Below are 225870 nucleotides of genomic sequence, written 5' to 3'. Positions count from 1 at the left end.
CGGAGCAGGGGCGCCTGATACTGGATTGGGTGGCTGACGATGTATAGCAGTCGGAGAGTCACCGTGCGCCTTCAGTGTTCTCATTCAGGTTTATCCCGATGGCCATGCGCCGTTCCTTTGGTGCGGCCTCCTTGAGAACTCTCGCGGTTTTCCGGGCTGTGAGTTCCCAGGAAAAATCTTGCGACCGTCGAATCGCCTTCTGCCTCATTGTCTGTCTCAGTTCGTCATCATTCAGAAGAGCAGAGACTTTCAGGGCGAGGTCATTCACATCCAGCGGATTAAAAAACAGGGCGGCATCATCAACGATTTCCGGCATCGCAGCCGTATTCGAACTGGCTATTGCAGCACCGCTTGCCATGGCTTCAACCAGCGGATTGCCGAAGGTTTCGACAGTGGAAGGAAAGACAAAAACCTTGCAGCGCTGATACAGGTCAACCAGTTGCTCTGTGGTCTGCGGACCGAGAAATTCAACAGAATCCTGCAGGTTGTTCTCGTTGATGACGGTCTGAATTTCGGCGAGATATCCTTTGTCGATGGCCCGGCCGGCAATTTTCAGACTGATATCAGGCGAGCGGCGTTTGATCTCCGGCAGAGCCGAAATCAGTGTATGCAGGTTTTTCTGAACATAGATATCGCTCACGGCGAGCAGGAAGTTTTCAGACCGTGAAGGGTTTGAGGGCTGGAACACATCGCGGACACCGTGATGCACGACAGCAACCTTGTTGATCAGACGACTGCCAAGGCCAAAAGTCAGCGCATTCCGGGCATATTGTGAGACGGCGATGGCTTTCCGGCAACGGCTGAGCGAGAGGGCGGTCATCAGGGTAAGAGCGGCCCAGTAGAGGCGTTTGATCAATCTTGTCTCACGCCCGGCAACCGCCAGGCTGTTGCGCAGAACGATAACCTGTGCCGGGGCGAATAGGGGGCCGTAATTCGCCGGTGACAAGGTTACATCTGCCGACATCGACCGTGCGAGGATGGGCAGGGATGCCTGCTCCCAGTACAACGCGCTGAAGAAACCGCTATTGTAATCCATAAGATGGATATGAATCCGCTCATCAACCAGCCCGAACAGGACATACTGATCCGGGTGCAGAAACAGATGAAGTTCCAGTTCCGGGTCTTCCGCCAGCAACGGCAGGATGTTCTGAAGATAGGTAACACCACCGCCACTTTTGGCGTGAATGCCGTTAATCAGGACGCGGAGTTGTTTGCTTTTTAGAAACTGTTTCTCCATTGCGTCGTACCTGTCCTCCGGTGAGCCGGGATAATCGACCAACGGGGCTTTTCGATCAAACTGTTTGTCCTCTGCCTTGGCGGGAATAGGATCAGCGGCGATATGGGAATCGTGGGTCATTCAAAGCGTATAGTTGTCTTCCGCCGGGGCAGCATCGGTGATGGTGTGGTCAGTTTGCCATTGCTCGCCGCAATACGGGACCGGTGGCCGGACCATGATATTCTGTTGCTGACCAATGAACCGGTTGCCAGAAATGCCGCGCCGATGATGCAGTTGCTGGACGGAGAGCCGGGGATTGCAGGTTCTCTGGCGTTTCCTGCAGGACTCGGACTTGCCTCCGGTTTCGGTCTTCTGGGCCGGTTACGAAGGGCCGGTGCTGACAGGCTTGTCTATCTCAGCGAACCGAATGGCTTCCTGTCTGTTTGCCGGGACTGGTTGTTTTTTCGCATTTGTGCCGGATTGGCCGTTACCGGCCTGCCGGTCTGTTCCTCTGACCGTCTGTATCTGGAACAGGCTGAAGGACGCTGGGAGCGCGAAACCGACAGACTGATGCGGGTTTGTGGATTTTCTGGTCACGAAGAGCAGGGTCTGCATCATCTGAATCTTCACGATGATGAAAAGGAAACTGCTCAGCAGATGCGGAGGGCAGAAATCGGAGCGGAGCGCTTCATCGCCTTTTCTCCCATCGGAAAAACAGCCGATAAAGACTGGGGTAATGACAGATGGCAGGAAGTTCTGTCGGCGCTGACTTCCGCTTCCCCGGATCTCGCGCTTGTTCTCATCGGGGCGGCCTCTGACAGGGAAAAGCTGGCGGAATATGGCCGCCACTGGACGGGCCCGGTTGCCAATCTCTGCGGGAAGTTAAGTCCGCGTCTTTCTGCTGCAGCAATGATGGGGGCGGATTTGTTTCTGGGTGTCGACAGCGGGCCGATGCATCTCGCTGCATCGGTTGATGTGCCTTGTGTTGCTGTCTTTTCTGCCCGTGCCAAACCCGGTGTCTGGTATCCTGCGGGGGCGGGTCACAGAGTTCATTATCCGCAGTCATATGCCGCAGATGTTCCGGCTGTTCCGGGTGCACATGATGGCGGAAAGAGTATCCGCGAGATTGCAGCAGAAGATGTTATCGCCTCAGCGCGCGACCTGTTGGGACATCGGTAGATGCGGGCGGTTTTTGTAAATCACTGCCATCCTGAAAAGCCGCATGTCTGCGCAGTCAGAATGCGTGAATTCGCCCGTGCGATGGCGGGCCGCGGACATCAGGTGGTTTTATTGACGGAAACCCTTTCTGAAGAAGAACGGGGTCAATGCCCGGAGGTGCTTGCGGACAGGCTGGCCGAACATGACTGGTCAGCGCCTTTCTGTCTGAATATAGCCCCTGCCGGATATGAACGGTTGTCTCAAGCGCGACGCGGTGAGTTGCCGGGACTGGCGGGGAAGGCCCTGCTGTCGATGCATTATCTGTTTTATGGCGGGGTGCATCGCGACTGGCAGGAGGGCGTTCGACGCTGTCTTCCCATACTGGCGGAGAGCTTTCAGCCGGATGTTGTCTGGGCGACGTTCGGTAATGCAACAAGCTGGCAGATAGCCCGTGATATTGCCGGGGAATCGGCCTGTCCCTGGGTGGCAGACCTGAAAGATCACTGGCAAAGCTTCATCCCGGCTGTCTTGCGGCGTCCACTGGCGTCACGTTATGGGGATGCCGCCGCTTTCACGGCTTTCTCCGACGACCATGTCGCGACAATTCGTGAATGGTTCCGCCGTCCGGGACAGGTGGTCTACAGCGGTATCGACCCTGCTCTTTATCCGGAACAGGCACTTCCCGCACAGACAATCACGCTGACCGGCGCAGTTTACGATGAGGCAGACCTGGCAGTGCTGATTGGCGGTATCGAAGCCGCCGTCAGGGAGATGGAGGCGCCGGCCCGACAGGAAGTCCGGTTCTGCTATGCCGGTTATGATGCGGATATGGTACGGGCGCAGACGACCGGGCTTGAAAAGCTGATTACCGTGGATATCCGCGAGCAGCAACCACTCGGGGCGTGGCTTGAGGTACTGTCAGGGGCGGCGGTCAATTGCTATGTGAAAAGTAGCCGGACGTTTCATCACAAGATTTTCGATCTGGCTGGCGCGGGGAAGCCTGTGCTCACCGTACCGCCGGAAACAGATGAGGCCCGTAATATTGCCGCGCTGGCGGGGGTAACCTTGTCCGGAGCCGTAACGGCAGGGGAGGTCGCTGAACTGGTGCAGGCTACCCTGTCGAAGAGTGGCGCTGACAGTCCGGTTGACCGGAGGGCGCTGTCATGGGAACAGCGTGCCGGGATACTGGAAGATATCCTGCAATCCGTCATCAGGGGCAGGGAATGAAAGTCGCTGTTGCTGTTCACGGGCGTTTTCACGGATTTGATCTGGCGGATCAGTTGCGGCGCAAAGGCTGTCTGGCCGGAGTCTTTACCACCTATCCGGAGTTCGCTGTGCGCCGGTTTCTGCCTCCGGAGGCAACAGTTCGGGCCTGTCCGTGGCTGGAGCTGATCAGGCGTGGCCATCAGCGGCTTGGACTGCCGGGACGAACGGACAGTTTCATTTCGCGACAGTTCGGACGCTGGCTGGCCGCAAATCTGCCGCCTGATATTGATATTCTGACCGGCTGGAGCTCGGCAATGCTGGAAGCTATCCCGGTCGCTCAGGGGCGTGGTGCCAAAGTCGTCATCGAACGCGGGTCGACCCATATCCTCACCCAGCAGAGAATTCTCAGTGAAGCCTTTGCGGAATGGGGGCTGTCGTTTCGGATGACGCAGGGCGAGATCATCGAACGGGAATGTCGGGAATATGATCTGGCAGACCGGATCGCGGTCCCGACCCGGATTGCCGCAGACAGTTTCATTCGGGAAGGAGTATCTGCGGACAAACTGATCATTAATCCCTACGGTGTTTCGCTGGAGGCGTTCCGGCCGCCATCAGAACCGAGGCCGGTCCGCGACCGTCCGGTTATTCTGTGCGTTGGCCGGGTGGGCGTTCGCAAGGGCCTTCCCGCCTTGTTGCAGGCTTTCGCCCCGTTTGCGGACCGGGCGGCCCTGCATCTGGTTGGCCCGAAAGACCCGGAGGCGGACATATTGCTGAAGCGGCTGCCGGTAAAGTCGGTTCACCTGTCCGGAGCATTACCCAGAGAAGGTGTTGTCAGGGCGTTGCAGGAGGCGGATATTTTCTGTCTGCCAAGTCTTGAGGAAGGATTACCGCTGAGCCTGTTGCAGGCTATGGCAACGGGCCTGCCGGTGATCGCATCGCGGGAGACGGGAATTGAGACGGTTGATCCGTCAGGGGCAGCAGGAATCGCTGTTCCGGCGAGCCAGACTGAACGATTGTCGGAGGCGATAGGCGCATTGCTGGAAAGCCATGAGAGCCGCCTGAAAAAGGGGGCTGCGGCAATGGCGGCGGTTGGAAAAGGTTTTGACTGGTCGGATTATGGGGACAGAACCGATGATGCCTATCAGCAACTGATGACAGCCTGAGCATGCGGAGAACCGATCAGATACTGACACAGTTGCTGATGATACTGGCCTTTGTTCAGCCGGTTCTGGGTGTGTTTTCGTCCAAGGCCATGACGGTCATGATGATACTCGCGGCTGTTCTGGGATGCTGGATCGTCTGGCACCGAAAGCATGAACCCGGCAGCTGGCGTCGTCTGATACTGCCGGTCTTACCCTTTGCCGTCTGGGCGGGGTTGTCCCTGATCTGGACAGTTGATCCGGATCGCAGTCAGTCGACCCTGGCAGGGTTTGCAGTGCTGGCCGGGGTTACAGCCCTGTTGTTCCGGTTTTCCCGTTGCTGTCATCAGGATGAGGCGGACCGAATGCTGTACGGACTTGCAGCAGGGCTGCTGGTCGCCTTGCTGGTCATGCTGTTTGAAGTTCTGTCTGCCTATCAGCTGACCCGTCTGGCGCGTGGATTGTCCTGGAGCGATGTCATCAATATCGGGTTTGGTGGGGTCAATATCGCTTCTTTTGTGAAGAACGGGGTGGTGATTGCCGTTCTTGTGGTCTGGCCCGCCTCAGCCTGGCTCTGGCTACGCGGACAACGCTTTGCGGCACTGCTTGCTGTCGTCCTGCTGACGGCTCTCGTGATCCGGACAGGTCACAGCACGGCGTTCCTTGCCCTGACTGGCGGGATGATCTGTGCTGCGGCAGGCATGTTGCTGCCCAACCTTCTGCCGAGGCTGCTGGTTGCGTTGGCGGCCGTCTGGCTGGTACTGGCCCCGCCGGTTCTGCAGGAGGTTGTGGATCGTATCGACCTGTCGGCGGAATCCGGGAATACCCAGAGGATTCCGGCATCAATGATCGGGCGTCTTGTTATCTGGAACTTTGTTCTGGAGAAAATCGCGGAGCGACCGGTTGCCGGATGGGGTTTGGGAGCGTCGAGGTCTGTTCCCGGAGGCAACGAAAAGGTGGATGTCACCTATCTGACGCCCGAGAAGGATGAACTGGTGCTGTTCACGGATTTCCGGCTGCCGCTGCATCCGCATAACCAGGTGCTGCAACTCTGGCTGGAACTGGGTGGTGTCGGCGTGGCCTGTCTCGTTCTGGCCTGTCTGATACTGTTCCGGCGCATGGCAGGCCGTGCGACATCCCGGATCGTCAGCGGAACAGACTGTGCAGGGCTGGCGGCGGCGATGGTGTTTGCGAATTCAAGTTTCGGCCTCTGGCAGAACTGGTGGATCGGACTGCTGGGTCTGATGATCCTGTGGCATGGATTGTTGGGGTATCTGCCGGGAACAGTGAGCGGCGAACATAAAAAAAGACCGCGGCAGTGATGCCGCGGTCAGGATTTATCGAACTGAAATTGATCGTTTAGAAATTAGCAGCCCGCTGGGCCCGCTGACGTTCACGGTCGCGATCACGCTTCGAGGACGGAGCCTGATAGGCCATCGACATGTGACCTTCACAATAGGACTGGCCGGTTTCTGACGGTTTGCCGCAGAACCGGAAGCCCGGTGTTGCCGGATCACCGATAGGCCATTTGCACATCCGTTCAGTCAGATCGATCAGTTTGACCCCGATGGGCTCCACCGGCGCGGCCTTCGGCTGGCGTTTGATCGGAGACGGACGCGACGCCAGACCGAGACGATGCGCCTTGCCGATAACGGCATTCCGCGTGACATCACCAAGGATGGCCGAAATTTCGCTGGCGCTTTTACCGCTCTGCCAAAGTTGCGTCAGTGTTTCGACTTTCTCGTCGGTCCAGGCCATAGAGTTCCCCCGTGTCGGCAATTTCACAATATCTAGTCTGACTATATCTGCGGACCACTATATAGGCTAGGGTCTGAGAGGCAGAAAGTTGTGGATAATCAGACGGAAAGTTCATTTTTGTGATGGCGCGAAGGGGCTTTATCGCGTCGTAAACGGTACTGTTTCGGAAAGAAACCCGGCTATAACCGGGCAGTTTTCAGATGCCGGAGGAGGCAGGTCATGGCGCAGTTGGTGATTACCTACTGGCGGGATATTCCGTCGATGGTCGAGGTCAAACAGGGGCGGCGGGAGAAGGCCAAACGTATGTTGCCGGAGCGGTTCCAGGAAGCCATTGACCGTGCGGCAATGCGCGCCGGGGCATCGGACACCGACAGCTATCTTGCACAGTGGAGAAAAGCCCCGCCGGTCAGCTGCGGAGATGATCTGGAAAGCGAGGCTGACCGCATCTGTGCAGAAATTGATGCGGCCTATGATGATGAAAAACTGCGCCAGCTGGTTGCGGCCAGCGGTGAGGCCGACCCGGCCGGGTAAGTGTTAATACCAAGTAAATTTTTCTGAATGCCTGTGATAGATAACACATCATGAAGTTCGGGGAGCAGGTACTGTTCACCATGGCAATCAAGGAGGCAGTCATGTTCCCGTCCCGCGAAGAAATCGCGATCACACTGGATAACGTGCTCACAGGCGCCATGAATTTTTCGATTGTTGCTACTGGCGGGTACGTCTTTCTATCACTGCTCGGGGCTATCTAGCCCCGTTTAACGGGAGACGATTATGGACGCCCAGGCAATCAGCGCTTTACAGTCAACAGGCGCAACCAAGGCAAATATTCGCGGCCTCAAGGCACTGAAGATGCAGAAAGAACAGGAAGCGGCCATCGCGAATGCCGTACAGGAAGCTGCCGACCGTGGTGCCGCAGTTTCTGAAGCACGTGTTTCCCGGGCATCGTCAGACGGGTTGCGCGGTACCGTACTGGATATCAGTGCCTGACGGACCCCGATCAGGCATCTTGTAAGAAGGCCTTTTGCGGGCCAATCTAGGGCCATGAAGAAAGAACTTTCAGGCCCGGTTGTGAACAAGATTCCGGATGGCGACAACCGCCACCGGCTTGTGTGCGAAGATTGCGGTTTCATCAATTACGATAACCCGAAGATCGTTGCCGGCGCTGTCTGCGTTGCGTCGGACGACCGGATATTGCTCTGCCGCCGGGCAATCGAGCCGCGTGTCGGCTACTGGACCCTGCCGGCGGGATTCATGGAAAATGAAGAGACCGTGCAGCAGGGCGCGGCGCGGGAAGCCTGGGAAGAAGCCTTCGCAGAAATCGAGATCGATCAGATGCTCGGTATGTACAATATTCCCCGCATCAGCCAGATCCAGATCATGTTCCGGGCGCGGCTGCTGAACGAAAAGACCATCAAGGCCGGGCCGGAATCGCAGGAAGTGGGGCTGTTCCACTGGGATGAAATCCCCTGGGATGAACTGGCTTTCCCGACGGTGAGCTGGACCCTGAATTATTTCCGCGAGACACGAACTCTCGATCACTTCCCCCCGGCGACCAATCCGGAGGGTGAGGGGACAAGGCGCTGATTATGCGTGGTCAGGGCCAGCGGACTTCCGGCGGCATTGACATCAGAATGGCATCGACATTGCCGCCTGTCTTGAGGCCGAACACGGTGCCGCGGTCATGCAGCAGGTTGAATTCGACATAGCGGCCCCGGCGGACAAGCTGATGTTCGCGCTCTGCCTCCGTCCAGCTCCGGCCGCAATGGCGTCGGACCAGCGGTGAATAAGCCAGCAGAAAACCGCGCCCGACATCCTGTGTGAAGGCAAAGTCGGCGTCCCAGTCACCGGTGTTATGGCGATCATAGAAGATGCCGCCGACGCCCCGGGGCTCGTTCCGGTGGGGAAGGAAGAAATATTCATCACACCAGTCTTTGAAGCGCGGGTAATAGGCGGGGTCGTGAGCGTCACAGGCGGCTTTCAGCGCCTGATGGAAGTGGGCTGTGTCGTTAGCGTCCGGAAACATCGGAGTCAGGTCTGCGCCCCCGCCGAACCAGCCTTTTGTGGTTACGATCATTCGCGTGTTCATATGCACCGCAGGCACCAGCGGGGATTGCATATGGGCGACCAGCGAGATGCCGCTGGCCCAGAATCTGGGGTCTTCTTCGGCGCCGGGTATCTGCTTGCGGAATTCTTCTGAGAATTCACCGTAAACGGTCGAGATATTGACGCCGACTTTTTCGAAAATCCGGCCACGCATGATCGACATTTCGCCGCCACCCTGCAGACTTTCCCCGGCGGGTTTTGTCCAGGGGCTGCGCTCAAAGGATCCGGCCGGCCGGTCATCCATCGGTCCCCGATGTTCTGATTCTATGGATTCGAAGTCATTACAGATGGTGTCCCGCAGGTTCCGGAACCAGTTGCTGGCCTGTTGTTTGTGATCGTCATTATAGTCGGTCATTCCGGAAACCCTCCCGTCTGTCGAAGGGCCTCTCCCAACACCATGGCGGCGGCATTTGCAACATTGATGCTGCGCCGGCCTTCAGCCATCGGAATCCGCAGGCGGATGTCCGCACTGTCGTGAACGTCCTGCGGTACACCGGCACTTTCGCGTCCCAGCAACAGGCAGTCACCATCCTGATAGGTGATTGTCTGGTAGGCTGTTGAGCCTTTCGTGGTCATCAGCAACAGGCGCTGACAGACACCGGCTTCCCGGAAAGCCTGCCATGACTGGTGGCGGATCATCCGGGCAAGGTCGGTGTAATCCATGCCGGCCCGGCGAAGACGGCGGTCTTCAAGTACGAAACCGCAGGGCTCAATGATATGCAGATCTGCATTCATGCAGGCACAAAGGCGCAGAATTGCGCCGGTATTCTGAGGAATATCGGGTTGATAGAGCGCCAGTGAGATGGGCATCAGCTTCCGGGAAGTGTGATTGCAGGAGCCGGTCCGCTGACCGGGACAGAAGTGTTTGTATCCGCCATGACCACAAGTCGGGAAGGAAAAATCATGCGGACGGCGGTGCCGGCACCGACCTTGCTCGTGATTTCGAGACGGCCCGCGTTGGCTTCGACGAAGGATCTTGAGATGGCAAGCCCCAGTCCGACACCGCCTTCCCGGCGGGTCATGACGCCATTTACCTGAAAGAAGGCATCGGTGACTTTATCCACATTCTCGGCTGAGATGCCTTTGCCTGAATCCGAGACTGAGACAGTCAGCTTGTCCTGATCCGCCTGCAGGCCGACGTCAACCCAGCCGCCCTCAGTTGTGAACTTGATGGCATTGGTAATGAGATTAAGCAGCGCCTGACGGATCAGCCGGTTATCGGCGTTCAGATGACAGGTTGTCGTTTCGGGTTCCCAGTTACAGTTCAGGCTGACCCGGAGTCGTTTTTCCCAAGCTGTGCGTCTTACCAGATGTATGGTCCGGGCCGCTTCGGCATGGATATCAAAGGGGGCCGGACTGGCCTCGATGACACCGGCTTCGATCCGCGAGAAATCGAGAATGTCATTGACCATTTCGAGCAGCAGATGGCCGCTTCCGTGGATATCTGCTGCATAATCCCTGTACGCAGGGACGCCCAGCTTGCCGAGCATCTCATCCTTCATCACTTCGGAGAATCCGAGTATGGCATTCAGGGGCGTCCGCAGTTCATGACTCATGTTGGCCAGAAAGGTCACCTTGGCCGCATCAGCTTTCTCAATGGTTTTTCTGGCCTGCCGTTCCTGCCGGGTGCGTTTGTGGCTGATCCTGAGTTCAATCAGCAGCAGTGTCAGCGCGACCAGAAAGAAACCGAACATCAGAAAGTTGTTACGCTCGATGTCCTTCAGATTCTGAACCACACGATGGATAAACTGATTCCCAAACAAAGGTACATTCTGGGCCAGGACCGCGTTGTGAACGTAGTCTTCCTGACTGCTGACGATCCGGAGAAGCGCCCTTGCTTCATCCCGGTCGGCATCCGTCAGTTTCTGAATCCGGCCGTCGATCGTTTCAAGTACTCCGACAATCTGGCTGATGAAGGGTCTTTGCCACTGGGAAGTGGGGTCGCCGACCGTGAAGAACTCGCCGTCAAGACTGATGACGCGGCTCCAGAATATGTCAAACCGCAGCCGGACGTTGTCGGCTTGCCCCGTCCCGCCTTCGGCAATCATCCTTAACAGTGAATGCATCAGCCGCTGATGTTCGTATTCAACCTGAGAGATATTCCAGAAGCCGCCCCGTCCCCTGACAATGTCGAGATGAGGTTGTGACCGGAGGGCCTGATGCTGGACATAGAAAATGCCCCCGAATGACAAGGTCAGGGCAACATAGATAATTATTCTCTGAAGCGTTCCACGTCTGGCGAAAGCCGGGAGCATTAATTGACGACCTCAAGTTTTCTCAGCTGCCATACAAGGAAGGCATTCAGCCTGTAGGTCCCGTTAACCGGCTGATTTTTTTCTTCCGGAACGACAATCCACAGCGGTCCATATTTCCGGACGCGCATATAGTCCCCATCCTGGCGATAGGCGATGATGGCATCGGCGTTGACCATGGTATCAACGGGGATCACGACCCTGTAGTCATTCAGCGCCACAGCATTCAGTGTCTTGCCCCGGGCACCGAGATAGCTGAGGAATCTGTCCAGCCTGACCCCGCGATAAACCGAGGCACCTTTGGTCCAGTGGGTTTTCGTGTTGATTTCTGTTGCTTCCAGCGCTTCCAGCATCGCCATGTCAAAATCAGCAGCGCCGTCGCGGTTGGTATGTGCGATCTGACCGGTAACGGTGAGAATGATTTCTCCGGCGGGTTCCGGCAATTGCCCGCTGATTGCCGGGCTGGCAGGAAGAAGCAGCATCAGACCCAGAATACAGGCCGTAACGACCCGGCACTGGCGAAGATGCCGGGATTTATGAAAGTGAAGGTCTGACATGAAGGTTAAAGATACCTTGCCCGGTTTCTGACGAAAACCAGCTTAAAACCTGCGGAATTGTCCGCAATTCGTAGAATCCACATTTGACCCCGAAAGCGGGTCTGGTAAGGCCGTTAACCCTGTGACGGGGATATAATGGGCAGAAATTGCGGATGACGTCTGATCACCGCAGCTATGTGGCAGAATTTTGCTGCAGATGAGGATATCACCTTGAAAGACCGCCAAAATCCTTGGCTTGGCCGAAAAGCTGCGATATACGCTGGCGAGGGAAGGATAGCTGTCGCCGATCCGTCCTGCGTGCCTGTTCTGATTGATTATTTTGACGATGGTCATCTGAACGCAGGTCGCGGAAAATCCGGGCGACATGAGATGCAACCAAGCTAGAGGCACACGACATGGCCGAAATGGCACACGGCGCACATTCTGAAGAGAGCGGGACGCGCCGCGATTTCCTGACACTCGCAACTGCTGCAACCGGCGCTGTTGGCGCAGCTTGCGCTATCTGGCCGTTCGTCGATTCGATGAACCCTGCGGCCGATACGCTGGCGCTGTCGACAACCGAAGCCGCACTGGACAACATCGCTGAAGGTATGGCGGTGAAGGTCATGTGGCGCGGCAAACCGGTGTTTATTCGTCACCGGACGGCTGATGAAATCAACGAGGCACAGTCGGTTGACGTTGCGACGCTGCCAGATCCGGAGCCGGATTCGGCGCGGGTCGAAAAGCCGGAATGGCTGGTTCTGGTCGGTGTCTGCACCCACCTCGGCTGTATTCCGCTCGGCACCTCTTCTGGTGAGAACAAGGGCGACTTTGATGGCTGGTTCTGCCCCTGCCACGGTTCGCATTATGATACGTCCGGACGTATTCGGAAGGGCCCGGCACCGCGGAACCTGGCCGTGCCGACCTATACGTTCCTTGACGACACCCATATTCGCATTGGTTGAGGCAAGTAAAAATGGCTGAAAAGAAGCAATTCGACAGCAAGATCATCCGGTGGGTAGAGTATCGCCTGCCGATCTTCAGCTTCCTCGATCATTCGGTCGGAAGCGGCTATCCGGCACCGAAGAACCTGAACTATTTCTGGAACTTCGGGTCGCTGGCCGGCATCACGCTGGGAATCATGATCCTGTCGGGGATCTTCCTGGTGATGAACTACACCGCTCATACAACAATGGCCTTTGATTCCGTCGAGCGCATCATGCGTGACGTGAATTTCGGCTGGTTGATTCGCTATATTCATATGAACGGTGCGTCGATGTTCTTCATCGTCGTCTTCATTCATATCTTCCGCGGTCTTTATTTCGGTTCCTACAAGGCGCCACGCGAAATTCTCTGGTGGATCGGCATTCTGATCCTGCTGGCGATGATGGCGACAGCCTTCATGGGTTACGTGCTGCCGTGGGGCCAGATGAGCTTCTGGGGTGCGACCGTTATCACCAACCTGTTCTCGGCTTTCCCGATCATCGGTGATCCGATTGTCACCTGGCTCTGGGGCGGTTTCTCGGTTGATAACCCGACCCTGAACCGGTTCTTCAGCCTGCATTATCTTCTGCCCTTCGTGATTGCCGGACTTGTCGTCCTGCATATCTGGGCATTGCATGAGCATGGCTCGAACAACCCGACCGGTATTTCGGTCAAGGGTAAGCAGGACACCATTCCGTTCCATCCGTACTACACCATCAAGGATGTGTTTGGTCTCGGCGTGTTCCTGATCTTCTTCGCCGCCTTTGTGTTCTATGCGCCGAATTATCTCGGTCATCCGGACAACTACATTCCGGCGAACCCGCTTTCGACACCGGCGCATATCGTGCCTGAATGGTACTTCCTGCCGTTCTACGCGATCCTGCGTGCCGTGCCGTCGAAACTCGGCGGCGTGCTGCTGATGTTCGGTTCGATCCTGATCCTGTTTGTTCTGCCCTGGCTGGACACATCACGGGTCCGCTCCGGTCGTTTCCGCCCGGTCTTCAAGCTGGGCTTCTGGGTTTTCGTCGTCGTCTGCATCATTCTCGGAATTTGCGGTGGCAAGTCACCGGATGCACCGGTGCTGGGCCTCAGCTGGTTCCAGTATGTCGACCTGTCCCGTCTCATGACCCTGATGTATTTCGGCTACTTCATTCCGTTCCTGCCGCTGGTTGGCTGGTTCGAACGACCGAAGCCCCTGCCGGAATCAATTTCAGCATCCGTGTTGAAAGGAGGCGGCGCCGGAGCCTCTGCCGCCGCCGCTGCCAAGCCGATGGAGAAAGCATAATGCGTAAATTTGTCACGACACTTGCTTTCGTCGCCGGCGTCAGCCTTGGTGGGAATGCTTATGCAGCCGGTGATGCCGCGCATCCGCCGGCCATGGACTGGTCGTTCAACGGCCTGTTCGGCACCTATGACAAGGCCGCCCTGCAGCGTGGATATCAGGTCTATAAGGAAGTCTGTGCAGCCTGTCATTCGATGCGGCTGGTCAGCTTCCGTCATCTCACGGCTCTCGGATATACGGAAGAAGAAGCCAAGGCTTTCGCTTCCGAATATGAGGTGACCGATGGTCCGAATGACGATGGGGAAATGTTTGACCGGCCGGGCCGTGTCTCGGACCGTTTCCCGTCACCTTATCCCAATCCGCAGACCGCACGGGCCTCCAATGGTGGTGCCCTGCCGCCTGATCTGTCGCTGATCACCAAGGCGCGTGTTGGCGGACCGGATTATATCCATGCTCTGCTGACCGGCTACAAGGACCCGCCGGCAGGTGTCGAGCTGGGTTCCGGTATGCACTACAACAGCTACTTCCCGGGGCAGCAGATTGCCATGGCGCCGCCGCTTTCGGATGAAATCGTCACCTATGCTGACGGTCAGCCGAAGCCGACGCTGGATCAGCTGGCAATGGATGTCAGCCATTTCCTGAACTGGGCCGCGGAACCGGAACTGGAAGTGCGCAAGCAGACCGGCTGGAAGGTGATTCTGTTCCTGATCGTCTTCACGATCCTGGCCTATGTAACGAAGCGCCGTATCTGGGCCGACGTTCACTAATCTGAACCTTTAGAGGTTCCTGCAGAAAACCCCGCTGATACTTCAGCGGGGTTTTTTGTTTGGTCGTCAGGAAAACGCACTATCAGCGGTTATCAGCTAGCGCTGCGCGGCTGATATGCTGCTTAGGGAATCGTTTCACGCTGCTGCCGGTCCGGGCTATGCTGTTTTTCAATAGGGCTATACGACAGGAAGGCAATGTCGCTATCATCTGAGGCCCGCCAGCAGGAGGGATAAGCCCGGAATGAGATGAATGGAATTGACCGGATTGCCTTAATTGCATGCATAGGTGCGAACTTCTGTGCAAAAAACCAACAATTATGGTTTCACGCTATAATAACTGCATGCATAATGTTCAAAATACGTTTGGGAGGACGTCATGACTATCACGCAGACTTTTCGTAAACTGATTACCGCTGGCGCTGCTCTGGTCACCGCTGCCGGGTTGGGAGCGACTGGTGCGAGTGCTGACATGTTGTCAGACCTCGCCAAGGAAGCTGCCGCAAACGAACATCCGGTTGTCTGGTATGAAAGTTCCCAGGAAGACCAGATCGAGAAAGTCATCGCCAAATTCAACGAGCGTTATCCGGATGTGAAGGTTCAGCATCTGCGGGTAGCCGGCGGCAACAAGATGACGGGCCGCATCATTCAGGAAGTTCAGGGGCAGGGTTATACTGGCGACCTGGTGACGACAGGCGCGGCACAGGCCTGGGAGATGAATGACCGTTCATTGCTGCAATCTGCCGACTGGCAGGCGCTTGGTGTGCCGAAGAAACTGACGCCGGTTGATTTCACGGTTGCGATTGCGGCCTCTGTTTATGTGATCATCATCAATACGGACCGGGTAAAACCGGCTGACGAGCCGAAGGGCTGGGACGATATCAATGATCCGAAATGGAAGGGGCGCATGGGCAGCTGGGTTCGCGCCGGGGCACATACCCAGATGGCAAAAGTCTGGGGTGTCGAGAAGGCCCAGGCGGAACTGGAAGAATATGTGAAGCTTCAGCCGCTGCTGTTCAAATCCACTTTCCCTCTGGCTCAGCAGGTCGGTGCCGGTGAAGTCGATATTGCCATCGGCTTTTTCCATACTGCACAGCCGCCGATGGACGCGGGTGCACCGGTAAAGCGCATCGCGCTCGACCCCGCTCCGATGCATACCATCTACACATCAATGACGAAGGGTGCGCGTAATACACCGGGGGCGAAGCTGTTCCTGTCATGGCTGGCGACACCGGAAGGTGCGGCGGCCTATGAAGGGGCAACCAGTCGCGGCAACCACCTGATGGAAGGCACTAAGACCTATGATCTGGTGAAAAATGCCGAGGTTGCGGAATGGCCGGCAGAAGAAACCGACAAATATCAGGAGACTTTTGCTGTGTTCAACAAGATCCTCGGCTCTGCCGGGGCGGCACGGTAAGGGAACCCCTGATCTGCGGCGTCCGGATGTGAAGTGACCAGAAAATGACGGACGCCGTTCTTGTGCCAGACGACCGGGCAGGCCTTTCACTTCGGTGGCGGCTTGCCCGATGGCTCCCCTCGCTCTCGCTGGGGATTCTGCTGGCCTGGCTGGTACTGGTGCCGCTGGCGCTGGTGCTGATTTCCAGTTTCAAGCCGACCGGTTTCCCGTCCGACAAGGGCTGGACGACCGCCAATTACAGCGACGTCTATTTCAGTGCCGAATTCTGGGAACTGGTCGGGAATACGGTTCAGTTTGCCTTCGGTGCCGCCATCATGGCGCTGTCACTTGGGGCGCTGATTGCCTGGCTGGTAGAGCGATCCGATCTGCCCATGAAGGGGCTGGTGCGGGCACTGGTCATTCTGCCGATGGCAACGCCACCGGTGCTGATGGCAATCGGCTGGGTGATGCTGCTCAGTCCGCGTACCGGGGCGATCAATGATCTGCTGATCTATCTGTTCAATCTCGATTCAGCACCGATCAATATCTATTCCATGGGCGGGATGATTTTTGTTGAGGGTCTGGCTCTGGTTCCCTCGACCTTCCTGATTTTGTCACCCGCCTTCCGGAACATGGACCCCAGTCTGGAGGAAGCGGCCTTCACCAGTGGTGCCGGGCTGTTTACCACCATCCGGAAGATTTTCCTGCCTCTGCTGGCCCCGACCATCATGGCGGCGGCGGTATTTCTGCTGATCGTTGGCTTTCTGGTTTTTGATATTCCGGGAACCATCGGTATGCCCGTCGGGATTTTCGTCCTGTCCAGTCAGGTGGTCTATCTTGCCAATGATGCGCCCGGGGGGCTGCCTGAATATGGCCTGATCAGCGCGATGGCGATCTTCTTTCTGGTGATTGTCCTGACACTGGCCTGGAGCTATCAGCGCTATACCCGCCTGCAGGGCCAGTTTGTCACCGTGACCGGCAAGGGCTGGCGGCCCCGGTCCGTGGCGCTGGGCAAATGGCGCTGGCCCGCCTTCACAATGATCGCCATCTATTTCCTGCTGGCGGTGGCCGCCCCTGTCGCAATCCTGATCTGGACCAGCCTGATGCCCTATCAGGCGGGGGTCTCGCTGGATATGCTGGAGAAGGCGACGCTGGCCAATCATATCGACTTTTTCTCTAACCGGCGGGCGGTACAATCCTCGATCAACAGTGTACTGATTGCGCTGGCCGCCTCCACGGCGGTGGCGCTGCTGTCGGTTCTGGTTTCCTGGGTTGTGATCCGGTCGAAGGCACCGGGCCGGAAGATCATCGACGCGCTTTCCTTCCTGCCGATCGCCATTCCCGGCACGCTGATCGGCGTCGGGCTGATCTATGTCTATCTGACGATCAATTTCATTCCGATCTACGGCACGATCTGGATCATCATGATCGCTTACACCACCAACTATCTGTCGTTCGGCAGTCGCGCCACACACGGGGTCATGATTCAGCTTCATGCCGATCTGGAAGATGCCGGAAAGACCAGTGGTGCCGGCTGGTGGCGCCGGATGCGCCGGATCATCATTCCGCTGGCTTTCCCGGCTATTGCCGCCGTCTGGATCTGGGTGCTGGCCCATTGCATGCGGGAGCTGACATCGGCCCTGCTGCTGAAGGGCGCGAACAATACCACGCTGCCAGTTCTGTTATGGGGCTACTGGTCAGGGGGAGAGCCGAACAAGGCTGCTGCCATCGGAGTCTGGCTGGTGTTTGCCATGCTGATCTGTGTGGCGGGGTGGCAAATTATGGCAAGTCGCAGCAAATCCTCGGGCAGAGAGGCCGTCTAGATGTTATCGATCCGAAACCTACAGGTTGCCTACCCTATCGAGGGCGGCTTTCACCTTGCTGTCCGCGACACCTCGCTGGAAGTGGCTGCCGGTGAGTTTTTCACCCTGCTGGGACCGTCCGGCTGCGGGAAAACCACGACGCTCCGCAGTGTGGCTGGCCTTGAGACACCGACCAGCGGCCAGATCGACATCGGGGGCGTTGGCGTTTTCAACGGGGAGACCGGCCTCATCACGCCACCGCAGAAACGCAATATCTCTATGGTCTTCCAGTCCTATGCGGTCTGGCCACATATGACCGTCGCACAGAATGTCGGCTTTCCACTGGAAAGTATGAAGATGCCGAAAGCCGAGATCCGGCCGAAGGTGCTGGAGACGCTGCGGATGGTGGGGCTCGACGGCTATGAAGACCGGCCCGCGACACAGCTTTCCGGTGGTCAGCAACAACGTGTGGCCCTTGGCCGGGCGCTGGTGAAGGGAGCAGACCTGCTGCTTCTGGATGAACCGCTCTCCAACCTCGATGCAAAGCTTCGCGAACAGATGCGCAGTGAATTGCGCAGCCTGCAGACAACACTTGGCCAGACGACAATCTATGTCACCCATGATCAGGAGGAGGCGCTCAGCCTCTCCGACCGTATTGCACTGATGGATGGTGGTGATCTGATTGAGACGGGTACACCGCTGGAGCTTTATCTTCGTCCCCGGCATATTTTCACCGCACGGTTCATCGGCCAGGCAGAGTTTATTCCCTGTAGCGGGCTGACCCGTAATGGCGACAGCCAGCAGGCCGAAACACCCTTTGGTCCGATGCTGGTCAGCGGCAATGACCGTGATGAAGGTAACGTGCTGCTGGTTCGTCCGGAACATATTCAGTTTGCCGACGTTTCCAGAGGGGACGCACCGAACTGTTTTGATGGTCAGGTCGTCTCCGCCTCGTTCTCGGGCAAGCATGTCGAGTATGTGGTGGCTGTTGCCGACCGGCAGGTCGCTGTGCAGGCAGCATCTCATACCATCAACAAGGCAGGCGACAAGGTCCGTCTGCATATACCGCCAGAGCTTCTGGTGCCCCTGAAGGACAGTTGAGCATGTTTTCCGCCGGCCCCTATGATTTACCGCTGAAAGTCGTCTACCGCTGGGCGAAGGGCGAACATACCAGCCGCGCAGGTGCCATTCTGCGCTGCATGATCGACCAGTATGAAGGCTGGGGTGAAGTCGCTTTTGGCCCGCATGTCGAGATTAACGGCGCTGAACTGGCGCTGGAATTGCTGGCCCTGACAAAAGGACTGAACCCGGAGGATGACGACTTTCTGGTTCAGCTTGATCAGCGGGAAATGCATAACCGGATGCGCTGTGCCATCGCCACGGCCTGGTTGTCGGCACGTGCCGCCGCCGCAGGTAAGCCGTTAAACCAGTATATGGCAGATGACGATGTGAAGCCGCCGATGCAGGTGCCGATTAACGGACTGGTCGGAGAGCAGGATATCGGTGCCGCCGTGACGCAGGCAAAGGGTTATGCAAAACAGGGCATGACCACCCTGAAGATCAAATGCTTTGCCGATGTCGATCACGATTTCGCCCGGGTTTCTGCCCTTCGGGAAGCGTTTCCCGATTTTGCCTTCCGGCTGGACCCGAATGACGCCTGGAAAAGGGTGCCGGATGCACTTGCCAATATGGAACGGTTTGCCCCGCTGGGGATTGATTATATCGAAGACCCGCTGGATACCGGAATTGCGACAATTGAAGATATGGCGGCTGTCCGGAAATCAGGGGCTATCCGCTCCGCATGGGATAATCCGGTGGAGACGCTGGAGGACATGCACCGTCTTGTCGATGCGGAGGCTGTGGATGTGTTTATCTACAAGATGCCCCGTGCCGGTGGCCCGGACCGGCTGAAGGAAATGGTCGATTTTGCGACATCCGCGGGAATCCAGAGCGTCAATACAGGCCCGCTTGAAACCGCCATTGGTACGGTCGCCGGTTTGCATATGACCACGCTTTTCCCCGCCCCGCTTGCGCATAGCGGATTTTCCCTGAGCGGGCATTACGCCCGTGACCTTGCCGATGTACCCCCGGTGGTCGATGGCGTCCGAACCCTGCCGGACCTTCCGGGCCTAGGCATCGCGCCGGATGCGGCCTATCAGCAGAACATGATCAGCTGATCTCGCGGGGCCCTGATGCTGGCCGGGACCATCAAAATAAGGAGATTGGCAGGGGCACCAGGATTCGAACCTGGGATGGCGAGACCAAAACCCGCTGCCTTAACCGCTTGGCCATGCCCCTGTGCGGGGTGTGTTTTAGGGCTTTGAAAGCGCTGTTGCAATAGTCTGCTGAGCAATTGCGTCAGACAGCAGGGGAGCCGCAGCAGACCACCATTTGGAATTCTCTGAGGACAGGCTGCCTGCCGCCTGTTCTGCGGTCTGCCGGTCTTCAAACAACCCGAAACAGGTTGCCCCGCTTCCGGACATGGCGGCATGCTGGCATCCGCTGAGACCGCGCAGGCGTTCCAGCACCTCGCCAATCACCGGTGCCAGCCGGATGGCCGGAGGTTGCAGGTCGTTATGGCGCTCGCGCAGGGCGGCGGTCAGGTCTGCCAGCGTGGCCAGCTTTCCGGCGGCCGGTGTCGTGATATCCGTAAAGCTGTTCTCGCGTAGCCGGAATATTTCCGGTGTGGAAATCGCAACCCGGGGATTGACCAGCACCAGCCAGGCCGGGGCCATCTGGCCGACCGGATGCAGCACTTCACCGATACCACTGGCCAGTGCGGCCTGTCCGGCCAGACACATTGGCACGTCAGCGCCCAGACGAAGGGCAATCCGGGCGGTGACTTCTGTCGGGAGGCTGAGATTCCAGAGTTTCGACAAACCACGAATTGCAGCCGCAGCATCTGCAGAACCACCACCGATACCAGAGGCAACGGGCAGATTTTTTTCCAGCGTAATGGCCGCCGCCGGACGGATGCCGGCTTCCGATGCCAGCAGCGTGGCAGCCCGGATCACCAGATTGTCGCTGGTCGTGGTCAGCCCTTCTGAAAAGGGTCCGGTAAGGCTCAGGGACAGATCGTCAGAACGGGTCAGGGTAAGCCGGTCACCAACCCCGGCAAAGGCGATCAGGCTGTCGAGCAGGTGATAGCCATCCTCCCGGCGACCGGTTACATGGAGCCAGAGATTGATCTTTGCTGCGGCGAATTCCGTAACCAAGGCTGAATCAACCATCCTTGGCGGGCGTGTTTTCAACCGGTTTCAGACCGTTCTTCAGCTTTTCACCGATGACGTCGAGAAGGTCTTCCGTCGGTTCCAGAGACAGGGCGCGCTGCCACTGGAAGCGTGCCTCATGCTGGCGGCCAACCCGCCAGTATGCATCGCCCAGATGGTCATTGATCGTCGGATCGTGCGGCATCAGTTCGACGGCCCGTTCCAGTTGCCTGACGGCGCCGGGGAAATCGCCGACCCGATAGAGTGCCCAGCCGAGGGAATCGACAATCGCGCCGTCATTCGGCCGCAGCTTCACGGCACGCTGGATCATGTCGGTTGCCCGCTTGATGTTCATGCCCTGATCGACCCAGCTATAGCCGAGATAGTTCAGCACATAGGGCTGTTCCGGTTGCAGTTCCAGCGCCTTCAGGAAGTCCGCTTCGGCGCGGGCCCATTGCTTTGATCGTTCCAGCGCAATGCCACGGGAATAGAAGACCCGCCAGTGTTCTTCCCGGATTTCGGTGATCCGTTCGATGGCGCGATCCATGGCCTTGGCCGAGGCTTCGAACTGTTCATCCTGCCGCAGTACATTGGCCAGGGTGACCAGCGCGTCATACCGTTCCGGACGGGTGGCTGCGAGCTGTTCCAGTTCTTCGACAGATGCTTCAACCTCGCCCAGGTCGGCCATATTCTGGGCGCGGTTGAGATCGGCGGACCAGCGGAAGGGAGAGTCTTCCGGAATTCCCTGATAGACCTGATTGGCTTCGGCCAGCCGGTCCTGTCGCTCCAGAATATCGGCAACCAGCAGTCGGGCCATGACGAAGTCGGGGCGAAGTTCCAGCGCCATCCGGCCAAAGATCAGGCCGAAATCCTGTGAACCCTGCTGGCGAAGTGAACTTCCGACGGAAAACAGGCCCTCTGCCAGTCCATCGGTTGCAGATTGCAGCAATGGTGCCGGCACATCGGTTGCCGCCAGTCGCAGCGAGAGCGGAACCAGCATGCTGTTGTCGGCATTCGGTTCCAGCAACTTGTTATAGACGACTTCTGCCTCGTTACGCCGTCCCTGACGTTCGAGGAAATTACCGTACATCTGTACAACACGCAGGGTGAGGCCCCCGGATGATGCCGCGGCTTCCGCATAGAAGGTGGCAGCCGCGTCATTGAGGCCCAGCAGGTCATTCACCATGGCCGCATGGAAGGCATAGGTGGCCTTGAAGTTGTCGTCTTTTGACAGCGGTTCCAGCGCCGCCATGGCTGCATCGGCATTGCCCTGCGCAGCCGCCGCCCAGGCTTCCATGAAGGGGCCGACCAGCAGATGCAGCGAACGGTCCGGAATATCTGTAAGCTCTGCGCTGGCCTCAGCCCATTTTCCCTGTTTCATCTCTCTCAGGAACAGGACATAGCGGCTGATGGCGGATCGGTCGCCCTCTTCGATCAGGCGTGCCGCGATATCTGCGGCCTCATCAAACTCGCCCTCCAGCGTCAGTAACATGAAAGTCTGGCGGGCGAGGTCGGCATTGTCCGGCTCGACCGCAATAACCTTCTTCAGAAAAGTCGCAGCCTCCTCGTACCGGCGGGCTTTCTGGGCGGCCTGTCCGGCAAGATAGGCCCCGGACGGGGTGTCGCGTACATCCACCGGTTTGGCCATTGTGTCGTCCGGCCAGGTGGCCTGTACCCGCAATTCCCCGACATCCGCGCCGGTGGCTGCACAGCCGAGCAGGCTGCCCATGGTGGCGACAGCAACTGCCCGCAGCGTATTGCGGGGCATCAGCGAAAGCAGCGGGCGTAGGATCACGGTAAACCTCGGACCTGTTATCAGGAAAAGCGTAGTACAGTGTTACAGAATTGGCGTTTCGATCCGCTGACACAAGTCACATACCGGTCAATTCATCTGCAAACCCGGGAATTTGCTGAAATGACCGCTGGTGATGATGTTCGTTTGGGTCAGCCTTTCCGGCTTGCAGGGGGCTCACGCTCCAGTAAGCGGGGCGGTTTGTCGGATTCAATCAGGGGGAGTCCGCGGGTGAGCAACCATCGAAACCACATGCCGGAAAACAATGAAGTGACCAGCGCGGCAAGTACCAGCGTGACATAGAAAGTTTCATTAATGATCCCGGCTCCCAGCGCTATGCTGGCCAATACGATGCCGGGGCCGCCACGGGTGTTCATTGCAAATCCGAAATTCAGGCTGGTCAGCATGTTACGCCCTGTCAGCCGGGTCGCGATCACGACGCAGCCAATCTCAATCAGCGATGAAATTGTGATGAAGCCTGCCGTGAAGCCGATGTCGAGATGATTAGGCAGGTCTATCCTCAAACCAACGAGCGCAAAATAGATGGGCACGAATAACCCGGTTGAGATGTTGCTGATCTGCTCTTTGACCGCTGTAAATTCTTCATTAGGAACAGCTCCGACCACCATGCCTGCGACAAGGGCTCCGAAAACAAGGTTGATGGAGAGCAGATTGGCTATGGCAACCAGCAGAAAACAGATAACGAAGAGATATCCGGTCAGTGATGCCTTTCGTATCAGGTTGAATCGCATTCGTGTTGCCCGATCCAGCAGACGCGGGCCGAAAACCAGTGCCAGTCCGATAAACATGAGCGTCTTGAGGATCGTTGTTGCCAGTGTGACCGGATCGGCCGCATTTCCATGTGCGATGCCGGTTGCGACTGAAAGCCCGATCCAGAGGATCAGGTCCTGTGTTGTTGCGGCAGCAAGGACGATGCGGGCGAAACGCGTTTCAATGATTTGCAGATCCAGAAATATCTTGGATATGACGGGGATCGATGTGACGGAAAAAGCAATGGCGATTATCAGGGTTAGCGGCAGGCCATCACCGTTTGGTCCGGCATAGGGGGCAAACTCAAACAAATGCGGAGCAACCCATCCGGCAAGGAATGGCAGACCGGTGGCTGCCAGAATGATGATGCCGGCCAGGCTGGCATCCTTGCGATCAAGCCGGCGCTGTATCCGGAAACCGGAAATGAACATCAACGCGATAAGCCCGATCCAGTAGAATGCGGAGAGCACCTGTTTTTCAGCTGGGAAGGCGTGGAAGATCGAGTTCTGAAAATCCGGAAGAAAGAAGCCGAGCAGCGAAGGGCCGAGAAGAAGGCCGCCCATGATTTCACCGATGACCCGGGGCATTCGTAACTGCACGCAGGCATAACCAAAGGCATGTGCGGCTCCGAGCAGACAAAGCAGCGCAATGAACATACGTGAAAGTTCAAACTCAGACACGATGCGTAACTCCTTGATCTTCGCCGGCCGGATTTTCCGCCGATGCCTTTAAGCGCCGCAAAGCAGGATCAATCTGCTGGCTGGTGCTCTGCAGCCGTCCCGGGAAGTGGTCGAAGCAGGATAACGCCGAATTATGAAGCTTTCCGGGCGTTATGTCGTGTCCGCGATGGCGACAGCTTCTAGCGGAACAGCGTGTACGGAATATAGAGCGCCAGGTCTTTCCAGAACCACAACAGCACCGCCGTGCCGAGCATCATCACGGCGAAAGGCCAGGCCCCCCGGACGACATCTTCCAGCCGCGCCTTGCCGACCGCCTGAATGACAAACAGGTTGAGGCCGACCGGCGGGGTGATCAGCGCGGTTTCAATCAGCACCACGAAGAAAATGCCGAACCAGATCGGGTCAATATTCATGGCCTCCAGAGCCGGGAACAGCACCGGCACCATGATCAGCAGCATGGACAGGGCTTCCAGAAAGAAGCCGATGAGCAGCAGCACGGCACCGACCGCCAGAATGAACAGGGTCGGGTCAGAGATATGGGTGGTCAGGAAGGCGCTGATGGTCTGCGGGATCAGATAAAGGGTGATCGCATAGGAAAATACTTTCGCCCCGGCAACGATGATGAAGATCATCGCCGTGGTTTTCAGCGAATCATCAACCGCTTCCCGCAGCTTCGCCCAGCTCATGCGGCGCATGACGAAGGTGATGACCAGGGCCAGCACGAAGCCGACGCCGGCACTTTCTGACGGGGTTGCGATACCCGCATAGATCGACCCGATGATGGCGACGGCCAGAATTACGGTGGGCAGTGCCAGCAGGGTTGAGCGCCAGCGGGTTGGCCAGTCCGATTTCGGCAGGGACGGGGCGGCACCAAGGCGGCTGTAGAGCATGGCATAGAGAATGAAGAAAAAGGCCAGCAGCAGGCCCGGCCCAATTCCCGCAAGAAACAGGGTGGGAATCGAGCTTTCGGTAATCACGCCATAGATGATCAGCGGAATGGAAGGGGGAATCAGGATGCCCAGCGTACCACCGGCGGCTAGCTGGCCCAGAATGAAGGGCTGGTCATAGCCGCGTTTGGTCATTTCCGGAATGGCGACGGTACCGATTGTGGCGGCGGTCGCCACAGACGACCCGGAGATGGCAGAGAACAGGGTGCAGCTTTTGATGGTGGCGACGCCAAGCCCTCCCGGCCAGTGCCCGACCCAGGCCTGTACGCTGGCAAACAGATCACGGCCGACGCCGCCTTTCAGCAGCACATTCGACATCAGCAGGAACAGGGGCACAGCCAGCAGTTCAAAACTGTCCATCGTGCCGAACAGCCGCTGTGGAATGGCAATCATCGGCAGGCCCTTGGCCCAGAGCAGCACGATACCAAGTGCGCCGAGGGCAAAGGCAACCGGTACCCGCAGCAACAGCAGGCCAATCAGGGCGCCCAGAATCAGAATGACTTCCATGGTCTCAGTGCACCTGTGGCGGTAGTGGGGTGGCTGGTCCGCGTCCGGTCCAGATCTTGACCATTTCAGCCAGGGCCTGCAGCCCCAGCAGGCCAAATCCGATCCAGATCGATGACTGGATGAAAACCAGCGGAACCGCGAGATAGCTGTCTGTCGTATGACCGGCCAGCGTCGATTTCAGCCAGATCTGCCAGCTGTACCAGACGGTCATCACGCAGAAGAAAATGATGACGATGAGGGCAAAGGTCTCGACCAGACTGCGCAGCAGGTTCCCGGCTTTGCGGAAGGCGATATCGATGACGATATGGCTGCGTTCCTTCATGACATAGGCAATCGCCAGATAGGTTGCCCAGACCTGTATGATGCGGCTGACCTCATCCACCCAGATGGTTGGCATGTTGAACAGATAACGCATCATCACCTCGAAGGTGACAAACAGGCCGACAGCAAAAAACGCCCAGCCGGCGATTTTGCCGGTGACGTCAGACAGACTGTCGATAATGTCGGTGAATTTTTGCAGCACGTTTGTTCCCTGACGGGCCGGAGAAAGCGCCGGCACCCCGCAGGGTACCGGCGCATCCGGTCATCTTACTTCTTGGAGACGGCTTCAACCACGTCAGCGGCGGTCTGGCCACCTTCCTTGACGAAGCGGTCAATGACGCCGGTTGTGGCATCAACCCACTGCTGGCGCTCTGCCGGTGTCAGGTTGATGACGGTCATCTTCGGGGTCACTTCGGCGATGGCGTCTTCTTCTTCCTTGTAGATCGCGTCGCGAAGCTGCTGTTCAACTTCGGAAGCGGCATCCAGCACGATCTTCTGATGTGCCGGGGACAGGCTGTTGAAGAAGTCGTTGTTCATGACGGCAACGAATTCGATGGCGCTGTCGAAGGTCAGCGTCATGTGGTTCATCACTTCAAACAGCTTGCGGGATTTCACGGCGGACACGCCGGTCATGCCGACATCAACGGCGCCCTGCTGATAGGCGAGGAACTGCTTCGAACCGGACATCAGGGTCGGTGCGCCACCAAGCGCCTCAACCGTCCAGCCCAGCACCTTGCCGTAAGTCCGGACCTTCTTGTTCTGCATGTCGGCCGGTGTGCGGATTGCCACATCGTTCGACAGATAGACGTTACGTCCGAAAGCCTGCCACCACAGGATCTTGGCATTGGTTTCCTTCAGCACGGCAGCGTCCAGCACGTCGCGCATCTTCGAGCCGGTCGCGACCGACTGGCGCAGATGGGCTTCATCGCGGAAGAAGAACGGCAGGCTGATCACGTCGACCGCCGGGACTGAGCCGGCAAAACGGCCAAGGAACACGGAACCGGCTTCAATGGCACCGGAGCCAACAGCTTCAGGAACTTCGTTATCCTTGAACAGCTGTGCAGAGTGGAACAGCTGCAGCTTCAGTTCACCATTCGATTTCTCTTCGATGATTTTCTGGAAAGCGAGCCAGTTCTGACCCAATGAATGGCTCTGCGGCAGTTGCAGCGTCACCCGGATGGTGGTTTCCGCTTGGGCGGTTGAAGCAACGCTCATCGCCATGGCAATGCCGGCAGCAGCGGCCAGTAATTTCTTCATCATCTTCTCCCTCAATATTTTGTTGGTTGCACTCAAGGATTGGATGCAGAAAGTCAGACAGGCATTTTTCTGTCAAGTTACATATACAGGGAACCGGCACCTGATGAGGGATTGCGACCGCCCGGCAGGAGGATCCACCAATGAATCCCGCCCGACCCCCGCCAACCCTCTGGACCTTGCCGTCTCCCTGACTAATATGGCGCCGTCGCTACGGGGGGCCTGTAGCTCAACTGGTTAGAGCCGGCCGCTCATAACGGTCTGGTTGCAGGTTCGAGTCCTGCCGGGCCCACCACCCCGCTTCGCTCAGCGAAGCGGGTTAAACAGCCACAGATCCAACAAAGCGACAGCCGTTTCGCAGAAACGGCGAAAGCGGTCTGTGAATCCAATGGCTATTCGACCATGTAGCTAGAAATTGTGGCGGAGTACTGGTTCTCTACCAGTCTATGAATGTAAAGACGTCCTCAAGTAGCTCGAGATGAACATCGCCGCCTAATTGGTCGTCCCAAAACGGTTGCCTTACCGCTCTGCTACCAGAACCCAGCCAATCTACAACTATCGTGTCTTTCGTCCCACGTGCCTGTGAAATGAGCCTGTTCAGGTGAGTGTCATTGCCGGAGTATCCGAAAATGACAATCCGTTCGCTTTCGTCGAGCGCCATTTGCAAAAACTCCCAGTAGATACTGAGAATGTCTGATGCTGCAATAATTCTAGGCTTGTTCGTGAAGTGTGTCAGAACCAGATGCCTGCCAGCGTGTATAGGAAAGCGTTTTCGGCTTATTGCTGCTTCTGAAATTTTACGCCACTTACTGCCAGCTTTTCCCGAAAATAGGGGACTGCCGTGCAGATGCAAATACCAACCTCCGTATCCCTTCTTCCTGAACAAGTTTTTCCTGTCGAAGATGGATTCAACAAAGCCGTCAAAGAGCACAGGGTTATCACCACCAAGAATGTCGGCCTCTAGAAGTGCATTTGAAAGCAGACCGTCATAATTAAGTGTCGCGACGTGTGAACCTGTGTCTCTAATTTTTTGTATTAGTGGGGCGATGAACTCCTCAGGTGCTCTACAGGTGGCGCCGAGATCTTCTCCTGCCATGTGTTTGGCAAGATACATTTTTCTCGCAACGGCATACGTGAGTTTGTAGACAGCCTCCGGGAACTTGCCGCCCTCTTCTGAAAGCCAGTGGGCAGCACCTGTGTCACGGATCGACAAAAGAATTTCACAAGCATCGACGGTATTCTGTAGCTTAGCTAGCTGTTCTTCGGATGTTGGCTTTTGCACATCTGCTGGCAAGCACGCGGAGATCAGCGCTTTCTGTTCGTCTTCAAGCGTACCATCGTCCCACACATCAATCAGTGCGTTTGTCAGATTGAAGGCTTCGGGCGAGATCGCCATACCCAACCCATTGCCAAATATGTAAAGCGACCTCATTAGTAAACCTAGGCTTCCTTCGCGGTAGACACGATGCTCAGGGCAATTTCATCAATAGCTTTAGGTATAGTGTTATTGACCGTTGAGTATACTTTGCCTTCAAAAGCGTCGAACATCTTGTAATTATATTTTGGCGCCGTTTTGCTGAATGCAACATTCATCAAATGCACGCCTACGCCAGCTCTGGCTCGATCTAGGTTCAGACTTTGAGACGCCCAAATATTATAGACATCGAAGCCGCTGGCAGACTCAACTGAAAAAAGAGGGTTTACATAAATAATAAGTTGCCCACCGCACAAACTAACACGACTCTTGCGCTCAAATAAGGCAAGTCCACGCTTTCGGCCAAACTTCTTGTCAAACTTCTCATATGCTGCACGATTATGAGATGCTTCACTAGGATTGCTCGTATTATTTAAAATATATTCTATTTCATCCGCTGTCGCACCGCTGGCTCTTGCTTCTACAGCTTTAGCTAAAATATGATAGTAGTCATAACCGCTTCGACTCTGCATTCGTCTGCTAACTTCCGCCATGCGTTTGGACGGATCTAACGAATAGTATCTAATGAATGTGTTTAGATTCAGGGAAAGAATCGCAGTTGTTCCGATCATACTGAAGTGGTCCTAGTTATTCGGACAGGTTGGCGGCAGATTTAAGGTATATTCAGTTTAAGTTTCATGCCGCTAGTTTCTGGTTTTCGTTGGTCCAGTATGCTTCCACTGGGGTTCAGTGTTCAAGGGCCGAATGGGGCCTTTCGGTATTGTAAAAGCCGATCCATTCCTCAATGACGTGCTGCGCTTGGAAGCCGCCCTGCAGTCCAGTCAGGTAAATCGCCTCTTGCTTCAATGAGCGCAACGGGCGTGCGATGTAAATATCATTCAGATATCGCGCTCGCCCATCCATGAAGACCCGAACGCTGGCGTCGATCAGCATCGTGATCCAGACCGCTCCGGTGATCTGGCTAGCTTGGTCGTTGTTCATAATCTCGGGCGGCCCAAATTGGTCCATAATAAATATTGTCCTACACCTTATTTATATTCCTGATGGTTTATGAAGATTGACCACTGCCCACCTTCGTCCTCACCAGCCCACCACTTTCCTGTCTCAGGTTTGTTTGCTGCGCTCAGGCGTTGTGATGAAGCGGTGAGTGTGTGCGTCGGGTTAACAGTTGTCTGGTTTCAGACTGTCTTTGTTGAATTCGGTCTGCCAGTTCAAGCCCCTGATCGTCTCGTGCTCCGGTTTGTACTCGCAGCCGACGACGCCCGGATAGGAGAGGATGTCCAGTCGGGAGAAAATTTCCTTGTAGGGAATTGTACCGGTGCCCGGTTCATGGCGCCCCGGATAATCCGCGATCTGAATATGGGCAATTGTTCCGATATGCCGGTCGATGAAGGCAATCGGGTCGAGGCCTTTAACGGCGGCATGATAGACATCGAATAGCAGGGCCACGCGCTCGTGCGAGATTTCCGAGATGAGATCCAGCGCGAAAGTCGGGTGGTTGACGTAGAATCCTGGAACAGACTCGTCGCTGATTGCTTCGATCAAGACAGTGATATTTGCATCGGCACACCGGTCAGCCGCCCATTTAAGATTGGATATGTAGGTCGCGCGGCAGTCTTGCCGGGTGGCTCCGTCGGGCAGGATGCCGGGCATGATGTGCAACAGGGGCACGCCGATTTCGATTGCCGCTGCTATTCCGGTGCTGACGCTTTCCCGAAATTCCGCGCTGCGGTCCTGCAGACATGCCAGGCCCTTTTCTCCCTTGCCGGCGTCTCCGGCGGGGGCTGCGATCTGGGCGCAGGTCAGGTTGTTTTCGGTGAGTAAATCGCGAAACCGGGTAATGCCAAAATCATACGGGGAGGGATGCTCGACAGCCATGAACCCGGCTGACGATGCAGCGGAAAACCGTGCTTCGAGAGGAAATTCGGTGAAGAGGTATCCGAGATGTGCGCAGAACTGGGGCATCAGATATCGTGCTGTGAGCCGGCGGTGTAGCGGAAGGCGAAGGGGGCGCAGTAGAAGGCTTCGCCGAACAGGATGACATCGCCTGTGGTCGCGAACATGGTATGGCGGCGGAGCAGCAGCGGGCTTCCGGGTTTGATGTCGAGTTTCGCTGCTGCTTCATCGTCGGCGGCGACGGCGCGGATGGCGGCCTCCATGCGTCCGATGCTCTGTTTCAGATAGCCCTGGATCAGGGAGTGGGTCGATTCCGTATCAAGCGCATCGACCGGGAAATCGAGGGAAATGCCGGGCATGAAGAAACGGCGCTCCATGCCGATGATTTCCTCACCGACGACACGCAGCCGTTCGAACGCAAAGATCGTGGTTTCGGGGTCGATCCCCAGCCGGCCTGCGACGTCTTCTGTTGCGGCCTGCCGTCCGACTGAAATCAGCCGATAGCTGACGCGGTCACCGTGAGAGACGGCGTCCTGCTCGAACGAGCGGACATCATCGAGATCAATGGTTGCCGAGCGGCCCGCATCTGCAACGAAGGTTCCCCGGCCGGCCTGTTTCTCGATCCACCCTTCATAGACCAGACGGGACATGGCGGTCTGGACGGTGGCCCGGCTGGTTTCAAAATCTTTTGCTATTTCATTCTCGGTCGGCAGCCGGTCGCCGGTTTTCAGATCTCCTTCTGCAATCAGATTCAGGAAATGCCGCTGAATTTTCTGGTAGATCGGCACCGTTTCAAACGCTTGTGGAGGCATAGATTAATCCGTGTTGACAGGAAAATGACAGTCCTTTAATAAAATGACTAGTCATTAAACAAACAATGACAGACAAATAAGACCACGCAGGATAAATCGTGGCAAGTATGGAAACGGGGGACATCGGGATGCCGGCAAAATCGCCAGCTGACATATTACAGGCGCGGACGCCGGGCGGCCTGCGCGCTCGCCTGGAAGGACTGGCGGGTCGTCCCCGGGTGCTCTATCCGTTGTCTTTCCTGTTTGGCCTCTGTGTCTGGGAGCTGATCGCGACGCAGATTCCGGATGTTATCTTCGCGTCACCCAGTGCTGTCGTTCTGCATCTTGTTGATGCGACGCTGACGGGTGAGCTGCCGCGGCTCTTTGCCAGTTCGCTCCAGCATATGCTGCTGGGCCTTTCGCTCGCCCTGCTTGTCGCGGTCCCGCTGGGGTTCCTCATGGGGCGAAACGATACTGTCTTCCAGATGTTCGACCCGGTGGTCAATGCGATCTTCTCAATCCCGTCAATTGCCTTCGTTCCTTTCCTGATCATCTGGTTCGGTGTGTTTTTTGAGGCGCGGGTCTCGCTGGTTTTCGTCATGTGCGTGTTCGATATTCTGGTCACGGTGGCGGCCGGTGCCCGGAATATCGAGCCCCGCATTATTCAGGTCGCCCGTTCTTTTGGTGCTGACCGCCGGTCAATGTTCTTCAAGGTTCTGATGCCGGCGAGCTATCCGTTCCTGCTGACCGGGTTCCGGATTGGAACCGTCCGTGCCGTCAATGCAATGATCACCGCAGAACTGTTCTTCGCCACGGTCAATCTGGGCGAATATATGGAAGATGCCGCGTCGGAGTTTAATGCGCCGGCAATGCTGGCCGTTGTCTTTGGTCTCGCGGTGTTCGGTCTCGGATGTCAGGAAGCCATCAAGTGGCTGGAGACCCGGTTATTGCCCTGGCATGTGAGGGACTGAAAATGGACAAATCCCGGAAAATGTTCCTGCAGTTCAGCGGCGTTGCCATTGTTCTGGTGATCTGGGAACTCAGCGGCCGCGTCCTCGGCGAGCTGTTGCTGGCACCACCCTCCATCGTCGCCGTGAGTTATATCGAGCTGCTCCTTGATGGCGAGATGCTGACTGAACTCGGCGCTTCGATGCGGCAGATGTTCGTCGGATTCGGCTTCTCATGCCTGATCGGCATGCCGCTGGGTGCGGCGATGGGTCGTTCAAAGATCATTGATGCGCTGGTCCATCCATGGATCAGCATGATGGTCGTGACATCCGTGGCTGCGCTGGCACCGGTCTTCATCCTGTTGTTTGGCACGGGCTTTGAATTCCGGGCGGCCATCGTTTTCGTTGCTTCCATCGGCTATGTTGTGCTGACCGCATATCATGGATCCCGCGGGATTGATCCGAAGATGCTTGATGTGGCCCGGTCATTCGGGACCGGCCGCATTGATATCTATCGCAAGGTCGTGCTGCCTGCGTTGTTCCCCTATCTGATTACCGGCGCCCGTCTCGGGCTGGTTCATGCGATCCGGGCCATGATCGTGGCTGAAATGTTCGTCATCGTCGGCTATGGCGGCCTGATCTTCCAGACAGGTCAGGACCTCTCGACGGCGCCTATCCTCTCGTACCTCGTCACCATCATGATTGTCAGTATCGGCGCGAATCTCCTGCTTTCATGGGTCGGTCGGCGTGTTGCCCCCTGGTACGATTCCAAAATGGCAGCGGGGCAATGAATCTGATGCTGCCTTTCGACATGTTAATCGACTTCGAAACTTCTAACGACTTCCGGCATTCAAAAGAATGGAAGCGCACCTCCAAGGAAACAGCCAAGTTAAGGAGAAGAAAATGATTACCAGACGCAATCTGCTCAAAGGCGCGGCACTCGGTACCGGTGTCGGTTTACTGACCTCGCAACCGTTCAGCTTCGGCGGCATCATGGCGGCACAGGCCGCCGGACGTGCCCTGAAAATGAATATTCCCGGTAATACGCTCGGTGTTCACGTTCCCTATATGGCGGCGATGAATGAAATTCTGCCCTCCATGGGATATGCGAAGGCCGACTGGGAACGCGTGAAAAAGCTGCAAACAATTACCCAGTCCATCCTGTCCGGCTCGGTCGAAGTGGCCGCCGGCGATGCGATCTCGACGTTGCGGGCTGTCGAGGCGGGGGCTGATCTCCGGATCATTGGTAACGGCTTCATGCACACCAGCCTGGTCTTTGTGGTCAATGGCGACAAGATCCAGAAACCGGAAGACCTGTATAAAGATGACGTGACGCTGGCCGTGAATTCGAAGGGCGACTTTACGCATGTGATGGTTGTCGGCCCGATGACCAGACGCGGCATCGACATGAACAAGGTCAATGTCATCAAGATGGGCGGATCGGGTACGCGGATGCGCGCCCTTGCCGCAGGTAAGGTTGATGGCGTGCCCCTGCACTTTGACCAGGCCTCGGCACTCGCCAAACAGGGCAATTTCAAAGTGCTGATCGAGCCTGCGAAGGAATATGAATCCTTCCTTGGTGAAGTGTATATCTGTAGCGGCGAATGGCTTGCCAAAGACGACAACAGGACAGCCGCCAAGGATCTGATCAAGGCAACGATACAGGCGTTCCGCCGGGCCAATTCGGATGCCGGATGGTATGCGGAAATGTACAGAAAGTACGGCACAAGCAAGGATATGGCGACGGCCACTGACGCAGAAATCGAGGTCGTCCGGCAGGCACTTGGTGTCGAGATCGGATGCTGGCCGAACAACATGGACCATAAACTGAGCGTCTATGAAGAACTGCTGCCGGTCTATAAGGCTGCTGATGCGATCAAGGGTACCGTGGATGTTTCCAAGGTTGTCGAAACATCCCTGGTGGACCAGGCGCTAAAGGAGCTCGGTTAACACCATGACGGCGAAACTCGAGCTGCGGAATCTCGAAAAAAGCTTCCCGCGCGGAAAGGAAGAGCCGATCCGCGTTGTTAAAGATTTCTCACTGGAGATACGTAATCTCGAGTTTCTCGCCGTCATCGGTCCGAGCGGATGCGGGAAGTCAACGATGCTCAGGCTTATTGATGGCCTGATCCCGGCAGATCAGGGCTCCATCTTCATGGATGGGCGCGATGTTACGGGGATCGTTGGCGGCCAGGGTCGTGGCATGGTGTTCCAGAGCTTTGACCTCTTCCCCTGGCGGACAACCCGCGAGAATGTCGAATTTGGACTGGAGGTCAAAGGGGTCGCTCCCGCTGAAAGGCGAGAGCGTGCCCTGCATTACATCAATCTGGTCGGCCTGTCGGGGTTTGAAGATTCGTTCCCGCACGAGTTGTCCGGCGGTATGCAGCAACGTGTCGGCTTCGCCCGGGCGCTGGCCATCAAGCCGGAAATATTGCTGATGGACGAGCCGTTCGGGGCGCTCGACGTGCAAACCCGGGACATCCTGCAGGACGAGCTTCTGAATATCTGGGACAAGGAACAGAAAACCGTTCTGTTCGTCACGCACAGTATCGAAGAAGCCATTTATCTGGCCGACCGTATCGCCGTGATTACGCCAAGGCCGGCACGCGTCCATCGCATTATCGACGTGCCTTTTGACCGTCCGCGTCACGAAAGTATCAAATCACTTCCGGAGTTCCTGAATATGCGCCAGGAAATCTGGTCCTTCCTGAAGGAGGGTGTACAGGTCTAGAGGCACGGGACAAGAACGACCGCCTCCAGTCCGGCACATATCATATGTTTGCACCGCCACCTGAATTAACCGCCGAGGTTTTTACCGCTCTCCCGGACGAGCTAAAGAGAAACGGCCATAAGTCAGAATGGTCTTTCGGCAAGGCCAACCCGGATATGGGGTCTTTTCTGGAAGGGCCCAGCATCGACCGGAACGGTGACCTTCTGGTCACCGATATCCCCTTTGGGCGTGTGTTCCGCGTTGATGGCAGTGGCAAATTTCATCTCATTACCGAATTTGAGGGTGAGCCGAACGGTCTGGCGATTCACAGGGACGGCACGCTTTATGTCGCCGACCACAGGAATGGCCTGATGACCGTCGACCCGGTTACGGGGACCACCAATAATATTCTCAGGCGCATCCGGCGTGAGGGATTCAAGGGTCTCAATGATGCCCTGTTCGATCTCGACGGGAATCTATACTTCAATGATCAGGGTCAGACCGGGATGCAGGACCCGACCGGGCGGATCTATCGCATGCGGCCGGATGGCGAGATCGACTTGCTGGTCGACACGATCCCGAGCCCCAACGGTATGGCGATCAGTCCGGACGGGCGGGTGCTTTATGTGGCTGTCACCCGGGCCAATCAGGTCTGGCGTCTGCCATTGCATCCGGATGGGACCACCACAAAGGTCAACATTTTCCTGCATCTTTCCGGTGGACTGACAGGACCGGACGGGCTTGCGATTGATGCTGACGGGAATCTGGTTGTGTGCCATTGCGGGCTGGGAATTGTCTGGGTGTTCAGCCCGCTGGGTATTCCGCTTTACCGGATCCATACACCCACAGGACTTGATGCAACGGCTGCCTGTTACGGCGGCAAAGACAACAAGACGCTTTTCATCACGGAGTCATCGACCGGTTCAATCCTTACGGTCGATCTTCCAACGCCGGGTGCAAAGATGTTCTCGCATGCGTAACACGGCCGGGAGACTTTAATGAACAGCACCACCCCCCGAACGATCGTTGTCACCGGTGCAGCACAGGGTATCGGTCTGGCCCTCGTAAAGTCGTTCCTCGCCGAAGGCGATAAGGTCTTCGGGATCGACATTAATGCTGCGGCACTGGATGCGGCGAAGGCTGATCTTGGCGACAGCGCGGCCTTCATTCCCGTCGTGGCTGATGTTGCCGACAGGGCATCTGTGGATTCTGCTGTGCGGACTATCGCGCAAAGTGCTGCGCTTGTTGATGTTCTGGTGAACAATGCGGCGGTGGTTCGTGCGACACCTTTTGAAGACGTCACGGCAGACAACTGGTCACAGGTGATCGGTGTCAATCTGACCGGTGTCTATCACTGCGTACAGGCATTGCTGCCGCTGTTCGCAAACCCGGGGCGGATCATCAATCTGTCGTCACATTCCGGCAGACTGGGCAGTCTGAACCGCGCTGCCTATGCCGCCTCCAAGGGTGGTGTCGACAGCCTGACGCGGGTTCTGGCGGTTGAACTGGCCGACCGGGGGGTCACAGTGAACGGGGTTGCGCCGGGGCCGGTTGATACGCCGCATGCCAGGGAAAATCATTCAGAGGCGCGACGGAAGGCCTGGACCGATGCGTTGCTCGTAAAGCGGTACGGTACGGAAACCGAAATTGCGGCGGCCGTAAAATTCCTCGCCTCCAGAGAAGCGGCCTTCATTACGGGGCATATCATTGCGGTCGACGGCGGATTTACCGCGGCGGGACTGACCTCCACAGGCTAACTCATAAAGGAAAGATAATGGATATTCTCGTTCTTCCGGGTGACGATATCGGGCCGGAAATTTCTGCGGCCGCCCGTGATATTCTGTCGGCTGCTGACGATATCTTTGGCCTCGGACTTGATTTTGAAGAGCGCCCGATCGGGGTTGCCGCTTTCAAGGATTGTGGCAGCACGGTTCCGGAAGAGGCGATCAGCGCCGCCATGGCGGCTGACGGCGTAATACTGGGTCCGGCAGGCATGACAGACTATCCCGAAGGTCATCCGGGATGGCTGAATGTGCCGGGCACAATCCGCAAGCGTCTCGATCTCTTTGCCAATATCCGGCCTGCCAGAACCCGCCCCGGCGTGCCCCGTGCGCGTGAAGGTCTGGATGTGACCATTGTGCGCGAGAACACAGAAGGGTTTTACTCGGACCGCAACATGTTCCACGGCATCGGCGAATTCATGCCGACTGAAGATGTCGCCTTGTCGGTGCGCAAGATCACAAAGCAGGCGTCGTACCGGATTGCGAAAGCGGCATTCGAGACAGCGCATCGTAAAGGCGGGCATGTCACCGCGGTGGGCAAACGTCATGTCCTGCAGGTGTCAGACGGATTGTTCATGCAGGAAGTTGCGCGCGTGGCAGCCGACTATCCGGGCGTCGCGTGGCGTGAAATGGATATCGATGCCATATCTGCCGATCTTTACAGCTATCCGGAAAAGTTCGACGTTATCCTGATTACCAATATGTTTGGCGACATTCTGTCCAATGCAGCGGTTGCCATGTCTGGCAGTCTTGGGCTGGCGGCGGCTATCAATGCGGGTGACACGCGGGCGATTGCCAATGCAGGGCACGGATCGGCTCCGGATATCGCGGGGCAGGGCATTGCCAACCCGACCGGTCTGGTTCTGTCGGCGACGATGCTGATCGAATGGATCGGGAACAAGAACGGTCTCAACAGCTATGCCGATGCAGCAGCGGCCATTCATCGTTCTGTGGATAGCGTACTGGCTGATCCGGCGACACGGACACGCGATCTTGGTGGTTCCTGTTCGACGGCAGATTTCACCACGGCGATTATCTCTGCGCTTCGGAAAAATGCCGGCTGAGCCTTCGCCTGTTTACTGAACCGCCCCTTCAGGCCGATGTATGACCTGAAGGGGCAGAACAGCAGGTTTCAGGCTGTGACCGGATGGACGGCGGCGACCCGGGCAACCCGGATGATTGTAAGCTGGCGCCGTTCTCCGGCATTTGTTTCCCAGTCGATGCTGGCGCCCTCTGACAGGCCGATCAGTGCGGCGCCGACTGGTGTCAGAACTGACACCCGTCCTTCGGAGATGTTGGCCTCGGCGGGCAGGACGAGGGTCACGGTATGGTCGTTTCCGCTGATATCGTCCCGGTAAGTTACCTCGGACCCGATATTGACTACATCAGCCGGCATCTTTTCAGATGACACGATAAGTCCGCGGTCGATTTCCTGCAGCAGTCTTGCCGCAACGGACGGGAATCGCTGCTGAGCGCCATAAGCGATTTTCTCAAGGCGGTCATAATAAGCCGCATCAATGATGATCTTTGGCTCATGGCCATGAACGGACGATAATTCGGGACTGGATGTCATTTTAATCTCCTGGTGTCTGATGGATGTTTCAGAAGTAAATTCTGCTGTACTGGTGATATTTCGGGGGCAGGTTTGCCTGTCGGCGCGATGGAACAGTGTCTTCAGGATAGCCGTGTTTCGCGTCGTGATGCCGTGTCAGTCCCCGTTAAAATCCGGATGCTCGAAGCATCAGATCTGCGCGTGCAGACCTGCCGACAAATTGAATGTTGACGGCTGGACCTGAGGCGACAGGTGAAAGCGTTCGAAACGCCGGTCGTTAAGTTAGTGCTGAAAAAGTCCCCGAGCGCGGTACGGCAAAGTCAGGCGTTCACCAGGCGCGGGGCATATGTCCCCAGGCCAGTGATCCGGCATGAATCATAAATCGGACGATGTGTGCAAAAGGGTACATGGACAACATGTAGGAATTGCCCCGGCCATTGTCAATCCTGGTCGAAGGCCGGGTAACAGGCTGAAATCGCAATATTTCCGGGTATTTCAAATTATCTCTGGCAGTTCCCGGTTCGACCTCCCGGGAGCGGGATGCAGGGCAGTGCTGCACCAGGCCGGAGAAGACCCTCTGCTAACCCTTTTTAGGTGGCTGGGGGCGGGTGAAGACGAGTTCGCTGTCGGTTGAGGCGGCGGCGTCGAGGCTATAGCCATCGGCGTTGAAATCTTTCAGTCCGTCAGCCCGGTCGACACGGTTTTCCATGATCCAGCGTGCCATGCTGCCACGGGCATGCTTGGCGTAATACATGAGGGCACGGGCCTGCCCGTCCTTCACGTTCAGGAACTTCGCCGAAATCACCGGCTGCCCGAGGGCGCTGGTATCGACGGCCTTGAAGTATTCGTTGGAGGCCAGGTTGACCAGAGTTGTGTCGGCATGACCGGCAAGGTCTGCCTTCAGCTGATCGGCAATACGCGCCCCCCAGAATTCATAGAGGGATTTGCCGCGGCCATTGGCCATCTTTGTCCCCATCTCAAGACGATAGGGCTGGATCGCATCCATCGGACGTAACAGACCATAAAGGCCGGAGAGAATACGCAAATGATCCTGCGCGTAAGTCAGCGTATCGTCGGACAGGCTGTCAGCCTCTAGCCCCCAATAGACATCACCGTCAAAGGCCAGTCCGGCCGGTTTGGCGGAGTTGCTTCTGTTGTCGAGATTGAAAGCCTGAAAACGCTCGAAGTTCATGGTCGCCAGATTGTCGCTGATATGCATCAGGCGTTTCAGGTCGTCTGCCGTCTGGGTCTTCGCGACAGTCGCAAGTTCCTTCGTATCGTCGCGCAGGCGCGGCTGTGTGACCGGCACGCCCGCTTCGACGGGATCCATGTTCATCTTTTTCGCAGGGGAGAGTAATGTCAGCATGATCTGTCCTTTCCTCCTAACATCAATCCAGCCAGTCCGGATTGGTATGCGTGGGTTTGTGACCCGATGAACCTAACCCTTGATATTGAGATTTCAACCGTCTGTTCCCGGACTTCCGAAACAGCAGGCTCTCTGCTTCCCGCCACAGCCCGCTTTCCCCCTTCCGCCATTGGCCGCATACTGCGCCGACAAGATGAAGGCGTCCGATGAGATACAGTGTTGATGAATTGTCCGCCTTCGTTGCGGTGGTGGAGCTGAACAGCTTTTCTGCGGCTGCCGACAAGCTGCATATAACGCAGCCGGCACTGTCGCGCAGGATAGCCAAGGTCGAGGAGGGGGTTGGCGAAACCCTGCTTCTGCGCCGCACGAAGAACATCGAGCCGACACGCCTCGGCAAGCGGTTCTATACCATTGCCAAGCGCCTGATGATCGAGTTCCAGAGTGCCTCGGCGGAGTTGCAGAACATCCGGGATGATGCCAGCGGCAAGGTGTCTGTTTCGGTCAATATGACCTGGTGCAGCGTTATCATGCCGGAAGTCATCGGGACGTTCCGCCAGCTCTATCCCGGCTATGTCCTGAACGTCCATGAGGGGGCCAGCGTCTTCGCGGTCAAGAAGGTCTATGACGGCGAGGTTGATCTGGGTATCACCCACAAACCCCGGCGGCTCTATGGTGTTGAGTTCGAGCCTCTGCTGACCGAGGAATTCGTGGTCGCCTGTCACCGGGATCATCCGCTGGCAGCACTGGATGTAATTCCGTTACGGGAATTCAAGAAGCATGTCTGGATGCGGCTGCTGCGCGATGAAATGTTCTCGTCACTCGACTGGATCGAGTTTGAGGGGAGTGAGAGTTTCCCGGAAACGCTGGTCAACGCCAACCACTACTCGACAATTCTGCGGTTCGTGGACAGCAATCTCGGGGTGACGGTTCTGCCACGCATGGCGTTTCATCAGTATGAAGGGACGAACCTGGTGTTACGTCCCTTCGCCGAGCCCCTGATCCGTCGCACCGTTGGCCTGCTGGTCAAGCAGGACCGCGAACTGTCACAGGCGGCAACAAAATTAAGAGAGATTATCCGGACGGCTTTCGCCGCCCATTCCTGAGACGGGGATGGCCTGACCTGAGACGGGGAGTGGTGATGTGATCAGTTGCACCGCCGGGGCGATCATCCGGGCGTTTTCGTGGGCAACATCGGGAACCGCCTGCCAGCGCCAGCCAAATTCCAGACCGAGTTCTGCCGCCATTTTTCCGGCGCTATGAAAATAGGTCTGGCTCCGCGCAAAACGGTGAGGGCCCTGGGCGAGGTGTCCGTCAGACCACCATGGCGGATAGGGGCCATTGCGGTCCCGGTCGCCGACCAGAATGGTTACCGGTTTCTGCAATGCCCTGCGGATCTGCGCCTCGGAAATGTCGCTGCCTTTAAGGCCGAACGGCAGGGGGATGTCCCGGTCAAACAGGGTGTACCAGCCGGCATTGGCAAAGATGGCCCGGCTTACCCGGTCCCGGGGACTGAAGGTCAGATAGCGGTGGGCGAAGGCGGCCCCGGCGGAGTGACCATACAGAATGAACTGCTGCGCGGCTCCGCCAAGGGCTGAATTTACCGCATCGAACAGCCGGTCCAGAATGGCACCATAACTGACAGACCAGTCCTGTGGTTCAAACGGGTCTTCCGGCGACCACAGATTCGCGTAGGCATAAGGGGGGTCAGAGAAGTATTCCGCTTCGAAGTCCGGGACGACCACGAAGAAACCATGCTCGTCGGCGTGGGGAGCCCATTTGTCCCGGGATGTCCGGGCGGCACGGCTGGTGCCATGCAGAACGATGACCACCGGGCTTTCATCTGTCAGATTTTCCGGGCGGTGATACCAGGCCGGAATCTGCTCTCTGGCGTGACCTGCGGGGATGTTCAGTTCGAACCGACCGCTACCGGTATGCAGCTGCATTTACATGCCCCCCTATGGCCAGAATGGCATGACGAGATTGAACAGCCCGCCCGGATATTCGAGGTTCAGCTGGCGGGCGATCAGATAGAGACACAGGCAGAATATGGCACCGGCAATCACCGCCTTGAGGACCGGAAGCTTTGCCTTCCGGACAAGGAAGGCACTTATGAAGATGCCGGAACCGGTGAGAAAACCGAAAATCCCTGCGCAGCCGAGGAAAGCGGCGAGGACAGCGATATAATATTCACCGGAAACGATTGCCGGATTACGGCCTGTCAGGCCTTCCTCGTCATAGTGACAGGACGCGCCGGAATGCCGGAACAACTGCAGGCCAAGCGGCAGCATGAAGATCAGCGACAGACCGGCAGCAACGACCTGAAAAGTGCCGGTCAGAAAGCTGTAGCCCAGACCGTCGATAAACAGATATGTGGCAAAGACCGCCAGAAACAGGAAGAACGCCTTTTGTGGCCAGGTGTTTCTGTAGATACGGCATGCCGTCTGGTCGGTGACTTCACGGGGGCGGCTGCGCATGACGCTGACGACCGAAATGATGGTCAGGATGATCAGAATAATGACAACCGGACGGGTGAAGATTTCCAGTCCGTACATGGACGACGCCCGGTAAACGTTCGATTCAATCTGCGGCGACAGAACAAAGCCGATCAGCAATGCCGGTCGTGACCAGCCGAAACGCTTGAGATAAATGCCGAGGATACCGAGAGCGAGCAGCGCATAAAGATCACCCCAGCCTCTGGTTGCCTGAAACGCCGCAAAGAAGATCAGCCCGATCATGAAGGGGGCGATCAGCAGGTAGGGAATGGTGGTGATCCGGGCAATCTGGCGGGCCATGACGAGGCAGAGTCCGGCACCCAGTATATTGGCCAGTGCCAGAGACCAGACGACAGAGAAAACCACATCGCTGTTATCCTGGATCATGGACAGGCCCGGCTGAATGCCGATCAGGACAAAACCGCCAAGCAGAATGGCCATATTGCCGGATCCGGGGATACCGAAAATCAGGGTGGGGATAAGCGCGCCGCCTTCTTTCGCATTATTGGCGGATTCTGGTGCGATCACGCCCCGCACGTCGCCGGTTCCGTATGTCTCCGGATTTCGGGTGGTCTGAACGGCGTGACCATAGGCGATCCAGTCGATAACCGATCCGCCGATGCCGGGCAGGGCACCGCCAAGGCAGCCAATGGTGGCGCAGCGCAAGGACAGCCACCAGTGCCGCGTCCAGTCCCGCAGCCCGGCCAGCCAGCCGGCATTCAGTCGACCAATCTCGGAGATGGCGGTTTGCTGACGGGCGAGAGCGACGATCTCCGGCACCGCAAACAGGCCGAGACCGACAATGATGATGGGGACGGATTCGACCAGATATTCGGTGCCGAAGCTCAGTCGTTCAACGCCGGTTATGGGGGCGGCGCCAAAGGCGCCGATCATCAGGCCCAGTCCGCAGGATGCCAGACCCTTGAGATAGCTGGCCCCGGTCAGCATGCCGACCATGGAGAGAGCAAAGACGATCAGCATGAGCTGTTCGGCAAAACCGATCATGCGCAATATCGGTTCGGCAAAGAACAGGGCGACAGACAGGAATACTGCGCCCACAAGGCCGCCAAAGATCGAAGAGACGAGACCGGCTGACAGTGCCCGTGTCGCCTCGCCCCGCCGGGACATCGGAAAGCCGTCAAGGACGGTGGCCTGCGAGCCTGCGGTGCCGGGAATGCCCATCAGGACGGCGGGGAAGGTGTCGGAGGTGGTGGTGACCGCCAGCAGACCGACCATCATGGCCAGTGCCGGTGCCGGGTCCATGCCATAGATGAAGGGCAGCAGCAGGGCCAGTCCGGCCGATCCGCCCAGTCCCGGCAGGATGCCAACGACGAGACCAAGGACGACCCCGGCTGTCAGCATGAGCAGATGCGGGCCGCTGAAGACGGTCGCGGCTGATAAAAACAGTTGGTCAAACACGGGGAAACACTTTCGTCAGAACGTGGTGGCGCGGGGAAAGGCCAGCCTGATGCCAGCCTTTCCCGACGACGTCATACCATCAGTTTAAAGTGACACCGTGCGTCTTGCGCATATAGGCCTCGGCGGCCTTGCGTTCTTCCGGCCCAAAACCGGAGGCACCCTTAAAGGCGTTGGCCATGTCCTCGCCATAGACAAAGGACTGCGCCTTGATGTCGTTGATGATGCCTTCCATGTATTTCCCGTTGCTTTCGAGTGACCGGAAAGCCGCGATATAGGCGTCAACCACGTCATCCGGTGTTCCCGGCGGCAACATGATGGATTTCGCCAGATTGGTGCGCAGGTAATGCATCACCTTGTAAGTTGTATATTCAGGACCTGAAGGGGCCTTGCCGTTTACGGCTTCATAGAGTTCTTCAAAGGTCATGACATCAGGCAGGCTGTCGATACGCTTGTCCTTGCCGTCACTATCGACACCACCCTGAACGAACAGCGGTGATACACGCCCCGGCCCTTCCTTTCTGGCCATGCCTTCATAGCTGGAAAGGGAGTCATTGTTCGCGCTGAGTTCACTGCTCAGGAAGGCACGCTTCTGTTCGCTGGTGCTGAGACCGAAGATGGCGCGATGCGGAATTTCAAGCATATCCAGCACCATCAGGTCCCCAAGGTCGAGGGACAGCGGGGCATTGGCCCCATTCAGCAGTGTCGTGCCGCGAAGCTGTTCAACACCTTCTTTGGTGCTGGCTCCCTGCACGCCGGTTTTTTCCGGATTGGTGTAGTAAACGCCGACGCGGGGATAGCCGATCACCGGGCGCATTGTGTTCGGATCGTATTTGACCGTCTCTGAACCGAAGACGAACGGCACCCAGCTGGAGGTTGACCCGACGAGAATGCTGGTGCCGTCGGTTTTGGCAGAGCCGACCCAGGCATTCACACCGGTCACCGATCCGCCACCGGGCTTGTTCAGAACGACGATTTTGGGGTTGCCGGGCAGCGCGTCTTTGAGGAACGGCTGCAGAAAACGCGCAAGTGAGTCACTGCCGCCGCCTTCGCCGAAGGGAACCAGAATGGTTACTGTCTTGCCACTCAGGTCGAGGGCCTGTGCCGGTCCGGCGATGACGAGCATTACCGCAGCAATGGTGAGTTTTTTCAGTGTTGCAGAAAACGTCATTATTTCCTCCCAAATTATATTTAACCTCTCCTTACTGCCGAACAGATCTATAAATCAAATCTATTAAATTGATGGTTTTATGCATGGTGTGCATAGCTTGGTTTGTGGGAAGCTGATGTTGGGTCCGGGCAGGTTTAATCGCTCATCCTGCCCGGCCAGTGCCTCACAGCGTCAGTGAGGTCATGTCTGTGCCGATGGTCAGCGGGCCGTTGTAGAATTCACGGATTTCCTGCTCCATGATGACCATGTCGGCGTCGGATTTCGGGCGGATATGGGTAGCCATCAGATGCCCGACGGAGCATTCACGGGCAATGGTTGCCGTCTGTTTCGTATCGGCGAGGGTGAATTCGGCGACGCGGCTCAGATGTTCATCATCCTCGCATTTCGAGTAATTCTCGAAACAGCATTGCACCAGAACATCTGCGTCCTGTGCGAGGCGGCGGATGCCACCGCAGTCGATGGTGTCACCGCTGATGACAATCGATTTGCCGGCCGCTTCAAAACGATAGCCGAGGCAGCGCCAGTTCTTTACGAACTCCTTGCGGAAGCCGAGCTTGTGGCCATGCACGACATAATCGCAGGAAACTTTCCAGCGACCCATATCGACCACCATTCCCGGCGTGACATCAACAGCACGAACCGGTTTCCAGCCGCCCCATGCAGGTTCGCCGACGGAACGCCATTCGATGTCCTTGGCATAGACGACATTCATCAGTGCATCGACAATGGCTTCTGTTCCCTGCGGGCCATAGACCACCAGTTCCTTGTCGCGCCCCCGCAGCCAGGAGGTGATGAGAACATCGGCCAGATCGCTGATATGGTCGAGATGGTGATGGGTGATGAAAATCGGACTGATCATTGCCGGGTCTTCGCCAGCCTGTACCAGCCGGATGCCGACGCCGCGTCCCGTATCGAACAGCAGCCGTTCATCATTATAGCTGATGAGGGTGGACGGGCCGAACCGTTCGCCATCGACCCACGGTCCGCCGGTTCCCAGAAGGCGGACAGAAATTTTCGGGTCAGTATCGGTGGTCGTACCGGTCGGCATGTCATTCGCTGTCGTCATGGTGAATTCCCATATTCTGATGTTCTTTAACGGTGAGTTATGGTGCGGCTTCAGGGAGGTAACCCTGATCCCGCGAGATTTGCAGCGCGGTGGCCTTCAGGCGTTCCCGTGCTTTGGCTTCTGCTTTTCCATCAAGCCGGAACCGGGGGCCGAGAACGGAGATCGCGGCCACGACCTTTCCCTCAGCATTGAAAACAGGCGCGGCGATGCCCTTGGCCTGATCGCTGTAGGTCTCGTCAACAGTGGCAAGCTGGCTGGCGCGGATATCCGGCAACAGGGCTTCGATGTCAGATCGGCTGGTCAATGTCCGTGAAGCCCGGGGGCGCAGACGCCCCGACAGGGCCATGGCGCGGTAATCTTCATCGCCGAAGGCAAGGAAGATCAGCCCCGGGGCGGTGCAGTAGGCTGGCAGCATTTCGCCAGGCTCCATGACAACGCGCAGATCCTGCGTGGAATTTGCAACGAAGGTGACAAAGATCAGGTCGCCATCCAGTTGTGCCAGATGAATCGTTTCATTGAGTTCGGAATGCAGGCCGAGCAATATTTCGCGGGCGAAGTTCAGTGGCTTCAGATGTGCCCTGCGAACAGCCGCCAGCCGGGAGACGCCGGCACCGATCCGATAGCGTTTGGTATCGGCATCCTGCTCGACAAAATCCATTTCCTTCATGCTTTTCAGCAAACGGTGTACAATGACCTTGTCGATACCGACCCGTTTGCTCAGTTCCGTAAGGCTGTGCTCCGGATTTCCGGGAGTGAACTCGTTCAGGACCCTGATTGCGTTTTGTACTGTCTTCATGAGCCGGGAATACCAAGGGTTTCAGGTGAAAAGCGGATGCAATTCCAGCGTCTGGTAATTTGACAGCTATCACAAATCTCGCTAGCGTGTAACTATAATATATACGGAGTTGATATTATATCAACAACCGTCCGGTCTTTCCTATCCCGGTTTAAGTGTGCGACCGAACAGGGGAGGGGGTTGGTGAAAGACTATTGTCAGTCAAACCAAACGGTGGAGAAATTCGATGAATGCTTCAAGAATTTACGGGTTAGCGGCTACGGTAATGATGGCCGCAACTGTTCTCGGGGGGAGCGCCGGATCAAAAGCTTTAGCCAGTGACCCCGTTACCTTTATCGTGCCCTGGGGGGCCGGTGGGTCATCCGATACATATGCGCGAACCCTCGCCGCATCGATGCGGGAAACGCTGGGCCGTGAAATTGTTATCGTGAACAAGAGTGGCGCAGCAGGGACGCTGGGTACTGCACTGGTGGCAAAGGCAAAGCCGGACGGCAAGACACTGGGTTTCTCTGCGCTGGCACCTTACACGATGCAGCCGCATCTGCGTAAGCTGAGCTATGATGTCGATTCTTTTGATTATATCTGCGAGCCCTTTGCCAGCCCGATGGCGCTGGTTGTTGGTGAGGAGTCAAAATTCAATAACATCGCGGATATCGTCGAGTTCGCTAAGGCGAATCCGGGGAAGCTGAAATATGGCTCACCGGGTCCGGGTTCATTGCCGCATCTGGCGATGGTTGAACTGGGCCTGCGCGCCGGTGTCGAATGGACTCACCTGCCGGCCAAGGGTGGTGATATGGGCAATGTCCGGAACCTTCTCGGCGGTCATATAGATATGGTGCCGATTCAGATCGTCCCGGTGGCCTCGAACCCGATCAAACCACTGGCCGTATTTTCCGAGGCGCGTCTTGATGAGCTGAAAGATGTTCCGACGATAAAGGAACTTGGCTACGATGTGGCCCATGTTATCTGGGGTTCGCTGTTTGCCCCGAAGGGGACACCGAAAGCCGATCTCGCCAAGTTTGAGGAAGCCTGTGAAAAGGCTGTCTTCTCTCCGGCTTACGAAGCACTGCTGGACAAGACCAAGGTGCCTCAGCTCTTCAAGGGACAGACCGAAACGGCTGAGTTTGCCCGCAAGGAGTCGGATAAATACAAGGGCCTTCTTGAGAAGGCCGGCATGACAAAGAAGTAACTTCCGGTGACCGGCAGGAGATGAGGACAGGACATGAAGAAAACGGCGCATGATATCATTTACGCGTTAGTGCTCCTTGGTATCAGCGCTTTTTTCTTCATGGAAACGCAGTCGGAAACCTTCCAGATTTCCGGGCCGGGTCTTTCCGGTGATGTGTATTTTTATCCGCAGATCCTGCTGTTCCTGCTGGCCGCCCTGTCGCTCGGGATGGTCGCGGAAACATTGCTGTCCGGGGGTGGCAAGGTTCAGCCAGTGGCGGTCGAAAAGACGGCGCCTTTCCTTGTCACGATGGCGCTGACCATAGCCTTCGCCGTCCTTTTCCCGTACCTGCCCTTTCTGGTGCTGGCAATTTCATACTGTGCCCTGCTCGGCTTTCTGCTCGGCTACCGAAATTACCCTTACCTGCTGGGCATGAGCCTCTGTTTTCCGGTCGCCGTCAGTCTGGTGTTTGAAAACCTGCTTGATGTCCCTCTCCCCTAGACTGAGCCAGCCATGATTGATGCGCTTTCCCAGATTCTGGCATTCGATGTTCTCGTCTCAATGTTTGGCGGAACCATTCTTGGCGTTGTCGTCGGGGCTGTTCCCGGCCTGGGGTCGATACTTGGCCTGTCGATTGTCCTGCCGTTCACCTTTGGTATGGATACGCTGCCCAGCATGGCGCTGCTGCTCGGTGTTTATGCGGGGTCTGTCTATGGCGGTTCCATCTCGGCGATTTTGATCAACATACCGGGTACACCACAGTCGGCAGCGACCTCGATCGACGGATACCCGATGTCCCGCAAGGGGCAGGCGGGCCTTGCGATTGGCTGGGCGACGCTGGCTTCCTTGTTTGGCGGCACCTTTTCGGCTTTTGTGCTGATGAGCATTGCCAGCCCGCTGGCCTATTTTTCGCTGCGTCTCGGCCCCCCGGAATTCTTTGCCCTGACACTGATGGCGATGGTCTGTGTCGCCGCTGTGTCGCGCGGCAGCATGATAAAGGGCTTCATCGCCGGGATTATCGGCCTGTTTGTTGCTGTTGTCGGCAGTGACCCGATTACCGGTGATCTGCGCTTTGAATATGATGTGCTGGAGCTTTCGGCGGGGGTGAACAGGGTCGCGGTTCTGATCGGCATCTTTGCGCTGTCAGAAGTGTTTGTGCAGGTTCTGTCCGGCAACAAGCCGGTTGAGTATCCGACCAGCGGTCTGGCCTTCCGGCTACCCGGTCTGGGGGCTGTTCGGGCGCGGCTGAAGACACTGGTGAAGTCGGCCTTTATCGGGACGTTTATCGGTATTCTGCCGGGCACCGGTGCAACAGCGGCTTCCTTTGTCAGTTATCTTGAAGCCAAGCGTACCGGCACATTCCGCGAGAAATTCGGGGAGGGCGAGCCGGAAGGCATCGTGGCGTCAGAAACCTCCAACAATGCGGTGACCGGTGGTGCGCTGGTGCCAAGTTTGGCGCTTGGCATTCCGGGGGATGCTGTGACCGCCCTGATCGTGTCGCTGCTGATCATCAAGGGGGTGCAGCCGGGGCCTTTCCTGTTCACGGATGATCCGGGATTCGTCTACAGCGTCTACTGGATATTCTTCTTCATCAATATCGTGATGGCCGTTGTCGGTGGCTTCATGACCCCGATATTCACCAGAATTCTCAAGATTCCGAAGGAACTTCTGCTGGGCGCAATAACAGTTTTCGCCTTTGTGGGGACCTACTCCCTGTCGGGCAGTGCGTTTGAAGTGCTGACCTGCCTGATTGCGGGCATTGTCGGCTGCGCCATGCGGATGAACAATTTTCCGCTGTCGGCACTCGCTATCGGCCTGGTCCTCGGACCGCTGGTCGAGGAAAGCCTGCGCCAGAGCCTGATCATGACAGATGGCAGTTTCCTGGAGATTTTCTACCGCCCTTACAGTGCGATCATTCTGGCGGTCACGATTCTGCTGATGTTCGCCATGAACCTGAAAAACAAACCCACCACGAACTGAACCTGCGGTATCTGACGGTTAACCCCGAATGCTCGACGGCGGTATGGAGAAGCGTTTCCGGAAAGCTGTGGCGAAGTTGGCGGGGTTATTATAGCCCGCACGATAGGCGGCTTCGCTGACGCTGACGCCTTCCTGCTGAAGTGCATCGCGGGCACGGAGCAGGCGGTGTTCGCGGAGGAATTCTGAAATCGGACACCCATAGGCGGCTTTGAATGCCCGTTGCATGGAGGCAACGCTGAGGCCGAGTTCGGAGGCCAGGTCATCCAGACCAAACTGCCGGTCCAGTGACCGCAGCAGGTAAGCGCGGATACGTTCAGCCCGTGCGCGCGTTTGTGGCGGAAGATGGTCGTTGGCGATTGCCGGCTCGCTGGCCGTCGTTGGTACGGCGGATATCTCGTCCAGCGCAGCCATGACAATTTCGATGGCTTTGCTTTCTGCGGCCATACAACGCATCAGGCGGCTGCCGGATTGCAGGGCAATCACCTGTTCGGCAAGTTTCAGAATATGTTCGGATGGCGTCCATGACCGCAAAGCCAGATGCTGGCTGAAGAAAGACTGAAGGCCGGATTCTTCGGCTTTTCCGCCATCCATCTCTGCGGTCAGCCAGCTTGGTGGCAGGGTTACGATAACTTTCCGCAGCCGGGCGCCCTTTCTGGAAGTCCGCCTGAAATGCTCTTTCCGGGTCAGCATCCAGAGATGGCCCGCCGGTCCGTCATCATTACCAAGGGTGACGTGTTTACTGCCAAGTTCCAGATCGACTGTGCCTTCCAGAATGACAGCTACGGACAGCCGTGGTTGCAGGATCGAACCCGTCGCGAGGTCATGCAGGGAAACAGTGTCGGTTGCATGGACGGCCAGTCCGGAATGACAGCGGAAGTTATGAAAGCGACCCTTGATAAGGGGTGATTCCGAGTTCAGGTGCGGATTGGCAATTTTGAATTCCTTGCCGGTGCGGAGCGCCAGCCGGAGGAGGTCGTCACCATAGACGCAGCCATTGATATCCGTTTCGCTGAAACTCTCGGTTCTGGCCTTGTAGGTGAGGTTCTGGCGGATTGATGTCATCTGTTTGGTCTCTGGGTTGAGTCAGCAAGGCTGACGTTTTTGCAAAGAACTTTGATTGTTTGGCAAACGCCGTCGTTCTGGCACGGCAACCGTTACCTTGATATTAAGAATTATTCTTAATTGCTCAAGCATCATCTTGAAGGTACAGCCATGAACAACCCGACGACGCGGGATAATCCGCGCGGTCTGCCGCACATGAACCGGCATCATTCCCTCACCCTGCGCACGGCGCTGATGATCGGCGCCGGGGCGCTGTTCGCGCCAACAGCGGTCCTTGCTCAAAGCGCCACAGTGCTGAAGCCGGTGAAGGTTGAAACCTCGGCAGAGGAAGAAGTCGCACCGGGCGGGGTGAAGATTGACGCGGAGACGCTGGACCGCCGTAACCCGGCGGATATCAAGGATGTCTTCCGCAACCAGCCGGGCGTCACTGTCGGTGGCAGCACGGCAGTAACCCAGAAAGTCTATGTACAGGGGATGGAAGATACGAACCTGAACGTTCAGGTGGATGGTACGCGGCAGGTTAGCGCGACCTGGCATCATCTGGGGACGGCGGTTATCGATCCGGGCCTGCTGAAGGCGGTTCGTCTGGAGCCGGGCGTAGCGCCTGCTGATGCCGGTCCGTCTGCACTTGGCGGGTCGTTGCAGTATGAGACCAAGGACGCACGTGACATTGTCCGCGATGGCGAGATATTCGGTGGCTTTGCCAAGCTGTCCTATAACACCAATACCCGTGGCTTTACGGAAAGCGGTCTGGTTGCAGCACAGCATTCCGGATATGAAGTTCTGGGTTATGCGACCAATGCCGGGGGTAACAATTACACGGCAGGTAACGGCAACGATCAGCCTGGTTCAGCGCCGGAACTGACCAGCGGCATGGCAAAGTTTGCTGCCAATGGCAGTGGCGGCCACCGGGTTGAGGTATCCGCAAGCTATCTTGAGGATGTGGGCATTCGCCCTGCGCGTCCGAACTTTGCCAGCCTGAACAACGGCCTTGGCGGCCGGCTGAACCGGACGGAGTTCTATCAGAGTTCGGTAGCGGTGTCCTATCGGACGGAAGAGCCGACGGATATGTTCAATCCGGAGGTCGAACTCAGCTACAACAAAAACCAGATCACCTCTTTCGACGTGTTTGCCGGTGGTGTCACCAGCGACCTCGGTGGCGACGTGACCTCATACAACGGCAAGGTGGCGAACACCTTTACGACTGACGTGGCTGCGGTAACGACGGGTATCGATTTTTATAATGATGAGGCAGTTGGCACCTATGAAGGTAAGCCGGGTGCCGCAAATACGCCGGGAACCTCCAGTGAAGAGGCGACCAATATCGGTGTCTTTGCGCAGGCGCGTGTGCCGGTGACAGATGAATTCCGCCTGTCGCTTGGCGGCCGTGTTGATAACCAGTGGTTCACCGGTACGGACAAGTCCGAGCTGTTTAATTACGGTTTCAGCGGCAACGTCAATGCGGAGTATGACGTTCAGAACTGGCTTACCGCCTATGCCGGAACGGGGACAACATTCGGGGGTATCCCGCTGGGTGAATCCGCAATCTACAACTTCTCCGGTATCTGGACATATGGTGGCCTGCAGCCGTCACGGTCTTACAATTTCAAGACTGGTCTGAATGCTGAATATGAAGGCTTCAAAGGGTCCGTCGGGCTGTTCTACAACGAGATCAAGGACGATCAGGATCTGTCGAACGCTAACCGGACGGTGGCTTATGACCTGATGACCCGCGGATTTACGGTAAATGCGGGCTATGACTTTGATCAGGCGTTTGTGCGCGGTAACTGGTCGCACACCATTGTTCGCCTCGACGGGGTGCCGCCGTCATCGACCACGGCTGCTTTCTATGGCCAGCAGATCGGCGACATGTTCTCGCTCGAAGGCGGCTACAGCTGGGACAACATTGGTCTCACAACCGGTGCTTCATCCGAATTTGTCCTGCGAAACGATGATGTCGCAGAGGCTCCGATGCCCGGATATGTGGTGTTCAATCTGTACAGCGAGTGGACGCCGACATTTGCCGAGTATGTGAGCCTGCGTTTCGACGCCAAGAACATCTTTGATCAGGCCTATTCCGACCGGGCGACGACCGGTCAGGATAATACGGTGACCAATCCCTATCTTGAACCGGGCCGGACATTTCTGGTTACGGCCAAGGCAAAATTCTAGGCCGGAACAAACAGATGAGGGGGAGCAGCCATTGACAGGGGACATGGCGCTCATCTTCGGGGCGGTACAGGCAGTCTTTCGGGGCTGCCTGTTTCCGTGCCGGAACGGACAGTTGAAACGCATGACAAATTTGGAAACAAGTCGATGAAGTTCAGGTTACTCGCAGTCGCATTGTTGGTGCTGGCACCGCTCTGCCCGGCCTCTGCCGAACCGTTTACGGTTACAGATATTGCCGGTCGCACAGTCACGGTGAACGGGCCGGTCAGCCGCATCATTCTGGGCGAGGGGCGATTTCTGCCAAGTCTGGCAATTCTGGAACGTGGCAATCCGGCGGCCCGCGTGGTCGGCATGATGGGAGAGTTCGAACAGCTCGACCCGTCAACCTACCGCCAGTATGTCGAAAAGTTTCCGATGATTGCGGAAATTCCATTGCTCGGCAAAAGCGGTTCCAGCTCTTTCAGTGTTGAAAGTGCGATTGCCGTCAAACCTGATCTCGCGATTTTTGGTATGTCGAGCGGCCATGGGCCGGGTGCCAAAAGCGTCGAAATTCTGGCCCAGCTTGAAGCCGCCGGTGTGCCGACAATTGTGATCGATTTCCGGATGGAGCCGCTGATCAATACACCGAAAAGCCTGGAACTTCTGGGCAAGGTGCTGGGCCGGGAACGTGAGGCGAAGGAGTTCCTCGATTTCTACAGGCATGAACTTGAACGGGTAGAATCGGTTCTGCGGACCGTGACTACGCGTCCGGACGTGTTCATGGAAAGCCATGTCGGTCTGCGCGACGCCTGCTGCAATGCTTTCGGCAATGCGGTGATGGGCCGGTTTATCGATTTTGCCGGTGGTCACAATATATTCGGTGACCGTATCCCCGGTGCTGTCGGTACGATCAGCGTTGAAGACCTGCTGGTCAATCAGCCGGATATTTATGTCGGTACGGCGATCGGTAATGTCCCGGTCACTGAAGAAACCGGGAAGCGGATTGTGCTCGGTGCAAAAGTTTCGCCGGAAATCGGCGCGGCATCACTTGAGACCTCAACCCACAGGCAGGGTGTGTCGGACCTGACGGCGGTCAGGGAAGGTCGTGCCTATGGCCTGTGGCACCATTTCTACAATACTCCGATGAGCGTTGTTGCTGTGCAGGCACTGGCAAAATGGTTCCATCCGGAGGAATTTGCCGGGCTTGATCCCCGGACCACGCTGGAAACTTTCTTCGAGCGGTTCCAGCCGTTTCCGGTTGATGGTGTTTACTGGACGGGTCTGCCGCAGTGAAACCGGGTCTGACCACATTGCAGGCAGATCTTCCGGCGCAATCCGCAGACCGGGCTTCGCTGGCGACGGAATATAATCGTTTCGTTTTCCGGCGGCTGCTCTGGCTGGGTCTGTTTCTGGCCATGCTTGCGGCCAGCGTCATAATCAACGTGATGACCGGGTCGGCCGGCCTCGACATGATGACCGTGATTACCGGTATTCTCGATCCGTCGTCGCTTGACCGGACGACGCAGGTGATCATCTGGGAGGTTCGCCTGCCATTTGCCATTCTGGCGGTGGTCGTTGGTGCCTGCCTTGGTCTGGCAGGCGGTGAAATGCAGACTGTGCTGAACAACCCGCTGGCCAGTCCGTCCACGCTTGGGGTCATGCATGCGGCGGCACTTGGCGGGTCGCTGGCGATTGTCTTTTCGCTGGGATCCGGCGTTGTGCCGGAAGCTTATGTTATTCCGTTCTGTGCCTTCATCGGTGCGATGCTGGCAATTTTCTGCATCCTCGGTCTGTCGCGGATGTTCGGTTCTGCGCTGGATACGGTGGTGTTGTTCGGGATCGCCATGGTGTTTGCGCTGGATGCGCTGATCTCACTGATCCAGTTCGTGGCTGACTCAGACAGCCTGCAGCAGATCGTGTTCTGGACCATGGGGTCGCTGGCCCGGGCAACCTGGGAAAAAATTGGCATTGTCGGCACCGTGCTGGCTGTCTGCCTGCCGTTTTCGATCTTTCAGGTCTGGCAGATGACGGCGCTGCGGGGTGGCGAGGAATATGCCCGCAGCTATGGCATGGCCGTTGACCGGCTGCGATACACGGTTCTGTTTCGGGTCAGTCTGCTGACGGCTGCGGCCATTGCCTTCACCGGGGTGATTGGCTTTATCGGGCTGATCGGCCCGCATATTGCGCGCATGGCCTTTGGTGAAGATCACCGGTTCTATCTGCCGGGCTGTGCGCTGGCCGGCGGGTTCATCCTCTCCAGCGCCTCGATCATCAGCAAGACCATCGTTCCCGGTATTCTGGTTCCTGACGGCATCGTCACCGCGCTTATTGGCATTCCCCTGTTCATGGGACTGCTGATGTCACGACGACGGAAGGCATAGGGCCATGCTGAATATCAGCCATCTTCAGGTCAGTTATGGTGCGGCCCGCGTGATCGGTGACCTGTCACTGCCGACGGTCATGCCGGGTTCAATTACGGCGGTTCTGGGACCGAACGGGGCCGGAAAGTCGACGCTGCTGAAGGCAATTGCCGGTCTGGCGTCCTGTCGTGGCACCGTCATCCTGAATGACGAGAATATCACCACGAAATCGCAGCGTGCCCGGTCGCAGATGATCGGATATCTGCCGCAGACCCTGCCCTTGCCGACAACGCTGGTTGCCTATGAAGCGGTGCTGAGTGCCTGCCGGTCAGTCCGCTCTGATCTGTCACGGGTGGAGGCCGAAAAGGCGACCGAAGATACATTCGACAGGTTAGGCATTCGCCATCTTGCCATGCGGGGGCTGGATCAGCTTTCGGGTGGTCAGCGGCAGATGGTCGGGCTGGCCCAGGTCATTGTCCGGGAACCACCGGTGATGCTGCTTGATGAGCCGACATCTGCTCTGGATCTGCGCTGGCAGCTTGGTCTGTTCGACGTTGTTAAATCGATAACCCGCGGGCGGACTGCCTGCTGTCTGGTGGCATTGCATGACATCAATCTGGCAATGCGACATTGCGATCAGATCATTCTGCTTCGCGACGGCGACCTTGTCGCGGCGGGCCTGCCGGCCGAGGCAATGACCGAGCAGGCACTGCATTCCACCTATGCGGTCGAAGGACGGATTGAGACCTGCAGGCTGGGCACACCCTATGTCATCGCGGACAGGGTGTCGTCTGATGCGGCTCTGGGAAACTGACGGGGATAATCAGAAAGGAACAGGATGTTAAAATTTTCAGCCGATGTGCAAACCACTTCTGCCAGCAAATATCTGCAGCAGCTCTGTAAACATTTCGCTCATAAGGTAACTGTCGATTACACGCCCGAGGAAGCGCGTGTCCAGTTTCCGCCGGGCCGCTGTCTGATGCTGGCCGACACGGAAACCCTCAGATTTCACTGTCAGGCTGACAATGAAAAGGCGATGCCGGTTATCAAGGACATCATCGAACGGCATCTGGTCAAGTTCGCCTGGCGTGAAGAACTGACCTTTCAGTGGGTCAATGAAATCCCGGCGGAGGCAGAGGAAATCCTGCTGTCCCCGGCTTTCATGACAGCCCCGGAAAGCAACGATCAGAAGGAGGGGGCCGGTGAGCAGGCACACTGAAACGGGCCGGGCGGCCCTGATCGCACTCAGTCTTTGCGGTGCGGTCCTGTGTTCGATGTCAGCCCGCGCCGCAGAGCCGGTGTTCCGGCTGGAGCTGAACAAGCTGGAACCAAATGCTGATGCCTGCCGGGTCTATTTCGTCATCCGCAATGGCGGAGATCAGGCTGTGCCCAGTTTCAAACCCGATCTGGTTTTCTTTGACCGGAAGGGTGTGATCGCCAGCCGGCTGGTGGTTGAGGGCGGGCCGCTGCCGCCTGCCAAGACGCGGGTGAAGCTGTTCGATGTGAAAGATCTGGCCTGCGCTGATGTTGGCAGTGTGCTGCTGAATGACCTCGGCGGCTGTGGTCTGCCTTCAGGCGGAACCTGCCTCGCCGCGACCGAAACAGCATCGCGTGCCGGTGTCGACTTCACCAAATAGATATGGAGAACATGAATCCGATGGAAACCACGATCCCGCAGGAAGTCGTCGCGCCGACCACTGAAATTGCCGGCATCATGATTCCGCAGCCAATTGTGGATATCGCGGTTGCCGGAGGGCCGGTTGTGGCGATCCTCGCCGTTCTGTCACTGATCGCTACAACCATCGCGATCCTCAAGCTGTGGCAATTCTGGTCCTGTCGTCTGCATGCGACAAAACCGGTGGAGCGTTCACTCCGGCTCTATCGTGGCGGCAAGTCACTGGAGGCGCTGGCCTGTGTTCAGGGTTCGCGAAATCCCGTAGCCCGCGCTCTGGCACTGGCCATTCGGGGGGAGGTTTCATCGGCAGGGGGCAGTCCCGGTGTACGTGAGGAAGTTGCCCGTTTCGGGGCTGCCCAGATTGAGCAGCTGCGGAGTTATCTGCGCCCGCTTGAAGTGATCGGAAGTCTGGCGCCGCTGCTGGGTCTGTTCGGGACAGTGCTTGGCATGATCTCGGCCTTCCGCCAGATGGAAGCAGCGGGCAGTCAGGTTAATCCGGCGGTTCTGTCCGGCGGGATCTGGGAGGCGTTGCTGACGACGGCTGTCGGGCTGGCTGTTGCCATTCCGGCGGTGGCTTTGCTGAACTGGTTCGAGCGGATCGTGGAACGGACACAGCATCATATGGAGGATGCGGTCACAACAGTCTTCGCACCGGACATCGCGGCAACGCCGGTGACGAAGCCGGACCTGCGTCCGGAGATGACGCTGCAAAGCACGGGGAGATAAATCTTGCGACGTCAGGTCATCTCCATGACGCCGCTGATTGATGTGGTGTTCATTCTGCTGGTCTTTTTCATGCTGGCATCCTCGTTCACCACCTGGCGTTCGGTTGAAATGGATATGGCAACGCCGGGCGGCGGTGTTGCGGAGGGCAGGTCGGTGCTGGTCGAACTCCGGACGGATGGGTTGCGGTTTGGGGGCCGGAATACAGACGAGACGGAACTGATCCGTCAGTTGCAGGACCAGCTTGCTGATGATGCCGAACTGCGGGTGCTGGTCCGTTTCGATCATGATCTGCCCCTGCAGGACTCTGTACAACTGGTCGACCGCTTGTCGACAGCCGGGATACGCAATCTCCGGGTTCTGCCATCGCGAGAAGCCGCGCAATGAAAATCGGCTCAAGGACACCGGTGCGGCGGGACAGCGAGCAGAGCATCATGCCGCTGATCAATATTGTCTTCCTGCTGCTGATTTTCTTCATGGTTGCGGGACAGCTGACGCAAAGCGACCCGGTGCCGCTCGACCCACCGGTTTCGGTCAGTCCGACACCGACAGAGATGCATGGAGGTAAATTCCTGATCGCCGGTGATGGTCGTCTGTTCTATCTCGGTCAGGAGCTGCCGCTTGCCGAACTGTCATCGACAGCGTCGGGTATTGTGGCTTCCGGTGATCATGATGAATTGCTGGTCAAGGCAGATGCCGCTGCCCCGACCGGTCTGGTATTACAGATCATCAGCGATATTCGCCGGGCGGGTGCACCGAAGGTACGTCTTGTGACAGTTGAGGCCGCAGAATGAAGGACCTGCGCTTCCCGCACTGGATGTTCGCCGGTCTGATTGCCCTGCTGCTGCATGGCGGATTGCTGGCAGCGATCCCGAAGGACCGGAGTTCCGGGGCTGTCAGTACCGGTTCGGGCGGAGTGGAAATGTCATTCGGTCCGGCGGGTGGCGCTGCTGGCGGAACACCCGTTGCACCGTCTCCGGTTGAGGAACAGAAGCCGACAGAAGTGGAGACAGCAGAACCCCCTGCTGAGACTGTTCAGGAGGTTGTGGAACCCGTTGTCGACCCGCCGCTGGATCCGGTTCAGGAAGCCGTGGTGGAGCCAGTGCCGGAACCGGAACAGGTGCCGGAACCAGCGGTTGTCGAACAGGTTGCCGAGGTGACTGAACCGGTGGCAGAGCCGGTCGAGCGGGTTTCGGAAGTCACGCCCCCGCCGGTGGTTGAGGCTGTTCCCGAGAAGGTTGTCGCACAGACACCACCTCCGAAGCCAAAGCCAAAACCGGTACCGCCAAAGCAGGTTGTTGCCCGGACAGTGACACCACCCGCACCGGTCCGGCCAGAGAAGCCGGCAGAACAGAAGGTCGTCAAGCCGACTCAGGCACCGGCTCAGGCCGCAGGGTCTGCGGGTGCGGCGGGCAGTGGACAGTCCACTGCATCAGGGTCGTCACAGTCAGCCTCGTCTGGCGGACGGGTTGGCGCGCAGCAGGATTATTTTTCCCGACTGCTGGCCTGGCTTGAAAAGCACAAGGAATATCCGGCACGTGAACGGCGTCTGCGTAAACAGGGGGTGGTCCGGATTGCTTTCACCCTTCACCGCAACGGCTCGGTTTCGGGTGCGACGATTACACAACGCTCCGGCCATCCCGGACTGGACAGGGCGGCCCTGAAAATGCTGAAAAAAGCCTCTCCGCTTCCGGCTGTCCCGGCGGATATTCCGGACCATAAGCTGGACCTGGTGGTGCCGGTGGAATTCAGTCTGGTGAGGTAGCAATAGCCGTCAGGCTGCAATCAGCCTGATATCCAGCCACCGGCCAGTGCAGGTGCAGTGACGGGCCTCTGCCGCTGAAAGCCACAGGCTGTCACGCAGGCCGAGATCTGCGCTTTCCCCCGCGACCTGGCAGGTGACCGGGCCATGTGCGGCAAAGATAAGATGATGGCTGGCGGTCTCATCCGGTGTGAAGTGTTGGGCGTGACGGACCACGGCCTGCCATTTCCCCCGTCGCGTCATGACGTTCAGATCAAGGATAGGGCCGTTGGTCAGCCGGGATGTGCAGATGGCATCGCCGGGGAAGGCAAAAGGGGCATCGCTCAGCATTACCGGGGAGCGGCCCCCGACTGTCAGTTCCATGCCGCTCCCTTCTATGACAGTCAGAACCCGGTCAATGGCAGGGAAGGTTGAAAACAGGCCGCTCTCCGTGACCGGTGCCATCGATATCCGCCACTGAATATCGTCACCTTCCGCCCCGGTCGGGAAAATCAGAATTTCGGAGGTCTGGCCTGCACCATTACGCCAAGGCACTGAACGGTAATCTGCCTGTCTGAGGATTTGCATGAGAGACTCTGTAATCTGTTCAGCTCTTTTCAGACTGATCTGATTCAATTACAGCAATAGATTCTGCCGGGCAATCCTGCTCCGTCAGAGAATGCGCCTGAAGCTCACGACAAACCGGCCTTCCCGGGATTCTGTGAGAACACAGAATCCCGGATTAACCGGACAGAGATTAGCCGATGAGGCCGCCGTCATCACGACGGATGGCGATAACAGAAGAGCGGGGAACTGAATCGCCGCCTGCAGGCCAGTGGCTGCCGCCTTTCTCACCGGGATGCTGGATGCCGACAAACATGGTCTTGCGGTCGGGGCTCCAGGTGATTCCGGTGACTTCACATTCCTTCGGTCCGACCATGAAGCGTTTGATTTCGCCGGTGACCGGGTCGCCAAGCAGCATCTGATTGTTGCCCTGTCCGGCAAAGTCTTTGGCGTTGGAATAGTTGCCGTCGGTCTGGATCCAGAGCATGCCCTTGCTGTCGAATGCGATACCGTCCGGTGAGTTGAACATGTTCTCTGCATTGACGTTTTTTGAGCCGGCATAAGCGTCTTTGTGGACGGTCGGGTTACCGGCCATGACAAACAGGTCCCAGTCAAACGAGGCTGACATATGGTCGTCGCCGTCAGGATGGAGACGCACGATCTGACCGTAATTGTTTGCACTACGCGGGTTCGGACCGCCTGCCGGGGTAAGATCACCACCAGCATTTGGCTTCTTGCCACGGTTCTTGTTGTTGGTCAGCGCGCAGTAAACTTCGGCCTTGTTCGGGTTGGCTGCAACCCATTCCGGCCGGTCCATCGTGGTGGCACCGACAGCCGAAGCGGCGATCCGGGTGTGGATGCAGATTTCCGCTTTTGAAGCCATTCCGGTTGCGGCAGGGGTCAGTTCAACCCATTCACCCCTGGCGTTGTCGCTGTATCTGGCGACAAACAGTTTGCCATCTTCCAGCAGGTTCGCATTGTCACCGCCAGCGGTATAGACTCCGTCGGAAATGAATTTATACATGAATTCGCCGCGTTCATCATCGCCCATATAGACGACAACATGCCCGTCAGCAGCGAGAACAACCTCAGCGTTTTCATGCTTAAAGCGACCGAGTGCGGTGCGTTTCTTTGGTGTTGCGGTTGGGTCGGCGGGGTCAATTTCAACGATATAACCGACGCGGTTCGGTTCGTTGATATTCTTTGAAATGTCAAAGCGTTCATCCGTCATCGACCAGGCATATCCCCAGTCCCTGAGACCAACGCCATATCGCTGTAGCTCTGCCGGAACTTTGAAACCCTCATCAGATGATGAAAAATAGCCGTTGAAGTTTTCCTCGCAAGTCAGATAGGTGCCCCAGGGGGTGCGACCATTGCCGCAATTGTTCCATGTACCGAGCGATTTTGTGCCGGAAGGATCGGCTGCAGTTTTCAACAGGTCATGCCCGGCGGCGGGGCCGGTGATGGCCATCGGGGTGTCTGCCGTAATGCGGCGGTTGACCGGGCTGTCTTTCACGATCGACCACTTGCCGTTTTTCTCAGCGATTTCCATCACGGAGACGCCGTGTCCGGCCTTGGATTTGCGTACATCGTCCGGGGTTTCCGGAAGGCCGTCCTTGCGGTTGCCATGGATAATATCGCGATTCACATATTCATTGTTCACAACCATGATAGTGCGGTTGCCGTCTGAAAAGACGGACATGCCGTCATTGTTGTCGCCAAAGGCAAGCTCCTGACTTTCGCCGGTGCCACGTGTGGCCACATCAAAGGCGCTGCCTTTTGACCAGAGCGGATCCCCCCAGCTGGCGACAATCTGCGAGGAGAAGCCTTTCGGCAGGGTGATGCTGTCCAGAGCGTTTGCGGCAACCTGGTCAAAGCCGATCCGGCTTGCGGCTTCAGCCGGGCGCAGGGCTCCGGTGCCCATGACAAAGGCAGATGCACCGAAGGCGAGGCCGGTGCCAAGAAAGCTGCGGCGTGACAGTGCACGATCCGCAAGTTTTTCAAATTCCGTGATTTCCGGACGGGGGTAACTGACTTCGTCAAAATGCTCAAGATCACAGGACGGCGGGGTCCGTTTGGATAGGGTCATGGTGATACCTCTCTGGGGTCAGGCGCAGGATTACTGCGCCGTGCAATCATGTTTCCGACTAGAAAAAAAGCCTGCAGCCGATACTGCGAGCCGGGATAGTTCTAGTGCACCAGCATCTCAATTTTGTGACAGCCGGAATGATGAGCGGGATATTCCAGACCTTTCCGGGAGCATGTTTCCTGCCGTAAAGCAGGCACAAAAAAGCCCGCCGGTCACTGGACCGGCGGGCTGATTTTGAAGTCTTCCCGAAAGGTTTAAGCGGCCTTTCCGGTGCGGCGCGACTGGCGCGGCGCATTGTTGTTGCGCGGGCGACCGCCGCCACCACCGCCACCGTTCCGTTTCGGACGGTTGCCCTGGAAACGCTTGCCGCCCTGAGGCGGGCGCTTTGCCGGGCTGCGGTCATTGGCGATTTCCGGTGCATGATATGCATGGTCGATATCGACATTGATGGTCTGACGAATGGTCCGCTCGATATCCTGAAGATAAGCGCGTTCCTCGTGATCGCAGAAGGAGATTGCAATACCGTCAGCACCGGCGCGGGCGGTACGACCGATACGGTGAACATAGCTTTCCGGATCGTTCGGCAGTTCGAAGTTGATGACGTGGGTCACGCCATCAACATCAATACCGCGTGCGGCGATGTCGGTGGCAACCAGTGCCCGGATCTTGCCGTTACGGAAACCATTCAGCGCCCGCTGGCGGGCATTCTGGGCCTTGTTGCCGTGGATGGCATCGGACTCGATACCGGCATCCTGCAGGTTCCTGGCAACCCGGTCAGCGCCATGCTTGGTACGGGTGAAGATCAGCACGCGATTGATGCCTTCATCTTCGATCAGCTTGTTCAGCAATGCCCGCTTGTTGTCTTTCGTGACATAGAGAACTTTCTGCTCGATCCGTGCGGCGGTGGTTGCTTCACGGGCAACTTCGGCACGCAGGGGATTCTTCAGCAGGCTGTCAGCCAGTCCCTGAACCGCTTTCGGCATGGTAGCCGAGAACAGGACGGTCTGATGACCACCGGGGATTGCCGCAGCGATTTTCTGAACGTCACCGATGAAGCCCATGTCGAGCATGCGGTCGGCTTCATCAAGGATGAAGACTTCAACGCTGCTGAAACGAACATGGCCCTGACGGACCAGATCCATCAGACGACCCGGCGTAGCGACCAGAATATGGACGCCCTGTGCCAGTGCCTTGATCTGCGGGCGAATGGAAACACCACCGAATACAACGGAAGAACGCAGACGAAGATGACGACCGTAAGAGCGGATGCTGTCGCCAATCTGGCCGGCCAGTTCGCGGGTTGGTGCAAGAATGATTGCCTGCGGCTCATTACGGTTGGCGCGCTTGTCGAGGTCGGACAGACGGTGCAGCAGGGGCAGGGCGAAGGCCGCTGTCTTGCCGGTGCCGGTCTGGGCAACGCCCAGCAGGTCACGGCCATCGAGCAGGCCGGGAATGGCTTTCGCCTGAATGGGGGTAGGGTCGGTGTAGCCTTCAGTATTGAGGGCACGGAGAATGGGTTCGGCCAGATTAAGGCCTGAAAAACCGGTCATATATGTACTTCTTTCGTACGTGAATTGATTTAGCCGCCCGTTCCTTCACAGGGAACAGCCGGTTCGCCAGCACTCTGCAAGCTTTCCCGGCGGGACACAGAAACTGGTCCTCGCCTAACGAAACGCCTGATGATGTCGGAGATAACGCGCCGGAGAATAAGAACATCGTTCTATCCCGGCCTGCGATCGGTAATCGACCCGAGAGGAGTGCCGCTGCGGCGCAATAACCACCTGTTGCACTGCGAAGTCAACTGAAATCGTTTAAAAAATAACAGGATCAGTCAAGAAGGCCTATCCGCGGTGGAGCTCCGTGAAGGCCCATAAACCGGCGATCAGAGCCGCATGGATGACGCAGGCAAAGGTATAAAGCACCAGCGCCCGGCGCAGGTCCCGGACGGTTGCCCGCGCCCGTCCCTTGCCACCGATCCAGTCATCATCGACCACCTGACTGCCGTAACGCCGGGGTCCGGCCAGTGCTACATCCAGCGCCCCGGCCATTGCCCCTTCCGGCCAGCCGGCGTTTGGTGAGCGGTGTTTTCCGGCATCCCGCAGCATGACCCGGAAGGCCGGGCCGGCATGGGCACCCGGTGTCACAATCGCAGCAAGGACAAGGATGAGGCCGGATAACCGGGCGGGCACCCAGTTCAGCAGGTCATCCAGCTTCGCCGCCGTAAACCCGAAGGACCGATAACGGTCATTGCGATAGCCGATCATACTGTCGAGCGTGTTGACCGTTTTGTAGACGAGAATGCCGGGAAACCCGAACAGCAGATACCAGAATACCGGGGCAACCACGCCATCGCCGAAGTTCTCTGCTGTGGTCTCAATGCCGGCCCGGGTGACACCATGTTTGTCCAGTGCGTTCGGGTCGCGGCCAACTACCCGGGAAATGGCTTTCCGGGCACCCGGCAGGTCATCTTTCGACAAGGGACCGGCAACAGCAGCAACATGGTCATAGAGAGATCGCTGGGCAACCAGTGTGGCGACCAGAAACAGCTCGATCAGCCAGCCGAAAGGATGCCAGGCGCTGACCCAGCTGACGGCAGCGCCGATAATGGCGGTACTGCCAACCATGAAGACGACAACCAGAAAGCCCCGGATGGCGCGGTCCACCTGCCCCCTGTTTTCCCGGTTCAGGCGACGTTCCAGCGAACTGATAAGGCGTCCGATCAGGACAACCGGATGTGGCATCATGCGGAACACCCAGCCCATTTCACCAAACACTGCATCCAGCCCCAGCGCAAACAGCAGAAGCAGCAGAGGCGCCAGATGCAGGGTCGAGTCAGGGAGCTGAAGAATGTTCATTTTTGCACTATCCGGCGTCGGTCAAAGACCGTCAATCGTCGGCTAAGGTTTACTTCACGGGCGGCGCGCACGATATAGTCAGGGAACAAGATGAAGGGGATTCTGATGAGTGACAAGATTGGCGTAATGATCTGCGGGCATGGCAGCAGGGATGCAGGGGCCTGCACCGAATTTGACGCCTTGTCGGCAGGTATCAAGGTTCGGATGCCGGATTATGAAGTGGAAAGCGGCTATCTGGAATTCGCCCGGCCAATTATCCGTGATGGTCTGGAGAAGCTGAAAGACCGGGGTGTGAAGCATATTCTGGCCGTGCCGGGTATGCTGATGGCAGCCGGGCATGCGAAGAATGATATTCCGTCGGAACTCAACAATTTTGCCGCCGAGAATCCCGGCATCAAAGTAGAATATGGTCGCGAACTGTCGATTGATCCGAAACTGTTGCGGGCCGCGCGGGAACGCATCGAAGAAGCTGAAGCCGCAGCCGGAGGCGATGTCAGCCGCGAGGAAACCCTGCTGATGGTGGTCGGGCGGGGCGCTTCGGATTCCGATGCAAACTCGAATATCTGCAAGATCACCCGGATGCTGTGGGAAGGTATGGGATTCGGCTGGGCTGAAACCTGCTATTCCGGTGTCGCCCATCCCCGCGTTGATGCCGGATTGAAAATGGCATCACGCCTTGGCTTTAAGCGCATTATCGTCTTTCCGTATTTTCTGTTCACCGGGGTGCTGATCCACCGCATCTATGACCAGACAGATGAAGTCGCTGCGTTGCATCCGGATGTCGAGTTCATCAAGGCTCCCTATCTGAACGATCACCCGCTGGTGCTCGATACCTTTGCCGAACGGGTGCGCGAAATCCTTACCGGTGACAACAACATGAACTGTGCGATGTGCAAATATCGTGAACAGATCATCGGCTATGAAGGTGATGTGGGTGTGCCGCAGGTCGGCCATCATCACCATGTCCAGGGTATCGGCCACGATCACGGCCATCATCATCATGATCATGGTCATCACCACCATCATCATGACCATGACCATGATCACAGTCATGACCATGGCGACGATAAGGCGACGAAGAAGAAAGACGTCGCGGACTGATCTGTCGTGCACGGACCTGCTGCGGTACCGAAATGTGCGTGATCTGGCGGGATGATGTTTGACCGTTATCTGATGGTGGACTGGTCTGCGGCGGCAAGGCCGAAGACGGGGGCAGACAGCATCTGGTGTTGTCTTTCTGGCCCCGGTGTTCGCCCGGAGATGGTCAACCCGCCAACCCGGCAGGCAGCGACTGACTGGATCGTCAGTTGTCTGGCGGATGAGCTGTCGGCAGGGCGCCGTGTTCTCGCCGGATTTGATTTTCCGGTTGGCTACAGCCGTGGTTTTGCTGCGTCTCTCCAGCTTTCCGGACCGGCCTGGCAGGCCAGCTGGAACCTGCTGTCGGATATGATTGTCGATCAGCCCGATAATGCGAATAACCGCTTTGATGTTGCCGAGGCCCTGAACAGGCGGTGCAGCGGGCGGGCTTTCCCGTTCTGGGGACACCCGCATGGCCGTTGCTACAGGTATTTGCAGCCAAAGAAGGCTGCCGGATATGGTGATCTTTCGGAACAGCGTTATGCCGATTCGATTGTTCCGGGCACACAACCGGTCTGGAAACTGCTGGGCGCGGGGTCGGTTGGCAGTCAGGCGCTGACCGGTATCGCCCGGCTGCATCAGGTCCGGTTCAGCCCGGCGCTTTCCTCGGCAACCCGGGTCTGGCCATTTGAGACGGGTTGGGGCGTCCCGGCGGATGATGCGCGGATTGTTCTGGCGGAGGTCTATCCGACGCCACTGGCGGATCCTCCGGAACCGGGCGAGCCGAAAGACGCCGGTCAGGTACGTGGTGCGGCAAGACGATTCGCGGAACTTGATGCGGCGGGAGAACTGGAGAAACTGTTTCACCCGCCGACAGGCACGACGCCGGAGATCATTCAGGCTGTCGAGGCCGAAGAAGGCTGGATTCTGGGAGCGCCATTCAATTGGGTGACATGACTTACGACTATATTCGCGATCCGGAGGCAATCTATGCGGCCTCCTTCGCGCAAATCCGCGATGCGGCTGATCTTGCTTCCCTGCCTGCCGGCGAGCAGCGGATGGCCGAGCGTCTGATTCATGCCTGCGGGATGCCGGATATTCTGGATGATCTGGTCTTCCGGGGTGGCCCTGCTGCTGCGGGAAAGGCGGCACTGGAAGCAGGCAAGCCGGTGCTGGTCGACAGCAACATGACCGCCTTCGGGGTGATCCGGCGTCTGTTGCCGGCTGAAAACGAGGTGATCTGCACGGTTGAGGAATCAGAAGCCTACGCCATGGCACAGCAGATGCGGACTACCCGGTCAGCGGCGGCGCTGGAACTGTGGCTGGAGCGGCTGGACGGGGCGGTGGTTGCGATTGGCAATGCGCCGACAGCCCTGTTTCATCTACTGGAAATGCTGGCTGACGGGGCACCAAAACCGGCGGTCATTCTGGGCTTCCCGGTTGGTTTTGTCGGGGCGGCGGAATCCAAGGAGGCGCTGATCGCAGACTGTCCGGCTGACATTCCCTTTGCCACCATCCGTGGCCGGCGTGGTGGCAGCGCCATGGCCGCGGCTGCGGTTAATGCCATTATGGCGCGACCACAATGAGTGCCTGGCTGTCCATCATCGGGATCGGTGAAGACGGGCTGGCGGGAATCACACCTGCTGCCCGGCGGCTGATTGATGATGCGGAAGTGCTGGTCGGGGGCGAACGGCATCTGGCGATGGCCGGCGACCATCCGGCAGAACGTCTGACCTGGCGCGTGCCGCTGACCGATACGGTTGCCGATATCGCAGCCCAACGGGGGCGGCGGGTCTGTGTGCTGGCGACCGGTGATCCGCAAAGCTATGGCATTGGTGTCACGCTGGGCCGGTCCTTTGACCGCTCGGAGATGACCATCATCCCGCATCTCAGTGCTTTTTCGCTGGCATCGGCGCGGCTCGGCTGGGCGTTGCAGGATGTTCAGTGCCTGACCCTGCATGGTCGTCCGCTTGATCTCATAAATCTCTATGTGGCGCCGGAACAGCGGCTGCTGATTCTGAGCGAAAACGCCACCACGCCCGGGCAGGTGGCAGAACGTCTGACGGAACTCGGATACGGCAGCAGCCAGATGACCGTCCTGTCAAATATGGGTGGTGACCGCGAACAGCTTGTTCAGGCCGAGACGGCGGCGGACTGGGCCGATCCTGCGGTCAGTGATCTGAATACGATTGCTGTTGAGTGCCGCGCCGGCCCTGACGCGAGGCTGATGTCACGGGTGCCCGGCTTGCCGGATGAACTGTTTATCTCCGATGGGCAGATGACCAAACGTGAAGTGCGGGCGATGACACTGGCGGCGCTGTCGCCTACGCCGGGAGCACTGTTATGGGATGTGGGGGCTGGTTCCGGTTCTGTCGGAATCGAATGGATGCGGGCAGCAGACCGTGCGCGCGCAATTGCGATTGAGCCAAAGCCGGAGCGACGGGCCAGAATTGCGGGTAATGCTGCTGCGTTAGGGGTGCCGCTGCTCCGGATTGTCGAGGGCACTGCGCCTGCTGCACTGGACGGACTGCCGGCGCCGGATGCGGTTTTTATCGGCGGCGGGATAACGTCGACAGGGGTTATTTCCGCCTGCTGGGAGGCCCTGAAACCCGGTGGCCGGCTGGTTGCGAATGTGGTGACGCTGGAGGGTGAACAGACCATCGGGCGTTATCACGGCACATTAGGCGGTGAACTGGTGCGCATGAATGTGGCAAGGGCGGAGCCGGTCGGACCCTATCAGGGCTGGCGGCCACTGATGGGTGTGACCCAGTGGCGGCTGGATAAATCCCGCAGATAAGCTTGGGAAATACGTTCACTGTTCTGGTCACTGTCTGCGACATCATCTACTGATGATTGCTCTATCTAGCTGAAATACTTGCAAAACCCGCGTAAATCAGGCATTCGTCAGCGATGCACAAACAGCTTGTTGAACCACGTATTGTTCTGGCCACCCACAACGCGGGCAAGCTGGAAGAACTCAATGACCTTCTGAAGTCCTACGACATCAAGACGGTTCCGATCGGTAACTGGGATCTGCCAGAGCCGGAAGAGAACGGCAAATCCTTTGCCGAGAACGCAGAAATCAAGGCCGTTGCTGCGGCAACCGCGACAGGACTGCCGGCGCTGGCGGACGATTCCGGCCTGATGGTCGAGGCGCTCGACGGGTTTCCCGGTCTGCAAACAGCCCGGTTCATGGAAACATGGGAAGAAAAACGTGCAGAAGTTGAGCGTCGTCTCGGCGAGCACAGCAACCGCCGGGCTTCCTATAACTGTGCGCTGGCTCTTGCCTGGCCGAATGGCCAGAGCGCGGTTTTTGTCGGACGGGCGGATGGCATGATGGTCTGGCCTGCACGGGGGAGCCATGAAAGCTTTGATCCCGTGTTCCAGCCGAACGGATATGCCAAGACCTATGCGGAACTGGGCTATGAGATAAAATCGGGTATCGATGCCCGTGCCCAGGCGTTCAAGGAGCTTGCGAAGGGATGCCTGCAACCGGCAACGGTGGATCAGGACTGATGGTTCGGCGTTTCTCGGGCGGGAAACTGGTTGTTGCCAGCCATAACGAACATAAAGTCGGTGAAATCGGCATTTTTCTGAAGCCTTTCGGGGTTGATACGGTGTCCGCCGGATCGCTTGGGCTGCCGGAACCGGATGAGACCGGAGACAGCTTTGTCGCGAATGCCAAACTGAAGGCACTGGCGGCGGCCGGTGCGGCGAACCTGCCCGCACTGGCAGATGATTCAGGACTTTGTGTGACGGCACTCAATGGTGATCCGGGTATCTATTCGGCCCGATGGGGTGGCGATGACAAGGATTTCGATCTGGCCATGAGGCGGGTGAATGAAGGCATTGGCGAAAATGCGGACCGCAGTGCCTGCTTTGTCGCCGTTCTGTGTCTCGCCTGGCCAGATGGGCATATCGACTGTTTTGAAGGTCGGGTTGAAGGCAGCATCGTCTGGCCGCCACGGGGTGCGGCCGGGTTCGGTTATGACCCGATATTTCAGCCGGATGGCGAAACCCGCAGCTTTGCCGAGATGAACGGGGCTGAGAAACATGCCATCAGTCACCGGGCGCGGGCTTTTGACCAGCTGATTGCAGCCTGCTTTGGCTGACAGCAAGCAGCCTGCTGTGGTCTGGCCGGGTGGCTTTGGCCTTTATATTCACTGGCCCTTCTGTGTTTCGAAATGCCCCTATTGTGACTTCAACAGCCATGTTGCCGACGCTGTCGATCATGACCGCTGGCGGGCGGCACTGATCGCTGAACTTCGTCATTATGCCGGACAGACTGCGGGCCGCCGCCTCGACAGTATCTTCTTCGGGGGCGGGACGCCCTCGCTGATGGACCCGGCAACCACGAAGGCGCTGATTGAACTGGCGCAGAGCCTCTGGACACCTGCGGATGATCTGGAAATCACGCTGGAAGCCAATCCCGGAACCATTGATGCGGCCCGGTTTGCCGATTTCCGTTCAGCCGGGGTTAACCGCCTGTCGCTGGGGGTCCAGTCTTTTGACGACGAACAGCTGCGGTTTCTGGGCCGGGCTCATGATGCGGCGACGGCGCGGCGCGGTATTGAGACGGCACGTCAGTCTTTCGACCGGTTCAGTTTCGACCTGATTTATGCCCGCCCGGGCCAGTCCGCCGCTGACTGGGCGGCAGAGATGGAACTGGCGCTGTCTTTCGAACCGGAACATCTGTCGGTCTATCAGCTGACTATCGAGCCCGGAACGAAGTTTCATACCCTGCATGGCCGGGGCGAAATCGTGCTGCCGGAAGAAGACCTGGCGGGTGATCTGTATGAACTGACTCAAAGCCGGCTGAATGATGCCGGACTGCCCGCCTATGAGATTTCCAACCATGCCCGGCCGGGGCGTGAATGTCGCCATAACATGGTCTATTGGCGGGGTGGTGATTTCATTGGCGTCGGACCCGGCGCACATGGCCGGCTGACGGCAGGTGATCTGATATTTGCCACCCGGCAGCACCGGGCACCGGAGATCTGGCTGAACCGGGTGGATGATGCGGGACATGCAACGGTCGACCGGAACCCGGTTCCGATGCCCGAGCGTATCGAGGAACTGCTGATGATGGGCCTGCGCCTGCGTGATGGTGTGGAGCAGGCACGGTTCCGGCAGCAGACCGGTCAGAGACTGGAGAGCTGCCTCGACCCTGAACGCCTGGCGACACTGGCCGGGGAAGGGCTGGTCACATTCGACGATACCCGTCTGGCGGCGACGGCAGAAGGCCGCCAGCGCCTGAACGGCGTCCTCGGCTATCTGCTCGGCTAAAGGCTTCGTTTACGGATAATCCCGTCGTTTTAGACAGGAGGGTTGAGAAGAAGGCCCGAAGCCGTCTCAGTTTTTCAGAAAAGCGAGCATTGCGGCCAGGGTTTCATCAGGTGCTTCTTCCGGCAGAAAGTGACCGCAGGGCAATGCCTGACCGGTGACCGTTGTTGCCCGTTCCCGCCAGACATCCAGCAGGGAAAACCGGGAACCCTGAATGCTGCGATCCCCCCAGAGGACATGCACCGGACAGGCTATCTTCCGGTCGATATCCTCCTCATCATGGGTCAGGTCGATGGTAGCTCCGGCCCGGTAATCCTCGCAGGTCGCGTGGATCATTTCGGGATCAGAAAAACAGCGCAGGTAATCCTGCATCACGGCTTCTTCATGAGCGCCTTCAACCGCCGTCCAGCTGGCAAGGGTGTGGCGCAGGAAGAATTCCGTGTCGGCACCGATCAGCCGCTCGGGCAGTCCACCGGGCTGAATCAGGAAATACCAGTGATAGCCTTTGGTCGCGACGCCCTTGTCGACATGCTGGAACCGGTAACGGGTCGGCACGATATCCATCAGAATCAGTTTGCTGACCCGGTCCGGGTGATCGAGCGCCATCCGGTGCGATACCCTGGCACCCCGGTCATGTGCCGCAACGCTGAACGGCCCGAAACCGAGTGCGCCCATGACCTCCACCATATCCTGCGCCATGACGCGTTTCGAATAAGGTGAATGGCTGGCATCAGAGGCTGGTCTGGAGCTGTCGCCATAACCGCGCATATCCGGGCAGATAACCGTGAAATCCCGTGCAAGGGCCGGAGCAATCTTGCGCCACAGCAGATGTGTCTGCGGATAGCCATGTAACAGCAGCAAGGGCGGGCCGTTGCCACCAGTCTCCAGATGGATGTCGGCCCCCGATGTTCTGATACGTTGTGTTTCAAAGCCTTCAATGGTCAGCATCTGATCGTTCCGGAGACTGGTTTCGGTTGCTGACAATAGCAGACGGGGCTCCCGGGCGACTAGAACAGGTTGACCAGAGTTTCGTAGAACGGTGCCTTGTCGCCCAGACACTGACTGGCCTTGTTGTACTTGGGGGTCTGGTCCCGTTTGATAAAGGGAAACTGCTTTTCCAGCACAGTCTTGATGAAGCCGGAGACCTCTTCCATCTCGTCTCTCTTGTCGTCATCAACGGCGGTATAAAGAATTTCGTTCAGTTCGATTTCCACTTCAACGAAAGAACATCCCCACATCATGAAAGAGGTGTCGACCTTATCCAGGGTGATCGTCGCAAAGGGCGAGTTCTGGTAGGAGATATAGACCCGCCGGCGCTCCTGTTTGAGGGTGATCTTTTTCTTGAGCTCCCGGATATCGACATTCAGGTCGTTCAGAACAGTGGCAACATCATGCAGATCCTGTGGCTGCACATAGGGGATCAGATGTTTGATGTTGTGCCGGACCTGGGTGCCAACATCGAATTTTACTTCTGCCCGGTTCAGGTCGGCCTTCTCGTCGATATTACTCACTTTGATTTGCAACAGCCGTCGTCCGTTCTTCGGGCTGGCAGGATTGTCCGGAATGAACCGGGACCGGATTCTGACCCCGTGCTGATGGGTGAGAAGACTGTGTGCATCATCATCAAAATACTGGTCAGAAAAAAACTCAACAGAGGGGGCGGTTGTGTAGTCCGCATCAATTGTGCTGAGGCTCTTCCGGGTGACATAGGTATCAACAAGGAAACTCCAGACCGTCTCATACTTATCGAGCGGCATGTTCAGTTTGTACTCGTTTTCGATACGTGAGCTGCCTGAAGGCCCGTCATCAAGAGCGGTTGCCATGGAGGCAAAACCGGTTGTTCCGAACATGATGACAGCAGTGGCCAGCAGAAAGCCGGAGTGACGGCGAAGCATGTATGAATTTCCTCGTATGACGATGCCATAACCTCACGGTGAAAAGGGGTGAAAATATGGCGGTGTTATCCTGTGAGCAGGCGCTAAGATACGGCAGTCTCAATCATTTTTCCATCTTCCCCATGGCATGCCGGGCGACTTTTTTCATGACGGTTGGCAGGGCGTAGTCGCTGAAGCAGTCGATGGCAACGAACTCGCCGGTTGCGGGTTTGCGGGATGCCTTGCCGGCCCAGACTGTCAGTTCCAGATGAAAATGGGTGAAGGTATGGCGGACGATCCCGGTCAGCGGGCGCCATTTGGCATCGGCAGGCGCGGCCTTGCGAATTTCGGTTTCTGTCCAGACCTCGCGGCGCCAGTCGGTGGAGGGAAACTCCATCATGCCGCCGAGCAGTCCTTTTTCCGGGCGTCGGCGCAGCAGAATTGAGCCCCGGATATCCGAGACCCAGAAAATCACACCGTAACGGGTGGGTTTGTCAGCTTTCTTTGCGCGGCGGGGCAGATCGGCGGCGATGCCGGCTTTCTGTGCCGCACAGCCCGGCCGCCAGGGGCAGAGACCGCAGGCCGGTTTGCGCGGGGTGCAGATGGTTGCTCCCAGGTCCATCATCGCCTGAGCGAAATCGCCGGCGCGCCGGTCAGGCGTCAGCTCGGCTGAAAGACGACGGAGTTCCGGCTTCACACCGGGCATGGGGTCTTCCACGGCGCGCAGCCGGGCGGTCACCCGCTCAATGTTGCCATCGACCGGTGATGCCTTGCGGTCGAAGGCAATGGCGGCAACTGCGGCGGCGGTATAGGGGCCGACACCGGGCAGGGTGGCCAGTCCGTCTTCCGTGTCCGGGAAATCCCCGCCATGCTCCGCGGCTACTGCAATGGCGCATTTATGCAGGTTGCGGGCGCGGGCGTAATAGCCAAGTCCTTGCCAGGCATGCAGGACTTCGTCGAGATCAGCAGCCGCCAGATCGCTGACTGTCGGCCAGCGCTCAAGGAATTCCCGGAAATAAGGACCGACGGTTGCCACGGTGGTCTGCTGCAACATGATTTCCGACAGCCAGACATGGTAGGGGGCCGGCTTTTCGCCGGGCAGGGCGCGCCAGGGCAGCACCCGCCGGTGACGATCATACCATTCCAGCAGGCTTTGTTGCAGGTCTTCAGGGGTCATGGCGTCCGGGGACAAAATTGATTAGGATCAGGATGTAATGGCCAAAGCAAAGAACGTCGAGAAGCAATCAGAACCCGGCCGCCGGTTCCGCCCGGTGGCGATAGGTGAATGTGCCGCCGGTATCGGTGATCGCGCCATCCGCAAACGCGGCTTTGCGGAACCCCGCATCATTGCCGAATGGGAACGCATTGTCGGCCCGGATCTGGCCCGGACCAGCCGGCCGGTGAAGCTGGCTGAACGGTCGGGCGCGCTGACCATCAAGGTGGGTGACGGGGCGACGGCCATGCGGCTGACCCATATGACGATCCAGATCACGGAGCGGGTGAACGCCTATTTCGGCTATCGCGCAATCAGCCGGATCTCGGTTCTGCAGGGTGTTCTGCCCCGTACCCGGGCCGGTCATCGGCGTGAAAAGCTGACGCCAAAGCCGATTCCCGAGGCCGTCGCCAACGAGATCGACATGGTGACAAGTGCCGTGCCGGACGACAAACTGAAGGATGCGTTGCGCCGGCTTGGCCGGGCAATTGCGGCGGATCCGACGAAAACGTGATGTCTTGATCTCCCTGATGCCACAAAGCTGCCCGAATCTGACGGCAAAAGCCGCTTGCTTGTGGTGGAAAAACGCCATTTCTATAGTCTGAAAAATGCAGGAGTTTATTCATGTTACGTAAGTTTGCCCTGATGGCCGTCTGTCTGGTTGCTTTTGCGGCCCCGTCTGCGGCACAGGATCTGAAACAGATGCTGGCTGACAAGGTAATGGGCGACCCGAACGCGCCGGTTACGATTGTCGAGTTTTCGTCCTTCACCTGCCCGCATTGCGCGTCCTTTCACCGGGATCACCTGGCGAATGTGAAGAAAGAACTGATTGATACAGGCCGGGCGAAACTGATTTTCCGGGACTTTCCGCTGGATCGCCGGGCACTGGCCGCGGGCATGATGGCGCGTTGCGTCGATCCGACAGGCGGTCCGCGTTTCTTTGGCACTGTCGAAATTCTGTTCAAATCACAGGCGAAATGGGCCGTTCGTGATGAAGACCAGTTCATCAACGAGATGCTGAAAATCGGTCGCATCGCCGGTATCAATGGCGAGAGCCTGAAATCCTGCCTTGAGAATACGGAACTTCAGGATGGCATTCTGGCCGCCCAGCAGGAAGGTGTTGAACTCTACAAGGTCAATGCCACGCCGAGTCTGGTTGTCTATGGCAAAGATGCCACAGATTTTGTTACCGTAAAAAGCGGTGCGGATGTCGTGAAGAATCTGACCGAGGCTGTTGAAGACAAGACAAACTGACGCAAGCCGTCAAAACCCGTTATCCTCTCGGGGGAGAGAGGATAACGGCTGGCTGCAACGATAGGGGACAAGTGGATCTGTGCGGTTCAACCGGCTGAAACTTACCGGCTTCAAGTCGTTCGTCGATCCGACGGAATTGCAGATCGCACCGGGTGTAACCGGTGTTGTCGGCCCGAACGGCTGCGGTAAATCCAATCTGGTTGAAGCCCTGAAATGGGTGATGGGTGAGACCTCTGCCAAGCAGATGCGTGGCGGGGAGATGGATGATGTCATCTTTGGTGGCAGTCAGTCCCGCCCGGCCCGCAATGTTGCGGAAGTGCTGATCGAACTGGATAACAGTGACCGCACTGCCCCCGCCATGTTCAATGATGCCGACGAATTGCAGGTGACCCGGCGGATCAACCGGGGACAGGGTTCGGTCTATAAGGTCAATGGCCGGGAAAGCCGGGCGCGGGATGTGCAGCTGCTGTTTGCAGATGCGGCCACCGGGGCACGGTCAACGGCGCTGGTCAGTCAGGGGCGGATCGGCGCACTGATTGCGGCCAAGCCGACGGATCGCCGGTCTCTGCTGGAAGAAGCTGCCGGTATTACGGGCCTGCATTCCCGGCGGCATGAAGCTGAGTTGCGGCTGCGCGGTGCAGAGACCAATCTGGAACGGCTGGAAGATGTCGTTGCGACCATCGAGACCCAGTTGCAAAGCCTGAAGCGTCAGGCCCGTCAGGCCATCCGCTATCGCAATCTTTCCGAACAGATCCGCAAGGCGGAGGCGACGGTGCTGCATCTGCGCTGGACGCTGGCATCCGACAATCTCGACAAGGCGCGGGCAACCTTTGGCGAATTGCGCAATACGGTCAATGACCTGACCCGCGCTGTTGCCGGTGCCTCGACACAACAGACCGGGGCTGCGGCCCTGCTGCCCGACCTGCGACAGGCGGAGGCCGAGGCCGCAGCTATTGTGCAGCGGCTGACCCTGGAACGGGAACGGCTGGATGCAGACGAGCAGCGTGTTTCCGTCGCCCGGCGTGAGACCGAAAACCGGATTGCCCAGATCGGACGGGATGCCGAACGTGAACAGGCACTGGCGACGGATGCGACCGCAGCCATTGAACGGCTGACGGCGGAATCAACGACCATTGAGGAAGCCCGCGCCGGCGAGAGCGAAGCACAGGCGACGGCACAGGCAACGGTGACCGCAGCACGCGAGAAAGTTACCGGGCTGGAGAGCGAACTGGATGGTCTGACGACCCGGCTCGCCAATGAAGAAGCCGCGCGGGTGGAAACCAACCGGCGGATTGCCGATCTGGAAAACCGCCTGCGTCGTGCCGTCACCCGGCTGGAGGAAACGGAAAAGCAGATCGCCGCAGTAGAAGCAGATGCGGTTGCTGCCGGTCAGCTTGAAGACAGCGAGAAAGCCGAAGCCACCGGGCTGGAAGTGGTGGCTGCCGCACGAACGGCGCTGGAGGCGGCAGAGAAAGCCCGCGCTGAGGCGGAGGAAAAGCGCGGTGCAGCGGTTGAGGCACAGCAGGAAATCAATGCCGGTATGGCGGTGTTGCAGGCTGAGGAGAAGGCGCTGACGCAGGTGCTGGGCAGCAGCTCTGATGATCTGTTCCCGCCGTTGATTGATGCCGTCACCGTGCCGAAGGGAATGGAAACGGCGCTGGGTGCGGCGATTGAGGAGCTTGAGTTGCCGCTGGACGAGGCGGCACCGAAACACTGGCGAACCTTACCCGCTTATTCTGATCAGGCGGAACTGCCGGCGGGTGCGGAGCCTCTCGGCAAGGGGGTGGATGCCCCGGTCGCCCTGGCCCGTCGTCTGGCCCAGATCGGACTGGTGGCTGATGTGGAGACAGGCGACCGTCTGCAGGCCGGTCTTGCCCCCGGCCAGCGGCTGGTGACCCGTGATGGTGCATTCTGGCGCTGGGATGGCTATCGGGTCCGGGCCGATGCACCGACGGCCGCTGCGATACGTCTGCAACAGCGCAACCGCCTGAAGGAATTGCGAGCCCAGATTGAGCAGTCTGCAGCCCGGCAGGCAGCGGCTCTTGAATCTGCCGAGCAGGCGAAGGAAGCGGCAACGGCTGCGCTGGCGGACGAACAGGCCGCACGCCAGCATTTGCGTAATGGTGAGCAGGATCTGGAGATCGCCCGGACAACGGCAGCCCGCCTGCGGGAAAAGGCCGCGGCAACCACCACCCGGCTTGATGCATTACGGGAGACGGCAACGACCCTGCAGACTGAGCGCAACGAGATTTCAACCGCACTGGATGCGGCCCGCGAGGCACAGGCAAAGATGACAGATGGTGCGGCGCTGGTCGAACAGGCCAACCGCATCCGGGGTGATCTGGCAGAAGCCCGTAACATGCTGCTGTCTGCGCAGAGCCATCTGGACGGGCTGATGCGCGAGGCGGCTGAACGCAGGCGGCGGCTTGAGTCGATCGCGGCAGAACGGAAAAGCTGGTCTGACCGGGCCGGTGGTGCAACCTCTCGCCTGAAAGAACTGGCAGAGCGACTGGATGAAGCAAAGCAGAAGCTGGAGCTGATCTCGTCCCAGCCCGGTGAGATTAATGACAAACGCCGTGCCCTGTCCGGGCAGCTGGAAACCGCAGAGGTGAACCGGAAGGAAGTTGCCGACAAGCTGGCGGTTGCCGAAACCGGACTGGGTGAAGCGGACAAGCAGCTTCGCCAGCTGGAGGCTGCCTTGTCGGAGGCCCGTGAATTGCGGGGGCGTGCCGAAGCCAGCGTTGAACATGGCGACAATGAATTGCGCGACCTGGCCCGTCAGATTCGCGAACGGCTGGAAACCGGCCCGCAGACATTGCCGCGGATCGCCGAACTGGACCCGGAAAAGCCGCTGCCATCCTCGGACGAGGCCGAACGACGCTTTGAGCGCCTGCAGCGGGAACGCGATAATATGGGGCCGGTCAATCTGCGGGCAGAACAGGAAGCCACTGAACTGACCGAGCAGATGGAAACCATGCTGTCAGAGCGGGAAGACCTGACGCGGGCGATTGCAAAGCTGCGGCAGGGCATTTCAGCCCTGAACAAGGAAGGCCGCGAACGCTTGCTGGCCAGTTTCCAGACCGTCGACAGGAACTTTCAGGAACTGTTCACCCGGTTGTTCGGCGGTGGACGGGCGCATCTCAGCCTGACGGAATCAGATGATCCGCTTGATGCCGGACTTGAAATCATGGCCAGCCCGCCGGGCAAGCGCCTGCAGGCACTGTCACTGCTGTCGGGTGGTGAACAGGCGCTGACGGCCATTGCGCTGCTGTTTGCCGTCTTCCTGACCAACCCGGCGCCGATCTGTGTGCTGGATGAGGTCGATGCTCCCCTCGATGATTCCAACGTCGACCGTTTTTGTCGTCTGGTGGAAGAAATCGCCAAAACCTCCAACACCCGCTTTATGGTGGTCACTCACCACCGCATGACCATGGCCCGCATGGACCGCCTGTTTGGCGTGACCATGGGTGAGCGCGGTGTCAGTCAGCTGGTCAGCGTCGACCTGATGACCGCCGAAAAACTCCGCGATGCTGTCTGATTTTCCGGCTATCTGACGCGTAAATAAAAACCCCTGCCGGTCAGGGCAGGGGTTTTCGTTGTCGGTCGAGGCTGCGTTATACCTATTCGGCGGCGGCAGCTTTCGAATGTTTCCGCACTTCGATGTCGTAGTCGGCCATCATGTTCTTGCAGATGTCGCCGGGCGTGAACTTGTAGGGACCGATTTCGCTGACGGGGGTAACTTCCGCTGCGGTGCCGGTCAGGAACACTTCCTGCGCCTTCTCGAAATCTTCCAGCATGATGACCCGTTCGATCACTTCATAGCCACGGGCCTTTGCCAGGGCGATGACCGTCCGGCGGGTGATGCCGTCGAGGAAGCAGTCCGGTGTCGGGGTGTGAATCTTGCCATCAATGATGAGGAAGATGTTGGCTCCGGTGGCTTCTGCCACCTGACCGCGATAATCCAGCATCAGGGCGTCATCATAGCCATCCCGCTCTGCATCATGCTTCGACATGGTGCAGATCATGTACAGGCCGGCGGCCTTGGAATTTGTCGGTGCCGTGTCCGGTGCCGGGCGACGCCATTTCGAAATCTGCAGCCGGATGCCTTTCATGCGGGCTTCCGGGGTGAAATAGCTGGGCCATTCCCAGGCGGCGATGGCAACATTGATGCGGTTATGCTGGGCCGATACACCCATCATTTCACTGCCCCGCCACGCGACCGGGCGGATATAGCCGTCCTGAATACCATTCCTGACGCAGGTTTCGTGACTGGCCGCATTCAGCTCATCAACACTGTAGGGAAGATCGAAGCCGAGGATCTTGCCAGACTTCACCAGACGCTCCGTATGTTCGGCCAGCTTGAAAATCTGTCCGGCATACATGCGCTCGCCTTCGAAAACACAGCTTGCATAATGCAGGCCATGCGTCAGAACATGGACTTTGGAATCACGCCAGTCCACGAATTCGCCGTTGTACCAGATCAGGCCGTCACGGTCGTCAAATGGAATCATTGCCATCTTTTTTGTTTCCGGCTGTTAGAATATGTCGCGTTTACGAGTTTGGTTGTAACATTCCACTGGAGAATAAGTCAACAGTGCTGACCAATTATTTCCATGCGTAGAACACATGCCTGATATCAAAACGACGAAACCCTCTGGCGTAAACCCGCTTTTTCTCCGGGAGGAGGAATTGCGGCAGGGAATTGAGCTGCTGTTTTACGCTTATCGCGACTTTACAGCAGGCCCTGACGCCATTCTGGCCGAGATCGGTCTGGGCCGCGCGCACCACCGTGCGATCTATTTCATCGGCCGCAATCCGGACATTACGGTGAGCGAGCTGCTGACCATTCTGTGCATCACGAAACAAAGCCTGTCGCGTGTTCTGGGGCAGCTGGTCCGGGAAGGCTATGTCTCGCAGCGTACGGATGAAGTTGACCGGCGAAAGCGCCTGCTGTGCCTGACCGAGCAGGGCGACGCGCTGGAGCGCCGGCTGACGGCGGACCAGCGTGCCCGCATGGCCCGCGCCTATCGGGAAGCCGGGGCCGAGGCGGTTGACGGGTTCCGCAGTGTGCTGCTGGGTATGATCGATGATTCAGCCGGTGTCTCGGCTTCGCTGGAAGATGACACGGACCCGCCGGACGGCCTGCCTGCCCGGTTGAGGCGGGCCTGAACCGACGGCGATGACTGAAGACGCGCCTCACATACTTGTTGTCGATGACGACACAAGGCTCCGCAATCTCCTCAACAAGTATCTGACGGATAACGGCTTCATGGTGACCTCTGCCGAGGATGCGGCGGATGCCCAGCAGAAGCTTCAGAATTTTGCCGTCGATCTTGTCGTGCTGGATGTCATGATGCCGGGGAAAAACGGCTTTGAACTGACCAGCGACCTGCGCCAGACCAGTACGGTGCCGATTTTGCTGCTGACCGCGATGGGGGAGAATGAAAACCGTATCGAAGGGCTGGAGCGCGGCGCAGATGATTATCTGACCAAACCGTTTGAACCGCGGGAACTGGTGTTGCGGATCAATTCGATCCTGAGACGTGTCGGCCCGCCGGATCTGCCACCGGAGAACGCTGCCGACAGCCGGGTCTGGCTGGGCAGGTTCCTGTTCGATACCGGTCGGGGGATGCTGTACGAGGATGGACAGCCGGTTCATCTGACCTCTGCCGAAAGTGCCTTGCTGCAAATCATGGCGGACCGGCCCGGCGAAACCCTGTCGCGGGAAATGCTCTGTGAGGCGGCGGGGCTTGATGCCGACAGCCGGGCGATTGATGTTCAGGTAACACGCCTGCGCCGCAAGTTTGAAGACGACCCGCGGATGCCGCGATATCTGCATACGGTACGTGGACAGGGCTATGTCCTGAAGCCGGGGCGGGCATGAACTCACTGAAACGGTTCCTGCCGAAATCCCTGCTTGGACGTGCTGTCCTGATTATCGTGATGCCGCTGATTCTGTTGCAGGTGGTTGCCACGGCGATCTTCTTTGAAACCCACTGGGATACGGTTACCCGGCGTCTGGCGAACGGGGTGGCGGGTGATGTCGCGATCATTCTGGACCATATGCGCGACTATCCCGGACCGGAAAATCAGGCATGGATCATCAAGCGGGCACGTGACCGGATGGAATTGCGGGTTGAGATGAGCCCCGGAGAAATTCTGGAGAACCGGCATCATCTGGAAGATTTCGGGATGATGGGTAAGGCCCTGGCGAAGTCGCTGGAGGAGCGGGTGCGACGTCCGTTCGAGCTGAACCCGGAAGAGGGCGACCGCCAGATACTGATGCGCATCCAGCTGTCGGACGGGGTCATGACCGTGCTTGCCCCGCGCAAGCGCCTGTTCAGCTCGACCACCTATGTGTTTGTCATCTGGATGGTAGGGACATCCCTGATCCTGTTTGCGGTGGCGATGATCTTCATGCGCAATCAGGTCCGACCGATCCGGCGTCTGGCGGTGGCTGCGAAAGCCTTCGGGCTGGATCGGGAAGTCCCCCGGTTCAAACCGGAAGGTGCGACCGAGGTGCGTGAAGCAGCGATTGCCTTCATGGAAATGCGCGACCGGATCAAGCGGCATATTCAGCAACGCACCGATATGCTGTCCGGGGTCAGTCATGACCTCCGCACGCCACTGACCCGCATGAAACTGGAAGTGGCCATGCTGGGTGATGGCGAGGCGGCGGGTGCGCTGAATGAAGATATCCTTGAAATGGAGCATATGATCGAGGGCTATCTTGCCTTCGCCCGCGGTGAAGGCCGGGAAGAACCGGCGATGGCTGATCTGAGGGAACAACTGAGTGATGTGGTCAGCCGCAACCAGCGCAGTGGTGAGGCGATTGATCTGCATGTCGAGGGTGATATCCGCCTGCCGCTGAAACGTGTCGCCTTTCGCCGGGCGGTGACGAACCTGATCGCCAACGCGCTGCGCTATGCCGACCATGTCAGTCTGCGGGCCGGGCTCCGCCGGCAATCAGTCGAGATTATTATTGATGATGACGGGCCGGGTATTCCGGATGACCAGCTGGCGGAAGTCTTCAAACCGTTCGTTCGTCTGGACCAGTCGCGTAATCCGGAAACCGGAGGGGTCGGCCTTGGTCTGACGATTGCCCGGGACATCATTCGCGGGCATGGCGGTGACATTGATCTGTCGCGTTCACCGCAGGGCGGACTGCGCGCCCGCATTCGTTTGCCGCTGCTGGCAGAGTAAGGAGTGCATTTCAGTTATTCTGCGCTATATCAGCGACATGAAACCTGATCTGTTACCCCCGAGCCTTGAAGACCTCACCGCCCTTGCCGAACAGGCGCTGGAGATTATTCCCCCTGCGTTGCTGTGCTACACGGCGGGTGTTGCCGTGCTGGTTGAGGAACTGCCGGATGATGATATCTGCGCGGAACTCGAACTCGATACGCCGTTTGATATTCTTGGCCTTTATAGCGGTGTGCCATTCGGTGAGCGTGAAGGCGGCGGTGTCGCCCGGCAGCCGGACATGATTTTCCTCTACCGTCGCCCGATCCTGGATTACTGGTGCGAAACCGGGGAAGACCTGGGGTATATCGTTCGCCATGTGCTGATCCATGAAATCGGCCACCATTTCGGACTGTCGGATGAAGACATGGACCGGATCGAGGATGATCTCGACTAAACCGACATAAATTCCAGAAACCGGGACGCTGTGTCCCGGATATGACTTGTTCAATGGTCTGGTCCTGCTGATGATCCTGCCATGAATGATGTATCGCAGGACAGTCTCCGGGGCTCGGCGCTGGCAAAGTCGCTGGCCATTCTTGATGTGGTGATGGCGTCACCGGGGCCGGTCTCGCTGGCCGAGATCGCCCGTCAGCTCGACATGCCCCGCCAGACTGCGCATCGCCTGACCGGCCAGCTGCTGGAAACCGGTCTGCTGCAACGCGATCCGGAAAAGGATCACTATCTGGTGGGCCATCGTGCCATTGATGTCGGGCTGGCTGCCCTGCAGGCAGGAGCCCGGATTGCGCCGGTCGATGCGGTCCTGCGGCGGCTGGTGGCGGATATCAACGAAACCTGCAATCTCGGCGTTATGGACCGGTCGCAGGTGCTTTATATTCACCGTGTCGAATGCGACTGGCCGCTGCGAATGCAACTGGCGGCGGGCAGTCATGTTTCCCTGCATGCGACAGCCATGGGGAAACTGTTTCTTGCATGGCTGCCGAAACGGACCCGGGAACGTCTGATTTCAGGCCCGCTGGAACGTTATACGGATAACACCATTACTGATATGGCCGCGCTGGAAGACCAGTTCCGGCTGATCCGCAGTCGTGGCTATTCCCTGAATCATGAAGAAAACATGACCGGGCTGATCGGTATCGCGGTGCCGGTTCCGGATGCCGGGGGGCGTCCGATAGCTGCCCTGTCCGTTCATGCCCCGGTTTTTCGTCTGCCGCTTGGGCGCGCACAAGAACATTTCCAGCGGCTGAAAGTCGCCGCAGACGATCTCGCAAAGTGCTACCAGACATCAGAAAAGAATCAGGAGGAGTGACCATGACAAAGCATCAGGCCGTAACAGTTCATCCCGTCTCGGATGTCATCGGAGCAGAGGTCAGGGGAGTCGACCTCTCCTCAATCAGCGACGGTGATTTTGCGACACTCTACTCAGCATGGCTGGATCATCAGGTCGTACTGGTTCGCAACCAGACGCTCGACGACAGCAATCTGGTCGCATTCAGCCGACGGTTCGGTGAACTTGATATTGCGCCGCCGAATGAGAATGGCCAGCGCCATGCCTCCGGCTTTGCAGAGGTTTTTGTTATCTCCAATGTAATCGAAAAAGGGGAGGCGATCGGCAGTCTGGGGGCCGGGGAAGCGGTATGGCATACAGACATGAACTATCTTCCGGCTCCGCCGATGGCGAGCATGCTGCATTGTCTGGAAACACCGCCAGCGGGAGGCAAGACGGGGTTCATGAACATGTATGCGGCTTATGAGGCTTTGCCGGATGATCTGCGGCGGCGCGTTGACGGATTACAGATCAAGCATGATTCGACCACCAACAGCGCCGGATATCGTCGCCAGGGAGCCAGTGCGGTGGATGACATCACAACCTCGCCGGGGCAGCTGCATCCGATTGTACGGTATCACCCGGAAACCGGCCGTCCGGCGCTTTATCTCGGTCGCCGGCTCTATGCCTGGGTTGCCGGACTGTCGGTCGCGGAATCTGATGCCCTGCTGGATGAACTCTGGACCCATGCAGCGCGTGAGGAATTTGCCTGGCATCACAGCTGGCAGCCGGGTGACCTGCTGATCTGGGATAACCGCTGCACCATGCATCGACGTGACCCGTTCGACCCTGCAGCCCGCCGCATCATGCACCGCACCCAGATCAGGGGGCGTGAAGGTGAGCCGTTCTCCGGCAGAGACAGGGCCGCAGCATGAAGGCGGTAGTTGTCCGTGCTTATGGTGAAGCGGATCAGCTGGTCCTCGCTGATATGCCGGTGCCGTCCCCCGGTGCAGGTGAAGTGCTGGTCCGTCAGTCGGTTGCGGGTCTGAACTTCATTGATATCTACGTCCGTTCCGGCCTGTACAAGAAGTCTGATACCTATGCCCAGACCCTGCCCCTGATCATTGGTATGGAGGGGGGCGGTGTCGTTGAAGCGCTGGGTGAGGGGGTGCAGGATCTGGCAGTCGGTGACCGGGTGGCCTATTGCCTCAACCTCGGATCTTATGCCGAATATGCTGTGGTGCCGGCCTGGAAACTGACAGCGGTGCCGTCAACGGTTGGTCTGGATGTGGCGACGGCCCTGATGTTGCAAGGATCGACGGCTCATTACCTCACCCATTCGCTGTTTCCGTTGCAGCCGGGACAGACCTGTCTGTTTCATGCAGGTGCCGGTGGTGTCGGACAACTGGCGATCCAGCTTGCCAAAATCCGGGGAGCGACGGTGATAACCACGGTAGGGTCAGCAGAGAAAGCCGCAATTGCCCGCGACCGGGGCGCGGATCATGTGATTCAGTATAACGAGGAGAATTTTGCTGAGAGGGTGGCAGAGATTACCGGCGGGGAAGGTGTGCATGTGGTCTATGATTCTGTCGGCAAGGCGACATTCGATAATTCACTCAAATCACTGCGCAAGCGGGGGACGCTGGTGAATTTCGGTGCTGCATCCGGGCCGGTTGAGGCGGTCTCGCCGCTTGGTCTGGCCGAGGCCGGGTCAGTCTTTTTTACCCGGCCGCATCTGGCGGATTATATCCCGGACGCAGCCACCCGGCGGGCGCGGGCCACTGATCTGTTTCGCCTGCATGAGGAAGGCCGGCTGGAGGTGACGCTGGACCGGCGCTGGCCACTGGCAGAGGCCGCTGAGGCACAACGCGCACTGGAAGGTCGGCAAAGCCGGGGCAAACTGCTGCTGGATATCTGAAGAGAAACAGACTTTCCCGTCTTCTATGTCATCCCGGAACGCCCTCGTCCTGAAACAGGTTCAGGATGAGGAGAGGCTTTGTCGATACGGATGAAATCTGTGCGGATCAGTGCAGTTCGGCCCGCACCTTCTGGCGGAGGATATCAATCGGCACGCGTTTGGAGCCGGACTGGAAATGCCAGTAGGTCCAGCCGTTACAGGCGGGTGCGCCCTGAACGGCAGCCCCGACCTTGTGAATCGAACCACGATGATCGGATGAAATGATGGTGCCGTCGGCGCGAACACGGGCGCTGACATGTTCACGACCGTCGGTCAGTACATCGCCGGGCTTCAGCAGGCCACGTTCAACCAGTGTACCGAAGGGGACACGGGGTTCGTTGCGCTTGGACGGCGTGGAGAGCAGCGAGATGTCGCCGGTGCGTTTGATGGTCTTCAGTCGTTCTGTGGCGAGGGTCACGTATTCCTGCTCCCGTTCGAGGCCGATATAGTTGCGGCCGAGTTTTTTCGCGACGGCACCGGTTGTCCCGCTGCCGAAAAAGGGGTCGAGCACCACATCGCCGGGCTCTGAACAGGCCAGCAGGATGCGGTACAGCAATGATTCGGGTTTCTGTGTGGCGTGGGCTTTCTTGCCCTCTTTCTTCAGGCGCTCGCCGCCGCTGCAAATCGGCAGCAGCCAGTCGGAACGCATCTGAAGGTCTTCGTTCAGCGCCTTCATGGCGTCGTAATTGAAGCGGTATTTCGCGTCCTGACCCTTTGAGCACCAGATCATCGTCTCATGCGCATTGGTAAAGCGACGGCCACGGAAATTCGGCATCGGGTTGGTCTTGCGCCAGATCACGTCATTGAGGATCCAGTAGCCAAGATCCTGCAGCGTTGCGCCAACCCGGAAAATATTGTGATAGGAACCGATAACCCACAGTGATCCGTCATCTTTCAGGATGCGTTTTGCCGCAGATAACCAGGCCGTTGTGAAGTCGTCATAGACTTTCAGGCTGTCGAACTGGTCCCAGGCATCCTCAACCCCGTCCACCCTGCTGTTATTCGGGCGCAAGAGTTCGCCACCCAACTGCAAATTATACGGAGGATCAGCAAATATAAGATCAACGGACTTTTCCGGCAGTGCATTCATCATTTCGATGCAGTCACCGGCAAGCACTTGATTCAAGGGTAATTTTGGTTCGTTCTTTCTCATGCGCGGACATTGAGTCCGGCAGATTCAACGGTCAATATTTATTTATAGTTAACAGTAAGTAAACACAATATATAGTATTTCTTATGTAATAATCGCAGCAATCGGCTTAAAACTCTTCCGGTGATGCGGAGTAATACCATGCTCTATTAGAGCAGCCTGATGCTGAGCCGTTCCGTAACCGGCATTCCGTTCCCAGCCATAACCGGGATAGGTTTCGGCAAGTTCGCTCATCAGCCGGTCACGGAACACCTTGGCGATCACTGAGGCGGCGGCGATGGAGAAGCATTTGCTGTCACCCTTTACAATGGCCTGTGCCGGGCAGTGCAGTTCGGGGAGGCGGTTGCCGTCGACCAGCACAGAGGCCGGAGCAATCGGGAGATTGCCGGCGGCCCGTTGCATGGCGAGATAGGTGGCGTTGAGGATGTTCAGTTCGTCGATCTCGGTGACATCTGCCATGCCGATTCCCACCAGTGCAGCCCCCGTGATCCGGTCGAACAGCAAATCCCGTCGTTTCGCTGTCAGTTTTTTTGAATCGTCCAGCAGCGCCAGCATGTCAGCAGGTAAATCTGTTTCGCCAAGAATGACGGCAGCGGCAACCACCGGCCCGGCCCAGGGGCCGCGACCGGCTTCATCAATGCCGGCAACAGGATGCCCGGCGGCGCGCTCAAAAGTGAAATCTGGCATTCCGGGAGTGTAGGAAATCCGGGCCTGTTTCACCATACCCGGTGCTTCCCGGCCTCCGTCGGAGCGAGCGGATCGGGCATAATCCGCAAATGCGTGCATTTCTCCCGATAAGTCCGCGTGACCGGGGCCTCCGGCTTTGATAAATAGCCGTTCATGACAAAGCTCTCGCACATCAGAAATTTCGCGATCATCGCCCATATCGATCATGGCAAGTCGACGCTGGCCGACCGGCTCATCCAGTCCTGCGGTGGCCTGACCCAGCGCGAGATGCAGGAGCAGGTGCTCGACAACATGGAAATCGAGCGTGAGCGCGGTATTACCATCAAGGCACAAAGTGTCCGGCTCGACTATAAAGCCAATGATGGCGAAACCTATCAGCTGAACCTGATCGACACGCCGGGCCATGTCGACTTTGCCTATGAAGTTTCCCGCTCGCTGGCGGCCTGTGAGGGCTCGCTGCTGATCGTTGATGCGACACAGGGTGTCGAGGCGCAGACACTGGCCAACGTCTATCAGGCCATCGACAACAATCACGAGATCGTTCCGGTCCTCAACAAGATCGATTTGCCGGCGGCAGAGCCGGAACGGGTCAAGGAACAGATCGAGGATGTTATCGGGATTGATGCCTCCGATGCGGTGATGACCTCTGCCAAGACCGGACTTGGCATCGAGGACGTACTGGAAGCCATCGTGACCCGCCTGCCTGCACCGGAAGGTGATGTCACGGCACCGCTGAAGGCATTGCTGGTCGACAGCTGGTACGACCCCTATCTGGGTGTCATCATTCTTGTCCGTGTGATGGAAGGCGAAGTCCGCAAGGGCATGAAGATCAAGCTGATGTCGACGGAGGCGGTGCATCCGGTCGAACAGGTCGGGGTTTTCCGGCCGAAAAAGGAAATGTCACAAAGCCTGAAGGCCGGTGAAGTCGGGTTCATTACTGCCGGTATGAAGCAGGTTGCGGATTGTCAGGTCGGTGACACGATCACCGAGGAGAAACGTCCGACAGACAAGGCGCTGGCAGGCTTCAAACCGTCCATCTCGGTTGTCTTCTGCGGTCTGTTCCCGGTTGATGCTGATGATTATGAAGACCTGAAGGATGCGCTGGGCAAGCTGCGCCTCAATGATGCCAGTTTCGAGTATGAGGTTGAATCCTCGGCTGCTCTCGGTTTCGGCTTTCGCTGTGGCTTCCTTGGTCTGCTGCATCTGGAAATCATTCAGGAGCGGCTGGAACGCGAATTCGATCTCGACCTCATCACGACAGCCCCCAGCGTGGTCTATCGCCTGCATATGAACGGGGGTGAGGTGATCGAGATGCACAACCCGGCGGATATGCCGGATGTGACGAAGATCGACTTCATTGAAGAACCCTGGATCAAGGCGACGATTCTGACACCGGATGAATATCTCGGCGGTATTCTGGGGCTCTGCACCGAGCGGCGCGGCGAACAGATGGAACTGACCTATGCCGGTAACCGGGCGATGGCGGTCTATCGCCTGCCGCTGAACGAAGTGGTCTTCGATTTCTATGACCGGCTGAAATCCATTACCCGTGGCTATGCCAGCTTTGATTACCAGCTCGACAAATATATGGAGTCGGATCTGGTAAAGGTCTCGATCCTTGTAAATGCTGAACCGGTCGATGCGCTTTCCTTCCTGACCCACCGGGGTCAGGCCGAATCACGGGGTCGTCAGATCTGTGAGCGGCTGAAAGACCTGATTCCCCGGCAGCTGTTCAAGATTGCCATTCAGGCGGCGATTGGTGGCAAGGTGATTGCCCGCGAGACGGTGGCTGCCATGCGCAAGGACGTGACCGCGAAATGCTATGGCGGTGACATCACGCGTAAGAAGAAGCTGCTGGAAAAGCAGAAGAAGGGGAAAAAGAAGATGCGTCAGTTCGGCAAGGTCGAAATCCCCCAGAGCGCCTTCCTCGCGGCGCTCCGCATGGGTGACAGCTAGAACTTCCCCGCCGCAAATCCCGGATGGTCCGGCTTTCGCCGGATCCCCCGGTCAGACCGCGAGATATTCGTGACGGATATCTTCGTTTTCGAGGACTTCCTTTGCGGTGCTCTGGAAGACGACTTCCCCCATGTCCAGAATGATGGCCCGGTCCGAGAGGTTCAGGGCTGCAATGGCATTCTGCTCGACGATGATGGTGGTGATGCCGAGCTTGCGGACATCATGCAGAATGCGTTCGATTTCCTGAACGATAACCGGGGCGAGACCTTCGTAGGGCTCATCCAGCAGCAGCAGCTTGAGGTCCCGTGCCAGCGCGCGGGCGACAGCCAGCATCTGCTGTTCCCCGCCGGACATGGTGACAGCTTCCTGGCCGCGGCGTTCTGCGAGACGGGGAAAATGTTCATAGATGCGTTCGATAGGCCAGCCGACGGGCGGGGCGATCTGAGCCAGTTCAAGGCTTTCCTGAACCGTCATGCCGGGGATGATCCGGCGGTCTTCCGGCACCAGGTTGATACCGCGCCGGGCGGCTTCATGGCCGGGTAATTTATGGATGGCTTCGCCGTTCAGGACAATTTCGCCACTGCGTACCTCCGGAGCATAAGCCCGGGCGATGGCGCGCAGTGTGGAGGTCTTTCCAGCACCGTTACGGCCCAGCAGAGCGAGAATCTCGCCTTCATTAACGTCGAAGCTGACGCCCTGAACGATATAGCTTTCACCGTAATAGGCGTGCAGGTCCTTGACGTAGAAATAGGCGTCGGTGTTGACGGGCTGCACGTTCGGGTTGGCGGTTGTGATGATGTCAGACATTAATGCGCCCCCCCGAGATAGGCTTCCTGAACCTTGGCATTGCCGCGGATGTTCTCCGGCTTGTCCTCAACGATGATCTGACCCTGTGCCAGCACTGAAATCCGGTCGGCCAGCGAGAAGACCACATGCATGTCATGTTCAATGATAACCTTGGTCATGCCGCGTTGCTTGATCCGCATCAGCAGATCAATCGTGCTGTTGGTATCATGCCGGGACATGCCTGCGGTTGGCTCATCCAGCAGCAGCAGGCGCGGATGCTGAACCAGACACATCGCCAGTTCCAGCCGCCGCTTGTCGCCCCGGGACAGCGATCCGGAATTGGTATCCTTCTTCTCGATCAGGCCGAGCTCTTCAAGGATGCTTTCGGCCTCGTCCCGAATACCGGCTTCCTTGCGCATCGAGGTGAAGGGGTTGAACCGGAAGGCGCCGTCGCGTTTTGCCAGTGCCGGGACCATGACATTTTCCAGCAGCGACAGTTCTTCGAATATTTCCGGTGTCTGGAAGACACGGGCAACACCGATCTGGTTGATTTCATGTGGCTGACGGCCAACGAGATCCTTGCCGTCGAACAGCACATGCCCGCTGTCCGGCTCGATCCGCCCGACACAGACATTCAGCAGCGTCGACTTGCCGGCCCCGTTCGGACCGATGATGGCATGGGTTATACCTTCCTCGATCTTCAGGTTGATGTTGCTGAGCGCGGCCAGTCCGCCGAAGCGCTTTTCGACATTCTCAACGTCGAGAACATAATTCACCATATCTGCGCTCCTACTTCGAAGTCTGGGTTGCGGAAGAAGCAGATTGTTCGGTGCTTCCCGTTTGCTGTCGTTGCCTGAACATTCCTGAAATCCGACGGAAACCTTCCATCAGGCCGCCGGGCAGGAAGATCACGATGACCATGAACAGCAGGCCCAGTGTCAGATGCCAGCCCTCGCCGACGAACAGACCGACGACGGTTGCCAGAACTTCAGCCAGGCCGTCAGGCAGGAAGTTGAAGAAATTCAGCAACACCTGCTCGTTGATGGCCGAGAAGATGTTCTCGAAATATTTGATGATACCGGCACCAAGAATCGGCCCAAGCAGGGTTCCTGTCCCGCCGAGGATGGTCATCAGCACGATTTCACCGGAGGCTGTCCACTGCATCCGTTCGGCACCGGCCAGCGGATCGGTGACCGCCAGCAGTGAGCCTGCCAGCCCCGCATACATGCCGGAGATGACGAAGGCGGCAAGCGTGTAGGGACGGGTAGAGAACCCGGTATAGGCCATTCGTGTCTGGTTTGACTTGATCGCCTGCAGTTTCAGACCGAAGGGTGAGCGGAAAATCCGCAGCGCAATGTAGAAGCAGATGATCAGCATGACGGCACAGAAATAATATCCGGGATAGCCACTGGTCTCGATACCGAAGACGTTGGTTGCCGGAATGCCGCTGCCTTCTGCTGCGACCGGGTCCCAGATGCGGGCATCATTGAGCGTAAGCTGCAGGCCGGTCTCGCCATTGGTGATCGGTGTGAGAACCGAATAGGCGAGATTGTAGGACATCTGTGCGAAAGCGAGTGTCAGGATCGAGAAATAGATGCCGGAGCGTCGCAGACAGACAAACCCGATTGCCAGGGCGAAGACACCGCCGATCAGGGTGCCGAAGATCACTGCCGGAATGACATTCATGGTCAGCAGCTTGAAGGACCAGACGGCGGCGTAGGAACCGGCACCGAGGAAAGCTGCATGCCCAAAGGACAGATAGCCGGTGAGACCAAACAGAATGTTGAAACCAATGGCAAGAATGCCGTAGATCGCGAACTTCTGCAGCAGGTCGGGATAGGCTGCCCCAAAGGGTGCAAGCCAGAACTGGGCGGTCAGGACGGCGATAATGAAGACCGCCATCAGGATCATGTCGCCTTTCGGCGTGGGGATGCTTTTGCCCATATCAGCTCTCCATCATGCCTTTACGGCCGAGCAGGCCACGAGGACGAAGCAACAGCACAATGACCGCTACAAGATAAATGATGATCTGGTCGATGCCGGGGAAGATTGCCTTCACCTCGGTCATCGAGGCGAAGCTTTGCAGAATGCCGAGCATGAAACCGGCCAGCACAGCTCCTTCAAGGGAGCCCATGCCACCAACCACGACGACAACAAAGCTGAGCACCAGAAAGTCCATCCCGAGATGATAATCAGGTGGCAGGATGGGCGTGTACATGGCACCGGCAACCCCGGCGACCACTGCGGCCAGTCCGAAGACAATCGTAAAGCGGCGTTCAATATTGATCCCCATGAGGGAGACCATCTCACGGTCATGCATCCCGGCACGGACAACCATGCCGTAAGTTGTATATCGCAGGAAGGCGAAGACAGAGCCGATGATCGACAGCGAGAAGGCCAGATAGATCAGCCGCCACCAAGGATAAACCACGGCATCACTGAGACCGAACAGCGCACCAATTGCGGCAGATCCGGAAACCGGATCAGGCGCAGGCTGGGGAATCGGATTGGCGCCATAGAAGGCTTTGACAATTTCCTGCAGAACGATGGCCAGACCGAAAGTGACCAGAATCTGTTCTGCATGAGGGCGTTTGTAGAAATGCTTGATCAGGCCGCGTTCCATGGCGAGGCCGATCAGCAGCATCACGGGTATCGCGACCAGAATGGACAGGGGCACGGAGTAATTGATGATCGTGGTGCCGATGTCGCCGAACCAGATCTCCAGGTAAGGCTGTTCCTTGTAAGCGTCGAAGAAAGTGACGCTTTCATCTTTGACGCGTTTCGAAATCGTCAGCACTTTTTCAAGTGTCACGGCGCAGAAAGCGCCGAGCATGAACAGGGCGCCGTGGGCAAAGTTGACCACGCCGAGTGTTCCGAAGACCAGAGTCAGGCCAAGGGCAATGAGCGCATAGGCACCCCCCTTGTCCAGGCCGTTCAGAATCTGAAGTATAATCGCATCCATAGCGCCCCCCACCGTGGAGTATATCTTACCGGCCGGAAAGCCGATACGGACCGCCCTTGATGTAGGGCGGCCCGGAAATCAGTTTAGATCAGACAATCAAGCCAGACCCGCAGGAAATCTGCCGGTGAACCGACCGCATCGGGAGGATACGGCCGGCACACCGGACTTTGACTGTGTTCAGACCTTATACGGGCCCAATTCACCGCCAAAAATCTTCCAGTCGTACGTGACCTGTTCGGTCGGTACTTCCTGCACGACCTCGAGAAGGTCGAACTGGCTGGTCGGCGCCGCATTACCGCGCACCACCAGAACCTTCTTGAAGCACTGGTGATCTTCGGCGCGGTACAGGGTCGGGCCATTGCCCAGGCCGTCGAAGTTGAAACCTTCGAGCGACTTGATGACTTCCGGCGGATAGAAGGTGCCGGCCGTTTCGCAGGCATTGGCATAGAGCAGTGTCTGGCAATAGCAGGTATGTGCGGCCTGTGACGGCGGGAAGCCGTATTCCTGACCGAACGATTTTACGAATGCCTGAGAACCTTCGTCCTTCAGTGACCAGTGCCAGTTGGTGGTGCCAAGGATGCCCTTGACGTTGGCGCCGGCGCCCTGCGCCATGAGGCGCGAGTAAAGCGGAACGATGATTTCAAAGTTCTTCCCGTTGACCTGCTTGTCACGAAGACCGAACTGCACGGCCTGGGTGAGCGAGTTGATCATATCCTTGCCGTAATGGTTCAGGATCAGCACGTCGGCACCGGAGTTGAGAACCGGCGTGATGTACTGCGAGAAGTCACCGGCACCCAGCGGGGTTTTGACCGCAGCTACCGTTTCCCAGCCAAGGGCTTCGGTGGTGTTCTTGATCGACTCTTCCTGGGTCCAGCCCCAGGTGTAATCGGCTGTCAGGTGATAGGCGCGGCGTTCCTTGCCCATTTCCTTTTCCAGCACCGGGCCGAGAGCAGCACCCGACATGTAGGCATTGAAGAAATGGCGGAAGCCATAACGCTTCTTGTCCTTGCCTGTGGTGTCGTTGGAGTGTGTCAGGCCAGCCATAAAGACAACGCCCATTTCCTGAGCGAGTGACTGGACGGCAACCGCAACGCCGGAGGACGAGCCGCCGGAGAACATGATCACACCGTCTTTCTCGATCATCCGCTTGGCGGATGCGCGGGCGGCGTCAGACTTGGTCTGTGTGTCGCCCGTGACGTACTCGACCTTTTTGCCAAGGATACCGTTGCCCTTGAGCGAGGATGGCTTGAAGGTGTTTATCATGCCGCCGTCACCTTCACCGTTCAGGTGCTTGACGGCCAGCTGGAACGCCCGGAGTTCGTCGGCACCTTCATCGGCATAGGCGCCGGTCTGCGGTACGTTGAAGCCGAGTTTTACAGATGCGGCGTTACCCGGATTGTTCCGGAATTCCTGCGCCCAGGCACCCTTAACAAAGACGGACGGGGCGGCAACGGCTGCGCCCGCGGCAATCGTCGAACCTTTAAGCATGGTGCGACGAGAGAAAGCCTTATTGAAGTCTGTCATGGAGTTCCTCCCATAATTTTTTTATCGGCGTGACGATGATCCGGCACGACCTTGCATTGCTGGTAGAGGGTTGTGGGCAAGGCATCAAGTGGGTGAGTGAGACTCTGATAATTCTTGTAAAAAGTAGACTTTTCAGCCGGAATATCAGTAAATATATTAACAGTTTTGCTGCAACTGCGAAATGGAGGGCTAATGGCCCGCTTTCCGATCGGCCAGAGAATTCGCCACCGGCGTATGGAAAACAGGATATCGCAGACCGCACTGGCGCAGGATGTCGGCATTTCTGCTGCCTATCTGAATCTGATCGAACATGACAAGCGGCAGATTGGTGGTGCCCTGCTGGGACGCATTGCCGCCTGTCTGGATATCGACCGCAGAGACCTGAGCGGAGAAGAAGAAGGCGAACTTATCCAGGAACTGGAGGCGATCCTCCGTGTTCAGGATCTGAAAGGTCTGGATGAAGATGCCGCCCGGGAAATGGTTGCCCGCAATGCAGACTGGGCAGAGGCCCTGATTATCCTGCATCGCCGTTACCGCAACATGTCGGAGCAGGCTTTGGCTCTGTCAGACCGGCTGGGACAGGACCCGTCACTGGTGGCACTCAGCCATGCCATCCTGACACAGATTACGTCGATCCGCTCATTCGCGGAAATTCTGCAGGATGTGGACGATCTTGAGCCGGCATCGCGCCAGCGGTTTTCCGGAATTATTGCATCGCAGAGTGATCAGCTCGGCTCGGATGCGCGGGCCATGATCGAGCTGCTCAGCGGAGACGGGGGACGACCGGAAGGAAGCTCTCCGGAAAAGGAGACTGATGATTTCATCATCTGGAACCGCAACTATTTCCCGGCGCTTGAAGAGGCGGTTGACCGGCTGCGGGGAGAGCTTGGCCAGCTTGATGAACGGCTGGGGGTCAGTATTGCCGACCGCCTGACCGAGCGGCATGGCATCACCCTGACATTCGGCAACAATGATCCGGCATTGCCGCCGAATGTGCTTAACCTCGATGAAAGTGCGCCCGAACCGACCCGGCGTTTTCGTCATGCCCGCCATCTCGCGGGTCTGGAGTTCGGGCCTCTGCTGGAAGAGCTGGTGCGTGATGAGCGGCTGACAAAGGAAGAGTCCCGCGACCGGGCAAGACATGCCCTGCAAAGCTATGCTGCGGCGGCGCTGCTGATGCCCTATGATGCGTTTTTCGAGGCGGCGGAATCCGAACGATACGATATCGAGCGGCTGGCCGGGCGCTTTCGCGGCAGTATCGAACAGGTCTCGCATCGGCTTGTCACGCTCCGCCGGCCCGGCAGTGAAGGTATTCCGTTCTCTTTCCTGCGGGTGGACCCTGCGGGCAATATTTCGAAACCTTTCAGCATCCCCGATCTTCGCATGCCGCGGTTTGGCGGGGCCTGCCCACTCTGGGCGCTATATGAGGCGCTGGGGTCGCCGGACAGAACCGTTGCGCAGATGGCAGAAATGCCCGGCGGCGACCGCTATCTTTTCATTGCCCGGCGGGTTTCCCGCCCGACGGACGGCTTTCGCAACCCGCCAACGGTCCATGCCATCATGCTGGGATGCGAAGCGGTGAACGCCAGCCGGACGGTTTATGGTGACGGGTTCCAGCGACCGGTGGTGAAGACGGGTTTCAATTGCCGGTCCTGTCCGCGGGAGAGATGTGGCCAGCGGGCCGTGCCGCCGATCAGGCGGGAGCCGTCACAGAAGTCTGCGGATTGACGTCAGCCCGTGACGCCGCCAATGTAGATGAAACAAATTCTCGCAGTTTACCGTGTCTGAGAAAGATGCCCGGAACGAACCGGGTGCGTGATCAGGGGTGACAGCGAAAGAGGGGAGGGGCCGTGGGTGACAGAATACTGATCGCCGAAGATGAGCCATTCATCGTTGAATCGCTGGACTTTCTGCTGTCGCGGGAAGGCTACGAAATCAGTTCGGTGAGTGATGGGGATATGGTTTGCGATACCATGCAGACGATCAGGCCGGTGCTGCTGATTCTGGATATCATGCTGCCGTCGGCTAATGGTTTCGATATCCTCCGGCGTCTTCGGTCTATACCCGAAACCAGTGCAATACCTGTGCTGGTGCTGACCGCGAAAGGTCAGGAGTCGGATCGTGTCCGGATGCAGAATCTTGGTGCAGACGGTTTCATGACAAAGCCATTTTCAAACCGGACGCTGGTGGAAGAGGTCCATAAGCTGACGGGCAGGAACAACGGTCAGGAACGGATGGAAGATGCCGGCAAGCAGACGCCTTCGTGATCTCGCCTTTCTGGTGCCGCTGGGCTGCCTGCTGCTGTTTATGCCGCCTTATATCGGCATTTTTGATCAGCCCCGTTTTCTGTTCGGCATTCCCGTGCTGCAAATCTTCATCTTCAGCGTCTGGCTGGTCGGCATTGTGATGACGGCTGTTATCGCGGCTCGTCACGCCCGGCATACCGACTGGCCCGAAGTACCGGACAGACGGCCTGATCCGCCGCCGGAGACCAGCACCGGAAAGGAATAGGGGATGCTCAACGGCGCCTTCATCGTCGTGATCGCAAGCCTTTATCTGGGCGGCCTGTTTCTGCTCGCCTATATCAGTGACCGGCGGGCGAAGCGTGGTGCGCGCGGGCTGATTAACTCGCCTGTCGTCTATACCCTGTCGCTGGCCGTTTACTGCACATCCTGGACATTTTACGGCGCTGTTGGCACGGCGGCGCGCAGCGGGCTTGAGTTCCTGACCATTTATCTTGGTCCGACACTGGTGCTGATGGCCTGGCCTTTTGCGCTGCGCAAACTGGTCCGGATATCGAATGCCCAGCGTATTACCTCCATCGCCGATTTCATTTCTGCACGCTATGGCAAAAGCAGTTCGATCTCTGTCCTTGTGACCCTGATCGCGCTGATCGGCATCACGCCCTACATTGCGCTGCAATTGAAAGCCGTTGCTGCCAGCTTTGATGCGCTGGGTGGCGGCTCGGGCTGGAATCCCAGTTCAGGGACGGAATGGACCCTGATCGGCGATACCGGCTTCTGGGTTGCTGTCTGCATGGCGACCTTTGTCATTCTGTTCGGTACCCGGAATCTGGGTGCGGATGAACATCATCCGGGCATCGTCGCGGCCATCGCCTTTGAGTCCTTCGTGAAACTTTTCAGTCTTGGTGCCATTGCGCTGTTTGCGACCTTTGGGCTGCATGACGGTTTTGCCGACCTGTTCGCCAAGGCGGCACAGAATGCGGATGCGTCTAAACTGTTCAGTTTTGCGGAAGGGTTTGAAGCCCGCTGGGTTGCCACCACTTTTCTGTCTGCGGCCGCAATCTTGTGTCTGCCGCGACAGTTTCAGGTGGCGGTCGTGGAAAATGGGAACGAGCGACATCTGGTAACGGCATCATGGCTGTTTCCGCTTTATCTGATGCTGGTCAGCCTGGCCGTGATTCCCATTGCGATATCCGGCCTGACCCTGTTGCCGGCCGGTTCAAACCCGGATCTGTTTGTGCTGAGCGTGCCCATGTCGGCAGGGCATGACGGGCTGGCCCTGTTTGCCTTCATCGGGGGATTGTCGGCAGCAACCTCGATGGTGATCGTCGCCTCCATCGCGCTTGCGATCATGATTTCCAACCATCTTGTCGCCCCCCTGCTGTTGCGGCTGCCATTCTACAGCGGACTGCGGCAGGGAAGTTTTTCGAATACCCTGCTGATGGTCCGGCGGATCAGCATCGTTGCCATTCTGACGCTCGGTTTCAGCTATTACCGGCTGACAGAGACCAGTAACCCGCTGGCTTCCATCGGTCTGATTTCATTCGCGGGTGTCGCTCAGTTTCTGCCAGCCCTGATTGGCGGTATCTACTGGCGCAATGCCACCAAGGCCGGAGCAAAGGCCGGGCTGATGGCTGGTTTTATCCTGTGGGGATATACGCTGCTGGCTCCCAGCATGGCCGGTGCCGGCTGGGCGTTTGTCGATATTACGGACCGAGGGCTGTTTGGCTGGATCATGCTTAAGCCGGATGCCCTGTTCGGCATGACCGGCTGGGATTCACTGGTTCACGGCCTGTTCTGGAGCATGACCGCGAATATCGGCCTTTATGTGATCGTCTCGATCTTTACGTCTGCCTCGCCACTGGAGCGGCTCCAGAGCGCGTTGTTTGTCGATGCCTTCCGGACCGGTGACAACGGTATGGAAGGGGCGTTGCAAAGGTCGGCAACGACAGATGATCTGGTCCGGCTGACCAGCCGGATACTGGGGCGGGAACGGGCGCATGAAATCTTCCGTGATTATGCGCTGCGTCAGGGGCGGGTTGATCCGCTGCCCCTGCCGGAACCGGCGCTGATCGCTCACGTTGAACGCCAGCTTGCCGGCAGCATCGGTGCGGCCTCGGCGCGGACCCTGATCAGCCGGGTGGCACAGGGTGAAACCATCACGCTTGATGCGGTCATCAACCTGCTGGATGAAACCCAGCAGGCAATCCGCTATTCCCGCGAGCTTGAACGCAAATCGAAGGAGCTGGAAGGCACGGCGGCAAAGCTGCGGCAGGCGAATGAGCAGCTAACCCGGCTCGACAAGATGAAGGATGATTTCCTCAGTCAGGTCAGCCATGAGTTGCGTACGCCCATGACCTCCATCCGGTCTTTTTCTGAAATACTTGTCTCCACAAAGAATCTTGAGGATGCGCAGGCCCGCCGGTTTATTGAGGTTATCCAGCATGAAAGTGAGCGGCTGACCCGGTTGCTGGATGAGATTCTGGAACTCAGCCGGCTGGAAAACGGTCAGCTGGAAGGCGTGTCCGTGCCGGTTGATGCGACGGCTGTGATCCGTAGTGCGATTGAGGCCATGCGTGGCCTGACACAGGGCAAGGGGGTTGCAGTTCGCGATGAACTGGGCACCGCCACGCTGATGGTACTGGGTGATCCGGACCGGCTGAAACAGGTCTGTATCAACCTGCTGTCCAACGCGGCGAAATTCGCCACGGGTACTGATCCGGAAGTCCGTATCAGCGTTGGTCGCTCCAGCGAAGGGTCGGCAACCGTCGAGGTTTATTTCCGCGATAATGGGCCGGGCATTCCGCCAGATGTTCGCGAGACTCTGTTCCAGAAATTTTCGCGGGGATGGAGCGCCAATTACAAGACGGATTCAGGCAGCGGTCTGGGGCTGGCAATCTCCAAGCGGATCATGCTGCTGATGAAGGGTGACCTGATCCTGACCGATACCGGTCCGGAGGGGACCTGTTTTGCAATCTGCCTGCTGCGCGCCGATGACACGGCCACCGGCGCGCAATAGCTGGTTATTATGGTACCAGAATCTGTCGGATCATTTCACCGGAAGCGAGGCGGTCAAAACCATCATTCATCTGGTCAAATCCGATCGTCCGGTCGATCAGGCGATCAACCGGCAACCGTCCCTGACGGTGCAGTTCAATAAACCGGGGGATGTCGCGTACCGGTACACAGGATCCCATATAGCTGCCGAGAATTGATTTCTCCTGCGACACAAGATCAGCCTGTTCGAACGAGAAGGGAGCGCCTGCCGGTGACAGCCCGGCCGTTACCAGCGCCCCGCCGCGAATCGTAATGGCATAACCGATTTCCATGGCTGCAACGACGCCGGCCAGATCAATGGCGAAATCGACGCCCCCGCCGGTCAGGTCCATGATCTTGGCCTTCAGTTCCGGGTCGTCGCCTTTGAAGGTATGGGTTGCACCCATTTCCATGGCGCGGGGGAATTTGCGTTCATCAAGATCGATGGCGATGATCTGTTCGGCACCGGCAAGCCGGGCCCCCATCACACCGCTCAGCCCGACGCCGCCAAGACCGATAATGGCGACCTTGTCACCGGGACGGATACGGGCGGTATTCATGACCGCACCGACGCCGGTCATCACGGCACAGCCGAAGACGGCCGCAGATTCCAGTGATACGTCGCGGTCGACAACGACCAGACTGCCCCGGTCCAGAACAGCATATTCCGCGAAGCAGGAGACGCCGGAATGGTGGGAAACCGGGTTGCCGTCGGCATCGCGGATGCGGGTGCCGCCACCCATCAGTTCACCTTTTGCTCCGGTGATCTTGGAGACCTGGCAGATTTGTGGGCGGCCTTCCATGCAGCGCCGGCAGCGCCCGCAGGAGGCCGAGAACTGGAATACCACGGGATCGCCGACCTTGATGTCCCGCAGGGCAGAACCGACTTCGACCACTTCGCCCGCGCCCTCGTGACCCATGGCCAGAGGAACCGGCTTTGCCCGCGTTCCGTTGATGACCGAGAGATCGGAATGGCAGAGCCCGGCACTGGCAATCTTCACCAGGGCTTCCGTCGGTCCCGGCGGGTCGAGGGTTACATCTTCCACCGAAAGCGGCATTGACTGGGCATAGGGGGCCGGTGCGCCTGTGCGGCGCAGGATGGTTGCTTTGCATCGGATGGACATATGTTTCCTCAGAGATGTTTTTGATTGTCAGATTTGAAGGGGTTTGGCCCGTGTTGTTACTGATGTCGGGTCAGGGACAGGGTTCGTAAGGGCTCCAGACTCTCCGGCAGGGTATCGATGCCGAGTCCGAGACCTTCATGGATATGGAATTCACCGTCACGGATACGGCTCCCGGCAGCGGCGAAATCATCGCGGAGCGGATTGATGTTGGCATCGACTTCCAGCATGCCATCTCCGCCGACAGCCGCCAGCATGTGCGCGGAGGCGACGAGGCCGATTCCACCACCGAGGAAGTGCGGGCAGAGCATACGGCCGGCCCTGATGGCCTGCTCGGAGACTTTGACGCAACCGGTGAAGCCGCCCCATTTCATGATGTCCGGCTGGATTACCGACAGGGAACCGGCAGAAATCGCTTCGTCGAAATCGCCGAAACCGGCAATGTTTTCACCGCCTGACAGGGGGATATTGCTGGCTTCGGCAAGCTTGCGCCAGTCTTCTGCGGGGGCGTCGGCACCGATGGCTTCTTCGAGCCAGCCAAGGCCGATATCTGCGGCGTCATGAACGAACTCGATGGCTTCCGTCAGGGTCCAGGCCTGATTGGCGTCACTCAGCAACTTTTCACCCGGCAGCAGGGTCGCTGCTGAACTGCGGAGTCCGTTCAGGTCTTCAACCTTGTCGAAACCGATCTTGACCTTGAAATTCTGATGCCCGGCAGTCCGCTGTTCGGGGATGGTCGCCGCACCGTCGCGAACATGGATGCCACTGGCATAGGCTGGCACCGAGACCCGGGCTTCCGGATTGAGGAAACAGCGCATCGACTTGCCAGCCTGACGGGCAAACAGGTCATGCAGGGCGATGTCCAGTCCGGCAATAACCTGTCTGAATGGTCCCCATTCGCCGCATTGCAGGGCACGGGTATGGGTGGCCTTTTCCAGCCGGTAAAACAGGTCGGACGGTTTCTCCACCGTGACACCGAGAACCAGGTCGGAGATATCTTCCATCAGCAGCCGCGCCCGGTGTTCTGCACCTGCCGCAGGCCAGTTGGCAAAAATTTCACCCCATCCGAAGGCCCCGGTTTTATCGGTGACGCGGACGAAAACAGCCGGCCGGTCGGTCATGACCCCGAAAGATGTGGATACAGGTCTGGGCGTGGGAGCCCGGAAGACATGTGCATCAAGCCGGTCGATGGTAACCGGGGCGACAGATTTCTCGCTCATGAGGAAGTTCCTTGTCGGTTGGTCAGATCAATTCGCGGGCAAGCAGAATAAGTCCGGAGAAAAGCATCAGCAGAATAAGCAGCCGCCGGAAAGTGTCATCTGCCAATTTGCCGAACAGCCAGATTCCGGTTCTGGCACTGATGGTTGTGACCGGGAACGCGATGGCGATGCTGAGCAGGGTGGCGGTGTCATAGGCACCCTTGAAGGCGAACAGAATGATCGTGATGCCCAGAATGATGACATTGAAGGGCTGGAGCAGGGCGCGCTGATCGGCCTTTGGCCAGGGCCGCATGGCGCACCACATGGTTGGCAGGGCACCGCACAGCCCGGCAGCGCCACCCAGAATGCCGCTGACAAAGCCGATGATGGAATCAATCACCCGGGTCTGGCGGTCAAAGGTCGGCAGCCCCCGGCGAAAGGCAAAGAACCCGCCATACAGGATCATGAAACTGGCGATGACGATTTTCAGAATCGCCGGATCAAGGACTTTCAGCAGTTCGAAACCCAGCGGTATGCCGACAATTGCAGGTAGCAGAAAACGCAGCAGACGCGGCCAGTTGATTGATTTTCGGACCAGAAAGACCCCCTGCGCGCCGCCGAGAACGGACATGGCCAGAACCATGGCAACAGCGTGGAGCGGCGACATGATCTGGAGCCAGAAACCGAGGGCGAACAATCCGGTGCCAAAACCGACGAGGCCGTTGATGAACCCTCCGGCTGCTGCACCGGCAGCCAGTAACAGAATATACTCGGGGGTCATGTCAGCTCCGTTTTGTCTTCGTCGCGCCGGTCTTGAATTCGCCCACTTCCACGGCGCGGAGAAGTTTTGCCTGCATGGCTTCAAGCACCCGGATGCGGACATTGTCCGGGCGCGATATCAGGCCCAGTTCGCGATACCAGACCCCGGGGTCGAGTGTAATTCGTTTGAGTGGCAGCGGATTAGCCGAGGCGACGCAGGTGCGGGGAGCAATCGAAACACCGAGATTGCCAAGCACCATGCTGGAGATTGCTTCCAGATTTTCAAGCTCCATGCTGTCCTGCACGATGATGCCCTTGGTTCGCAGCCAGTTTTCGATCATGCCGCCGACAACCGCGCTGCGGGAAAACCGGATAAAGGGGTTGGTGGACAGCAATTCAAAGGGATCGTTGCTTTCGGTCTTTACCGAGGCCAGCAGTTCCATGGGTTCATGGGCAATCGGTGACCAGTAATGCTCGGTCTGGAGTATCGGGGGTTTGGTGACAATGGCGGCATCAAGGGCGCCGCGGGCAACCTGCCGGGCGAGATCCGACGTCTCGCCGGGAACCACATAGACATGAATGTCAGGATAATCCTCGCGCAGCATGGAAATCGCGAAAGGGACAAGGCCGGTCAGGGTAGTGGGAACAGCGCCGATGGTGAACTTGCCCCGCAACCCTTCTTCACCGGCAATCGAAGGGACAATATTGTCATAGGCTGCAACAACTTCCCGTGCCCGGGCGACGGCAGCCTGTCCGGTGGATGTCAGCCTTGGTGTCCGGTGTGACCGGTCGAACAAAGCCAGCTGCCATTCTTCTTCCAGCGCCTTCATCTGCTGACTGACGGCAGCATGAGTCAGATATACGGAGTCTGCTGCTGAACTGAAGGTGCCGTGATCGGCCACCGCCACCAGCGTTTTCAGCATTCTTATCGACATTGGAGACGGATCCGCGGGTTGTGTAAATTTTTCTTACGGTAATTGTAATAGTTTGTGTCTGTCATGAAAGCAGACTTAAGATTAAGCTGCTTTCAGGATGGATTGGCAACAGGCCGTATTGCCTGTTTATAATCGGCCTGGAAAACAGACAGTTTTTAATAGGGAGGATTCAATGAAACGTATTCTGACAGGCGCGGTAAGCGCTCTGGCAATGACACTGACCGCAGCCACTGCAATGGCTGAGTATCCGGAACGTCCGATTACGATGGTGATTGCTTACGGTCCGGGCGGGGCTACGGATATTTCGGCGCGTACGATTGCCGAGCCGCTGGGCAAGGCTGTCGGCAGCCCGCTGGTGATGGTCAACCGTACGGGTGCCGGTGGTGCCACAGGTACGGTCTCGGTCGCGAATGCTCCGGGTGACGGTTACACCATGGTGTTTGCCCGTGTCGGTTCACACACCGTGAACCCGGCCATGAAGGCGACACTGCCGTACAAACTTTCCGATTTCCGTTTCGTTGGTGTTTATGAAATCAACCCTGTCGCCTGCGCAGTGAAGATGGATTCACCGATCAAGTCGATGGATGATCTGGCAGCTCAGGTAAAAGCCAATCCGGGCAAGATCAGCTACAGCTCCTCCGGTGTCGGCTCGCTCCTGCACATCGCCGGTGCCATGGCACTGAACCAGTTCGGTATTGAAAACCCGGTGAAGGACGCTGTGCACATTCCGCTGAAGGGTGGCGGCGCGGCAGCAACGGCAGTTCTCGCCGGTACGGCCACGTTCATTTGCACCAACACCTCGGCGCTGGCCAGTTTCGTTGCCAACAAGCAGCTTCGTCCGCTGATGGTCACGACGGCAGAGCCGGTCGTTGGCTTTGATGCGCCGACCTCGAAGGATCTGGGCAAGCCGGGTCTCGAAAAGCTGGTTGGCTGGACCGGTATTGCCGGCCCGGACGACATTTCCGACGATGTTGCGACCAAATGGCGCGGCTGGCTCGCCGAAACGGTGAAGGACAAGGGTTTCGTCGAGAAAATGGAATCCCGTGGTTCGGTTATCCGTCTGATGGATCCGGCTGAATCGCAGGCCTTTATCGAGGGACAGCTTGAAGTCTTCAACAAGCTGGTCACCGATCTCGGTATGCGGATCGAAAACTAAAAGACTGACGTTGTGTCTGGGGCGTGCCGGGAACCAACCTGGCGCGCCCCAGACATATAGCATATCGACTGATTCCTCGGGGGGAGTGAATTGGATACTCGTAGATCGCAGATGGGTATCGGCGGCGCTGCAATTGTCATCGCCGCTTTCCTGATTCTGTTCGCCATTCCACAGTGGGTGTCGACACCAAGTAATGTACAGAAACTCGTTCTGTCACCGTTGTTCTGGCCTTATATCGTCGCGGCCCTGATGGGGCTGATTGGTCTCGGCCTGGTGGCCAGATCACTGATGATGGCCCAGGCATCCTCTGACCAGCCTGGTACCGATTATGCGGAAGCCCGTTCCGCCAGCATGCGTCTTGTCGCTTTTGCCGTCATCATGGTGCTGTACATGCTGGCGATGAATACGCTCGGCATGGTCTGGTCCTCAATGCTGGCCTTTGTCGCGGTGGCCTTTCTGGTCAAGACACATCATCCGAAGACGGCCATTATTGCTGCCTTCATTGTTCCGCTGCTGCTGTATGCGTTCTTCGCGCATGTTGCCAGTGTCGCTATCCCTCAGGGTATTTTTGTGAGGCTTCCGTGAGTTTAACCGATAACCTGCTTAACGGTCTGGCGCTGGTTGGAAATCTGGAAAGCTTTCTGGCTCTTGCGGCCGGCGTGACGATTGGCGTTATTGCCGGGGCAATCCCGGGTCTGTCCGCCACCATGGCCGTGGCACTGACCCTGCCCTTTACTTTTGCAATGCAGCCGATCACCGGCATTCTGCTGCTGCTCGGCGTCTATAAAGGCGGTATTTTTGGCGGCAGCATTCCTGCCATCCTGATCAAGACACCGGGAACACCGGCCTCCAGCGCGACGGTGCTGGACGGTCATCCGATGGCGGAGAAGGGGCAGGCGGGCAAGGCGCTCGGCATGGCGCTTTATGCGTCCTGCACGGCGGATGTCATCTCGAATCTGTCGCTGATCCTGTTTGCCGGCTGGCTGGCAGCTTTTGCCCTGCAGTTCGGCCCGCCCGAATTCTTCACGCTCATGGTCTTTTCGCTGACCATCATCGGTGGGGTATCGGGCAACAGCCTGCTGCGCGGTACGCTGTCGGCATTGCTGGGACTGCTGCTGGCGACCATCGGCCTTGATCTGGTCTATGGCACCAACCGCTTCAACTTCAACGACCCGAACCTGATGGGTGGCCTGAACTTCATCGCCGTTCTTATCGGCCTGTTTGCCATTCCGGAACTGATCACCAAGGTCTGGAACCCGAAAGAAGGGGAAGGCCAGACCCGCCAGCTTGGCGGGAACTGGGTGACCTTTGCCGAATACAGGAAGTCACTGAAAACGATTGTCCGGGGCAGTTTCATCGGTGTGTTCCTCGGGGCTATTCCCGGTATCGGCGCAGCACCGGCCGCCTTTCTGTCCTACAGCGAGGCCCGCCGGAATTCAGACCATAAGGAAACTTTTGGCAAAGGCGAGATCGAGGGGGTTGCCGCCTCGGAGGCTGGCAATAACGGTGTCGCCGGGGCGACCCTGATCCCGCTGCTGGCGCTGGGTGTTCCGGGTGATGTTATCACCGCGATTATTATCGGCGCCTTCATGATCCACGGTCTTCAGCCGGGACCGATGATGTTCATTCAGAATTCGGACATCATCTATGGTCTGTTCATGGGTCTGATCATCAGTTCGGTGATTCTGTTCTTCGTCGGATCGGTCGCCATTCGCGGTTTCCGTTACATCGCAGATATTCCCCGCGGCATCCTGTTTCCGGGTGTGCTGGTTCTCTGCGTCTATGGCGTCTATGCGGTAAACAACAATGTCTTCGATATCGGTGTCATGTTCGTCATGGGCTGGGTCGGATATGCCATGCTGCGTCTCGACATTCCGCCGGCACCGTTTCTGATCGCCTTCATCCTCGGGCCGCTGCTGGAAGACAATTTCCGGCAGGCCATGCTGATGTCCGGCGGATCACCGGCGATTCTGTTCCGTGGCCCGATTACCTGGTTCTTCTGGGCCATGGCGATCATCACTATCTTTGCCATCGTCCGTACCGGTCTGCGGCGGGAAAAGGCAATTGTAGAAGGCGGATCGCAGGAATAGGTGAAGGGTCTCCGGGCTGGCCAGTCAGGTGCTGACCAGCCCGGGCATTCTCCGGAAACAGGCCGAAATGCCAGCGAATAAATTGCAGGCTAGACGGCGCGGGTCAGTCCGCCGTCAATCCGCAGATTCTGGCCGGTCATATAGGCGGCGCTGTCGGAAGCGAGATAGGAGATAAGGGCAGAGACTTCCTCAGCCTTGCCATAGCGTTCCATCGGAATGCGGGCACGGCGATCTTCCTTCTCCGGCAGACTGTCGATGAAGCCCGGCAGCACATTGTTCATGCGCAGATTGTCAGCCGCATAACGGTCGGCGAACAGCTTGGTAAAGCTGGCCAGTCCGGCACGAAAAACGCCGGATGTCGGAAACAGCGGGTCCGGTTCGAACACCGCGAAGGTCGAGATATTGATGATCGCGCCACCACCCTGGGCAATCATGATCGGGGTCACCAGCCGGGTCGGGCGAATGACGTTCAGCAGGTAAACCTCCATGCCGGTGTGCCAGTCTTCATCACTCAGGTCGAGAACCGGGCCTTTCGGTCCATGTCCGGCAGAATTGACCAGCACATCGACGCGGCCCCATTTCGCCATGGTGTCATCGACAAGGCGCTTCAGGTCATCCGGGTTACGGTTTGACCCTGTCACGCCGATGCCGCCCAGTTCCTTCGCCAGTGCTTCGCCTTTGCCGGACGAAGACAGGATGGCCGTATGAAAGCCGTCGTCAGCCAGTTTTCGGGCTGCTTCTGCACCCATGCCGCTACCGCCTGCGGTGATGATCGCTACTTTTGTTTTGCTCATTATCAGTCTCCGTTAATTCTGAGTGTCGGGATATTATGCCGACAGGGATGCCTTGACTAATCATGCTTCCTGACATGAGGGTGTAGAAAAACTACAGGCTCAGATACGGATGAACCGTCGTCAGACCAATCTCAACAGCCTTCGGATGTTCGATACAGCGGCTGGCCGGCTGAATTTCCGTCTGGCTGCCGAAGACCTGAATCTGACTCAGGGCGCTGTTGCGCAGCAGGTGAGAAATCTGGAATCTGACCTGGGGGTGAAGCTTTTTCTGCGCGAAGCGCGTGGCTTGAAACTGACCGATGAAGGGAAGCGATATCATCAGCAGATATCCCGGGCGCTGGCTCTCATTGATGCGGCAACCAGCGAATTGCGGCGGGTCGATTATGGTGTGACTTTGAGCCTCCCGCCCTCGCTGGCTTCAAAATGGCTGGTGCCCAGACTGGCTGGTTTCTCCCGATTGCATCCGGATATAGAAATCCGGACCGTGGCCAGCGTTGAGATTTCAACCTTTCGCAATGATGGTGTGGATATCGCTATCCGGCAGGGCCGCCTTCCGACAGGAGATGATTTGCAGATCGACAGGCTGGCACCTCTTGATCTGCGGGCCGTTTGCAGTCCGGATATGGCAAAGACAATGCACCCGGTCAGCAGTCTTGAAGATTTCTCGGACCTCAAATTGATTCAGGACGGGCATAATCACTGGAAAACGCTTTTTACAAAGGCAGGTCTGGCAGTCCCTGATCGTCTGGTTCAGTTCAATCAGACGGCGCTGGCGACCGAAGCCGCCGCGGGTGGGCAGGGTATTGCACTGTCCCCGCGGCTGTTGATCCAGTCTGATATCGAGGCAGGTAGGCTGGTTGATATATGGTGCCCCCCGGCTGAACCTGACACTGGCTTTTTCATTGTCCTGCCGACAGGGGGCGGTCGCAGGATGGTGGCCTGTGAAAAGGTCAGGGACTGGCTTCTGGCCGAGGTCAATGATGGCTGAACAATTAGTCTGTCGCGATCAGCAAGCCAGTGTCATCCGCAGTGAGATCAGCCCGGCGACACCTCCCGGGAGGTAATCGGTGAGGGGTCGGGAAATCACGATTTTCCTGATGGTGGAAGCAAAAAAGCCACCGGCTTGCACCGATGGCTTTTCTGATTGGTCGGAGTGAGAGGATTTGAACCTCCGGCCCCTGCCTCCCGAAGACAGTGCTCTACCAGGCTGAGCTACACTCCGGCACATAACCCCGCTTGCGCGGGTCGGGGCGGTTATATAACGCCAAGCCCGGAGCAGGGCAAGCAATGCACGCGGGCCCGGCGCAAAATTTTCTGACGGTCAGTGGGCCCGGCTGATACAGAAATCGACGATGTCGATCAGGGCTTTCTTGTAGTCGCTGTCCGGGAAGATGCCGAGAGCATCGCGGGCCATCGCGCCATAATGGCGTGCCCGGTCGATTGAATCGGTCAGCGCCCGGTGTTTGTCGATCAGCTGCATGGCGTGGTCGAGGTCTTCGTCCCGGATCTCCTGTTCTTCCAGCGTGCGCTTCCAGAAGGCCCGTTCGGTGTCGTCGCCCCGACGGAAGGCCAGCACCACAGGCAGGGTGATCTTGCCGTCACGGAAGTCGTCGCCGATGGCCTTGCCGAGGTCGGCCTGGCTGGCGGAATAGTCGAGCACGTCATCAATCAGCTGGAAGGCGATGCCGAGATTAAGTCCGTAAGCGCGCAGGGCCTCTTCCTCGACTGCGGGACGGTCGGCCACAACGGCGCCGATTTCGCAGGCCGCTGCAAACAGCGCGGCGGTTTTTGCGGTCACGACCTCAAGATAGGCGGCTTCACCGGTTTCGGTGTCGTTGGCGGTGATCAGCTGCAGCACTTCGCCTTCGGCAATGGTCGATGAGGCACTGGAGAGAATGCGCAGAACGTCGAGTGAGCCGTCTTCGACCATCAGCTCAAAGGCGCGGCTGAACAGAAAATCACCGACCAGCACACTGGCCTTGTTGCCCCAGATGGCATTGGCGGAATCCTGACCACGGCGCAGGGCGCTTTCATCCACCACATCATCATGCAGCAGGGTCGCGGTATGAATGAATTCGACACAGCTGGCGAGGCCGATATGACGTTCGCCTTCATAACCACAGAGCCGGGCGGCGGCGAGGGTCATCAGCGGACGCAGGCGTTTGCCGCCGGAGGCCACAATATGGCCGGCCAGTTGCGGGATCAGGGCCACCGGCGACTGCATGTTCTGCACAATCAGACGGTTAACGCCTTTCAGATCTTCCGCTACCAGCCCGTGAAGCTGGTCGAAAGCATCCTTTCCGTTATTCTCGTCGCGTTCCAGATTGACTACGATACCCACACTGATTGTCCCGGTTTTCTTGCATGACAGATACAGGCAGCATAGAAGCCCGAAAGAAGGGCGGCAACCGTGGCTGTCTTCTGCCGGAGGATATCAGGCGATGAAAGAGCTGTTACGGACCAACGATCCTGTCGAACTGTCCTTTGTGCAGGCCCTGCTGAAGGACTCGGGGATAGAAAGTATCGTCTTTGATCAGCATACCAGCATCATGGAGGGGAGCATCGGTGCAATTCCCCGTCGGATCATGGTCATTGACGAGGATCATCATCAGGCGACCCGCCTGCTGGAGAATGCCGGATGTCTGACGCCGAAGGAATAAGGGCGACGACGGAAGACCGGGTGCTGGATGGCAATGTCATTCTGCATCAGCCGGTCAGCGGCTATCGCGCGGCGATTGATCCGATCCTGCTGGCGGCGGCGGTGATGGCCCCGCCGGGTGCGCAGGTTCTGGATCTTGGCGCTGGCGTCGGGACGGCGTCGCTCTGCCTCAGTCATCGCCGGCCGGATCTGAAAATTGCGGCGCTGGAGCTTCAGCCCCCCCTTGCCGCCCTGGCTGAACGGAACGTCATGGAGAACCGGGCGGCAAACGTGACCGTCACCTGTGCCGATGTGTTCGCCCAGCCGCCTGCTTTCCCGTCGCAGAGTTTTGACCTGGTGATGAGCAATCCGCCTTACTGGCGGGCAGGCGATACCCGTCCGTCGCCGGATGATATCAAGCGACTGGCGACAGTTGAAGGTCCGGACGGGCTGCCAGGCTGGACCCGTGCAGCATCCAGACTGCTGCGCCCGGACGGGACTTTTGTGCTGATACACAGTGCCGAACGATTGCCGGATATTCTGTCCGCTGGAGATATCTGCGGGCTGAGGTCTGTTTCGGTTTTCCCTCTCTGGCCGAAACCGGGAAAGTCGGCGAAAAGGGTGATTGTTACGCTCCGCCGATCACTGAAGGCCGATCTGGAACTGCTGCCCGGGCTGGTTCTGCATCGTAATGGCGGTCATTACGGCGAAGCGACCGAACGGATTTTGCGGGGCGATTGCCCCTTGTTCTGAAAACCGGAATTTTGACGCCCGGGATTTCGACCCATATAGAGTGCACTGGACAGGATGGCAGGTCAGGGGATGTCTCAGACGGATTTGATTATGGCGGTGGCATCAATTGCTGCGGTCTTGCTGGCAGGATACTTCATTTACTATCTCGCATCAGTTGCGACAGATCTCTATCAGTTGAAGGTAGAGATTAAACGTGAGGTTGATGAACGTCTCCGGGTCGTGAAACAGGATGTGGAAACCCGAATTGTTGATCGGTCGAGATGGATTCGCGAGAATCTGCGGGAAGAGAATCAGCGCGGTCTGGGTGAATTGCGTGAACTGGTCGAAGGTGCTTTCAGCGAAACGGACAAGGATGTGGCTCAGTTGCGCGAACAGATCAGCGAACTGACGGCAAGGCTGGCTGTACTGGAAAATGAAGCACAAAGCAGACAGCTGACAGAGGATGAGGCACAGCCGGTTGCGGAAGTGCCGGTCCCGGTCAAAACACCTGCTGCTGAACAGGACATAAGCCTCGCTGATGACAAGGCCGGGACATTGAAGGAACAACCTGCGGCTGCCTCTGACGGGGCGCCGGTTCGTAAAATCAACAAAGGATAATCATGAAAAATCTTCTGTCGAAACTGCCTTTGCCGGCGTTCCTGAAACGTCGCCGTCCGCGTGTCATGGTGATCCGGCTTGCCGGGGTGATCGGACAGGCCGGCGCCATGCGCAAAGGACTGACTCTCGACAGTCTGTCTGAGGCAATCGGGAAGGCTTTTGCGTCTGAGAAAACGGCGGCTGTGGCGTTGCAGATCAATTCGCCCGGTGGCTCGCCGGTACAGTCTTCGCTGATACAGCGACGTATCCGGCAGCTGGCAGATGAAAAGAATATCCCTGTTTATGCCTTCGCAGAAGATGTCGCCGCGTCCGGCGGCTACTGGCTGGCCATGGCGGCAGACGAATTTTACGCCGATGCGGGTTCCATTGTCGGCTCAATCGGCGTCGTTTCTGCCGGTTTCGGTTTTGAGGAAGCCATCGCCAAACTGGGTATCGAGCGCCGGATGCACACTGCAGGTACCCGCAAGGCAATGCTGGACCCGTTCCAGAAGGAACGTCCGGCAGATGTGAAGAAGCTGAAAGAAATTCAGGCGGACCTGCATGGCCTGTTTCAGGAACTGGTGCAGGAAAGCCGTGGTGATCGTCTGAAGGGTGAAGCGAAAGATCTGTTCAGCGGTGATGTCTGGACGGGCCGTCAGGCGGTTGAACTGGGCCTGATTGACGGCCTCGGCGACCTCCGGACGGTCATGCGCGAAAAGTTTGGCAAAAAGGTTCGCTTTCAGGTGGTCAATGAACCGCGTGGCGGTCTGCGCCGGCTTTTTGGCGGTAGCGCCGGCCTGAACAGCGATCTTGCCGGGAATGTGCTGGCGACGCTGGAAGAACGTGCGCTCTGGAGCCGCTTCGGCCTTTAAGGCAGGGGTGGGAACATCTTCAAGACTGTCATCCCGGTTCTGGCCCGGGATGACAGTCTTTCAGGTAAACGGTCGCGGGGCCGGGATCAGTCGTCTTTCTGTCCGGCGCGTTCAATTGCCTTGCGGATCACGTCCTGGGCTTCTTCGGCTTCACCCCAGCGGGAAACCTTGACCCATTTGTCCCGCTCCAGATCTTTGTAATGCTCAAAGAAATGCGCGATCTGTTCGAGCTGGGTCGAGCGGACCTGGCGGTAGGAGGTCACGTCAGCATGATAGGGATGCAGCTTGTCATGCGGGACCAGCAGGACTTTCTCGTCCGGTCCGGCTTCATCTTCCATATACAGCACACCAATCGGGCGTGAACGCAGCACGGCACCGGGAATGACCGGCAGGGGGCCAAGCACCAGTCCGTCAACCGGGTCGCCGTCTTCCGACAGGGTGTGCGGGATAAAGCCGTAATTGGCCGGATAGAACATGGCGGTATGCAGGAAACGGTCGACATACATCGCGCCTGAGTCCTTATCGACTTCATATTTCACGGGATTTCCGCCGATGGGAATTTCGACGATGATATTTACGTCAAACGGAGGGTTTGCGCCGATAGGGATATTCTTGAGAATCATAATGCGGTTCCAGCCTGCTTCGGTATCTTCATTTGTGCGGCGCACAATAATTGTTGCGATGCAGAAGCACAATAGCATTTGCCTTGAGCCGGGTCTCCGACGTTAACTGCCCTTCATGCCGATGGATGAAAACATGAATGAAACAGCCCCGAAAACCATCATGGTCTATGTCGGGCTGGACCGTCTGGGCGACAGCCTGCTGAAACTGGCTTTTGTCCGGGGACTGCGGACGGCCTTTCCGGATGCACATATCACCTGGGTGGCGGGCAAGGATACCAGCCTGTTTGCGACGGTCTTTGCGCCGCTGGCGAAAGGGCTGATCGACGAGGTGATCGAGCGGGCCGGGATCGGCCTGTCCCCGGCAGAGTTGTTACGCCGGCCGCTCGGTGGCCGTGGCTTCGACATGATTATCGATACCCAGCGGGTTTTGCTGCCAACCCTGATGCTGTGGCGGATTCCGCATCGTCAGTTCATTTCACCCTCGGCCCGGTTTCTGTTGTCGTCGGTAAAGCCGCCGAAGGGATATCGTTTTCCGAAGCCGATGATGCATCAGCTGATGGACCTGCTCGAATTTGCCAGCGGATCCCGGTATGAGCCGCCAGCCAGTCTGGACCTTGCCCTGCCGGATGCCTGTGAGGCAGAAGCCCGGCGCCTGCTGCCGGAAGGTGGCGGGACTTATGTCGGTCTGGCACCGGGCGCAGGGGGGCGGCCAAAATGCTGGCCGCTCGACCGCTTCGTCGAACTGGCAAAAATTCAGGCAGAGCGGGGGCGTCAGCCCGTCTTTATTCTGGGGCCGCAGGAAAGTGACTGGATCGAACAGGTACAGCAGGGTGTGCCGACCGCATTATATCCTCTGCAGGACCCGGATATTCCGGACAATCTGCGCGGGGATCCCCTGCTGAGCATTGCCCTGGCAAAACGGCTGGCCCTGACCGTCAGCAACGATTCCGGCATCGGTCATATGATTGCTGCTGCCGGGACTCCTCTGATCTCCCTGTTCGGACCGACCAATCCGGAGAAGTTTCCGCCGATGACGCGGGCGCTGAAAATCATCCGTGCTCAGGATTTTGGCGGCGAGGTGATGGACGCCATCCCCCTTGCGGCAGTATCATCGGAAGCAGACAGACAGCTGGACTGATATCCGGCGTCACCATCGACTGACCTTTCGGTCACAAACACAGGATGAAGACATATGATCAATGCAGCCATCGTCGGCCTTGGCCGATGGGGACAGAAACTCGTCGATTCAGTACAGACCGCTGACGGACCGAAAGGCGACGCCATCAAGGTGACCCGCGCTGTCACCCGCACCCCCTCCAAGGTTGAGGATTACTGCAAGGGTCTCGGCATTACGCTGAGTGACCGTTATGAGGATGCGCTGGAAGACAGCAGCATTGATGCCGTGATTCTGGCCACCCCGCACAGCCAGCATGCCGATCAGATCGTCGCTGCTGCCGCAGCGGGCAAGCAGATCTTTGTCGAGAAACCGTTCACTCTGAACCGTGCCGACGCGGTCCGGGCGGCTGAAGCCTGTGCAAAGGCCGGTGTGGTCTGCGCTCTTGGTCACAACCGGCGTTTTCTGCCGGCGATGCAGGAAATCAGGCAGATGATCGATAGCGATACGCTGGGTCAGATGCTTCAGGTTGAAGCCAACTTTTCCGGCAATGGCGCGCTGCGCTACAAGGCCGATATGTGGCGTGCCAATGGTGCCGAGGAAAGCCCGGTTGGCGGCATGACCGGCATGGGTGTCCATATGATCGACAGTATGGTGATGATGTATGGCCATATCGAAGCTGTCCGCACGGTCAGCAAACGTCAGGTCGTTGAGGTCAACATGGATGACACCTCGGTCATCATGCTGGAATTCAGAAATGGCCGTCTTGGTACCCTGACCACACTGGCCGCAACCCAGCCGCTCTGGCGTATCCAGTTCATGGGTGTGAAGGGCTGGGTTCAACTCAGCCATCATACGAAGATGGAAAGCCTGATCGACGGTGTCGGCCGCAAGCAGCGCGATTTCGATGCAACGGATATCGAACGTGCCGAACTCGAAGCCTTCGCCGCTGCCGCCTCCGGCGGTGCAGCCTATCCGCTGCCGGTCGAAGATGCCGTCCATAACGCCGCCGTTCTGGAAGCCATCATTGCATCGGCCAAACAGAATGGTGAACGTGTCGTCGTCGCCGGCTGACGGAACAACTTCCCCCTGTCATACCGGCCTGCGCCGGTATGACAGGGGAGTGAATTCCGGGAGCGATATCTGCGGTGTTTGAGCCGCGTTAGTTGACCCGCTCGGGCCGGTTGGCACCGGGATCTGTCTGGGGTGGTTTCTGGGCGGGGCCTGCCTGATGGTGGGTCATGCGCCAGATGGCGCCTTCGCGGACAAACAGGTTCGTTGCTATGAGGTAATTGCCATCGATCTCCTCGTAGCAGAGGACGGCAGCAGCGGTTGTTCCCTGCGGGACCACACGGGGCGACAGGCAGGTGATCCGGGGGGCACTGGCATTTCCCAGGATATCCCGCCAGGTCTGAAGTACGGCCTCACGGCCAAAGATCGGATTCCAGCCGGGATGGATGATGGCAACGGGATTGTCTGCTGCCCAGACTGCCTCCATCGCCGCTATGTCACGGCTGGCAAAGGCTGCATAGAAAGCCTCATTGGCGAAAAGCACAGCATTGATATCAGTCATGTCATCTCCGGGTCATATCAGGACAGTAGAGAGATGTTCGGCCATGTCAAAAGGTCGAGCGCTACAGGCAGGGACGGAAATAAAGTTCTGTCTGTCACATATCTGTTATAATTTTCTGGTTGAGTGTAAACGTTTCCAGTATGGTTTTCGCAAAAGAAGATGAAAACAGGGCGGATATGAACACCAAGGTGACCATCAAGGATGTTGCCGTGCGGGCGGGGTGCAGTATTGCGACGGTCAGTCGCGTGCTGAACAAATCCGGCCCGGCCAGTGCGGCCAGCCGTGAACGGGTCATCGCCGCTGCCGGTGATCTGGGTTTCCAGTTCAACGAGCTTGGTCGTTCCCTGCAGAGTCAGCGCACACGCACCATCGGTGTGATCGTCCCGACGCTGGCCAACCCGGTTTTTGCAGATGCCATCGAAGGCATTCAGGCCACGGCAGATGACAGCGGTTACCAGATGCTGCTGAACTGCGCGAATTATGACCCGGCGCGGGAGGAACAGTGCCTCTCAACCTTGCTGGGCAAGCAGGTTGATGCGGTCATCCTGACGGTCAGTGACCCGGCGACCAGTGAAACACTGGCCTCTCTGCGCGGGCTGGAGCTTCCCTATTGCCTGATTTTCAATCAGAACGCCGGTGACGGTCACCCGGAAGTGGGCGTCGATAATACGGCTGCGGCCGATATTGTCGGCGACGTTCTGGTGACGCACGGCCATCGGAATGTGGCGTTTGTTGCGGTCCGGTTCGCAACCTCTGACCGGTCGCGCCAGCGCTATGCCGGTCTCTGTCAGGCGATGACACGCGCCGGATGCGCGGAACCGCAATTGCTGGAAGTTGATTACGAACCGAAAAATCTGGAACTGGCGCTGGCCGGTCTGCTGGCCCGTGAGCCGCAGACAACGGCCCTGTTCGCCTCCAATGATATGCTGGCGCTGGCCTGTATCCGGGGGCTGCGGGCGCTGGGCAAGAATGTGCCGGACGATATCAGCGTCATCGGCTTTGACGGTATCTCTATCGGTGATCTGGTTGACCCCAGTCTGGCGACCATTGTCACGCCGGGCCGCGAGATGGGTCGCCAGGCCGCAGAGATGATGATCACCGCGCTTGAAACAAATGGCAGGGCACCCGGCGACTCCCGGGCGCTTTCCTTTACCTTCCGTCCCGGAGGCAGTCTTGCGCCCCGGGCTACGGGGACTCCGACGGGAGAGCGGTCACTCCCCCGCCGGTCGACTTCTCAACTCCACCTGATAACCAACAGAAGAAGTGAGTAGATCCATGAGAGTTTTACTGAGCGCCGCGGTTGCGGCAACCCTTGCCTCCACGGCATTTACCTATAGTGCAGCGAACGCTGAAGACGCCATCTGCTACAACTGCCCGCCGCAGTGGGCAGACTGGGCCTCCATGCTGAAGGCTATCGATACCAAGCTCGGCATCAAGATGCCGCATGACAACAAGAACTCAGGCCAGACCCTCAGCCAGCTGCTGGCTGAAAAGGACTCCCCGGTTGCTGATGTTGCCTATTATGGCGTCACCTTCGGGATCAAGGCCGGTAATGAGGGCGTTGCAACCGCCTACAAGCCGAAGGGTTTTGAAGATATTGCTGATGGTCTGAAAGATCCGGACGGCAAATGGTTCACCATCCATTACGGTACCCTCGGCCTGTTCGTGAACAAGGACGCGCTTGGCGGTGCCCCGGTTCCGGCCTGCTGGGCAGACCTGAAGAAGCCGGAATACAGAGGCATGGTCGGTTATCTTGACCCGTCGAGCGCCTTTGTCGGCTATGCCGGTGCTGTTGCCGTCAACCGCGCCTTTGGCGGGACGCTGGACAATTTCGATCCGGGTGTGAAGTTCTTCCAGGAACTGGCCGAGAACGATCCGATCGTTCCGAAACAGACTTCCTATGCCCGTGTTGTTTCCGGTGAAATTCCGATCCTGTTCGATTATGACTTCAATGCCTATCGCGGCAAATATACCGAAGGCGGAAATTTTGAATTCGTCCTGCCCTGCGAAGGTTCGGTCGTGGTTCCCTATGTCATGAGCCTGGTTGCCAATGGCCCGAACCCGGATCTCGGCAAGAAAGTGCTGGATTACATCCTGTCTGACGAAGGTCAGGCAATCTGGACGAATGCCTATCTGAAGCCGGCCCGTCCGGTGAAACTGCCGCCGGAAGTTGCGGCGAAGTTCCTGCCGGACAGCGATTATGAACGCGCCACACCGGTGGATTACGCGAAGATGGAAAAAGTTCAGAAGGCGTTCGGTGAGCGTTATCTGAAAGAAGTGAAATAATCTGACCTCCGAGGGGGGATGGCGCTGCTGCCGCGGCGTCATTCCCTTCGGTCGGATTACCTCCTGACATGAAACGACTTTTTCCGGTTCTGTGCATCCTGCCGCTGGTCATCTTCTCGATGGCCTTTCTTGCGTTGCCGCTTGTGCGCCTGTTTCAGGCGTCGGTGAGCACCAGCGCCGGGTTTGCCATCTATGCGGATATACTCGCCAATGAGCGGTATATGCGCAGTCTTTTCGATACGGTTGTGGTGTCTGCCGGGGTGACGCTGGCGGCTATCGCCATCTCAACCACGGCTGGTCTGTTCCTGACCCGCAACCGTTTTCGCGGCCGCAATTTCCTGATTGCGACCCTGACATTCCCACTGGCTTTCCCCGGTGTGGTTATCGGCTTCCTGATCATTCTGCTGGGCGGGCGACAGGGACTGGTCAATGACCTTGCCAAGGGCCTGTTCGATACCCGTGTGGTCTTTGCCTATTCGATTGCCGGGCTGTTCCTGGGCTATCTGTATTTCTCCATTCCCCGGGTGTTGCTGACCGTCATGGCCGCTGCCGAAAAGCTGGACCCCCAGCTTGAAGAGGCGGCGCGGTCGCTGGGGGCAGGCCCGTTCCGGGTGCTTCTTGATGTCATTCTGCCGGGCCTGGCACCGGCCCTTGTGGCCGCCGGGGCGATTGCCTTTGCCACTGCGATGGGCGCATTCGGCACGGCCTTTACACTGGCAACGGATATCGATGTGCTGCCGATGGTGATCTATACCGAATTTACCCTGTCAGCGAATATCGCCATGGCCTGTGCGCTGTCCTGCGTTCTGGGTCTGGTGACCTGGGTGTTGCTGCTGGCCGGGCGTTCTTTCACCGGCGGCACTGTCGCCGCTTCAGGTTAGGACAGGTCATGCCCCGTATCAGCCCCGTAAAATCGATGCAGCTTGCGGTCACACTTGCCGCCTGTCTGTTCCTGCTGGTTCCGGCGATCATGTCGGTCATGGCCGGTGTCACGGAAAACTATTTCCGCGGTATCTCCAGCGGTGTCACCCTGCGCTGGATCGAAGAGGTCCTGCGTCTGTATTCCGACAGTATCTGGCGGTCCATGCTGATTGCCGGTGTCTGCCTTGTCTTCACGCTGGTGATCGGTGTGCCCGCAGCCTATGCCCTGAACCGGCTGGGTGGCAGGCTGTCCCGTGTCATTGAGGAATTTGTGTCGTTGCCACTGGCGGTTCCCGGACTGGCGCTGGCCCTGGCATTGCTGCAACTCTATGGCTCCTGGAAGGGATTCCGGATTTCCTGGTGGTTCATTCTGGTCGGGCATGTGCTCTATACCCTGCCTTTCATGATCCGCTCGGTCATGGCGATCTTTGCCGCCATTGACCTGAAAACGCTGGAGGAAGGTGCGGCATCGCTTGGCGCATCCTCCTGGCGGCGGTTCATCGACATCGCCGTCCCGAATGCCATGCCGGGCATCCTCGCCGGTTCGCTGACTGTGGTTACCCTGTCGATTGGCGAATTCAACCTGACCTGGATGCTGCATACACCACTGACCAAGACCCTGCCGGTCGGTCTGGCAGACAGCTATGCCTCCATGCGGCTGGAGATTGCCTCGGCCTATACCCTTGTCTTTTTTGTCATGATCGTGCCGCTGCTTGTCGCCCTGCAATGGGCGTCGTCACGGTTACAGAATGTTGGAAAACGCTGATGTCCAATACATCCGACGGAACACGTATCCGCCTCAATCATTGCGCCAAAACCTATCCGGGAGGTGTGCAGGCGCTCAAGCCCACCGACCTGGAGGTCATCCCCGGTGAGATCATGGCGCTGCTGGGGCCGAGCGGCTGCGGCAAGACCACAATGCTGCGCATCATTGCCGGGCTGGAAGATCCGGACCGGCAGGGACGGGTGCTGTTTGACGATGATGACGTGACGTCGCTGCCGATCGAGAAACGTGCGGTCGGCATGGTCTTTCAGTCCTACGCCCTGTTTCCCAACATGGATGTGCGGGCCAATATCGGCTACGGCCTGAAAGTTGCGGGACTGCCCCGTAAACAGATCGACGACCGGGTCGATGAGGTGCTGGCACTCTGTCAGCTGGAAGCCTTTGCCGGACGCCCGGTTGATGCCCTGTCCGGTGGTCAGCGTCAGCGTGTTGCGCTGGCACGTGCGGTGGCACCCCGGCCCCGCGTGCTGCTGCTGGACGAGCCGCTTTCTGCACTGGATGCCGCCCTGCGTGAACAACTGCGTGATGAACTGGCGCGGCTGTTGCGGCAGTTATCCATTACAGCGGTTTTTGTGACCCACGATCAGTCCGAAGCCATGGCCATTGCCGACCGGGTTGCGGTGATGCGGGATGGCGTCATTCAGCAGATCGACCGGTCGGAAGCGATCTATCATCAGCCGGCGAACGGCTTTATTGCGACCTTTGTTGGCGGTGCGAATCATCTGCCGGGGCGGGCCAGCGGGTCAGCCATTGAACTGCCGGGCGGCAGGCTCGACCTGCCGAAGGCACTGGCGGCGAACCAGTCGGTTTATGTCCGGCCGGAAGCCCTCAAGATCACCCCGCCCGAAGGGGCCGGTCTGGTCGGGCGTGTGTCTGGTCGCCTGTTCCTTGGTACCCATTACAGGCTGACCATCGATGATGTGACCAGCGGGCCGCTGTCTGTTCTGTCTGCCGACCCGAATCCACCGGCCATTGGTGATGCGGTTGGCGTCGAGGTGCCGTCTGAAGCGATCATGATGCTGGACAGTGATGCCGCGGGAGCCGCCGCATGAAACCGGTGAGGATCTTCCAGTTCTCCGATTGTCACATCGTTGAAGAGAACAGTCTGGCTTATGATGTCGTTGACACATCCGCCTATCTCGACCGTGCTGTCAGCTATGCGAACAGTCTGATGGAGGATGTCGGCCCGGTTGATGCGGTCGTGGTGACCGGTGATCTGACCGATCATGGCCGCGTTGCGCAATATGAACGGCTTCGCGGCATGCTCGACCGTCTCGTCGTGCCCTATTACCTGTTGCCGGGCAATCATGACCGGCGCGATAACATGCGGCAGGTCTTCCCGGATCATGGCTATCTGCAGGGCGGGTCTGACGAAATCAATTACAGCCTGTCGATTGATGATCTGACCCTGCTTTGCATCGACAGCTCGGTTCCCGGTGCATCGCATGGCGAACTGACGACAACCACAACAGACTGGCTTGCCAGCCAGATCAGCAATCTGGGTTCCCGGCCGGTCATGGTCGCGTTTCATCACCCGCCATTCGATTCCGGTGTCGGTCATATGGACCGCCAGCGTTTACGTGATCCGTCCCGGCTGTTTGAAATTCTGGGCGGGCATCAGGGGCCGCATCAGATGATCTGCGGCCATGTGCATCGTTTCATCACCAGTCAGACCCCGGCTGGTCCGGCAGTCATCGCCCCCGGCACCTCGCATGCGGTCGCCCTTGATCATCGTGAGGACGGGGCTTCAGCCTTCCGGATGGAACCGGGGGCGTTTCTGATGCACAGCTTTGATGACCGCTCCGGTTTCGCCGGATTCACGTCGGAATATGTGCCTGTCGGTCCCTTCGACGGGCCATATCTGTTTTATCCGGACCGGCGATAAAGTTCAGCTGTCGTTGACAAACAGGCCCTTCACGCGATTCAACTTAAGCGAAGCTGAAGGATTGCCGGAATGTCGATTACCCTGTTGCGGACTCTCGTCGCGATTGCCGAACGCGGCAGCTTTCAGGCTGCGGCGGATCAGGTTTGTGTGTCTCCGGCGGCGGTCAGCCAGCAAATGCGCACGCTTGAGGATCTGGTGCAGGCAGAGCTGTTTGACCGCAGCAGACGCACCCCGCAACTGACCCGTCAGGGCCTGTCGATCATTCCGAAAGCCCGCGATATCCTGCATGCCTATGACGAGATGATCGGCTCCCTGCGACCGGGCGGAGAACTGGTCGGTGACCTGACCATCGGGGCCGTCTCGTCGTCGATCTCCAATCTGGTGCCGCGTTCGATCAAGGAACTGATGCAGGTCTATCCGGCAGTCCATATCAAGGTGGTGCCGGACCAGTCGCACGAACTGTTGCTGCAGATCGACCGGGGTGACCTTGATGCGGCGATCATGAGTGAACCGGACCGGTTGCGAAGCCATCTGAAATGGCAACCGATCGCCCGCGAGACAATGATGCTGATCTGTGCCCGTGACGTGGCCGGGGATGACGTGGTCAGCCTGCTGCGTGACCGGCCCTATATCCGGATGTCACGACAGGCCTGGGTCAGCGAACTGGCTGACGATCTGTTGCAGGAACTGAAATTGGATATCCGTGATGCGATGGAACTGGACACGCTGGAATCGGTTTCCCGGATGGTTGCCCATGACCTCGGCGTAGCGATCATCCCGCTGCCCTGCCTGCCGGACGAGTCGACAGCAGGCCTGCGTTTCCTGCCGGTCGGCAATCCGCCCCGTGACCGTGTCATGGGCATCCTGTCACGACAGGACAGCCCGAAGTTCAAGCTGATCGACCGCCTGTGGGAAGCCGCCATGACGGCGGCCAGTGAATAGCTGAAGGTCTGCTATTCAGGCAGAGGCGCGGCGGTCGCCCTGAAGGGGATAACTGGTGGCGGGCGGGGCGGCCTTTGCGGTCTCGGTGCCCGGGGGGGCCGGTTTGCGCCAGGGCTGCTTCTTGAAGAAGGCCATCATGTAGGCGATGCCGATCAGCAGGGCAAAACCGCTGAGATTGACGAAGGCATAGGTCAGCGGTGAGCGGCCGAGATAATCCAGCACCATGCCACCGATCTGCGCCAGAATCATCGAACTGATGAAGGTCGCCAGCGCCTGCTGACCGACCTTGATGACCGGCTTCAGGGCGGGGTGGTGCAGCATATCCTCGCGCCCCTTCAGCAGGGTGACGCAGATATAGGCCAGTGCGAGGAAATGCAGGTAGCGGAGATAGCCGAACTCTGTCTTGTCGAAGCCGGACCAGAAGATGACCCGGAATTCCCGCATCCATTCATAGTTCTGTGCGGTCTGCCAGTGACTGACCGGGATCAGCAGTGTCACGAAAATGACGGCGGTCCAGAACAGAATGCGGTTTGCTTGCGGAGTTTTCAGCCAGCCGATGGAGATGCTGAATCCGGTAAAGAAGATCAGCGCCCAGGCAAAGGGATCAAAGAACCATGTCCGGTCGGACCACCATTCCGCGGGAAGCTGCGGGTCAAATATCTGATTGGCCAGCCAGAGCAGGGCAATGGCGGCAATTGGCAGCAGGTTGTGGACCCGGCTGAGCAGCATGACCACCGGTATCATGGCCAGCAGGACCAGATACATGGGCAGAATATCGAAGTAATTCGGGACATAGGTCAGTGTCATCAGTCCGACCAGGCCGTTGACCGGATCGTCCATGAACGGCATCAGGTTGAGGGCGATGATATAATTCTTCGGGTCGGCAACCAGCCCGGCCATCACGTTGGTGCCGATGATGACAACCGTTGCGATGGTGATGAACATGGCCAGATGCGCCCAGTAGACCTGAAAGCAGCGCAGTCCGATCCGCGATGTGCCCATCAGGAAACCATGGGTTTTGTAAAGCGAGCCAAAGGCCAGGGCAGAGGCAAAGCCTGAGCAGAAGACGAACATTTCCGTCGCATCGGATGGACCGAAATTGGCGGGTATGAAGTTCTGCCAGCGGTTTTCGGGTAAATGGGCCATGAAGATAATCAGCATGGCAATGCCCCGGAAAAAATCGAGACGTACATCCCGCTTGCGGGGAGGTATACCGATTGCTGTTACCTTCGACTGGCTCATCTGTGTCAGCTTTCCTGTTTGATCATCGACAGGCGGGTGTCGACAACCGGAGACAGCGGTGCTGCCGGAACGACGGATTCTTCAGGGATACGGCAAAGTCCGGCGCGTTGTGAGGCCCGGCCGAGTGACGGCAGGGCCGTGACGACGGCAAAGGGGATGGCGCAGAGGAAGGCGACGAAGATCGGCGCGGCCCAGGGAAGAACAGACGGCATCTTCCACCAGAACACGGACAGGATGGCGATCCCTGCAAGGGTTTGCGGCCAGAGACCACGAAGGGCGTCGGACCAGGCCAGCCCGCCGCCGACACGGACCTGAGCTTCCCAGGCGACGCGCTTGCCGAAAGCCAGACCAATCATGAACCGGGCCACGGCAAAGCCGATCAGCGGGGCCATCAGGGCCGAGAAGATCAGCTCGACAAAGGTTCCCCACAGCAGGGCACCGGCACCGCCATAAGTGCGGCGTTTCGCCGGGGACAGCAGGGTATCAAGCACACCCATGATCTTTGGCATGAAGGTCATGGTCATGACAGTGGCAAACAGGGTCAGGCCAAGGGTGGCCGGGAACGGTTCGGTCCCGCCGGGCATGAAGACCTGTGCGGCACCGAAGATGATCAGCGCCATCCAGCCGGGAGCACCCACATACATCAGGATTGCCAGCGCCAGCTGAAGACGGCTGACCGGTTTGATACCCGGCATGTCGAGCAGCTTGAGATACTGCATGTTACCCTGACACCAGCGCAGGTCGCGTTTGATGAAATCCTGCAGCGAGGGCGGGTTTTCTTCGAAGCTTTCGTCTTCTTCGGCAACAACCCGGCATTCGTAGCCGGCACGCCGCATCAGGACGGCTTCAACCTGATCGTGGCTCAGTATATGTCCGCCGAGGGGGGCTTTCCCCGGTAGAACGGGAAGCTGGCAATGATCGCGGAAAGCCTGCATCCGGATGGCGGCGTTATGACCCCAGAACGGGCCACAGTCGCCCTGCCACCAGGCGCTGCCGGCGGTATAGGAGCGCATGCCGTGGCGCATGCCGAACTGGAAAACACGGGTAAAGAAACTGTCTGACGGGCGCCCGACAACCAGCCCCTGCAACAATCCGATTTCCGGATGTGCCTGCAGGCAGCGGATCAGGCGCAGGATCGCCGGGCCGGACATCAGGCTGTCCGCATCCAGCGGAATGAAGAAGTCATAGGCATCGCCATAACTGTCGCAGAACTCGGCAATATTGCCTGCCTTGAAGCCGGTATTGTCGGTGCGGCGGCGATAATGAATGCGGTCCGGGGTTATGTCGCGCTGACGCCAGAGATCGATCAGGCGTTCTTCTTCCCGTGCAACATCCGGGTTCGAGGTGTCGCTGAGCACATGGAACCAGAACATATGACCATAGCCGGTGGCATCGACGCTGCGCTTGATCTGCTCCAGCCGGTCGAGGGCGGCATCAACCTGCTCGTTACGGATGGCGAGTGCGATGGCCGTGCGCCCGGCAATCGGGGCATTGCTGTCGGCATCGGCCCAGGCCGGATTGACATAGACCGCCGGATTGCGGGTCAGTTGGGAAATCAGGAACCCGATCACCGAGTTCCAGAACCCGAGGGCAAGCCATGGGAGGGTGAGGAAGAAGCAGGCAAAGATGCCATATTCAGGCCAGTCCCAGCCGTTTGTGCCGAGAATCCGGAGCATCAGCGCGGACAGTGCGGCGATGGTCGCCGTGGTCAGCGCGAGCATGAGAAAACGACGGGCCTTGTAGCGGGCTGCGGGGCGGGTTACCTCAACAGCAGGTCGGGCAGGGCCCGGAATTTGGCTGGAAATGTGCATCGAAGGTTTCTTCACTATCCAAACAGGTTACAACAGGCACGCCCGGAACGCCGTAGCGCAGGAGAGGTAGCGGTGACATCAGGAATTTCCAAATCACTTTGGATTGAACGCCCGTGTGAGGCGTTTGTTCGCGAAAAAAATATTCCTGAATTAAATACGGGAGAAAATCTGGTCCGGACCATCTGGAGTGGAATCAGCCGGGGGACCGAGCGTCTTGTCTTTGAGGGCAAGGTGCCTGTCGCGGAATACAGCAATATGCGCTGTCCGGCGCAAGCAGGAGATTTCCCTTTTCCGGTAAAATATGGCTATTGCGCCGTCGGCGTGGTTGAAGCCGGTTCGGATAGTCTGGTCGGGCGTACCGTTTTTGCCCTGCACCCCCATGAAGACCGGTTTGTCGCAGCAGATAACGCCCTGCATCCGTTACCGAATCGCCTGCCTGCCCGGCGTGCCGTGCTGACCGCAAATATGGAAACGGCACTGAATGCGGTCTGGGACTCCGGCGCCGGTCCCGGTGACCGGATTCTGGTGGTTGGTGCAGGTGCCGTCGGACAGATGATTGCCTTCATTACAGCGGGGCTTCCGGGCGCCAGTGTCTCGGTCGCTGATCCTGACCCCGGCAAGGCCGATGCGGTGGCCATCCTAGGGGCTGAATTCATCGGGACAGAGCCCTCGCGTGATGATCACGACATCGTGTTTCATACCAGCGCCAGTGCAGACGGATTAAATCTGGCGATCGGTGCTGCCGGTCGTGAAGCGACAGTGGTGGAGGTCAGCTGGTACGGAGACCGCACCGTCGATGCGGCGCTTGGCGGTCGCTTCCATTCCCACAGATTACGGCTGATCTCCACACAGGTCGGTGCCATTCCGGCTGCGAGAGCCGCACGCTGGGATTACCGCAGGCGGTTGCAGACGGCGCTTGGCCTGCTGTGCGATGACCGGCTTGATTGCCTGATCACGGCTGAAGTCGCCTTTGATGACCTGCCTGCACGCCTGCCGGAAATCCTTGCGCCGGGGGCGTCGGGTATCGTAACAGCCGTCCGATATGACGGATCAACCTGAAAGACCCTGACTGATGTATTCTCTCACCATTCGCGATCACATCATGATTGCCCACAGCCTGCCGGGTGAAGCCTTCGGCCCGGCGCAGAACCTTCACGGTGCGACCTATGTGATCGATGTGACGTTCTATCGCCCGGAACTCGACGAGAACGAAATCGTTGTCGATATCGGGCTTGCCTCCGATGTGGTGAAAGCCTCCCTCGGTGAACTGAATTACAAGAATCTCGATGACCTGCCTGATTTCCGGACGAAACGTTCGACCACGGAAGTGCTCGCCAAATGGGTCTTTGACCGGATGGTGCGCTGCATTGCTGATGGATCGCTGGGCGCTTCGGCGAAGGGGATTTCGCGGATCAGGACCGTACTGAATGAAAACCATCTCGCCAGCGCCGCCTATGAGGCGGATATCTGACCAGACTGAACGGCCTGTCTGATGGCGCATCTGATCTTTGCTGTCCCGGGAGATCTGGCGACCCTGACCGGCGGCTATGCCTATGCACGCGAAATTATCCGCTGCTGGAAAGCTGCCGGGCATTCGGTTCAGCATATCCCGCTCGGTGATGGCTTCCCCAGTCCGTCACCGGCAGTCATGGATGAGGCCTGCCGGCGGCTGGCAGCAACGCCGGACGGGGCGACGGTGCTGATTGATGGTCTGGCCTATGGCGTGCTGCCGGCAGCGTTTTTACAGCAGACGCGACGGCGCTGGCTGGCGCTTGTACATCATCCGCTGGCGCTGGAGACAGGCGTTGATCCGGCGCAGCAGGTGATACTGAAGATGTCAGAACGGGCAGCGCTGGCAGAGGCGTCGCAGGTTATTGTGACCAGCCCGGCGACGGCCCGTGAACTGGTCACCTCCTATGCGGTCCCTGAACAAAAGGTTACGGTGGCCCTGCCGGGGGTTGAAGCCAGCGGCAGGGCATCCGGCGGTGAGGGCGTGCCCCTGCTGTTGTCGGTCGGCACCCTGACCCGTCGCAAGGGCCATGATGTGCTGGTCGCGGCGCTGTCGGAACTGGGGGATCTGGACTGGCAGTGCCGGTTTGTCGGCAGTACCGACCGCGACCCGGAGGTGACGGAGAGTCTGCGCCGGGCGATTTCCCGCGCCGGACTGGACCAGCGGATTGACATCGTCGGCGAGGTTGATGGCGATGGCCTGCAGAAAGAATATCATCAGGCAGATATTTTCGTACTGGCCAGCCGCTATGAAGGTTATGGCATGGTCTTCGCCGAAGCGATGGCGCATGGCCTGCCGGTCATCGCCTGTCAGGCGGGGGCTGTCCCCGATACGGTGCCGGAAAGTGCAGGTATGCTGGTGCCGGTTGATGATGCCCCGGCACTGGCCGGGGCTGTCAGGCTGTTACTGACAGATAGGTCGCGACGACAGGTGCTGGCGGACGGGGCCTGGCAACATGGACAGGGGCTGGCCCGCTGGCCGGATACAGCCAGGATCATCGCAGATATTATGGAGCAGACGGCATGAGCGGATTTTCCCCGGAATGGCTGGCGCTGCGTGAGCCCGCAGATACCGCAGCCCGGTCTCCCGAAGTGCTGGCCGCCCTGCGGCAGGCTTTTGCCGACCGGCCTTCCTGTCGCATCTGTGACTTCGGTGCCGGAACCGGCTCGTCAGTCCGGGCGCTGGCAGAACATTTGCCCGCACGGCAGGACTGGCTGCTGGTCGATCATGATGCCGCGAATATCAATGCTGCTGTCGAGGCTCTTTCAGACTGGGCGGATGCGTCGGAACGTCAGGGCGATGATCTGCTGTTACGGCACGGCCAGCAGATTCTGAAGATCGGTTTTGCGGTGCGTGACCTCGCCGCGACAGGTGAACTGCTGCCGGAACAGGTTGATCTGGTCACGGCGTCGGCGCTGGCTGACCTTACCTCGGCGGCATGGCTGGACCGGTTTGTCGCGGCGCTGGGTAATCGCCAGACGGCCGTGCTTGCCGGTCTGAACTATGACGGGGTGATGTCTTTTGATCCGGCCGACCCGCTGGATATTCCGGTACGCGATGCCTTCAACCGGCATCAGGGCGGAGACAAGGGGTTTGGTCCGGCACTTGGTCCGGCGGCGGGGGATTATCTGGCCCGTCAGCTTGGCCTGAACGGGTTTGCGGTGACCACCGGCGACAGCCCATGGAAGCTGGATGCGACCACCCGCAGTCTGATGCAGGCAACCCTAGTCGGGATTGCCGATGCGGCGGGTGAGACCGGGCTGGTCGATCCGTCTGAACTGGACCGCTGGCGGACCTTACGGCAGGCCGGCCCGAAAGCCATGACCATCGGACATCTGGATGTCTTTGCCTGTCACCCGTGATTGTCGCGGACAGGCAGGATAGTCTCTGGATTCCCTGTTTCACCGGAGGATCCCGCCATGAACATCAGACCGCTTGAGACCACCGACCGAGCCATCTGGGAGAGTTTTCTCGATGAATATGCGGCGTTCTACAAGACCACCGTTCCGGAGGGCGGGCATGATGGTGTCTGGGGCTGGATATTTGATCCGGACAACGATTTCTGGTGTGACCTTGTGCTGGCGGATGACGGAACCCCGGTGGGCTTTACCCAGTATCAGCTGATGCACCGTTCTCTCAGCGGGGCCATGGTTTGCTATCTCAGTGATCTCTATGTCCGTCCGGCAGTCCGCGGGACCGGTGCCGGGCGTGCGCTGATCGACCATGTGATCGAATTTGCCAGAAGCCGGGGCATTTCAAACCTCCGCTGGCTGACTCAGGATTACAATTATGCCGGTCGGCGTTTGTATGACACCTACACGCCGAAATCGGATTTCATCCTCTACAGTCTGCCGGTCTGACATCCGGCCCCGGTGGAGACAGGGGTCAGCCCTGCTGGTCAGGGGTCTGTTTTCCCGGCAGCATCCGGTTCAGCAGGCCGTCTTTGCGGATGAAATGGTGATGCAGGGCGGCACCGATATGCATCAGGATCAGCCCGCCGACAGCGAATCCTGCCCAGCCGTGAATCCAGAGTACGGTTTCAGACATTTCACGGTCTGCGCCGGTCAGTGCGGGCAGGGTGAACAGGCCAAAGACGGATATCTGCGCCGGGTACATGTTGGTGCCGATCCAGCCACCGAGCGGGATCGCCAGTAAAAGAACATAAAGCAGGATGTGAGTGGCCCCGGCGGCGAAACGCTGTGCCGGGGCAAGTTCGATATCAAGGGGTGGCGGTTTGTGGAACAGCCGCCAGATGATCCGTAATGCCATCAGCCCGAGGATGAGTGCGCCGAAGGAACGATGCAGGTCGAACAGCTGGTTTTGCAACGGCCCGGAACCAACACGAAGCATGGCAATGCCCATGGGTATGGCAGCGATGACACAGAATGCGATAACCCAGTGCAGCAGTTTTGCGGTGCCGGTATAGCTGCCGGTTGCCTTGTCGCTCATCATTTCTCTCCCTCGGTTCCGGTGAAGGCGCAGTCTATCAGCATGTCACCTTCGGGCAGGTTATAGGATTTCATCGATGGCCGGATAGCCTCTTTCAGCGTTTCAATCACCGGCAGGGTAAGCCCCGCCGGGCCGGAGCCGATGATCATGGGGCCGACCAGGAAATGCATTCGGTCCAGTGCGCGGGCCGCCAGGAATGCCGAAACGGTATGTGCGCCGCCTTCAACCAGCAGGCGTGTCAGACCGGCCTCTGCCAGCCGCGTGATAATCGCCGGCGGGGATAAAGCGCCGGTATCGTTGCCGGGCATGGTTATGATTTCGACCCCTGACGAGTCGATTACATGGGCGGCGGACCCCCGTCGCAGAACAATTCTTCGTGCGCGGTCGTCGGTCAGACAGGCCTCGTTCATGGTCAGCCGGCTGTTCGGATCAATGATGATTCTGGCCGGAGACGGCCCTGTCGCGTGACGGACAGTCAGGGCAGGATTATCGGCCAGAGCCGTGCCCACGCCTACGATTACTGCATCCATCAATGCGCGTAATCGATGGAGGTGGATCAAAGCCGAGCGACCGTTTATGTAGTGCGAATGACCGGAGGCTGTCGCGATGCGACCGTCCAGAGACTGACCAAGCTGCGCCATCACAAAACTGTCAGGGCGGCTGTCACAATCGATCAACGGGCCATACAAAGGTAAAAGCGGATTGCCTTCCAGAGCAGAGTTTCCGGAAGTTGTTCGTTTTGATGCAACTATGTCCAACCAGGGGCGTTTATCGTCCCATAGAGCCGTGTTCAACATTGTGTTAGTGCCAGACGTGACATTGTTTCAGTATCCCAAACCGCACTGCGATCCTATTATTGGTCGAAGCAACGACAATCATGATCGCCAGCATGCACCCTCGATTGCAACCCTTGCCGGTGACCTGTCTCGCCTGTCGGTTGAGAGATGTATAGCCGAATTACGGGCTGCCCGTCCCGTGCTGATGCATGATGCCGGTGACATCTGGCTGCTGGCATCGGCAGAGAATGCGGACGCCCAGCTGATTTCCTATTTCCGGCATTTGTCCGGGGCGGCACTGGTGCTGAGCGCGCCGCGCCTGCGCCATATCGGTCTGCAAACGGATCAGCCCGTTGGCTTCTCTCTGGCTGACATGGATGACTGGCGGATACAGGCTTATTGCCAGTCGGTGACCACGGATGCGCCGACAAATCCGGTCGATACGCAGTCTGCCGCTGGCCCGGCGATTGATCTGATGAAACGCGCGCAGCTGATGCCGGCGGCTCTGCTGGCAAGGATCGACAAGACTTCGGGCCTGGCAGGCCTGATGTCGGTCGATGTACGTGACATCAACGGCTATCACGACCGTATCGTACAAACACTGGCCATCGCATCGCGGGCCCGGGTGCCGCTGATTGATTCAACTGTTACCGATTTTGTTGTCTTTCATGGTGGTGACGGGCTGAAGGATCAGGTTGCTATCGTGATCGGTGATCCCGACCCGTCCCGGCCGACACCTGTGCGGCTGCATTCCGCCTGTCTGACCGGTGATCTGTTCGGCAGCCTGAAATGCGACTGTGGCGAACAGTTGCGTCTGGCGATCCAGCGAATTGCGGAACTGGGCGGCGGGGTGTTGCTGTATCTGGATCAGGAAGGCCGGGGAATCGGCCTGCGCAGCAAGATCCGGACTTACCGGCTTCAGGAAGATGACCATGATACGGTCGATTCCGATGCCATTCTGGGATATGGCCCGGATGAGCGGAAATACGGCATTGCCGGGCGGATGCTGGAATTGCTGGGTTTCAGCCAGATTGTCATGCTGACCAACAATCCGGACAAGATTGGCGCCATGCAGTCTGCCGGACTTCAGATCGTCGGAACCGAATGTCTGCTTGGTACCGTCAACCGGCATAACCGGAAATATCTGGCAACCAAGGCTGCCCGTGCCGGACACCGCCTCGATAAACTGCGCCTCACCGGATCGGATTAGACAGCAAGGGTGCTGCCGTCAAAGTTTCCGGGCTGCCATTTCAGTGGTCAGTAACTGAAAATGCTTCAGTGCATGGGTCAGTAATTGCTGGCCGGTTTCCGGGGTTGCCAGATCGGGTCGGCCAACCCAGCCGCCGGTGGCGAGGTCATCTGTTTTCCAGCCCCACTGAACCGGCCCTGCCGGGAACAGCAGGCTCCCTCCCTCGGTAGCGGGGTTTGCCGTGGCCTTGTCGAGCCGTACCAGTTCAGGCCGGATGGCCAGCATCAGCGCGGTTTCCAGCCAGCCGCCATGGACATCTGCACGGGCCTCTGTCGGAGCGTCGAGATCATCCGGAAGGCCGAAATCGAGCCAGTGCGCGTTGGCCGCCAGAACGCCATGTTTTCGTCGCACGTTCAGTATGGCGATATTGAGAGCCGCGATGTTCCCGCCATGACCGTTCAGTAGCAGCAGATGACGGATACCGGCCCGTACCAGGCCTGCTGCGATGCCGTCGATCTGGTCGATCAGGGTGCCTGCCTCAATGGAAAGGGTCGCCTGGGGTGCCATATCATCCGAGACATGCTCGCCGGAGACGCCAAGCCAGATGCCGGGAAGCCGGATGACAGCCTCTTCCAGACTGGCGGCGACGCGCAGTGACAATTCATCGGCGATGATGTGATCGGTACCAAGCGGCAGGTGAGGGCCGTGATTCTCAAAAGCACCGACCGGCAACAGGGCAACAATGCGGCCATCCGCGGCACGGCGGGTCAGTATGTCCTGTGACAGGTCGCCATAGTCGTTAGACACTGGTTTCAAAACTTTCTTCTCTGTCTCTGTCGGCAGCCTGCCCGGACTGCCTGACGGGAAGCCGGACTTTGCGGGCGGATTGCGCTGCAAGGACCGGATATCGGCAGCATTCCGGATACCGCATAAACAGCCGGCAAGCAATCAGACCGGAGAGAGAGCAATGAGCTACAGGGTCACCGCATTATCGACAGAGGATGTCCGGCAGTACCGGACCGGAGGAGGGGATTTTTATGGCCTGCCGGGTGAGATAATGCATTCCGACGGTGCTTTTCCCTGCCGGCATTGCCTGACGGATCTGCCGAAAGGGGCGGCGGCCCTGCTTGTCGCCCACCGGCCGTTTCCGGTGGCCACCCCCTACAGCGAGGTCGGGCCGGTGTTTGTCTGCCCGGAACATTGCGAGCCCTATAGTCAGGTTACTGAACTGCCGGAGGTCGTCCTGTCCCGGCGGGTTGTTATTCGTGCCTATAGCCGTGATCACAAAATGCGCTACGGGCATCATGAAATGGTCGACGGCCGGCAGGCAGATGCCGCCATAAGACGCCTGCTGGCAGACCCGGACAGCGACTATCTGCATATCCGCTCGTCCCTGACCGGGTGCTACCATTGCCGGATCGACCGGGAGGGCCTGGCTGATGGCTGTTAAGCGTCGTCGGGGATCACCGCAATGACGTCGATCTCCATCACCCACTGCGGCTGGGCAAGCCCCTGGACGATCAGGCCGGTACAGACCGGGAAGACACCCTTCAGCCATTTTCCGACTTCACGATAGACCGGTTCACGATAGGCGCGGTCGGTGATGAAGATGGTAATCTTGACGATATGGGACAGTTCGCTACCGACTTCTTCCAGCAGCTGTTTGACGTTCTTCATGGCCTGTTCGGCCTGGGCGGCGGGGTCGCCGATGCCGATTGTCTCGCCTTCAAAATTGGTGCCGACCTGGCCGCGCAGATAGATCGTGTTGCCGGCTTTTACGGCCTGGCACAGATCATTATCGAGTTTCTGGTTGGAATAGGTATCACCGGTATTGAATTTGCGATGTCTGGTATGGGCCATGTGGTTGCTCCGCTGCCTGTTTTCTGAAGATGTCCGTATTGTTCGCCGGTCCCGGTCAGGAGGTACTGCCCGGATTCTGGAGTTCAAAGAAGGTGATGCTGCCGTAATCGGCAGGTAATTCAACGGAAGTTTCGGTCAGTCTGGCAAATCGTGCCGCCTCGCCCCGCAGGATTTTGCCTTCATTGCTGTTCGCCATCGGCGAGGGGGCAAGCGACATTGCGTCGGCACTGACATAATTGACGATGAACAGACCGCGCGGATGGTCAGATACGTTGGCTTCGGAGGCATGCAGCAGCTTGGAATGCATCAGGCAGACATCCCCGGCCTTGCCGGTGACGGGCCGGGCGATGGCCGCTGCCGCGTCTGATGTCGGAGCATCCACCTTGCCGGTGAACCTGCCGTCCTGCCAGAGGCTTTTCGCACCGTTCAGATGGGACCCCGGAGCGACCAGCAGGCAGCCATTCTCGGCAGTCATATCGTCCAGCAACAGCAGGGCCGTGACCATGTCGTCGTTGGTATGCGGCGTGTAGGTGAAGTCCTGATGCCAGTCGACAACGGTGCTGCCGCCGGGCTGTTTGTTGTTCACCTTTGAATGATGAAACTTGACCGCCGGGCCGACAAGGTCTGCCGCCATATCAACCATCGCACTGTTGAACCCGACTTCCGCATAGATTTCGGATATCTCCTGCGGGTTATTGACCCGACGCAGTTGCGGATGGTCGGGTTTATGATCCGGGGCACAGTCAAACCGGGGTTTGGGAAAGCCGGTTTCACCATACATGCCGGTATGGTTCCGGCTGTCACTGACCCAGCCCTTCAGCTCCTGTTTCAGGCCGGCCAGTTGTCCTGGCGTGACCGCGTTGGAGGCCAGCAGCCATCCGGTTTCCCGAAACTGCCGGATTTGCGCGTCTGTCAGAATTGTCATCGGTTTATCCTGTTCGGTGATGCGGTGTGCCTGTCCCTGTCTTCGTTCAGATTGCGGTCTGACGTTGCATATGTAAAATATCATTATTCTTTCCACTGAATTGGAAAAATCTATCCAATACACGCTGAAACAGATGCGTTATGTGGTCGCGGTTGCCGAGGAAGGAAATGTCACGGCTGCGGCTGCACGTCTGCATGTCTCACAGCCCTCTGTTTCCTCTGCGATCCGGCAGGTTGAAGATGATTTCGGTGTGCAGTTGTTCATTCGCCATCACGCCCGGGGGCTGTCGCTGACCCCTGCCGGGCGGGGAATCGTCTCCGAAGCACGGGCGTTGCTGTCACAGGCAGCAGAGCTTGATGCGCATGCCCGTGGCTATGCGGGCACGGTTGCGGGGCAGCTGGAGATCGGCTGTTTTACAACCATAGCCCCCTTTCTGATGCCTGACCTGATCGCAACGTTTTCTGCCCGCTATCCGGATGTTCGTGTCCGGGCCCAGGACGGTGATCTGCAAACCATTACGCACAATTTGATTCACGGACGGTTTGAACTGGCGATCACCTATGAACTGGGAATTGATCCGGCGCTGGAGACGGAGGTTCTGACGGCGGTATCTCCCTCTGCAATTCTGCCGGTGGGGCATTCGCTTGCCGGGCAGGCGACAGTGTCTCTGGAGGATCTTGCACGGGAACCGCTTGTTCTGCTCGATCTGCCACACAGCCGGGAATATTTCATATCGCTGTTTTCTGCCCGCAATTTGCAGCCGACAATCCGGCATCGTTCGGAGTCTTTTGAAATGGTCCGGGGGCTTGTCGGGGCAGGGGAAGGCGTTGCCCTGCTCAACCTGATACCGGCCAGCAATGTGACCTATGCCGGGGCAACAGTTGTCACGCGACCGCTAGTGGAGAATCCGCCGGGGCTGAAGATCGTTCTTGCCCGGCCAGCGGAACTGCGGCTTTCTGCCGCTGCTACTGCGTTCCGGATGATCTGCCGGGAACGCCGGGCGGGTTGAAAATGTGATGATTTGTCTCCAGTTGAAGGGGATGCTCCTGTTTCTTTGCGAGGTCCTATGCCGGAACTGACACCTGACCAGATGCGCGTTCTCCGGGTGCTTATCGCCGAAGATGAGGTTTTCCTGCAGACGGTGATGAGCGGGGCGCTGAGAGATCTGGGCGTGCGGAGTATTACAACGGCGATAAATGGTCAGGATGCGCTGAAACTGACTGAAAAGGCGAAACAGCCTTTTGATATTATTTTCCTCGACCTGCAAATGCCGGTTCTCGACGGATTTGGTTTTCTGGAGGCTTTGCGAGCCCTGCCGGATAAGGATGTAGCAGAAACACCGGTCATCGTGCTGAGCGGGCATTCTGAACTGGCCCAGGTACTGCGTGCCGCGAAGACCGGAATCAGCGGATATCTCGTTAAGCCGGTATCCCGGGGGAAACTGCTGTCTGGCGTGACGACCGGCTTGTCAGGCAAGATGATTGACTATGATGAGCTCAGGTCCAAGTCTGGTGGCTGACCAGACCGGAGATCAGGCATGCCAATAGACGCGGAACAGGTGAGACTGGTTAAGTCGTCTTTTATCCGGCTGCTGCCGGTGCGCGATGAATTCAGTCAGCGTTTATACGCAAATCTGTTTGCGGCGGCCCCGGATGTGCGTGTGCTGTTTCCAAAAGATCTGCGACAGCAGCGTGAGAAGCTGATCGCCACCCTGACGACAGTCGTCAACAACGCCTCGAAACTGGATGAAATCGACCGTGGGATCTGGTCGCTCGGTCGTAACCATATCGATTATGGCGTGAAGGATGTTCATTATCAGGTGCTGAAGGATGTGCTGCTGAAGACGCTGGCAGAAGAATTTGGCGATGACATGACGCCTGACCTGACAGCGGCATGGAGTGGAATTTACGATGAGCTTGCCAGCCGTATGAGGGCCGGCTGACTGACTGCCCGGTCCTGCAAATCAAAAGGCGTCGACGAATGCCTTCACCCTGCTGGTTTCCCTGAAAAGATCCGCCTGCTGATTTTTCAGACTTGCCCAGTCGCCGGCCATTGCGGTTTTGCGCATCAAGTCCAGAACTGACACCAGCCCCGGTGCTCCCGCGGTTCGTGCAGCCCCCAGCAGTTTGTGCGTGGCTTCTTCAAAGGCGTCGGCATCGCCCGCGTCACTGGCTGCGGTAATCTCGTCCGAGGAGGAATCGATGCTGTCGACAAAGCTTTGGAGTAATGTACGAAGTGAGTCCCGGTCATCACCCACCAGATCCTGCAGAATGTCGATTGAGATGGCAGCTTCGGCTTCTGCTTCAGGGTTTGTTCCGGTCATTGGGGCCGGCACAGATACCGCGGGTCGCATGACGGCTGAAGCGGCTGGGGAAGGCAGGTCAATCCAGGTCCGGAGCTTTGCGTCGAGAACGCTGATCTCGACCGGTTTCGACAGATAGTCGTCCATGCCGGCGGCGATACATCGTTGCTGTTCGCCACTCAGGGCGTTTGCAGTGATGGCGATAACCGGAAGATGAGCACCGCTTTCTTTCTCGACCTCACGAATTTTCCGGGTCAGCTCATAGCCATCCATGCCGGGCATGTGACAGTCTGTCAGCAGCAGCTGATAATCGTTGACCTGATAGAAGCTGAAGGCCTCCTCTCCATGGGTGGCAATGTCAGCCTGTATGCCAAGACGGTTAAGCTGACGTCGCAGAACCTCGCGATTTGTCGGATGGTCTTCAGCGACAAGCACTTTGGGCCCGTCTTCCGGAAAATCTATAGATGGCTGTTCCCGGACCGGTTGCTCCGATTCATCGACGAGGTTTGCCGGGAGAAGCAGAGCTTCTTTTGGTGATGAACGACCTGCAGCAACGGCGATTGCGTGAAGGTAATTCCGACGGCGCACCAGATTTCGAAGGACAAACACATGTTCGCCAAATCGGGAGACCGCTTCCGCATCGCTCTGCCGTGGTGCAATGGCGACCAGATTGGCAGAAAGGCCGCTGAGGAAACTTTCCAGATCATCGGCCGGGGTCTTGCGGATGATATCCGAGCCGAGAACGACAACGTCGACCGGGTCTCCGTTGATACCGGTCTGCGCGTGATCCGGATGATCTGCAAAGGATATATGAGCCCCGGCATAGCGGGCATAGGAAGACAGAACATGACGACGTTTCTCGTCACCGGTGACAATGCAGACCCGCAGGCCCGAGATGTCATCACTCTGACGGGCGTCATCACTAATGACCGCACTCAGCGAGAAGGGAATATTTACATGGAATTGGGATCCGGCGTCAGGCTCGCTTTCGACAGAAATTTCTCCTCCCATCAGATTGGTCAGCTGTCGCGAAATTGTCAGCCCGAGTCCGGTGCCGCCAAACCGGCGGGTGGTTGAGGCTTCAGCCTGCGAGAACGGCTCAAACAGCTTTTCGGTCTGTTCGGGTGAAATGCCAATTCCGGTATCGGCAACTGTAAAGCGGACCGCGGCGATGGAGTCCGCTGTTCCTTCCAGTGTCGCCGATACTGATATTGACCCGGTACTGGTAAATTTCACGGCATTGCCGATCAGATTTGTCAGAACCTGTCGTAGCCTGACCGGGTCGCCGTTCAGATGTCGGGGGATCTCGGGATCGAAATAGAGCAGGAAATCGAGCTGCTTCTTGCGGGCGGCAACGGCAAGCGTCTCGGCAACGCTTTCTACCAGTTCTTCCGGATCAAAGCTGCTGTGCTCAATATCGATTTTTCCGGCTTCGATCTTTGACAGATCGAGAACGTCATCGACGATCTTGAGGAGCGAGTGAGCAGAGTCCCGGATCGTGTTGATCAGATGTATCTGGTCGTTATCGAGTGTGGTGTCCGACAATATTTCCAGCAGGCCGATCACCCCGTTCATCGGGGTCCTGATCTCGTGGCTCATGGAGGCCAGAAAGGTCGACTTTGCCCGTGTCGCCTGGTTTGCCTCCCGGGCCTCGCGGAGTGCAGATTCCAGATTTGAGGCATATTTGTTTACCGCCTCCAGAGCCGCCTGAAGCTTGCTGTTGGTTCTGCGAAGTTCAGCCTGTGATTCCTCCAGCCTGGTCTGGATTTCAATCCGGTCGGAAATGTCGAAGAAGCCGGAAATAACCAGCGCACCGTCCGGGTCATCAACCCGCCGGGACGAAATGCGGGCCCAGAATTCCGTGCCGTCATACCGGCGCATCAGTGACTCCGTCACCTCTGCTTCGCCGGTTTGCCGGAGCGATTCCAGAAGCTGCATTCGTTCCTCCGGATTAACATACCGGTCACTGTTGCTGGCATTTTCCAGCGCCGGGTCATAGCGAAATTTATTCGCGGCCCTGGCATTGGCATAGACAATGGTGCCGTCACTCAGCCTTGTACTGACTACGGCAACCGGCAGGGCTTCAACCAGATTGCGAAACCGTTCTTCGCTCTGTGATCGGGCTGCCTGTTCGCGGTCGGTCGCGGCAGAAATACGCCGGTCTGCATAGAGCGCCGCAGAGGCACCGAAAATCACCAGAGCCGATCCGAAGACAACAAGTCCTGCCAGCATTTCGTTGCCGGCGGTGTCGACAAGATTCGGATGGATCGTATTCTCGGGGAAGTAGGACATCGCGGCCATGCCGGTGTAATGCATCCCGCAAATCGCAATGGCCATGATGACGCCAGCCAGGACCTTCAGCCGGGCGCGGGTAACGTTGGACATCATCCAGAAGGCAGCGGTTGCGGCAACGACGGCAATCAGGACAGAAAGCAGGATCAGCAGCATGTCATGTTCGGCTCTGGCCGGGATCACCAGAGCGGCCATACCGATATAATGCATGGAGGCGATGGCGATGCCGCTGGCCAGTCCGGCAAGTGGAATTGATATCCCGGTGCGTCTGGTCGATGTGGCGACCCAGAGTCCGATTGCGGAAAACAGGACAGCGACAACCAGTGACAGGAGGGTAAGCCTGAAGCCATATCGCACCGGCAGCCCGAAGTCAGCCGCCAGAATAGCAATGAAATGCATCGACCAGATGCCGCCGCCCAGCACAACAGCACCGGCGATAATCCAGGGCAGATCCTGTTTGCCGGCAATCTTTTCAAACAGGCGATTGCCGATATCCAGCGCCGCATAGGAGGCAAAAAAAGCAATCAGGAAGGATGTCGCAACAAGCGCGGGCTGATAGCTGATCTGGACAGCCTGCTCCATTTATCCGGTTGTCCCGGTACGGGACACTGTCATGTCATTGATCATCAGGCCATCCTCCAGCCGGGAGACCCCTTCACCTGTAGCAGGGAGCCGCATTCCTCATCAGGCAGGATGCTGATATTCCCCGGAACATTCAAGTTACCGGATGTTCTGCATTTTGTTCTGCCGGAGTTGTCGGTCAGCCAAGCAGCAGGATGATGACGATCCCGGCGACGATCAGGCCGATGCCAAGCAGCTCGATCCGGTTCGTTCGTTCCTTGAAGATGAAATAGCTGGCGATAAAGGTGAACACCAGTTCGATCTGACCGACGGCCCGGACATAAGCGGCGTTCTGCATGGTCATGGCAATGAACCAGAAGATCGAGGCAAACACACCGCTGACCCCGACCGCGCCACCCCAGCGCCAGTTTTTCAGAACGGCGGTCAGCTGTCCCGGTTCGCGCAGGATCAGCCAGACAGCACCGAGTACAGTCTGAATAATCAGGGTCAGGGCCAGGGTAACCGCAGACCTGACATAGACATCGCCCTCCGGCAGCGACAGTGCAGCAGCCCGGAAGCAAACCACACAACTGCCCAGCATTGCCCCGGTGGCGATCCCGACAAGTGCCGGTTTACTGCCCAGACTGGTAAAGAGCGTTTTCACGGTCACGGTCGAGCGGGCGACCGACAGAGCCATCAGCCCGGCGGCGCTGATAACGATTGCGAGGATCGACCACAGGCTCATCGTGTCGCCGATGATCAGATATCCGAACACCGCAATCTGGATGGTTTCCGTCTTTGAATAGGTTGTCCCGACAGCAAAATTACTGAACGAGAACAGCCAGATCAGCATCCAGGTGAACAGCATCTGCAGCAGGGCGCCGGCAGTGACGAAGAACAGAAACCGACCTTCCATCGGCGGCAGGTCAGCATCCTGAAAATGCAAAATCAGCCAGCAATAGATGACCGCGAGCGGGACGGCATAGCAAAACCGTGCATAGGCAGAGCCGAAATCGGTCAGCTTGCCTTTCAGATGCTTTTGCAGTGCCGACCGCAGGTTCTGGAAAAATGCACCGGCAATCGTGATCGGAACCCAGGCGTCCATCTTGCTCTCCCGATGGCGCCTGTTCCCGGTTCAGATCAGGCCGCCAGTTGTCCGATCATGGCAAGAGAGCCAGGCGTCGGCAGTTTATAACGATGAAGGTTGGAGCGGATTAGTCTCTCCACCCCCATCATGCCGAGATCATTCATCATTGCGCAAGGCGGCTTACTGAATTTCAATGCATGAGCGGCACCAAAATCGATGTCTTCTGCACTGGCTACCTGTTCATCCAGACATTGCAGAACGGCGAGAAAGGTTCCTCCCATCAGCATGTCGGCGATCTTCTTCGTCTGATCAGCGTCGGGGACGTCCAGTTCGCCGATTTCCCAGTCCAGTCCGCTGTCGCCGAGCTTTACCATCTCCGGGACCGGTGCATAAAACGGACCGAGTCGGTCAAGATTGCGAATCGCGTTCAGATTGATCTGTGGCTTGATCAGGTTCATGACCTGAAACGGCCCGGCGGCCGCGCCAAAGCATTCCTGCGCAACATGGTCAATCTGTGCTGTTGTCCCAAGCCCCTCTGCCAGCGCCCGGACGGCTTCATTTGTATAGGGGCAGAAAAAACGGTTAAGGGCGAAACCGGGGGAATCCTTGCACAGGATCGGTCGCTTGCCGATCGCACGGGCAAATTCCAGGCCCAGATCGACAATAGCGGGATGACTGTCCTTGCCGCGGACAACCTCGACAATCGGGTTGATTTCCGCCGGGCTGAAAAAATGCATCCCGATGAAGCGCTCCGGCGTTTTCACATGCTTCGCGAGATTACCGACCGTCAGGCAACTGGTATTGGTCGCAATCGGCATATCTCCGCGAATCAGCTCGCTCAGGTTTTCAAACAGGGTTGCCTTGGTCTTGAAATCTTCAAAGATGGCTTCGATGACCATATCGCAGGCTGCAAATACGGTCAGTTCACTGATCACTTCGATCCGGTCGGCAATATCCCGGGCCTGATCTTCGGTCATCCGTTCCTTGGCGACCTGCCGGGCCAGAAAGGTGACAATCCGGTGTTGTGCGGATTTCAGCTGGTCTTCACTGATATCCTGAAGCCGCACGTCGCATCCATTGCTTGCGGCGGCGATGGCAATGCCGGTTCCCATGGTTCCGGCGCCGGCGATTCCTATTTTCTGTATGGTCAATAATAACTCCTTGTGGTTGGTCTTGGTTCAGCTTGTGTAAGCGGCTGCTGCTTTCGGGTTGCTGAGATGACACCGGGTCCGGGCCAGTGACAGGATCAGATCAGCGATATCTTCCCGCCCGTCCAGCTGGCCTGCGCGAATGTCTTCGGCCAGGTCGCTGAAGTCTCGTCCTCTGTTTTCGCCATAAGCCGCGCCCAGTATCCTGCCGGAGAGCAGTTCCGCGTCTCCGCCGTCACTGATTTCACGGCCGACTATGCCGAGTGCATTGGCGATCATCAGGGCATTATAACGATCTGTCCCTGACAGGCTCGGAATCAGTTTTGTTTCCAGCGTTTCCAGTGCAATCGCAAGAAGATCCTGTTCTGCGGGCTGCGCTTTCATGCCAGTTCTCCCATGCTTTTCAGCTGCATCAGCATATCCAGTTCAAGCTCTCCTATCCGTCTGCCGGTCAATGCCAGCTCCAGTGACGGTTCTTCACCGGAGATATGGCGCATGCCCTGTTGCAGGGCGATCACGGCCCAGCGGACGGTTGCCATGACCTCCCACCAGGGAACGCTGTCACGATCGATTTGTTTCCCGCTTTCTGACTCATATCCGCGATAAAAGGCTTCGCGTGAGCCAATGCCACCGGCTTCCCGGTCTGATCCAAAGCGCCAGCAGCGGGCACAGAACCAGCCGATATCCTCATAAGCGTCACCCCAGCCGGCAAACTCCCAGTCCAGAATACCAGTCAGTTTTCCCTCTTCGACCATGTAGTTTCCGGTCCGGAAATCACAGTGGATCAGGCAGATATCATCGGCGGGTTTCATGGTCAGTTCGAGGCGCCGGATCACCCATTCCAGAATCGGCTGTGGTTCCGGCAACTCGTCGAGGTAACGGCGATAGAGTGCAATGCGGTCGGCCGCCGGATGGTCCTGAACCGGGGTCAGAAAGTCGAGACCGGGACGGGGAGGTTTTACCCTGTGCAGGCGGGCCAGTTCCCTGCCGAGGTTTTCTGCAAGCCGGTCGCCGGTTTCTGCAATCACCGGATCACGAACCAGCCGGTGACCAAGTGCGGTGCCGCCGATCCGTCGCATCACTGCGAAGGGTTTGCCGATCACGGCGAGGTCGGTGCAGAACGCCAGCGGCTCCGGTACGGTGACACCTGCCTCATAGGCAATCTGGAGCAGGGTGAACTCCTGCTCACGGCTGTGCGATGTTGCGACGCCGGACGGGGCGTCGGTCCGCAATACCAGATCCCCTGCGCTGTCGGTTCCGATCAGCCAGTTTTCCTGAATGGCGCCGCCGGTAAGCTTGCTGGCGGCGGTAACCGTGACCTGTTGCTCGAGCGATTGCCCGAGCCAGTCTGAAAGTTGCTTGAGGGCTGTTTCGTCCATTCTTGTTCCTGATCCGCGGGCTGTCCCGGTCTGGTGAAATTAACCCTGCCGCCCCGAATGAAAGCCGGGGCGACAGGATTAATGGAAAAGTTTCCTCAGTTGTCGCCCCAGGCCCAGAAATCGAGGCCTTCCTTCTGGAAGGATCTGGCCAGGACCATCTTGTGAACTTCCGAGGCACCATCGACCAGCCGGGCCTGCCGGGCATAACGGTACATCCATTCCAGTATCGTATCCTTGGAATAGCCTTTCGCACCGCACAGTTGTATCGCGGTATCGACGGACTGGTGCAGGATGTCCGCCACAGCAACCTTCGCCATGGAGACTTCCTTGCGGGCGAAGTCCCCGGTGTCGAGTTTCCAGGCAGCATTCATGGTCAGCAGACGACCGGTATGGATACCCATCGCCGCTTCACCCAGCATCCACTGCACACCCTCATGATCGCCGAGCGGTGTCCCGAATGCCTGCCGTTCTGCCACATACTCACCGGCAATTTCCAGCGCCCGTTTGGACAGGCCAAGCCAGCGCATGCAATGGGTCAGCCGCGCCGTCCCCAGCCGGATCTGGACAGCTTTCAGGCCTTCACCGACGCCCATCAGACGGTTTTCATCCGGAATTTCGAGGCCGTCGAACTTCAGCTCGCAATGGCCGCCATGTTCTTCCGGGCCCATGATCGGGATACGGCGCAGGATTTCCCATCCCGGCTGATCTCGATGGTACAGGAAGCAGGTCAGGCCACGTCGGGGATCATCCGAGGTGCGGGCCAGCAGCAGGAAATGGTCTGCGACACCGGCACCGGTGATGTACCATTTATGGCCATGCACGACCCATTTGTCGCCCTTCTTTACAGCCGTGGTCCGCATCATGCCGGCCGGGTCTGAACCTGATCCGGGGGCCGGTTCGGTCATCACGATGGACGACCGGACCTTGCCGTCGATGATCGGCTGCAGCCACTTCTCCTTCTGTGCGTCGGTGGCAACCCGGTTCAGCAGGAACATGTTGCCGTCATCCGGCGGTGCCGCATTGAAGCAGGCGGGGCCGAAGATAGAGCGGTTCATTTCCTCGTAACAGGCAGCCATGCCGACCGTGTTGAAGCCGCGTCCGCCGCGCTCTGTCGGCATCGACAGGGACCACAGGCCCAGCTTGCGGGTTTCCGCCCGCAGGCTTTCCAGCAGAGGCTCGTTGATATTCTCGTGGTCGTCATACGAAGCCGCATCGGATTCCAGTGGGATCAGACGCTGATCGACGAAGGTCCGGATCTGTTGGCGGACCTCCTCGATCTCTGGTGTCAGGTTGAAATCCATCGGTTTACTTTATCGGTGAGAAGGGGGCCGGAATGAGAATGCGGTTCTGCATCTCGCGGAAATAGGGGGATGCCTTCTTGAGATAGGCCTGCCATTTCGGATCAGCGGCCATACCGGCGCGGCGTTTCTCGCGATCGGCCATGTTCTCGTAACCCCAGAGATGGACAATCTGGTTCAGGACGCCGATTTCGGTCCAGAACCAGCCCACCGGCTCGCCCAGATGGCTGGTCTGAACGGCATAGCCTTCAGCCTGATAAAGTTCCAGGAACTCAGGAATTTTGCCCGGATGCAGGGTGTAGGTACGTTCGTCGATAATCATGAAATCTGTCCTTTTATGCTAGAGAGTTGATTGCAGATGACCGCCGTCAGCGGTGATGACGCTGCCGGTCATATAGGCGGATGCGTCGGAAGCCAGCAACAGCAAAGGCCCGTCCAGATCAGCGGGCTGGCCAAGGCGGCGTTGCGGGATACGTTTGATCATGGCTTCCCCGGCGGGGGAGGCAAAGAAGTCGCTGTTGATGTCCGTCGCGATATAGCCCGGTGCGAGGGCATTGACCCGGATATTGTCGCGGGCCCATTCCAGCGCTAGCGCATGTGTCATCTGTACCAGCCCGGCCTTGGTTGCGGCATAGGCCGGCACCTGCGCGGTTACCCGGAATGACAGGATGGAGGCGATATTGATGATGACCCCGCCGCCATTCTGCTTCATCTGCCGGGCCGCGGACTGCGCACAGCGGAACGCACCGTTGAGATTGACATCGACAACCGATGTCCAGTCATCATCAGACAGTGAAAGCGCCGGTGCGGTCTTTGCGATACCGGAATTGTTGACGAGAATATCAACCGGCCCCAATGCGGCAGCAATACCGGCAAAGGCGGCTTCTACCGAGGTGGCATCGGTCACATCCATACTGACGGAAAATGCGCTGCCACCCGCTGCGGTAATGTCGTCAGCGAGGCTTTCCAGCCGGTCGGTCCGTCTTGCGGCCAGTGCGACAGAGGCACCGGCGGTTGCCAGAACGCGGGCGAAATGTGCGCCGAGAACACCCGAGGCACCGGTGACCAGGGCGGTTTTCCCGGTCAGGTCGAATAGATTGGACAAGCTTGTTTCATCCCGGTTGCGATGCTGGCATGTTCGCGCCAGCCTCTGATAACATGAAGGCGACAGGGTGCCCGGCAATATCGGTCCCCGCAACCATCGCAATGAACGGAGATACAGGAATGACGATTGAACGCAAACAGACTGCCACCCGGATGAGCCAGATTGTTATCCATGGCGATACTGTCTATCTTGCGGGTCAGGTTGCGAAGAATGCACCGGGTGCGACCGTCAAGGAACAGACCGAAGATATTCTCGCAAATATCGAGAAGCTGCTGGCTGAAGCCGGGACCGACAAGACCAAGCTGCTGAGCGCCAATATCTGGCTTTCCAACATTCAGGACTTTGCCGAGATGAACAGCGTGTGGGATGCCTGGGTGCCGGAAGGTCATGCGCCCTGCCGTGCCTGCGTTGAAGCCCGGCTGGCCTCGCCGAAGTTTACCGTCGAAATGATGATCGTCGCGGCGAAGTAAAGCAGATGTCCGGCGCTGTCGACGCTCCTCCTGTCAGCCTGCGGAATCTTCCGTTTCAGCTTGATGAAGGCGTGGCGTCGCGCGCCGGTATCGGTCTGATCGTGCTGGCTTCTGATCAGTCCATGGAACGGGAATTCGCTGATATTCTCGCACTGGATGGTGTGACGGTCTTTCACAGCCGTATCCTTAACGATAACGAAATTACGCCGGAAACACTGGCCCGGATGGAACAGCGGCTGGCACCGACGGCGGATCTGCTGCTGCCGGGTGTGGATCTGGATGTGATGGCCTTTGGCTGCACTTCGGCCTCGATGGTCATCGGCGAAGACCGGGTGGCAGAGCGCATCCGCGAAGCCCGCCCCGGCATCGCCGTCACCACGCCGATCACGGCGGCCTTTGCTGCTTTCCGGGCGCTTCAGTGCAACCGGATTGGCCTGCTGACCCCCTACCGGGATGACGTTAATCTGCATATCCGGGAGTATGTTCAGGCACGTGGGTTTGCAGTGCCGGTGATGGCGTCGTTTAACGAGCCGGATGACCGGAAGGTGGCGCGTATCCGGATTGAGGACGTGCAGCGGGCGGCCATTGAACTGGGCCGGCGCGAGGATGTGGATTCGGTGTTCATTTCCTGCACCAATGTACGTGCCGCCAGCGTGATTGGCGATATCGAGGCGGAAATCGGCAAGCCGGTGACCTCCTCAAATCATGCAATGGCCTGGCATTGCCTGCGGCTCTCCGGTGTTGCCGACAGCCTCCCCGGCTGGGGCTCCCTGTTTGAACGAGGACTGACATGACATTTTCCATTGCGGCACGCTGTGCCCGGACCGGACAGATCGGCACAGCGGTCACTTCTTCCTCCATCGCCGTGGCGGCGCGTTGTGCCTGGCTGCGTTCAGGTGTTGGTGCGGTGATGACCCAGAACATCACCGACCCGGCGCTGGGCCCGGTCCTGCTCGACCGGCTGGCAGCGGGCGAGGCACCGCAGGCCGCGCTGGACGAGGTCGTGAGAACTACAGCCGCCATTACCTATCGTCAGTTGACGGTGATTGATATGGCAGGCCAGACCGCCCGCTATTCCGGTGACATGACACTGGGTGTGAACGTGTCCGCAGCCGGTGAGAATTGTGTGGCCGCCGGTAATCTGCTGGATAATGACGGTGTGCCCGCCGCCATGGTCGCGACCTTCACCGGATCAGATGCCGGTCTGCCGCTGGCGGAACGTCTGATGCTGTCCCTGGAAGCCGGAATGTTTGCCGGTGGCGAGGCTGGTCCGGTGCATTCCGCCGGTCTGAAAGTCTGTGGTGATCCGGTCTGGCCGATTGTCGACCTTCGGGCGGACTGGGCGGAAGACGAGGGCGTCACGGCCTTGCGGTCGCTGTGGAATGCCTATGAGCCGCAGATGCAGGATTACATCACCCGTGCCGGCGATCCGGCAAGCGCGCCGGCTTATGGTGTGCCGGGCGACGACGGCTGAACAGAGCTTGCCGGCATCTGTCCGGGGTGTCTGTAAGGATGAGTGGTTCAGGCAGCGGACAATTCGCTTCAGCTGTCGCCGACCCAGCCGCCACCGCCAAAGAAGTCACCTTCAAAGCCGACCATATTGGCACCGGGGGCGGTGGTCGGTGCGTAAGTTGAGCCGGCGCGCAGATTATAAAGACGGTCAACCTGATACCGCACGGAAGGGTATTCATCTTCCGGCAACCGCGCCTTGCGATAGATCGCCAGCAGGCCCTGGGTGCCCCGGTCGGTAATCAGCCGCACGGCATTCTGATGGGCAATGCCCGACAGTTCCGAGAGCGCATGTTCAAAGAATTCCCGGTCGCCGACATCCAGTGACCGGAGCACCAGCTTTGTGTTCAGACGCCCCCGTTCTTTCAGGCTTTTCACCAGCTGTTCGACATTACGCTCTGCCGGGGTGCTGCCCAGCAGGTCTTTCAGGGTGTCTTCCTGGCTTTTCAGAACGATCTTCTCAGCGACATCTTCGGGAACATCATGCTTGCTGATCAGTTCCATCTTGAGCGTGTCGCTGACCACATCAATCAGCCGCCGGGTGACACCGGGGGGCAGTTTCTGACGGGACACCATCCCGGATGTTACCGTCTCTGACTGGCCGAAGTCGTTGATGACCCGTTCAAAGGTACGTTCGGAGATTTCAGCACCGTTATTGCGGACCAGTGTCGCGACCACCAGTTCGACACCCGTGGCTGCCAGTGCGTCGGAAACCGGCTCCGGCACGGTACGGCGTTTCGCAACGGCTACTTGTGCGGCGGTTGGCTGGGTCCGGATGATATCGATCAGGTCGACATCGGTCAGGACATCGGAATGGGTCAGGACTGGTTCGGCGACTTCAATGACATCGGTTGCCAGTTTCTTGGCAACATCATGGGGGACATCGGGGTTTGATTGCAGATGTTCGGCCAGTGACTTGCGCACGGCCAGTTCCACATCCTGCGCCAGAACCCGCAGGATACCGTCGGCCAGCTGACGCTCCCGCTCGGACATGGCACGTCCGTCATAGACATCGGCGACCTTGCCACCGACCAGCGCGCGACTTTCCGCAGACGGGTTGCTCAGCAATTGCTGAATATCCGCCTGTGTCAGCATTGCAGACCGCTTTACTGCCGTTTCGTCCGGCATTTATGCTCCGATACAGCCAAACAGGTGCAACAAAGTTACTCCAATTTTGCGGGAAAGATAACCCTTTCGTCGAGGGCTCAGATATTGCCCTGCCGGCCCCTGCCAGACGGTTATTCGATTTCCACCCAGCGCGGTGTCGGCCCGTCCTGATCCGGGAAAAGCGTCACCAGATAGCTGTACCGGTCCGGCCGGTAATGCGAGCGGATAAAGATGATCGGATTGGAATCAATATCATAGACGATGCGCTGCATCAGGATCAGTGGCGAACCCGGTGCAACCTGCAGGCCGGTGGACAGGGCGGCATCGGCCAGGGTTGCGGTGATGCGCTGTTCGACGATCCCGGGCGCCAGTCCGCGTTCGCGCAACAGCTCGACGATGGGGGCCTGGCTGACGCTGTCTTCATCCAGCAGTTTGCCGGCACGTTCGGCCACCCAGGAACAGCCCATTGCCAGCGGGATGCGGTTACGCATCCGCAGCCGGTCAACCCGCAGGGTGCGGTCTCCCTGTCTGATTTTGAGACCCTGGGCAATATCGGGTGTCGCCCCTGCCCATTCATAGAGCAGAACCTGGCTGTCGGTGTCCTGCATGATGGTCATCTGATCGGCCAGTTTGCCGACCGGGGGGCGCTGTCTGTCCATGATCGGGAAGGTGCCACGGCCGCGCTGCCGGATAATCCGGCCTTCCTGTTCAAGCCTTTGCAGGGCCTTGCGGACGGTTACCCGTGATACGCCATACATGCTGGCAATCTGCTGTTCGCCCGGCAGAGGTGTTTCTGCATTGAACTGCCCTTCGCGGATTTGCTGGCTCAGAATGGTATAGACACGATGATAAAGCGGGATGACGCCGACGGCACCCGTGCCATTGTCGTCCCGTAACCGGCTGCTTTTGTTCTGGCCCAATATCCAACCCTTTCCATTCTGCCCTCCCGACTCGAAATTAGCACAGCGGGGCGGGGCTGTCGCCACCGCCGTCTGGCCAGTTGACGCTTTACCACGGAGAAAATTTCATGCCACAATTGTACAACCGATAGGAAAGGACGCGGCGATGACGGATGTGACAGAGACAGCCCCGGTTCAGGTCAGCAAGCTGCGTGCAGGCTCTGTTATTGCCCGGACCTTCTCTGTCATGTTTTCGAATTTTCCGGCATTCATGTTTCTGGCGGTCATGCTGTCGCTGATCCCCCTGATCTTTCAGGTCCTGCTGGGTGGTGTGCCGTCGCTCGATTCGTCAAATGTTGCCTATAATATGCAACAGGATGTTCTGGCCCTGTCTCTGGTGGTGGGCTTTCTGTCCATTATGCTCAGCTATGTCGCGCAGGGCGCGATTGTCTATGGTGCGGTCCGCTCACTTGATGACCAGAAAACCAGCTTCACCGAATGTGTTGGCCGGGGGCTGGTACTGGCCCTGCCGCTGCTGGCCATCGTGATCCTCTATTCGCTGGGCCTGATCGTCTCCTTCATGCTGCTGGTGGTGCCGGCCGCCATTTTCTTCTGTGTCTATTTTGTCGTTATTCCGGTGGCTGTGATGGAGAAGCCGGGCATTTTCCGGAGCTTCTCGCGCAGCGCCGAACTGACCCGCGGGAACCGGTGGCGCATTTTCGGGCTGATGGCACTGAGCCTGCTGATCTTCTTCGCGCTGGCCTTCGGCTTTGGTCTGGTAATCGGGATTATCATCGCCTTTGCCGGGCCGGGAGCGGATGCCCTGCTGGCCGGTGCCCTGATCGAAGCTGTGATCAACGCCGTCATCATGGTGTTCTTCGCCAGCCTGGTCTCGGTGACCTATTACGACCTTCGCCATTTCGAAGGCGGGGCGAACCTTGAAAAACTGTCATCGGTGTTCGACTGACCGGGCAGCAACCGGTTTCCGGGGTGCAGCAGGGGTGATGTGTCGCCTCTGCGCTCCGCCTGTTGTTCGGGGGTGACGGATCGCGCATCAAACGCTATGTTCCCGCCGCATAGCGCCCGTAGCTCAGCAGGATAGAGCACCAGATTCCTAATCTGGGGGTCGTGGGTTCGAATCCCGCCGGGCGCACCACATCGCTTCGCAAAGCGAAGCGATCAACAAAACCTCCCACCTCCAACCAGCGACAGTCGTTTCACCGAAACGACGAAAGCGTCGGGCACGCTGAGTTTCCCTCACCCATCCGCCTGATATCCCTCAGCATGTTGAAGCCAATATTGACCATACCATTTTTCTTGCTGCCGTATCCGCGGGACGCTCTCTCCGTGGATTCTGTCAGATGTATTTCGTGTTATAATTCTCTTTTTGGTTTGAAATTTATGCCCGTGCGATTGAATGAAAGTGAAGTTTGCATAAGAAACGGTCGTGAAATGGAGCACCTAAATGCTAGAGAGTTGTTTGTGTGATTATCACCACTTTTTATAGTATTTTTTAAGAAATATTCTATTTAGTAAAGATCGGCGGCATGCTTAGAAAAGGGCACGATTAATGCTGAATGCTAATTGGACTACGGGGCAACAAAAGTAACTAAATAGGAATGTGTCCTGATGCGGATACGTCATTTATTGGTTAGCAACTTTCGAGGTGTTCGTGAGCTCGACTGGCCGGTTCCGAACCGAAATGTTGTATGTCTGGCTGGGCGCGGAGATTCGACAAAATCGACAATTCTTGAAGCTTTGCGGCGCGTCTTTCATCCACAATGGAATTTGGCTTTCGATGATGCCGATTTTTATCTTTGCAACCCTGCCCATCCAATTTCGATTGAGGCCATCCTAGGTGACCTGCCGGATTCATTTCGCGATCTAGAAAAGTACGGTCAATCGCTGTCTGGTTGGAATCATGAGGCGCTAACTCGTATGGATGATCCTGGTGATTTTGAAGAAGTACTTAGGGTTCGTCTTAAAGTAGCGGAAGACCTTGAGCCGGCCTGGACGGTAATAAAAAGAGATGAAGATGACGGCATTCCTTTTCGTGCGAATGACCGAGCAAAAGTCGCAGTGAGTCTAATAGGTACTATTTCTGATCGGCATCTCACATGGTCTCGTGGCTCGATCCTTAGCCAGCTCACCGAAAGTGAGAACATTTCTTCATCTTTGGTCGGTGTGACACGCGCAGCAAAAAGCGCTTTAGAGGCTCGGCGTGCTCTGGACTTAATTGGGTTTGACGAGGTAGCAGGAACTGCTGAAGACACCGCTCGAACACTTGGTGTCAATGTTGTCACGTCCTATAAGGCACACCTTGATAATGATGCCGTCAATGTCCGAATAGCAGGTCTTGCCCTGCATGACGGTGATATACCCCTGCGATTGCTCGGGCTTGGTTCTAAGCGCATGCTGACAACTGGCTTGCAGAGACAAGCGCTTCGGACACCGCATATCACTCTTTTTGATGAAGTGGAGGTCGGGCTTGAGCCTCATCGGATTGCGCGCCTTCTGCAGCATATTAAGCAGGATGAAACAGGTCAGTATTTCTTAACCACCCATTCGCCAGTCGTGTTACGCGAACTGACAGTTAATGATCTGCAAATTGTCCATTGTGCCGGTGGTAACATTAAGGTGGTGCCTGCTAATAGACCCCCAATATCCGATTCAATTCAGGGTAAAATTCGCTCAAACGCTGAGGTTTTTCTTGCGCGTAAGATCATCGTTTGCGAAGGGGCCACCGAAGTTGGTTTTCTACGTGGCCTAGATGATTATTGGGGGGGATTCCATGGCTGGGAGTCCTTTGCATATCTTGGAATTGCACTATACGACGTAGGCGGAGCAAGCAATATCAAGGAGATAGCCGAGAATCTAAAGTTCCTCGGCTATGATATTGCGGTCTTTGCGGATTCCGATGCGCCTGAACTCTTTTCGGAAGCGCACACTGGTGAACTCCGTAACGCCGGGATCAGTGTCATAAAGTGGGATGATGAACTGTCAATTGAAGAACGGGTCTTCGCAGATATCCCATGGGCTGGCGTAATCGCATCCTTTAACACAGCGTGTGAGATTAAAGGTGATGATGCCCGCCTACTTGATCAGGTGCGGACCCAGTTTGGTCAGGGTTTTGACTGTGATGTGACGGCATGGGCCGACACTCAGCAACTTCGGACCGCCCTCGGCAGGGCGGCTAAGGTTAGCGGCTGGTTCAAGCGGCAAAGCTGGAGTCGCGAATGGGCAGCAGCTGTTTCTGTCCATTTGGCAGATGTTAGCATTAGTGAGAGCGATCTGATTCGGCAGCTTACTAGTATGAGGGACTGGATCGATAGTGTGTGAACTTTCACATATTTTAGCCACGCACAAGGGGGCGGGCTATGTCGTGGCGCCCGCCGGATACGGGAAAACCTATTTGATTGCAGAATCAACGGCTCGGTGCGTTGGACGACAATTAATTCTAACTCACACTTATGCAGGCGTGAACGCCCTGAGAAACAAGATGCGTATGTTGAGTGTGAAAGACAATCTCTATCACATTGACACAATAGCAAGTTGGTCGTTACGGCTTACCCTTGCCTATTCATACACGTCAAACTGGAATGTTGTTTGTCCCGCAGACAACGAACAGTGGAGTGCGTTGTACGTCGCATGTGGAGAACTGCTCGATCATGAGTTTATCCGCAGGATCGTACGCGCATCCTATACGGGGGTCTTTGTCGATGAGTATCAGGACTGCTCGGTCGGCCAACACAGCATTTTGCTAAAGTTAGCGCGTGATTTACCGAGCCGAATACTCGGTGACCCGTTACAAGGAATTTTTGATTTTCGCGGACAGAACCCGGTGAGTTGGAGGCAGGATGTTGATGCAAATTTTGAATGTCTCGGTGTTCTTAAAATACCTCATCGCTGGAGACAGTCAGGGAGAGGCGAGCTTGGTGAATGGCTGTCAAGCATTCGAACAAAACTTGAGCAAGGACAGCCCATTGATCTCCGGGAAAACCGGCCTCAAAGTGTGCGCTATATTTCGTCGGGTACTGATCCTCAGACTCTCTTGCGATCGCAAGGCAACGCCTGCCGATATTTCCGGTGCGCTCCTATGCAAACTGTGATCGCCATTCATAGGGGAAGTCAGGAGTACAAGGCCAAGTGCCATCGGCTTTCGAGGAGTCTCTCTGGTATGTATTCTTCCATTGAAGAGGTTGAAGGTCGGGACCTATTCTTATTTATAAGACGGATTAACGCCGCCCAAACGGCTGCTGCTTGTCTTCAGGAAGTCATCGCCTTTGCCAAAAAATGCATGACTGCCGTTGCGAAAAATCTTCCCGCTGCGACCCTCCGAGGTGAGGCGGTTGGTATCCGTGCTAACACACGAAACCCGGATGCTGCAGGCAAGGCCAACGCGTTCCTTGACGCGCCTACTAGCGCAGCTATGGCACGTTTCATAGAGGTGTTGAAAGAGACCGAAGGTGTGCGAGTGGTGCGTGCGGACCTTCTTAACCGTGCAATGGGTGTGTTACGCAAGCACGTGTTACATCCAGACATTTCATTAGGAGAAGCCGCAGACAAGTATCATCGAGAATTTCGATACAAGGGTCGCTTAGCAAGTGGGCGGCGCAAGCTTATTGGGACTACGCTCTTAGTTAAGGGGTTGGAGTTTGATCATGCCATCGTCTTAGACGCGACATCCCTCTCGAAGAAAGAACTGTATGTTGCGCTTACGCGCGGGGCTCGTTCTTTGACAGTGATATCAACAAACCCTGTGCTTAGTCCCTTAGAGTAGCGCTCAACCAGCGACAGTCGTTTCACCGAAACGACGAAAGCGTCGGGTAACCCCAGTCCCTCTCGCCATCAACGCTGCTTTTCAGACCATTTCGCTGTCGGACAGACCCGCCAACCCGTCATCCCGCAACGACCGGCAGGTCGGCTGTCCGGGACCTGCGTTAATGGGGGGGAACAGGTCCCGGACGGTCCGGCTCCGACGTTTCCGGGACGACGGAGGGCGCGATCATGTCATTTTGTCATGATCGCCGGTATGAATGCCGACCGATCCGGTCTCAGTTCTCTGCCAAAGTCTCCCCAATCACTCCGCAAGTTCGCGCATGACCTTGATCAGGTCGGATTTGCCTTCAAAGCCGATTCCCGGCAGGTCCGGCATGGTGATATGGCCGTCGATGACCTTGACGCCGTCGGGGAAGCCGCCATAGGGCTGGAACAGGTCGGGGTAGCTTTCGTTGCCGCCAAGGCCGAGGCCGGCCGCGATATTGAGGGACATCTGGTGGCCGCCATGCGGGATGCAGCGTGTGGGGGACCAGCCGAACTGGCGCAGGACATCCAGCGTGCGGAGATATTCGACCAGACCATAGGCCAGCGCGCAGTCGAACTGGAGAAAATCGCGGTCCGCACGCATGCCGCCATAGCGTAGCAGATTGCGGGCATCCTGATGCGAGAACAGGTTTTCGCCGGTCGCCATCGGCGCATCATAGAATTCGGATATCGCGGCCTGCAGGGCATAGTCGAGCGGATCGCCGATTTCCTCGTACCAGAACAACGGGTAGTCGCGCAGCATCTTGGCGTAGGCAATGCCGGTTTCCAGATCGAACCGGCCATTTGCATCCACGGCGAGCTGTGCTTCCGAGCCGATTTCCCTGAGTACGGATTCAATGCGGCCCCGGTCCTCGTCAATCGAGGCGCCGCCGATCTTCATCTTGACCACGTTGTAGCCGCGGTCGAGATAGCCGCGCATTTCCTTGCAGAGGGCGCTGTTGTCCTTGCCGGGATAGTAGTAGCCACCGGCGGCATAGACGAAAACCCTGGGATTGGCTTCCTGTCCGGTCTGCTCGGCCAGCAGGCGAAAGAGCGGCTTGCCCTCGATCTTGGCAACCGCGTCCCAGATCGCCATGTCGATGGTGCCGACCGCAACCGACCGCTCACCATGGCCGCCGGGCTTTTCATTCATCATCATGGTCGCCCAGATCTTGTGCGGATCGAGATTGCTGCCGGCGTCATTCAGCAGGCTTTCCGGGGCGGCTTCCAGAATGCGATCCCGGAACCGCTCGCGGATCAGGCCCCCCTGACCATAGCGGCCGTTGGAGTTGAAGCCGTAGCCGACAACGCGGCGTCCGTCCCTGACCACATCCGTGACAACTGCCACCAGACTGGCGGTCATTTTGCTGAAATCGATATAGGCATTGCGAATGGGTGAGGAGATAGGTTTCGTGACTTCGCAAACATCAAGAATTCGCATTGGATATTCCATTTCACTGTTGAGCCAGAGGACCGGCGGGAACGGTAATATCCTTAAGCGCCGGTGTAAGGGGCGTCCAATGCCAATTCGGGCTGTTTTAATGCTGAAATGGCATGATGTTTCTGTCGGTCATCTTTGATAAGCGAAATATATTCCTGAATATTCCCCGTATATGCTATCTCGATGGTGCAATTACGGCATAGATCTGTGGGAGGGGATTGGCGATGAATACGACCTGGCTGGAAGACCTTCAGGCTCTGGCCGAGACGCTGAATTTCTCGCAGGCGGCTGAGAAACGGAACATTACACAACCTGCCTTCGGACGCCGGATCCGGTCGCTGGAAGACTGGTGCGGGACGGCGCTTGTCGACCGTTCGGGATACCGGTTGCGGCTGACACTTGCGGGCGAAATTATGCTGGAGGCGGCGGCGGATATTACCCGCCGTCTGGAGCGCGTGCGCCATGATTTCGTGCAGATCCGTGCCGAGACGGCGACGGTGACTTTCGCGGCGACGCATGCGCTTTCGTTCGTTTATTTCCCGAAATGGATTCAGGGGCTCGGGCCTGCGACCTCGACCATGCCGATCCGGCTGCTGTCGGACAATATGAATGAATGTGAAAGAATCATGCTGGAGGGGCAGGCCCAGTTTCTGCTGTGCCACTACCATGAAGCCAGCGGCAACCGGCTGGAGTCACAGAACTACCGGTATATTGAACTGTCTTCCGACCAGATGATTCCGGTCAGCGGCAGGAATGAGAAGGGTGAAGCCCTCTACCGCCTGCCGGGGTCGCCGGAGATGCCGGTTCCGCGTCTGGCTTATGAGGAAAAGTCGGGAATGGGGCGCATTCTGTCCCGTAATCTGTCCGGACGGGGCGATGATCTCCATCTCAGGACGGTTTTCACATCGCATCTGGCAATGGCGCTCAAGGCGCTTGCGGCAGATGGCAAAGGTGTGGCCTGGATTCCGGAAAGTCTGGCGCTGGATGAAATGGGCCCGGCGGGTCGCCTGACACCGGCCGGGCCGGACGACTGGTCGGTTGATGTGAAAATCATTCTTATCCGGTCCCGCGCCCGGTTGTCGGAAATGGCCGAGAGATTCTGGGATCTGATACAAAGGGACAGCGGAGCCTGACCGCCAACATCAGGAAGCGACCGGGGTTGCTGTTCGCTTTCACCCCTCCGCCGCGTAGCCCCGCAGCACATCCAGGCTGACGGCGTTCAGGGTGTGGGCGTGGGTGGCTTCGAGAATGAGGTTGGGGGCGACACCGGCCTGATGCGCCTCGATCCAGCGGGCGAGGCAGAGGCACCAGCGGTCGCCGGCTTTCAGGCCGGGGAAACTGAATTCGGGCATCGGGGTTGAGAGATCATTGCCGCGTTCTTTCGAGAAGGCGAGGAAGTCGTCGGTCATGACGGCGCAGACCAGATGCAGCCCGCGGTCACCCGGCCCGGTGGCGCAGCAGCCGTCGCGATAGAAGCCGGTCAGCGGCTCCAGCGAACAGCTTTGCAGTTTGCCGCCGAGTACGTTGCGCTGGCGATTGTCACCGGACATATGCATGAGCGTTTTCCTCCCTGTTGTGGCCGGAACATGTTTCCCGCCTCTGTCGGCGACAGGGTGCGGGCTGGCTGGCTTTATTTAAATGAAAATTTCCGGACAGTTTAACGGTACAGCCTATGAAAACAGAGTTTTTAGAAGCGGATTGGGGAAACGTCTTTCAACTGTAATTGCAAAAAACGTTTCCGTAATGTCAGGCAACTGGTCGACCTCCGTGAGCATGCTGGCTTCCAGTTCGTCCTTCACAACAATCGGCGGGATAACCGCAATCCCGGCGCCTTCTCGTGCCATAAGCCGCATCATCGCCATATCATCAATTTCTGCCGCGATTTGAGGCACGACACCCAGTCGGCTTGCAAGCGCATCAAACCCCCGCCTCACTCCGCTTGACCGGGTTGGCAGTACAAGGGGGCAGGTGGCCAGTCGCTCCGACAGGGACATCTTCTTTTTGCAAAGCCCGGGCACGCCAATGAGACTGACTGTCTGTTCATCAAGTTTATGAGTGATAAAAGGGCTGATCGCATCAGTCTGCGGCTCCTGATTGGTCAGAACCAGATCAAGCTGTAGCGTAATCAGTGCGTTCAGAAGTTCTCCTGCGCTACCTGCCCGCAATATGATCTCGACATCCGAGCGACCCAAAAGCGGCTTCAGGAAAGTCAGCTGAAAATTTCTCGATAGGGTTGCAATCGCTCCGACGCGCAAAGGCTGACGTGAAAAGCCGGTCTGCTGGAGAGTGGCCAGCAGCTCTCGTCCGACAGAAAAAATTGTTTCGGAGTGATCAAGTGCGATCCGTCCGGCCTCAGTCAGATGGAGGGCGCGACCCCGCCGTTCAAAAAGCTGCTGTCCGAAGCGTTCTTCAAGCTGCCGTATTTGAGAAGAGAGGGCTGACTGGGAAACATTCAGTAATTCAGCTGCGCGCGTCAGGTGGCCTTCGCGGGCGACCACATGAAAATAATACAGATGATGGTAATTCATATCCGCCATATCGTTCATTTTAACAGAACGAAATCTAATAAACTATGTATTTTTAATAACAAAATCGTCCGGCTATTTTCAGGAAAATCGCCATAAAGGACGCTGTCGAATGAGCAGTTTTTATTTACTACCGGTCATTTCATCCTGTATTTTATTTGTGACATCAGGAATGATTTTATTAAGCAGAAATAAAAATACGGCCTTTTTATCAAAAATTGCCGAATCAGTGGCCTTTCTTGTCTTCGTTCTGGCGGTGTCTGCAACGTTTGTTCTTTATCAGGCAGGTCCAGGAACCAGTTCACTGCTTGGCGTTGCCGGTGTCGGCCTCAGTGCGCGGGTTGATGTGATTAGTGGCACAATGCTTTGCCTTGTGACCTTTATCGGCTGGATCGTACTGCGTTACTCCGCTTCTTACCTTGAAGGGGAGGCAAGGCAGGGAAGCTTTATCGGGTGGATGGCAGCAACGCTGGCATGTGTCCTGATGGTGGTCTCCAGCGGAAATCTTTTCCAACTGGCGGTTTTCTGGATTGCGACCAGCCTGTGTCTTCACAAACTGCTTCTGTTTTATCCGGACAGGCGGCCTGCCATTCGTGCAGCGCGCAAGAAGTTCATCATTGCGCGTGTTGCTGATATCACAATGATCTCTGCGGGCATCCTTCTTTACTTCAGTTATAACACCACGGACATCGCAACCATTCTGGATCAGGCCAGAAACAGCGAAGGGACACTATATGTCACTTTGGCTGCTGTGCTGATCGCGGTGTCTGCGCTTCTGAAATCAGCACAGTTTCCGACGCATGGCTGGCTGACGGAGGTCATGGAAACGCCAACCCCGGTGTCTGCCCTTTTGCATGCCGGCGTCATCAACGCTGGCGGATTTCTGCTGATACGGTTTGCGGATGTGATGCTGCTGGCGCCCGGGGTGCTTGCTGTTCTGGTGATGGTCGGAGGGTTTACGGCAATCCTTGGCGGCGCCGTTATGCTGACGCAATCAGCGGTCAAGACCTCCCTCGCATGGTCAACGGTCAGTCAGATGGGCTTTATGATCATGCAATGTGGTCTCGCCCTGTTTCCGCTGGCTCTGCTGCATATCGTTGCCCACTCACTTTACAAGGCACATGCGTTTCTGGCTTCCGGATCGGCTGTTGATCTGGTTGCCGCCAACCGGCGCCCGGGTCCGATTGCCATACCGAATGGAAAGGCTGTCATCAGGGCATTCATTGCTGCGCTGATCATTTATGCCGCGGTTGGATTTGGTTTCGGATTTGAAGACAAGTCACCGCAATCCGTCGCTTTAGGCGCCATTCTGATCTTTGGGGTCGCCTATCTGATAGCGCAGGGGCTGGCAGATGATGCCCCGCGGGCGCTGACGTTACGTACCAGCCTTTATGCCCTGGTCGCATCCGTCAGCTACTTCGTCCTGCAACTTGGTGCAGAGTATATATCCGTCGGGTCACTTCCCGGAACACCGGCGCCCGGTCCGCTTGAGTGGGCTCTGATCATTCTGGCTCTTATCAGCTTTGGACTGGTGGCGCTGGCTCAGTCAATGTTTCCGTTATGGGCTTATCACCCGGCAACGGCAGGGCTGCGGGTGCATCTTGCAAACGGCCTCTACTTTAACACGGTTTTTGATCGGCTGCTTGATGGCTGGGCTATCCCCGGTAACCAGAACAAACCTCACAAGGAGGCTTCCCAATGACTAATGTACAGGCCGCAACCGGCATCCCGCAGCATGATTTGAAAAATGCAATCGATGCGGCCGGAAGAATGATTCCCCCCTCCTGGCCACTGGATACATCGGTTGCGGTTAATCCCTTTTTCGGTCAGGGCACAGACAGCCTGGCAAATGTGGCCGCACGCCTTGGGCGCATCAGTGATGTCAGTGTCGTTATGCCGCGAGACTGGTATCAGAACAAAATTGCTTCAGGCGAGATCGTTGACGCCGATCTTCAGGACGCCCTGGAAGCGTCTCTCCACAAGGACAAGCCTTCGGGGGTCCTGGAACTGAAGACGGCGGCAGAATCCAGCACTAACAAGTCACCGGCATTGCCAACAATCACCAGTCTGGCAACCCGGCAATCAGATATCGATTGGTGCGCCTTCATGGAGGACCGCCTCGGGCTCTGGGCTGGCGGGTATTTTGATCAGGGTCAGGCATTATGGGCGGCGTCACGCCGTTCCGGTGCATGGAAGTCATGGTGTGCCTGGGCAACGCATGATTTATCTCCGCAGATACAGGGCTTAAGGAATTTTCCCGGCTATGTTGACCTGTTGCCTGAAACGCCGGTCGATGCGATCGCAGGAATAACTGACAGACTTGGTATCCCTGAAAGTGCCTTCGCCAGCTATTTTCATCAGTTGCTGCTCTCTCTTGGAGGCTGGGCACAATATGCCCGTCATGAACTGTGGAAAGCAGAACTGGCCGGCAGGACTGACAACACCCTGACGGAACTGCTGGCCATTCGGCTTTGTTGGGAGGAGGCGCTTTACCTTCAGTATGAAGAACAAATCGCGGTCCAGTGGCAGGAGACCGTGAAGCAGCATGCCGAGCCTCTGAAACCGTCGCCGGACCAGATCATTGACGAGATACTTCAGGAAGCCGCCGAAAGGGCGAGCCAACGCAATCTGTCCGGAATGTTGAGTTCTGAGCTGCCCTCAACGACAACGGCTCCCCCTCCTCAGTTACAGGCGGCTTTCTGTATTGATGTTCGTTCGGAAGTATATCGACGGGCGCTTGAGTCTGTTGACCCGTCTGTTCAGACCCTCGGATTTGCCGGCTTCTTTGGTCTGTTCACCAGACACAGGCGGTTTGGCTCGGATATCGAAGAAAACCGCTTTCCTGTTTTGCTGAATTCGACGCTGACATCCTGCTCCGGCAAGGCAGATGATCCTTCAGAAAAGTCGCATCGTTATCAGGCGCGCTCTGACAGGGCATGGGGACGTTTCAAACTGGCTGCGGTTTCTTCATTTGCTTTTGTTGAAGCTATGGGCCCGGCCTATCTGTTTAAACTTTTGCGTGATGCGCTTGGCCTGCAATCCATGCAAGGGGCCTGTGACCCTGCACCACGTTTTGAGCCGGACCTTGATATCCGGACACGTATAGATGCAGCGGAAACCATTCTGAGGGCAATGTCCCTGACGGCGGGGTTTGGCAAAGTCGTACTGATTGCCGGACATGGCGGCAATGTTGTTAACAACCCCTTCGCCAGCGGCCTGCACTGTGGCGCCTGTGGCGGATATGCAGGTGATGTGAATGCGAGATTGCTCGCTCTTATTCTAAATGATCCGGATGTCCGGTCCGGACTGACAAAGCGCAAAATAGAGATTCCGGATGATACGCTTTTCGTCGGCGCGCTACATGATACCACGACGGACAGGGTGACTCTTTTTGATCAGGACGGAGATTACGGCAGTCACGCAGATATCCTCAAGAAGACGCGCGACTGGCTGGACAAAGCCGGCATTATTGCCCGCGAAGAGCGTAAGCTCCGGTTGCCGGGTGCGGGTAGCGAAAAAGATGTACTGGCGCGTGCTCATAACTGGGCAGAAGTGCGTCCTGAATGGGGGCTTGCCGGCTGTCAGGCGTTCATAGCTGCTCCCAGATTGCGGACATCCGCTCATAAACTGGATGGCCGGGCCTTTCTTCATAATTATGACTGGAAGAATGACGCAGCCAACAAGTTTGGTGTTCTCGAACTTATTATGACAGCCCCGGTTGTGGTGGCGAGCTGGATCAGCCTGCAATATTACGGATCAACTGTTGCGCCTGATGTTTTCGGTTCAGGAAACAAGCTTCTTCATAACGTTGTTGGCGGTATCGGCGTGCTGGAAGGTAATGGAGGAAAAATGCGGGCAGGGCTGCCATGGCAGTCAGTGCATGACGGTAACAGCTTCGCGCATCAGCCTCTTCGCCTATCTGTCTGCATCGAAGCTCCTGTCGAAGCGATGACGGCAATTCTTCAAAGGCACGACTCTGTTCGCGCGTTGTTTGACAATCGCTGGCTTCACTTATTCGCACTGGACGATACGGGCAGAATGGCTTCCCGCTACAAAGGTAATCTCACCTGGGAACCTGTGATAACAAAAGAGTCAGAAAACCTGCACATTAAGGTTCCCGCATGAGGGTCCGCACTCTTCGTCCGGGTCAGCATAAAAAAGGGCAACCCGGATAGGGAGGTTCTGCGGTGGTGAGTGACTGTATGTTGTGTCACCACCGCAGCCTTCAGAAGCAGAAATCAGATGATTTCATGCCGAGTCGCCGCCGGTAAATCTGCGATAATACCGGTTGCTCACGCCTTGCGGCGGCTGAGCAGGCGATGGACCATTTCCGGTGCTTCGCCGAGATAGTTGACCGGGTCAACCAGACGGGCCAGAGCCGTATCGTCGAGATGGTCACGCACCTGCGGTTCGGCCTTCAGCGCATCGAGGAAAGAGATGTCACCGGTCAGGGCAGCGCGGCAGCAGTCATAGACAACATCATGGGCGATCTGCCGGCCGATATGCGGGGCGAGGCCCATCATGACGGCTTCTGCGACAATCAGACCGCCGGAGGCGTCGAGGGTCTTGCGCATGGCGTCGGGTCGTACCTCCAACCCTTCCAGCGCCTCGCGTGCGGCATTCAGACCGCCGGAGGTGACGATGAAGGCGGTCGGCAGGGCCTGCCATTCGACATGCCACTGACCGGTTGCCCGTTCATGGTCGACGACCATCGCATCCAGCATGGCAGCATGGGATTCCCGGACGATCTTGGCGGCGGCCAGCATCATTTCCGAGGAAATCGGGTTGCGCTTCTGCGGCATGGTGGAGCTGGCACCACGTCCGGCAACGAAAGGCTCCATCACCTCGCCGGTTTCAGTCTGCATCATCAGCATGATGTCATAGCCGATCTTGCCGAGGGTGCCGGCGATCAGGGCCAGCAGGCCGGTTGCCTCCGAGACACTGTCACGGATGGTGTGCCAGGTAATGTCGGGGACGCCGAGGCCAAGTTCTTCCGCCAGCGCCTTCTGGGTCGACAGCCCTTCACCGGCCAGTGAGGCAAGGGTGCCGGACGCGCCGGAGAAGGAGACCACCTGGACACGGCTGCGCAGTTCGCTGAGCCGGGTGCGATGGCGGTCGATAGCACTGAGCCAGGTCGCGGCCTTGTAGCCGAAGGAAATCGGCAGGGCATGTTGCAGATGGGTCCGGCCGGGCATCGGTGTTTCCGCATGATCGGACGCCAGTTTTGCCAGAGCCGTCCCGACCGCGTCGAGTTCGCGGGAAATAATGTCCAGCCCGTCGCGGATTTGCAGCACATCGGCGGTATCCATGATGTCCTGCGTGGTCGCGCCCCAGTGGGCATATTCACCCGCCCCGTCGGGAACCCGTTCGGCGATCTGTTCGACCAGCGGCAGAATCGGATAGCCGACAATCAGGGTCCGTTCACGCAGGCGGTCCCAGTCAATGTCGAGCCCGGCAGCGGCTTTGTCGATGGCCTGTGCCGCTGCGGCCGGAATGATGCCGAGTTCCCCCTGAACCCGCGCCAGTGCGGCTTCGACATCAAGATATCGGGCAACCAGTGCCTCGTCGGTGAACAGGTCGCGCATTTCGGCAAGACCAAACATATCGCCGAACAGGCGGGAGGTAAGAACGGTAGAAGGCATGGGAAGTTTCCTGCTCAATCTGATTGATTTCGGGCGCAGTAAACAGTTTCGTCAGCCCGTGGGCAATTGTTTGGACAAATTAATTTTCAAGGGTGAGGCGCGGGAAGGGAATTACCCCAGCCGGGTGACGGCTTCCCGTGCCTTTGCCTCGATCGCTGACCAGTCACCGGCACGGATGCGGTCTGCGGGCACGACCCAGCTGCCGCCGACAGTGACGACATTCGGCAGGGCCAGATAGTCCGGAGCGTTTTCCAGACTGACGCCGCCGGTCGGGCAGAACCGGATATCGGGCAGGGGGGCGGACATGGCTTTCAGCATGGCCGGGCCACCGGCGGCACCGGCGGGAAAGAATTTCAGCATGCTGTAGCCGCGTTCCGCCAGCGTCATCGCCTCTGACGGGGTGGCACAGCCGGGCAGCAGGGGAAGTCCGGGCAGGGCAGCGGCGGCGTCCAGCAGGGCCGGGCTGGCACCGGGGCTGACCGCGAAACGGGCCCCGGCAGCATGACAGGCCGCAAGGTCAGCGGCATTGCGGATGGTCCCGGCACCAACAACCGCGCCCTCACATTCTGCCGCCAGCAGGCGGATCGCCTCGACCGCGACGGGGGTCCGCAGAGTGACCTCCAGCGCGGGCAGCCCGCCGGCAACCAGTGCGCGACCCAGCGGCAGGGCATCTTCGATCCGGTCGATGGTGATGACCGGAATGACGGGGGCCAGACGGCAGATGTCATATGTGGTGATCATGATGCAGCGGCTTTCATTATGTCGGGCAGGTGGCCTTTATGGCCGGGTCCCGGCCAGCACCGGGATGACACGGCTAAGATGGGGTTGGTCGCAGGCCCGGTCATGACTGATCTTCACGGAGGGCGGCCAGCGTGGCCCGTGTGGCGGGGTCGAGATTATCCGGGATCGCGTCGCCGTTCAGGGCGGGAACCAGCCGTTCAGCGAGTTGCTTGCCGAGTTCAACGCCCCACTGGTCGAAGGAATTGATGCCCCAGATTGTGCCCTGCACGAAGACCTTGTGTTCAAACAGGGCGATCAGCCGGCCAAGGCTGAACGGGTCGAGACGGTCCTGCAGGATCAGGGTCGATGGCCGGTTGCCGGGGAAACTGCGATGCGGTGTCAGACGGGCAGCATCCAGCTTGTCATGTTTGCCGGAACGCAGCATGGCCTGTTCCGCTTCTTCGGCGGTCCGGCCGAAGGCCAGTGCCTGTGCCTGGGCAAGACAGCTGGCCTGCAACAGGATGTGCTGCCCGGGCAGACCGTCACGTGCCTGCCGGTTCAGGATGAAATCGACGGGAATGATATCAGTGCCCTGATGCAGCAACTGAAAGAATGAATGCTGGGCATTTGTTCCGGGCTCGCCCCAGATGATCGGCCCTGTTGCTGTCGCCACCGGCGTGCCCTGTCGGGTGACCCGCTTGCCGTTACTCTCCATATCCAGTTGCTGGACATAGGCTGCAAAGAATTCGAGGCGCTGGTCATAGGGAATCAGCGCGACCGTTGGCAGGCCCATCAGATTGCGGCGCCAGATTCCGGCCATGGCCAGCAGCACCGGCAAATTGCTCTCCAGCGGGGCGGTGCGGAAATGCGCATCCATCGATGCCGCCCCCTCAAGGAACTGCCGGAAGCCGTCTGCGCCGATGGCGATGGCCAGTGGCAGACCAATCGCTGACCAGACGGAATAGCGGCCCCCAACCCAGTCGCTGAAACCGAATACCCTGTCTTCCGGGATACCGAAATCTTTCGTCGCCGGAATATTGGTCGATACGGCAACGAAATGGTCCCCGGCCTGCGGGGTTCCCGCGGCCTCCAGCCAGCGCCGTGCCGCATGGGCATTGGTCATCGTCTCCAGCGTCGTGAAGCTTTTCGAGGCGACGATGAACAGGGTTGTCGCCGGGGCGACCTGTTTCAGAATATCCGCCAGATGGGTGCCGTCCGCGTTCGAGACGAAATGCAGCCGCGGCCCGTCATGGTCCGGGCTGAGCGCCCGTACCGCCATGGCCGGTCCAAGGTCGGACCCGCCGATACCGATGTTCACCACATCCTTATAGGCCCGGCCACCGGATGCAGTGATTCGCCCGGCACGGATATCTTCGGCGAAAGCGAGGAACCGGTCGCGGGTCGTTACGATGCCGGACATGACATCCTGACCATCGACGGAAAAAGCGGCGTCCGCGGGGGCGCGTAACGACATGTGTAGTACGGCCCGGTTTTCCGTACTGTTCAGTTTCTCACCGGCGAACAGGGCATCGCGTCGTTCTGCGACACCGGCAGCCCGAGCCAGATCCAGCAGGGCGTGCATTGCCCTGCCGTCGAGGCGTTCGCGTGACAGGTCGATCAGCAGATCATCCAGCCGTGCTGTCAGCCGGGCCGGGCGGTCCGGATCATCGGCAAACAGGTCGCGCAGATGCCGGTCAGCCAGTCGGGCCTGTTCGGCGGTGAGGGTGTCCCAGCAGGTCTGAAGATCAGTCATGGTTCAGCAACATAAAGATGTTTCAGCAGATGGCATGTCAAACCAGTGGGGAGGCCCCGAAATCCGGTGAACTGACGGCCTGACGGAACAGGCGGAACAGTTCCCGCCCGGTCCCGAAATCGTTTGCGGTGAGATCCGCTTCGGCAACAGGCCGGGCGGCAAAGCTGTCCGGATCGACGTCAACGGCGATGACGCCGTCATTGGCATCGACGGTAATCACGTCACCATCACGCAGCCGCGCAATCGGGCCGCCATCCAGCGCCTCCGGGCTGAGATGAATGGCAGCCGGTATCTTGCCGGAAGCGCCGGACATGCGACCGTCGGTCACCAGAGCCACCCGTAACCCCTTGTCCTGCAGGATGCCGAGCAGCGGGGTGAGCGCATGCAGCTCCGGCATGCCATTGGCGCGGGGGCCCTGAAAGCGGACGACGATCACCACATCTTCTGTCAGCTCACCGGCCTCGAAGGCGGCTTTTACCGAGTCCTGATCGTGGAAGATGCGGGCGGGGGCGGTGGTGCAGTGGCGGTCTTCGGGGACGGCGGATACCTTCAGCACGGCAGACCCCAGATTTCCGGTCAGGCGCTTCAGCCCGCCATTCGCCTGAAACGGATCAGCGACAGTGCGCAGGATATCGTGGGAATGACTTTTCCCGGCACCATCGCGCCAGCCCAGATGGCCCTCGTCATCAAGCCCCGGCTCTTTTGTGTAATGAGCGAGACCGGTCCCGGCGACAGTCAGTGTATCGTCATGCAGCAGGCCTTCGTTCAGCAGTTCGCCAATCAGGTAGCCCAAGCCACCTGCGGCATGGAAGTGGTTCACATCTGCCTTGCCGTTCGGATAGACGCGGGCCAGCAGGGGCGTTGCTTCGGAAATGTCGGCGAAGTCTTCCGTCGACAGAATGATCCCGGCAGCGCGTGCCATCGCGGTCATATGCATGACCAGATTGGTTGAGCCGCCGGTGGCATGCAGCCCCACCATGCCGTTGACGAAGGCGCGTTCGTCCAGCACCTGTCCGGCGGGGGTATAGTCATTGCCTTCGGCCGTAATGGCCAGGGCACGGCGGGTGGCGGCCTTTGTCAGTTCCTCGCGCAGCGGCGTGCCGGGGTTGACGAAACTTGCCCCCGGCAGATGCAGCCCCATGAATTCCATCAGCATCTGGTTGGAATTGGCGGTGCCATAGAAAGTACAGGTGCCGGGCCCGTGATAGGCTGCCATTTCGGAACGCAGCAGGCCGTCGCGGTCGATTTCGCCCTTGGCGAATTGCTGGCGGACCCTGGCTTTCTCGTCGTTCGAGATGCCGGAAGTCATCGGCCCCGCCGGAATGAATATCGCGGGCAGATGCCCGAATGTCGCTGCGGCGATCACCAGTCCGGGCACAATCTTGTCACAGATGCCAAGATAGACCGCAGCATCAAAGGTGTTGTGCGAGAGGGCGACGCCGGCAGCCAGCGCAATCACATCGCGGGAAAACAGCGACATTTCCATGCCGGTCTGACCCTGTGTCACACCATCGCACATGGCGGGTACACCCCCGGCAACCTGTGCGGTGCCACCTGCTTCGCGGGCGGTGGTGCGGATCAGTTCCGGATAAGTCTCATAGGGCCGGTGGGCCGACAGCATGTCGTTATAGGCCGTCACGATGCCGAGATTCAGTGAGCGTCCTGCGGCCATGGCCTCTTTGTCTGGCAGCTCAAGAGCGGCCATGGCATGGGCCAGATTACCACAGGCCAGCCCGTTACGGGCAGGCCCCTGATCGCGGGCCTGGTCGAGACGGGTCAGATAGGCGCGGCGGGTTGGCTTGCTGCGCTCGCGGATTCGCTCGGTTACCTGATGGATCGGGTTTCTGAGGGTCATGGGCGGCTCCTTCTGTCAGGGCGCGTAATGAATATGCAGCGGCGTCCGGCCGGTCATCAAAATCCGGACCGGGGCCTCGGGCAGACTGGTCGCGGCTTCTGCACGGGCAAAGGCAGCCCGTTTCGCATTGCCGGCCATCAGCAGATGGCGGTGGCGGCTTTGTCGCAAAACCGGACCGGTCAGGGTGATACGTGATTCCAGCCCGTCCGGGGGCGTCATCAGTGCCAGAATCGCTCCGTCCTCCGGTGTCAGTGCCTGTGCCAGCTCCGGTGCTCCGGGAAACAGCGAGGCGGTGTGGCAATCCTCACCCATCCCGGCGATGCAGACATCAACGGGCTGGTGCTGGCTGAGTTCCCCGCTAACCTGCGGGACCATGGCCTCCGGCGTCATGTCCGGTCGCCAGAGCGGGATGAACACGGCTTGTGCCGCCTTGTCCCGCAACAGGGTCTCGCGGACCATGCGGGCATTTGACCGGTCGCTGTCTTCACTCACCAGACGCTCGTCTGTCAGGGTGATGACGACCTTTGACCAGTCCAGGTCGCAGGCGGATAACATCCGGTGAAAGGGGGCGGGTGTGTTGCCGCCGGAGACGGCAAGGCTTGCGGTTCCGCGGGCTGCGATGGCTTCTGATAATTCCCCGGCGACGATCTCCGTCAAGGCGATGAACAGGTCGTCGCGGCTGTCGTGAATATGCCAGAGCGGTTCGGTTGTCTGATCTGTCATCTTTGCCTCAGCCTGAAATTTCACGCCAGCGGCGTCCGTCGCGATGCAGCAGCATCAGGGCATCTTCCGGCCCTGACCCGCCGGAATCATAGGGCTGTGGTTTCAGGTTCTGATCTTCCCATGCCTGAATCACCGGATCGGTCCATTGCCAGGCAGCCTCGACCTCGTCACCCCTCATGAACAGGGTCTGGTCACCGCGTACCACATCCATGATCAGCCGTTCATAGGCATCCGGAATGCGGGTGCCCGACGGTCCAAGTGCCTCGGCGAAGGTCATGTCGAGCGGAACCTCGACCAGCCGCATGCCACCCGGCCCCGGCTCCTTGATGTTCATCCGCAGCGTGATGCCTTCATCCGGTTGCAGCCGGATGACCAGCGTATTGCAGGGCAGGCTGTCGCCTTTCCCGCCAAAGATCGAATGCGGGGCGTCCTTGAAAATGATGGCGATTTCGCTCATCCGCGCCCGGAGGCGTTTGCCGGTGCGCAGATAAAAGGGTGTGCCGGACCAGCGCCAGTTCGACACATGGGCGGTCAGGGCAACGAAGGTTTCCGTCAGGCTGTCCGCCTCACCTGCGTCTTCCTGATAGGAGGTCAGTCCGTTGCCGCCGCGATACTGGCCGCGAACGGTCATATGCGGCACGTCTTTCGGGGTGATCGGCTCCAGTGCCCGGATCACCTTCAGTTTTTCATCGCGGACGGCATCCGGCTCGAACCTTGCCGGTGGCTCCATCGCCGTCAGGCAGAACAGCTGCATCAGATGGTTCTGAATCATGTCACGCATGGCACCGGACCGGTCATAATAGCTGCCGCGGCCCCCGACGCCGATATTCTCGGCGACAGTGATCTGCACATGATCAATATGGCGGGAGTTCCACAACGGCTCGAACAGTGCGTTGGCGAAGCGGATCGCCATCAGGTTCTGCACCGTTTCCTTGCCGAGATAATGGTCGATCCGGTAGATGCGGGATTCCTCAAAGCAGGTCAGTAACTGTGCGTTCAGGGCGGCGGCGCTGTCACGGTCATGCCCGAACGGTTTTTCGACAACGATGCGGCTGTCCGGGGTGGCGATTCCGTATTCAGACAGTTTCAGGCTGATGGCGCCAAACAGGCCGGGGCCGACGGACAGATAGAAAATCCGGATACGGCCATTGTTTTTCCCCAGCCGGGAAGCCAGTTCGGACCAGCCGTCATCCCCCGTCGCGTCAACCGGCACATAACCCAGCAATGCGATGAACTGATCCAGCAGGTCACGGTTGATTTCATCAGCAGACACATAGGTTTCAATTGCTTCGCGGGCCATGGCGCGGAAACCATCGTCATCCAGACCGGAGCGGGCGGCACAGATCAGCCGGGCACCCTCCGGAACCTGTCCGGCAATCAGCCGGCGGTAGAGGGCAGGCAGGATCTTGCGCCGGGCCAGATCGCCGGTGGCGCCGAAGATTACAAGGTCGAACGGGTCAACCGGTATGGTACGAGAAACCAAGTCAGTCTCCGGAGTCTGGGTTCAGGTCAGCGGGACGCAGGGATGTTCCAATGTCAGACGATCAGCATGGCAGGCAAAATAATGTATACATTAATATCTGTCGCCTCAAGACGTTCATCCTTCTCATGTGGTGTGTGGCAGCATAACAGCAACCATATCAACATTGTGTGAAAGTCCGGCGTATCCGGGATGCTGGTATGATGGCGCTCTATTCGGATAATGCGGAAACAAATTCTGCAGATCATCATCAGGGAGACCCGCCATGCCCGACGCCGGTGCAAATTTCACTCATCAGACCATGTTTCCGCTGGCCGAGGACAAGACTGTCTATCGCAAACTGACATCGGATTATGTGCGCGAGGTCGAATTTAATGGCCGTCGGGAGCTACAGGTCGACCCGGAAGGGATTACCCTGCTGACCCGGCAGGCTTTCCGGGATGCCTCGCATCTGATGCGGCCGGGCCATCTGCAAAGCCTCCGGAATATTCTGGATGATCCGGAAGCCAGCCAGAACGACAGGTTCGTGGCTTTCGACATGCTCAAGAACGCGAATATTGCGGCAGCGGGTGTTCTGCCGATCTGTCAGGATACGGGTACGGCAACGGTGGTTGCACGGAAAGGACAGTCGGTCTGGACCGGCGCTGATGACGAGGCGGCTATCGCGCGCGGGGCAATGCAGACCTACACAGAAGCTAATCTTCGTTACAGTCAGGTCTCGCCGATCGACATGTTTACCGAAGAGAATACGGGTAACAACATGCCGGCGCAGATCGAAATTCATGCGGACAGCGGCGAGGATTACCGGTTTCTGTTTATCGCCAAAGGGGGCGGTTCCTCGAACAAAAGCTTCCTGTATCAGGAATCGAAGGCCCTGCTGACACCGGAACGCCTCACGGCCTTTATCGACGAGAAAATGCGGACCATCGGGACAGCGGCCTGCCCGCCCTATCATCTGGCGGTTGTCATTGGTGGCACGTCCCCGGAACTGACCATGAAGACGGTCAAGATGGCCTCAACCCGCTACTACGACGGGTTGCCGACAGAAGGTGGCAATACCGGCCACGCCTATCGCGATCTGGAATGGGAGGCGCGCATTCACAAGATGTCGCAGGATCTCGGTATCGGGGCGCAGTTTGGCGGCAAGTATTTCTGTCATGATGTGCGCGTCATCCGCCTGCCGCGGCATGGCGGGAGCTGCCCGGTCGGCATCGGCATGTCCTGTTCAGCGGATCGTCAGGCGCTCGGCAAGATCACCCGCGACGGCATCTTTCTGGAACAGCTTGAAACCGATCCGTCGAAATTCCTGCCGGACATCACGGATGAAAAACTCGGTGGCGATGTTGTCGAAGTCAATCTCAACCGGCCGATGGCCGAGGTTCTGGCGCAGTTGTCGCAATACCCGGTCAAGACGCGGCTGTCGCTGACCGGCACGCTGGTTGTCGCCCGGGACATTGCCCATGCCCGCATCAAGGAGCATCTCGACAGTGGCAAGCCGATGCCGGATTACCTGAAGAACCACCCCGTCTATTATGCCGGTCCGGCCAAGACGCCGAAGGGCTATGCTTCCGGCTCGTTCGGTCCGACTTCGGCCCAGCGCATGGATTCCTATATCGACCAGTTCCAGGCGGCTGGCGGATCACTGGTCATGCTGTCGAAGGGCAATCGTGCCGCTTCCGTGACACGGGCCTGCAAAACTCATGGCGGGTTTTACCTCGGTTCCATCGGCGGTCCGGCGGCCCGCCTTGCCAAGGAATGCATCCGCAAGGTCGAGGTGCTGGATTATGAAGATCTCGGAATGGAAGCGGTCTGGAAAATCGAGGTCGAGGATTTCCCGGCCTTCATCGTCATCGACGACAAGGGCAACGATTTCTTCCGGGAATTCATCACCATGTAACCGGACGTTCAACTCGTCCGGAGATTTCCTCATCTTGAGGAGGGCCGACGGCCCGTCTCGAAAGATGTCGGGCGGGTGCCAGGCCAGAGGTTCCCTGCATCCTTCGAGACGCAGCTCTGCTGCTCCTCAGGATAAGGTGCTCGTGGGTTTTATCTGTGCGGTTGGGGAATTCCTCATCTTGAGGAAGGCCGCAGGCCTGTCTCAAAAGATGGTGAGCAGGCTGCGGCGGATCATGCCGGGCAGGCTGTCGGTAGTCGCTGGAAAATACGGACTTAATGGCGATAATGACGGCAACGATCCCGTATCGCTTTCCATTACCAGACCAGAGAGGCCACGCCATGCCCGACGCCGGCGCAGATTTTTCACATCAGACGATGTTTCCACTCAGTAAGGATACGACCCCTTACCGCAAACTGACCTCTGATCATGTCCGGGAAATAGATTTCAACGGCGGCAAGATGCTGCAGATTGATCCGGAAGCGATCACCCTGCTGACCCGTGAAGCTTTTCACGATATCTCGCATCTGCTGCGCCCGGCGCATCTGGAAAGCCTGAGCAATATTCTCAAGGACCCGGAGGCCAGCCCGAACGACAAGTTCGTGGCCTTCGACCTGCTCAAGAACGCGAATATTGCCGCCGCCGGTGTATTGCCGATGTGTCAGGATACCGGCACGGCCATTGTCATGGGCAAGAAAGGCCAGCGCGTCTGGACCGGCTTCGATGATGAGGAAGCCATCGCCCGTGGTGTAATGAAAAGCTATGCCGAGGATAACCTGCGTTACAGTCAGGTCTCGCCAGTCGACATGTTTGCCGAAACCAATACCGGCACGAACCTGCCGGCGCAGATCGAGCTTTATGCGGATCAGGGTGATGCCTACAAGTTCCTGTTCATGGCGAAGGGTGGTGGCTCGGCAAACAAGAGCTTCCTGTATCAGGAAACCAAGGCGCTGTTGAATCCGGAACGTCTTGCCGCTTTCATTGATGAGAAGATGCGGACGCTGGGCACCTCGGCCTGCCCGCCCTATCACCTCGCCATCGTTATCGGTGGCACCTCGGCAGAGCTGACCATGAAGACGGTCAAACTGGCCTCGGCCAAATATCTCGACAACCTGCCGACATCGGGCGGTGACACGGGGCACGCCTATCGCGATCTCGAATGGGAAGCCAAAGTGCTGGAGATGTCGCAACAGCTTGGCATCGGTGCGCAGTTCGGCGGCAAGTATTTCTGCCATGATGTGCGGGTAATCCGTCTGCCGCGCCATGGCGCCAGTTGCCCGGTCGGCATCGGTGTTTCCTGTTCCGCTGACCGTCAGGCGGTTGGCAAGATCACCCGTGACGGTGTGTTTCTGGAACAGCTGGAAACCGATCCGTCAAAATATCTGCCGGAAGTGACGGATGAAATTCTCGGCGGTGATGTGGTTGAAGTTGACCTGACGAAACCGATGCCGGAAATCCTGAAGCAGCTTGCCGAATGCCCGGTGAAAACCCGGTTGTCGCTGACCGGCACCCTGATTGTGGCCCGCGATATTGCTCATGCCAAGATCAAGGACCGGCTGGATGCGGGTGAGCCGATGCCGGACTATCTGAAAAATCATCCGGTTTATTATGCCGGCCCGGCCAAGACGCCGACCGGTTATGCCTCCGGCTCCTTCGGGCCAACCACGGCAGGTCGTATGGATGCCTATGTCGAGCAGTTCCAGGCTGCCGGCGGCTCAATGGTGATGCTGGCCAAGGGCAACCGGTCGGCGGCAGTTACCCGTGCCTGCAAAACCCATGGCGGGTTCTATCTCGGTTCGGTCGGCGGTCCGGCGGCACGTCTGGCACTGGATTGTATTACCAAGGTCGAACAGGTCGAGTATCCGGAACTGGGTATGGAAGCGGTCTGGAAGATCGAGGTGAAGAACTTCCCGGCTTTTGTCGTTGTGGATGACAAGGGCAATGACTTCTTCCGGGAATTCATGAAACCGTGACGGAAATCCTCTATAACGGCCGGGCGGATGCAGACCGGACCATTGTCCTGACACACGGGGCGGGGGCTGCCATGGACAGCCCCTTCATGGATGCATTCGCAAAAGGTCTGGCGGCGGAAGGTCTGCGGGTGGCGCGGTTCGAGTTTCCCTATATGGAACGTCGGCGCCGTGATGGCACGAAGTCACCACCAGACCGGGCCCCGGTGCTGCTGGATTGCTTCCGCGACGTTATTAAGGAATTCAAACCGGGAAGTCTGATTATCGGTGGTAAATCCATGGGGGGCAGGATCGCGTCGATGGTGGCTGATGACTGCGGGGTTCGTGGTCTGGTTTGCCTGGGTTATCCGTTTCATGGACCGGGTAAGCCGGTGGGCAACCGGCTGGACCATATGAAACGGATCCGCACGCCCACCCTGATCTGTCAGGGCGAACGGGATTCCTTCGGTACGAAGCTCGAAGTCCAGCAATACGAAATGTCGGGCAATATCCGGGTCGAATGGCTGGTGGACGGTGATCACAGCTTCAAGCCACGCAAGGCCAGCGGCCTCAGCGAACTGGATAACTGGCGCAAGGCCATCAAGATCACAGCCGCTTTCGCCCATCGCTGCTGAAGCGGGGTGCTGCCGCTTTTGGTTCTGCCGGCATCCTTCGAGACGCGCTTTCAGCGCTCCTCAGGATGAGGTCGTATTAAATATCAGGGCCTCATCCTGAGGAGCAGCGCAGCTGCGGCTCGAAGGATGCCGGTGAAGGACGGATCATCACGACACTTCGGGTTTCCGGTATGCGGGCAGGCTGAAATCCTTTGTCTCTCCGCCGCTCCGCCGTTAAGAAATCTCCATGTTAAAAATGCGCGTTATTCCCTGTCTCGATGTCGCCAATGGCCGGGTGGTCAAGGGCGTCAATTTTGTTGACCTGATTGATGCCGGTGACCCGGTCGAGCAGGCGAAGCTGTATGACCGCGAGGGTGCGGACGAGCTTTGTTTTCTCGACATTACCGCCAGCCATGAAGGCCGGGATACCATTTATGATGTGGTGCGCCGGACGGCGGAACAATGTTTCATGCCGCTGACTGTCGGTGGCGGGGTGCGCACGACGGAGGATATCCGCAAGCTGTTGCTGGCCGGTGCCGACAAGGTGTCGATCAACACGGCGGCGGTGACCAATCCGGAATTCGTGCGTGAAGCGTCAGAGAAGTTCGGGGCGCAATGCATCGTTGTGGCCATTGACGCAAAGTCGGTCGGTGAAGACCGGTTTGAAATCTTCACTCATGGCGGCCGCAAGCCCACGGGTATCGACGCCGTGGAATGGGCGAAGAAGATGGAAGCTTATGGCGCGGGTGAAATCCTGCTGACCTCAATGGATCGCGATGGCACCCGCATCGGCTTCAACCTGCCGCTGACCCGGGCGGTCGCTGACGCGGTGCGTATTCCGGTTATCGCCTCCGGTGGTGTCGGAACGCTCGACCATATGGTCGAAGGCATTACCGAAGGTCACGCGACGGCTGTGCTGGCGGCCTCAATCTTCCATTTCGGGGTATTTTCGATCCGCCAGACCAAGGAACATATGCGCGCGGCCGGTGTGCCGGTCCGGCTGGAGGATGTGGCATGAGTGGCGTTGACAGGGCGGCGGTTCTGGACCGGTTGTTTGCGACAATCGAATCCCGTAAGGGCGCTGATCCGGCCAGTTCGCATACGGCAAAGCTGTTCGCGAAGGGAACCGGCAAGATTGCCCAGAAGGTCGGCGAGGAAGCGACGGAGACAGTGATCGCGGCCCTGAGTGAAGGTCCGGATGCCGTGAAGTCAGAAAGTGCCGACCTGATCTATCACCTGATGGTGCTCTGGGCCGATGCGGGCCTGACCCCGGCAGATATCTGGGCGGAACTGGAACGGCGCGAGGGTGTCTCCGGCATTGCCGAGAAAGCATCGCGGAAACAGGAGTAGACCGATGGCCTATGATGATCAGAATATCTTTGCAAAAATCCTGCGGGGCGAAATCCCCTGTACAAAGGTGGATGAAGACGAGCACGCCCTGGCCTTTCTTGACATCAATCCACTGGCGAAAACCCATGTGCTTGTCATCCCGAAAGGGCCCTATACTTCCTTCGATGATTTCTCCGCCAACGCGTCAGAGGCCGAGATCGCATCTCTGATCCGCATGATTGGCAAGATTGCCCGCGAACAGGGTATTGCCGGATCAGGCTATCGTATTCTGTCGAACATTGGTCGTGATGCTCGTCAGGATGTTCCGCATCTGCATATTCACCTTTGTGGTGGTCAGGACCTTGGACCGATGCTCAAGCTGAGCTGATCTGAGGTCAGGCGGTGCCGCGGATGAGGTAGCGCTGTATCGACATGCTGCGCAGCCGGAAGCCGAGCGGGCGTCCGCTTCGCTGCTGGCGCTTCAGGTCGGACAGCGGATCGATCCGGATATCGGTGAAGCCGGCATCAGCCAGCAGTCCGGCAATTCTTGACGGCGGTGCGCCGTTAATACCAAACGGCAGCAGGGCATCAATTTCCGGATAGGGACTTCCCGGATCGGTCAGGCCCGGCGGGCCGTTTGTCTTGACCGGGTCGGGTTCGGCCAGTGATGCCATCCGGCGCAGCAGACTGGCCAGCAGGCTGTTGTCACCCCAGTAGCCGTCAACGATGAGCAGACGCCCGCCCGGTGCCAGCAGTTCGCGCCAGCGGGCGATGGCTTTCTCCGGATTGGGCAGCGTCCAGACGAGATGGCGTGAAATGATTCCGTCAAAGGGGCCTTCCGCCGGAAAGGGGTCTTCGGCATCGCCGAACAGGATGCTGGCCCGGTCGCCGATCCGGGCCCGTGCCCGCTGCAACATGGACTCGGCCAGATCAAAGGCCGTTACCTGACAGCCAGCTTCACAGAGCAGATCAGTGATAATGCCGGTTCCGCATCCGAGCTCAAGGATACGGGGGTTGTCCCCTTCCAGATGGGTACGCAGCAGTTGCTTCCAGGCATCACGTTCCGGCCCCTGGCGAATTGCGTGGGACGGGGCTTCGTCGAATGTCTCGGCGCGACGGTCCCAGTAGGCCGCGATCTCGGTCTTGATATCGTAGTTCGGGCGTTCTGCCTGCGACATGGAAGGTGTCCGTTATATTAATAATTGCGAATAATTATCAGTATTAAAAATTACCCGACGCGTTGACAGACGCCAAGTTTTCTTTGCGGCCCTGCGGACAATAATCTTGTCTGAAACAGATCACTATGGCATACGGAATTCCGTATTCGGGATTCAAAAACTATGATTACACCTATTCAGCCACGTGGCGACCTTGTCGATGAAGTCTATCAACGCCTTAAAGATGCAATACTTTTTGGCGATCTGGAGGAGGGTGCGGCGCTGGTTCAGTCAGATCTGGTTGAGCAGCTCGACGTCTCCCGTCAGCCGATCAGCCACGCCCTGACAAAACTGCATCAGGAAGGTCTGGTGGTCGAACGCGGGCGTCGTGGCCTGATGGTTTCTCTGGTCGATGCAGACAGGTTGCTGGCGCTTTACCAGGTCCGGGCGGCGCTGGATGGTCTGGCGGCGCGGCTGGCGGCGACACGGATGAGTGACCGGGTTATCAGTGCCAGCGACATGATGCCGCTTGAACAGGTCATGGACCGGGGGTGGAAAGCAGTCCGCAAGGACGCAACCCGGGAACTGATCGGAGCAGATGTTGCCTTCCATCAGGGGGTCTATGACCTCAGCGGCAACCCGGCTATCGGGGAGATGGCCAGCACCGCCTGGCCACATTTCCAGCGGTCGATGGGGCTGGTTCTGACGGTGCGTGAAAACCGCGAACTGTCCTGGAAAGAACATCGCGCCATTCTGGAGGCTATCGGGAACGGTGATGTCGAGCTTGCCGAAAAACGTGCCCGTGACCATGCGGAGCGGGCGGGGCGAGCGACCAGCGAACGGCTTCGGCTGCGCCACGACGCAGCCTGATTTCAATCCGACATTCAAATGAAGCCGGGCAGCAACAGACCCGGCAATGGGAGAGAGACGATGAAACTGACCGACGAACAGATTGCCGAATTCGACGAACAGGGCTACCTGTTCCTGCCGAATTGCTTTTCTGAAGCGGAGATTGTGGCGCTTCGTGAGGAGGCGCAGGGTATCTATGCGTCTGACCGCGAGGAAGTCTGGCGGGAAACCTCCGGTGCGCCGCGGACGGCGTTTGCCGCGCATACCTATAACGAGGCCTTCCGTCTGCTTGGCGCACATCCGCGCCTGATTGAGCCGGTCAGCCAGTTCTTTGGCGAAGATGTCTACATGCATCAGTTCAAGGTTAATGCCAAGGCGGCCTTCGACGGCGACGTCTGGCAGTGGCATCAGGATTACGGCACATGGGCGCGCGATGATGGCATGCCGGAGCCGCGGGCAATGAATATTGCGGTCTTTCTGGATGAGGTCATGCCGATCAACGGCCCGCTGATGTTCATTCCGAAAAGTCACAAGCACGGCACGCTGGAAGCCGGTCACGATTTGCAGACCACCTCCTATCCGCTCTGGACGCTGGACAAGAAGACGGTCACCGAACTGGTTGAGGAAGGGGGTATCTATGCCCCGACCGGCCCGGCCGGTTGTGTCATGATGTTCCATGGCAATCTGGTTCATGCCAGTCCGCCGAACATCACGCCCTATCCCCGCACCATCGTTTATCTGACGCTGTGCGCGGTCTCCAATCACATCACCAAATTTACCCGCAAGGAATGGATCGCCCATCGTGATTTTACGGCTATTGAGCCGGTTGCCGATGATGCGCTTGCGAGCTTTGCCAGAAACCGCCGTCAGGCCGCTTAAAGGACATACAAGATGAATCTCCACACACATGCGCTGCGTCTTGCCGCAGCGGGAAAGCCGGTTCGTGTCGGCCTGATCGGGGCCGGTAAATTCGGCTCGATGTTTCTGTCACAGGTGCCGACGACGCCGGGCCTGATTGTCACGACCATTGCGGATCTCGACCCGGATCGGGCGCGGGCGGCCTGCGCGAATGTCGGCTGGGACCAGCATCGCATTGCCGCCACCCGGTTCATCGACAGTGGCGAGGCACTTTGTGCGCGGGCTGATGTGGACGTGGTGATTGAAGCCACGGGCCATCCGGGTGCCGGTATCCGGCATGCGCTGTCGGCATTCCAGAACGGCAAGCATATCGTCATGGTCAATGTCGAGGCTGACGTGCTGGCCGGTGCCGCACTGGCCCGCCGGGCTGATGAAGCCGGGGTGGTCTATACCATGGCTTATGGTGACCAGCCGGCACTGGTGTCCGAACAGGTTGAATGGGCACGGGCCAGCGGATTCAAGGTGGTTTGTGCAGGCAAGGGAACAAAGTATCTGCCGGAATATCACCATGTGACGCCGGAAGGTGTCTGGGGTCATTACGGCCTGACACCGGAAGAAGCGAAGGCCGCGGGGATGAACCCGCAGATGTTCAATTCCTTCCTCGATGGCACCAAGTCCGCCATTGAAATGGCGGCGATCGCCAATGGCTGTGACCTCACCGTGCCGGTTGATGGCCTGGCCTTCCCGCCCTGCGGTGTGGATGACCTGCCGCAACTGCTGCGTCCGAAATCGGAAGGCGGTATCCTTGAAGGCTCCGGTATGGTCGAGGTGGTTTCGTCGCTGGAACGCGATGGCCGTCCGGTGTTCCGTGATCTGCGCTGGGGTGTCTATGTCGTGTTTGAGGCCCCGAACGATTATGCCGCCGCCTGTTTCCGTCAGTACGGCATGACGACCGATTCAACCGGGCGCTTTGCCGCGATGTACAAACCCTATCATCTGATCGGTCTTGAACTCGGTATCTCGGTTCTGTCCGCCGCCATTCATGGCGAGCCGACCGGCCGCAACCGTGGTTTCCGGGGGGATGCGGTTGCCACGGCAAAGCGTGACCTGAAGGCCGGTGAGATGCTGGATGGCGAAGGGGGCTTTACCGTCTGGGGCAAGCTGATGCCGGCGGATGCCAGCCTGAAAGTTGGCGGTCTGCCGATCGGTCTGGCACATAATCTGCGCCTGAAAAATGACGTGGCCATGGACCGTCCGGTGACATTTGCAGATGTCGAGATTGACGAGACGACGGAGCCGGTCCGTATTCGGCGCGAAGCCGAGCAGCTGGGTGCCCTCGCGATGGCGGCGGAATAATCCATGGCTGATCTGCTGATACGGGGTGCCACGCTTTATAACGGCACCGGCGGGCCTGCCTTCACAAGCGATGTGGCGGTGGAGAATGGCCGCATCATTGCCGTCGGTCAGAATCTGAAGAACGAAGCTGTGGAGGTGGTGGAAGCCGATGGTCTGGCCCTGATGCCGGGAATTATCGACAGCCATACCCATTACGATGCGCAGATCACCTGGGATCCTTATCTCAATCCGTCCCCGGCGCTGGGGGTGACCACCTGCATTATCGGCAATTGCGGGTTCACCATCGCGCCCAGTCGCCCGGAAGACCGTGATCTCTGCATGCGCAACCTGACGCAGGTCGAGGGCATGAGCATCGAGGCACTTCGCAGTGGTATCGACTGGTCATTCCAGACATTTCCGGAATATCTCGACCGGATTGAAGACCGGGGGGTGACCCCTAATGTTGCGGCCTTTATTGGCCATTCCAGTCTGCGCACCTGGGCCATGGGTGCAGATGCCACGGAACGTGCGGCAAATGAAGACGAGATCGGCGTGATGGCCGGTATCGTTCGCGAAGCCATGAAGGCGGGGGCGGTTGGTTTCGCCACCTCGACAGCCCCCCAGCATAATGGTGATGCGGGCAAGCCGATGCCGTCCCGCCTCGCCGACGACAGGGAACTGATGGCGCTGGCCAAGGCCATGGGAGCAGACGGTAAGGGTGTCTTCATGCTGACCCGTGGCGGTCAGACCACGATCCCCTGGCTGGAACAGATGTCAGTGGAAAGCGGTCGCCCGGTAATGATTGCGGCCCTGCTGCACAGCCCGAACAAGCCGACCGCGACCTTCGAGGCGCTGGATGAAATTGCCGCCGCGCAGGACCGTGGTGTGCCGCTCTATGGTCAGGTCTCCTGCTGTCCGCTGACTTTCGAGTTCACCTTCAAATCGGCCTACCCGTTTGAGAGCATCACCGCCTGGAAACCAGCAATGACCGCCCCGAAGGATCAGGTCGCTTCAATTCTTGCGGACCCGTCGTTCCGGCAATCGGTGCGCGATGAACTGAAAACCGTCAACCCGATCCGCCTGTTCAATGGGGACTGGGACAAGGTCGGAATCATTCAGACCGGCAAGCCGGAGAATGCACATCTGGAACATGCGACGATTGCCGCCCGCGCCGCCGAAGCGGGTGTTGACCCGCTGGACTGGATGCTGGACCTGTCGCTGTCGGAAAATCTGGAAACCCTGTTCTATGCCCATGTGCTGAACTCTGATGAAGAGGCCGTGGGACGCATGATGCGTCATCCCCATGCCTCCATTGCGCTGTCGGATGCTGGGGCACATCTGTCGTTCTTCTGTGATGCCGGATATGGCCTGCATCTGCTGGGTCACTGGTCACGCGACCTCGGTGCCCTGCCGATTGAAACAGCGGTCTGGCAACTGACCGGGCGTCCGGCAGATATCTATGGCATTCAGGGCCGTGGCTATCTGAAACCCGGCATTGCGGCTGATCTGTTGCTGTTTGATCCGGCGACGGTGGGGCGTGGCAAAAGCTACCGCCTGTTCGACCTGCCAGCCGGTGCACCACGCCTGAATACCGACGCTCTTGGCCTGCAGGGCGTCTGGGTCAACGGGGTGAAGGTTGCCGGTTCAGACGGCCCGGTCCCCGGTTGCGGCACCCCCGGCCAGCTGTTGCGCGACTTCGCGGGATGAGGGCAGGGGGAGACCCCGGCGGGTATCAGACTCGGCCGCTCCAGTTTACGGTTCTCTCATCCTGAACTCGTTTCAGGATCCCCCGCAGATGCATGATGGTGTTGAGAGAGGTCCTGAATCAAGTTCAGGACGAGGGGAGAGAGGGATGGGTTATTTGCGTCTCCCCGGACCCGGTCCTATTCATCGATCTTAATCTGATAGCGGACCCAGTCATCGGCAGGGCGGAAGCTGTCATAGAGGTGGCGGGCGGTGGTGTTGTCATGTTCGGTGAACCAGTACAGACGGGACCAGCCGCGGGATTTCGACAGCGCAAGCAGGTCGTTCATCAGTGCCTTGCCGGTGCCCCGTCCGCGGGCGGCCTGATCGATATACAGGTCTTCCAGATAACAGATCGGACTGGCGACCGAGGTGCCGTCATGCAGGACGCAATTGGCAAAGCCGATGACGGTGCCCCCGTCATCTTCGGCGACACGGCAGAACAGGCTGCTGTCCGGGTCCAGAATACGCCGCCAGGTTGCGCTGGTGATATCATCAGATTGCTCAAGCCCGATGAAGTCGAGATAGCCGGACAGTAATTGCCGCCAGCTGTTTTCATCTTCCGCGCGGGCGTCTCTGATTTTCATGGCATCCTCTGTGGCTGAACTGAAGTTGGTGATAGTCTGGCGTTCTGCTGGCGGAAATCCAGAGCCAGCTATGAACAGAGGATCAGACCAATGTCTTTTTCAGGAATGAATTATCTGGCCGTGACTGGTCTGTTCGGTGTCTGAAACGCATTTCTAGGACGGATTGGTTGCAGGCAGGGTGATCCTTGCCCGAAGACCACCGGCCTCACGATTGGTCAGGGTTACGTCGCCGCCATGTGAACGGGCGATGGTCCGTGCGATGGTCAGGCCAAGACCGGTGCCGCCACTGTCCTTGTTGCGGGCATCGTCCAGCCGCTCGAAGGCATCGAACACGCGGGCAAGGTCGGCCTCGGGAATGCCCGGCCCGTTATCGTCGATTGTGATTTCGATATGGTCGCCTGCATCAGAAACATCGACAATGGCCTGTCCGCCATAGTTGACCGCGTTCTGGATCAGATTCCGGATGGCGCGACCAAGGGCGACCGGGCGACATCGGGTTGTTATACGCGTTTCCCCGACAAAGCTGACGGCGGTGTTGATCCCTTCCATGTCGTCAATCAGGCTCTCAACCAGTGCGGTGATGTCGGTTTGCCGCGCAGCCTCGCCGTCGGAGGCATCGCGGGCAAAGTTCAGGGCTGATTCCGCCATCTGGTGCATGTCGTTGAGCTGACGCTGCATGCGGTCACGCAGGTCGTCATCTTCAATGAATTCGGTTTGCAGCTTCAGCGATGTGATGGGGGTGCGCAGGTCATGCCCCAGTGCTGCCAGCATGCGGGTGCGGTCGGTCATCATGCGGTGCAGCCGGTCCTGCATCTGGTTGAAGGCGCGGATGGTCTCCCGCAGGTCGGCGGGACCGGCCTCGGCAATCGGGCTGACCGTCTCGCCCCGCCCCATCCGGTCGGCGGCACCGGACAGATGTTCAAGCGGTCGCGTGACCCGGCGTACCGCAAGGATGACGACCAGCGCCAGGACACTGCCGGTTATCAGGAAAGACAGCAGGATCGGAAAGCCGATTCTGCCGACATGTTGGCGGTGATTGAGACCGGCATTCAGCCATCTGCCGTCACGCAGCCCGATGGAGAGGACAAGGTCCGGCCGGAACCTGTCACCTTCTCGGAAGCGTTTGCGGTCATCGTCGTCGTCATCATCTTTGCCGGACCTGATTTCGCGGGGCAGTCTTGCAGACCGCAGCAGGCGGTCCTTGTCGCCAAACCGGATATCGCGGTTCTGGCCGATCCGCTGTTTCAGTGACCTTATGCGTTCGTCAACATCATGCCAGTCCCGGTCGGAATCCATGATGCCTTCCTGCAGGACCGGGGTGCGGGTGACCCAGAAGGTCAGGAAGTTCGAGGAGGTGGCGGCGGTCAGTTGCCGGCCAAGCGACGGCGGCGCGTTTTCGATGATACGGACGGTGACCGCCAGCCGGTCAAGCAGGCGGGCGCTTTCAAATTCGCGCAGGGATTCGCGCCGGTCCAGCGTGATGGCAATCAGAACGATGATCTGTGACAGCACGAAACCGGCAATCACCAGGGCAATCATTTGGCTGGCCATCCGCTTTGGCCAGAAGGGCGTCAGCCATTTCATTCCCGTTCAACTCCGGCGGTGAACATGTAACCGCCACCCCAGACTGTGGTGATCAGTTCTGGTGCTTTCGGATCGCGTTCCAGTTTCCGCCGCAGCCGGCTGACCCGGTTGTCGATGCTGCGGTCAAAGGGCTGGGCACTTCGGCCGCTGGCCAGATCAAGCAGCTGGTCGCGGGACAGCACGCGGCGGGGATGGTCGAGGAACACAGCCAGCAGACGATATTCCGCCGTGCCGAGTGGAATGCTGACATCCTGCTCATCAATCAGTTCGCGTTGCAGGGGCTTCAGGCGCCAGCGGTCAAAACGGATGAGGTCGGCATCTTCAAGTGACGGCGTGTCATTGCGGTTATCGCTGCGGCGGAGCACGGCCTTGATCCGGGCAACCAGTTCCCGTGGTTCGAAGGGTTTGTTCACATAATCATCAGCGCCCAGTTCCAGACCCAGAATGCGGTCAGCACTTTCCGTGACTGCGGTCAGCATAATGACGGGAATTTCGCTGTTCTGGCGGAGATCACGAAGCAGGCTCAGTCCGTCCTCACCGGGCATCATGACATCAAGGACGACCAGATCGATGGCTGCCGCCTCCATGGCCTTGCGGGCGCGGGCAGCGTTTTCAGCCAGTGTCGTACGATAGCCGTGACGTTGCAGATAGCGCGCCAGCGGCTCGCGAATGTCACGATGGTCGTCGACGATCAGTATATGCGGTTCGCTGCTCATCTGTTTTTCCTGCAGGGCATGTCTTTCTATAACGCCATTGCCGGGGGGGCCGCCAATCGGATGATGTAACAAAATGTATCACATCATTCCGGCTCTGAATCTCCGCCGGGCCTGTCGGATGCAACGGACTGCAGGGGAATGTGCCTGTTGTCTTGCTGGCCTGATCGTTCCTGCGGGGTCTCCGGCGGTCACGATGACACAGTTTGCGACAGTTTACCGCCGGTGATGACAAACTTTCAGGACATCTTCCGGGCATTGTCTGTCTTGTCGAAAGACATAACCCAACGAAGGAAAACAGATAATGCGAGACCATAACATGAAGAAGCACTCGAAAGTCGTTCTTGGCGTCACCTCCTTTGCACTGGGCGTCGGAATTCTCGGCTATGCCCTCACGGCGCAGGCCAGCGGCGGCCGCGGCATGGGCGGTTCGATGCATGCGATGAAGATGTTCGATCGCTTTGACACAAACAAGGATGGCAAGGTGACCAGCGCTGAAGTCGATGCGCTGATTGACGCACAGATTGCCGGTGTCGATGGCGACAAGTCGAACAGCCTCACCAAAGAAGAGTTCACACAGTTGCTGGCGGTGCTGATGGAAGAGCGCATCAATCGTCGTTTTGCGAAACTGGATGACAACAAGGACGGGGTCATCTCGGCGGACGAACTGAAAAAGCCGGCACAGCGTATGGTCAGCTGGCTGGATGATGATGGTGATAATGCGGTTTCCCAGAAGGAAGCCCGTGACGGCATGCCGCATCACCGTCGGGGTCATCATGATCGCCATGACCGGGATCACGATGATGATGACGACCAGAAGAAAAACTGATCTGCAGAACGGCGACCGGGTTGTGGCCCGGTCGCCATCGTTGCAAAGTCCCGTCTGGAACCCGTGACAGGACGAGGATTGGACGATGTCGAGAATTTTGCCACCGCTTCCCGAAGAAATGAGCGCGGAGCAGCGCGCCATGTATGACGACATCGTCAATGGTCCCAGAAGCCAGGGACGGCGCAGCCCGTTCATTGATGACGAAGGCCGTCTTCAGGGGCCGTTCGGTATGTGGAACGTGGCGCCGAATGTCGGTGATGCGGTTCAGAATGTCGGGGTGGCCGTACGTTACAATACGTCACTGAATGACCGCCTGCGGGAAATCGGTATTCTGGCTGTCGGTGCGGCTTTTCAGGCGAATTACGAATGGTATGCCCATGCGCCGCTGGCCGTCAAAGCCGGTGTGGCGGAGGCGCAGCTGGCGACCCTTAAAGCCGGAGACATGCCGGACGGTCTGGGCGAGGATGAACAGCTTGCTGTGCAGCTGGCCCGCGAACTGGTGTTCGACCGGACGGCATCCGAGGCCACAATGACGGCTGTGATCGCCTGCCTTGGCGAGCCGGCAACCGTCGAGCTGGTGGTTCTGATCGGCTATTACTCGCTGCTCTGCATGACCCTGAACGCCTTTGATGTGGAAGTCCCGGCAGGCGCAGAAAAGCCTTTCGGCTGACCGGGGCTTATTTCGACAGCCGCAGTTCGGACAGATTGTTGGCGACCTCCCGGAACACATCACGCAGTGCATCCGCATCCGGGGCGTATTGATAGAATGGAGATTCCGGTTCTGTTGCAACAGACTGCATCAGGGTCTGAAGGGCGGTGCCGTTATTGGCGAACTGAATGGTGTAAATCTGGACGCCGCTGGCCTTGATGTTGGCGGCAAGTGCCAGCAGGCGGGGATTCATGCCGCTGCCGGCACCTGACCCGGTTCCGAATACCGCCTTGTAGCCGTCGCCATTTCCCCCGAAATTTTCACCATCGGTCAGCAGTATGATGGCCTGCTGGCGGGGGAATTGCGGGGCGACCTCTGCTTCATCGAAGGGAGCGCCGGGTCTCAGGACCCGCCAGGCCCAGCCCAGTCCCTGCGGAATATTGGTATTTCCGGTCGGGCTGGTCAGATCCCCGACGGCATCCAGAATGGTCTGTTTGACATTGTTCAGTGGCGTGATGCCCCGGTTCAGGCAGGGGGTGCATTCACCCCCGTTCACGCTGAGACTACAGGTGCCACCGCTCACCGGCTCGCCCTCCGGTCCGACCGGCTCCCAGCCCTGCCAGTCGCCGGTTGGCGATGAATGTTCATACAGGTGAATGTCTGCATCATCGTCGGCAATGCCGTTGTCCAGGTAGCGGTTGAACACACATCCCCGCCAGTTCGAGGGCGGAGCCGACAGCAGGGGGACCGGGCTGTTGTTGGCATAATAAAGTTCGGACTGGACGGTGCCGGTCAGCGGGTTGACGAAATCAGGCACGCTGACGCTGGTGGTCAGGGCGCTGTTGTAGCTGGTTCCCTCACGCCGGACATTGACCTTTGCATTCCATGGAACCAGACCGATTTTCAGGAGGTCTTTTGTCGCGTTGTCGCCATAGAGAATGTTGATCATCTCGGTCGCGGCATTGCGGGCTGCCTGAATGCGGGATTGCCCGCCACCAGCGGAGGAGGTCATCGAACCGGACATGTCGATGGCCATCACCACCTCGATGATCTGGGTGCGGCGCTTGACCTCTGCCGTCGCCGAGACTGTCAGTGTATCGATATTGAACAGATGCATGAACCGGGTGGGGATGGTTGCACGGGCTTCAAGCAGCAGCAGTTCATCATCATTGACGGCGCGGATCAGCGGTCCGACGACCGTGGAATCCATATAGCCGGGCGGGAAATTGACATCAAAATACATGTTGATGTCGGCGTCCCGTGTATCTGAGAAAAAGACCCGCCCCCCCGCCAGTCCGGCAGCGTCGAGGGCATGGGACAGGCGGGACTTCACCATGTAGCCACGGGATGCATCAACGGCGAGACCGACAAACCCGAACAGTGGAATCGTCGCAAAGCCGAGAAACAATGCTGTCGCTCCGCGAGTACAGAACAGCGTACTGCGAAGTGTCGAGATGACAGTCCGAAGGGTTTCTAAGACCGCGACAGAAAGCCTGTGCGCTTCGTAACATGCTGTAAAAAATGAAATAATCAGGCGTTTCAGCTTTTTCATCATGGCTGATTTAGCTGCCTGTTTCAGTATCTGTTCAAGAAAAATATATCTATAAAATTTTAATTAAAATAATAAATAAGTTAATCGTAAAACTAATTATAAAACTAAATACATTTCTATAGTTAACTATTAGTTATTTTTTATTTGACGCGTATTTTGTTTGTCCACATGCTTACATTGTCAATTGAGCTGCATTTTGGAGGTAAACAGATGCTCACGTTTCTCAGAAAGTTTCGCAAAGATGATTCCGGCGCCACCGCTATTGAATATGGCCTGATCGCCGCACTGGTTTCCGTTGCTGCCATCACGGCCCTCGGCCTGATGGGGACATCGCTCGACAACATGTTCACGACGGTGTCGACCGAACTGACCAATGCAACCAACTCGGCCAGCAGTGGCGGCACGACAGGTGGTACGACCGGTGGTGACACGGGTGGTACGACCGGCGGCACCACTGGCGGCGGTTCATAACAGTGAGATAACTGCCGGTGGTGGCTCGGTTGAACGGGTGGCGGCAGAAAGCTGCCCCCGTTTCAACCGGCGGTGCCGGTTTCAGGGAGGGTCCCCGATATGCCTGAATTCATTACCCGAGAACTGCTTGTTCTGATCTTTGCGGTCCTGCTGGTCATTGCAGCTGTCTGGGATACCCTTTCCTACAGAATTCCGAATTTTCTCAGCGTCAGCCTGCTGGTGCTTTTTCCCGTTTATGCCTGGATCAGCCCGATTTCGGTTCACTGGTCGCTGCTGATCAGTTTCGGCGCTTTTGTACTCTGCGCTTTTTGTTTCATTCAGGGCTGGATGGGCGGAGGGGATGTAAAACTGCTCACGGTTGTAGCCCTGTGGGCCGGGCCGGATGAGGTTATGGCAACCTTCTTCGTGACGGGTCTTGCCGGCGGGGTGCTTGCGCTGATGATGAAAACCCCGGTCCGCGGCATGTTTGGTCTGGCGGCGGGTTCACCCTCTGAAACCCTATCATCTCCAGCCGGAATTGTTCTGCCCTACGGGATTGCGATTGCCTGCGGGGGGCTGTTTCTCGCCTGGCGCCTGACCGGCGCGGCATTTTGAGCGCGGGGAGCTGACCAATGACACTGCGCACCCTGCTTTTCGCTATTCTCGCCATTGTTCTGGCCGGTGGGGCTGCCTGGACGGCCCGGAACTGGATCGATACCCAGCGGGCTGCATTGCAGTCACAGGTCAACAAGGCGCCGGAACCGGAGCCGGCGAAGGTTTTTGTCATGGTTGCCCGGCAATCCCTGCCACGCGGGGCATTCTTTCGTCCGCCGGCCGTTCGCTGGCAGGCCTGGCCGGATGATGCGGTGCCCGACAGCTACATCCTGAAAGATAATGTCGCCCCGGAAGATCTGGTTGGTGCCGTGCTGCGGGAAGCGGTTGATGCCGGCCAGCCGGTTACCCGCGGACGCCTGGTTTTCCCCGGCGATACGGGCTTTCTGGCGGCGGTTCTGAGACCCGGTTACCGGGCGGTAACGATCGCCGTCAGCGATGTCTCCGGCGTGGCCGGGTTCGTCTTTCCGGGCGATCAGGTGGATATCATTCTGGCACAGGCCATCAAGATGAGTAAGGAGGTCACCCGGAGGGCGACGATCACCGCGCTGGAGGATGTCCGGGTGCTGGCCATTGATCAGGCGATTGATGACCGGTCAGGTGCAGCAGCAACCGGCAAGACGGTGACACTGGAAGTCAATCCGAAAACCGCAGAGGCGGTTGCGCTGTTGCCGGATATGGGGCGACTGTCGCTGTCACTTCGCAGTCTGGCTGCCGATCCGGTTGCAGAGGCCATCCCCGATATCACCGCGCCGGGTTCGGCAGATGACAACTATCAGCTGGCCGCCGACCGGAAGACGAAAACGCCCGCACTCAACCCCTGGGATCTGAAATCGCATACCTGGGATGTCGAGGTCTCGCCTCTCCTGATTCGCCCGGCGTCGAAAAAATCACAGACGCGGAGTGTCACGGTCATGCGTGGTGGCAATGCCGAAGTGAAGCAGTTCGGCGGAGCCTCACAATGACCGCCAGATATATTATAGCGGCTTTTCTGACGGCGGCGTTCCTGACCGGACTGACCGTTGCGATGGACCCGGCATTTGGTGCCAGTGTTGTTGCTCCGGAAGGAGAGCCGCTGCTGATTGAAGTCCATAAGGGCAAGCTGGTTCGGCTGCCGGCCCCGGCATCCACCGTATTTGTTGCCGATCCTGAAATTGCCGATGTGCAGATCAAGTCACCGACCCTGCTTTATGTCTTTGCCAGGCGGGCCGGAGAGACCAGCCTGTTCGCAGTCGACAGTCGCGACCGGGTGCTGGCGGGATTGCCGATCACGGTAACCCACAATGTTGCGCGGCTGCGGCGGGCGATCTTCGATCTGTCACCGCAATCGGATGTCAGTGTCGATTCCCTGAATGGCAATCTGGTGCTGTCCGGCAAGGTTGCCTCGGCGCTGGAGGCGGAAAACCTGCGTGGTCTTGCCAGCAGCTTTGTCGGCGACCCGGCGCAGATCATCAACCGCATGTCCATTGATGCCGCGACGCAGGTCAACCTTCGGGTGCGGGTCGCCGAGATGAGCCGGGATGTCACCAAGACTTTCGGAATCAACTGGGATGCGATTTACAGCGCCGGTGCCTTTTCGTTCGGCCTGGCGACCGGCAACCCGGTTTTTGCTGCGGGATCCTTCCTCAGCCGAACGCCCAGCCAGTCGACGAATTTCAATACTTTCGGCCGTTTCTCGAAAGGTAATCTGGATCTGAATATTCTGCTGGATGCGATGGATACGGAAGGTCTGATTTCGATCCTGGCTGAACCGAACCTGACAGCGAAATCTGGTGAACCGGCAAGCTTTCTGGCCGGGGGCGAGTTTCCGATTCTGGTGCCGGAAAGCAATGGCCGGGTTTCCGTGACGTTCAAGCAGTTCGGGGTTTCGCTGGGGTTCACTCCGACCATTCTGGGTGACCGGATCAGCCTGAAGGTCCGGCCCGAGGTCAGCCAGCTTTCCAATGCCGGTGCGATTCAGTTCAACGGCTTTTCCGTACCCGCCCTGACGACCCGCCGGGCAGAAACGACGGTGGATGTTGCCTCCGGGCAGAGCTTCGCCATCGCCGGGCTGTTGCAGAACAATATCAATGATTCCGTCTCGCAGTTTCCGGGGCTGGGTGAGGTGCCGGTGCTGGGCGCGCTGTTCCGGTCTGACCAGTTCAGCCGCGAGGAGACGGAACTGGTGATTATCGTCACCCCTTATCTGGTGAAACCGGTCTCGTCCCCGGCCGGGGTGGCCAGTCCGCTGGACGGATATGCGGCCCCGCGGGACCGCGACCGGCTGATCGACGGGGCTGCCCATGATGTGCGGATCACGGCACCGACGCTGGCTTCACCCGCCGGATTTAAACTTACGGACTGACAGAAGGGAGAAGCCCCGATGTGTGCGCTCAACAATCCACGCCGGATATTCTTTGAGGAACCGAAAAGATTTCCGAACTCTGTCGCGTTCACTTTGACCCTGTTGCTGACGCTGGGGGCCTGTCGCACGGCGGATACGCCGCCCGCACCGACAACATCGCTGAAACAGCTGCAGGTCGTCACATCGGAAATGCGCCATCACGTTGTCTTTGATCCGGGCAGCACATTGCCGGAGACCATGGCGCGGCGGCATCTGGATGACTTTCTGTCCGGGCGACGCAGTGACGAACGTTTTGCATTGCTGGTGCCCGACGACATCACGGGTCAGCGTCGGGGGGCATCTGTGACCGCCATATTGCGGGCGCATGGTGTGCCGAAAAACCGGATTGCGGTCTATCATGCGGCCCGGCAGGACATGCGGGAAACCCCGGAAGGGGACGGCATCGTTACTGTCGTCGCCCGGCGCTATATGGTGAATGCCCCGGCCTGTCCCGACTGGTCAATGTCCACCGGACGCAATGAGGACAACCGGCCAACCAGCAATTTCGGCTGCGCGACGGCGCTTAATCTGGGCGCCATGATCGCCGACCCTGCTGATCTGGCAGGTGGACGGGCGCTGTCTCCGGATGATGGTGCCGGTGCGGTCCGGTCTGTGCAGGTCTGGCGGACGGGAAAGGTTCCTGTCGCAGCTGATCCGACAAAAGATGACTGAGGGCACCCCGTCATGAATGCTCCATCCCCCGCCAGCGTTGCCTCTGCCGGACCTGCTGACCGGTATCTGATTGCCAATGCCACCAGCGACGAAACCACGGTGCTGCTGAACCGGGAGTTTGAGCGTCGTGGCTGGCCGGCCCGTGCCCTGCCCGGTGACTGGCGCGGATTGCTGATGTCTGTCCCGGACCAGACAGCAAGCCTGCTGCTGATTGCCGACCTCTGTGATGTTGAAAACCCCGCGCAGGCTTTTGACGAGATCGCTGCGGGCTGTCCCGATGGCGCGTCGGTGATCGTCATCGGGGACCGCAACGATGCCCGTCTCTGCCGGTCCCTGCTGGCAGCGGGCGCGGATGATTATCTGGTTGCCCCGGTACGCGAAGAAGACCTGACGGATGCGATTGAGTCGGTGCTGGCGATGGATAGCAATCTGGTCGCCCGGGCACGGCCCGACAAACCGTCAGACCGCGCCCGTATCATTGCGGTGACGGGGGCTCGCGGCGGCGTCGGGGCAACCACGGTCGCGGTCAACCTGGCCTGGCTGCTGGCCCATGAACAGTCGCGGCGGGTAGCGATTGTGGATCTGGACCTTGGTTATGGTACCGTGGCCCTGTCGCTTGATCTGGAAGCCGGTCGCGGGCTGGAAGAGGCGCTGGCAAACCCCGAACGGATTGACGGGCTGTTTCTGGACCGTGCGATGGTGAAATCGTCTGACCGGCTGGCGGTGCTGGGGGGTGGCGAGACGGATACAGCGGATATTTATGACGCAACCGGTCTGCGGGCGCTGCTGGAACAACTGTCCGGTCAGGTCGATGACATCATCATTGATCTGCCGCGACAGGGGCGGGTCTTGCGGGATGCGGGCCTTGCCGTGGCTGACCGCAGCCTGATCGTCAGCGACCTGACGATTGCCGGATTGCGCGACAGTGTGCGGCTGATCCGGATGGCCGCAGACCGGGGAGCCGGATCGGTTGATGTGGTCGTTAACCGGCAGGGTGCCCGGCGCCGGGGCGAGATGCCGCTGAAAACCTTCGTGAAGGGGATCGGTCGCGAACCGGTTGCCTGTCTGGCTGAGGATGTCCGTATTGCCGAAGCAGGGATGGCGGGTGCCCCGATTGCCCGGCAATCCGGTGGCCGGAAATCGCTGCTGCGGTTTCGTCACCTGATCACGGCCCTTTCACCCGTGGCGGCACCGGTGAGCAGGGGGCTGTTCGGTCTGGGTCGGGTGAAACCGGCATGATCGGACAACGCGCCCGCCAGCGTCCCCGGCGTCTGACCGTCATATCGCCGCCACCACCCGCGATTGCCGGAGAAGGTGAAGCGCGAAAGATGACCGAACAGACCGCAGTTCGCGAGGCGCATGATTCTCTGCTGGCGGTTGTCACGGCTTCGCTGCGGATGGCGGGTGCGCCGTCTTCAAGGGCAGCGCTGGCATCGGAAGTCGACAATATTGCGATTGAAAACGGTGTCCGGCTGGACGGGATGGACCGGCGCAATCTGGTCACCATGCTGATGCGGTCACTGGAACAGACCGCACCAGACCTGCTGAATGCAGCGAAAGCCAATGGACGGGCGACAATCGAGACGGCACGGCTGACCATCCAGCCCCTGCTGATGGAGCGGATGGATGCCGCGGCGGCAACGAAGATGGAACGGGCCGATCTGGCCGTTCAGGTGTCGGATCTGGTCGGCGAGATACTGGTGGAAGAACGCATCCAGCTGAACCGGGCTGAACAGGACGGCCTGGTCGAACTGATGCTGGACGAGATGCTTGGGCTGGGTCCGCTGGAGCCGCTGCTGGCGGATGAGGCGGTGACCGACATCATGGTCAATGGTGCGAACCAGATTTACGTTGAGCGGGGCGGCAAACTGACACTGGCGGATGTGCGGTTTCGCGACAACCGGCATGTGATGAGTGTCGCCGCCCGCATTGTCAGCCGGGTCGGCCGCCGGGTCGACGAGACCTCGCCGCTGGTCGATGCCCGCCTGCCGGACGGCAGCCGGGTGAATATCATCATCCCGCCGCTGGCGATTGACGGGCCTTCGATTTCGATCCGGAAATTCGCCAAACAGAAGATCACCCTCGACCGGATGGTGGGGATTGGCAGTGTCTCTGATCGCATGGCGACGGTGCTGAAAATCGCCTCGCGCTGTCGCCTGAACGTGCTGATTTCCGGTGGTACCGGGTCCGGCAAGACCACCATGCTGAATGCACTGTCGCAGATGATAGATGCGGGGGAGCGCATCGTGACAATCGAGGATGCGGCGGAACTGCAATTGCAGCAGCCTCATGTGGTGCGGCTGGAAACCCGGCCGGCCAATCTGGAGGGGCAGGGCGAGATCACCCAGCGGGAGCTGGTAAAGAATGCCCTGCGGATGCGTCCGGATCGTATCATTCTCGGGGAAATCCGTGCCGGTGAGGCGCTGGATATGCTGCAGGCGATGAACACCGGACATGACGGGTCGATGTGTACGCTGCATGCCAACCGCCCGCGTGAGGCACTGGTCCGGCTGGAGAACATGGTGGCGATGTCCGGCGTGAAACTGCCGAACGAGGCCGTCCGTGCGCAGATCGCGGGGGCGGTGAATCTGATTGTTCAGGTCAGCCGGATGCGCGACGGCAAACGCCGCGTCACCCATGTGACGGAAGTCGTCGGTATGGAGGGTGAGGTGGTAACGACACAGGACCTGTTCACCTTTGAATTCACCGGTGAAGCATCCGACGGCACCCTGACCGGAGAGTTCCGCCCGACCGGGCTGCGTCCGGCCTTTGCCACCCGTGCAGCCTATTTCGGGCTGGAACGATCCCTGATGGAGGTCCTGGCATGACCCCGGCGATGTCTGAAGACCTGATGCTGATGGCGATGATCGCGCTGGCAACGATGGCGGTGATGTTGCTGGGCTATGTGATCTGGCAGGGAGTGGCTGGCAGTGAACGGCGGTTGCGCCGTCGCATTGCTGCCGCCCGGGGCGAACGCCAGATGCAGGTACAGACGCTGGCCAGCGTTCGCCGTGATGACGGTGAGGGAAGCGGCCACCCCCTGTTACAGGCACTGTCGCAGATGATGCCCCGGCGGGAAAATCTGAAGCTGCGGCTTTCTGCCTCCGGCATTCGTCTGACCCCGGTCGGCTATCTGATTGCTTCCCTGACGGTGGCGACGGGGATGTTGCTGTTCCTGATCTTCTGGGCCGGACTGGCTGTGCCGCTGGCGATACCCGGCGCCGTGGCGGCGGGGTTTGCTCTGCCGCATGCCGTGGTGGGTTTTCTGATCAGCCGCCGCCGGTCGAAATTTGCCGCTCGGTTTCCGGATGCCATTGATCTGATTGTACGCAGCCTGAAATCGGGTCTGCCGGTGACGGAAGCAATGATGGCCGTGGCCCGTGAAATGGACGACCCCATCGGCACCGAATTCGGCAAGGTCTGCGACGCTGTCCGGCTGGGCAAGCCGCTGGAGAAAGCGCTCTGGTCGATGGCTGACCGGCTGGAATCGACGGAGGTGAAATTTTTTGTCATCAGCCTGTCGATCCAGCAGGAGACCGGGGGCAATCTGGCCGAGACACTGGATAACCTGTCCGACATCATTCGCCGTCGCCGCCAGATGAAGCTGAAGGTCGCCGCCATGTCGTCCGAGGCAAAGGCATCCGCGATCATCATCGGCTCGCTGCCCTTTGCCATGTTTACCATTCTGTATGTCATCAATCCGGATTACGTGACCCTGCTGCTGACCGATGTCCGGGGCATGATCATGACCGGGGTCGGCCTGTCGATGGTGGGGATGGGGGTTGCGGTGATGACAAAGATGGTACGGTTCGAGATATGAATTTTGCCGATTACCTGCCCGCGGCTTTCGGCCCGGATGACTTTGCGGTCCTGATGGCGGCTTTCGGGGCGCTGTCGGCGATGGTGGTGGTCTGGCGGGCATTGCTGATGCGTGACCCGTCGGCCCGGCGTATCCGGGCGGTGGCGGGGGAGCGTGCCGCATTACGGGCAAAGCGTCTTGACCCTGTTGCCGCAGACCGCCGGTTCGGGGGGCTGAAGGAGGAAAGTCTCGGCCTGATGCGCCGGGTGATCGAACGCTTCAACCTGCGCCGGTCGGAACAGGGCAGGACGGCTGAGTTCCGGCTGGCCCGGGCGGGCTGGCGCTCCCGCGATGCCATGGTCGCCTATCTGTTCTTTCGTCTCAGCCTGCCCTTTGCTTTCGGTGTACTGGCGGTCAGTGCGATCTATCTGCTGGAGGTCTATCCCGTCAAACCGGCTTTTCGACCGGCGATCTGCTTCACGGCGGTGATCTTTGGCTATCTGCTGCCCGGCCTGATTGTGAAAAATCAGGGCGACAAGCGGGAGCAGGCCCTGCGCAAGGCGCTGCCGGACGGGCTGGACCTGCTGGTTATCTGTGCCGAGGCGGGACTCAGTCTGGATGCCGCGCTGGCCCGGGTGGCCCGTGAAATCGCCCCTTCTACGCCGGAACTGGCAGAGGAAATCGCCCTGACGGCTGCCGAACTGTCATTCCTGCCAGACCGGCGAAAGGCCCTGCAAAACCTGACCCTGCGGGCACCGATGCCGGAAGTCTCCGGACTGGTCAATACCCTGATCCAGACCGAACGCTACGGCACACCGCTGACCCGGTCGCTGCGTGTGCTGGCGGCGGAATTCCGGAACGAACGGCTGATGCGGGCAGAGGCGAAGGCGGCACGTCTGCCGGCAACCCTGACCCTGCCGCTGATCCTGTTCATCCTGCCGCCCCTGTTCATCGTGCTGATCGGTCCGGCGATCATCCAGGCCATTGATGCGTTTGCGAAGATGTAGGCGGAAACAGGCCAGTCACCGCTTGATTGCCAGTTGAAACTCACGCAACACTTAGGCTGTTTGTTGCGTTTTGTTTAACTGGAACAGGCCTCATGAACGTCAAGGCTCTCAGGGCTTTCTGTCTGGTGATGCGTCACGGCAATCTGGTCGGTGCGTCGGAGGATATGAATCTCAGCCAGCCGGCAGTCAGCCGGCTGATAAGCGGTCTGGAGGCGAGCCTGCATCTGACGCTGTTCCATCGCGATAAGCGCAGCCTGCGTCCGACCTATCAGGGCCGCGCCTTTTTTCGCGAAGCCTCGCGCATTCTGTCAGGGATCGAAAGACTGCCGGATATTGCCCGCGAAATTCATTCCGGCCGGAACGAGCATCTGCGGGTTGTCGCCATGTCGCGGATGGCCAACACGGTTGCAGCACCTGCTGCCGGACTGTTTGCGCGGCGCTATCCCGACGTTCCGCTGACCATCGAGATGTATCACCGCCGGGATATGGAACGATGGCTTGCCCGGCGCGAGTTTGATCTCGGGCTGGAACCTCTGCCTGTAGACAATCCCGGTCTTCGGGTTACGCCGCTTTGCCGGGGGACGGCGGTCGCTGTCATTCCGGAAGGCTGGGACATTGCCCGTCAGGATGTGGTGACCATTGAGGAACTGGCATCCCGTCCCCTGATCGCACTGATGCCGGATACGTTGTTGCAGGGGCAAACCGATGCGATGTTCGCCAATGCCGGGTTACAGGCGATCACGCGGATGCGGGTCTCTTCATCCGCGCTTGCCTGCTCGCTTGCAGGGGAAGGGCTGGGTTATGCGATTACCGATCCCTTTACCGCCAATCTGCACCGGGAACGCGTGGTCGAGCTGCCGGTTCTGCCGGCCTTCCGCATGGATTTCGGGGTGGTCTGGCCACTTGATACGGAACCGACACCAACCGCACTGGCCTTCAGCGATTGCGTGAGAGATGTGGTCAAACGGGTGGGCCGGGGGGTGACTCTTCTGCGCGGGGATGATCCGCCCGTACCGTTATGATTTGCTTTCGACGTTCCGGATAAATTCGGTGATGACCTCGGTAAAGAGTGCCGGCTCTTCCGTGGGCATCATGTGACTGCAATGGGGCAGCACCAGCAGGCCGGCATTCGGAGCGGTACGTTTGATCATCAGGCTGCCCTCCAGACAGCCGTCATCATCATCTCCGGCGATCACGAACAGCGGCGGCCGGAAGCTGGCCAGCCCGTCCCGCATGTCCTGCAGGGTGGGGCGCTTCATTTGCAGATTTTCCATGGTCAGCGCATGGCCAAGCCCGGAATGTTCCGACATCCGGTCGACAAAGGCCTGAAATCCGGCAGGGTCCTTGCGGGCAAAGGTCTTGCGCATGTCCGCAGCGCCATACAGGGCGGCTGAGTCTGCCATTGGCAGGGTGCGGAACATCTCTGCCACCGTCTTCATCTCGGCTTCTGCGGCCTTGCGGGCTGCGGGGTCGGAACCGTAACCGACACCGGCGGCAACAACCGACCGGCAGCGATCACTGTGGCGAATACCCAGATGCAGGGCGGTATAGGCCCCCATCGAATGGCCGACGATATGGGCTGATGCAACACCCAGTGCATCCAGTATGGCGAGGGCATCGGCAATGACGATGTCCTGGGAATAGGCTTCTGCCCCCTCCGGTACATCGGAGGGGGGATAGCCCCGGGCATTGTAGCTGATACAGCGATGGGTCCGTGACAGGCGACGAACCTGATAGTCCCATTGCCGCATGTCACCGGCAAATTCATGGATGAACAGTATGGGCTGGCCCGTACCGCAGTCTTCGACCTGAAGTTCAACGCCGTCAGAAACGCGAATCCGTGTCAGCACTTGTCTCTCCTGCCTTTGGGGCAGAAGACTAGCTGCCTTCGCTGTTGCCGCCAATCTGACTTTGCAGATAGTTCTGAAGGCCGGTCTGTTCGAGCAACAGCTGCTGCGATTCCAGCCAGTCGATATGTTCTTCCGTCTCGTCGAGGATTTCTGTCAGAATCTGGCGGGAAACGTAATCGCTGTCTTCTTCACAGACGGCGATTGCCGCTTTCAGGTCTTTCTGGTTGTTCACTTCCGCGCCCATGTCGCTTTCCAGGATTTCCGGAATCGACTCACCGATTTTCAGTTTGCCGAGATCCTGCAGATTCGGCAGGCCGTCGAGCATCAGAATGCGGTCGATCAGCTTGTCCGCATGCTTCATCTCGCCAATGCTCTCGGCATATTCATGGGCGGCCAGTCGCTCATAACCCCAGTTCCGCATCATGCGGGCATGCAGGAAGTACTGGTTGATGGCCGTCAGTTCGTTACGGAGAATACCGTTCAGTCCGCTGATTACTTTTTTCGAACCCTTCATGATCCTGCCTTTCTCTGGTTAATGCTGCCCTGTTCAGGCGGGGAACTCGATTATTCGGATATTAACATCTCTGGACCGCAGGGCCAAAGGGACTCACGGTTTTTGTTTCTGGAATTGATTTGTTGTAAATGATAATGCTTCGCATTACATTATGAAAGTAAGTCGCAATTGCCCGATAGATGACATGTATATCTGCAACTGTAATGGTCTGAATGAACGTGATGTTGACAAGGCGATCTGCGCCGGGGTGCAGCGCTGCAGTCAGGTCTACTCATTTCATGGTTGCCGGGCAGAATGTGGCAAATGCCTCCCGGAAATACGCGCACGCATGCAGCGGACACAAAGTTCTGTCAGCATTGCCAACGCACCGGTGATCAGCGGATCCCCATCAGTCTGCACCGCGGAATTTGCCGGCGCAGACTGACAGAATTCCGGATATCCTATTTCTTGGTCGTCGCAGGGCGTACCGGTAGCGGACGCAGTGACATGCCGGTCGGGGCCTGTTCCATGGTGACCAGAGGTGCCCGGACCCAGCGGGGGCCTTCCGCGCCGCTCTGCAGCAGCCAGGTGCGACCGTAACGGGTATCCAGCAGGATGGTGACCCGCAATCCCGGATCGCCGATTTCACCTTCCATGATGGTGTAACGACCGTTATCCAGCGGGCCTTCATTGGCGGTTGCCGGAGGTGAAGATGCGGATTGGGCGAAGGCGGGTAACGCTAGTGTCGTCGACAAAAGCAGGGCAGCAACAAGTGAGACAGATCTGATCATCGGTAATTCCCGGGCATGGCCCCTGATCTGGTGACGTCACCAGCGGGACGAATGCATTCAATGCGGGTGAATATTATACGAATTCGATAATTCCGTCGATAGGCGGTGTTATCACACTACCGTAAGGGTACGGACAGATAGACGCCGAATTCCGCACCGACATCGCAGCTGATCCGGGCATGTACCCGGCCCTGCCTGTCGAGGAATCGCTGGTTGTCCGTCACCGGAAAAATTCCCTCATGCCAGATACCGGGATGGATATAGAGTCCGCGTGATCCGTCACAGCGAAAGGCGATCAGTTTGTCCGGGGTCAGGTCGTCGCCGGGCAGGGCGACGGGTACGACAAATGGCTTGTTATCCAGCGGGAAAAACATCTGTCCGCCATCAGGGTGATAATTGAGGTGCCAGAGCAGGACTTTCTCACGCGGGGTGGTCTGGCGTTCGGCAGAAGCAGCCTGCGGATCGGTTGACCAGCCCAGAACATAGTTTCCGCCAACCGCCTCATTGGAGCCATAGAGCACATCACCCCGCCAGTTTCCGTAGAAGATGCCCTCTGTCACACCCCCTTCATCGCCGCTGTCCTCGTCCACCGGACGCCAGCCTTGTGCCGGCCAGCGGACGATCTCGACATCGCAATCCGCCGGGTCATCAACCATGCGGCCATATTCCCTGACGTTGTCGTCCGTCGCTTCGACAAGCGGTACATCAAACAGCGGCAGGCTGGGTTTTTCGGCAGGGTCGAAGATATAAACGGGGGCCGCGACATTCATGGGATACTCCTGAGAATATGGTCAGGCCAAGGATAAGGCAGGGCGCAACGGGAATAAACCGGAATGGTTGTGCCGGGTTTTTCCATCTCCCCTCATTCACCTTCCTCTCCCCCTCTCTCTCGCTCTCCTCATCCTGAACTCGTTTCAGGATCCCTGCCGTTCGGGCAGTCAGGTAGCGAGGAGCGCTGTTGAGAGAGATCCTGAAACGAGTTCAGGATGAGGGGGAGTAAAATATTAAGCGGTGCCTGACAGCTCCCGGTCGCAATCTTGCTGCTGGCGATCATTTGGCAGCAGCACCTATATTATGGGGACCGGAATGATTCGAGGAACCCGTCTGATGTACGCTTTCGTGCGATCTGCCGTTGTGACAGCTGCACTGGCCCTGCTGGTTGTGGCCTGTGCCTCTGATGACCTGCGTGAGCCGTTCCCGGAGGAATGGCACCGGCAGCTGACTGGAGTCTATGACGGTACACTGATCAGTGGCGGTGCAGAGGAACGGGTGACCACACGTCTGCTGTCACAGCCGGACGGGCGGGTTGTCGGGGTCTATTTCTATACTGTGCGGGACAGTAACGATACCGGCTCCCTGACGGATTGCCGGGCTGATGGTTTTGGCGAGCTGTCCTGCATCTGGACAGACAAGTTCGGGTCCGGCCCGCTGCGGTTGCGGTTTAATGACGATCTTGACGCGTTTACCGGTAACTGGGGAACCAACAGGATAGAGCCGGACTACTTCTGGAACGGCAAACGAAGCTGAGGGTTGCGAGACCATGAATATCCGGTTCCTCGAAACCTTCTTTCTGCTGTCGCAAAACCACAGCTTCCGGAAAGTGGCAGAGATTCAGGGGACGACCCAGCCAGCGATCTCGGCGCGGGTGCGGTCGCTGGAGGAAGAACTGGGGGTGCGGTTGTACCATCGCGATCAGCGCAATTTTGTGCTGACGCCGGAAGGCCGCGAGGTGCTCAAGACGGCTGCCTCGATCCTGCGTGACTATGCTTCACTGAGGGCGACGTTCCAGAATGCAGATGATATCCGGGGGACCGTGCGTCTCGGAGTGGTCGACGCTATCGCCCGGACCTGGCTGCCGGATCTGATCCGCCGCCTGCGTGAGGATTATCCGGACCTGATCGTGGAAATGGCGGTGGACAGTACCGAGACCCTGCGCCAGCAGGTACGTGATGGCCGTCTGTCCCTGGGCGTTGGCATTCAGCCGCTGGATGAAATGGATACGGTCAACAAGGCTCTCTGCCAGTACGATATGGCCTGGGTCACAAGCCCTGATCTGCTGGCGGGACGTAAAAGCATCAGCAGTCAGGACCTGGCTGATCTGCCCCTGATCGAATATGCGCCGGGATCACCTCCGGGCCAGTTGCAGTCGGCCTATTTTGTCGAAGCGGCTGCAACACCGCATCACATCAACGTCTCGAACTCGATGTCGACGATGATCCAGCTTGCGGTGGCAGGGCTGGGGGTGGCTGCGGTTCCGCCAGCAGCGATTGACCGTCATCTGCTGGATGGACTGCTGGTCGAGATGCCGGTTGTCCGGCCTTTTGATCCGATCACCTTCTATCTGTTCTACAAGGAAATACCGGACAGCCAGATCGTGCGTGCCGTTGCGGCACAGACCATTGCTTCGGCGGATGCCTTTGCCCTGAAACATGCGCGGGCGCGACTTGTATCTGACCGGGAACAGCTTGCCAGTTGATAAATTAATTTTATCGCTTGATCCAAATTATGAATTTGACGTTATCACGTAATTACGGCTCGATATCTCTCTGTTGTCCGCGTTTTTTGAGGCGGTCTGGTGCTTTGGAGACCCGCGGGTTTCCGGCTATTCCGGTTCGTTGCGGACAAACCGACTGACATAAAACCGGAGCGCAAATGTCCGACAAGAATTTGGCGATCGAATTCACCGCCCACAAAAAGACCTTCCCGATCATTCTCGACTGGGAAGCAACACCGATCACGTCGAAAACCCTCTGGACTGCGCTGGCCAAGCCGGTCTCGATGACGGCCTTCCATGCCATGTTTGCCGGCCCGGAAATCATGATGGGCCTGCCGGAAGAGGCCCACAGCTTTGACCCGACGACAATTCCCAACGAAAATCAGACCTGTTTTCCGGGACCGGGCGACTGTCTCTGGTATTATCAGGGCAAGTACCAGATGAAAGGTCTGCCTGATGAACTGTGGGAAATCGGTATTTTCTATGATGATGGCGGCCGCACCTTTGGCCCGCTTGGATGGACCCCGGTCAATATTTTCGGCAAGATCGGCGGTGACCTTGATGATTTTGCCGCAACCTGCCGTGCTATCCGGGTGGATGGTGCAAAGGACGTGATGCTGCGCCAGGCATAGGCGTGACGGAACCCGTAACCCAGGAGACGACAATGCTGACACGACGTAATTTTACTGCAGCCCTCGCTGTTGGTGCGGCGCTTATCGCCACACCGGTACTGGCTCAGGACACCCTGATCATCAACTCCTTCGGTGGTTCTTATGAAAAGACCCATCGTGATCTGGTGATTACCCCGTTCGAGGAAAAATATGGCGTGACGGTCAAGGTCGTCACCGCCTATTCCGCCGACACGCTGGCACAGCTTCGGGCGCAGAAGGAAAATCCGCAGTTTGATGTGGTGCATTTTTCAGGCGGTCTTGAAACCGTCGCTGCATCCGAAGGTCTTCTGGCCCCGATCAAGCCGGAAGAACTGTCGAACTACGGCCAGATGTATCCGTTCGCCGTTGCTGATATCGGCAAGGGCGTCGGGCCGATGTACAAGGTCGCGGCCATCGGCCTGCTTTATAATACGGAGCAGGTCAGCCCGGCTCCGACCAGCTGGATGGACCTGACGAACCCGGCCTATGCGAAGAACGTGCTGCTGACCGATGCGGCAGCCAATACCTACGGCATGCTGGGTATGCTGATGATGAACAAGGTCAGTGGCGGAACGCTGGATGATATCCAGCCGGGTCTGGACTTTGTCGGCAAGCTGCTGGATGGCGGCGCGACGGTGGTTTCCAAGTCACCGGAAATTCAGCAGAACTTTGCTCAGGGATCCGCATGGATTGCGCCTTATGCTCAGGACTATGCCTTTACCCTGACGAAGGCTGGCCTACCGGTGAAGTTCGTACAGCCGAAAGAAGGGGCGGCCTTTGCCCCGATTACGGTCAATCTGGTTGCGGGTCGTGACAATCGTGATCTCGCGCTGAAGTTCATCGACTTCTCGATCCGTGCAGAGGCCTCGAAAGGCTGGGCCGAAGCGCTGCGCTATTCGCCAACCAATAAGGAAGCCAAGCTGCCGGATGATGTGGCATCTCAGGTTATCTATGGTGAAGAAGCCGCAAAAAATCTCGTTGGCTTTGATCCGATCAAGATCGGTGACGAACGGGCTAAATGGAACGAGGCCTGGAAGCGCCTCGTCGCCAGATAAGCGAACAGGTACGACTGATGACAGGCTCCCGACGCACCAAAGCTGCGATCCGCAGTCGTCGGGAGCCGTTATTGCTTCTGGGGCCGGGCGTGGCTGTCCTCGCCCTGGCTTTCTTTCTGCCGGTTTTCCAGATGCTGGTGCTCAGTGTTCAGGTCACCGGGGCGGATGGGCAAATCAGCTTCGGCTGGGACCATTTCGCGAAATTCTTTGTTGATGACTATTACCTCGGTGTTTCCATACGCACCTTCCGGCTTGCCGGGCTGATAACGCTGATCTGTTTCCTGATCGGGTTTCCGCTGGCTTATGTGATGTCCCGTGTCGGATCCCGCCTGAGGATGTTGCTGATCCTGCTGGTGGTGTTGCCGCTGATGACCAGCGTCGTCATCCGCACTTTCGGCTGGCTGGTGATCCTCGGGAATGGCGGGCTGCTCAGCGACCTTCTGGAAGTGACCGGAGTGACCGACCGGGCGACCAGGCTGATGCATACGGAATCCGGTATCGTTATTTCGATGGTGCAGGTACTGGTACCTTTCATGACCCTGACCATTCTGGGGGTTCTGCAACGGATCGGATCAGATCTGGAACAGGCGGCACGTACCATGGGTGCCGGGTTCTGGCGGGCGATCATCGGTATCACCCTGCCCCTGTCCCTGCCGGGTATTGTCTCCGGCTGTCTGATTGTCTTTGCCCTGTCGATCTCTTCCTTCATTACGCCGACGCTGGTTGGCGGGGTGCGTTTGCCGGTGCTGGCAGGCAGCATCTACAGTTCGGTAACCGGTTCCTTTGACTGGAATTTTGCTGCGGCCCAGTCAGTGCTGCTGTTGCTGGCGACGCTGGTGGTCATTGTGCCCTATGCCATGCTGATGCGCCGGCGCGATACGAAGGCGGTGCGGTGATGGTTCGTGGTGTTCCTCCAGCGGCGAAGCTGCTGACCGCCTTTCTGATTACGGCGACGGCGATCTTCATGCTGGTGCCGCTGGCTGTTGTGATGCTGAGTTCGCTTTCCGCCAGTGAGTTTCTGGTTTTCCCGCCACGCGGATTCAGCCTGCGCTGGTATGGCGAGATCATGGCTTCTGACGCTTATCTGAAAGCGGGCTGGACCAGCATCAAGCTGGCGCTGGTGGTCACCGTTCTGGCCATTGCCATCGGTACGCCGACGGCTATCGCACTATACCGTTTCAGACTGCCGGGAGGGGAGGCGCTGGGGGCGCTGTTCCTGTCACCGCTGGTTCTGCCGACGCTGATCTTCGGCATTGGTCTGCTGGTGCTGTTTTCCTCCTGGGGTGGCGGGCCGTCTTTCACCGGGCTGGTAATCGGTCATCTGGTGATTTCGTTACCTTATGTCATACGCACCGTTGGCGCGGTGCTGGCGGATGCCGATCCGGCGCTGGAAGAAGCGGCCCGGACAATGGGAGCGAATGTCTGGCAGCGTTATCGTTATGTTGTGCTGCCGCAATGTGCGGCCGGGATGGCGGCAGGTGGCTTCTTTGCCTTCAACATTTCCTTTGACGATGCGGTCGTTGCCCTGTTCATGCGGGCACCGGATGTGGAGACCCTGCCGCTCCGGATTTACAGCCAGCTTGAATTCAGCCCGGACCCCTCGGTGGCGGCGGTATCGACCATCATGATTCTGCTGACCATCTTCCTCGTCTTTCTGATTGATCGCCTGTTTGGCCTGAAAAGGATCGCCTGACCCATGGCCCGTCTGCAAATCGACAATATCTCTAAAAGCTTTGGCCGGAATGAGGTGCTGAAAGGCCTGTCAGCGGATATTCCGGATGGTGGGTTTGTCAGCCTGCTGGGGCCGAGCGGCTGTGGAAAATCGACCCTGATGCGCCTTGTCGCCGGGCTGGAACAGACCAGTGGCGGGCAGATTCTGATCGATGGTGAGGACATTACCGACCTTGCCCCCGAACACCGTCATGTCGCTCTGATGTTCCAGAGTTATGCCCTGTTTCCGCATATGTCGGTGGCGGAGAATGTCCGCTTCCCGCTGGCCATGCGCAAGGGTGGCACAGCCGATGAACAGCGTGCCCGGGTGGCCGAGGCGCTCGACATGGTGCAGCTTGGTCAGTTTGCAAAGCGTCTGCCAAAGCAGCTTTCCGGCGGCCAGCAGCAACGCGTCGCGCTGGCCCGTGCCATCGTTGCCCGGCCTCGTGTTCTGCTGCTGGACGAGCCGCTGTCCAATCTCGATGCCCGGCTGCGTGAAGATATGCAGATCGAACTGATCGAACTGCACAAACGGCTGAAACTGACGACTGTCTTTGTCACCCACGATCAGGATGAGGCGCTCAGCCTGTCGGACTCCATCATTCTGATGCGCAATGGCGTGATCGAACAGTCGGGCACACCGGAAGATCTGTATGACCGGCCTGTGAACAGTTTTGTTGCCGACTTCATGGGGGGCAGCAATGTGGTCCCGGCAAAGGTCAGTGGTGGGCGGCTGACGGCCCTGAACGGGGCAATTGATATCCCGGCCGGAAACATGCCGGAGACGACGACGGCGATTGCCATCCGCCAGGAACATCTGCGACCGGTATCGGCAAATGCTGCACCGGAAGGGGCGATCCTGTTCGGAGCAGACCGGCAGACCCGCGTGTTCCTTGGCTCGCGTGCGCGGTATCGTTATCAGGCTGGCGATCAGGTTTTACATGCGCTGGTGCCGGGTGAACATATTGCCACGGCTGACGCGGCTGATTGCCTCAGCGTTGATCCGGCAAACCTGCGGCCGCTCCGGGACTGAGGGATCACAGCTGCGTCATCCCGGCATTGTGGAATCGGCGGCCTGTGCAATCCTGCTGTCATGACTGAAACATCACCGCAGAAACCCACTCAGCCCGTGCTGATTGTCGCCGGCGTCACTGCGTCCGGTAAATCGGCATTGGCACTGGATGTTGCAGAGGCCTTCGACGGGATCATCATCAATGCGGACAGCATGCAGGTTTACCGGGAAATTCCGGTTATCAGTGCGGCGCCGACAGCTGCGGATATGGCCCGCGTTCCGCATCGTCTGTATGGCGTGCTGCCGATCACCGACCCCTGCTCTGCCGGGCGCTGGCGGGATATGGTGGCTGCGGAAATAGAGGCGGCCCATGCGGCGGGAAAACTGCCTGTGGTGGTCGGTGGTACCGGGCTTTATATCAAGGCGCTGATGTCCGGCATGAACGACCTGCCAGCCTCTGACCCGGCAATCCGTGAGGAACTGACGGGGCAATTGGTGATGCGGGGTGAGGAATCTTTTCGGGCCGCCCTCGCGGCGATTGACCCGCTGGCAGAGAAGGCAATACGACAGGGAGACCGGCAACGTCTGCTGCGGGCGATGGAGGTCTATCGTATCAGTGGCCGGGCCCTCAGTGACTGGCGCAGGACGCCGGCCAATCCCCCGCCCTCTCACTGGCGGTTTCAGGTCATCACGGTTCTGCCGCCCCGTGACGAGGTTTATGCTGCCTGCGAAGCCCGTTTTGACCGGATGCTTGAAGCCGGGGCGCTGGAGGAAGCGCGGGCGGTTTATGCCTTTGACCGGAATTTGCCAGGCATGAAGGCTGTCGGTTTGCCGGAGCTGTTCGATCATCTGGATGAGGATGTGGATATCCAGACCGCGGCGATTCTGGCCCGTCAGGCAACGCGCCGATATGCCAAACGGCAGTTTACCTGGCTACGACATCAGATTAATTCCAATTTTGTCCTTGAAACGAAATATTCGGAACGAAATAGGGATGAAATAATTAATTTTATTCGTCAGACGGTATTGACCCCTCTGGATTGAACGACTAGGTTGCGCCTCCCGCCCGGCAGGACTGCCGGGCTACTTTATTGTGCAGGGCTGAGATGCCCGTTTTTAGTTGGAGAAGACGCATGTCTGCGGAAGGTTTGAGCGGTTCGGAAGTGGTGTTGAAAGCTTTGCGAGAGCAGGGCGTCGACGTCATTTTCGGCTATCCCGGCGGCGCAGTGCTGCCGATCTATGACGCCATTTTCCAGCAGAATGACATTCGCCACATCCTCGTCCGCCAGGAAGGCGGTGCGGTTCATGCGGCTGAAGGTTATGCGCGGTCGACCGGCAAGGTTGGCGTTGTTCTGGTGACCTCTGGTCCGGGTGCGACCAACGCGGTTACCGGGCTCACCGATGCGCTGATGGATTCTATTCCCGTGGTTTGCCTGACTGGTCAGGTGCCGACCCATCTGATCGGAAATGACGCTTTTCAGGAAGCCGATACGGTTGGTATCACGCGCCCCTGCACCAAGCATAATTATCTGGTGAAAGATCCGGACCGTCTGGCCCGCACGATTCATGAAGCTTTTCATGTTGCGCGTACGGGGCGTCCGGGACCGGTGGTGGTTGACCTGCCGAAAGACATTCTTGTTGGTCTGGCCCCCTATGTGGAGCGGGCCAAGGTGAAGCACAAAACCTACAACCCTCAGGTCAAGGGCGACAGCAGCCAGATCGAAGCTGCTGTGGAACTGCTGTCAAAGGCGAAGCGCCCGATCATCTATGCCGGTGGTGGTGTTATCAATTCCGGCCCGGCTGCATCGCAGTTGCTGACAAATTTCGTCCGGATGACAGGTTTCCCCTGTACCCTGACGCTGATGGGCCTTGGCGCGGTACCGGCCTCTGACCCGCATTATCTCGGAATGCTGGGGATGCATGGCACCTATGAAGCCAATATGGCCATGCATGGGTGCGATGCGATGGTTTGTATCGGTGCGCGTTTTGATGACCGGGTGACCGGGCGTCTGGATGCCTTTGCGCCGGATGCAAAAAAGATCCATATCGATATTGATCCCAGCTCAATCAACAAGAACGTAGCCGTTGATGTGCCGATCGTTGGCGATGTCGGCATGATTCTGGAAGACCTGACAAATATCTGGAAATCCCGTCAGACCCGCGTTGATGAGCGGGCGCTGAAAAGCTGGTGGGAACAGATCGAACTGTGGAAGGCGATTGATTGCCTGAAGTTCGAGCAGGGCAACGAGATCATCAAGCCGCAGCATGCCATCAAGCGTCTGTATGAGCTGACCAAAAGCTATGAAGACGTCTATATCACCACGGAAGTCGGCCAGCATCAGATGTGGGCGGCGCAGTTCTTTGGCTTTGAAAAGCCGAACCACTGGCTGACCTCGGGCGGCCTCGGTACCATGGGTTACGGTCTGCCGGCGGCAATGGGTGTGCAGGTCGCACATCCGGATGCGCTGGTCGTGGGCGTTGCCGGTGAGGCCTCCTTCATGATGAACATGCAGGAACTCTCAACCATTGCGCAATACAGGCTGCCGGTGAAGTGCTTCATCCTGAATAACTTCTATATGGGCATGGTGCGCCAGTGGCAGGAACTGCTGCATGGCTCGCGCTATTCCGAAAGCTACATGGAAAGCCTGCCTGATTTCGTGAAGCTCGCAGACACCTTTGGCATGGCCGGACTTCGCGCGACCAAGCCCAGCGAAGTCGATGATGTCATCGGTGAGATGCTCAGCATCGACGGGCCGGTGATTGTCGACATGCATGTTGATCAGAAGGAAAACTGCTTCCCGATGATTCCATCCGGCGCGGCGCATAATGAAATCCTGCTCGGCCCGGACGACAAGAGCCCGCGCAAGAGTGATGCGAATGTCAGTGAAAATGGCATGGTGCTCGTCTGACGCGCCGATCCTGACGACAGAACAAGAACCACGATCTGGTGCCGGGCGATCCGGCGCAGAGGAGGATATGTGACCAATCAAGACCAGGATATCAGCGCCCATACCATTGCCGTGCTGGTGGATAACGAAGCCGGTGTGCTTGCCCGCGTCATCGGATTGTTTTCCGGCCGTGGCTATAACATCGAAAGCCTGACCGTTTCAGAGGTTGATTCCGAAGCTCATCTCAGCCGCATCACGGTGGTAACATCCGGCGCGCCGATGGTGATCGAGCAGATCAAGGCCCAGCTGAACCGGCTGGTCCCGGTCCACAAGGTCAAGGATCTGACCGTCGAGGGCGCCTCTGTCGAGCGCGAACTGGCGCTGGTCAAGGTCAAGTCAACCGGTGAGAAGCGTGTTGAAGCACTTCGCATCGCCGATATCTTCCGGGCCCGCGCGGTCGACAGCACGAACGAAAGTTTCGTGTTCGAGATCACCGGTGCGCCGTCGAAGCTGAACGCCTTTATCGACCTGATGAAGCCGTTGGGACTACAGGATGTCTCGCGTACTGGCGTCGCCGCCATTGCACGAGGGCCGGAACCCCTGTAAATCCTGCCACCGAGTAAATAATTCCACACAGGACAAAATCGAGGAAAAGCACAATGCGCGTTTATTATGACCGCGACGCGGACGTCAATCTGATCAAGGGCAAGAAAGTTGCCATTCTGGGATACGGTAGCCAGGGACATGCCCATGCGCTGAACCTGCGGGACTCCGGCGTCAAGGAAGTTGCCGTCGCGCTTCGCGAAGGCTCCTCCAGCCGTAAGAAAGCCGAAGGCGAAGGCCTGAAGGTCATGACCGGCGCGGAAGCAGCCGCATGGGCCGACATCGTCATGATTCTGGCACCGGATGAGCATCACGCCCAGATCTACAAAGACGAACTCAAGGACAACCTGAAGGAAGGCGCTGCAGTTGCTTTCGCTCATGGCCTGTCCGTGCATTTCAGCCTGGTCGACCCGCGCCCTGACCTCGACATTTTCATGATCGCACCGAAAGGCCCCGGCCATACCGTGCGTTCCGAGTATGTTCGCGGCGGCGGCGTTCCCTGCCTGATCGCGGTCCAGCAGGACGCTTCCGGTAACGCCCATGACATCGGCCTGTCCTATGCTTCCGCCATTGGCGGTGGTCGCTCGGGCATCATCGAGACGACCTTCAAGGAAGAGTGCGAAACCGATCTGTTCGGCGAGCAGGCTGTTCTTTGCGGTGGTCTCTCGGCACTCATCATGGCGGGTTACGAAACCCTGGTCGAAGCCGGCTATGCCAAGGAAATGGCCTATTTCGAATGCCTGCATGAAGTGAAGCTGATCGTTGACCTGATGTATGAAGGCGGCATGGCCAACATGCGCTATTCGATCTCGAATACCGCTGAATATGGTGATTATGTCACCGGCCCGCGCGTCATCGACGCTTCCGTGAAGGAACGCATGAAGGGTGTTCTGGAAGATATTCAGTCCGGCCGTTTCACCCGCGACTGGATGCTGGAAAACGCCGCTGGTCAGCCGAGCTTCAAGGCGACCCGCCGGAACAACGCAGAACATGACATCGAACAGGTCGGCGCCAAGCTCCGTGCCCTGATGCCGTGGATTGCGGAAAACCAGTTGGTTGATAAAGAGCGCAACTAGTTATTCCCGGTCCTGAGACCGGAAAGACAAAGCCCGGCAGGAAATCTCCTGCCGGGCTTTTTGCTGTCCTGATATCTGTTCATCCTCCGAGGCGGCGCTGTGCGCCTTCTCAGGGTGAGGGACCGGTTACAGTTTCCGTTCGTCGAGCCATTGCAACAGCAGGTCGGCGATCTCGTGGTTGTTCTGTTCCAGCATCATCATATGGCCGTTACCGTTGATACCCCGGTCTTCCAGCCGGATCAGATCGACCGGCACCCCGGCCTGGCCCAGGAAAGCCGCTGTGCAGTGGTCGTAAGGCGCGTGATAGGATGCCTCGCCGACGACAATGGCCAGTTTCAGATTACCCAGACTGGGCAGCTGCCGGGCGGGTTCTGCCTGAAGGTGGCAGGGAATCAGTCCCGGTCCGTCTGCTTTGGTCTGGCGTTGTGAGGGCAGGGGCTGTCCGGCGGGCAGGGGCGGCTCGAAATTCATCAGCAACTGTCCGGCACCAAGTGGCCGCACGACTTCCTCGGAATCACGGAACCAGCCATCGGCTTCGCCCATCATCAGGCATTCATGAAAGGTCGGGCCATTTGGCTCAATGCTCAGCAGGGCCAGAACCTTGTCGGGGCAGGCATCAGCCAGCGCAAAGCCAAAGGGGCCGGACTGGGAATGGGTGAGCCAGATGGCCGGGCCGATCTGTTCAGCAAGCCGGATGTTGGCGGCGAGATTGAGCTGTTCCGTCACGCGACGGTCGACCAGTGATTCCACCTGCGAGGCATAGAGCCGGTCAAAGGCAGGGTCACCCTTGCGTCCGGTGCCGGGCCACTGGGTATGTGTGGCAGCCTGCGGCCAGAGCTTCCATGCCGCTGAATTGGTAAAACGCTGTTCGACGAACTCGACCGTTTTGCCTTCGCGGACGCCATGCAGATCGGCCGGATTTCCGGAACGTCCGCGTGCGGGCTGATCGATCAGATAGACTTCATATCCGGCCCGCAGAAAGTCATGGGCCCAGCCACGGCGGCCGTCCGGTGTGCCGGTAAAGTTGGCAGCGGTCTGCCAGTTGCCATGAACCATGACGATAGGGGCGGATTTCAGGACTTTCGCAGGTTTGTAATGCTCGACGAAAATACCGCCGCTCATCATCTCCCCGCTGTCGGTATCGACATAATCACCGGGAACATGGAATCCTCTGATGTCAGAAATCTGAAGGGGGGCGGTATCCGTGGGGTGAGTGGCAGATGACATTTACTGGTTTTAGCTCCGAAGTTTGAAACGCTGAATTTTGCCGGTCGCGGTCTTTGGCAGGGCCTCGACGAATTCGAACCAGCGGGGATATTTGTACCGTGCGAGCCCTTCCTTGCAGTGGTCGGTCAGGGCCGCACAGATGTCGTCTGATGGCCGGTCAGCGTCTTTCAGGACAATGAAGGCTTTCGGTTTGGTCAGGCCGGATTCATCCTCATGGCCGACGACGGCGGCTTCCAGTACCTCCGGATGTTCAACCAGCCGGGCCTCGATCTCGAAGGGTGAGCACCAGATGCCACCGACCTTCATCATGTCGTCAGAACGGCCGCAATAGGTGTAATAGCCGTCGCCGTCGCGGATGTAGGTGTCACCCGTATTCAGCCAGCCGTCAGCCATCATGGTATCGGCAGTCTTTTCCGGATTATTCCAGTAAATCCGGGCCGTCGATGCCCCCCGGATCAGCAGTTTTCCGGCTTCACCATCGGCAGATTCAGCCCCGTTTTCATCGACGATCCTTGCTTCATAGCTGGGCACGATTCTGCCGCTGGCACCCGGTTTCACATCATCTTCGAGATTGGAGATGAAGATATGCAGGGCTTCGGTCGAACCGATGCCGTCGAGAATTTTTGTGCCGGTGGCACCTTCCCAGCGGCGGAACATGTCGCCGGGCAGGGCTTCACCCGCCGACACACAAAGCCGTAGTGAACTTGTGTCCTGTGGCTGTCGTTCAAGCAGGCGAAGCTGTGCGGCATAAAGCGTGGGGACGCCGAAATAGAGCGTTGGCCGGTAGGTCCCTATCGTCTCGAACATGGCGGCCGGTGTCGGTGCGCCGGGGAACAGGACAGCCGTTGCCCCGACCCAGAGTGGAAAGGTCAGGTTGTTGCCGAGACCATAGGCAAAGAACAGTTTGGCAGCGGAGAAAGTGACATCGTCTTCCCGGATGCCAAGCACGTCGACGCCATAATGCTGGCTGGTGACAACCATGTCGCGATGCCGGTGGATCGCGCCCTTTGGCGTGCCGGTGGTGCCGGAAGAATAGAGCCAGAAACAGTCGTCATCTTCTGTCGTCGGCTGCGGGGTAAGGGTCACACTGGCACCGGCCATCCGGTTCAGCAGACTGCCCTCACCACCCTCTGTCAGCATGATGGTTCCGGGGGGCGATGATACATCGCTGAGGGCGGCTTCAACCTCGCCGGCAAATTCCGGCGAATAGATCAGCGCGGTACAGCCGGAATCTTCAATCATGAACCTGTAGTCTTTGGCCTTGAGCAGGGTATTCAGCGGTACGGCAATGATACCGGCCTTGATCGCACCCCAGAAAACATAATGGAAATGCGGGCAGTCCTTGATGACCATCAGGGCCCGCTCACCGGGTCGCACCCCGGCATCCAGCAGCACATTGCCGGCTTTCGAGACACCGTCAGCCAGTTCCCGGTAACTGATGTCTGCCTGACCGACTGTCCTGACAGCAACCTTGTCACCACGGCCTTCAACCAGATGCCTGTCGATGAAGGGAATGGCGACATTGAAGACCGGTGCGTAGGTAATGCCGGTCGGAGCCTGACCGGAGTCAATCGTAACGGTATGGTCCTGCATGTTCTGGTCTCTCTCCCGAATGGTGCAGGTGTTTTTCCCTGCTTGTTCTGTGTTTCCAGGAAAGGATAACGCGCTGTTGCCTGCCTTGCCATACCCGGAAAGGCAGCGGAAGGGTCAGATCATGAAGTTCTGTGCAGCCTGATCCGGACCAGTGCCGTCTGTGCTGTCGGGGCCTGTGACAGACGGGACGCACCGGCATCACGGGTCAGCATGTTCGGGTTTCCCTGCAGGTCCAGCGCCCCGGTTGCGTCGGGGTTGAACCAGCTTCCGGTCTGCATGATGACAACGCCCGGCCTGACCTCGTCGCTCAGCACCGCACTGGCCAGACAGGCACCCCGGGCGTTGTAGAGCCGGATCGGATCATGATGCCGGATATCACGGACTGCGGCATCCCGGGGATTGATGAGAACGGGTTCCCGTCCGTCAATCTGTTCTGATTTGCCGCCGGATGTCTGGCCTAACTGGCTGTGCAGGCGATACCGGGGCTGATGGGTCAGCAGATGCAATTCATCCGCGCCTGCGCCCCCCAGCCATTCTGCCGGTTCCAGCCAGACGGGATGGGCCGGGCAGTCATCATAACCGAAGGCGTCAATGGTCGGGGATGTAAGCTGAATTTTACCGCTCGGGGTTTTCAGCGGATGCTGTTCCGGTGATTCCCGGAAGTCGGACAGCATCACTTCATCCTGGTCCGGTGGTGGAAGGGTCCATCCGCCATCCTGCCAGAAACGGGTCTTGTCTGGCGGGGTCAGTCCCTGTTTCCGGCCTTTCCGGGCCATGTCTTCATACAGGCGGTCAAGCCAGCCCGTACTGTCCAGCCCGTCGGTAAAGCCGTCCCGACAGCCCAGAGCCTCGGCAATATCGGCCAGCATGTCGAAATCGTTCCGGGCCTGCCCGACCGGGGCGACGATCTGTTGCATGGCGAAGATCTGGCTGTCGCGGGATGTACCGCCGATATCACTGCGTTCCAGTGCGGTGGTGGCGGGTAACACGATATCGGCCCGCTTTGCTGCCGGTGTCCACCAGCTGTCCTGCACAATGATGGTTTCCGGTTTCTGCCAGGCCCGTTCAAGGCGCCGCAGATCCTGCTGGTGATGGAACGGATTGCCCCCGGCCCACTGGATCATCCGGATGTCCGGGTAACGGATGGTCTGGCCATTGAAGGCGATTTCGGCGCCGGGATTCAGCAGGGCGTCGGAAATGCGGGCAACCGGAATGGTCGATCTGGCCGGGTTGTCGGTCATTGGCATCGATGGCATGACGCCTTTGCGACGGACGGCACCAACCCCGTTCATGGAGCCATAGCCAAAGCCGAAACCACCCCCGGGCAGACCGATCTGACCCAGCATGGCGGCGAGGGCAATCAGCGCCCAGAACGGCTGTTCGCCATGGTCGGAGCGTTGCAGTGACCAACTGGCTGTCAGCAGGGTGCGACCGGTGGTGAGAAGGTCTGCCAGCCCCGTAATCTCGGTGGCCGGAATTCCGGCAATCGCGGCTGCCCAGTCCGGCGTTTTGGCAATGCCGTCGCTGGTACCTGTCAGATAGTCGCGGAATGTGGGCCAGCCATCGCAGTAACGTTCCAGAAACGCCGCGTCATGGCGGTCTGTCGCCAGCAGATGCTGGGCCAGCGCAAGAATGATGGCGGTGTCTGTATTCGGGCGGGGAGCGATCCAGTCCGCCTCCAGCCAGTCCGGGGCATCGCCTTGCAGGGGACTGACGGAAATGAACCGCACGCCATGGGCTTTCGCCTTCCGGGTCCAGTCCGGCAGATGGTAATCACCACCACCGCCGGAGGTGACATGCCAGTTCTTCGGGTTCAGCCCGCCAAAGGCGACAACCAGATCCGCATGTTCGCTGATCGACTTCCAGCTTGTTGCGTCGGATGAAACCGCCGCATGGTCGCCCAGCACATGGGGCAGGATGAACTGTGCAGCACCCCAGCTGTAATTGCCGGACTGGTCTGTGAAGCCCCCGGCGGTACCCAGAAACCGGCGAACCTGTGTGCGGGCATGGTGAAAGCGCCCTGCAGACGACCAGCCGTAGGAGCCGCCGAATACGGCGGCATCGCCATGCTGGTCGCGGACCCGGCGTGTTTCTTCGGCGATCAGATGGGTGGCGTCATCCCATGACAATGGGACGTAATCATCTGTGCCCCGGATGCTGCGGTCAGACTTCTCACGCTTTTTGAGGTAATCCCGCCGGACCATCGGCTGGCTGATGCGCAGGGGGGAATAGAGGGCTTCAGGCAGGGCGCCGATCATGCGTTCTGATGCGCCAGAGCCGGGAAGCGGGCGGGTCGCGATCAGGCGACCGTCCTCAACCTCTGCAATGAAAGGCCCCCAATGGGTCAGGCTGATCAGTTCTGTCATGATTTACCCTGCCGTTGTCCGGTTGGCCTCCTCCGCGATAGGGCGGGGGAGGCCACGGGTTTCTTATCCTTCGCCGCGAGCCTTCCGGCGGTCAGCGACCGTTTCCTTGCCAACCATCCAGTCGGTTGCCGGAACATCCTCAAAGACAACATAGACATGGTCAGCAGAGCCGCCGCAATGCTTGACGATAACATCCGTCACTTCTTCACCGACGGCGCGTTTCACGTCAGGGCTGCGGCCCTCGACGAGTTGAATTTTCACGTAGGGCATGATGGTTTCCTTGTTAACCGAGCGTCAGGCCGCCATCGACATGGATGGTCTGGCCGGTGATATGTTTTGCATCATCGGACAGCAGGAAAGCAACCGTTGCCGCAATATCATCGGGGTCTGCAATTCGCTTCATCGGGGTCAGATCGGCTGCGGTATCCCAGGCGCTGGACGACAGGGCGGAATGACCGGTCGCTTCTTTCCGGGTATAGCCGGGTGCAACACAATTCACCGTCGACCCGAACGGTGCCAGCTGAGTGGCCAGCGATTTCGCCATGGCTTCGATCGCTCCCTTGGCGGCGGCGGTGACCGGAAATAACTGTCCGGCCTTGAAGACATGCGCCACGAAGGATGAGACCGCGACCACCCGGCCCCGTTCAGAGGTCCGGAGGCTCTCGTAGCTTTCTGACATCAGGTCAAAGAAGGCACCGGCCATGCCTTGCAGGGAACGGTCGAGATCCTGCCGGGTAACTTCTCCGATGTCCTGACGAAGGGCAAAGCCGGCATTACTGACGATCTGGTCAATCCGGCCAAACCGTTCCACCGTCATGGCGGAAAGGGCGGAGGCGCTGCCCGGTGTTTCCAGATCGCAGAACACGGTCTCGGCTTCCGCACCGGCCTGTCGTGCCGCTTCGGCGATGGCGAGAAGGTTGTCTTTTTTCTCACCATTCTTGCCGCCCCTGGCATGCAGCATGAGACTGGTTCCGGGTGCAGCAACACGGCGACAGACTGCCGCCCCGATGCCACTGGAGGCACCGGTAATCAGGACTACGCGGTCCATTTGTTTGTCTCCTGTGATGGCTTATTCGGCGGCGACGGCAAGCGTCGGCAGCTTGTAGCCATACTTTTTGTCGAGTTCGAGGTCGCGGACAATGTCCAGACCACGTTGCAGATGTGCCGGATCCAGTTCACGCAGCGGCTTGCGCAATGGGCCAGCCGGCAGACCAACGGCACGCATCAGGCTTTTCACAGCAACCGGATTGATGGCTGAATAGGCGAAATGCAGCATCGGCAGGTTATGCAGCCAGGCTTCACGGCAGGCGAAGGCGTCATCGCCGTTCTTCCAGGGGGTGGAAATCACCGCCAGTTCCTGCGGGATAAGATTGCCGGTCATGTTGGCTGTGCCATGGCCGCCAAGTGCCATCAGAGGCACGACAAGACCAAGGTTCGGCGAGCAGCAGCACATCAGAGACATGTCGGGCTTTGCGGCGCAAAGCTGGGCAATCTGGCCAACGCGGGTGGTTGATTCCTTGTTCACCACGATATTCGGATGTTCCGACAGACGAATCAGATCGGCGGCTGTCAGGTCGGTTTTAACCCGCGGCGGGTTGTTGTAGTAGCCGATGGCGATAGGGGACGCATCAGCGACTTCGAGAGCATACTGAACGATGTCTTCATTCGAAGCACAGATATAAGCGGGGGCAGCGATGATCGCGCCATCGGCACCTTCGGCAGCAGCCTGCTTTACATAGGCGATGGTGCCTTCGGTCGTGGTGCCGGTGCAGCCGTACCAGAATTGCATCTTGCCAGTGCGCATTTTCATGGTTTCGCGGACAATTGCATGGCGCTCATCCGGTGTCAGCATGGAGACCTCGCCGGTGGAGCCCATGATCAGGACCGCAGAGGTGCCGTTCTGCTCCTGAAACTGGAGCAGGTCACGGAAGCCTGCGAAATCGACTGAGCCATCTTCGTTGAAGGGCGTGATCAGGGCGACGAATGAGCCGGTGATAAGTTGTTTAGTCATGAGTTCCTCCTGTGTAAGGGCGGGTTATATCTGGATCAGGGTCAGCCCGCAGGCAGACCAAAGATGCGGGGCATGAATTCCTTCGGCAGACCAATCACAAGGTCGGGAAGGAAGAGGGAAATGATCACAACCGAGACCACCAGCAGGATGATCGGCAGGATTGCGACGATGGCGTCTATGACCCTGACCTCACCGATCTGGCTGGCGATCAGCAGGCAGATACCATAGGGCGGTGTCACCAGTCCGACGGACAGGGTGATGGTCGTGAGAACGCCGAGATGAACCGGGTTCATGCTGGCGATATCGCCAAGGGCCTGAATGATCGGCAGAAAAATCAGTACGGCAGAGATGGGATTCAGGACCGTGCCGATCAACAGCAGGAAGACGATCAGCATCAGCATGATGGCAATAGGGTCGCGGGAGACGGAGAGGATGAATTCCACGACCAGATCAGCGGCACCGAGATAGGAAATCAGCCAGCCAAAAATGCCGGCGGCGGCGACGGTGAACAGGGGCACCGAGAAATCGACGGCAGATTTTGCCAGCATTTCCGGCAGGGCACGGACCGGGACATCCCGGTAAACGATGAAAACCAGTATCAGCGCCCAGATGACCGCAGAGATGGCAGCCTCTGTCGGGGTGAAGATGCCGCCGACCACACCGCCCAGCACCATGACCGGGATCAGCAAGGGCGGGGCAGCACGCAGCAGCGTGACGCCGACTTCCTTCAGTGATGACCGTCCGGATGCCGGATAGCCATGGCGAATGGCCAGCACATAGGTATAGGCCATCATGAACAGGCCGATAACGATTCCCGGTACGACCCCGCCCAGGAACAGCGCGCCGATGGAGACATTCCCGAAAGCACCATAGATGATCAGGATGATGCTCGGCGGAATGATCACGCCGAGGGTTGATGAGGCGGCGGTCAGGGCAACGGCGAAGGCCGGGTTATAACCGGCTTTCTTCATCGCCGGTATCAGGATGGAGCCGACACTGGCCGTATCCGCAGCCGCCGAACCTGACAGGCTGGCGAAAACCATGGAGACCAGCACATTGACATGGCCGAGCCCGCCACGGACATGACCGACAGTCACATCAGCAACCTTCAGCAGGCGTTCGGTGATACCGCCGGAATTCAGAATCCGGCCGAGAAACATGAAGAAGGGGACGGCCAGCAGCGGAAAGGAATCGATGTTGGCGTACATCTGATTAATGACCGACGTCAGCGGCAGGTCTTCATGCAGCATGACGATGACCGAGGACAGCATCAGCGAGAAGCCGATATTGACCCGCAGCGCGATCAGAACAAAAAAGCTGGAGAGAAGAAGGACGAGAGGGTTCATGAACTGGCTGCCTTGCGTGCGTCGCTTTCGGCGCGCAGTTGTCGGACCTCGTCAGGAATCATTTCGATCAGGAACAGGCCCATGGCGATACCGCCAAGCGGGATCGGCAGAAACAGCCACAGGCCACTGATCTGTAACGATGGGATTTCCTGGCTGGAACTGTTGATGGTGAAGTCATAGCCATGAACGGCGAGAACATAGACGACAACCAGTGACGCGGAATGTCCGAAGGCTTTCAGCAGCACATTGGTCTTGTGCCAGTGAGCCGGGATCAGGTCGAGATTGTAATGGGTATCCCAGCGCAGGGCGACGGCAGCGCCGAGGAAAATGCTCCAGGAGAACAGCAACTGGGCAATATCCAGAATACCGATGAACGACACCTCCAGCACATTGCGGCTGAAGACCTGCAGAAAGACCACGAAAATCATGCAGGCAAACATCGCCGCGAGCAGCATCTGCAGCGCCTTGTCGAGCCTGCGGTTGAGTGTGCGTATGGCATTCATCATCAGCTACACCGGTTGTGCTGCGCCTGGAGGGACGCCGGTTTACAGTTCAGTAATCAAAAAGATGCTGCCGGGCGCGATGGGGAGCGCCCGGCAGCAGGTATTCAGCGGTTCGCTTTGATAATAGCGAACGGCTCGGCCAGCTTCAGTTCGGTTGCCAGCGTGTCCTGTACCGCAGACAGCTTCGAGATGAACTCTGCTGTATCCGGACGGGTAACGGTGACGCCGTTTTCTGATTGCAGGGATTTAATGAAGGCATCTTCATATTCCCGGGTTTTGGCGACGCCATAATCCTGTGAGGCAATAGCGGCATCACTGACGATCTTCTTCTGCTCGTCCGACAGCTTGTCCCAGGTCTTGCTGGAAACCGAGAAATGATTGACCTGAATGGTATGACCCGTCAGTGCCAGATAAGGGGCAACTTCATAGAGCTTGGAGCCCTTGTAACCGGCAATCGAGCTTTCCAGACCATCGGCAACACCGGTCTGAATGGCAGCGTAGAGTTCCGTCCAGGCGACGGATACCGGCTGTGTGCCAAGCGCTTCCCATGTTTTCGCAATCATCGGTGACGGCGGGGTGCGCATTTTCATGCCCTGAATATCGGCAACGCTGTTCACCGGGCCCTTGGCGTTCGACATGTGACGGTTGCCGGAAGCGCCCATGGACAGCAGCTTGATGCCGAGATCACGGTTTGCATAAACCGTTTCATAATATTCAAACACCGGTGATCCGGGGGCAACGGACTTCATCAGCGAGTCAAAGCCGGGATAGAGATACGGCAGGCTGAAGACCTGAAATTCCGGAACCTGCTTCACGGCGTTACTGCTGGAGCCGATAATCAGATCGACCGTGCCCAGCTTCATTTCGCCAAGAACAGCCGGGTCTTTACCGAGCGTGCCGGAATCAAAGATTTTAACCTTGAGCGAACCGCCGCTTTTGGCCTCGACCTCTTTCTTGAAAGAATCCGCCATGTCGTTGTACGGATGCGGCGACTTGACCAGCGTGTGCAGCCGCATGGTGATGTCTGCCGCACTGGCCGTAACGGCACCAAGCGTGGCAGCGGCAATGAATGAAACCAAGGCTGTTTTCATGCGCATAGAAACTCTCCCTCAAAATGATCAGGCTAAAGCAGTTTCGCCGCAGAACACGGACAGACTGCCAGCCACGAAGAGAGGTTAACGCTGTTTATCGTATTACAACAAATACCAATTTTTCAGGAGGGTATTCGTTTTTGTTATGCAAGTGCCGGTTTCGCCCGTTAATTTATGGCATCACTGAAGGTACGCGGGGCGGGCGAGACGACCGTTGGCTGGGCCCGCGTCAGTTCGAGAACGGCCAGACCGCGCTCTGACTGGCCATCCGGGCGGAACCGGAACAGTCCGTCTGTGCCCTGAAACCCGGTCGGGGTGGTCAGGGTTTCGCTGTCGAATCTGGGACCGCCCTCGCCCTGGGCCAGAACAGCGGCCAGTGCGGCGGCGTCATAAGCCAGAGAGGCCAGACGCGGCGGCGTGGTGCCAAAAACACTGCGATAGCTCCGCCAGATGTCTTCACGGCCTGCCGGTTCAGGTGCGGCAAACCAGCCGCCGGTAAGTGCCGGCTCAGTGCCGATCGACGGATCCTGATCCCACAGGAAAGTGCCCATCACCCGGACCCGGCCCGGATCAATGTCATAGAAGGGCAGCAGCGCCGCAATGGCCCGCTGGCGACCGCCGCCTTCTGCCAGAATGATGGCATCGAAATCCGGATCACCGACCGTATCCAGATTCTCCAGCCGTCTCAGGACCGATTTTGACAGGGAATCGGTTTTCCCGGCCAGTTCCCGGCGTTGTTTCTTCAGTTCTGCGGCGCGCTGGTCGTAATCTGCCAGTTGGCGGACGATGCCACTGATATCCTCGGCGGCAGGGTCATAGAAAACGATATCGCCGGTTTCGCCACCACGATAGGCAATGGCTGACCGCAGTGATTGCGCGATGCGCTGGCCATAGGCGTTGCTTGGCAGCAGGGCAGCATAGCGTTGGGCACCGCTTTCCAGTCCGGCGGCGACAACCCGGTCAATCTGCTGCTCCGGGGTGAAGCCCATGACATAGGCACCCGGTCCGGCAACATTCAGATCATTGGTAAAACCGATGACATTGATACCGGCGGCCCGCGCAACCGGCGTGACAGCCGCAAAGGAGGCTGAAAACAGGGGACCGAGAATCAGCTGGGCACCTTCCGAGACGGCGCGTTCGGCGGCAGCCCGCGCGCCAGCCGGTGTGCCCTGTGTATCCAGCGGGCGCAGATCAAAGCGGTCATCCGCGAGGTCGAAGACGGCCAGCGTTGCAATGTTCATCATTGCCTTGCCAATGGTCTCCGCATCGCCGCTCAGCGGCAGCAGCAGGGCGACACGAACCTTGCCCTCGTCGCTGCTGTCGATAAAAGTTGTCGGTGGTTGCGGGGTTTCGGGTGACGTGCTGTCCGGGGTTGCGTCCAGCCGCGAGTCGAAACCTTCAGGGACCTGATAGCCGCCACGCGGACGACCGGCTTGCTCTGGTGTCCCGGTCGTGGCACCCGTATCTCCGGGCGTTGCCGGGGCAGTCGGTTTGGCAATGGCGTCGCCTTCGGGAATGCGCCCGTTATCCCGGGCAGCACAGGCCATTAACCCAAGACTAAGGGCGGCGAGGATAAAACCGGCTCTGAGGCCGGAATAAGCTGGCTGTCGGAAAGACCTGCGATGCACGGGCAATCCCTCCTGGTTCACGGGCGGATGCAAGGTAGCGATGGCGTTATGGGAAGTAAACCGGAAGGACAGGGCGAAATTATGGCCAGAGCTGATAAAACTGATGCAACCCGGTCCATTGATCCCGGCCTGTATATTGTCGCGACCCCGATCGGGAACGCGGCAGACATCACCCTGCGGGCGCTGGAAGTGCTGGGCGCTGCCGATCTGGTGGTGTGCGAGGACACCCGCGTCACCGGCAAACTGTTCACATTGCATGGCCTGAAGCGGCCGATGCAGGCCTATCATGAACATAATGCCCAGGCCGTCCGTCCGAAGCTGATGGCCCGGCTTGAAGCTGGGGAGGCATTGGCGCTGGTCAGTGATGCCGGCATGCCGCTGGTCTCGGACCCCGGATACCGGCTGGTCGGTGAGGCGGTGGAACGTGGCCTTAATGTAACGGTCCTGCCGGGTGCTTCTGCACCAACCACGGCACTGGCCTTGTCCGGCCTGCCCAGTGACCGGTTTCTGTTTGCCGGATTTGCCCCGTCGAAGACCAATGCCCGGATCAGCTGGTTTGCAGAACTGGCGGCGGTTCCGGCAACGCTGATATTCTTTGAGTCTGCGCGGCGGCTGGCGGCATCGCTTGCCGACATGCGTGAGGCGCTGGGGCCTCGTTCTGCGGCCGTCGCCCGGGAACTGACCAAAAAGTTTGAAGAGGTCCGGCGTGGCTCGCTGGACGAACTGATTGCCCATTACGACTCCGAGGGGCCGCCGAAGGGAGAGATCGTTGTGGTTGTCGGACCGCCCGTCGCGGACGATACGACAGACGTCATTGATCTTGATGAAGCCCTGACCGAAGCGCTGGGTTCTGCCAGTTTGCGGGATGCGGTTGATGAAGTGGTGGAGCTGACAGGTCTGCCCCGCAAGGAAGTCTATCGCCGGGCGCTGGATCTGCAGAAAGGCCGGTGAGCCGGCGTAGCCGCCGGCGCTCGGAACGGGCTGGACGGCGGGCAGAGTGGATCGCCGCCTGGTTTCTGCGTTTCAAGGGGTATCGCATTCTTGCCCGCAGATGCCGGACGCCAGCCGGGGAGATCGATATCATCGCACGCCGGGGCAGGCTGCTGGCCTTCGTCGAGGTCAAACACAGAACCGACCCGGCGGTCGGGCTTGCGGCGGTCAGCCCGCGTCAGCAGCAGCGCATCATCCGGGCCGCAGGCT

General features: G+C 58.3%; 223 protein-coding genes and 4 tRNA genes (1 of these 227 only partly in view). 132 read left to right on the top strand and 95 right to left on the bottom strand.

The genetic code is table 11. From position 1 onward, the window contains the following. Nucleotides 1-58 precede the first annotated feature (58 nt). On the bottom strand, nt 59-1237 hold the full coding sequence (locus GH722_04170) for a glycosyltransferase (GenBank protein ID MRG70952.1): 1179 nt from the start codon (nt 1235-1237) through the stop codon (nt 59-61). A gap of 102 nt (nt 1238-1339) precedes the next feature. On the opposite strand from GH722_04170, the gene GH722_04165 reads away from it, so the two are divergent. The 4 genes from GH722_04165 to GH722_04150 are packed head-to-tail and all read left to right on the top strand — an operon-like array spanning nt 1340 to nt 6041. Beyond that, the gene (locus GH722_04165; GenBank protein MRG70951.1) at nt 1340-2395 is read left to right on the top strand and encodes a glycosyltransferase family 9 protein; all 1056 of its coding nucleotides are present in this window, start codon (nt 1340-1342) and stop codon (nt 2393-2395) included. Beyond that, nucleotides 2396-3601: a hypothetical protein gene (locus tag GH722_04160; GenBank protein MRG70950.1), complete on the top strand. Its 1206-nt coding sequence runs from the start codon at nt 2396-2398 to the stop codon at nt 3599-3601. Beyond that, nucleotides 3538-4743 carry a glycosyltransferase gene (locus tag GH722_04155; GenBank protein MRG70949.1) on the top strand — a complete coding sequence of 402 codons (1206 nt, stop codon included), beginning with the start codon at nt 3538-3540 and terminating at the stop codon, nt 4741-4743. Before GH722_04160 ends, GH722_04155 begins: the two co-directional genes overlap by 64 nt. Nucleotides 4744-4745: 2 nt before the next feature. Then, a complete protein-coding gene (locus GH722_04150) occupies nt 4746-6041 on the top strand; it encodes a hypothetical protein (GenBank protein MRG70948.1) in 1296 nt (431 codons plus the stop codon). Between the two features lie 37 nt (nt 6042-6078). Here GH722_04150 and GH722_04145 read toward each other — a convergent pair whose 3' ends face one another. Next, nucleotides 6079-6477 (bottom strand): global cell cycle regulator GcrA-like protein, encoded by a 399-nt coding sequence (locus GH722_04145; protein ID MRG70947.1) that lies wholly within the window; start codon nt 6475-6477, stop codon nt 6079-6081. 219 nt (nt 6478-6696) lie between these two features. Between GH722_04145 and GH722_04140 the strand changes: the two genes are divergently transcribed. The 4 genes from GH722_04140 to GH722_04125 are packed head-to-tail and all read left to right on the top strand — an operon-like array spanning nt 6697 to nt 8064. Next, on the top strand, nt 6697-7008 hold the full coding sequence (locus GH722_04140; GenBank protein MRG70946.1) for a hypothetical protein: 312 nt from the start codon (nt 6697-6699) through the stop codon (nt 7006-7008). A 50-nt stretch (nt 7009-7058) separates the two neighbouring features. Then, nucleotides 7059-7229 (top strand): hypothetical protein, encoded by a 171-nt coding sequence (locus tag GH722_04135; GenBank protein MRG70945.1) that lies wholly within the window; start codon nt 7059-7061, stop codon nt 7227-7229. A gap of 22 nt (nt 7230-7251) precedes the next feature. Then, nucleotides 7252-7467, top strand: a complete 216-nt coding sequence (locus GH722_04130) for a hypothetical protein (GenBank protein MRG70944.1) — start codon at nt 7252-7254, stop codon at nt 7465-7467. A gap of 54 nt (nt 7468-7521) precedes the next feature. Continuing rightward, nucleotides 7522-8064: an NUDIX domain-containing protein gene (locus tag GH722_04125; protein ID MRG70943.1), complete on the top strand. Its 543-nt coding sequence runs from the start codon at nt 7522-7524 to the stop codon at nt 8062-8064. 10 nt (nt 8065-8074) lie between these two features. On the opposite strand, the gene hemF is transcribed toward GH722_04125, so the two are convergent. The 4 genes from hemF to GH722_04105 are packed head-to-tail and all read right to left on the bottom strand — an operon-like array spanning nt 8075 to nt 11392. Next, nucleotides 8075-8938 carry an oxygen-dependent coproporphyrinogen oxidase gene (hemF, locus tag GH722_04120; protein MRG70942.1) on the bottom strand — a complete coding sequence of 288 codons (864 nt, stop codon included), beginning with the start codon at nt 8936-8938 and terminating at the stop codon, nt 8075-8077. Beyond that, nucleotides 8935-9387 carry a hypothetical protein gene (locus tag GH722_04115; GenBank protein MRG70941.1) on the bottom strand — a complete coding sequence of 151 codons (453 nt, stop codon included), beginning with the start codon at nt 9385-9387 and terminating at the stop codon, nt 8935-8937. The genes hemF and GH722_04115 overlap by 4 nt, the downstream gene beginning before the upstream one ends. Before the next feature lie 5 nt (nt 9388-9392). Continuing rightward, complete coding sequence (locus GH722_04110; protein MRG70940.1) at nt 9393-10838, bottom strand: hypothetical protein; 1446 nt, start codon at nt 10836-10838, stop codon at nt 9393-9395. Further along, nucleotides 10838-11392: a molybdopterin-dependent oxidoreductase gene (locus GH722_04105; GenBank protein MRG70939.1), complete on the bottom strand. Its 555-nt coding sequence runs from the start codon at nt 11390-11392 to the stop codon at nt 10838-10840. Before GH722_04105 ends, GH722_04110 begins: the two co-directional genes overlap by 1 nt. A 395-nt stretch (nt 11393-11787) precedes the next feature. Between GH722_04105 and petA the strand changes: the two genes are divergently transcribed. The 7 genes from petA (at nt 11788) to GH722_04070 (ending at nt 19776) form a co-directional block, all read left to right on the top strand. Then, entirely contained in the window at nt 11788-12336 is a 549-nt protein-coding gene (gene petA, locus GH722_04100; GenBank protein ID MRG70938.1) for a ubiquinol-cytochrome c reductase iron-sulfur subunit, read from the top strand. An 11-nt stretch (nt 12337-12347) separates the two neighbouring features. Further along, nucleotides 12348-13640, top strand: a complete 1293-nt coding sequence (locus GH722_04095) for a cytochrome b (protein MRG70937.1) — start codon at nt 12348-12350, stop codon at nt 13638-13640. Further along, nucleotides 13640-14404, top strand: a complete 765-nt coding sequence (locus GH722_04090) for a cytochrome c1 (GenBank protein ID MRG70936.1) — start codon at nt 13640-13642, stop codon at nt 14402-14404. The genes GH722_04095 and GH722_04090 overlap by 1 nt, the downstream gene beginning before the upstream one ends. 376 nt (nt 14405-14780) lie before the next feature. Further along, nucleotides 14781-15818, top strand: a complete 1038-nt coding sequence (locus tag GH722_04085; GenBank protein ID MRG70935.1) for an extracellular solute-binding protein — start codon at nt 14781-14783, stop codon at nt 15816-15818. Nucleotides 15819-15862: 44 nt separating this feature from the next. Next, nucleotides 15863-17620, top strand: a complete 1758-nt coding sequence (locus GH722_04080; protein MRG70934.1) for an ABC transporter permease subunit — start codon at nt 15863-15865, stop codon at nt 17618-17620. Beyond that, nucleotides 17621-18700: an ATP-binding cassette domain-containing protein gene (locus GH722_04075; GenBank protein ID MRG70933.1), complete on the top strand. Its 1080-nt coding sequence runs from the start codon at nt 17621-17623 to the stop codon at nt 18698-18700. 2 nt (nt 18701-18702) lie between these two features. Beyond that, nucleotides 18703-19776, top strand: coding sequence for a hypothetical protein (locus GH722_04070; GenBank protein ID MRG70932.1), 1074 nt, complete (start codon nt 18703-18705; stop codon nt 19774-19776). A gap of 46 nt (nt 19777-19822) precedes the next feature. Here GH722_04070 and GH722_04065 read toward each other — a convergent pair. The 7 genes from GH722_04065 to GH722_04035 all read right to left on the bottom strand — a co-directional run bounded on the left by GH722_04065 (nt 19823) and on the right by GH722_04035 (nt 27083). Next, a tRNA-Gln gene (locus GH722_04065) sits at nt 19823-19897 on the bottom strand. 14 nt (nt 19898-19911) lie between these two features. After that, entirely contained in the window at nt 19912-20829 is a 918-nt protein-coding gene (locus GH722_04060; GenBank protein MRG70931.1) for a 4-(cytidine 5'-diphospho)-2-C-methyl-D-erythritol kinase, read from the bottom strand. After that, nucleotides 20822-22603: a tetratricopeptide repeat protein gene (locus GH722_04055; protein MRG70930.1), complete on the bottom strand. Its 1782-nt coding sequence runs from the start codon at nt 22601-22603 to the stop codon at nt 20822-20824. The genes GH722_04060 and GH722_04055 overlap by 8 nt, the downstream gene beginning before the upstream one ends. A 149-nt stretch (nt 22604-22752) precedes the next feature. Continuing rightward, on the bottom strand, nt 22753-24051 hold the full coding sequence (locus GH722_04050; GenBank protein ID MRG70929.1) for a cation:proton antiporter: 1299 nt from the start codon (nt 24049-24051) through the stop codon (nt 22753-22755). 179 nt (nt 24052-24230) lie between these two features. After that, nucleotides 24231-25505, bottom strand: coding sequence for a TRAP transporter large permease subunit (locus tag GH722_04045; protein ID MRG70928.1), 1275 nt, complete (start codon nt 25503-25505; stop codon nt 24231-24233). Nucleotides 25506-25509: 4 nt separating this feature from the next. After that, nucleotides 25510-25923 carry a TRAP transporter small permease subunit gene (locus tag GH722_04040; GenBank protein ID MRG70927.1) on the bottom strand — a complete coding sequence of 138 codons (414 nt, stop codon included), beginning with the start codon at nt 25921-25923 and terminating at the stop codon, nt 25510-25512. A 170-nt stretch (nt 25924-26093) separates the two neighbouring features. Further along, entirely contained in the window at nt 26094-27083 is a 990-nt protein-coding gene (locus GH722_04035) for a C4-dicarboxylate ABC transporter (protein MRG70926.1), read from the bottom strand. A gap of 215 nt (nt 27084-27298) precedes the next feature. On the opposite strand from GH722_04035, the gene GH722_04030 reads away from it, so the two are divergent. Beyond that, nucleotides 27299-27375, top strand: a tRNA-Ile gene (locus tag GH722_04030). A 141-nt stretch (nt 27376-27516) separates the two neighbouring features. Here GH722_04030 and GH722_04025 read toward each other — a convergent pair. The 5 genes from GH722_04025 to GH722_04005 form a co-directional block, all read right to left on the bottom strand. After that, the gene (locus tag GH722_04025; protein MRG70925.1) at nt 27517-28512 is read right to left on the bottom strand and encodes a hypothetical protein; all 996 of its coding nucleotides are present in this window, start codon (nt 28510-28512) and stop codon (nt 27517-27519) included. An 8-nt stretch (nt 28513-28520) separates the two neighbouring features. Next, on the bottom strand, nt 28521-29126 hold the full coding sequence (locus GH722_04020) for a hypothetical protein (GenBank protein ID MRG70924.1): 606 nt from the start codon (nt 29124-29126) through the stop codon (nt 28521-28523). A gap of 115 nt (nt 29127-29241) precedes the next feature. Continuing rightward, nucleotides 29242-29523 carry a transposase gene (locus tag GH722_04015; protein MRG70923.1) on the bottom strand — a complete coding sequence of 94 codons (282 nt, stop codon included), beginning with the start codon at nt 29521-29523 and terminating at the stop codon, nt 29242-29244. Nucleotides 29524-29676: 153 nt separating this feature from the next. Continuing rightward, nucleotides 29677-30480: a TIM barrel protein gene (locus GH722_04010; GenBank protein ID MRG70922.1), complete on the bottom strand. Its 804-nt coding sequence runs from the start codon at nt 30478-30480 to the stop codon at nt 29677-29679. After that, on the bottom strand, nt 30480-31223 hold the full coding sequence (locus tag GH722_04005) for a UTRA domain-containing protein (GenBank protein MRG70921.1): 744 nt from the start codon (nt 31221-31223) through the stop codon (nt 30480-30482). The genes GH722_04010 and GH722_04005 overlap by 1 nt, the downstream gene beginning before the upstream one ends. 98 nt (nt 31224-31321) lie before the next feature. Between GH722_04005 and GH722_04000 the strand changes: the two genes are divergently transcribed. From GH722_04000 to GH722_03970, 7 genes are all read left to right on the top strand, one after another. Beyond that, nucleotides 31322-32173, top strand: coding sequence for an ABC transporter permease subunit (locus GH722_04000; GenBank protein ID MRG70920.1), 852 nt, complete (start codon nt 31322-31324; stop codon nt 32171-32173). After that, complete coding sequence (locus GH722_03995; GenBank protein ID MRG70919.1) at nt 32113-32940, top strand: ABC transporter permease subunit; 828 nt, start codon at nt 32113-32115, stop codon at nt 32938-32940. Before GH722_04000 ends, GH722_03995 begins: the two co-directional genes overlap by 61 nt. 67 nt (nt 32941-33007) lie before the next feature. After that, nucleotides 33008-34099, top strand: coding sequence for a twin-arginine translocation signal domain-containing protein (locus GH722_03990; GenBank protein ID MRG70918.1), 1092 nt, complete (start codon nt 33008-33010; stop codon nt 34097-34099). A gap of 4 nt (nt 34100-34103) precedes the next feature. Next, the gene (locus tag GH722_03985; protein ID MRG70917.1) at nt 34104-34880 is read left to right on the top strand and encodes an ATP-binding cassette domain-containing protein; all 777 of its coding nucleotides are present in this window, start codon (nt 34104-34106) and stop codon (nt 34878-34880) included. 44 nt (nt 34881-34924) lie between these two features. Next, on the top strand, nt 34925-35839 hold the full coding sequence (locus GH722_03980) for an SMP-30/gluconolactonase/LRE family protein (GenBank protein ID MRG70916.1): 915 nt from the start codon (nt 34925-34927) through the stop codon (nt 35837-35839). An 18-nt stretch (nt 35840-35857) separates the two neighbouring features. Then, on the top strand, nt 35858-36616 hold the full coding sequence (locus GH722_03975; GenBank protein MRG70915.1) for an SDR family oxidoreductase: 759 nt from the start codon (nt 35858-35860) through the stop codon (nt 36614-36616). Nucleotides 36617-36633: 17 nt separating this feature from the next. Further along, nucleotides 36634-37704 carry an isocitrate/isopropylmalate dehydrogenase family protein gene (locus GH722_03970; GenBank protein MRG70914.1) on the top strand — a complete coding sequence of 357 codons (1071 nt, stop codon included), beginning with the start codon at nt 36634-36636 and terminating at the stop codon, nt 37702-37704. A 68-nt stretch (nt 37705-37772) separates the two neighbouring features. On the opposite strand, the gene GH722_03965 is transcribed toward GH722_03970, so the two are convergent. Together GH722_03965 and yaaA are read right to left on the bottom strand one after the other, a co-directional pair. Continuing rightward, nucleotides 37773-38213, bottom strand: a complete 441-nt coding sequence (locus tag GH722_03965; protein ID MRG70913.1) for a nucleoside diphosphate kinase regulator — start codon at nt 38211-38213, stop codon at nt 37773-37775. A 559-nt stretch (nt 38214-38772) separates the two neighbouring features. After that, nucleotides 38773-39558, bottom strand: coding sequence for a peroxide stress protein YaaA (gene yaaA, locus GH722_03960; GenBank protein MRG70912.1), 786 nt, complete (start codon nt 39556-39558; stop codon nt 38773-38775). A gap of 206 nt (nt 39559-39764) precedes the next feature. Between yaaA and GH722_03955 the strand changes: the two genes are divergently transcribed. After that, the gene (locus GH722_03955) at nt 39765-40661 is read left to right on the top strand and encodes a LysR family transcriptional regulator (protein ID MRG70911.1); all 897 of its coding nucleotides are present in this window, start codon (nt 39765-39767) and stop codon (nt 40659-40661) included. On the opposite strand, the gene GH722_03950 is transcribed toward GH722_03955, so the two are convergent. The 5 genes from GH722_03950 to GH722_03930 all read right to left on the bottom strand — a co-directional run bounded on the left by GH722_03950 (nt 40620) and on the right by GH722_03930 (nt 46499). Continuing rightward, complete coding sequence (locus GH722_03950) at nt 40620-41501, bottom strand: hypothetical protein (protein ID MRG70910.1); 882 nt, start codon at nt 41499-41501, stop codon at nt 40620-40622. The genes GH722_03955 and GH722_03950 overlap by 42 nt on opposite strands. A gap of 12 nt (nt 41502-41513) precedes the next feature. Beyond that, on the bottom strand, nt 41514-43412 hold the full coding sequence (locus GH722_03945) for a tricarboxylate transporter (GenBank protein MRG70909.1): 1899 nt from the start codon (nt 43410-43412) through the stop codon (nt 41514-41516). Between the two features lie 136 nt (nt 43413-43548). Continuing rightward, complete coding sequence (locus GH722_03940) at nt 43549-44637, bottom strand: hypothetical protein (protein MRG70908.1); 1089 nt, start codon at nt 44635-44637, stop codon at nt 43549-43551. Nucleotides 44638-44800: 163 nt separating this feature from the next. Then, nucleotides 44801-45703, bottom strand: coding sequence for an MBL fold metallo-hydrolase (locus GH722_03935; protein ID MRG70907.1), 903 nt, complete (start codon nt 45701-45703; stop codon nt 44801-44803). Nucleotides 45704-45740: 37 nt separating this feature from the next. After that, complete coding sequence (locus GH722_03930; protein MRG70906.1) at nt 45741-46499, bottom strand: helix-turn-helix domain-containing protein; 759 nt, start codon at nt 46497-46499, stop codon at nt 45741-45743. A 226-nt stretch (nt 46500-46725) separates the two neighbouring features. Between GH722_03930 and GH722_03925 the strand changes: the two genes are divergently transcribed. The 3 genes from GH722_03925 to GH722_03915 are packed head-to-tail and all read left to right on the top strand — an operon-like array spanning nt 46726 to nt 49647. Next, the gene (locus tag GH722_03925; GenBank protein MRG70905.1) at nt 46726-47688 is read left to right on the top strand and encodes a tripartite tricarboxylate transporter substrate binding protein; all 963 of its coding nucleotides are present in this window, start codon (nt 46726-46728) and stop codon (nt 47686-47688) included. Nucleotides 47689-47721: 33 nt separating this feature from the next. Next, a complete protein-coding gene (locus GH722_03920) occupies nt 47722-48168 on the top strand; it encodes a hypothetical protein (protein MRG70904.1) in 447 nt (148 codons plus the stop codon). 12 nt (nt 48169-48180) lie between these two features. Then, entirely contained in the window at nt 48181-49647 is a 1467-nt protein-coding gene (locus GH722_03915; GenBank protein ID MRG70903.1) for a hypothetical protein, read from the top strand. Nucleotides 49648-49665: 18 nt separating this feature from the next. On the opposite strand, the gene GH722_03910 is transcribed toward GH722_03915, so the two are convergent. After that, nucleotides 49666-50709 (bottom strand): helix-turn-helix domain-containing protein, encoded by a 1044-nt coding sequence (locus GH722_03910; protein MRG70902.1) that lies wholly within the window; start codon nt 50707-50709, stop codon nt 49666-49668. A gap of 150 nt (nt 50710-50859) precedes the next feature. On the opposite strand from GH722_03910, the gene GH722_03905 reads away from it, so the two are divergent. The 10 genes from GH722_03905 (at nt 50860) to GH722_03860 (ending at nt 59380) form a co-directional block, all read left to right on the top strand. After that, entirely contained in the window at nt 50860-52881 is a 2022-nt protein-coding gene (locus GH722_03905) for a TonB-dependent receptor plug domain-containing protein (GenBank protein ID MRG70901.1), read from the top strand. Nucleotides 52882-53025: 144 nt separating this feature from the next. Then, nucleotides 53026-54150, top strand: coding sequence for an ABC transporter substrate-binding protein (locus GH722_03900; GenBank protein MRG70900.1), 1125 nt, complete (start codon nt 53026-53028; stop codon nt 54148-54150). Nucleotides 54151-54272: 122 nt separating this feature from the next. After that, a complete protein-coding gene (locus GH722_03895) occupies nt 54273-55238 on the top strand; it encodes an iron chelate uptake ABC transporter family permease subunit (GenBank protein MRG70899.1) in 966 nt (321 codons plus the stop codon). A 4-nt stretch (nt 55239-55242) separates the two neighbouring features. Then, on the top strand, nt 55243-56031 hold the full coding sequence (locus tag GH722_03890) for an ATP-binding cassette domain-containing protein (protein ID MRG70898.1): 789 nt from the start codon (nt 55243-55245) through the stop codon (nt 56029-56031). 24 nt (nt 56032-56055) lie between these two features. Beyond that, nucleotides 56056-56436, top strand: coding sequence for a DUF2218 domain-containing protein (locus tag GH722_03885; GenBank protein MRG70897.1), 381 nt, complete (start codon nt 56056-56058; stop codon nt 56434-56436). After that, the gene (locus tag GH722_03880; protein ID MRG70896.1) at nt 56420-56854 is read left to right on the top strand and encodes a hypothetical protein; all 435 of its coding nucleotides are present in this window, start codon (nt 56420-56422) and stop codon (nt 56852-56854) included. Before GH722_03885 ends, GH722_03880 begins: the two co-directional genes overlap by 17 nt. Nucleotides 56855-56874: 20 nt before the next feature. Then, the gene (locus GH722_03875; GenBank protein MRG70895.1) at nt 56875-57618 is read left to right on the top strand and encodes a MotA/TolQ/ExbB proton channel family protein; all 744 of its coding nucleotides are present in this window, start codon (nt 56875-56877) and stop codon (nt 57616-57618) included. A 24-nt stretch (nt 57619-57642) separates the two neighbouring features. Further along, a complete protein-coding gene (locus GH722_03870) occupies nt 57643-58002 on the top strand; it encodes a biopolymer transporter ExbD (GenBank protein MRG70894.1) in 360 nt (119 codons plus the stop codon). Further along, nucleotides 57999-58409 carry a biopolymer transporter ExbD gene (locus GH722_03865; protein MRG70893.1) on the top strand — a complete coding sequence of 137 codons (411 nt, stop codon included), beginning with the start codon at nt 57999-58001 and terminating at the stop codon, nt 58407-58409. Before GH722_03870 ends, GH722_03865 begins: the two co-directional genes overlap by 4 nt. Next, complete coding sequence (locus GH722_03860; GenBank protein MRG70892.1) at nt 58406-59380, top strand: TonB family protein; 975 nt, start codon at nt 58406-58408, stop codon at nt 59378-59380. The genes GH722_03865 and GH722_03860 overlap by 4 nt, the downstream gene beginning before the upstream one ends. A 9-nt stretch (nt 59381-59389) precedes the next feature. On the opposite strand, the gene GH722_03855 is transcribed toward GH722_03860, so the two are convergent. The 4 genes from GH722_03855 to cobD form a co-directional block, all read right to left on the bottom strand. Further along, nucleotides 59390-59944 carry a HutD family protein gene (locus GH722_03855; protein ID MRG70891.1) on the bottom strand — a complete coding sequence of 185 codons (555 nt, stop codon included), beginning with the start codon at nt 59942-59944 and terminating at the stop codon, nt 59390-59392. 169 nt (nt 59945-60113) lie between these two features. Then, nucleotides 60114-62009 carry a DUF839 domain-containing protein gene (locus tag GH722_03850; protein MRG70890.1) on the bottom strand — a complete coding sequence of 632 codons (1896 nt, stop codon included), beginning with the start codon at nt 62007-62009 and terminating at the stop codon, nt 60114-60116. Between the two features lie 254 nt (nt 62010-62263). Continuing rightward, nucleotides 62264-63559, bottom strand: coding sequence for a DEAD/DEAH box helicase (locus GH722_03845; protein MRG70889.1), 1296 nt, complete (start codon nt 63557-63559; stop codon nt 62264-62266). Nucleotides 63560-63850: 291 nt separating this feature from the next. After that, entirely contained in the window at nt 63851-64864 is a 1014-nt protein-coding gene (gene cobD, locus GH722_03840; GenBank protein MRG70888.1) for a cobalamin biosynthesis protein CobD, read from the bottom strand. A gap of 105 nt (nt 64865-64969) precedes the next feature. Here cobD and GH722_03835 point away from each other — a divergent pair, with 105 nt between their 5' ends. The 7 genes from GH722_03835 to GH722_03805 all read left to right on the top strand — a co-directional run bounded on the left by GH722_03835 (nt 64970) and on the right by GH722_03805 (nt 71227). Beyond that, on the top strand, nt 64970-65965 hold the full coding sequence (locus tag GH722_03835; GenBank protein ID MRG70887.1) for a sirohydrochlorin chelatase: 996 nt from the start codon (nt 64970-64972) through the stop codon (nt 65963-65965). A 54-nt stretch (nt 65966-66019) separates the two neighbouring features. Next, nucleotides 66020-66898 (top strand): cobalamin biosynthesis protein CbiG, encoded by an 879-nt coding sequence (locus GH722_03830; protein ID MRG70886.1) that lies wholly within the window; start codon nt 66020-66022, stop codon nt 66896-66898. Further along, nucleotides 66895-67527 carry a precorrin-8X methylmutase gene (locus GH722_03825; protein MRG70885.1) on the top strand — a complete coding sequence of 211 codons (633 nt, stop codon included), beginning with the start codon at nt 66895-66897 and terminating at the stop codon, nt 67525-67527. Before GH722_03830 ends, GH722_03825 begins: the two co-directional genes overlap by 4 nt. Continuing rightward, a complete protein-coding gene (gene cbiE, locus GH722_03820; protein MRG70884.1) occupies nt 67524-68738 on the top strand; it encodes a precorrin-6y C5,15-methyltransferase (decarboxylating) subunit CbiE in 1215 nt (404 codons plus the stop codon). Before GH722_03825 ends, cbiE begins: the two co-directional genes overlap by 4 nt. Nucleotides 68739-68851: 113 nt before the next feature. Continuing rightward, nucleotides 68852-69457, top strand: coding sequence for a non-canonical purine NTP pyrophosphatase (locus tag GH722_03815; protein ID MRG70883.1), 606 nt, complete (start codon nt 68852-68854; stop codon nt 69455-69457). Then, on the top strand, nt 69457-70053 hold the full coding sequence (gene rdgB / locus GH722_03810; GenBank protein ID MRG70882.1) for an RdgB/HAM1 family non-canonical purine NTP pyrophosphatase: 597 nt from the start codon (nt 69457-69459) through the stop codon (nt 70051-70053). The genes GH722_03815 and rdgB overlap by 1 nt, the downstream gene beginning before the upstream one ends. 16 nt (nt 70054-70069) lie before the next feature. Continuing rightward, nucleotides 70070-71227, top strand: coding sequence for a coproporphyrinogen III oxidase (locus GH722_03805; protein ID MRG70881.1), 1158 nt, complete (start codon nt 70070-70072; stop codon nt 71225-71227). 66 nt (nt 71228-71293) lie between these two features. Here GH722_03805 and GH722_03800 read toward each other — a convergent pair whose 3' ends face one another. The 3 genes from GH722_03800 to mutY all read right to left on the bottom strand — a co-directional run bounded on the left by GH722_03800 (nt 71294) and on the right by mutY (nt 74275). Beyond that, nucleotides 71294-72172 (bottom strand): alpha/beta fold hydrolase, encoded by an 879-nt coding sequence (locus tag GH722_03800; protein MRG70880.1) that lies wholly within the window; start codon nt 72170-72172, stop codon nt 71294-71296. A gap of 59 nt (nt 72173-72231) precedes the next feature. Further along, nucleotides 72232-73119, bottom strand: coding sequence for a CYTH domain-containing protein (locus GH722_03795; GenBank protein ID MRG70879.1), 888 nt, complete (start codon nt 73117-73119; stop codon nt 72232-72234). Between the two features lie 103 nt (nt 73120-73222). Next, nucleotides 73223-74275, bottom strand: a complete 1053-nt coding sequence (gene mutY / locus GH722_03790; GenBank protein ID MRG70878.1) for an A/G-specific adenine glycosylase — start codon at nt 74273-74275, stop codon at nt 73223-73225. A 37-nt stretch (nt 74276-74312) separates the two neighbouring features. On the opposite strand from mutY, the gene GH722_03785 reads away from it, so the two are divergent. The 3 genes from GH722_03785 (at nt 74313) to smc (ending at nt 79103) form a co-directional block, all read left to right on the top strand. Continuing rightward, on the top strand, nt 74313-74825 hold the full coding sequence (locus GH722_03785) for a DUF721 domain-containing protein (GenBank protein ID MRG70877.1): 513 nt from the start codon (nt 74313-74315) through the stop codon (nt 74823-74825). Nucleotides 74826-74935: 110 nt separating this feature from the next. Next, a complete protein-coding gene (locus GH722_03780) occupies nt 74936-75565 on the top strand; it encodes a thioredoxin domain-containing protein (GenBank protein MRG70876.1) in 630 nt (209 codons plus the stop codon). Between the two features lie 79 nt (nt 75566-75644). After that, nucleotides 75645-79103 carry a chromosome segregation protein SMC gene (smc, locus tag GH722_03775; GenBank protein ID MRG70875.1) on the top strand — a complete coding sequence of 1153 codons (3459 nt, stop codon included), beginning with the start codon at nt 75645-75647 and terminating at the stop codon, nt 79101-79103. Between the two features lie 82 nt (nt 79104-79185). Here smc and GH722_03770 read toward each other — a convergent pair whose 3' ends face one another. Continuing rightward, nucleotides 79186-80082 (bottom strand): branched-chain amino acid aminotransferase, encoded by an 897-nt coding sequence (locus GH722_03770; protein MRG70874.1) that lies wholly within the window; start codon nt 80080-80082, stop codon nt 79186-79188. Nucleotides 80083-80191: 109 nt separating this feature from the next. On the opposite strand from GH722_03770, the gene GH722_03765 reads away from it, so the two are divergent. The 7 genes from GH722_03765 (at nt 80192) to GH722_03735 (ending at nt 85953) form a co-directional block, all read left to right on the top strand. Further along, nucleotides 80192-80734: a MarR family transcriptional regulator gene (locus tag GH722_03765; GenBank protein MRG70873.1), complete on the top strand. Its 543-nt coding sequence runs from the start codon at nt 80192-80194 to the stop codon at nt 80732-80734. 10 nt (nt 80735-80744) lie between these two features. Next, nucleotides 80745-81449, top strand: a complete 705-nt coding sequence (locus tag GH722_03760) for a response regulator (GenBank protein ID MRG70872.1) — start codon at nt 80745-80747, stop codon at nt 81447-81449. Then, nucleotides 81446-82768, top strand: coding sequence for a HAMP domain-containing protein (locus GH722_03755; GenBank protein ID MRG70871.1), 1323 nt, complete (start codon nt 81446-81448; stop codon nt 82766-82768). Before GH722_03760 ends, GH722_03755 begins: the two co-directional genes overlap by 4 nt. 37 nt (nt 82769-82805) lie before the next feature. Beyond that, a complete protein-coding gene (locus GH722_03750; protein MRG70870.1) occupies nt 82806-83204 on the top strand; it encodes an acetylglutamate kinase in 399 nt (132 codons plus the stop codon). Between the two features lie 81 nt (nt 83205-83285). After that, the gene (locus tag GH722_03745; GenBank protein MRG70869.1) at nt 83286-84077 is read left to right on the top strand and encodes a helix-turn-helix domain-containing protein; all 792 of its coding nucleotides are present in this window, start codon (nt 83286-83288) and stop codon (nt 84075-84077) included. Between the two features lie 2 nt (nt 84078-84079). Continuing rightward, nucleotides 84080-84970 (top strand): TauD/TfdA family dioxygenase, encoded by an 891-nt coding sequence (locus GH722_03740; GenBank protein MRG70868.1) that lies wholly within the window; start codon nt 84080-84082, stop codon nt 84968-84970. Next, complete coding sequence (locus GH722_03735; GenBank protein MRG70867.1) at nt 84967-85953, top strand: zinc-binding dehydrogenase; 987 nt, start codon at nt 84967-84969, stop codon at nt 85951-85953. Before GH722_03740 ends, GH722_03735 begins: the two co-directional genes overlap by 4 nt. A gap of 106 nt (nt 85954-86059) precedes the next feature. On the opposite strand, the gene GH722_03730 is transcribed toward GH722_03735, so the two are convergent. Both GH722_03730 and GH722_03725 read right to left on the bottom strand, forming a co-directional pair. Beyond that, nucleotides 86060-87145, bottom strand: coding sequence for a site-specific DNA-methyltransferase (locus GH722_03730; GenBank protein MRG70866.1), 1086 nt, complete (start codon nt 87143-87145; stop codon nt 86060-86062). Between the two features lie 81 nt (nt 87146-87226). Then, nucleotides 87227-87829 carry a ribonuclease HII gene (locus GH722_03725; GenBank protein MRG70865.1) on the bottom strand — a complete coding sequence of 201 codons (603 nt, stop codon included), beginning with the start codon at nt 87827-87829 and terminating at the stop codon, nt 87227-87229. 153 nt (nt 87830-87982) lie between these two features. On the opposite strand from GH722_03725, the gene lepA reads away from it, so the two are divergent. Beyond that, entirely contained in the window at nt 87983-89785 is a 1803-nt protein-coding gene (gene lepA / locus GH722_03720) for an elongation factor 4 (protein MRG70864.1), read from the top strand. Nucleotides 89786-89836: 51 nt separating this feature from the next. Here lepA and GH722_03715 read toward each other — a convergent pair whose 3' ends face one another. From GH722_03715 to GH722_03695, 5 genes are all read right to left on the bottom strand, one after another. Beyond that, nucleotides 89837-90592, bottom strand: a complete 756-nt coding sequence (locus tag GH722_03715; GenBank protein MRG70863.1) for an ATP-binding cassette domain-containing protein — start codon at nt 90590-90592, stop codon at nt 89837-89839. Beyond that, nucleotides 90592-91350 carry an ATP-binding cassette domain-containing protein gene (locus GH722_03710; protein ID MRG70862.1) on the bottom strand — a complete coding sequence of 253 codons (759 nt, stop codon included), beginning with the start codon at nt 91348-91350 and terminating at the stop codon, nt 90592-90594. Before GH722_03710 ends, GH722_03715 begins: the two co-directional genes overlap by 1 nt. Before the next feature lie 10 nt (nt 91351-91360). Next, nucleotides 91361-92515, bottom strand: a complete 1155-nt coding sequence (locus GH722_03705) for a branched-chain amino acid ABC transporter permease (protein MRG70861.1) — start codon at nt 92513-92515, stop codon at nt 91361-91363. Nucleotide 92516: 1 nt separating this feature from the next. Continuing rightward, nucleotides 92517-93533: a branched-chain amino acid ABC transporter permease gene (locus GH722_03700; GenBank protein ID MRG70860.1), complete on the bottom strand. Its 1017-nt coding sequence runs from the start codon at nt 93531-93533 to the stop codon at nt 92517-92519. A 177-nt stretch (nt 93534-93710) separates the two neighbouring features. Continuing rightward, entirely contained in the window at nt 93711-95021 is a 1311-nt protein-coding gene (locus GH722_03695; protein MRG70859.1) for an ABC transporter substrate-binding protein, read from the bottom strand. Nucleotides 95022-95249: 228 nt separating this feature from the next. Between GH722_03695 and GH722_03690 the strand changes: the two genes are divergently transcribed. The 4 genes from GH722_03690 (at nt 95250) to GH722_03675 (ending at nt 100319) form a co-directional block, all read left to right on the top strand. Further along, nucleotides 95250-96785 (top strand): ImmA/IrrE family metallo-endopeptidase, encoded by a 1536-nt coding sequence (locus GH722_03690; GenBank protein ID MRG70858.1) that lies wholly within the window; start codon nt 95250-95252, stop codon nt 96783-96785. A 122-nt stretch (nt 96786-96907) separates the two neighbouring features. Further along, complete coding sequence (locus tag GH722_03685) at nt 96908-97324, top strand: response regulator (protein MRG70857.1); 417 nt, start codon at nt 96908-96910, stop codon at nt 97322-97324. Continuing rightward, on the top strand, nt 97299-97568 hold the full coding sequence (locus GH722_03680) for a hypothetical protein (protein MRG70856.1): 270 nt from the start codon (nt 97299-97301) through the stop codon (nt 97566-97568). The genes GH722_03685 and GH722_03680 overlap by 26 nt, the downstream gene beginning before the upstream one ends. Before the next feature lie 3 nt (nt 97569-97571). Continuing rightward, nucleotides 97572-100319 carry a sodium:solute symporter gene (locus GH722_03675; protein MRG70855.1) on the top strand — a complete coding sequence of 916 codons (2748 nt, stop codon included), beginning with the start codon at nt 97572-97574 and terminating at the stop codon, nt 100317-100319. A gap of 7 nt (nt 100320-100326) precedes the next feature. On the opposite strand, the gene GH722_03670 is transcribed toward GH722_03675, so the two are convergent. The 4 genes from GH722_03670 to GH722_03655 are packed head-to-tail and all read right to left on the bottom strand — an operon-like array spanning nt 100327 to nt 104350. Beyond that, nucleotides 100327-101460, bottom strand: a complete 1134-nt coding sequence (locus GH722_03670) for an alcohol dehydrogenase catalytic domain-containing protein (protein MRG70854.1) — start codon at nt 101458-101460, stop codon at nt 100327-100329. Between the two features lie 56 nt (nt 101461-101516). Continuing rightward, nucleotides 101517-102677, bottom strand: coding sequence for a mandelate racemase/muconate lactonizing enzyme family protein (locus GH722_03665; protein ID MRG70853.1), 1161 nt, complete (start codon nt 102675-102677; stop codon nt 101517-101519). A gap of 22 nt (nt 102678-102699) precedes the next feature. Further along, nucleotides 102700-103437, bottom strand: coding sequence for a TSUP family transporter (locus GH722_03660; GenBank protein ID MRG70852.1), 738 nt, complete (start codon nt 103435-103437; stop codon nt 102700-102702). Between the two features lies 1 nt (nt 103438). Continuing rightward, nucleotides 103439-104350, bottom strand: a complete 912-nt coding sequence (locus tag GH722_03655; protein MRG70851.1) for a LysR family transcriptional regulator — start codon at nt 104348-104350, stop codon at nt 103439-103441. A 172-nt stretch (nt 104351-104522) separates the two neighbouring features. On the opposite strand from GH722_03655, the gene GH722_03650 reads away from it, so the two are divergent. The 3 genes from GH722_03650 to GH722_03640 all read left to right on the top strand — a co-directional run bounded on the left by GH722_03650 (nt 104523) and on the right by GH722_03640 (nt 107596). Further along, on the top strand, nt 104523-105506 hold the full coding sequence (locus GH722_03650) for a tripartite tricarboxylate transporter substrate binding protein (GenBank protein MRG70850.1): 984 nt from the start codon (nt 104523-104525) through the stop codon (nt 105504-105506). A 111-nt stretch (nt 105507-105617) separates the two neighbouring features. Beyond that, complete coding sequence (locus tag GH722_03645) at nt 105618-106091, top strand: tripartite tricarboxylate transporter TctB family protein (GenBank protein MRG70849.1); 474 nt, start codon at nt 105618-105620, stop codon at nt 106089-106091. Further along, a complete protein-coding gene (locus tag GH722_03640) occupies nt 106088-107596 on the top strand; it encodes a C4-dicarboxylate ABC transporter permease (GenBank protein MRG70848.1) in 1509 nt (502 codons plus the stop codon). Before GH722_03645 ends, GH722_03640 begins: the two co-directional genes overlap by 4 nt. An 89-nt stretch (nt 107597-107685) precedes the next feature. Here GH722_03640 and GH722_03635 read toward each other — a convergent pair whose 3' ends face one another. Further along, nucleotides 107686-108390, bottom strand: a complete 705-nt coding sequence (locus tag GH722_03635) for an SDR family oxidoreductase (GenBank protein MRG70847.1) — start codon at nt 108388-108390, stop codon at nt 107686-107688. Nucleotides 108391-108499: 109 nt separating this feature from the next. Between GH722_03635 and GH722_03630 the strand changes: the two genes are divergently transcribed. Then, entirely contained in the window at nt 108500-109378 is an 879-nt protein-coding gene (locus GH722_03630; protein ID MRG70846.1) for a LysR family transcriptional regulator, read from the top strand. Between the two features lie 157 nt (nt 109379-109535). On the opposite strand, the gene GH722_03625 is transcribed toward GH722_03630, so the two are convergent. Further along, nucleotides 109536-109612, bottom strand: a tRNA-Pro gene (locus GH722_03625). Between the two features lie 99 nt (nt 109613-109711). Next, entirely contained in the window at nt 109712-110614 is a 903-nt protein-coding gene (locus GH722_03620) for a polyprenyl synthetase family protein (GenBank protein MRG70845.1), read from the bottom strand. 217 nt (nt 110615-110831) lie between these two features. On the opposite strand from GH722_03620, the gene GH722_03615 reads away from it, so the two are divergent. The 4 genes from GH722_03615 (at nt 110832) to GH722_03600 (ending at nt 113229) form a co-directional block, all read left to right on the top strand. Beyond that, nucleotides 110832-111050, top strand: a complete 219-nt coding sequence (locus GH722_03615) for a DUF2007 domain-containing protein (protein ID MRG70844.1) — start codon at nt 110832-110834, stop codon at nt 111048-111050. Continuing rightward, nucleotides 111029-111781: a methyltransferase gene (locus tag GH722_03610; protein MRG70843.1), complete on the top strand. Its 753-nt coding sequence runs from the start codon at nt 111029-111031 to the stop codon at nt 111779-111781. Before GH722_03615 ends, GH722_03610 begins: the two co-directional genes overlap by 22 nt. 90 nt (nt 111782-111871) lie before the next feature. Continuing rightward, nucleotides 111872-112378 carry a hypothetical protein gene (locus GH722_03605; GenBank protein ID MRG70842.1) on the top strand — a complete coding sequence of 169 codons (507 nt, stop codon included), beginning with the start codon at nt 111872-111874 and terminating at the stop codon, nt 112376-112378. 2 nt (nt 112379-112380) lie between these two features. Beyond that, nucleotides 112381-113229: a S49 family peptidase gene (locus GH722_03600; protein ID MRG70841.1), complete on the top strand. Its 849-nt coding sequence runs from the start codon at nt 112381-112383 to the stop codon at nt 113227-113229. A gap of 86 nt (nt 113230-113315) precedes the next feature. On the opposite strand, the gene GH722_03595 is transcribed toward GH722_03600, so the two are convergent. Further along, the gene (locus GH722_03595; protein MRG70840.1) at nt 113316-113852 is read right to left on the bottom strand and encodes an inorganic diphosphatase; all 537 of its coding nucleotides are present in this window, start codon (nt 113850-113852) and stop codon (nt 113316-113318) included. 133 nt (nt 113853-113985) lie between these two features. On the opposite strand from GH722_03595, the gene GH722_03590 reads away from it, so the two are divergent. Then, complete coding sequence (locus GH722_03590) at nt 113986-114990, top strand: lipopolysaccharide heptosyltransferase family protein (protein MRG70839.1); 1005 nt, start codon at nt 113986-113988, stop codon at nt 114988-114990. A gap of 54 nt (nt 114991-115044) precedes the next feature. Beyond that, nucleotides 115045-116040 carry a gfo/Idh/MocA family oxidoreductase gene (locus tag GH722_03585; protein MRG70838.1) on the top strand — a complete coding sequence of 332 codons (996 nt, stop codon included), beginning with the start codon at nt 115045-115047 and terminating at the stop codon, nt 116038-116040. Between the two features lie 88 nt (nt 116041-116128). Here GH722_03585 and GH722_03580 read toward each other — a convergent pair whose 3' ends face one another. Continuing rightward, nucleotides 116129-116539, bottom strand: a complete 411-nt coding sequence (locus tag GH722_03580; protein MRG70837.1) for a DUF4440 domain-containing protein — start codon at nt 116537-116539, stop codon at nt 116129-116131. A gap of 140 nt (nt 116540-116679) precedes the next feature. Here GH722_03580 and GH722_03575 point away from each other — a divergent pair, with 140 nt between their 5' ends. The 7 genes from GH722_03575 to GH722_03545 all read left to right on the top strand — a co-directional run bounded on the left by GH722_03575 (nt 116680) and on the right by GH722_03545 (nt 123357). Then, nucleotides 116680-117810 carry a substrate-binding domain-containing protein gene (locus GH722_03575; GenBank protein ID MRG70836.1) on the top strand — a complete coding sequence of 377 codons (1131 nt, stop codon included), beginning with the start codon at nt 116680-116682 and terminating at the stop codon, nt 117808-117810. A 4-nt stretch (nt 117811-117814) separates the two neighbouring features. After that, complete coding sequence (locus GH722_03570; GenBank protein ID MRG70835.1) at nt 117815-118825, top strand: extracellular solute-binding protein; 1011 nt, start codon at nt 117815-117817, stop codon at nt 118823-118825. Between the two features lie 68 nt (nt 118826-118893). Further along, nucleotides 118894-119706 (top strand): ABC transporter permease subunit, encoded by an 813-nt coding sequence (locus tag GH722_03565; protein ID MRG70834.1) that lies wholly within the window; start codon nt 118894-118896, stop codon nt 119704-119706. 8 nt (nt 119707-119714) lie between these two features. Continuing rightward, entirely contained in the window at nt 119715-120512 is a 798-nt protein-coding gene (locus tag GH722_03560; GenBank protein ID MRG70833.1) for an ABC transporter permease subunit, read from the top strand. Then, entirely contained in the window at nt 120512-121582 is a 1071-nt protein-coding gene (locus tag GH722_03555; GenBank protein MRG70832.1) for an ATP-binding cassette domain-containing protein, read from the top strand. The genes GH722_03560 and GH722_03555 overlap by 1 nt, the downstream gene beginning before the upstream one ends. Then, the gene (locus tag GH722_03550; GenBank protein ID MRG70831.1) at nt 121579-122415 is read left to right on the top strand and encodes a phosphodiesterase; all 837 of its coding nucleotides are present in this window, start codon (nt 121579-121581) and stop codon (nt 122413-122415) included. The genes GH722_03555 and GH722_03550 overlap by 4 nt, the downstream gene beginning before the upstream one ends. 69 nt (nt 122416-122484) lie before the next feature. Then, the gene (locus GH722_03545; protein ID MRG70830.1) at nt 122485-123357 is read left to right on the top strand and encodes a LysR family transcriptional regulator; all 873 of its coding nucleotides are present in this window, start codon (nt 122485-122487) and stop codon (nt 123355-123357) included. A 15-nt stretch (nt 123358-123372) separates the two neighbouring features. Here GH722_03545 and GH722_03540 read toward each other — a convergent pair whose 3' ends face one another. Continuing rightward, nucleotides 123373-124599 carry an OpgC domain-containing protein gene (locus GH722_03540; protein ID MRG70829.1) on the bottom strand — a complete coding sequence of 409 codons (1227 nt, stop codon included), beginning with the start codon at nt 124597-124599 and terminating at the stop codon, nt 123373-123375. Between the two features lie 5 nt (nt 124600-124604). Next, a complete protein-coding gene (gene mdoH, locus GH722_03535) occupies nt 124605-126410 on the bottom strand; it encodes a glucans biosynthesis glucosyltransferase MdoH (GenBank protein MRG70828.1) in 1806 nt (601 codons plus the stop codon). A gap of 180 nt (nt 126411-126590) precedes the next feature. On the opposite strand from mdoH, the gene GH722_03530 reads away from it, so the two are divergent. The 5 genes from GH722_03530 to GH722_03510 are packed head-to-tail and all read left to right on the top strand — an operon-like array spanning nt 126591 to nt 130280. Further along, complete coding sequence (locus GH722_03530; protein ID MRG70827.1) at nt 126591-127469, top strand: dehydrogenase; 879 nt, start codon at nt 126591-126593, stop codon at nt 127467-127469. Between the two features lie 13 nt (nt 127470-127482). Next, a complete protein-coding gene (locus GH722_03525) occupies nt 127483-127881 on the top strand; it encodes a 6-carboxytetrahydropterin synthase (protein ID MRG70826.1) in 399 nt (132 codons plus the stop codon). 21 nt (nt 127882-127902) lie between these two features. Next, on the top strand, nt 127903-128946 hold the full coding sequence (locus GH722_03520) for a glycosyltransferase (protein ID MRG70825.1): 1044 nt from the start codon (nt 127903-127905) through the stop codon (nt 128944-128946). Continuing rightward, nucleotides 128943-129782 carry an SAM-dependent methyltransferase gene (locus GH722_03515; protein MRG70824.1) on the top strand — a complete coding sequence of 280 codons (840 nt, stop codon included), beginning with the start codon at nt 128943-128945 and terminating at the stop codon, nt 129780-129782. Before GH722_03520 ends, GH722_03515 begins: the two co-directional genes overlap by 4 nt. A 57-nt stretch (nt 129783-129839) precedes the next feature. Next, nucleotides 129840-130280, top strand: a complete 441-nt coding sequence (locus GH722_03510; GenBank protein MRG70823.1) for a GNAT family N-acetyltransferase — start codon at nt 129840-129842, stop codon at nt 130278-130280. Between the two features lie 25 nt (nt 130281-130305). Here GH722_03510 and GH722_03505 read toward each other — a convergent pair whose 3' ends face one another. Then, on the bottom strand, nt 130306-130869 hold the full coding sequence (locus tag GH722_03505; GenBank protein MRG70822.1) for a cytochrome b: 564 nt from the start codon (nt 130867-130869) through the stop codon (nt 130306-130308). Further along, nucleotides 130869-131666: a riboflavin deaminase gene (locus GH722_03500; protein MRG70821.1), complete on the bottom strand. Its 798-nt coding sequence runs from the start codon at nt 131664-131666 to the stop codon at nt 130869-130871. Before GH722_03500 ends, GH722_03505 begins: the two co-directional genes overlap by 1 nt. Between GH722_03500 and ribA the strand changes: the two genes are divergently transcribed. Further along, nucleotides 131620-132855 (top strand): GTP cyclohydrolase II RibA, encoded by a 1236-nt coding sequence (gene ribA / locus GH722_03495; GenBank protein ID MRG70820.1) that lies wholly within the window; start codon nt 131620-131622, stop codon nt 132853-132855. The two genes, GH722_03500 and ribA, sit on opposite strands and share 47 nt — an antisense overlap. 18 nt (nt 132856-132873) lie before the next feature. On the opposite strand, the gene GH722_03490 is transcribed toward ribA, so the two are convergent. Next, complete coding sequence (locus tag GH722_03490) at nt 132874-133782, bottom strand: creatininase family protein (protein MRG70819.1); 909 nt, start codon at nt 133780-133782, stop codon at nt 132874-132876. Nucleotides 133783-133801: 19 nt separating this feature from the next. Here GH722_03490 and GH722_03485 point away from each other — a divergent pair, with 19 nt between their 5' ends. Beyond that, nucleotides 133802-134284 (top strand): DUF1203 domain-containing protein, encoded by a 483-nt coding sequence (locus GH722_03485; protein MRG70818.1) that lies wholly within the window; start codon nt 133802-133804, stop codon nt 134282-134284. Here GH722_03485 and GH722_03480 read toward each other — a convergent pair. Both GH722_03480 and GH722_03475 read right to left on the bottom strand, forming a co-directional pair. Further along, complete coding sequence (locus tag GH722_03480; GenBank protein MRG70817.1) at nt 134281-134694, bottom strand: RidA family protein; 414 nt, start codon at nt 134692-134694, stop codon at nt 134281-134283. The two genes, GH722_03485 and GH722_03480, sit on opposite strands and share 4 nt — an antisense overlap. Nucleotides 134695-134749: 55 nt before the next feature. Continuing rightward, on the bottom strand, nt 134750-135703 hold the full coding sequence (locus GH722_03475) for a phytanoyl-CoA dioxygenase family protein (GenBank protein ID MRG70816.1): 954 nt from the start codon (nt 135701-135703) through the stop codon (nt 134750-134752). A 49-nt stretch (nt 135704-135752) separates the two neighbouring features. Here GH722_03475 and GH722_03470 point away from each other — a divergent pair, with 49 nt between their 5' ends. The 3 genes from GH722_03470 to GH722_03460 are packed head-to-tail and all read left to right on the top strand — an operon-like array spanning nt 135753 to nt 137561. Next, nucleotides 135753-136628: a LysR family transcriptional regulator gene (locus GH722_03470; GenBank protein MRG70815.1), complete on the top strand. Its 876-nt coding sequence runs from the start codon at nt 135753-135755 to the stop codon at nt 136626-136628. A gap of 57 nt (nt 136629-136685) precedes the next feature. Beyond that, nucleotides 136686-137138, top strand: coding sequence for a response regulator (locus GH722_03465; protein ID MRG70814.1), 453 nt, complete (start codon nt 136686-136688; stop codon nt 137136-137138). 18 nt (nt 137139-137156) lie between these two features. Then, on the top strand, nt 137157-137561 hold the full coding sequence (locus GH722_03460) for a hemin receptor (GenBank protein ID MRG70813.1): 405 nt from the start codon (nt 137157-137159) through the stop codon (nt 137559-137561). 21 nt (nt 137562-137582) lie between these two features. On the opposite strand, the gene GH722_03455 is transcribed toward GH722_03460, so the two are convergent. The 8 genes from GH722_03455 to GH722_03420 form a co-directional block, all read right to left on the bottom strand. Further along, a complete protein-coding gene (locus GH722_03455; GenBank protein MRG70812.1) occupies nt 137583-140795 on the bottom strand; it encodes a response regulator in 3213 nt (1070 codons plus the stop codon). Nucleotides 140796-140973: 178 nt separating this feature from the next. Then, a complete protein-coding gene (locus tag GH722_03450) occupies nt 140974-141879 on the bottom strand; it encodes an EamA family transporter (GenBank protein MRG70811.1) in 906 nt (301 codons plus the stop codon). A gap of 35 nt (nt 141880-141914) precedes the next feature. Continuing rightward, on the bottom strand, nt 141915-143012 hold the full coding sequence (locus tag GH722_03445) for a hypothetical protein (protein ID MRG70810.1): 1098 nt from the start codon (nt 143010-143012) through the stop codon (nt 141915-141917). Nucleotides 143013-143039: 27 nt separating this feature from the next. Then, nucleotides 143040-143393 (bottom strand): hypothetical protein, encoded by a 354-nt coding sequence (locus GH722_03440; GenBank protein ID MRG70809.1) that lies wholly within the window; start codon nt 143391-143393, stop codon nt 143040-143042. Beyond that, nucleotides 143390-144388: a phosphotransferase gene (locus tag GH722_03435; GenBank protein MRG70808.1), complete on the bottom strand. Its 999-nt coding sequence runs from the start codon at nt 144386-144388 to the stop codon at nt 143390-143392. The genes GH722_03440 and GH722_03435 overlap by 4 nt, the downstream gene beginning before the upstream one ends. Before the next feature lie 95 nt (nt 144389-144483). After that, nucleotides 144484-145689 (bottom strand): acyl-CoA dehydrogenase, encoded by a 1206-nt coding sequence (locus tag GH722_03430; GenBank protein ID MRG70807.1) that lies wholly within the window; start codon nt 145687-145689, stop codon nt 144484-144486. Nucleotides 145690-145693: 4 nt separating this feature from the next. Continuing rightward, nucleotides 145694-146008, bottom strand: coding sequence for an NIPSNAP family protein (locus GH722_03425; GenBank protein MRG70806.1), 315 nt, complete (start codon nt 146006-146008; stop codon nt 145694-145696). A gap of 18 nt (nt 146009-146026) precedes the next feature. Next, nucleotides 146027-146791: an SDR family oxidoreductase gene (locus tag GH722_03420; GenBank protein MRG70805.1), complete on the bottom strand. Its 765-nt coding sequence runs from the start codon at nt 146789-146791 to the stop codon at nt 146027-146029. A gap of 119 nt (nt 146792-146910) precedes the next feature. On the opposite strand from GH722_03420, the gene GH722_03415 reads away from it, so the two are divergent. From GH722_03415 to GH722_03405, 3 genes are read left to right on the top strand one after another with little or no spacing between them, the layout of a single operon-like run. Further along, nucleotides 146911-147261: a RidA family protein gene (locus GH722_03415; GenBank protein ID MRG70804.1), complete on the top strand. Its 351-nt coding sequence runs from the start codon at nt 146911-146913 to the stop codon at nt 147259-147261. A 5-nt stretch (nt 147262-147266) separates the two neighbouring features. After that, nucleotides 147267-148055: an Asp/Glu racemase gene (locus tag GH722_03410; GenBank protein ID MRG70803.1), complete on the top strand. Its 789-nt coding sequence runs from the start codon at nt 147267-147269 to the stop codon at nt 148053-148055. Beyond that, entirely contained in the window at nt 148052-148735 is a 684-nt protein-coding gene (locus tag GH722_03405; protein ID MRG70802.1) for a DUF1028 domain-containing protein, read from the top strand. The genes GH722_03410 and GH722_03405 overlap by 4 nt, the downstream gene beginning before the upstream one ends. 68 nt (nt 148736-148803) lie before the next feature. Here GH722_03405 and GH722_03400 read toward each other — a convergent pair whose 3' ends face one another. Both GH722_03400 and GH722_03395 read right to left on the bottom strand, forming a co-directional pair. Further along, entirely contained in the window at nt 148804-149898 is a 1095-nt protein-coding gene (locus tag GH722_03400) for a DUF2336 domain-containing protein (GenBank protein ID MRG70801.1), read from the bottom strand. A gap of 110 nt (nt 149899-150008) precedes the next feature. Next, nucleotides 150009-150863 carry a UTRA domain-containing protein gene (locus GH722_03395; protein ID MRG70800.1) on the bottom strand — a complete coding sequence of 285 codons (855 nt, stop codon included), beginning with the start codon at nt 150861-150863 and terminating at the stop codon, nt 150009-150011. A 79-nt stretch (nt 150864-150942) separates the two neighbouring features. Between GH722_03395 and GH722_03390 the strand changes: the two genes are divergently transcribed. From GH722_03390 to GH722_03375, 4 genes are all read left to right on the top strand, one after another. Then, nucleotides 150943-151743 carry a hypothetical protein gene (locus tag GH722_03390; GenBank protein MRG70799.1) on the top strand — a complete coding sequence of 267 codons (801 nt, stop codon included), beginning with the start codon at nt 150943-150945 and terminating at the stop codon, nt 151741-151743. Nucleotides 151744-151855: 112 nt separating this feature from the next. Further along, a tRNA-Arg gene (locus GH722_03385) sits at nt 151856-151932 on the top strand. Nucleotides 151933-152405: 473 nt separating this feature from the next. Continuing rightward, nucleotides 152406-154115, top strand: a complete 1710-nt coding sequence (locus tag GH722_03380) for an AAA family ATPase (GenBank protein MRG70798.1) — start codon at nt 152406-152408, stop codon at nt 154113-154115. Continuing rightward, nucleotides 154105-155556, top strand: coding sequence for an AAA family ATPase (locus GH722_03375; GenBank protein MRG70797.1), 1452 nt, complete (start codon nt 154105-154107; stop codon nt 155554-155556). The genes GH722_03380 and GH722_03375 overlap by 11 nt, the downstream gene beginning before the upstream one ends. A gap of 300 nt (nt 155557-155856) precedes the next feature. Here GH722_03375 and GH722_03370 read toward each other — a convergent pair whose 3' ends face one another. Further along, nucleotides 155857-157020 (bottom strand): mandelate racemase, encoded by a 1164-nt coding sequence (locus GH722_03370; GenBank protein ID MRG70796.1) that lies wholly within the window; start codon nt 157018-157020, stop codon nt 155857-155859. Between the two features lie 224 nt (nt 157021-157244). On the opposite strand from GH722_03370, the gene GH722_03365 reads away from it, so the two are divergent. Next, entirely contained in the window at nt 157245-158153 is a 909-nt protein-coding gene (locus GH722_03365; protein MRG70795.1) for a LysR family transcriptional regulator, read from the top strand. 39 nt (nt 158154-158192) lie between these two features. Here the strand turns inward: GH722_03365 and GH722_03360 are convergent, their stop codons facing one another. Further along, nucleotides 158193-158570 (bottom strand): DUF2237 family protein, encoded by a 378-nt coding sequence (locus GH722_03360; protein ID MRG70794.1) that lies wholly within the window; start codon nt 158568-158570, stop codon nt 158193-158195. 120 nt (nt 158571-158690) lie between these two features. Further along, nucleotides 158691-159557 (bottom strand): LysR family transcriptional regulator, encoded by an 867-nt coding sequence (locus GH722_03355; protein ID MRG70793.1) that lies wholly within the window; start codon nt 159555-159557, stop codon nt 158691-158693. Between the two features lie 160 nt (nt 159558-159717). Between GH722_03355 and GH722_03350 the strand changes: the two genes are divergently transcribed. Together GH722_03350 and GH722_03345 are read left to right on the top strand one after the other, a co-directional pair. Then, nucleotides 159718-161247, top strand: coding sequence for an oxidoreductase (locus GH722_03350; protein ID MRG70792.1), 1530 nt, complete (start codon nt 159718-159720; stop codon nt 161245-161247). Next, complete coding sequence (locus tag GH722_03345) at nt 161244-163670, top strand: DUF2309 family protein (GenBank protein MRG70791.1); 2427 nt, start codon at nt 161244-161246, stop codon at nt 163668-163670. Before GH722_03350 ends, GH722_03345 begins: the two co-directional genes overlap by 4 nt. Before the next feature lie 167 nt (nt 163671-163837). Here GH722_03345 and pcaB read toward each other — a convergent pair whose 3' ends face one another. From pcaB to zwf, 6 genes are all read right to left on the bottom strand, one after another. Further along, complete coding sequence (gene pcaB / locus GH722_03340; protein ID MRG70790.1) at nt 163838-165187, bottom strand: 3-carboxy-cis,cis-muconate cycloisomerase; 1350 nt, start codon at nt 165185-165187, stop codon at nt 163838-163840. Nucleotides 165188-165298: 111 nt separating this feature from the next. Further along, on the bottom strand, nt 165299-165928 hold the full coding sequence (gene eda / locus GH722_03335; GenBank protein MRG70789.1) for a bifunctional 4-hydroxy-2-oxoglutarate aldolase/2-dehydro-3-deoxy-phosphogluconate aldolase: 630 nt from the start codon (nt 165926-165928) through the stop codon (nt 165299-165301). A gap of 100 nt (nt 165929-166028) precedes the next feature. Next, nucleotides 166029-167660 carry a glucose-6-phosphate isomerase gene (locus GH722_03330; protein MRG70788.1) on the bottom strand — a complete coding sequence of 544 codons (1632 nt, stop codon included), beginning with the start codon at nt 167658-167660 and terminating at the stop codon, nt 166029-166031. A 37-nt stretch (nt 167661-167697) separates the two neighbouring features. After that, on the bottom strand, nt 167698-169515 hold the full coding sequence (locus GH722_03325) for a phosphogluconate dehydratase (protein MRG70787.1): 1818 nt from the start codon (nt 169513-169515) through the stop codon (nt 167698-167700). 15 nt (nt 169516-169530) lie between these two features. Beyond that, nucleotides 169531-170238: a 6-phosphogluconolactonase gene (pgl, locus tag GH722_03320; GenBank protein ID MRG70786.1), complete on the bottom strand. Its 708-nt coding sequence runs from the start codon at nt 170236-170238 to the stop codon at nt 169531-169533. Nucleotides 170239-170245: 7 nt separating this feature from the next. Beyond that, nucleotides 170246-171721 carry a glucose-6-phosphate dehydrogenase gene (gene zwf / locus GH722_03315; GenBank protein ID MRG70785.1) on the bottom strand — a complete coding sequence of 492 codons (1476 nt, stop codon included), beginning with the start codon at nt 171719-171721 and terminating at the stop codon, nt 170246-170248. 262 nt (nt 171722-171983) lie between these two features. Between zwf and GH722_03310 the strand changes: the two genes are divergently transcribed. The 6 genes from GH722_03310 (at nt 171984) to GH722_03285 (ending at nt 177892) form a co-directional block, all read left to right on the top strand. Continuing rightward, nucleotides 171984-173615: a fumarate hydratase gene (locus GH722_03310; GenBank protein ID MRG70784.1), complete on the top strand. Its 1632-nt coding sequence runs from the start codon at nt 171984-171986 to the stop codon at nt 173613-173615. Between the two features lie 338 nt (nt 173616-173953). Further along, nucleotides 173954-175585 (top strand): fumarate hydratase, encoded by a 1632-nt coding sequence (locus GH722_03305; GenBank protein MRG70783.1) that lies wholly within the window; start codon nt 173954-173956, stop codon nt 175583-175585. Further along, nucleotides 175582-176196 (top strand): alpha/beta fold hydrolase, encoded by a 615-nt coding sequence (locus GH722_03300; protein ID MRG70782.1) that lies wholly within the window; start codon nt 175582-175584, stop codon nt 176194-176196. Before GH722_03305 ends, GH722_03300 begins: the two co-directional genes overlap by 4 nt. A gap of 226 nt (nt 176197-176422) precedes the next feature. Further along, the gene (gene hisF, locus GH722_03295; protein MRG70781.1) at nt 176423-177193 is read left to right on the top strand and encodes an imidazole glycerol phosphate synthase subunit HisF; all 771 of its coding nucleotides are present in this window, start codon (nt 176423-176425) and stop codon (nt 177191-177193) included. Beyond that, nucleotides 177190-177525 carry a phosphoribosyl-ATP diphosphatase gene (locus tag GH722_03290; GenBank protein MRG70780.1) on the top strand — a complete coding sequence of 112 codons (336 nt, stop codon included), beginning with the start codon at nt 177190-177192 and terminating at the stop codon, nt 177523-177525. Before hisF ends, GH722_03290 begins: the two co-directional genes overlap by 4 nt. A gap of 4 nt (nt 177526-177529) precedes the next feature. Beyond that, nucleotides 177530-177892, top strand: a complete 363-nt coding sequence (locus GH722_03285) for an HIT domain-containing protein (protein ID MRG70779.1) — start codon at nt 177530-177532, stop codon at nt 177890-177892. Nucleotides 177893-177899: 7 nt separating this feature from the next. Here the strand turns inward: GH722_03285 and GH722_03280 are convergent, their stop codons facing one another. Further along, nucleotides 177900-178682 carry a methyltransferase domain-containing protein gene (locus GH722_03280; GenBank protein MRG70778.1) on the bottom strand — a complete coding sequence of 261 codons (783 nt, stop codon included), beginning with the start codon at nt 178680-178682 and terminating at the stop codon, nt 177900-177902. 162 nt (nt 178683-178844) lie between these two features. Between GH722_03280 and GH722_03275 the strand changes: the two genes are divergently transcribed. From GH722_03275 to GH722_03260, 4 genes are read left to right on the top strand one after another with little or no spacing between them, the layout of a single operon-like run. After that, on the top strand, nt 178845-179531 hold the full coding sequence (locus GH722_03275; protein ID MRG70777.1) for an FCD domain-containing protein: 687 nt from the start codon (nt 178845-178847) through the stop codon (nt 179529-179531). A gap of 60 nt (nt 179532-179591) precedes the next feature. Then, nucleotides 179592-180389: a proline hydroxylase gene (locus GH722_03270; protein ID MRG70776.1), complete on the top strand. Its 798-nt coding sequence runs from the start codon at nt 179592-179594 to the stop codon at nt 180387-180389. A gap of 12 nt (nt 180390-180401) precedes the next feature. Continuing rightward, entirely contained in the window at nt 180402-181724 is a 1323-nt protein-coding gene (locus GH722_03265) for a flagellar biosynthesis protein FlgA (GenBank protein MRG70775.1), read from the top strand. Nucleotides 181725-181727: 3 nt separating this feature from the next. Then, a complete protein-coding gene (locus GH722_03260) occupies nt 181728-183410 on the top strand; it encodes an amidohydrolase family protein (GenBank protein MRG70774.1) in 1683 nt (560 codons plus the stop codon). A gap of 176 nt (nt 183411-183586) precedes the next feature. Here GH722_03260 and GH722_03255 read toward each other — a convergent pair whose 3' ends face one another. The 3 genes from GH722_03255 to GH722_03245 form a co-directional block, all read right to left on the bottom strand. Next, a complete protein-coding gene (locus tag GH722_03255) occupies nt 183587-184033 on the bottom strand; it encodes a GNAT family N-acetyltransferase (GenBank protein ID MRG70773.1) in 447 nt (148 codons plus the stop codon). A 153-nt stretch (nt 184034-184186) separates the two neighbouring features. Beyond that, entirely contained in the window at nt 184187-185617 is a 1431-nt protein-coding gene (locus GH722_03250) for a HAMP domain-containing protein (protein ID MRG70772.1), read from the bottom strand. Continuing rightward, nucleotides 185614-186333: a response regulator gene (locus tag GH722_03245; GenBank protein MRG70771.1), complete on the bottom strand. Its 720-nt coding sequence runs from the start codon at nt 186331-186333 to the stop codon at nt 185614-185616. Before GH722_03245 ends, GH722_03250 begins: the two co-directional genes overlap by 4 nt. A gap of 301 nt (nt 186334-186634) precedes the next feature. Between GH722_03245 and GH722_03240 the strand changes: the two genes are divergently transcribed. Beyond that, nucleotides 186635-187159, top strand: coding sequence for a hypothetical protein (locus GH722_03240; GenBank protein MRG70770.1), 525 nt, complete (start codon nt 186635-186637; stop codon nt 187157-187159). A gap of 85 nt (nt 187160-187244) precedes the next feature. Then, complete coding sequence (locus GH722_03235; protein MRG70769.1) at nt 187245-187829, top strand: carboxymuconolactone decarboxylase family protein; 585 nt, start codon at nt 187245-187247, stop codon at nt 187827-187829. A gap of 7 nt (nt 187830-187836) precedes the next feature. On the opposite strand, the gene GH722_03230 is transcribed toward GH722_03235, so the two are convergent. Continuing rightward, nucleotides 187837-189363 carry a VWA domain-containing protein gene (locus tag GH722_03230; GenBank protein MRG70768.1) on the bottom strand — a complete coding sequence of 509 codons (1527 nt, stop codon included), beginning with the start codon at nt 189361-189363 and terminating at the stop codon, nt 187837-187839. A gap of 207 nt (nt 189364-189570) precedes the next feature. Here GH722_03230 and GH722_03225 point away from each other — a divergent pair, with 207 nt between their 5' ends. The 10 genes from GH722_03225 (at nt 189571) to GH722_03180 (ending at nt 199305) form a co-directional block, all read left to right on the top strand. Next, complete coding sequence (locus GH722_03225; GenBank protein MRG70767.1) at nt 189571-189831, top strand: Flp family type IVb pilin; 261 nt, start codon at nt 189571-189573, stop codon at nt 189829-189831. 99 nt (nt 189832-189930) lie between these two features. Beyond that, complete coding sequence (locus tag GH722_03220) at nt 189931-190425, top strand: pilus assembly protein CpaA (GenBank protein MRG70766.1); 495 nt, start codon at nt 189931-189933, stop codon at nt 190423-190425. A gap of 17 nt (nt 190426-190442) precedes the next feature. After that, nucleotides 190443-191387: a Flp pilus assembly protein CpaB gene (cpaB, locus tag GH722_03215; protein ID MRG70765.1), complete on the top strand. Its 945-nt coding sequence runs from the start codon at nt 190443-190445 to the stop codon at nt 191385-191387. Continuing rightward, complete coding sequence (locus GH722_03210) at nt 191384-192766, top strand: type II and III secretion system protein family protein (protein MRG70764.1); 1383 nt, start codon at nt 191384-191386, stop codon at nt 192764-192766. Before cpaB ends, GH722_03210 begins: the two co-directional genes overlap by 4 nt. A gap of 18 nt (nt 192767-192784) precedes the next feature. Continuing rightward, nucleotides 192785-193477, top strand: a complete 693-nt coding sequence (locus GH722_03205; protein MRG70763.1) for a hypothetical protein — start codon at nt 192785-192787, stop codon at nt 193475-193477. A gap of 12 nt (nt 193478-193489) precedes the next feature. Next, nucleotides 193490-194716, top strand: a complete 1227-nt coding sequence (locus tag GH722_03200) for an AAA family ATPase (protein ID MRG70762.1) — start codon at nt 193490-193492, stop codon at nt 194714-194716. A 158-nt stretch (nt 194717-194874) separates the two neighbouring features. After that, nucleotides 194875-196305: a CpaF family protein gene (locus tag GH722_03195; GenBank protein ID MRG70761.1), complete on the top strand. Its 1431-nt coding sequence runs from the start codon at nt 194875-194877 to the stop codon at nt 196303-196305. Continuing rightward, nucleotides 196302-197297 (top strand): pilus assembly protein TadB, encoded by a 996-nt coding sequence (locus tag GH722_03190; protein ID MRG70760.1) that lies wholly within the window; start codon nt 196302-196304, stop codon nt 197295-197297. The genes GH722_03195 and GH722_03190 overlap by 4 nt, the downstream gene beginning before the upstream one ends. After that, a complete protein-coding gene (locus tag GH722_03185) occupies nt 197294-198283 on the top strand; it encodes a type II secretion system F family protein (protein MRG70759.1) in 990 nt (329 codons plus the stop codon). The genes GH722_03190 and GH722_03185 overlap by 4 nt, the downstream gene beginning before the upstream one ends. 92 nt (nt 198284-198375) lie before the next feature. Beyond that, complete coding sequence (locus GH722_03180; GenBank protein ID MRG70758.1) at nt 198376-199305, top strand: LysR family transcriptional regulator; 930 nt, start codon at nt 198376-198378, stop codon at nt 199303-199305. Here GH722_03180 and GH722_03175 read toward each other — a convergent pair. Then, nucleotides 199300-200133 carry an alpha/beta fold hydrolase gene (locus tag GH722_03175; protein ID MRG70757.1) on the bottom strand — a complete coding sequence of 278 codons (834 nt, stop codon included), beginning with the start codon at nt 200131-200133 and terminating at the stop codon, nt 199300-199302. The genes GH722_03180 and GH722_03175 overlap by 6 nt on opposite strands. A 28-nt stretch (nt 200134-200161) precedes the next feature. Next, nucleotides 200162-200647, bottom strand: a complete 486-nt coding sequence (gene bfr, locus GH722_03170) for a bacterioferritin (protein ID MRG70756.1) — start codon at nt 200645-200647, stop codon at nt 200162-200164. Between the two features lie 151 nt (nt 200648-200798). Here bfr and GH722_03165 point away from each other — a divergent pair, with 151 nt between their 5' ends. Then, the gene (locus GH722_03165) at nt 200799-201071 is read left to right on the top strand and encodes a hypothetical protein (GenBank protein ID MRG70755.1); all 273 of its coding nucleotides are present in this window, start codon (nt 200799-200801) and stop codon (nt 201069-201071) included. Between the two features lie 16 nt (nt 201072-201087). Here GH722_03165 and GH722_03160 read toward each other — a convergent pair whose 3' ends face one another. Then, nucleotides 201088-201417 carry a hypothetical protein gene (locus GH722_03160; protein ID MRG70754.1) on the bottom strand — a complete coding sequence of 110 codons (330 nt, stop codon included), beginning with the start codon at nt 201415-201417 and terminating at the stop codon, nt 201088-201090. A 116-nt stretch (nt 201418-201533) separates the two neighbouring features. Next, nucleotides 201534-202187: an ureidoglycolate hydrolase gene (locus GH722_03155; protein MRG70753.1), complete on the bottom strand. Its 654-nt coding sequence runs from the start codon at nt 202185-202187 to the stop codon at nt 201534-201536. Nucleotides 202188-202503: 316 nt separating this feature from the next. On the opposite strand from GH722_03155, the gene GH722_03150 reads away from it, so the two are divergent. The 11 genes from GH722_03150 to ilvC all read left to right on the top strand — a co-directional run bounded on the left by GH722_03150 (nt 202504) and on the right by ilvC (nt 212905). Then, on the top strand, nt 202504-202944 hold the full coding sequence (locus GH722_03150) for a hypothetical protein (GenBank protein MRG70752.1): 441 nt from the start codon (nt 202504-202506) through the stop codon (nt 202942-202944). A gap of 13 nt (nt 202945-202957) precedes the next feature. Next, complete coding sequence (locus tag GH722_03145) at nt 202958-203893, top strand: LysR family transcriptional regulator (protein ID MRG70751.1); 936 nt, start codon at nt 202958-202960, stop codon at nt 203891-203893. Between the two features lie 176 nt (nt 203894-204069). Then, nucleotides 204070-204543 (top strand): DUF3830 family protein, encoded by a 474-nt coding sequence (locus GH722_03140; GenBank protein MRG70750.1) that lies wholly within the window; start codon nt 204070-204072, stop codon nt 204541-204543. Nucleotides 204544-204575: 32 nt separating this feature from the next. Continuing rightward, a complete protein-coding gene (locus GH722_03135; protein MRG70749.1) occupies nt 204576-205616 on the top strand; it encodes an extracellular solute-binding protein in 1041 nt (346 codons plus the stop codon). A gap of 17 nt (nt 205617-205633) precedes the next feature. Continuing rightward, nucleotides 205634-206512, top strand: a complete 879-nt coding sequence (locus GH722_03130; protein MRG70748.1) for an ABC transporter permease subunit — start codon at nt 205634-205636, stop codon at nt 206510-206512. Then, entirely contained in the window at nt 206512-207309 is a 798-nt protein-coding gene (locus tag GH722_03125) for an ABC transporter permease subunit (GenBank protein MRG70747.1), read from the top strand. The genes GH722_03130 and GH722_03125 overlap by 1 nt, the downstream gene beginning before the upstream one ends. Before the next feature lie 3 nt (nt 207310-207312). Next, nucleotides 207313-208359: an ATP-binding cassette domain-containing protein gene (locus GH722_03120; protein MRG70746.1), complete on the top strand. Its 1047-nt coding sequence runs from the start codon at nt 207313-207315 to the stop codon at nt 208357-208359. Nucleotides 208360-208419: 60 nt separating this feature from the next. Beyond that, on the top strand, nt 208420-209382 hold the full coding sequence (miaA, locus tag GH722_03115; protein ID MRG70745.1) for a tRNA (adenosine(37)-N6)-dimethylallyltransferase MiaA: 963 nt from the start codon (nt 208420-208422) through the stop codon (nt 209380-209382). Nucleotides 209383-209471: 89 nt separating this feature from the next. Further along, entirely contained in the window at nt 209472-211247 is a 1776-nt protein-coding gene (locus tag GH722_03110) for an acetolactate synthase 3 large subunit (protein ID MRG70744.1), read from the top strand. A gap of 69 nt (nt 211248-211316) precedes the next feature. Next, the gene (ilvN, locus tag GH722_03105) at nt 211317-211832 is read left to right on the top strand and encodes an acetolactate synthase small subunit (GenBank protein MRG70743.1); all 516 of its coding nucleotides are present in this window, start codon (nt 211317-211319) and stop codon (nt 211830-211832) included. Nucleotides 211833-211885: 53 nt separating this feature from the next. Further along, entirely contained in the window at nt 211886-212905 is a 1020-nt protein-coding gene (ilvC, locus tag GH722_03100; GenBank protein ID MRG70742.1) for a ketol-acid reductoisomerase, read from the top strand. A 126-nt stretch (nt 212906-213031) separates the two neighbouring features. Here ilvC and GH722_03095 read toward each other — a convergent pair whose 3' ends face one another. From GH722_03095 to GH722_03050, 10 genes are all read right to left on the bottom strand, one after another. Further along, entirely contained in the window at nt 213032-214132 is a 1101-nt protein-coding gene (locus tag GH722_03095) for an alpha/beta fold hydrolase (protein ID MRG70741.1), read from the bottom strand. A gap of 9 nt (nt 214133-214141) precedes the next feature. Further along, entirely contained in the window at nt 214142-215725 is a 1584-nt protein-coding gene (locus GH722_03090; protein MRG70740.1) for a benzoate-CoA ligase family protein, read from the bottom strand. A gap of 119 nt (nt 215726-215844) precedes the next feature. Beyond that, the gene (locus GH722_03085; GenBank protein MRG70739.1) at nt 215845-218091 is read right to left on the bottom strand and encodes a molybdopterin-dependent oxidoreductase; all 2247 of its coding nucleotides are present in this window, start codon (nt 218089-218091) and stop codon (nt 215845-215847) included. Nucleotides 218092-218154: 63 nt separating this feature from the next. Next, entirely contained in the window at nt 218155-218361 is a 207-nt protein-coding gene (locus GH722_03080; GenBank protein ID MRG70738.1) for a hypothetical protein, read from the bottom strand. A gap of 13 nt (nt 218362-218374) precedes the next feature. After that, entirely contained in the window at nt 218375-219139 is a 765-nt protein-coding gene (locus GH722_03075; protein MRG70737.1) for an SDR family oxidoreductase, read from the bottom strand. Nucleotides 219140-219160: 21 nt separating this feature from the next. Further along, nucleotides 219161-220102 carry a 4-hydroxy-tetrahydrodipicolinate synthase gene (locus GH722_03070; protein ID MRG70736.1) on the bottom strand — a complete coding sequence of 314 codons (942 nt, stop codon included), beginning with the start codon at nt 220100-220102 and terminating at the stop codon, nt 219161-219163. A gap of 41 nt (nt 220103-220143) precedes the next feature. Further along, nucleotides 220144-221448: a TRAP transporter large permease subunit gene (locus GH722_03065; protein ID MRG70735.1), complete on the bottom strand. Its 1305-nt coding sequence runs from the start codon at nt 221446-221448 to the stop codon at nt 220144-220146. Further along, nucleotides 221445-221954, bottom strand: coding sequence for a TRAP transporter small permease subunit (locus GH722_03060; GenBank protein MRG70734.1), 510 nt, complete (start codon nt 221952-221954; stop codon nt 221445-221447). Before GH722_03060 ends, GH722_03065 begins: the two co-directional genes overlap by 4 nt. A 101-nt stretch (nt 221955-222055) precedes the next feature. Further along, a complete protein-coding gene (locus GH722_03055) occupies nt 222056-223048 on the bottom strand; it encodes a DctP family TRAP transporter solute-binding subunit (protein ID MRG70733.1) in 993 nt (330 codons plus the stop codon). 161 nt (nt 223049-223209) lie between these two features. After that, nucleotides 223210-224670: an ABC transporter substrate-binding protein gene (locus GH722_03050; protein MRG70732.1), complete on the bottom strand. Its 1461-nt coding sequence runs from the start codon at nt 224668-224670 to the stop codon at nt 223210-223212. 81 nt (nt 224671-224751) lie between these two features. Here GH722_03050 and rsmI point away from each other — a divergent pair, with 81 nt between their 5' ends. Beyond that, nucleotides 224752-225621: a 16S rRNA (cytidine(1402)-2'-O)-methyltransferase gene (gene rsmI / locus GH722_03045; GenBank protein MRG70731.1), complete on the top strand. Its 870-nt coding sequence runs from the start codon at nt 224752-224754 to the stop codon at nt 225619-225621. Next, nucleotides 225618-225870 carry the 5' portion of a YraN family protein gene (locus tag GH722_03040; GenBank protein MRG70730.1) on the top strand. It continues 134 nt past the right edge of the window, so the window shows 253 of its 387 coding nt (coding positions 1-253); it begins with the start codon at nt 225618-225620; the stop codon falls past the right edge of the window. The genes rsmI and GH722_03040 overlap by 4 nt, the downstream gene beginning before the upstream one ends.

The organism is Alphaproteobacteria bacterium HT1-32, assembly GCA_009649675.1.
In the GTDB taxonomy this organism is placed as follows: Bacteria; Pseudomonadota; Alphaproteobacteria; order Rhodospirillales; family HT1-32; genus HT1-32.
This window is presented reverse-complemented; position numbering and strand designations above follow the sequence as displayed.

What these genes read in the sequence shown, in the direction of transcription:
- GH722_04150 (MRG70948.1), top strand. Translation starts at nt 4,746, where the DNA reads ATGCGGAGAACCGATCAGATACTGACACAGTTGCTGATGATACTGGCC.
- GH722_03360 (MRG70794.1), bottom strand. Translation starts at nt 158,570, where the DNA reads ATGTCCGGTGACAATCGCCAGCGCAACGTACTCGGCGGCAAACTGCAA.
- cpaB (MRG70765.1), top strand. Translation starts at nt 190,443, where the DNA reads ATGACACTGCGCACCCTGCTTTTCGCTATTCTCGCCATTGTTCTGGCC.
- GH722_03500 (MRG70821.1), bottom strand. Translation starts at nt 131,666, where the DNA reads ATGTTGAACACGGCTCTATGGGACGATAAACGCCCCTGGTTGGACATA.
- GH722_03450 (MRG70811.1), bottom strand. Translation starts at nt 141,879, where the DNA reads ATGGACGCCTGGGTTCCGATCACGATTGCCGGTGCATTTTTCCAGAAC.
- GH722_03160 (MRG70754.1), bottom strand. Translation starts at nt 201,417, where the DNA reads ATGATCAGATCTGTCTCACTTGTTGCTGCCCTGCTTTTGTCGACGACA.
- GH722_03060 (MRG70734.1), bottom strand. Translation starts at nt 221,954, where the DNA reads ATGATGAATGCCATACGCACACTCAACCGCAGGCTCGACAAGGCGCTG.
- yaaA (MRG70912.1), bottom strand. Translation starts at nt 39,558, where the DNA reads ATGCTGACATTACTCTCCCCTGCGAAAAAGATGAACATGGATCCCGTC.
- GH722_03705 (MRG70861.1), bottom strand. Translation starts at nt 92,515, where the DNA reads ATGGGCAAAAGCATCCCCACGCCGAAAGGCGACATGATCCTGATGGCG.
- miaA (MRG70745.1), top strand. Translation starts at nt 208,420, where the DNA reads ATGACTGAAACATCACCGCAGAAACCCACTCAGCCCGTGCTGATTGTC.
- GH722_03725 (MRG70865.1), bottom strand. Translation starts at nt 87,829, where the DNA reads ATGCCAGATTTCACTTTTGAGCGCGCCGCCGGGCATCCTGTTGCCGGC.
- GH722_03595 (MRG70840.1), bottom strand. Translation starts at nt 113,852, where the DNA reads ATGATTCTCAAGAATATCCCTATCGGCGCAAACCCTCCGTTTGACGTA.
- GH722_03695 (MRG70859.1), bottom strand. Translation starts at nt 95,021, where the DNA reads ATGCTTAAAGGTTCGACGATTGCCGCGGGCGCAGCCGTTGCCGCCCCG.
- GH722_04035 (MRG70926.1), bottom strand. Translation starts at nt 27,083, where the DNA reads ATGAAGAAATTACTGGCCGCTGCTGCCGGCATTGCCATGGCGATGAGC.
- GH722_03865 (MRG70893.1), top strand. Translation starts at nt 57,999, where the DNA reads ATGAAAATCGGCTCAAGGACACCGGTGCGGCGGGACAGCGAGCAGAGC.
- GH722_03180 (MRG70758.1), top strand. Translation starts at nt 198,376, where the DNA reads ATGAACGTCAAGGCTCTCAGGGCTTTCTGTCTGGTGATGCGTCACGGC.
- GH722_03305 (MRG70783.1), top strand. Translation starts at nt 173,954, where the DNA reads ATGCCCGACGCCGGCGCAGATTTTTCACATCAGACGATGTTTCCACTC.
- GH722_03285 (MRG70779.1), top strand. Translation starts at nt 177,530, where the DNA reads ATGGCCTATGATGATCAGAATATCTTTGCAAAAATCCTGCGGGGCGAA.
- GH722_03380 (MRG70798.1), top strand. Translation starts at nt 152,406, where the DNA reads ATGCGGATACGTCATTTATTGGTTAGCAACTTTCGAGGTGTTCGTGAG.
- GH722_04015 (MRG70923.1), bottom strand. Translation starts at nt 29,523, where the DNA reads ATGGACCAATTTGGGCCGCCCGAGATTATGAACAACGACCAAGCTAGC.
- GH722_03430 (MRG70807.1), bottom strand. Translation starts at nt 145,689, where the DNA reads ATGGATTTCAACCTGACACCAGAGATCGAGGAGGTCCGCCAACAGATC.
- GH722_03230 (MRG70768.1), bottom strand. Translation starts at nt 189,363, where the DNA reads ATGATGAAAAAGCTGAAACGCCTGATTATTTCATTTTTTACAGCATGT.
- GH722_03065 (MRG70735.1), bottom strand. Translation starts at nt 221,448, where the DNA reads ATGAACCCTCTCGTCCTTCTTCTCTCCAGCTTTTTTGTTCTGATCGCG.
- GH722_03620 (MRG70845.1), bottom strand. Translation starts at nt 110,614, where the DNA reads ATGCAGTCGCCGGTGGCCCTGATCCCGCAACTGGCCGGCCATATTGTG.
- GH722_03780 (MRG70876.1), top strand. Translation starts at nt 74,936, where the DNA reads ATGTTACGTAAGTTTGCCCTGATGGCCGTCTGTCTGGTTGCTTTTGCG.
- mutY (MRG70878.1), bottom strand. Translation starts at nt 74,275, where the DNA reads ATGACCCCTGAAGACCTGCAACAAAGCCTGCTGGAATGGTATGATCGT.
- GH722_03485 (MRG70818.1), top strand. Translation starts at nt 133,802, where the DNA reads ATGAGCTACAGGGTCACCGCATTATCGACAGAGGATGTCCGGCAGTAC.
- GH722_03930 (MRG70906.1), bottom strand. Translation starts at nt 46,499, where the DNA reads ATGAAGACAGTACAAAACGCAATCAGGGTCCTGAACGAGTTCACTCCC.
- GH722_03265 (MRG70775.1), top strand. Translation starts at nt 180,402, where the DNA reads ATGAATCTCCACACACATGCGCTGCGTCTTGCCGCAGCGGGAAAGCCG.
- GH722_03875 (MRG70895.1), top strand. Translation starts at nt 56,875, where the DNA reads ATGGAAACCACGATCCCGCAGGAAGTCGTCGCGCCGACCACTGAAATT.
- GH722_03730 (MRG70866.1), bottom strand. Translation starts at nt 87,145, where the DNA reads ATGAGAAAGAACGAACCAAAATTACCCTTGAATCAAGTGCTTGCCGGT.
- GH722_03575 (MRG70836.1), top strand. Translation starts at nt 116,680, where the DNA reads ATGGTTTTCGCAAAAGAAGATGAAAACAGGGCGGATATGAACACCAAG.
- GH722_03095 (MRG70741.1), bottom strand. Translation starts at nt 214,132, where the DNA reads ATGTCATCTGCCACTCACCCCACGGATACCGCCCCCCTTCAGATTTCT.
- rsmI (MRG70731.1), top strand. Translation starts at nt 224,752, where the DNA reads ATGGCCAGAGCTGATAAAACTGATGCAACCCGGTCCATTGATCCCGGC.
- GH722_03120 (MRG70746.1), top strand. Translation starts at nt 207,313, where the DNA reads ATGGCCCGTCTGCAAATCGACAATATCTCTAAAAGCTTTGGCCGGAAT.
- GH722_04130 (MRG70944.1), top strand. Translation starts at nt 7,252, where the DNA reads ATGGACGCCCAGGCAATCAGCGCTTTACAGTCAACAGGCGCAACCAAG.
- GH722_03665 (MRG70853.1), bottom strand. Translation starts at nt 102,677, where the DNA reads ATGAGCGAGAAATCTGTCGCCCCGGTTACCATCGACCGGCTTGATGCA.
- GH722_03735 (MRG70867.1), top strand. Translation starts at nt 84,967, where the DNA reads ATGAAGGCGGTAGTTGTCCGTGCTTATGGTGAAGCGGATCAGCTGGTC.
- GH722_04020 (MRG70924.1), bottom strand. Translation starts at nt 29,126, where the DNA reads ATGATCGGAACAACTGCGATTCTTTCCCTGAATCTAAACACATTCATT.
- GH722_03310 (MRG70784.1), top strand. Translation starts at nt 171,984, where the DNA reads ATGCCCGACGCCGGTGCAAATTTCACTCATCAGACCATGTTTCCGCTG.
- cobD (MRG70888.1), bottom strand. Translation starts at nt 64,864, where the DNA reads ATGAACATTCTTCAGCTCCCTGACTCGACCCTGCATCTGGCGCCTCTG.
- GH722_03915 (MRG70903.1), top strand. Translation starts at nt 48,181, where the DNA reads ATGATTGATGCGCTTTCCCAGATTCTGGCATTCGATGTTCTCGTCTCA.
- GH722_03210 (MRG70764.1), top strand. Translation starts at nt 191,384, where the DNA reads ATGACCGCCAGATATATTATAGCGGCTTTTCTGACGGCGGCGTTCCTG.
- mdoH (MRG70828.1), bottom strand. Translation starts at nt 126,410, where the DNA reads ATGCACATTTCCAGCCAAATTCCGGGCCCTGCCCGACCTGCTGTTGAG.
- GH722_04080 (MRG70934.1), top strand. Translation starts at nt 15,863, where the DNA reads ATGACGGACGCCGTTCTTGTGCCAGACGACCGGGCAGGCCTTTCACTT.
- GH722_03130 (MRG70748.1), top strand. Translation starts at nt 205,634, where the DNA reads ATGACAGGCTCCCGACGCACCAAAGCTGCGATCCGCAGTCGTCGGGAG.
- GH722_03270 (MRG70776.1), top strand. Translation starts at nt 179,592, where the DNA reads ATGAAACTGACCGACGAACAGATTGCCGAATTCGACGAACAGGGCTAC.
- GH722_04025 (MRG70925.1), bottom strand. Translation starts at nt 28,512, where the DNA reads ATGAGGTCGCTTTACATATTTGGCAATGGGTTGGGTATGGCGATCTCG.
- GH722_03165 (MRG70755.1), top strand. Translation starts at nt 200,799, where the DNA reads ATGAAAGTAAGTCGCAATTGCCCGATAGATGACATGTATATCTGCAAC.
- GH722_04170 (MRG70952.1), bottom strand. Translation starts at nt 1,237, where the DNA reads ATGGAGAAACAGTTTCTAAAAAGCAAACAACTCCGCGTCCTGATTAAC.
- GH722_03325 (MRG70787.1), bottom strand. Translation starts at nt 169,515, where the DNA reads ATGACCCTCAGAAACCCGATCCATCAGGTAACCGAGCGAATCCGCGAG.
- GH722_03260 (MRG70774.1), top strand. Translation starts at nt 181,728, where the DNA reads ATGGCTGATCTGCTGATACGGGGTGCCACGCTTTATAACGGCACCGGC.
- GH722_03825 (MRG70885.1), top strand. Translation starts at nt 66,895, where the DNA reads ATGACTTACGACTATATTCGCGATCCGGAGGCAATCTATGCGGCCTCC.
- GH722_04075 (MRG70933.1), top strand. Translation starts at nt 17,621, where the DNA reads ATGTTATCGATCCGAAACCTACAGGTTGCCTACCCTATCGAGGGCGGC.
- lepA (MRG70864.1), top strand. Translation starts at nt 87,983, where the DNA reads ATGACAAAGCTCTCGCACATCAGAAATTTCGCGATCATCGCCCATATC.
- GH722_03590 (MRG70839.1), top strand. Translation starts at nt 113,986, where the DNA reads ATGAATGAAACAGCCCCGAAAACCATCATGGTCTATGTCGGGCTGGAC.
- GH722_03710 (MRG70862.1), bottom strand. Translation starts at nt 91,350, where the DNA reads ATGGTGAATTATGTTCTCGACGTTGAGAATGTCGAAAAGCGCTTCGGC.
- GH722_04125 (MRG70943.1), top strand. Translation starts at nt 7,522, where the DNA reads ATGAAGAAAGAACTTTCAGGCCCGGTTGTGAACAAGATTCCGGATGGC.
- GH722_04095 (MRG70937.1), top strand. Translation starts at nt 12,348, where the DNA reads ATGGCTGAAAAGAAGCAATTCGACAGCAAGATCATCCGGTGGGTAGAG.
- GH722_03910 (MRG70902.1), bottom strand. Translation starts at nt 50,709, where the DNA reads ATGACATCAATCCGCCAGAACCTCACCTACAAGGCCAGAACCGAGAGT.
- GH722_03470 (MRG70815.1), top strand. Translation starts at nt 135,753, where the DNA reads ATGCGTTATGTGGTCGCGGTTGCCGAGGAAGGAAATGTCACGGCTGCG.
- pgl (MRG70786.1), bottom strand. Translation starts at nt 170,238, where the DNA reads ATGACAGATCAGACAACCGAACCGCTCTGGCATATTCACGACAGCCGC.
- GH722_03900 (MRG70900.1), top strand. Translation starts at nt 53,026, where the DNA reads ATGAAGTTCAGGTTACTCGCAGTCGCATTGTTGGTGCTGGCACCGCTC.
- GH722_04005 (MRG70921.1), bottom strand. Translation starts at nt 31,223, where the DNA reads ATGCCTCCACAAGCGTTTGAAACGGTGCCGATCTACCAGAAAATTCAG.
- GH722_03895 (MRG70899.1), top strand. Translation starts at nt 54,273, where the DNA reads ATGCTTGCGGCCAGCGTCATAATCAACGTGATGACCGGGTCGGCCGGC.
- GH722_03415 (MRG70804.1), top strand. Translation starts at nt 146,911, where the DNA reads ATGACGATTGAACGCAAACAGACTGCCACCCGGATGAGCCAGATTGTT.
- GH722_03750 (MRG70870.1), top strand. Translation starts at nt 82,806, where the DNA reads ATGAAACCTGATCTGTTACCCCCGAGCCTTGAAGACCTCACCGCCCTT.
- GH722_03235 (MRG70769.1), top strand. Translation starts at nt 187,245, where the DNA reads ATGTCGAGAATTTTGCCACCGCTTCCCGAAGAAATGAGCGCGGAGCAG.
- petA (MRG70938.1), top strand. Translation starts at nt 11,788, where the DNA reads ATGGCCGAAATGGCACACGGCGCACATTCTGAAGAGAGCGGGACGCGC.
- GH722_03425 (MRG70806.1), bottom strand. Translation starts at nt 146,008, where the DNA reads ATGATTATCGACGAACGTACCTACACCCTGCATCCGGGCAAAATTCCT.
- GH722_03155 (MRG70753.1), bottom strand. Translation starts at nt 202,187, where the DNA reads ATGAATGTCGCGGCCCCCGTTTATATCTTCGACCCTGCCGAAAAACCC.
- GH722_04045 (MRG70928.1), bottom strand. Translation starts at nt 25,505, where the DNA reads ATGGAAGTCATTCTGATTCTGGGCGCCCTGATTGGCCTGCTGTTGCTG.
- GH722_03460 (MRG70813.1), top strand. Translation starts at nt 137,157, where the DNA reads ATGCCAATAGACGCGGAACAGGTGAGACTGGTTAAGTCGTCTTTTATC.
- GH722_03675 (MRG70855.1), top strand. Translation starts at nt 97,572, where the DNA reads ATGCTCAACGGCGCCTTCATCGTCGTGATCGCAAGCCTTTATCTGGGC.
- GH722_03185 (MRG70759.1), top strand. Translation starts at nt 197,294, where the DNA reads ATGAATTTTGCCGATTACCTGCCCGCGGCTTTCGGCCCGGATGACTTT.
- GH722_03350 (MRG70792.1), top strand. Translation starts at nt 159,718, where the DNA reads ATGATTTTATTAAGCAGAAATAAAAATACGGCCTTTTTATCAAAAATT.
- GH722_04070 (MRG70932.1), top strand. Translation starts at nt 18,703, where the DNA reads ATGTTTTCCGCCGGCCCCTATGATTTACCGCTGAAAGTCGTCTACCGC.
- GH722_03075 (MRG70737.1), bottom strand. Translation starts at nt 219,139, where the DNA reads ATGGACCGCGTAGTCCTGATTACCGGTGCCTCCAGTGGCATCGGGGCG.
- GH722_03455 (MRG70812.1), bottom strand. Translation starts at nt 140,795, where the DNA reads ATGGAGCAGGCTGTCCAGATCAGCTATCAGCCCGCGCTTGTTGCGACA.
- GH722_03830 (MRG70886.1), top strand. Translation starts at nt 66,020, where the DNA reads ATGTTTGACCGTTATCTGATGGTGGACTGGTCTGCGGCGGCAAGGCCG.
- GH722_03650 (MRG70850.1), top strand. Translation starts at nt 104,523, where the DNA reads ATGAAACGTATTCTGACAGGCGCGGTAAGCGCTCTGGCAATGACACTG.
- GH722_03760 (MRG70872.1), top strand. Translation starts at nt 80,745, where the DNA reads ATGACTGAAGACGCGCCTCACATACTTGTTGTCGATGACGACACAAGG.
- GH722_03860 (MRG70892.1), top strand. Translation starts at nt 58,406, where the DNA reads ATGAAGGACCTGCGCTTCCCGCACTGGATGTTCGCCGGTCTGATTGCC.
- GH722_03405 (MRG70802.1), top strand. Translation starts at nt 148,052, where the DNA reads ATGACATTTTCCATTGCGGCACGCTGTGCCCGGACCGGACAGATCGGC.
- GH722_03700 (MRG70860.1), bottom strand. Translation starts at nt 93,533, where the DNA reads ATGGATGCGATTATACTTCAGATTCTGAACGGCCTGGACAAGGGGGGT.
- GH722_03135 (MRG70749.1), top strand. Translation starts at nt 204,576, where the DNA reads ATGCTGACACGACGTAATTTTACTGCAGCCCTCGCTGTTGGTGCGGCG.
- GH722_03740 (MRG70868.1), top strand. Translation starts at nt 84,080, where the DNA reads ATGACAAAGCATCAGGCCGTAACAGTTCATCCCGTCTCGGATGTCATC.
- GH722_03630 (MRG70846.1), top strand. Translation starts at nt 108,500, where the DNA reads ATGAACCGTCGTCAGACCAATCTCAACAGCCTTCGGATGTTCGATACA.
- GH722_04165 (MRG70951.1), top strand. Translation starts at nt 1,340, where the DNA reads ATGGGAATCGTGGGTCATTCAAAGCGTATAGTTGTCTTCCGCCGGGGC.
- bfr (MRG70756.1), bottom strand. Translation starts at nt 200,647, where the DNA reads ATGAAGGGTTCGAAAAAAGTAATCAGCGGACTGAACGGTATTCTCCGT.
- ilvC (MRG70742.1), top strand. Translation starts at nt 211,886, where the DNA reads ATGCGCGTTTATTATGACCGCGACGCGGACGTCAATCTGATCAAGGGC.
- ribA (MRG70820.1), top strand. Translation starts at nt 131,620, where the DNA reads ATGTCCAACCAGGGGCGTTTATCGTCCCATAGAGCCGTGTTCAACATT.
- GH722_03200 (MRG70762.1), top strand. Translation starts at nt 193,490, where the DNA reads ATGAATGCTCCATCCCCCGCCAGCGTTGCCTCTGCCGGACCTGCTGAC.
- GH722_03690 (MRG70858.1), top strand. Translation starts at nt 95,250, where the DNA reads ATGGCCCGCTTTCCGATCGGCCAGAGAATTCGCCACCGGCGTATGGAA.
- GH722_03715 (MRG70863.1), bottom strand. Translation starts at nt 90,592, where the DNA reads ATGTCTGACATCATCACAACCGCCAACCCGAACGTGCAGCCCGTCAAC.
- GH722_04105 (MRG70939.1), bottom strand. Translation starts at nt 11,392, where the DNA reads ATGTCAGACCTTCACTTTCATAAATCCCGGCATCTTCGCCAGTGCCGG.
- GH722_03510 (MRG70823.1), top strand. Translation starts at nt 129,840, where the DNA reads ATGAACATCAGACCGCTTGAGACCACCGACCGAGCCATCTGGGAGAGT.
- GH722_03140 (MRG70750.1), top strand. Translation starts at nt 204,070, where the DNA reads ATGTCCGACAAGAATTTGGCGATCGAATTCACCGCCCACAAAAAGACC.
- GH722_03585 (MRG70838.1), top strand. Translation starts at nt 115,045, where the DNA reads ATGATCAATGCAGCCATCGTCGGCCTTGGCCGATGGGGACAGAAACTC.
- GH722_04155 (MRG70949.1), top strand. Translation starts at nt 3,538, where the DNA reads ATGGGAACAGCGTGCCGGGATACTGGAAGATATCCTGCAATCCGTCAT.
- GH722_04010 (MRG70922.1), bottom strand. Translation starts at nt 30,480, where the DNA reads ATGCCCCAGTTCTGCGCACATCTCGGATACCTCTTCACCGAATTTCCT.
- GH722_03950 (MRG70910.1), bottom strand. Translation starts at nt 41,501, where the DNA reads ATGCAGCTGCATACCGGTAGCGGTCGGTTCGAACTGAACATCCCCGCA.
- GH722_03670 (MRG70854.1), bottom strand. Translation starts at nt 101,460, where the DNA reads ATGTCCATCCGATGCAAAGCAACCATCCTGCGCCGCACAGGCGCACCG.
- GH722_03800 (MRG70880.1), bottom strand. Translation starts at nt 72,172, where the DNA reads ATGCTGACCATTGAAGGCTTTGAAACACAACGTATCAGAACATCGGGG.
- GH722_03885 (MRG70897.1), top strand. Translation starts at nt 56,056, where the DNA reads ATGTTAAAATTTTCAGCCGATGTGCAAACCACTTCTGCCAGCAAATAT.
- hisF (MRG70781.1), top strand. Translation starts at nt 176,423, where the DNA reads ATGTTAAAAATGCGCGTTATTCCCTGTCTCGATGTCGCCAATGGCCGG.
- GH722_03275 (MRG70777.1), top strand. Translation starts at nt 178,845, where the DNA reads ATGATTACACCTATTCAGCCACGTGGCGACCTTGTCGATGAAGTCTAT.
- GH722_03515 (MRG70824.1), top strand. Translation starts at nt 128,943, where the DNA reads ATGAGCGGATTTTCCCCGGAATGGCTGGCGCTGCGTGAGCCCGCAGAT.
- GH722_04090 (MRG70936.1), top strand. Translation starts at nt 13,640, where the DNA reads ATGCGTAAATTTGTCACGACACTTGCTTTCGTCGCCGGCGTCAGCCTT.
- GH722_03400 (MRG70801.1), bottom strand. Translation starts at nt 149,898, where the DNA reads ATGCCGGACGAAACGGCAGTAAAGCGGTCTGCAATGCTGACACAGGCG.
- GH722_03520 (MRG70825.1), top strand. Translation starts at nt 127,903, where the DNA reads ATGGCGCATCTGATCTTTGCTGTCCCGGGAGATCTGGCGACCCTGACC.
- GH722_03995 (MRG70919.1), top strand. Translation starts at nt 32,113, where the DNA reads ATGTCAGGAAGCCATCAAGTGGCTGGAGACCCGGTTATTGCCCTGGCA.
- GH722_03355 (MRG70793.1), bottom strand. Translation starts at nt 159,557, where the DNA reads ATGGCGGATATGAATTACCATCATCTGTATTATTTTCATGTGGTCGCC.
- GH722_03550 (MRG70831.1), top strand. Translation starts at nt 121,579, where the DNA reads ATGAAACCGGTGAGGATCTTCCAGTTCTCCGATTGTCACATCGTTGAA.
- GH722_03435 (MRG70808.1), bottom strand. Translation starts at nt 144,388, where the DNA reads ATGGACGAAACAGCCCTCAAGCAACTTTCAGACTGGCTCGGGCAATCG.
- pcaB (MRG70790.1), bottom strand. Translation starts at nt 165,187, where the DNA reads ATGCCTTCTACCGTTCTTACCTCCCGCCTGTTCGGCGATATGTTTGGT.
- hemF (MRG70942.1), bottom strand. Translation starts at nt 8,938, where the DNA reads ATGACCGACTATAATGACGATCACAAACAACAGGCCAGCAACTGGTTC.
- GH722_03090 (MRG70740.1), bottom strand. Translation starts at nt 215,725, where the DNA reads ATGCAGGACCATACCGTTACGATTGACTCCGGTCAGGCTCCGACCGGC.
- GH722_03370 (MRG70796.1), bottom strand. Translation starts at nt 157,020, where the DNA reads ATGCGAATTCTTGATGTTTGCGAAGTCACGAAACCTATCTCCTCACCC.
- GH722_03080 (MRG70738.1), bottom strand. Translation starts at nt 218,361, where the DNA reads ATGCCCTACGTGAAAATTCAACTCGTCGAGGGCCGCAGCCCTGACGTG.
- GH722_03220 (MRG70766.1), top strand. Translation starts at nt 189,931, where the DNA reads ATGCCTGAATTCATTACCCGAGAACTGCTTGTTCTGATCTTTGCGGTC.
- GH722_03255 (MRG70773.1), bottom strand. Translation starts at nt 184,033, where the DNA reads ATGAAAATCAGAGACGCCCGCGCGGAAGATGAAAACAGCTGGCGGCAA.
- GH722_03845 (MRG70889.1), bottom strand. Translation starts at nt 63,559, where the DNA reads ATGACCGGTTTTTCAGGCCTTAATCTGGCCGAACCCATTCTCCGTGCC.
- GH722_03815 (MRG70883.1), top strand. Translation starts at nt 68,852, where the DNA reads ATGCACAAACAGCTTGTTGAACCACGTATTGTTCTGGCCACCCACAAC.
- GH722_03525 (MRG70826.1), top strand. Translation starts at nt 127,483, where the DNA reads ATGTATTCTCTCACCATTCGCGATCACATCATGATTGCCCACAGCCTG.
- GH722_04160 (MRG70950.1), top strand. Translation starts at nt 2,396, where the DNA reads ATGCGGGCGGTTTTTGTAAATCACTGCCATCCTGAAAAGCCGCATGTC.
- GH722_03785 (MRG70877.1), top strand. Translation starts at nt 74,313, where the DNA reads ATGGCCAAAGCAAAGAACGTCGAGAAGCAATCAGAACCCGGCCGCCGG.
- GH722_03290 (MRG70780.1), top strand. Translation starts at nt 177,190, where the DNA reads ATGAGTGGCGTTGACAGGGCGGCGGTTCTGGACCGGTTGTTTGCGACA.
- GH722_04060 (MRG70931.1), bottom strand. Translation starts at nt 20,829, where the DNA reads ATGGTTGATTCAGCCTTGGTTACGGAATTCGCCGCAGCAAAGATCAAT.
- GH722_04085 (MRG70935.1), top strand. Translation starts at nt 14,781, where the DNA reads ATGACTATCACGCAGACTTTTCGTAAACTGATTACCGCTGGCGCTGCT.
- GH722_03955 (MRG70911.1), top strand. Translation starts at nt 39,765, where the DNA reads ATGAGATACAGTGTTGATGAATTGTCCGCCTTCGTTGCGGTGGTGGAG.
- GH722_03980 (MRG70916.1), top strand. Translation starts at nt 34,925, where the DNA reads ATGTTTGCACCGCCACCTGAATTAACCGCCGAGGTTTTTACCGCTCTC.
- GH722_03570 (MRG70835.1), top strand. Translation starts at nt 117,815, where the DNA reads ATGAGAGTTTTACTGAGCGCCGCGGTTGCGGCAACCCTTGCCTCCACG.
- GH722_03540 (MRG70829.1), bottom strand. Translation starts at nt 124,599, where the DNA reads ATGAGCCAGTCGAAGGTAACAGCAATCGGTATACCTCCCCGCAAGCGG.
- GH722_03745 (MRG70869.1), top strand. Translation starts at nt 83,286, where the DNA reads ATGAATGATGTATCGCAGGACAGTCTCCGGGGCTCGGCGCTGGCAAAG.
- GH722_03990 (MRG70918.1), top strand. Translation starts at nt 33,008, where the DNA reads ATGGAAGCGCACCTCCAAGGAAACAGCCAAGTTAAGGAGAAGAAAATG.
- GH722_03225 (MRG70767.1), top strand. Translation starts at nt 189,571, where the DNA reads ATGCTCACGTTTCTCAGAAAGTTTCGCAAAGATGATTCCGGCGCCACC.
- GH722_03935 (MRG70907.1), bottom strand. Translation starts at nt 45,703, where the DNA reads ATGACGACAGCGAATGACATGCCGACCGGTACGACCACCGATACTGAC.
- GH722_03890 (MRG70898.1), top strand. Translation starts at nt 55,243, where the DNA reads ATGCTGAATATCAGCCATCTTCAGGTCAGTTATGGTGCGGCCCGCGTG.
- GH722_03655 (MRG70851.1), bottom strand. Translation starts at nt 104,350, where the DNA reads ATGTCGATAAGAATGCTGAAAACGCTGGTGGCGGTGGCCGATCACGGC.
- GH722_03680 (MRG70856.1), top strand. Translation starts at nt 97,299, where the DNA reads ATGCCGGCAAGCAGACGCCTTCGTGATCTCGCCTTTCTGGTGCCGCTG.
- GH722_03190 (MRG70760.1), top strand. Translation starts at nt 196,302, where the DNA reads ATGACCCCGGCGATGTCTGAAGACCTGATGCTGATGGCGATGATCGCG.
- GH722_03505 (MRG70822.1), bottom strand. Translation starts at nt 130,869, where the DNA reads ATGAGCGACAAGGCAACCGGCAGCTATACCGGCACCGCAAAACTGCTG.
- GH722_03615 (MRG70844.1), top strand. Translation starts at nt 110,832, where the DNA reads ATGAAAGAGCTGTTACGGACCAACGATCCTGTCGAACTGTCCTTTGTG.
- eda (MRG70789.1), bottom strand. Translation starts at nt 165,928, where the DNA reads ATGATCACCACATATGACATCTGCCGTCTGGCCCCCGTCATTCCGGTC.
- GH722_03465 (MRG70814.1), top strand. Translation starts at nt 136,686, where the DNA reads ATGCCGGAACTGACACCTGACCAGATGCGCGTTCTCCGGGTGCTTATC.
- GH722_03055 (MRG70733.1), bottom strand. Translation starts at nt 223,048, where the DNA reads ATGCGCATGAAAACAGCCTTGGTTTCATTCATTGCCGCTGCCACGCTT.
- GH722_03330 (MRG70788.1), bottom strand. Translation starts at nt 167,660, where the DNA reads ATGACTGATCTTCAGACCTGCTGGGACACCCTCACCGCCGAACAGGCC.
- GH722_03660 (MRG70852.1), bottom strand. Translation starts at nt 103,437, where the DNA reads ATGACCCCCGAGTATATTCTGTTACTGGCTGCCGGTGCAGCAGCCGGA.
- GH722_03770 (MRG70874.1), bottom strand. Translation starts at nt 80,082, where the DNA reads ATGGCAATGATTCCATTTGACGACCGTGACGGCCTGATCTGGTACAAC.
- GH722_03555 (MRG70832.1), top strand. Translation starts at nt 120,512, where the DNA reads ATGTCCAATACATCCGACGGAACACGTATCCGCCTCAATCATTGCGCC.
- GH722_03205 (MRG70763.1), top strand. Translation starts at nt 192,785, where the DNA reads ATGTGTGCGCTCAACAATCCACGCCGGATATTCTTTGAGGAACCGAAA.
- GH722_03245 (MRG70771.1), bottom strand. Translation starts at nt 186,333, where the DNA reads ATGAGCAGCGAACCGCATATACTGATCGTCGACGACCATCGTGACATT.
- GH722_03410 (MRG70803.1), top strand. Translation starts at nt 147,267, where the DNA reads ATGTCCGGCGCTGTCGACGCTCCTCCTGTCAGCCTGCGGAATCTTCCG.
- GH722_04135 (MRG70945.1), top strand. Translation starts at nt 7,059, where the DNA reads ATGAAGTTCGGGGAGCAGGTACTGTTCACCATGGCAATCAAGGAGGCA.
- GH722_03195 (MRG70761.1), top strand. Translation starts at nt 194,875, where the DNA reads ATGGCGGGTGCGCCGTCTTCAAGGGCAGCGCTGGCATCGGAAGTCGAC.
- GH722_03070 (MRG70736.1), bottom strand. Translation starts at nt 220,102, where the DNA reads ATGACTAAACAACTTATCACCGGCTCATTCGTCGCCCTGATCACGCCC.
- GH722_03475 (MRG70816.1), bottom strand. Translation starts at nt 135,703, where the DNA reads ATGATATTTTACATATGCAACGTCAGACCGCAATCTGAACGAAGACAG.
- GH722_03085 (MRG70739.1), bottom strand. Translation starts at nt 218,091, where the DNA reads ATGACAGAACTGATCAGCCTGACCCATTGGGGGCCTTTCATTGCAGAG.
- GH722_03795 (MRG70879.1), bottom strand. Translation starts at nt 73,119, where the DNA reads ATGCTTCGCCGTCACTCCGGCTTTCTGCTGGCCACTGCTGTCATCATG.
- GH722_03345 (MRG70791.1), top strand. Translation starts at nt 161,244, where the DNA reads ATGACTAATGTACAGGCCGCAACCGGCATCCCGCAGCATGATTTGAAA.
- GH722_03145 (MRG70751.1), top strand. Translation starts at nt 202,958, where the DNA reads ATGAATATCCGGTTCCTCGAAACCTTCTTTCTGCTGTCGCAAAACCAC.
- GH722_03560 (MRG70833.1), top strand. Translation starts at nt 119,715, where the DNA reads ATGCCCCGTATCAGCCCCGTAAAATCGATGCAGCTTGCGGTCACACTT.
- GH722_03945 (MRG70909.1), bottom strand. Translation starts at nt 43,412, where the DNA reads ATGCTGACAGCCGGGGTCGTCCTTGGTCTCGTCGTTGGCATCCTGCCG.
- GH722_03250 (MRG70772.1), bottom strand. Translation starts at nt 185,617, where the DNA reads ATGAAATGGCTGACGCCCTTCTGGCCAAAGCGGATGGCCAGCCAAATG.
- GH722_03635 (MRG70847.1), bottom strand. Translation starts at nt 108,390, where the DNA reads ATGAGCAAAACAAAAGTAGCGATCATCACCGCAGGCGGTAGCGGCATG.
- GH722_03580 (MRG70837.1), bottom strand. Translation starts at nt 116,539, where the DNA reads ATGACTGATATCAATGCTGTGCTTTTCGCCAATGAGGCTTTCTATGCA.
- GH722_03975 (MRG70915.1), top strand. Translation starts at nt 35,858, where the DNA reads ATGAACAGCACCACCCCCCGAACGATCGTTGTCACCGGTGCAGCACAG.
- GH722_03645 (MRG70849.1), top strand. Translation starts at nt 105,618, where the DNA reads ATGGGTATCGGCGGCGCTGCAATTGTCATCGCCGCTTTCCTGATTCTG.
- GH722_03940 (MRG70908.1), bottom strand. Translation starts at nt 44,637, where the DNA reads ATGACGTTTTCTGCAACACTGAAAAAACTCACCATTGCTGCGGTAATG.
- GH722_03600 (MRG70841.1), top strand. Translation starts at nt 112,381, where the DNA reads ATGAAAAATCTTCTGTCGAAACTGCCTTTGCCGGCGTTCCTGAAACGT.
- GH722_03150 (MRG70752.1), top strand. Translation starts at nt 202,504, where the DNA reads ATGATTCGAGGAACCCGTCTGATGTACGCTTTCGTGCGATCTGCCGTT.
- GH722_03125 (MRG70747.1), top strand. Translation starts at nt 206,512, where the DNA reads ATGGTTCGTGGTGTTCCTCCAGCGGCGAAGCTGCTGACCGCCTTTCTG.
- GH722_03855 (MRG70891.1), bottom strand. Translation starts at nt 59,944, where the DNA reads ATGCAAATCCTCAGACAGGCAGATTACCGTTCAGTGCCTTGGCGTAAT.
- GH722_03440 (MRG70809.1), bottom strand. Translation starts at nt 143,393, where the DNA reads ATGAAAGCGCAGCCCGCAGAACAGGATCTTCTTGCGATTGCACTGGAA.
- GH722_03565 (MRG70834.1), top strand. Translation starts at nt 118,894, where the DNA reads ATGAAACGACTTTTTCCGGTTCTGTGCATCCTGCCGCTGGTCATCTTC.
- GH722_03970 (MRG70914.1), top strand. Translation starts at nt 36,634, where the DNA reads ATGGATATTCTCGTTCTTCCGGGTGACGATATCGGGCCGGAAATTTCT.
- GH722_03610 (MRG70843.1), top strand. Translation starts at nt 111,029, where the DNA reads ATGTCTGACGCCGAAGGAATAAGGGCGACGACGGAAGACCGGGTGCTG.
- GH722_04040 (MRG70927.1), bottom strand. Translation starts at nt 25,923, where the DNA reads ATGATGCGTTATCTGTTCAACATGCCAACCATCTGGGTGGATGAGGTC.
- GH722_03920 (MRG70904.1), top strand. Translation starts at nt 47,722, where the DNA reads ATGAAGAAAACGGCGCATGATATCATTTACGCGTTAGTGCTCCTTGGT.
- GH722_04140 (MRG70946.1), top strand. Translation starts at nt 6,697, where the DNA reads ATGGCGCAGTTGGTGATTACCTACTGGCGGGATATTCCGTCGATGGTC.
- GH722_03365 (MRG70795.1), top strand. Translation starts at nt 157,245, where the DNA reads ATGAATACGACCTGGCTGGAAGACCTTCAGGCTCTGGCCGAGACGCTG.
- GH722_03965 (MRG70913.1), bottom strand. Translation starts at nt 38,213, where the DNA reads ATGACATCCAGTCCCGAATTATCGTCCGTTCATGGCCATGAGCCAAAG.
- GH722_03870 (MRG70894.1), top strand. Translation starts at nt 57,643, where the DNA reads ATGACGCCGCTGATTGATGTGGTGTTCATTCTGCTGGTCTTTTTCATG.
- GH722_03605 (MRG70842.1), top strand. Translation starts at nt 111,872, where the DNA reads ATGGCGGTGGCATCAATTGCTGCGGTCTTGCTGGCAGGATACTTCATT.
- GH722_03755 (MRG70871.1), top strand. Translation starts at nt 81,446, where the DNA reads ATGAACTCACTGAAACGGTTCCTGCCGAAATCCCTGCTTGGACGTGCT.
- GH722_03905 (MRG70901.1), top strand. Translation starts at nt 50,860, where the DNA reads ATGAACAACCCGACGACGCGGGATAATCCGCGCGGTCTGCCGCACATG.
- GH722_03480 (MRG70817.1), bottom strand. Translation starts at nt 134,694, where the DNA reads ATGGCCCATACCAGACATCGCAAATTCAATACCGGTGATACCTATTCC.
- GH722_03985 (MRG70917.1), top strand. Translation starts at nt 34,104, where the DNA reads ATGACGGCGAAACTCGAGCTGCGGAATCTCGAAAAAAGCTTCCCGCGC.
- GH722_04110 (MRG70940.1), bottom strand. Translation starts at nt 10,838, where the DNA reads ATGCTCCCGGCTTTCGCCAGACGTGGAACGCTTCAGAGAATAATTATC.
- GH722_03390 (MRG70799.1), top strand. Translation starts at nt 150,943, where the DNA reads ATGACGGATGTGACAGAGACAGCCCCGGTTCAGGTCAGCAAGCTGCGT.
- GH722_03765 (MRG70873.1), top strand. Translation starts at nt 80,192, where the DNA reads ATGCCTGATATCAAAACGACGAAACCCTCTGGCGTAAACCCGCTTTTT.
- cbiE (MRG70884.1), top strand. Translation starts at nt 67,524, where the DNA reads ATGAGTGCCTGGCTGTCCATCATCGGGATCGGTGAAGACGGGCTGGCG.
- GH722_03240 (MRG70770.1), top strand. Translation starts at nt 186,635, where the DNA reads ATGCGAGACCATAACATGAAGAAGCACTCGAAAGTCGTTCTTGGCGTC.
- rdgB (MRG70882.1), top strand. Translation starts at nt 69,457, where the DNA reads ATGGTTCGGCGTTTCTCGGGCGGGAAACTGGTTGTTGCCAGCCATAAC.
- GH722_03850 (MRG70890.1), bottom strand. Translation starts at nt 62,009, where the DNA reads ATGACCCTATCCAAACGGACCCCGCCGTCCTGTGATCTTGAGCATTTT.
- GH722_03110 (MRG70744.1), top strand. Translation starts at nt 209,472, where the DNA reads ATGTCTGCGGAAGGTTTGAGCGGTTCGGAAGTGGTGTTGAAAGCTTTG.
- GH722_03835 (MRG70887.1), top strand. Translation starts at nt 64,970, where the DNA reads ATGAGTGACAAGATTGGCGTAATGATCTGCGGGCATGGCAGCAGGGAT.
- GH722_03925 (MRG70905.1), top strand. Translation starts at nt 46,726, where the DNA reads ATGAATGCTTCAAGAATTTACGGGTTAGCGGCTACGGTAATGATGGCC.
- GH722_03280 (MRG70778.1), bottom strand. Translation starts at nt 178,682, where the DNA reads ATGTCGCAGGCAGAACGCCCGAACTACGATATCAAGACCGAGATCGCG.
- GH722_04145 (MRG70947.1), bottom strand. Translation starts at nt 6,477, where the DNA reads ATGGCCTGGACCGACGAGAAAGTCGAAACACTGACGCAACTTTGGCAG.
- GH722_03545 (MRG70830.1), top strand. Translation starts at nt 122,485, where the DNA reads ATGTCGATTACCCTGTTGCGGACTCTCGTCGCGATTGCCGAACGCGGC.